At 74.9% G+C, this 164200-nt stretch carries 155 protein-coding genes and 1 pseudogene (1 of these 156 cut by a window edge); 71 read left to right on the forward strand and 85 right to left on the reverse strand.

What is annotated here, in order from left to right:
- Positions 1-328, forward strand: partial view of a hypothetical protein gene (locus ACIRBY_RS05430; protein ID WP_403896456.1) — the 3' portion only. It extends 41 nt beyond the left edge of the window; the window shows 328 of its 369 coding nt (coding positions 42-369); its start codon lies off the left edge, out of view; its stop codon occupies positions 326-328.
- Positions 329-401: 73 nt separating this feature from the next.
- On the opposite strand, the gene ACIRBY_RS05435 is transcribed toward ACIRBY_RS05430, so the two are convergent.
- The 3 genes from ACIRBY_RS05435 to ACIRBY_RS05445 form a co-directional block, all read right to left on the reverse strand.
- A complete protein-coding gene (locus tag ACIRBY_RS05435) occupies positions 402-1181 on the reverse strand; it encodes a GAF and ANTAR domain-containing protein (protein ID WP_403896459.1) in 780 nt (259 codons plus the stop codon).
- Positions 1174-1929, reverse strand: a complete 756-nt coding sequence (locus ACIRBY_RS05440) for an ANTAR domain-containing protein (RefSeq protein ID WP_403896462.1) — start codon at positions 1927-1929, stop codon at positions 1174-1176. The genes ACIRBY_RS05435 and ACIRBY_RS05440 overlap by 8 nt, the downstream gene beginning before the upstream one ends.
- A 198-nt stretch (positions 1930-2127) precedes the next feature.
- Positions 2128-3114 (reverse strand): helix-turn-helix transcriptional regulator, encoded by a 987-nt coding sequence (locus tag ACIRBY_RS05445; RefSeq protein WP_403896464.1) that lies wholly within the window; start codon positions 3112-3114, stop codon positions 2128-2130.
- A gap of 274 nt (positions 3115-3388) precedes the next feature.
- On the opposite strand from ACIRBY_RS05445, the gene ACIRBY_RS05450 reads away from it, so the two are divergent.
- On the forward strand, positions 3389-3601 hold the full coding sequence (locus ACIRBY_RS05450) for a hypothetical protein (RefSeq protein ID WP_403896467.1): 213 nt from the start codon (positions 3389-3391) through the stop codon (positions 3599-3601).
- 10 nt (positions 3602-3611) lie between these two features.
- Here the strand turns inward: ACIRBY_RS05450 and ACIRBY_RS05455 are convergent, their stop codons facing one another.
- The gene (locus ACIRBY_RS05455) at positions 3612-3989 is read right to left on the reverse strand and encodes an STAS domain-containing protein (protein ID WP_403896469.1); all 378 of its coding nucleotides are present in this window, start codon (positions 3987-3989) and stop codon (positions 3612-3614) included.
- A gap of 299 nt (positions 3990-4288) precedes the next feature.
- On the opposite strand from ACIRBY_RS05455, the gene ACIRBY_RS05460 reads away from it, so the two are divergent.
- Positions 4289-4858 carry a hemerythrin domain-containing protein gene (locus tag ACIRBY_RS05460; RefSeq protein ID WP_403896472.1) on the forward strand — a complete coding sequence of 190 codons (570 nt, stop codon included), beginning with the start codon at positions 4289-4291 and terminating at the stop codon, positions 4856-4858.
- Between the two features lie 74 nt (positions 4859-4932).
- On the opposite strand, the gene ACIRBY_RS05465 is transcribed toward ACIRBY_RS05460, so the two are convergent.
- Both ACIRBY_RS05465 and ACIRBY_RS05470 read right to left on the reverse strand, forming a co-directional pair.
- Entirely contained in the window at positions 4933-5451 is a 519-nt protein-coding gene (locus ACIRBY_RS05465) for a DUF6328 family protein (RefSeq protein ID WP_403896475.1), read from the reverse strand.
- 94 nt (positions 5452-5545) lie between these two features.
- A complete protein-coding gene (locus tag ACIRBY_RS05470; protein ID WP_403896478.1) occupies positions 5546-6661 on the reverse strand; it encodes an ABC transporter substrate-binding protein in 1116 nt (371 codons plus the stop codon).
- Between the two features lie 308 nt (positions 6662-6969).
- Between ACIRBY_RS05470 and ACIRBY_RS05475 the strand changes: the two genes are divergently transcribed.
- The gene (locus tag ACIRBY_RS05475; protein WP_403896480.1) at positions 6970-7623 is read left to right on the forward strand and encodes a maleylpyruvate isomerase N-terminal domain-containing protein; all 654 of its coding nucleotides are present in this window, start codon (positions 6970-6972) and stop codon (positions 7621-7623) included.
- Between the two features lie 157 nt (positions 7624-7780).
- Positions 7781-7927, forward strand: coding sequence for a hypothetical protein (locus tag ACIRBY_RS05480; RefSeq protein ID WP_403896483.1), 147 nt, complete (start codon positions 7781-7783; stop codon positions 7925-7927).
- Between the two features lie 33 nt (positions 7928-7960).
- Here the strand turns inward: ACIRBY_RS05480 and ACIRBY_RS05485 are convergent, their stop codons facing one another.
- Positions 7961-8170 (reverse strand): hypothetical protein, encoded by a 210-nt coding sequence (locus ACIRBY_RS05485; RefSeq protein WP_403896486.1) that lies wholly within the window; start codon positions 8168-8170, stop codon positions 7961-7963.
- Positions 8171-8427: 257 nt separating this feature from the next.
- On the opposite strand from ACIRBY_RS05485, the gene ACIRBY_RS05490 reads away from it, so the two are divergent.
- Positions 8428-9294: a DMT family transporter gene (locus ACIRBY_RS05490; protein WP_403896489.1), complete on the forward strand. Its 867-nt coding sequence runs from the start codon at positions 8428-8430 to the stop codon at positions 9292-9294.
- Between the two features lie 10 nt (positions 9295-9304).
- Here the strand turns inward: ACIRBY_RS05490 and ACIRBY_RS05495 are convergent, their stop codons facing one another.
- The gene (locus tag ACIRBY_RS05495; RefSeq protein ID WP_403896492.1) at positions 9305-9541 is read right to left on the reverse strand and encodes a hypothetical protein; all 237 of its coding nucleotides are present in this window, start codon (positions 9539-9541) and stop codon (positions 9305-9307) included.
- Between the two features lie 250 nt (positions 9542-9791).
- Between ACIRBY_RS05495 and dacB the strand changes: the two genes are divergently transcribed.
- Positions 9792-11420, forward strand: coding sequence for a D-alanyl-D-alanine carboxypeptidase/D-alanyl-D-alanine-endopeptidase (gene dacB, locus ACIRBY_RS05500; protein ID WP_403896494.1), 1629 nt, complete (start codon positions 9792-9794; stop codon positions 11418-11420).
- Between the two features lie 9 nt (positions 11421-11429).
- Here the strand turns inward: dacB and ACIRBY_RS05505 are convergent, their stop codons facing one another.
- Entirely contained in the window at positions 11430-11921 is a 492-nt protein-coding gene (locus ACIRBY_RS05505; RefSeq protein ID WP_403896496.1) for an FBP domain-containing protein, read from the reverse strand.
- 142 nt (positions 11922-12063) lie between these two features.
- Between ACIRBY_RS05505 and ACIRBY_RS05510 the strand changes: the two genes are divergently transcribed.
- Positions 12064-13311: a GDSL-type esterase/lipase family protein gene (locus ACIRBY_RS05510; protein ID WP_403896500.1), complete on the forward strand. Its 1248-nt coding sequence runs from the start codon at positions 12064-12066 to the stop codon at positions 13309-13311.
- A gap of 49 nt (positions 13312-13360) precedes the next feature.
- On the opposite strand, the gene ACIRBY_RS05515 is transcribed toward ACIRBY_RS05510, so the two are convergent.
- Together ACIRBY_RS05515 and ACIRBY_RS05520 are read right to left on the reverse strand one after the other, a co-directional pair.
- Complete coding sequence (locus ACIRBY_RS05515) at positions 13361-13939, reverse strand: hypothetical protein (RefSeq protein WP_403896503.1); 579 nt, start codon at positions 13937-13939, stop codon at positions 13361-13363.
- A gap of 206 nt (positions 13940-14145) precedes the next feature.
- Positions 14146-14499, reverse strand: coding sequence for an NTP pyrophosphohydrolase (locus ACIRBY_RS05520; protein ID WP_403896506.1), 354 nt, complete (start codon positions 14497-14499; stop codon positions 14146-14148).
- Between the two features lie 227 nt (positions 14500-14726).
- Here ACIRBY_RS05520 and thpR point away from each other — a divergent pair, with 227 nt between their 5' ends.
- From thpR to ACIRBY_RS05540, 4 genes are all read left to right on the forward strand, one after another.
- The gene (gene thpR, locus ACIRBY_RS05525; RefSeq protein WP_403896509.1) at positions 14727-15311 is read left to right on the forward strand and encodes an RNA 2',3'-cyclic phosphodiesterase; all 585 of its coding nucleotides are present in this window, start codon (positions 14727-14729) and stop codon (positions 15309-15311) included.
- Positions 15312-15424: 113 nt separating this feature from the next.
- On the forward strand, positions 15425-16402 hold the full coding sequence (locus ACIRBY_RS05530) for a hypothetical protein (RefSeq protein ID WP_403896512.1): 978 nt from the start codon (positions 15425-15427) through the stop codon (positions 16400-16402).
- Between the two features lie 87 nt (positions 16403-16489).
- Entirely contained in the window at positions 16490-18364 is a 1875-nt protein-coding gene (locus ACIRBY_RS05535; protein ID WP_403896514.1) for an HSP90 family protein, read from the forward strand.
- Complete coding sequence (locus tag ACIRBY_RS05540; protein ID WP_403896517.1) at positions 18364-21378, forward strand: hypothetical protein; 3015 nt, start codon at positions 18364-18366, stop codon at positions 21376-21378. The genes ACIRBY_RS05535 and ACIRBY_RS05540 overlap by 1 nt, the downstream gene beginning before the upstream one ends.
- Positions 21379-21437: 59 nt before the next feature.
- Here the strand turns inward: ACIRBY_RS05540 and ACIRBY_RS05545 are convergent, their stop codons facing one another.
- Entirely contained in the window at positions 21438-21911 is a 474-nt protein-coding gene (locus ACIRBY_RS05545) for an Lrp/AsnC family transcriptional regulator (RefSeq protein WP_403896519.1), read from the reverse strand.
- 94 nt (positions 21912-22005) lie between these two features.
- Between ACIRBY_RS05545 and ACIRBY_RS05550 the strand changes: the two genes are divergently transcribed.
- Positions 22006-22872 carry an LLM class flavin-dependent oxidoreductase gene (locus tag ACIRBY_RS05550; RefSeq protein WP_403896522.1) on the forward strand — a complete coding sequence of 289 codons (867 nt, stop codon included), beginning with the start codon at positions 22006-22008 and terminating at the stop codon, positions 22870-22872.
- Positions 22869-23300, forward strand: coding sequence for a nucleoside deaminase (locus tag ACIRBY_RS05555; RefSeq protein WP_403896525.1), 432 nt, complete (start codon positions 22869-22871; stop codon positions 23298-23300). Before ACIRBY_RS05550 ends, ACIRBY_RS05555 begins: the two co-directional genes overlap by 4 nt.
- A 9-nt stretch (positions 23301-23309) precedes the next feature.
- Here ACIRBY_RS05555 and ACIRBY_RS05560 read toward each other — a convergent pair whose 3' ends face one another.
- The 3 genes from ACIRBY_RS05560 to ACIRBY_RS05570 form a co-directional block, all read right to left on the reverse strand.
- Entirely contained in the window at positions 23310-24707 is a 1398-nt protein-coding gene (locus ACIRBY_RS05560) for a carotenoid oxygenase family protein (protein WP_403896528.1), read from the reverse strand.
- The gene (locus ACIRBY_RS05565) at positions 24704-25345 is read right to left on the reverse strand and encodes a TetR/AcrR family transcriptional regulator (protein WP_403896531.1); all 642 of its coding nucleotides are present in this window, start codon (positions 25343-25345) and stop codon (positions 24704-24706) included. The genes ACIRBY_RS05560 and ACIRBY_RS05565 overlap by 4 nt, the downstream gene beginning before the upstream one ends.
- Before the next feature lie 120 nt (positions 25346-25465).
- Positions 25466-26083 (reverse strand): hypothetical protein, encoded by a 618-nt coding sequence (locus ACIRBY_RS05570; protein ID WP_403896533.1) that lies wholly within the window; start codon positions 26081-26083, stop codon positions 25466-25468.
- Positions 26084-26213: 130 nt separating this feature from the next.
- Here ACIRBY_RS05570 and ACIRBY_RS05575 point away from each other — a divergent pair, with 130 nt between their 5' ends.
- The 3 genes from ACIRBY_RS05575 (at position 26214) to ACIRBY_RS05585 (ending at position 29426) form a co-directional block, all read left to right on the forward strand.
- A complete protein-coding gene (locus ACIRBY_RS05575; RefSeq protein WP_403896536.1) occupies positions 26214-26876 on the forward strand; it encodes an intradiol ring-cleavage dioxygenase in 663 nt (220 codons plus the stop codon).
- A gap of 189 nt (positions 26877-27065) precedes the next feature.
- Entirely contained in the window at positions 27066-28466 is a 1401-nt protein-coding gene (locus tag ACIRBY_RS05580; protein WP_403896538.1) for a hypothetical protein, read from the forward strand.
- 120 nt (positions 28467-28586) lie between these two features.
- Positions 28587-29426 carry a dienelactone hydrolase family protein gene (locus ACIRBY_RS05585; protein ID WP_403896541.1) on the forward strand — a complete coding sequence of 280 codons (840 nt, stop codon included), beginning with the start codon at positions 28587-28589 and terminating at the stop codon, positions 29424-29426.
- Between the two features lie 67 nt (positions 29427-29493).
- Here the strand turns inward: ACIRBY_RS05585 and ACIRBY_RS05590 are convergent, their stop codons facing one another.
- Positions 29494-30093: a hypothetical protein gene (locus ACIRBY_RS05590; protein WP_403896544.1), complete on the reverse strand. Its 600-nt coding sequence runs from the start codon at positions 30091-30093 to the stop codon at positions 29494-29496.
- 200 nt (positions 30094-30293) lie between these two features.
- Between ACIRBY_RS05590 and ACIRBY_RS05595 the strand changes: the two genes are divergently transcribed.
- The 4 genes from ACIRBY_RS05595 to ACIRBY_RS05610 all read left to right on the forward strand — a co-directional run bounded on the left by ACIRBY_RS05595 (position 30294) and on the right by ACIRBY_RS05610 (position 34362).
- Positions 30294-30680, forward strand: a complete 387-nt coding sequence (locus tag ACIRBY_RS05595) for a hypothetical protein (protein WP_403896547.1) — start codon at positions 30294-30296, stop codon at positions 30678-30680.
- Between the two features lie 145 nt (positions 30681-30825).
- Positions 30826-32190, forward strand: coding sequence for an MFS transporter (locus tag ACIRBY_RS05600; protein WP_403896549.1), 1365 nt, complete (start codon positions 30826-30828; stop codon positions 32188-32190).
- Between the two features lie 43 nt (positions 32191-32233).
- The gene (locus tag ACIRBY_RS05605) at positions 32234-32953 is read left to right on the forward strand and encodes a response regulator transcription factor (protein ID WP_403896552.1); all 720 of its coding nucleotides are present in this window, start codon (positions 32234-32236) and stop codon (positions 32951-32953) included.
- Positions 32950-34362, forward strand: coding sequence for an ATP-binding protein (locus ACIRBY_RS05610; RefSeq protein ID WP_403896555.1), 1413 nt, complete (start codon positions 32950-32952; stop codon positions 34360-34362). The genes ACIRBY_RS05605 and ACIRBY_RS05610 overlap by 4 nt, the downstream gene beginning before the upstream one ends.
- Here ACIRBY_RS05610 and ACIRBY_RS05615 read toward each other — a convergent pair.
- The 3 genes from ACIRBY_RS05615 to ACIRBY_RS05625 all read right to left on the reverse strand — a co-directional run bounded on the left by ACIRBY_RS05615 (position 34341) and on the right by ACIRBY_RS05625 (position 37155).
- A complete protein-coding gene (locus ACIRBY_RS05615; RefSeq protein ID WP_403896558.1) occupies positions 34341-35387 on the reverse strand; it encodes a TAXI family TRAP transporter solute-binding subunit in 1047 nt (348 codons plus the stop codon). The two genes, ACIRBY_RS05610 and ACIRBY_RS05615, sit on opposite strands and share 22 nt — an antisense overlap.
- A gap of 29 nt (positions 35388-35416) precedes the next feature.
- Entirely contained in the window at positions 35417-36058 is a 642-nt protein-coding gene (locus tag ACIRBY_RS05620) for a cysteine hydrolase family protein (protein ID WP_403896561.1), read from the reverse strand.
- Between the two features lie 104 nt (positions 36059-36162).
- The gene (locus ACIRBY_RS05625) at positions 36163-37155 is read right to left on the reverse strand and encodes a GlxA family transcriptional regulator (RefSeq protein WP_403896564.1); all 993 of its coding nucleotides are present in this window, start codon (positions 37153-37155) and stop codon (positions 36163-36165) included.
- A gap of 206 nt (positions 37156-37361) precedes the next feature.
- On the opposite strand from ACIRBY_RS05625, the gene ACIRBY_RS05630 reads away from it, so the two are divergent.
- Entirely contained in the window at positions 37362-37775 is a 414-nt protein-coding gene (locus ACIRBY_RS05630; protein ID WP_403896567.1) for a rodlin, read from the forward strand.
- A 70-nt stretch (positions 37776-37845) separates the two neighbouring features.
- On the opposite strand, the gene ACIRBY_RS05635 is transcribed toward ACIRBY_RS05630, so the two are convergent.
- Complete coding sequence (locus ACIRBY_RS05635) at positions 37846-39027, reverse strand: cytochrome P450 (protein ID WP_403896570.1); 1182 nt, start codon at positions 39025-39027, stop codon at positions 37846-37848.
- Complete coding sequence (locus ACIRBY_RS05640; protein WP_403896573.1) at positions 39024-39734, reverse strand: tRNA-dependent cyclodipeptide synthase; 711 nt, start codon at positions 39732-39734, stop codon at positions 39024-39026. Before ACIRBY_RS05640 ends, ACIRBY_RS05635 begins: the two co-directional genes overlap by 4 nt.
- A gap of 363 nt (positions 39735-40097) precedes the next feature.
- Between ACIRBY_RS05640 and ACIRBY_RS05645 the strand changes: the two genes are divergently transcribed.
- Positions 40098-40784: a response regulator gene (locus ACIRBY_RS05645; RefSeq protein ID WP_403896575.1), complete on the forward strand. Its 687-nt coding sequence runs from the start codon at positions 40098-40100 to the stop codon at positions 40782-40784.
- 163 nt (positions 40785-40947) lie between these two features.
- A complete protein-coding gene (locus tag ACIRBY_RS05650; protein ID WP_403896578.1) occupies positions 40948-41661 on the forward strand; it encodes a DUF4232 domain-containing protein in 714 nt (237 codons plus the stop codon).
- Positions 41662-41680: 19 nt separating this feature from the next.
- Here ACIRBY_RS05650 and ACIRBY_RS05655 read toward each other — a convergent pair whose 3' ends face one another.
- Positions 41681-42385, reverse strand: coding sequence for a hypothetical protein (locus ACIRBY_RS05655; protein ID WP_403896581.1), 705 nt, complete (start codon positions 42383-42385; stop codon positions 41681-41683).
- Positions 42386-42584: 199 nt separating this feature from the next.
- Between ACIRBY_RS05655 and ACIRBY_RS05660 the strand changes: the two genes are divergently transcribed.
- Together ACIRBY_RS05660 and ACIRBY_RS05665 are read left to right on the forward strand one after the other, a co-directional pair.
- Complete coding sequence (locus tag ACIRBY_RS05660) at positions 42585-43550, forward strand: SMP-30/gluconolactonase/LRE family protein (protein ID WP_403896583.1); 966 nt, start codon at positions 42585-42587, stop codon at positions 43548-43550.
- Positions 43551-43731: 181 nt separating this feature from the next.
- On the forward strand, positions 43732-45069 hold the full coding sequence (locus tag ACIRBY_RS05665) for a cytochrome P450 (RefSeq protein ID WP_403896586.1): 1338 nt from the start codon (positions 43732-43734) through the stop codon (positions 45067-45069).
- Positions 45070-45082: 13 nt separating this feature from the next.
- On the opposite strand, the gene ACIRBY_RS05670 is transcribed toward ACIRBY_RS05665, so the two are convergent.
- Complete coding sequence (locus tag ACIRBY_RS05670) at positions 45083-46510, reverse strand: amidase (protein WP_403896588.1); 1428 nt, start codon at positions 46508-46510, stop codon at positions 45083-45085.
- Between the two features lie 121 nt (positions 46511-46631).
- On the opposite strand from ACIRBY_RS05670, the gene ACIRBY_RS05675 reads away from it, so the two are divergent.
- The 3 genes from ACIRBY_RS05675 to ACIRBY_RS05685 all read left to right on the forward strand — a co-directional run bounded on the left by ACIRBY_RS05675 (position 46632) and on the right by ACIRBY_RS05685 (position 48755).
- Positions 46632-47267, forward strand: a complete 636-nt coding sequence (locus ACIRBY_RS05675; RefSeq protein WP_403896590.1) for a TetR/AcrR family transcriptional regulator — start codon at positions 46632-46634, stop codon at positions 47265-47267.
- Between the two features lie 47 nt (positions 47268-47314).
- Complete coding sequence (locus tag ACIRBY_RS05680; RefSeq protein WP_403896592.1) at positions 47315-48088, forward strand: maleylpyruvate isomerase family mycothiol-dependent enzyme; 774 nt, start codon at positions 47315-47317, stop codon at positions 48086-48088.
- A 241-nt stretch (positions 48089-48329) separates the two neighbouring features.
- On the forward strand, positions 48330-48755 hold the full coding sequence (locus ACIRBY_RS05685; RefSeq protein ID WP_403896595.1) for a DUF5133 domain-containing protein: 426 nt from the start codon (positions 48330-48332) through the stop codon (positions 48753-48755).
- Between the two features lie 43 nt (positions 48756-48798).
- On the opposite strand, the gene ACIRBY_RS05690 is transcribed toward ACIRBY_RS05685, so the two are convergent.
- The 5 genes from ACIRBY_RS05690 to ACIRBY_RS05710 form a co-directional block, all read right to left on the reverse strand.
- A complete protein-coding gene (locus tag ACIRBY_RS05690) occupies positions 48799-50007 on the reverse strand; it encodes a cytochrome P450 (RefSeq protein WP_403896597.1) in 1209 nt (402 codons plus the stop codon).
- Positions 50008-50167: 160 nt separating this feature from the next.
- The gene (locus ACIRBY_RS05695; protein WP_403896599.1) at positions 50168-50569 is read right to left on the reverse strand and encodes a ribonuclease domain-containing protein; all 402 of its coding nucleotides are present in this window, start codon (positions 50567-50569) and stop codon (positions 50168-50170) included.
- Between the two features lie 187 nt (positions 50570-50756).
- Positions 50757-51215, reverse strand: a complete 459-nt coding sequence (locus ACIRBY_RS05700; RefSeq protein WP_403896602.1) for a MarR family winged helix-turn-helix transcriptional regulator — start codon at positions 51213-51215, stop codon at positions 50757-50759.
- 79 nt (positions 51216-51294) lie between these two features.
- A complete protein-coding gene (locus ACIRBY_RS05705; protein WP_403896605.1) occupies positions 51295-52266 on the reverse strand; it encodes an MASE1 domain-containing protein in 972 nt (323 codons plus the stop codon).
- Positions 52267-52400: 134 nt separating this feature from the next.
- Positions 52401-53354, reverse strand: a complete 954-nt coding sequence (locus ACIRBY_RS05710; RefSeq protein ID WP_403896607.1) for a PP2C family protein-serine/threonine phosphatase — start codon at positions 53352-53354, stop codon at positions 52401-52403.
- A 378-nt stretch (positions 53355-53732) separates the two neighbouring features.
- On the opposite strand from ACIRBY_RS05710, the gene ACIRBY_RS05715 reads away from it, so the two are divergent.
- On the forward strand, positions 53733-55001 hold the full coding sequence (locus ACIRBY_RS05715) for a serine hydrolase domain-containing protein (RefSeq protein WP_403896610.1): 1269 nt from the start codon (positions 53733-53735) through the stop codon (positions 54999-55001).
- A 22-nt stretch (positions 55002-55023) separates the two neighbouring features.
- Here the strand turns inward: ACIRBY_RS05715 and ACIRBY_RS05720 are convergent, their stop codons facing one another.
- Both ACIRBY_RS05720 and ACIRBY_RS05725 read right to left on the reverse strand, forming a co-directional pair.
- A complete protein-coding gene (locus ACIRBY_RS05720; protein ID WP_403896613.1) occupies positions 55024-55713 on the reverse strand; it encodes a phosphatase PAP2 family protein in 690 nt (229 codons plus the stop codon).
- A gap of 143 nt (positions 55714-55856) precedes the next feature.
- Entirely contained in the window at positions 55857-56381 is a 525-nt protein-coding gene (locus ACIRBY_RS05725) for a GNAT family N-acetyltransferase (protein ID WP_403896616.1), read from the reverse strand.
- Positions 56382-56543: 162 nt separating this feature from the next.
- Here ACIRBY_RS05725 and ACIRBY_RS05730 point away from each other — a divergent pair, with 162 nt between their 5' ends.
- From ACIRBY_RS05730 to ACIRBY_RS05745, 4 genes are all read left to right on the forward strand, one after another.
- The gene (locus ACIRBY_RS05730) at positions 56544-58118 is read left to right on the forward strand and encodes an alpha/beta hydrolase (protein WP_403896618.1); all 1575 of its coding nucleotides are present in this window, start codon (positions 56544-56546) and stop codon (positions 58116-58118) included.
- 131 nt (positions 58119-58249) lie between these two features.
- Positions 58250-58417 (forward strand): hypothetical protein, encoded by a 168-nt coding sequence (locus ACIRBY_RS05735; protein ID WP_362067758.1) that lies wholly within the window; start codon positions 58250-58252, stop codon positions 58415-58417.
- A gap of 129 nt (positions 58418-58546) precedes the next feature.
- Positions 58547-59365: a 3-hydroxybutyrate dehydrogenase gene (locus ACIRBY_RS05740; protein WP_403896621.1), complete on the forward strand. Its 819-nt coding sequence runs from the start codon at positions 58547-58549 to the stop codon at positions 59363-59365.
- A gap of 101 nt (positions 59366-59466) precedes the next feature.
- Positions 59467-59769 carry a DUF1876 domain-containing protein gene (locus ACIRBY_RS05745; protein ID WP_042819759.1) on the forward strand — a complete coding sequence of 101 codons (303 nt, stop codon included), beginning with the start codon at positions 59467-59469 and terminating at the stop codon, positions 59767-59769.
- A 40-nt stretch (positions 59770-59809) separates the two neighbouring features.
- Here the strand turns inward: ACIRBY_RS05745 and hypE are convergent, their stop codons facing one another.
- The 6 genes and pseudogenes from hypE to ACIRBY_RS05775 form a co-directional block, all read right to left on the reverse strand.
- Entirely contained in the window at positions 59810-60871 is a 1062-nt protein-coding gene (hypE, locus tag ACIRBY_RS05750) for a hydrogenase expression/formation protein HypE (protein ID WP_403896625.1), read from the reverse strand.
- Positions 60864-62036, reverse strand: coding sequence for a hydrogenase formation protein HypD (gene hypD, locus ACIRBY_RS05755; RefSeq protein WP_403896628.1), 1173 nt, complete (start codon positions 62034-62036; stop codon positions 60864-60866). Before hypD ends, hypE begins: the two co-directional genes overlap by 8 nt.
- A 131-nt stretch (positions 62037-62167) precedes the next feature.
- Positions 62168-62449 (reverse strand): annotated as a pseudogene (locus ACIRBY_RS05760) (HypC/HybG/HupF family hydrogenase formation chaperone); the annotation flags it as partial.
- Positions 62418-64796, reverse strand: a complete 2379-nt coding sequence (gene hypF, locus ACIRBY_RS05765; RefSeq protein ID WP_403896630.1) for a carbamoyltransferase HypF — start codon at positions 64794-64796, stop codon at positions 62418-62420. The pseudogene ACIRBY_RS05760 and the gene hypF, both read right to left, overlap by 32 nt.
- The gene (hypB, locus tag ACIRBY_RS05770) at positions 64796-65575 is read right to left on the reverse strand and encodes a hydrogenase nickel incorporation protein HypB (RefSeq protein WP_403896632.1); all 780 of its coding nucleotides are present in this window, start codon (positions 65573-65575) and stop codon (positions 64796-64798) included. The genes hypF and hypB overlap by 1 nt, the downstream gene beginning before the upstream one ends.
- Before the next feature lie 2 nt (positions 65576-65577).
- On the reverse strand, positions 65578-65955 hold the full coding sequence (locus ACIRBY_RS05775) for a hydrogenase maturation nickel metallochaperone HypA (protein WP_403896634.1): 378 nt from the start codon (positions 65953-65955) through the stop codon (positions 65578-65580).
- A gap of 302 nt (positions 65956-66257) precedes the next feature.
- On the opposite strand from ACIRBY_RS05775, the gene ACIRBY_RS05780 reads away from it, so the two are divergent.
- Positions 66258-67658 carry a cellulase family glycosylhydrolase gene (locus ACIRBY_RS05780; RefSeq protein ID WP_403896637.1) on the forward strand — a complete coding sequence of 467 codons (1401 nt, stop codon included), beginning with the start codon at positions 66258-66260 and terminating at the stop codon, positions 67656-67658.
- Between the two features lie 79 nt (positions 67659-67737).
- Here ACIRBY_RS05780 and ACIRBY_RS05785 read toward each other — a convergent pair whose 3' ends face one another.
- From ACIRBY_RS05785 to ACIRBY_RS05860, 16 genes are all read right to left on the reverse strand, one after another.
- A complete protein-coding gene (locus ACIRBY_RS05785; protein ID WP_403896640.1) occupies positions 67738-67842 on the reverse strand; it encodes a DUF6893 family small protein in 105 nt (34 codons plus the stop codon).
- Positions 67839-68375 (reverse strand): hydrogenase maturation protease, encoded by a 537-nt coding sequence (locus ACIRBY_RS05790; RefSeq protein ID WP_403896643.1) that lies wholly within the window; start codon positions 68373-68375, stop codon positions 67839-67841. The genes ACIRBY_RS05785 and ACIRBY_RS05790 overlap by 4 nt, the downstream gene beginning before the upstream one ends.
- The gene (locus tag ACIRBY_RS05795) at positions 68372-69787 is read right to left on the reverse strand and encodes a hypothetical protein (protein WP_403896645.1); all 1416 of its coding nucleotides are present in this window, start codon (positions 69785-69787) and stop codon (positions 68372-68374) included. The genes ACIRBY_RS05790 and ACIRBY_RS05795 overlap by 4 nt, the downstream gene beginning before the upstream one ends.
- Positions 69784-70479, reverse strand: coding sequence for a DUF6084 family protein (locus ACIRBY_RS05800; RefSeq protein WP_403896648.1), 696 nt, complete (start codon positions 70477-70479; stop codon positions 69784-69786). Before ACIRBY_RS05800 ends, ACIRBY_RS05795 begins: the two co-directional genes overlap by 4 nt.
- Positions 70479-71111 (reverse strand): DUF5947 family protein, encoded by a 633-nt coding sequence (locus ACIRBY_RS05805; protein WP_403896650.1) that lies wholly within the window; start codon positions 71109-71111, stop codon positions 70479-70481. The genes ACIRBY_RS05800 and ACIRBY_RS05805 overlap by 1 nt, the downstream gene beginning before the upstream one ends.
- On the reverse strand, positions 71108-71635 hold the full coding sequence (locus ACIRBY_RS05810) for a hypothetical protein (protein WP_403896652.1): 528 nt from the start codon (positions 71633-71635) through the stop codon (positions 71108-71110). The genes ACIRBY_RS05805 and ACIRBY_RS05810 overlap by 4 nt, the downstream gene beginning before the upstream one ends.
- A complete protein-coding gene (locus ACIRBY_RS05815; RefSeq protein WP_403896653.1) occupies positions 71632-73416 on the reverse strand; it encodes a nickel-dependent hydrogenase large subunit in 1785 nt (594 codons plus the stop codon). The genes ACIRBY_RS05810 and ACIRBY_RS05815 overlap by 4 nt, the downstream gene beginning before the upstream one ends.
- Before the next feature lie 60 nt (positions 73417-73476).
- The gene (locus ACIRBY_RS05820; RefSeq protein WP_390690253.1) at positions 73477-74532 is read right to left on the reverse strand and encodes a hydrogenase expression protein HypE; all 1056 of its coding nucleotides are present in this window, start codon (positions 74530-74532) and stop codon (positions 73477-73479) included.
- A 68-nt stretch (positions 74533-74600) separates the two neighbouring features.
- Positions 74601-76367, reverse strand: a complete 1767-nt coding sequence (locus tag ACIRBY_RS05825) for an enoyl-CoA hydratase-related protein (RefSeq protein ID WP_403896656.1) — start codon at positions 76365-76367, stop codon at positions 74601-74603.
- Positions 76368-76588: 221 nt separating this feature from the next.
- Entirely contained in the window at positions 76589-76960 is a 372-nt protein-coding gene (locus ACIRBY_RS05830) for a hypothetical protein (protein WP_403896659.1), read from the reverse strand.
- Positions 76961-77019: 59 nt separating this feature from the next.
- On the reverse strand, positions 77020-78456 hold the full coding sequence (locus tag ACIRBY_RS05835; RefSeq protein WP_403896661.1) for a hypothetical protein: 1437 nt from the start codon (positions 78454-78456) through the stop codon (positions 77020-77022).
- A gap of 36 nt (positions 78457-78492) precedes the next feature.
- Positions 78493-80724, reverse strand: coding sequence for a CHAT domain-containing protein (locus ACIRBY_RS05840; protein WP_403896664.1), 2232 nt, complete (start codon positions 80722-80724; stop codon positions 78493-78495).
- 119 nt (positions 80725-80843) lie between these two features.
- Positions 80844-81473, reverse strand: a complete 630-nt coding sequence (locus ACIRBY_RS05845) for a hypothetical protein (RefSeq protein WP_403896667.1) — start codon at positions 81471-81473, stop codon at positions 80844-80846.
- Between the two features lie 182 nt (positions 81474-81655).
- Complete coding sequence (locus ACIRBY_RS05850) at positions 81656-84346, reverse strand: SpoIIE family protein phosphatase (RefSeq protein WP_403896669.1); 2691 nt, start codon at positions 84344-84346, stop codon at positions 81656-81658.
- 131 nt (positions 84347-84477) lie between these two features.
- Positions 84478-85191 carry a ribonuclease H gene (locus tag ACIRBY_RS05855; RefSeq protein ID WP_403896671.1) on the reverse strand — a complete coding sequence of 238 codons (714 nt, stop codon included), beginning with the start codon at positions 85189-85191 and terminating at the stop codon, positions 84478-84480.
- 178 nt (positions 85192-85369) lie between these two features.
- On the reverse strand, positions 85370-87364 hold the full coding sequence (locus tag ACIRBY_RS05860; RefSeq protein ID WP_403896673.1) for a hypothetical protein: 1995 nt from the start codon (positions 87362-87364) through the stop codon (positions 85370-85372).
- Between the two features lie 196 nt (positions 87365-87560).
- Here ACIRBY_RS05860 and ACIRBY_RS05865 point away from each other — a divergent pair, with 196 nt between their 5' ends.
- The 11 genes from ACIRBY_RS05865 to ACIRBY_RS05915 all read left to right on the forward strand — a co-directional run bounded on the left by ACIRBY_RS05865 (position 87561) and on the right by ACIRBY_RS05915 (position 101629).
- Complete coding sequence (locus ACIRBY_RS05865) at positions 87561-88910, forward strand: ABC transporter substrate-binding protein (RefSeq protein WP_403896676.1); 1350 nt, start codon at positions 87561-87563, stop codon at positions 88908-88910.
- Entirely contained in the window at positions 88907-89830 is a 924-nt protein-coding gene (locus ACIRBY_RS05870) for a carbohydrate ABC transporter permease (RefSeq protein WP_403896678.1), read from the forward strand. The genes ACIRBY_RS05865 and ACIRBY_RS05870 overlap by 4 nt, the downstream gene beginning before the upstream one ends.
- Complete coding sequence (locus ACIRBY_RS05875) at positions 89827-90675, forward strand: carbohydrate ABC transporter permease (RefSeq protein ID WP_403896680.1); 849 nt, start codon at positions 89827-89829, stop codon at positions 90673-90675. The genes ACIRBY_RS05870 and ACIRBY_RS05875 overlap by 4 nt, the downstream gene beginning before the upstream one ends.
- A gap of 2 nt (positions 90676-90677) precedes the next feature.
- A complete protein-coding gene (locus ACIRBY_RS05880; protein WP_403896683.1) occupies positions 90678-92474 on the forward strand; it encodes a glycoside hydrolase family 36 protein in 1797 nt (598 codons plus the stop codon).
- The gene (locus tag ACIRBY_RS05885) at positions 92471-93469 is read left to right on the forward strand and encodes a LacI family DNA-binding transcriptional regulator (RefSeq protein WP_403896686.1); all 999 of its coding nucleotides are present in this window, start codon (positions 92471-92473) and stop codon (positions 93467-93469) included. Before ACIRBY_RS05880 ends, ACIRBY_RS05885 begins: the two co-directional genes overlap by 4 nt.
- A gap of 43 nt (positions 93470-93512) precedes the next feature.
- Positions 93513-94541: a galactose-1-phosphate uridylyltransferase gene (galT, locus tag ACIRBY_RS05890; RefSeq protein ID WP_403896689.1), complete on the forward strand. Its 1029-nt coding sequence runs from the start codon at positions 93513-93515 to the stop codon at positions 94539-94541.
- Positions 94538-95683 (forward strand): galactokinase, encoded by a 1146-nt coding sequence (gene galK / locus ACIRBY_RS05895; RefSeq protein ID WP_403896692.1) that lies wholly within the window; start codon positions 94538-94540, stop codon positions 95681-95683. The genes galT and galK overlap by 4 nt, the downstream gene beginning before the upstream one ends.
- Before the next feature lie 242 nt (positions 95684-95925).
- Positions 95926-96714: a crotonase/enoyl-CoA hydratase family protein gene (locus ACIRBY_RS05900; protein ID WP_403896694.1), complete on the forward strand. Its 789-nt coding sequence runs from the start codon at positions 95926-95928 to the stop codon at positions 96712-96714.
- A gap of 249 nt (positions 96715-96963) precedes the next feature.
- On the forward strand, positions 96964-98967 hold the full coding sequence (locus ACIRBY_RS05905) for a molybdopterin oxidoreductase family protein (protein WP_403896907.1): 2004 nt from the start codon (positions 96964-96966) through the stop codon (positions 98965-98967).
- Entirely contained in the window at positions 98964-100418 is a 1455-nt protein-coding gene (locus tag ACIRBY_RS05910; protein WP_403896697.1) for an FAD-dependent oxidoreductase, read from the forward strand. Before ACIRBY_RS05905 ends, ACIRBY_RS05910 begins: the two co-directional genes overlap by 4 nt.
- A complete protein-coding gene (locus tag ACIRBY_RS05915) occupies positions 100415-101629 on the forward strand; it encodes an NAD(P)/FAD-dependent oxidoreductase (protein ID WP_403896700.1) in 1215 nt (404 codons plus the stop codon). Before ACIRBY_RS05910 ends, ACIRBY_RS05915 begins: the two co-directional genes overlap by 4 nt.
- Before the next feature lie 84 nt (positions 101630-101713).
- On the opposite strand, the gene ACIRBY_RS05920 is transcribed toward ACIRBY_RS05915, so the two are convergent.
- From ACIRBY_RS05920 to ACIRBY_RS05960, 9 genes are all read right to left on the reverse strand, one after another.
- Entirely contained in the window at positions 101714-102769 is a 1056-nt protein-coding gene (locus tag ACIRBY_RS05920; protein WP_403896703.1) for a hypothetical protein, read from the reverse strand.
- A gap of 47 nt (positions 102770-102816) precedes the next feature.
- Entirely contained in the window at positions 102817-103089 is a 273-nt protein-coding gene (locus ACIRBY_RS05925; protein WP_403896706.1) for a DNA-binding protein, read from the reverse strand.
- Complete coding sequence (locus ACIRBY_RS05930) at positions 103086-103814, reverse strand: hypothetical protein (protein WP_403896709.1); 729 nt, start codon at positions 103812-103814, stop codon at positions 103086-103088. The genes ACIRBY_RS05925 and ACIRBY_RS05930 overlap by 4 nt, the downstream gene beginning before the upstream one ends.
- Before the next feature lie 13 nt (positions 103815-103827).
- Positions 103828-105801, reverse strand: a complete 1974-nt coding sequence (locus tag ACIRBY_RS05935; protein WP_403896711.1) for a hypothetical protein — start codon at positions 105799-105801, stop codon at positions 103828-103830.
- Between the two features lie 58 nt (positions 105802-105859).
- Complete coding sequence (locus ACIRBY_RS05940; RefSeq protein WP_403896714.1) at positions 105860-106105, reverse strand: S-type pyocin domain-containing protein; 246 nt, start codon at positions 106103-106105, stop codon at positions 105860-105862.
- 226 nt (positions 106106-106331) lie between these two features.
- On the reverse strand, positions 106332-107213 hold the full coding sequence (locus ACIRBY_RS05945; RefSeq protein WP_403896717.1) for a hypothetical protein: 882 nt from the start codon (positions 107211-107213) through the stop codon (positions 106332-106334).
- Positions 107210-109378, reverse strand: a complete 2169-nt coding sequence (locus ACIRBY_RS05950; protein WP_403896720.1) for a hypothetical protein — start codon at positions 109376-109378, stop codon at positions 107210-107212. Before ACIRBY_RS05950 ends, ACIRBY_RS05945 begins: the two co-directional genes overlap by 4 nt.
- Entirely contained in the window at positions 109375-110316 is a 942-nt protein-coding gene (locus tag ACIRBY_RS05955) for a hypothetical protein (protein ID WP_403896723.1), read from the reverse strand. Before ACIRBY_RS05955 ends, ACIRBY_RS05950 begins: the two co-directional genes overlap by 4 nt.
- 220 nt (positions 110317-110536) lie before the next feature.
- Positions 110537-111190, reverse strand: a complete 654-nt coding sequence (locus ACIRBY_RS05960) for a Crp/Fnr family transcriptional regulator (RefSeq protein WP_403896726.1) — start codon at positions 111188-111190, stop codon at positions 110537-110539.
- Between the two features lie 203 nt (positions 111191-111393).
- Here ACIRBY_RS05960 and ACIRBY_RS05965 point away from each other — a divergent pair, with 203 nt between their 5' ends.
- The 5 genes from ACIRBY_RS05965 to ACIRBY_RS05985 all read left to right on the forward strand — a co-directional run bounded on the left by ACIRBY_RS05965 (position 111394) and on the right by ACIRBY_RS05985 (position 117114).
- The gene (locus tag ACIRBY_RS05965; protein WP_403896728.1) at positions 111394-113070 is read left to right on the forward strand and encodes an FAD-dependent oxidoreductase; all 1677 of its coding nucleotides are present in this window, start codon (positions 111394-111396) and stop codon (positions 113068-113070) included.
- On the forward strand, positions 113067-114608 hold the full coding sequence (locus ACIRBY_RS05970) for an ATP-binding protein (protein ID WP_403896730.1): 1542 nt from the start codon (positions 113067-113069) through the stop codon (positions 114606-114608). Before ACIRBY_RS05965 ends, ACIRBY_RS05970 begins: the two co-directional genes overlap by 4 nt.
- A complete protein-coding gene (locus ACIRBY_RS05975; RefSeq protein ID WP_403896733.1) occupies positions 114605-114958 on the forward strand; it encodes a UBP-type zinc finger domain-containing protein in 354 nt (117 codons plus the stop codon). The genes ACIRBY_RS05970 and ACIRBY_RS05975 overlap by 4 nt, the downstream gene beginning before the upstream one ends.
- A 115-nt stretch (positions 114959-115073) precedes the next feature.
- Positions 115074-116360, forward strand: a complete 1287-nt coding sequence (locus tag ACIRBY_RS05980) for a hypothetical protein (RefSeq protein ID WP_403896736.1) — start codon at positions 115074-115076, stop codon at positions 116358-116360.
- On the forward strand, positions 116344-117114 hold the full coding sequence (locus ACIRBY_RS05985) for a hypothetical protein (RefSeq protein WP_403896739.1): 771 nt from the start codon (positions 116344-116346) through the stop codon (positions 117112-117114). Before ACIRBY_RS05980 ends, ACIRBY_RS05985 begins: the two co-directional genes overlap by 17 nt.
- A 19-nt stretch (positions 117115-117133) precedes the next feature.
- Here the strand turns inward: ACIRBY_RS05985 and ACIRBY_RS05990 are convergent, their stop codons facing one another.
- Positions 117134-117871 carry an SDR family oxidoreductase gene (locus ACIRBY_RS05990; RefSeq protein ID WP_403896742.1) on the reverse strand — a complete coding sequence of 246 codons (738 nt, stop codon included), beginning with the start codon at positions 117869-117871 and terminating at the stop codon, positions 117134-117136.
- Positions 117872-118037: 166 nt separating this feature from the next.
- Here ACIRBY_RS05990 and ACIRBY_RS05995 point away from each other — a divergent pair, with 166 nt between their 5' ends.
- Positions 118038-118613 carry a TetR/AcrR family transcriptional regulator gene (locus ACIRBY_RS05995; protein ID WP_403896744.1) on the forward strand — a complete coding sequence of 192 codons (576 nt, stop codon included), beginning with the start codon at positions 118038-118040 and terminating at the stop codon, positions 118611-118613.
- A 36-nt stretch (positions 118614-118649) separates the two neighbouring features.
- On the opposite strand, the gene ACIRBY_RS06000 is transcribed toward ACIRBY_RS05995, so the two are convergent.
- Positions 118650-119108, reverse strand: a complete 459-nt coding sequence (locus ACIRBY_RS06000; protein WP_403896747.1) for a carotenoid oxygenase family protein — start codon at positions 119106-119108, stop codon at positions 118650-118652.
- A gap of 487 nt (positions 119109-119595) precedes the next feature.
- Between ACIRBY_RS06000 and ACIRBY_RS06005 the strand changes: the two genes are divergently transcribed.
- The 4 genes from ACIRBY_RS06005 (at position 119596) to ACIRBY_RS06020 (ending at position 126520) form a co-directional block, all read left to right on the forward strand.
- Positions 119596-119793 (forward strand): thiazolylpeptide-type bacteriocin, encoded by a 198-nt coding sequence (locus ACIRBY_RS06005; protein ID WP_366449332.1) that lies wholly within the window; start codon positions 119596-119598, stop codon positions 119791-119793.
- A gap of 102 nt (positions 119794-119895) precedes the next feature.
- On the forward strand, positions 119896-122547 hold the full coding sequence (locus tag ACIRBY_RS06010; RefSeq protein ID WP_403896750.1) for a lantibiotic dehydratase: 2652 nt from the start codon (positions 119896-119898) through the stop codon (positions 122545-122547).
- Positions 122544-124598: a hypothetical protein gene (locus tag ACIRBY_RS06015; protein ID WP_403896753.1), complete on the forward strand. Its 2055-nt coding sequence runs from the start codon at positions 122544-122546 to the stop codon at positions 124596-124598. Before ACIRBY_RS06010 ends, ACIRBY_RS06015 begins: the two co-directional genes overlap by 4 nt.
- On the forward strand, positions 124595-126520 hold the full coding sequence (locus tag ACIRBY_RS06020) for a TOMM precursor leader peptide-binding protein (protein WP_403896756.1): 1926 nt from the start codon (positions 124595-124597) through the stop codon (positions 126518-126520). Before ACIRBY_RS06015 ends, ACIRBY_RS06020 begins: the two co-directional genes overlap by 4 nt.
- Before the next feature lie 7 nt (positions 126521-126527).
- On the opposite strand, the gene ACIRBY_RS06025 is transcribed toward ACIRBY_RS06020, so the two are convergent.
- Positions 126528-127685: a S8 family peptidase gene (locus tag ACIRBY_RS06025; protein WP_403896758.1), complete on the reverse strand. Its 1158-nt coding sequence runs from the start codon at positions 127683-127685 to the stop codon at positions 126528-126530.
- 180 nt (positions 127686-127865) lie between these two features.
- Between ACIRBY_RS06025 and ACIRBY_RS06030 the strand changes: the two genes are divergently transcribed.
- A complete protein-coding gene (locus ACIRBY_RS06030) occupies positions 127866-128456 on the forward strand; it encodes a hypothetical protein (RefSeq protein ID WP_403896761.1) in 591 nt (196 codons plus the stop codon).
- Positions 128457-128562: 106 nt separating this feature from the next.
- Here the strand turns inward: ACIRBY_RS06030 and ACIRBY_RS06035 are convergent, their stop codons facing one another.
- The 7 genes from ACIRBY_RS06035 to ACIRBY_RS06065 all read right to left on the reverse strand — a co-directional run bounded on the left by ACIRBY_RS06035 (position 128563) and on the right by ACIRBY_RS06065 (position 133775).
- Entirely contained in the window at positions 128563-130197 is a 1635-nt protein-coding gene (locus tag ACIRBY_RS06035) for an isovaleryl-CoA dehydrogenase (protein ID WP_403896764.1), read from the reverse strand.
- Complete coding sequence (locus ACIRBY_RS06040) at positions 130181-130795, reverse strand: TetR/AcrR family transcriptional regulator (RefSeq protein ID WP_403896767.1); 615 nt, start codon at positions 130793-130795, stop codon at positions 130181-130183. The genes ACIRBY_RS06035 and ACIRBY_RS06040 overlap by 17 nt, the downstream gene beginning before the upstream one ends.
- A 96-nt stretch (positions 130796-130891) precedes the next feature.
- Positions 130892-131689 (reverse strand): hypothetical protein, encoded by a 798-nt coding sequence (locus ACIRBY_RS06045; protein ID WP_403896770.1) that lies wholly within the window; start codon positions 131687-131689, stop codon positions 130892-130894.
- A gap of 8 nt (positions 131690-131697) precedes the next feature.
- A complete protein-coding gene (locus tag ACIRBY_RS06050) occupies positions 131698-131913 on the reverse strand; it encodes a hypothetical protein (RefSeq protein WP_403896772.1) in 216 nt (71 codons plus the stop codon).
- Between the two features lie 137 nt (positions 131914-132050).
- Positions 132051-132452, reverse strand: coding sequence for a hypothetical protein (locus ACIRBY_RS06055; RefSeq protein WP_403896775.1), 402 nt, complete (start codon positions 132450-132452; stop codon positions 132051-132053).
- 136 nt (positions 132453-132588) lie between these two features.
- On the reverse strand, positions 132589-132915 hold the full coding sequence (locus ACIRBY_RS06060) for a putative quinol monooxygenase (RefSeq protein WP_403896778.1): 327 nt from the start codon (positions 132913-132915) through the stop codon (positions 132589-132591).
- A gap of 107 nt (positions 132916-133022) precedes the next feature.
- The gene (locus ACIRBY_RS06065) at positions 133023-133775 is read right to left on the reverse strand and encodes an IclR family transcriptional regulator (RefSeq protein ID WP_403896781.1); all 753 of its coding nucleotides are present in this window, start codon (positions 133773-133775) and stop codon (positions 133023-133025) included.
- Between the two features lie 116 nt (positions 133776-133891).
- Between ACIRBY_RS06065 and ACIRBY_RS06070 the strand changes: the two genes are divergently transcribed.
- Complete coding sequence (locus ACIRBY_RS06070) at positions 133892-134746, forward strand: class I SAM-dependent methyltransferase (RefSeq protein ID WP_403896784.1); 855 nt, start codon at positions 133892-133894, stop codon at positions 134744-134746.
- Here ACIRBY_RS06070 and ACIRBY_RS06075 read toward each other — a convergent pair.
- The 4 genes from ACIRBY_RS06075 to ACIRBY_RS06090 form a co-directional block, all read right to left on the reverse strand.
- Entirely contained in the window at positions 134721-135125 is a 405-nt protein-coding gene (locus ACIRBY_RS06075) for a hypothetical protein (protein ID WP_403896787.1), read from the reverse strand. The two genes, ACIRBY_RS06070 and ACIRBY_RS06075, sit on opposite strands and share 26 nt — an antisense overlap.
- Before the next feature lie 159 nt (positions 135126-135284).
- The gene (locus ACIRBY_RS06080) at positions 135285-135800 is read right to left on the reverse strand and encodes a GNAT family N-acetyltransferase (protein WP_403896790.1); all 516 of its coding nucleotides are present in this window, start codon (positions 135798-135800) and stop codon (positions 135285-135287) included.
- A 35-nt stretch (positions 135801-135835) separates the two neighbouring features.
- A complete protein-coding gene (locus tag ACIRBY_RS06085; protein WP_403896792.1) occupies positions 135836-136750 on the reverse strand; it encodes a hypothetical protein in 915 nt (304 codons plus the stop codon).
- Positions 136747-138159, reverse strand: a complete 1413-nt coding sequence (locus ACIRBY_RS06090) for a phenylacetate--CoA ligase family protein (RefSeq protein ID WP_403896794.1) — start codon at positions 138157-138159, stop codon at positions 136747-136749. The genes ACIRBY_RS06085 and ACIRBY_RS06090 overlap by 4 nt, the downstream gene beginning before the upstream one ends.
- A gap of 401 nt (positions 138160-138560) precedes the next feature.
- Between ACIRBY_RS06090 and ACIRBY_RS06095 the strand changes: the two genes are divergently transcribed.
- From ACIRBY_RS06095 to ACIRBY_RS06110, 4 genes are all read left to right on the forward strand, one after another.
- Positions 138561-139355 (forward strand): IclR family transcriptional regulator, encoded by a 795-nt coding sequence (locus ACIRBY_RS06095; protein ID WP_403896796.1) that lies wholly within the window; start codon positions 138561-138563, stop codon positions 139353-139355.
- A 305-nt stretch (positions 139356-139660) separates the two neighbouring features.
- Entirely contained in the window at positions 139661-141013 is a 1353-nt protein-coding gene (locus ACIRBY_RS06100) for a uracil-xanthine permease family protein (RefSeq protein WP_403896799.1), read from the forward strand.
- A gap of 31 nt (positions 141014-141044) precedes the next feature.
- Positions 141045-142472, forward strand: coding sequence for an amidohydrolase family protein (locus ACIRBY_RS06105; RefSeq protein WP_403896802.1), 1428 nt, complete (start codon positions 141045-141047; stop codon positions 142470-142472).
- Positions 142469-143179 (forward strand): sulfite exporter TauE/SafE family protein, encoded by a 711-nt coding sequence (locus tag ACIRBY_RS06110; RefSeq protein ID WP_403896805.1) that lies wholly within the window; start codon positions 142469-142471, stop codon positions 143177-143179. Before ACIRBY_RS06105 ends, ACIRBY_RS06110 begins: the two co-directional genes overlap by 4 nt.
- On the opposite strand, the gene ACIRBY_RS06115 is transcribed toward ACIRBY_RS06110, so the two are convergent.
- From ACIRBY_RS06115 to ACIRBY_RS06130, 4 genes are all read right to left on the reverse strand, one after another.
- Positions 143163-144284: a LacI family DNA-binding transcriptional regulator gene (locus ACIRBY_RS06115; protein WP_403896808.1), complete on the reverse strand. Its 1122-nt coding sequence runs from the start codon at positions 144282-144284 to the stop codon at positions 143163-143165. The two genes, ACIRBY_RS06110 and ACIRBY_RS06115, sit on opposite strands and share 17 nt — an antisense overlap.
- A gap of 92 nt (positions 144285-144376) precedes the next feature.
- Entirely contained in the window at positions 144377-144601 is a 225-nt protein-coding gene (infA, locus tag ACIRBY_RS06120; RefSeq protein ID WP_042816044.1) for a translation initiation factor IF-1, read from the reverse strand.
- Between the two features lie 92 nt (positions 144602-144693).
- Positions 144694-146685, reverse strand: coding sequence for an acetate--CoA ligase (gene acs / locus ACIRBY_RS06125; protein WP_403896811.1), 1992 nt, complete (start codon positions 146683-146685; stop codon positions 144694-144696).
- Between the two features lie 9 nt (positions 146686-146694).
- Positions 146695-147405 carry an acetate uptake transporter gene (locus ACIRBY_RS06130; protein WP_403896813.1) on the reverse strand — a complete coding sequence of 237 codons (711 nt, stop codon included), beginning with the start codon at positions 147403-147405 and terminating at the stop codon, positions 146695-146697.
- Between the two features lie 363 nt (positions 147406-147768).
- Here ACIRBY_RS06130 and ACIRBY_RS06135 point away from each other — a divergent pair, with 363 nt between their 5' ends.
- On the forward strand, positions 147769-149196 hold the full coding sequence (locus tag ACIRBY_RS06135) for an amidohydrolase family protein (protein WP_403896816.1): 1428 nt from the start codon (positions 147769-147771) through the stop codon (positions 149194-149196).
- 162 nt (positions 149197-149358) lie between these two features.
- Here the strand turns inward: ACIRBY_RS06135 and ACIRBY_RS06140 are convergent, their stop codons facing one another.
- On the reverse strand, positions 149359-150108 hold the full coding sequence (locus ACIRBY_RS06140) for a DNA alkylation repair protein (protein ID WP_403896819.1): 750 nt from the start codon (positions 150106-150108) through the stop codon (positions 149359-149361).
- Positions 150109-150309: 201 nt separating this feature from the next.
- Between ACIRBY_RS06140 and ACIRBY_RS06145 the strand changes: the two genes are divergently transcribed.
- Positions 150310-151683, forward strand: a complete 1374-nt coding sequence (locus ACIRBY_RS06145) for a rhodanese-like domain-containing protein (RefSeq protein WP_403896821.1) — start codon at positions 150310-150312, stop codon at positions 151681-151683.
- 133 nt (positions 151684-151816) lie between these two features.
- Positions 151817-152563: a sulfite exporter TauE/SafE family protein gene (locus ACIRBY_RS06150; protein ID WP_403896824.1), complete on the forward strand. Its 747-nt coding sequence runs from the start codon at positions 151817-151819 to the stop codon at positions 152561-152563.
- Positions 152564-152581: 18 nt separating this feature from the next.
- On the opposite strand, the gene ACIRBY_RS06155 is transcribed toward ACIRBY_RS06150, so the two are convergent.
- Positions 152582-152869, reverse strand: coding sequence for a metal-sensitive transcriptional regulator (locus ACIRBY_RS06155; RefSeq protein ID WP_042818119.1), 288 nt, complete (start codon positions 152867-152869; stop codon positions 152582-152584).
- 80 nt (positions 152870-152949) lie between these two features.
- Here ACIRBY_RS06155 and ACIRBY_RS06160 point away from each other — a divergent pair, with 80 nt between their 5' ends.
- From ACIRBY_RS06160 to glpK, 3 genes are all read left to right on the forward strand, one after another.
- Complete coding sequence (locus ACIRBY_RS06160; protein WP_403896826.1) at positions 152950-153561, forward strand: rhodanese-like domain-containing protein; 612 nt, start codon at positions 152950-152952, stop codon at positions 153559-153561.
- Positions 153562-153691: 130 nt separating this feature from the next.
- Positions 153692-154540 carry an MIP/aquaporin family protein gene (locus tag ACIRBY_RS06165; protein WP_403896829.1) on the forward strand — a complete coding sequence of 283 codons (849 nt, stop codon included), beginning with the start codon at positions 153692-153694 and terminating at the stop codon, positions 154538-154540.
- Between the two features lie 39 nt (positions 154541-154579).
- The gene (gene glpK / locus ACIRBY_RS06170) at positions 154580-156097 is read left to right on the forward strand and encodes a glycerol kinase GlpK (RefSeq protein WP_403896832.1); all 1518 of its coding nucleotides are present in this window, start codon (positions 154580-154582) and stop codon (positions 156095-156097) included.
- A gap of 13 nt (positions 156098-156110) precedes the next feature.
- On the opposite strand, the gene ACIRBY_RS06175 is transcribed toward glpK, so the two are convergent.
- The 4 genes from ACIRBY_RS06175 to ACIRBY_RS06190 all read right to left on the reverse strand — a co-directional run bounded on the left by ACIRBY_RS06175 (position 156111) and on the right by ACIRBY_RS06190 (position 160883).
- Entirely contained in the window at positions 156111-157310 is a 1200-nt protein-coding gene (locus tag ACIRBY_RS06175) for an MFS transporter (RefSeq protein WP_403896834.1), read from the reverse strand.
- Positions 157311-157389: 79 nt separating this feature from the next.
- Complete coding sequence (locus ACIRBY_RS06180; protein WP_403896837.1) at positions 157390-158697, reverse strand: DegT/DnrJ/EryC1/StrS family aminotransferase; 1308 nt, start codon at positions 158695-158697, stop codon at positions 157390-157392.
- Positions 158691-159728: an NAD-dependent epimerase/dehydratase family protein gene (locus ACIRBY_RS06185; RefSeq protein ID WP_403896839.1), complete on the reverse strand. Its 1038-nt coding sequence runs from the start codon at positions 159726-159728 to the stop codon at positions 158691-158693. Before ACIRBY_RS06185 ends, ACIRBY_RS06180 begins: the two co-directional genes overlap by 7 nt.
- A gap of 420 nt (positions 159729-160148) precedes the next feature.
- Positions 160149-160883: a phosphatase PAP2 family protein gene (locus ACIRBY_RS06190; RefSeq protein WP_403896910.1), complete on the reverse strand. Its 735-nt coding sequence runs from the start codon at positions 160881-160883 to the stop codon at positions 160149-160151.
- A gap of 778 nt (positions 160884-161661) precedes the next feature.
- Between ACIRBY_RS06190 and ACIRBY_RS06195 the strand changes: the two genes are divergently transcribed.
- The 3 genes from ACIRBY_RS06195 to ACIRBY_RS06205 form a co-directional block, all read left to right on the forward strand.
- Complete coding sequence (locus ACIRBY_RS06195; protein ID WP_403896842.1) at positions 161662-162864, forward strand: acyl-CoA dehydrogenase; 1203 nt, start codon at positions 161662-161664, stop codon at positions 162862-162864.
- A 71-nt stretch (positions 162865-162935) separates the two neighbouring features.
- A complete protein-coding gene (locus tag ACIRBY_RS06200) occupies positions 162936-163394 on the forward strand; it encodes an RrF2 family transcriptional regulator (protein ID WP_403896845.1) in 459 nt (152 codons plus the stop codon).
- A 464-nt stretch (positions 163395-163858) separates the two neighbouring features.
- A partial coding sequence (locus ACIRBY_RS06205) for an ABC transporter substrate-binding protein (protein WP_403896848.1) occupies positions 163859-164200 on the forward strand: 342 nt, incomplete at its 3' end.

The raw sequence follows: 164200 nt of genomic DNA on the forward strand, positions 1-164200 counted from the left end.
CACCGAGGCCCAGGACGTCCGCCGGGCCGTGGAGAACGGCCGGGACGAGGAACCCGGCCGGGCGGAGGAGCCCGGAGTGGCCACGCTGCTGCTCAACGAGATGCTGCCGTCGATCCGGGTCCCCGCCGACGCCTCGCCGCAGCAGGTGGCGGCCCTGGTGGCCGAGGCCCTCGGCCCGGCCCTGCACACGATGGTCTCCGGGTTCAGCCTGGCGTTCACCAGCCTCGCGATCGCGCACGACGCCGGGCGTACGGACGTCTCCTCGATCGAGGTGCTCCAGGAACTCGCCCTGGAGGTCGAGGCGGGCACCTACGACGACGGCGCGTAGGGCGGCGGGCCCGCCTCCAGGCCCGGCCCGGTGCCTCCCGGGCGGACGGGAACGGGGCGGTGTCTCCTGGCACTCACGGCCGGGGCAGAGCGGTGATCCCGTCGAGGTCGAGGGAGCCCGCGACGAGGGCGTGGACGGTGTCCGCGAGGGAGACCCGGCGGTCGACGGCGTAGCCGCGCAGGATCCGCGAGGCTTCCTCCACGCTGACCCCGGCGTGCTGGGCGACCATGCCCTTCGCGATTTCGAGGGCGTTCTTGTAGGCGATGGCCGCCTGCGTCTTGGTGAGCACCTCGGCGCCGGGCTCCGGGTCGGCGCTCCAGTGGAGCAGGGACAGGGCGGCGGAGTCGGCGAGGGCCTGCGCGACCTCCGTCTGCTCCGGGTCCAGGCGGCCGGCGGCCCGGCGGAAGAGCGTCAGCGCCCCGATGACGTGTTCGTGCAGGCGGAGCGGGACGGTCTGGGAGGAGTGGTACCCGACCTCCAGCGCGGCGGAGGCCAGTTCCGGCCAGCGGTGGCGTTCGGCGGCCAGATCGGCGACGGAGAGGGCCTGGCCGCTGTGGTAGCAGTCCACGCACGGTCCGCTGCCCGTCTGCAGCTGGAGGAGTTCCAGCAGGACCGCGTCCTCCCCGGAGGCGGCCATGATGCGCAGGCCGCCCCGGGCGTCGCCCATCATCACTCCGCCGGCGTCCGCGTCGAGCAGGCCGACGCAGTGGCCCACCAGCCCGTCGAAGAGGCTCAGCGGGTCGAAGTCGGGAGCGAGGGTGTCCGCAAGGCTCACGAAGGCCCTGGCCAACTGCTGTTCGCGGGTCATCTCGGTCGCCTGCTTCCCGTCCCGGTTGGGCTTGAGACTAGTCATTCTCGTCGAAGTCGATTCTGCGGTGGACGACGTCCCGGGCGACCTCGGTCGCGGTGCGCCCCTCGCGGAAGGCCCGGGCGCGCAGCAGGAGCAGGGCCTCGTCCGCCTTGACTCCGAGCCGGGCCATGAGCATGCCCGCCGCCTGGTAGACCTCATTGTGGCCCTCTTCGGCGCCGTGCAGCCAGGAGGCGACGCCCTCGTCGGAGGCACGGCCGTGGTCGAGGCCCGCGAGGATCGCGGTCGTGGCGTCGGCGGCGAGGACGGCCGCCGCCAGATCGGCGGGCGCCAGCCGTCCGGCCGTGTCGCGGTAGAGGTCGAGCGTGCCGATCACCACCGTGGAATTGCCGAGCGGTACGGAGTACATGGCGCGCGCCCCCGTCTGGAGGGCCTGCGGCACGAACAGCGGCCAGCGCCTGCCGTCGCCCGCCAGGTCCGGGGCGAGCACCGGGGCGAAGACCTCGGCGGCGCGCACCCCCGGGCCCTCCCCGAGCGTGAACTGGATGTCGGCCAGGCGGGTGGCCGTGGCGTCGGTGGCGCAGAGGGTGGTGGTGTAGATCCCCTCGGCGGTGAGGTTGAGGGCCAGCCCGGTCACCGGCAGCAGGTTGAGGAGGGCGTGGCACAGCCGCGCGGGCACGCCTTCGGCGGGAACGCCGGTGAGGCCGGTGGCGATCTCGCGCACGACGGCGATCCGCAGCTCGCTCAGGGAGCGGCGCGTTCCCTCGTCGTCCCGCTGGGCTTCCTCGGCCATTCCCGCACCTCCCTGCCGTTCCTCACTCGGACCCCGGGGCGCCTGCCAGGCGTGATGCCGCAGGGTGTACGGACGTATTGTGCCGTGTGACCGGCCCGGCCCGCGGGCGCCGGAGTCACGGGTGTGCCCGCGCGGACCACCGGGGGTCCGGTGGGTCGCGGGCCCGGGGACGCCTCCCGCCGGCGGGCGCCCCGGGGCTCAGCCGCCGACGGGGAAGCGCAGGGTCTGTGAGGGCGCGGCACCGTACACCTCCCGGTAGGCCGCCGCGAACCGTCCGGCGTGTCCGAAGCGCCAGCGGGCCGCGACCTCCGTCACCGTGACCGGGCCGGCCGGGTCCGCGGCCCGCAGCTCCGCGTGCACCTGCGCGAGGCGCACCCGGCGCAAGTAGGCGAGCGGCGTGGTGCCGGCGTGCCGGGCGAAGGCGTACTGGAGGGCCCTGGGGGTGACCGGCACGGATCCGGCGATGTCGGCCAGGCCGATGTCGCTGTCGGCGTTGTTCTCGATGAAGGCGACGGCGCGCCGCAGGGTGTCCGAGGTGGTGTCGAGGCCTTCGGGCCGGGGGCCGGGGGCCGAAGCCGTGCCGTGGGGGAACACGGCGAGCGCGGTGGCGGCCAGCAGGCGTCCGGACTCGTCGAGGACGGGAGTGGCCGTTGCCGGCTCCGGCGCGAACAGCGAGCGGCGGACGAACTCGGCGGTGCGCCGCCACAGCCCGGCCCGGGCGTCGTCGAGGGGGGTGAGGCCGGTGAAGCGCACGGCCCCGCTCGGCCCGGGTACGGCCCGGCGGGCGGCGGCCTGTACCTCGGCCCAGGGGACGGCGAGGGTCTGGACGGCCGCGTCCTCCGTGCGGGCGGTGCGGGGGCGGCCCGGGCGGCCGCTGAGGAAGGTGTGCCCCGGTCCGAAGCGGTGCTCCTCGTGTCCCTCCGCCACAGTGACGTGGCCCGCCAGAAGGGTGGAGACGACGAGCAGGGCCGACGGGCCGGCGGCGAAGCCGAGGGTGCCCGGCAGGTCCAGCTCGCCGGCGACGGCGGTGGCGGTGGCGACGCAGGAGATCCGGTACGGACGCGCGGGGGCGGCCGGGGCGTGGACGGCGAGGCGCGTGCCGTAGACCGACTCGAGGACGGCGGCGAACTCGGCTACGTCCCGGGTGGAGCAGTCGCGGCGCCCGGGAGCGGGCGGACATCGCATCGCTTCCCCTTCCTCCGCGGTCAAGGCGTGCGGCCGGTCGTCCTCGCCGGCCCGGGCCCGGGCGGAGCACGGGGAGGGCTGCGGCGCGAGGCGGCCGCACCCGGCGCCTGCCCACGGAGGGCGACGGGTAACGGCGGGCGGCTCCTTTGCGCGGAACCGCCCCTCCCCGCGCGACCGCCCGCCCGCTTCCCCGAAGGCCTGGGCGGGCTCGTTTCCGGCGCGGGGATCCGGGCAGCCGCCCGGAGAGGCACCCCGAGACCGGAGGAGGCTCCCGATGGCACGCGGAAGCGGATCAGGCGGAGCGGAGCGGCGGGAGGGCCGGCCGGGCCCCGACGGAAAGCGGCCGGACCCGCCGTCGCGGGCCCCCGCGGAGGCGGACGGCCCCGAGGAGCGCGAGCGCACCGACCGGGCCGGGCCCGGCGCCACGGGTGACCGGCACGAGGGCGCCGTCCCCGTCACTCCCCCGCCGGCGGAGCCCCCGGACTGAGCGCTGCGGATCAGGGCGTCCGATCCGCGCGCAGGCGGTCCAGGGCCCGGCCGAGCGTGGGGTGGGCAGGGAGCAGGGACGCGGCGCCGGTCAGTTCCAGGAGGCGGAGCAACTGCGGGGAGGGAGCGGCCAGGACCAGGCTCAGACCGGACGCGGCGGTGTCCCTGCGCAACCCGATCAGGGCGTTGAGGAGGGTGGAGTCGCAGAAGGCCAGGCGTTCGCAGTCGACCACGACGGCGGAGGTGGCCCGGTCGACGGCCCGGGCGAACGCCGAGATCACCGCGGGCCGGTCGTCGATGTCGATCTCACCGGCGAGCCGGCACACCACCACCCCGCCGGGCCCCGCCGGGCGGTCGAGGGAGACGGGTGCGGGAGCCGGGTCGAGCATGCGGAGGCCTTCCGTGAGGGCGGACCGGCGCCGCCGGTCCGGGCGGCGGGGCCGCGGGGAGCGGGCCGGACGGATGTCTGCGCTGGAATCAGGATCCGGCAGGCGCCGACGGCACTGCCGCCCCGTGAGCGAAATGTCCCGTCCGCGGAACGAAGTCGAAGGGGAGCGGCCGGCCCGTCCCCGAGAAGGGGGTGCCGGGCCGCGGTCGCCCGGGGGCGGCAGGCATGGAAGGGGGGACCAGGGGCAGGCGCGGGAGGACCGGAACGCGAAGACCCCACGAAACGGAAGGACGCTGAGCCATGGGACACGGCGGCGATGTGGTGGCGGAACTGACCGCGGACCACGACGAGGTCAAGGACTACTTCCAGAGGCTGGGCCGGACCGTCGACCCGGAGGAACGGCGCAACCTCGCCGACCTCCTGACGATCGAACTGGTACGGCACTCGGTCGCCGAGGAGCAGTACCTCTATCCGGCGGTACGCGAACACCTCCAGGACGGTGACCTCATCGCCGACAAGGAGATCGCCGACCACGGCCGGGCCGAGCGCCTGATGAAGCAGCTCCAGGAGGAGGACGCGGCCGGGACCCGGTTCACCTCCGTGCTGCGCGAGCTGGAGGCGGACGTCCTGGCCCACATCTTCGACGAGGAGCAGAACCTCTTCCCCGCCCTGCGGCACGCCTGCGCCCGGGACGTGCTCGACGCCCTGGGCGACAAGACCCGCCGGGCCAAGAAGACGGCGCCGACGCGCCCGCACCCGGGGGCCCCGTCCACACCTCCGGCCAACAAGCTGCTGGGCCCGGGCATCGGGCTGGTCGACCGGGCACGCGACCTGCTGTCGGGGCGCGGCAAGGACAACAGGGCGGCCTGAGCGGGCCCTCCGCGTCCTGCCGGAAGGTCACCGTCCCCGAGAAGGCCCGCGTGGTGCGGCCTCGGGGGCGGTGGCTACTTCTCGTCCGTGTGCCGCTCCCGTGCCCACAGGGGGAGGGCGAACCAGCACAGCACGTACCACGCCACCACCCCGCTGACCAGGCACGGGACGAGTACCCCGTGGGTGGCCACCCGCAGGACGAGCAGGAGCGCGGAGGTGAAGGTGACGAGCAGCAGCAGGATGCCGGTGAAGGTCAGCCGCGCGGCCCAGACCACCGCCTGGGGTTTGATCCGGCGCCCCGAGACGATCCGGTGGAAGGACACCGGGCCGATGAGCGCGCCCGCGGCCAGGGAGCCGGCCACCACCGTGCCGATGTAGATCGACGTGTCGGTCTCCGACAGCCTCTGGAAGCGCGGGGTGAAGGCGACCGTCAGCAGGAAGCCGAAGAGGATCTGCACGCCCGTCTGGGCGACCCTGATCTCCTGCATCAGCTCCTGCCACTGCCGGTCGGCCCGCTCCTCCGCGGTCTCCTGCCGGCCCCGGTCGGCTCGTCCTCCGTCCTCCTGCGGAGCGGCGGCGTGCCTCTCGTTCATCCCTGCCGGTTCCTCCCGTACGGCGTGGCACTGGTCGGTCCCGCGCCTACCCCCGCGTTCCGCCCGCACACGTCCCGCACGGGCGGCGGCCGGATCAGGCGGTGTGGAGGACGCGGAAGCGGTCGCGGTCGGCCGGGTCCCGGTCGGCGACCTGGACCGGCGGCCAGGCCCACTGCCGGACGCCGACGCCCGGCACCCGGGAGAACCGGATCTCCCCGCGGGTGCCTTCGACCGCGACGTGCGGCCAGGCCCCGGCGGTGCGCGCCCGGTCGTCGCAGCCGTGCGAGCGGAGCACGTCGGCCAGGACGGTGACCGTGTCGTAGCCCTCGAAGGCGACGAAGGAGGGGGCTTCGCCGAGCCGCTCGCGCAGGGCGTCCCCGACCCGGGCCCCGAGGGGGCCGAGCCGCTCGGGCAGGTAGCGCAGGAAGGGGACCCCGGCCCCGTCCGCGCCCAGCAGCGCGTCCCATTCGGGGAACTCCGGCTGCCCGGCGGGCGCGCCGATCGTGAGGCCGGCGAGGCGCCCGTCGCGGCGGACCGCGCGGACGATCGGCACCGCCGGCTCCGGGTGGCCCACCAGCAGCAGGAGGGCGGTCGCGCCGTGGGCCAGGAGCGCGTCGCACACGGCGGCGGGCGTGAGCGTGCGCATGTCGAGCTCGACCAGGGCGGCGCCGCGGGGGGCCAGGTGGTCCCTCAGGATGCGGGTTCCGGAGGCCCAGTAGACGCTGGGGTCCGCTGCCACGGCGATGCGGCGGTGTCCGGCCGCGAGGAGGAAGTCGGCGTAGGTGCGCCAGCCGTGGGACTGTGCCGGGGCCACGCGCGCGACCCGTTCCGTCGGTCCCTCCGTGAGCTCGTCGAGCACCGCCGACGAGCAGAGGAACGGCAGGCCGAGGGCGTCGGCCCGGGCGGCGGCGGCGCGGGCGACGACGCTGTGGTACTCCCCCGCCAGGGCGGCCACCCCCAGCCCCGCCAGTTCGTCCACCGCGGCCGTGGCCCGCTGCGGGTCGGCGGCGGTGTCGCGGACCACCAGTTCGAGCCGGCGCCCGGCGATGCCGCCGGCGAGGTTCACCTCGTCGGCGGCGAGCCGGAGGCCTGCGAGCAGGTGGCGGCCCGCCTCGACCCAGCCGGGCCGGGTCAGCGGGGCGAGCGCGCCGATCAGGACGGACGGCCCGTCAGCCGGCTGCGTTCCGGGGGTGGAGGGCGGCGTACTCATGCGTCGGTGTCTCTCATGCCGGCCATTGCATCCACCCGGATCCGCGACCGGCAAGTGTTTATCCGCCGGTTCGGCAGGTCGTCGTCGGGCGGAGGCCGGGGGGGGGGAGGCGGCCGACCGGCGCCGGCCTCGTCGCCGCGCGGCCGGGAACCGCCCGGGGCGCGTCCGCCCTGCCGATGCGACCGGCGTCCCGCGCGCCCGGGGGGGTGCGGCGGCCACCGGAACGGCCGCGGCCTGCCGTGCCCGTGCCGTCCGGCGGATCGGCCGGGTGCGGCCCGCACGTCCCGGCGGGGCGCTAGCGTGCCGTCGTGGACTTCTTCTCACGCTCGTGGACGGCCTTGCGCGCGGCGGTCGCCGGACTCCCGGACGAGGACTTCGCGCGGCCGTCCGGCTGCACCGGCTGGCTGGTGCGCGACCTGGTGTGCCACCTGGTCATCGACGCCCAGGACGTTCTGATCACCCTGGTCACACCCGCCGACGGCGAGCCTACGGCGGACGCGCGGAGCTACTGGAGGCTGGTGGAGCCCCCCACCGGCGAGGACCCGCTCGACGCACTGGTCCCGCGGCTGGCGGCGGCGTACGGCGAGCCGCGGTGGCTCAGGTTCCACCTCGACGACGTCGGCGCGGCCGCCGGCCGTGCGGCCGCACTCGCCGAACCCGCCGCCCGGGTCGGCACGCGGGACGAGGTGCTGACCGTCGCCGACTACCTGTCGGCGTACGTCCTGGAATGGACCCTGCACCACCTCGACCTGGTCGCGCACCTGCCGAAGGCCCCGGCCCCGCCCGCCGAAACCCTCGCGGCGGCCCGCAGGGCCCTGGAGGAGATCGCCGGCGCCCCCTTCCCCGCCCCGCTCTCCGACGAGGACGCCCTGCGCATCGGCACCGGCCGCCGCGCCCCGACGGATGCGCAGGCGTCCTCGCTGGGCGCCCTCGCGGCGAGGCTCCCGCTCGTGCTCGGCTGAACCGACGCCGGTGCCTTGGGAATCGAGGGATCAAAGGGGGCGACGGCCCTCGCCCTTCGATCGATATGATCATGGTCCGGCCGGCGGACCCAGCCCGCCGCGACACCTCACGAAGGAGACCACAATCAAAACGGGAGAAACGCTCACGCGGGCATCGGTGGGAGTCCTGCTGCTCCTCGCACTGGTCGCGCCGTTCTTCGGGGACAGCCCGACCGCCGTCGTCATACCCCTGCTGCTCGCCGCGACCCTCGCGGGTGCCGACGCCGCGCAGAAGAAGAAGGCGGCGGCGCAGAACGCCGGCTGACGCACCGACGCCGGCGGACCGCCCGTCCGCCCCCTACGCCGCCGGCGACCGGGGACCGTCGGGAGGGCACTCCTCGGCCTCCTGACGCGTGTCGATGTCGGCGCGCCGCAGGAACCTCTCCCAGCCCTCGGTGGCACGGGCGCGCAGGGCCCGGCCCGGGGCCGCGGCATCGGGCTCCTGGAGGTCGAAGGTCCGTCCGCTGGCACCGGGCTTCCTGCGGGGCAGCGAGGGGGTGGTGGACATGCGCGTTGCTCCTCTCCGACGGGGACGCAACGGGCCGGGGACCGGGCCGGGACCGGGGTCCACGACGCCGTCGCGAGGGGGAGCACGTCCGGAGCGGACGGGCGGCTCCGGGGTGCGGTGACCACCTTCGCCGCAGGACGGCCCCCCGATCAATGGCCGCGTCCCCGCGAATTCGGGTCGACCGGGCGGGGGACCGGACGGGGGACACGGCGGCGGCGCTGGGACGCGTGCCGTGCCGGTGCGGTGAGGATCGGGGGATGGGCTTCGTGCTGCCGGTCCTCTTCGCGCTGTTCGCGGCGTTCAGCAACGCGCTCGCGACGGTCCTCCAGCGGCGGGCCTCGCTGACCGTGCCCCAGAGCGACGGCTTCCGGTTCGGGCTGGTCCTCGACCTGCTGCGCCGGCCCCTGTGGCTCGGGGGGATCCTGGCCGTCGTCGCGGCGGGAGCCGGGCAGGCCGCGGCGCTGGCCACGGGCGCGCTGTCGCTCGTCCAGCCCCTGTTCGTGCTGGAGCTGCCGCTGGCCCTGCTGATCGCCTCGCTGGTGGCGCGCCGCCGGCTGCCGGGGGCCGTGTGGCCGGCGGTGGCGGCGGTGGTGGCCGGGCTGGGGGTGGTCCTGGTGGCCGCCTCACCCGCCGGGAACCGTACGCACGTCCCGCTCGACCGGTGGGCGCTGGCGCTGCCGGCGTGCGCGGCCGCGGTGGCCGCGTTGGCCGTGGCGGGGCTGCGGCGGCCGCCCGGACGGATGCGGGCGGGCTGTCTGGGCGCGGCCACCGCCGTCTGCTACGCGCTGACCGCGGCGCTGATGAAGTCGGCCGTGCACACCCTGCGCGAGGGCGGGATCGGGGCGTTCCTGACCGCCTGGGAGACGTACGCCTTCGGCGCGAGCGGCATCTGCGCCGTCCTGCTCCTCGAACACGCCATGCAGGGCGGCCCGCTGATCGCCTCCCAGCCCGCCCTGACCCTGGGCGACGCCGGAGTCAGCGTCGCCCTGGGGGTCCTGCTGTACGAGGAGCACCTGCGCGCCCACTGGTGGCTGCTCCCCCAGCTGCTCGGCCTGGCCCTGATCTGCGCCGGTGTCCTGGCCCTGGCCAGGTCGGACGCGGAGGGCGCGGCGGAGGCGACGTGATCCGGGCGCCTCACAGCGCGACGACGATGACCGCCGCCGCGCGGCCGCTGCGGACCAGGGCGTTCCACCTCCCCTCCGCCACCGGGGCCGGCGCCGGAGGGGGGACGGCGGGCGGGCGGGGGCTCGGGGGCACCGCCGTGTTCCCGGAGCCGGGCATGCGGGAGGCCGCGAACACTCCGGGGGCCACGCGCACGGCCCCCGCTTCCATGGCGGCGGCGAGGAGGGAGACGCGGTGGATCCGGGTCATGGGGTTCTCCTTGGAATACGAGGCGCGGCCTGGCCGTCCGCCGTGCGTCCGATGGTGTCGAGGAGCCGGCGCCTCGGGCGGCGTGGCCTTCCTCTCTCCCATTGGGCCCCGGCGGGCGGCTCCCGTCACGTCCCTGGACTTCGGGGCTTGACGGCCGTACGGGTGACGTGCGGGGTGCGGCGGGGTGTGCCAGGCTGGGCTGAGGTGTCGGTCTTCCGCCCGAAGGCAGCCGCGGCGAACGGAGCGTGCTGTGGGACATCCGATCCGCCGGGCCGCGGTGCGGCGGCGTGTGGGGGCCGGGTTCGCCGCGCTGCTGCTGGCGCTGTCCGGTTCGGGCGCGGCGGCCCGCGCGGACGCGGATCCGTCACCGTCGCCCTCCGGCTCCGGGGAGGCGGGGCGGCTCGACCCGCGGATCGCGGAGATCATGCGCAAGCCCGAGTACCGGCACGCCCAGTGGGGGCTGTTGCAGACCGGGCCCGACGGCAGTCCGGTGCGGCACGCCCTGTTCCCGGGGCAGTTCTTCATCCCGGGTTCCACCGCGAAGCTGTTCTCCGTCTCCGGTACCTGGCGGACCCTGGGCACGGACCACCGCTTCGTGACCCCGGTCTACGCCGTCGGCGAGCGCAGCGGGGGCACGCTGCACGGGGACCTCGACCTCGTCGCGCAGGGCGACCTCACGCTGGGCGGACGGACGCGCCCCGACGGTACCGTCGCCTACACCGACCTCGACCACACCTACGCCGACGACTTCCCCGGCGCGACCCTCACCCCGGAGAACCCCCTGGCGGGGATCGACCAACTCGCCCGGCAGGTCCGGGCGTCGGGCATCACCCGCGTGGACGGGGACGTGGTCGTGGACAGCCGGCTGTTCGCCGCCGACCCGGTCCTCGACCCCACGCCCACCCCGCTGATCGTCAACGACAACCTCATCGACCTCCTCACCACCCCCGGGGACCGTCCGGGTGCCGACGCCCGCCTGGACTGGCGGCCGAAGGTCGCCCCGTACGAGGTGACGTCGACGGTGAAGACCGTGGCGGCCGGGAAGCCCGCGGCGATCACGGTGACGGCCGGTGCGGGCGGCACCCGCATCCGGTTGTCCGGCACCATCGCCGCCGGCTCCTCTCCCCTGCTGCGGACCTCCCCGATCACGGACCCGGCGGCCTTCGGCCGGACCGCGCTCATCGAGGCGCTGGGCCGGGCCGGGGTGACGGTCCGCGCCGCCGCGACGGGGGCCGATCCCGTCGGCCGGCTGCCGGCCGACTACCGGGGGCGTCCGCGGGTGGCCGCGTACACCTCGCCCCCGTACGAGCAGTACGCCAGGCTGATCCTCAAGGTCAGCCACAACCTGGGCGCCAACCTGGGCATCTGCCTGATGGCCGTGGCGGCCCGCAGCGGGCGGTGCGCGGACGGCTTCCCGGTCCTGGCCGGCTTCCTCGACCGCGCCGGCGTGGACCGCGGCCAGGTGGAGCTGATGGACGGCCGCGGCGGCAACCCCGCCGACCGGGCCACCCCGCGGGCGCTGGTGCAGATGCTGTCCTACTGGCAGCGCGGTCCGGACGCCCGGCTCTTCCGCGAGGCCCTGCCGATCCTGGGCGTCGACGGGCTGCTCGCCGAGAACTGCCGCGACTGCGCGGCGCGCGGGAAGGTGTTCGCCAAGACGGGTGCGGCCGTCGGCGGGGACGCGCTGAACGACCGGCTCGCGGTCGGGGCCATCACGATCGCCGGGTACCTCGACAAGGGCGGCGGCCGCTTCGACACGTTCTACGCGGGGGTCAACGGAGCCTCGACGCCGACCACCGACCCCGCCGGCGTCCTGTCGATCGCCAACGACCTCGCCCTCGTCGCCGCCTCCCTCCAGGAGGCGCCCGACGGGCGGTGAGACCGCCGCTCAGGCGGTCACCTGGGCGACGAAGGCGGCGAGGTTCGCCGCGGTCCGCGCCACCTTCTCCTCCACCGTCAGCGTCTCGTGGAGCCGCGCGCCCGCGGCGGTCTCCTTGCGGCCCCGCACGTACAGCGAGCAGGCGAGGTCGTCGCACAGGTAGGCGCCGACCGAGTTGCCCTCCTGCCCGGCCCGGCCGGCCTTCGGCGCGACCATCAGGGCCACTCCCCCGTCGTGGGCGGTCAGGCATATCGAGCACATGCTGCGCCGCGCCTGCCCGGCGATCCGGGCGGGGCGGCGCAGGACGAGGCCCCTGGCCCGGCCGTCGACCTCGGTCACCAGGTAGGCGCGGCCGGGGGACTGGGGGTCGCGCCAGCCGAGGTAGTCCAGGTCGTCCCACGGGCGTTCACCCAGGTCGCGCGGGACGGACAGGCGCTTGGCCTCGCCCTTGGTGCAGTTGACGAAGGCGGCGCGGATCTCTTGCTCGGTCAGTGGCTTCATGGACAGCACGCTAACTTGCCTAAAGGGTTTAGGGAAACCAATAATCGATGCAGGCAGGCGGTGAGCGGTCCACGCCACGGACCCCCGCGCCGCCCCGGAGCGGGCCGGAGGCCCGGCCCCCGCACCCCCAGGAAGGCCGACCATGGACCCCCGACACCCTGCCGCACGGCCGGACCGCGAGGCAGCACCCGCCCCCGCCGCCACCCACACCACACCCGTCACCGCGGACCTGCTGCGCGGAGCCCTCGACACCGAGCGCACCGGGCGCGGCCTGCTGCCGCACCGGCTGCCCGCCCGGGCCCGCGCCCAGAACACCGACGGGCAGCTGGCCATGGCCGAGTCCCAGCCCTCCGGCGTACGGCTGGCCTTCCGCACCGCGGCGACCGTCGTCGAGCTGGACACCCTGCCCGTCAAACGGGTCTACCCGGGCGCGCCGCCGCGCCCCGACGGCGTCTACGACCTGCTCGTCGACGGCCGGCCCGCCGGCCGGGCGAGCGCGGCGGGCGGCGACACCGTGACCGTCGACCCGGCCACCGGCCGCACCGAGCACCGGCGCGGGCAGCCGGCCACCCTGCGCTTCACCGGCCTGCCCGGCCGGACGAAGGACGTGGAGATCTGGCTGCCGCACGACGAGACGACCGAGCTCCTCGCCCTGCGCACCGACGCCCCGGTCGCCCCCGCCCCGGACCGGGGCCGCCGGGTCTGGACGCACCACGGCAGCTCGATCAGCCAGGGCTCCGGCGCCGCGAGCCCCACCGGCACCTGGCCGGCGCTCGCCGCCGCCCTCGGCGGGGTGGAGCTGGTCAACCTGGGCCTGGGCGGCAGCGCCCTGCTCGACCCGTTCACGGCCCGCGCCCTGCGCGACACCCCGGCCGACCTGATCAGCCTCAAACTCGGCATCAACCTCGTCAACGCCGACCTGATGCGGCTGCGCGCCTTCGGTCCCGCCGTCCACGGCTTCCTCGACACGGTCCGCGAGGGGCACCCGGCCACCCCGCTGCTGGTCGTCTCGCCGCTCCTGTGCCCCCTCCACGAGGACACCCCCGGCCCGACCGCCTTCGACACCGCCGCACTGGCCTCGGGAAGGCTGCTGTTCCGGGCCGCGGGCGACCCCGCCGAGCGCGCGGCCGGGAAGCTGACGCTCACCGTCGTGCGCGAGGAGCTGGAGCGGATCGTGCGGGAGCGGGCGGCCGAGGACCCGCACCTGCACTACCTCGACGGCCGCGCGCTCTACGGCGAGGCCGACGCCGCCGAGCTGCCGCTGCCGGACGCCCTCCACCCGGACGCCGCCGCGCACCGCCGGATCGGCGAGCGCTTCGCCCGCCTCGCCTTCGGCCCGGGCGGCCCCTTCGCGGACACCGCGGACGGGGCGGCCCGGCCTCCGGTGTGAGCGGCCCGCCGGGTCCGCCGCACCCGGCGGACCTGAGCGGTCCTCCCGGTCAGCGCCGGCAGGTGTAGTGGGTCAGGCGGGAGCGGGCCTCCTTCTCGGAGATCCCGAGGCCGGTGCCGATGGACTCCCACGACAGGTCGTCGGCCTCGGCGATGTAGGCGGCGTCCCGGGCCACGCTCCGGGTCACCCGCTCCAGTGCGGCCACGGCCTTGAGCGCGGCCACCGGGGCCTGGCCAGCCAGGTTGTTCAGCTGGTCCTCCACGCGCTCGAGGAGATGGGCCAGTTCGGCGGGCAGCGGTACGGTCCGGGCCTCGACCTCGTCGAGGTGGCGTTCCCAGTCCCCGCGGGGTCCCTCGATGACCTGCTCGTACAGGCTGTCGGCCTCCTCGGCCGCGCGGTCTATCGGGTACTGCGCGGCACCGCGCCAGCCGCACGCGCAGGCCGCGCGCGCGGCGGCGGCCCGGGGCCGGTTCAGGACGCCGCTGTAGGCCCACCACTCCCGCGTCTGGCGGAAGTCGGAGCCGGTGCCCGGGTCCAGGTGGACCGGGCCGGGCTCGGTACCGTCCGCCAGGAGCGCGCCGGCCCAGCCTTCGTGCGAGGCCCCGAACTCCTCCGCCGTCCACCCCATGCCCACTCCCCGTCAGCCGTCCCGCGCGGCCGCCCCGCCGGGGCGGCGGCCGCATGCTCTCGACCCACCCTGCCCACATCCGGGCCGGGCCAAGCGGCGCGCACCGCCCCGCCGGCGGCGCGCAGGGGGCGCAGGGCGAACCGCGCGCCCCGGCCGGGACGGACGACGGCCCGGCAGCGCCGGCGGCGGACACCGTCCGGCGGACCTCAGGCCGGCCGGACCGTACGGGGCCCCGCGCACTCGGCGCCGTACGCACGGACCCGCTCGCGCAGCGCGCGGTCGGCGGTGACGACCGTGCAGGGCCGGTCGGCATGGGCGGCGGCGAGCTCCACGATGAGGTCGTCCCCGCTGCCGGACGCGGACTCGACCCGCACGCCGGGCACCGACCCGATCCCGCGGGCGGCCCCCTCGACGACGAGGATCACCTCCTCACCGCCCTCCCGCTCCGCGAGCCGGTCCCGCAGCCGCTCGGCGGCCCCCTTGCGGTCCCGCCACCACCCGTCGGGCACAGACCCGACGACATTGGCGGCGTCGACGATCAGCACGGGCCGCGCCCTCATGAAACCTCCCGGCCGCGCCGTACCCGACCCGGCGTGACACCCCTCGCTCGTCCGCCCACGTCCCGGGATTCTCCCACGCCGGGTCGCGCCGGGCTGTCCCTGCGGGGTCGTGCACCGTGGTCGCGGCCTGTCCCCCTCCGAGGTCTGGCTCGTGCCGGCGGAGGCCTGACCGGATCCCACTGACCGTCAGCTGGTTCCGGCGGCCGCGGCACGGTACGAAGTCCCTTGTGAACCATCAGACCCACAGCGCGACCGTCCGCGTGTTCATCGCCCTCGCCCCGCCCGACGACGCGAAGGAGGAGCTGGAGCGGGTGCTGCTGCCCGCCTACGAGGCGTACCCGCGCATGCGGTGGAACCGGATCGAGGACTGGCACATCACCCTCGCCTTCCTCGGTGAACTCCCGGTCGCGGCCGTCCCCCGCCTGCGCGGGCCCCTCGCCGGCCTCGCCGCGATACGCCGGCCCCTGCGGCTGGCACTGCGCGGCGGGGGCCACTTCGACGAGCGGGTGCTGTGGACCGGGATCGACGGGGACCTCGACGGGCTGCACCTGCTGGCCTCGGAGGTCCGCTCACTGGTCAAGGAGTGCGGCATCCCCTACGAGGGCCGGCCCCTGCGCCCCCACCTGACGCTGGCCCGCTCCCGCCGCAGCGACACCGCCAGCGTGCCGGAGGCCGCGGCCGGCCTCACCGCGTTCTCCGGCCGGCCCTGGCACGCGGGACGGCTGCACCTGGTGGGCAGCAACATCGGGCGCGGTCCGGGGCCGATCCACTACCGCGACATCGAGTCCTGGGGGTTCGGGGACGGGAACTGAGCGCCCGGCCGGGAAACAGTTGTGCGATCCACGGGACCCCGTGATACTCACTACCTCCACGGGGGCGGAGATCGACGTCCCCTGCCAGGAACGTGCACAGCAAGGGGTGGGTCATGGCGTTGCTCCGGGGGGCGGGGCTGTCGCTGAAGCGATGGACGGGCAGAGCGCCCGCGCCGCAACTGCAGCAGGACTTCGGCGATCCCGCGGTGACGCGGATCCGCGAGGCCGCGGAGGCGGCGGACTGGGCCGGGGTCCGGGACGGGCTCCGGGCGCACCCGGAGGACGGGGACCGCTCCTGGCTGCTGTGGACGGTCGGCGACACCGCCGGCGTCGAGCGGTGGATCCGGGACGCGGTCGCGGCGGAACCCGGCTCGGCGCTGCCCCTGCTCGTCGCCGGGGCCCGCTCCATCAGCTGGGGCTGGGAGGCCCGGACGCGGGCGCGGGCGGCGGACGTGACGCGCGAGCAGTTCGAGGTGTTCCACGAGCGGCTGCGCCGGGCCGAGGAGTGGCTGTACCGGGCCGCCGAGCTGGAGCCCTCCTGGGTCTCCCCCTGGCACTTCCTCCAGGTCAGCGGCCGCGGTCTGGAGGTCGGCCCGGTCCTGGCACGGCGCCGGTTCGAGGCCGTCGTGCGCCGGGACCCGTACCATCTGCGGGCCCACCAGCAGCAGTTGCAGCAGGTCTGCAAGAAGTGGGGCGGCTCGCACGAGGAGATGCACGACTTCGCCCGCCGGTCGATGCTCGCCGCACCCGAGGGCAGTCCGCTCGGCCAGCTCGTCGCGGTCGCGCACATCGAGCACTGGACCTCCCTCGGCGACGGCCCGGACTGGCAGTACATGCGCCGCCCGGAGACGGCCGCGTCGCTGTGGGAGGCCGCCGAGCGGTCCGTCCTGCACCCGGACGCCGAACGGGGCAGGGGGTGGGCGCAGGTGTGCAACAGCTTCGCCCTGGCCTTCTCCCTCGCGGGCGAGCAGGAGCCCGCGCGCCGCTGTTTCGAGCTGACGCAGAACACCGTCACCGAGTTCCCCTGGAACTACGTCAACGCGGACCCGGTGACGGCCTACCGCCGCCACCGCTCGTCCGTCGGCGCCTGACCGACCGGGCCCCGGCCCTCCCCTCTCCCCCGCACACCGCGCGGCGCGCAGCCCCGGCGCGGTGTGCCTACCGAAAGATGCCCCAAGGTGCCGCACTCCGAGTCCGCCCACACCTTCCAGGTCGACCTCCGCGGTCTGGTGGACCTGCTCTCCCACCACCTCTACTCCAGCCCGCGCGTCTACCTGCGCGAGCTCCTGCAGAACTCCGTGGACGCCGTCACGGCCCGCCGCGCCGCCGACCCGGCCGCCCCCGCCTCCATCACCGTCCGCACCGGGGACGCGCTCACCGTCACCGACACCGGGATCGGCCTGACCGAGGCCGACGTCCACCGCTTCCTCGCCACCATCGGCCGCAGCTCCAAGCGCACCACGGACGGCGGCCTCGACGGGGCCGGGCTCGACGCGGCGCGCGGTGACTTCATCGGGCAGTTCGGCATCGGCCTGCTCGCCTGCTTCGTCGTCGCGGACGAGATCACCGTGGTGAGCCGGCACGCCGGCGACCCCGCCGCGCCCGCCGTCGAGTGGCGCGGCCACTCCGACGGCCGCTACACCCTCCGCACCCTGCCGGCCGACGCCGCCGTGGAGCCCGGCACCACGGTCCGGCTCGTCCCGCGCGCCGACAACGCCGAGTGGACGTCCCCCGCCCGGGTCGTCGAACTCGCCCGGCACTACGGGAGCCTGCTCCCGTACGAGGTCACGGTCACCGGACCCGACGGGGACACCGTCCGGATCGACGCCCCGCCGCCGTGGGAGCAGGAGCACCGCTCCCCGCTGGCCCGCCGCGAGGCCCTGGCCGCCTACTGCCGCACCCTCTTCGACTTCGCGCCGCTCGACACGATCGAGCTCGACCTGCCGGCGGCCGGGCTGCGCGGCGTCGCGTACGTCCTGCCGACCGCGCTCAGCCCGGCGCAGCGCGCGGGCCACCGCGTGCACCTGAAGGGCATGCTGCTCAGCGACCGGGCGACGGAACTGCTGCCCGACTGGGCGTTCTTCGTGCGCTGCGTCATCGACACGACCAGCCTGCGCCCGACCGCGTCCCGCGAGGCGCTGTACGAGGACGGCACCCTGTCGGCGGTCCGGGACGCGCTGGGCGTCCGGATCCGGGACTGGCTGACCGGGCTCGCCGCGAGCGATCCCGCGCTGCTGCACCGGTTCATCGACACCCACCACCTCGCGGTGAAGGCCCTCGCCCGGTACGACGACGAGCTGCTGCGCATCGTGCTGCCGTGGCTGCCGTTCGAGACCACCGACGGCAACGTCACCCTGGAGGAGTTCGCCCGGGCCCACGCCACGGTACTCGTCACGCGCAGCGTGGAGGAGTTCCGCCAGGTCGCGCCGATCGCGGCCGCGGCCGGCCTCGGGGTCGTCAACGGCGGCTACACCTACGACCGGGACCTGGTGCACCGGCTGCCCGAGATCCGGCCGGGCACGGCCGTGACGGACCTGGACCCGGCCACGGTCACCGCGCACCTGGACGCGGTGGAGCCGTCCGCCGAGATCCGCGCGGCGGCGTTCCTGGGCATCGCGCGGGAGGTGATCGCCGCCCAGGACTGCGACGTGGTCCTGCGCGACTTCCAGCCGGTGACGGCCCCGGCGCTGCTGCTGGACAACCGGGAGGCCCGCCACGAGCGGACCCGGTCCACGCTGGCCGCCGACAGCGACGGCCTGTGGGCGGACATCCTGGGCTCGCTGCGCAACGAGACCCCGCGCGCCCAGCTGGTCCTCAACCACCTCAACCCGCTGGTGCGCCAGGCCGTCACGATCGAGGAGCGCGGCCTCGCGGTCGCCGCCGCCGAATCCCTGTACGGGCAGGCGCTGCTGCTGAGCCGCCGCCCGCTCAAGGCGAGCGAGAGCGCCCTGCTCAACCGGGCCTTCATCGGCCTGCTCACCCACGCCATGCACCCCGGGGGCCGGGGCGGCGACGGCGCCGCGTCCGGCTCCGACTCCCGGAAGGACTCGTGATGACGGACACCCCGGAGGCCGTGTTCGAGGCGCTGCGCGAGAACCACGACCGCCCGCACGGCCTGCAGCGCACCATCACCGCAGAGGAACTGGTCGAGGCGGCCGAGCCGTTCGAGAAGCCCGAGGTGCTGGTCACGGCGCTGATGGAGCTGATGACGGCGTACGAGTTCACCGGAGAGCACCGCAAGGCGCCGGTGGTCTTCGCCCGGCTGCTGAAGCTGTGGGAGGACTCCCCGGGCGCGTTCAGCGAATGGGAGGCGGGCCAGGTCCTGTGGCGGTTCAAGTGGGTCACCACCTCGCTGCTCCATGTGCCCGAGGTCCCGCTGGCCGTGATCGAGGCCTGGACCGACCGGATGCGGGAGCGGTACGAGGCGGACGGGCACGGCGTGCAGCCGGTGGCGGCGATGCGCTACCACGTGGCCGCGCACACGGGCAGCGGTGTCGCCGACGCGTACGACCTGTGGGCGACGCGCCCGCGGACGCCGCTCAGCGACTGCGAGGCCTGCGAGACGCGGACCCACGCGCTGTTCCGGCTGTCGTCGGGTGAGGACGCGGCGGCGCTGGAGGTGTGGGAGCCGGTGCTCTCCGGCTCCTCCTCGTGCTCGGAGGAACCGCAGTCGAGCCGGGCCAGGGCGCTGCTGGCGCTGGTGCGCCAGGGCCGCACCGACGAGGCGCGGGCGTACCACCTGACCGGCTACCGCGCGGTGCGCGGCAAGGCGGGGACGCAGCAGGAGGTGGGGCTGCACCTGGAGTTCTGCGCGCTCACCCGCAACGAGGGGCGGGGGCTGGAGGTCCTGGCCGAGAACCGGCCGCTGTTCGAGGCGGCCGGCGCCCCGCTGAGCCGCCTCGGGTTCCTGACGGGCGTCGAGGTGCTGCTCGCCCGGCTGGTGGCGGACGGGCACGCGGACACCCCGGTCGCCGGGCCCCCGGGCCGCAGCTGGACGGCCGGCGCACTCCTGGTCACCGTACGGGCCGAGGCGGAGGCGCTGGCCGCCGCCTTCGACGCGCGCAACGGCACGACGGCGGTCGGCGACCGGCGGCGGGCCCGGCTGGAGCGGGCGCCGCTGCTGGACGAGCCGCTGCCGCTGGGGCTGCGCACCGCCGTCGCCGCCGTACGCCCGGCCGCCGCGGCGACGGCCGTCCCCGCGCGGACGGTGCGGGAGGTCCCGGGCGACTTCGTCGCGCTGGTGCGGGAGGCGCGGCGGCTGGCCGCCCTGGGGCACCCGGGCGACGCGGCGCTGTGGGCGCGGATCGCCGAGGCTGCGGACACCGAGGGCTACGTGCACGACGAGCGGATCGGCCCGGAGGGCCGGCTGCGGGCGGAGCTCGCCGAACAGCACGCCTTCGCCCTGCGGATGCGCGACGGCGAGGCCGAGGCCCTCGGGGCCATGGCGGAGGCCGCGGACCTGTTCGAGCGGGCCGGCATGGTCTGGGACGCCCTCTCGGCCCGGGCGATGGTCCTCGCCTGGACGCCGCGGCCCGACGCGGAGGACGGGCCGGCGGCCGACGAGGGGGCTCGGGACCCCGCGGCGGTGCGGGCCGGTCTCGACGCGCTCGTGCGGGAGGCGGGGGAGCTCGCGGCCGCGGGCACGGACGCGGGCGCCGCCTACGAGGTGCCCGGCGCCGACGGCACGGTCGCCGGCACCGGGCCGGGCAGCATCGCCGCCCGCCGGCACCTGGCGGTGCTGTACGCGCGGGTGTACGGCGCCTTCCACGAGGCCATGGCCGAGGCGCCGGAGGTGTCCGGGCCCGTCCGGGAGCGGTTCGAGGCGGCGGCCGACGCCCTGCGCGCGGAGGCGCTGCGGCTGTCGGCGCCCTACCAGGCGGCCAACGCGCTGGACTTCCGTGCCACGCTGGACCTGCGCCTCGGTGAGACCGAGCGGGCCGAGCAGGGGCTGCGGGCCGTGCTGGAGGAGCTGGCGACGGGTGCTCCGGAGCGTCCCTGGAAGGGCAACCGCCCCCGGGCGGTGCTCGCCCAGGTCCTGCTCGCCCAGGGGCGGCACGAGGAGGCCGCCGAGCTGCTGCACCAGGCGATCGCCCTCACGGTCCGCCACGACGACGCGGCCTTCCCGCTGGCGCCCGCCTACGCGATGCTCGGCCACGCGGCCACGCACACCGGCGACACCGCCGGCGCCGTGCGGCACCTCTCCGAGGCCGCGGACCGCTTCGACCGGGACGGCGACCACGACCAGGCGGCCGACGTCCGGCTCCAGCTCGCGGACCTGCTCCGGGGCGTCGGCCGGGCCGCTGAGGCCGTCGCCGTCCTGGAGTCGGTGACCGCCGACGGGACCGCCGGCCCCCTCGATCCGCGCCTGCTCGCGCAGGGCCGGCTGAGCCTGGCCCGGGGGCTGCGGGAACTGGACGAACACCTGGCGGCCGCCGAGGAGTTCCTGCGGCTGGCCGACTCCGCCGCGGCCTGGGGCGGGGAGGGCCGGGCGGTGCTCACCTCGGTGGCCTCGGAGGCGGCGGTCGCGCTCGCGACGGCCGACCGACCGGACGCCGCCCGGGCGGCGTACGCCCGCGCCCTCGAAACGCACGCGCAGGCCCCGAACCCCTCGGTGATCACGCAGATGATGCGCGAGTTCGCCCGGCTGGGCCAGGCGGCCCACGGTGCGGAGGGCGTGGAGGCCTCGCTCGCCCACCTCGCGGAGGCCGACGCCGTCTGCGCGGCGACGCCGCAGGACGCCGAGGAGTTCACCCCCTGGTTCGAGGCCGGCAGCATCCGCTACCGGCGCGCCCTCGTCCTCGCGGACGCCGGACGCTTCCCGGAGGCGCTGGCCGAGGCCGAGGCGTCGGTGGCCGCCCACGAAGGGGGCGGGGAGCAGGGCGAGGAGGCCCGGGCCGAAGCCGTGCGCGTCGCGGCGCTGATCGAGCACAACGGCCTGGGCCGTACCGGGGCGGCCGCCGCCCGCCTCGCGGCGGGAGCGGCCCGCTGCGACCGGAGCGGGCTCCCGGAGGCGGCCCGCGTCCTGGAGGGCCTGCGCCGGGAGATCACCTCCTCCCGCGAGGGCTGAACACCCGCGCCGTGCCCGGCGTCCGCAGACCGGGACGCCGGGCACGGGCGTGCCGCCCGTCAGGGGCGACGGCCGTCCGCCGCCGGCCGGGGCGCGCGCGGGCCGCGCAGCGGCAGGGTCCGGCTGAAGACGAGGTTGGTGGTCGTGCTCCCGAACTGCGCGAGCGCGTCGACGATCTCCTCCAGGTGGCCCATCGACGTGGCCGTCACGCGCAGGACGTAGCAGTCGTCCCCGGTGGTGCGCAGGCACTCCAGGATCTCCGGGCGTTCCGCGAGCAGCCGGTGCAGGGGTTCGTGCCGGGTGCCGGGGTACTTCAGCCGGACCACCGCGAGCACGGCGTGCCCGGTGCGCTCCAGGTCGACCTCCGCCCGGTACCCGGTGATCACCCGGAGCGCCTCCAGCCGGCGGACCCGCTCGGTGGTCGCCGACGCGCTCAGGTTGACGCGGCGCGCGAGTTCGGTGAAGGGGATCCGGCCGTCGCGCTGGACCTCCTCCAGGATCGCCCAGTCGGTCGGATCAAGACTCTCGGTCATCGGCCCAGATTACCGGCCGATCCACGGGCGAACGCCCCCTGGACCGGCGGGAATCCCTTCTGGGCGCCCGTACCGGCTGACTAGGCTCGGCGGCGTGAAGATCGGAGTCAACATCCTCAATTTCGGCCCGGGCACCGACCCGGGCGTCCTGCGCGGCTGGGCCCACACGGTGGAGGGCCTGGGTTTCGACCTGCTGATGGTCTCGGACCACGTCGCCGTCACGCCCGATGTCGCCGAACGCTATCCGGCGCCCTTCTACGAGCCGTTCACCACCCTGTCCTGGCTGGCCGGGATCACCAGCCGGGTGCGGCTCGGGACGACGGTCCTGGTGGCCCCGTACCGGCACCCGCTGCTGACCGCGCGGATGGCGGCCAACCTGGACGACCTCAGCGGCGGCCGGCTGGTCCTCGGCGTGGGGGTGGGATGGGCGCGGGAGGAGTTCGCCGCCCTGGGCATCCCGTTCGAGCGGCGCGGCCGGCTCACCGACGCCCACCTGCGGGGCGTCCGGGCGGCCTGGGAGGACACCGCCTCCTACGGCCGGCGGAGGATCCCGGTGTGGGTCGGCGGCAACAGCGAGGCGGGCATGCGGCGGTCCGTCCGGCTCGGGGACGCCTGGCATCCGCTGCGCGTCACCCTGCCGTGGCTGCGCGGGGCAGCGGAGCGGCTGCGGGCGTACGCGGACGAACACGGCGGTCCCGTTCCCGCGCTGGCCCCGCGCATCGCCCTGAAGCTCACCGGCACGCCCGTGGAGGGACCCCGGCGCCCCGCCGGCGAGGGCACGATCGACCAGGTCCTGGACGACCTCGAACAACTCCGCCTGCTGGGCGCCGAGTCCGTCGTCCTCGACCCCTACGGCGGCGACCCGCGCGAGACGCACCGTCCGCAGGCGGCCTGGCGGGACCTCGCCGCCGTCGCCGCACACCTCGACCTTTCCCGCCCCCTCACGACGGAGCAGCCGTGACCACCACCCCCGACGACCACTCCCTCCTCCTCCGCGCCGTCGCCCTCGCGGCCGAGGCCCGCACGGCCGGCGACCCGCCGTTCGGGTCGCTGCTGGCGGCACCGGACGGGACGGTGCTGGCGGAGGAACGCAACACGACGCTGACCGACCGCGACATCACCGCCCACCCCGAGCTCAAGCTGGCCCGGTGGGCGGCGCGGGAGCTGGACCCGGCGGCGGCGGCCCGCACCACGATGTACACCAGCTGCGAGCCCTGCACGATGTGCGGGGCGGTCATCCGGCAGGCCGGCCTGCGCCGGGTGGTCTTCGCCCTGTCGGGCGAACAGCTCCTGGACATCAGACCGGCCACCGGCCGGCCGCCCGTCCCGCAGGACGGCCCCGCCCTGTTCGAGGAGGTGCGGGCGGTGGTGGAGGGCTACTACCGCTGAGTGCCGGTGTCAGAGGTCCGGGATCCAGTTGCCGTGGAGGCCGAGGGGAACCCGGACGGGCAGGTGGACGCGGGCCAGGGGGCGGCCGGTGAAGTCCTGGGCGGAGAGGATCACCAGGTCCGCCGCGCCGCGGTCGGGGTCGTGCACGTAGGCCATGAGGTAGCCGTCGTCCTCGTCGGCCGGGGGCGCGGCGGCCGACGGCCTGCCGGGGGGTCCGGTGGGGACGAACACGGCTTCGCCGACCGCCGCGAACCGCCCGAACTCGTGGGCCTGCGTGGTCCCGCGCACCAGGTCGTGCTTGAGGAGCGCGTTGCTGAAGCCCTCGGCCGGGCGCGGGTCACCGGGGCCGGCGGGCGGGGCGTACAGTTCGACCGCCGCGGCGTAGCCGTAGCGGTACGGGCGGCCGGTGAAGGCGGCGTTGACGCGCGGGAACTCCTGGACGCGGTCGTCGAGGCACTCCTCGCGGACCGTGCCGGCGGCCAGGTCGACGGTCCAGCGGTACAGCGCGGGGCGGCTGCTGCCGACGTCGCGGATGTCGAAGCCCTCGGGGTGGCGGACGACGTCGACGACGAGGTCCGTGCCGGTCTCGTAGGCGTTGAGGGTGTGGCCGACCAGGCTGGGCGCCACGTCGAACCAGCGCACCTCGCCGCCGGCCCGGGGCATGACGCCCACGCGCGCCGGACGGGCGTGGTCCCAGACGAAGGGCACCCCGGTGGAGAGGTGGGCCGCGCTGAAGACGACGGGGCCGTCGTAGAGGACGACGTGGTGGTCGGTGAGCGCGAAGTCGTGCATGTAGGGGCTGCCGGGGGCCGCGATGGTCGTGGCGCGCCGCACGGTTCCGGTGTCGTCCGTCACGATGTGCTGGACGTGCTCGGAGCCGTACCGGAAGGCGAGGGAGTGCAGTTCGCGGGTGCGCGGGTCGAACACGGAGTGGGCGTTGGCGTTGAAGCCCTCCGGGGTCGCGCCGAGGTCGCAGGGGCCGATCGTGTCCAGGTCGTAGCCGAGCTCGTACGGCCGTAATCCCCCTTCGATCAGGACGAAGGTGCGCCCCGCCAGGCCGGCGACCTGGACGTTCGGCGCGAAGTCGGTCCGCTCGTCGACGGGCGCGCCGCGCCGCGGCTCCCCGAGCCGGTCCGCGACGGAGGCGGAGCGGACCCAGCGGTTGCGGTACCACTCGGCGCGTCCGTCGCGGATGCGGACGCCGTGCACCATGCCCTCGCCCAGGGTCCACAGGTGCGCGGCGGGGTCCTCCACGCCCAGCGGGTTGGGGCCCGTGCGCAGGTAGCGGCCGCTGAGCCCTGCCGGGATCCGGCCGGTGACGGGGAGGTCGTGGGCGGTGACCTCCTCGGTGACGGGGGCGAAGTTCCCCGACAGGTAGCGGTTGGCGGAGGTCCTGGGCTTCGTCATGCGGGGCGTCCTTCGTCCGTGGTGGTGGCGGGCCGGGCCAGGTACGCCCCCGCGACGGCGGTCATCAGCGCCTCGTAGCGGCGGGCCGCCGTGTCCGGCGGGAAGTGGCCGCCGAGCTCCAGGCTCACGGCCCCGTGGGCGGCGGCCCACAGGAGCTTCGAGATCTCGCGGGCGTCGCCGGGGCGGAAGACCCCGGCCTCGATGCAGGCCGCGACGGCGGCGGCGGAGACGCCGAAGGCCTCCTCGGCGGCGGAGAGGGACGTGGCGCCCGGGCGGTAGCCGGGGACGGTCTGCTCGAACATGATCCGGTAGTAGGCCGGTTCGGCCAGCGCGTGCGCCCGGTAGGCGGTCCCGAGGTCACCGAGGTGTGTCAGCGGATCGGGCGAGCCGGGCACGCGTTCCTGTGCGCGGCGCAGCCGGGCGAACCCCTCCTGGTACAGCGCGTCGATCAGGCCCTCCTTGCCGCCGAACATCGTGTACAGCACCTTCGTCGAGGTGCCGATCTCGGTGGCGATCCGGCGGATCGTCAGGGCGGGGATGCCTTCGGTGACCAGGAGGCCGATGGCGCGGTCGAGGACCGCGGTGCGCGCGGCCTCCTGGCCGGACCGCAGGGCGTCCTGGTAGAGCGTCATGGTCATGGGTAACAGCGTAACCCATGGGCAACAGTGTTACCTCACGGCCGCGTTGACGGCCCGTCGGAGGATGCAGCGACGCGTGCGCGTGCCCGCGGCGCCCCGGCGCGGGGCGCCGGGCGCGGATCAGTACGGAAGGCCGATCAGGCCCCAGCCGCGGCGGGCGGCCTCCGCCGTGACGGCGGACCATTCACGCAGGAGGGCGAGGGAGGCGTCGAAGGACTCGGGGCGGCCGGGCTCGGCCGCGCAGCGGGTCTCGAAGGGGGCGCGGAGGGACTCCAGGCCGGGCTCGGCCCGCCGCCAGGCGTCGGCGAGCGCCGCGACCGTCCGGGGCGGGGCCAGGAGGAGGGGCTCGCGGGTCCATGGGGTGGGGTCGTCCGGGAAGTCGGGGGCGATCGTCCTCTCACCGTCGGGGCCCGGCCAGAACAGGCCGCCCGCGAAGGTGTCCAGGGCCTCGCGCAGGCCGGGGGCGGCGGTGTCGCGGAGGTCGTCCCACAGGTTGCCCAGGCGGACGTGCCAGCCGTAGGAGCCCGTGGTGCCGAGGAAGCGGTACTCGGCGCACCACGGTTCGGCCCGGCCGGGCGGCCAGGTCCAGCCGCGGGGGGCGTCCAGGGCGGCGTTCCAGCAGGCGTCGCAGCAGGGGTCCGGCCAGACGGCGTCGTCCAGCACCTGCCGGCGCTCGGCCGCCGGTATGCGGCCGAGGCGGCCCCAGTCGGCCATGACCACCGTGATGTCCAGTCCCATGGACGGGAGGCTAGCAACGCCCGGTCGGCCGTGTGTCGGTCGCGGGGCGGGGCGGCGGGGTGCGGCACGGTGGGCTCCGGTGGGCGACCGTCCGGGTCGGCCCTCCCGGGCGCACGCGTGAGAGGTTCGGATGACCGACGACGGCACCTTCCCGAGCAGCCGCCGCGCCCTCCTGCTGGCGGCCGGTTCCGCCTCCCTCGCCGCGCTGGCCGCAGGCTGCGCACGACCGGCCTCGGCGCCGGCGGGCGGGACCACGCCCGACTGCGTACTGGCCGTGAAGGCGGGTGCGGGACCGAACTACGCCGGGCCGGGCCGGACCCGCTCGGACGTCACCGACGGGCGCGCGGGCGTGCCGCTGCGACTGGAGCTGACGGTGGTGCGCGCCTCGGCCGGGTGCCGGCCGCTCGCCGGGGCGGCCGTGGACATCTGGCAGGCCGACGCGGCCGGGGTCTACTCGGAGGGTCGGGAGACCTATCTGCGCGGGGTCCAGGTGACCGACGGGGCCGGCCGGTGCGCGTTCCGGACCATCGTGCCCGGCTGGTACGCGGGGCTGGCCCCGCACATCCACTTCAAGGTGCGGCCCGACGCGGGCACCGAGACGACCTCGCAGTTCTTCCTGCCCGAGGCGTTCCTGCGGGAGGTCTACGCCCGGCAGCCGTACGCGCTGCGCAAGGCCCCGCGCGACCCCAACGCGCACGACGACCGGTACCGGGCCGCCGCCGGCACGATGACGCTGACCCCCGTGGCGGAGGGCGCCGGGTACCGCGCCGCCTACACCGTGGGCATCGCCTGAGCGACCGCGGTCCTCCGCGGTGGGGGAACCGGCCGCCCGTCGCTTTTGAAGTTTCAACCTTCAGGTGGCGCAGGCGAGTTGGCCGGAACCCGAGATGACTGACGCGGTCCGCCCGTGTCATGATCAACCCTCACGTTACTTCTCGGTAACGCATTCAATTCCCCCCATTTACCGAATGGTTCTCCCTACGTGCGCACGTTCGCCCAACGCCTCCTGCTTCCCGGCCTGACCACGTTGGCGCTCGCCGCCGCCGGCTGCTCCTCGCCGGCGCACACCGACTCCGCCGGCCCGGGGGCCGCCCCCGGCGCCCCCGCCGCAGGCGGCAACCAGCACCTCGAAGTGGCCGCCGCCCCCCAGGGCCCGGCCGACCCCTCGCCGCTGGCCCGCACCTCCACCGGTGAGGGCCGGCCGGAGAAGTCCTCGCTGCGGGTCGCCTCCTACGACAAGAACAGCCAGCGGGCCGTCATAGCCCCGGCCCCCAAGCCCCCGAAGGGCGGCCAGAACACCCCCTCGAACGACTCCCCCGCCCCCGCCAAGCCGGTCGCCGTGGGCGACGTCATCGCCAGCGCCCCGGCTCCCGGCGCCCCCGACGGCCTCCTCGCGAAAGTCACCGAGGTCGTCGGGAAGACCGACCGCGGCACCGAGGTGAAGACCGCCCCCACGACCCTCTCCGCCGCCCTGGGCGAGGCCAAGGCCGACGGCAAGGTCAAGGTCGACCCCTCCGCCATGGTCGTCGAACCCCTGATGAAGGGGGTCACCTTCTCCTGGGCCAAGGGCGAGGGCGCCCGCTTCGGCCCCGAGGGCGCCAAGCTGCCCCTGGGCAACCTGCGGCTCGACGTGAACGCGGCGATCGACACCGCCAAGGACGCCCCCGCCTCGGCGGGCGCCTCGGTGTCCGGCTTCGTCCAGCTCGCCCCCCAGGTCGAGTTCTCGTACACGGGCACGAAGATCGGCTCCGCCCCCAGCGCGGCCTTCCTCGGCATGAGCGGCGACTGGTCCTCGCAGTGGGCCCTCAAGGGCCGCGCGGCGGCGAGCACCGGCTCGCCCAAGCGCATCCCGTTCGCCAAGCTGCACAGCGCCCCCGTCATCCAGGTGGGCCCGGTCCCGGTCGTGGTCAACCTCGACCTGACCACGTACATCCAGGTCGAGGCCGACGGCCAGGTCACCCTCGACGTCCAGCAGGACGTCAAGGGCGACTTCCGCGTCGGCGGCAGCTACGCGGCGGGCAAGGGCTGGCAGCCGGTCAGCACCTCGGCCGTCAACAGCTCCCCCGTGAAGGCCACCGTCGCCGCCGCCGGGCGGGTCAAGGGCGCCCTGGGCGCCGAGGCCTCCGTCGGCCTGTACGGGGCCGTCGGCGTCGGTGCCGACTTCGCCCCCTACCTGCGCGGCGAGGCCGACGCCAAGGCGTCCGCGTCCACCGACGGGAAGACCTCCGTCAGCGGTGCCTGGGCCCTGTACGGCGGCTTCGACCTGAACGGACAGCTGCACCTCCAGCTGTCCCTGTTCGGCACGCCCGTCCTGGAGCGCCGCATCCCGCTGGGCTCCCTGCACCGCGAGTGGCCGCTGGTCAGCGGCAGCGCCGGACGCTAGCCCCCACTCCGCGGCGGGCGGGGGCCCTCGGGCCCCGCCCGCCGCGGAGCCATTTGACCAACGGGCTCTACGTGCCGGTAACTTGTGGCCGTCCTGGACTCCCGACGGAAGGGAAGGCGCGTGGCGGACCACGACCTGACCGGCTACACCAAGAGCACGTTCACCCACGACGGCGCCACCCGCCGGGTGCTGCGCCGGGGCACGGGCCCGGCCGTGATCATCCTGGCCGAGGTCCCGGGCATCACCCCCAAGGTCCTGGAGTTCGCCGGGCGCGTGGCCGACACCGGCTGCACGGCCGTGCTCCCGGTGCTCTTCGGCACCCCCGGCCGCGACGCCAACCCCGCCACCGCCGGCTGGGCCAACACCGCCCGCGCCATGGCCTCGACCATGTGGCAGGTCTGCGTGAGCCGGGAGTTCACCCTGCTGGCGACCGGACGCAGCTCGCGCGTGGTGCGGTGGCTGCGGGCGCTGGCCGCCGCCGAGCACGAGCGCTGCGGCGGGCCCGGGGTGGGCGCCGTCGGCATGTGCCTGACCGGCGGATTCGCCCTGGCCATGGCCACGGACGAGCGGATGCTGGCGCCGGTGCTGTCCCAGCCCTCGCTCCCGCTGCCGTGCACGGCGGGCCGTGCCGGCTCGATCGACATCAGCCCGCAGGAGCTGGCGGTCGTCCGCGGGCGCTGCGAACGCGAGGGGCTCCAGGTCCTGGGGCTGCGCTTCAAGGGGGACCGCCTGGTCCCCGGGGACCGGTTCGCGTTCCTGCGCCGCGAGCTCGGCGACGCGTTCGTCGCCGTCGAGCTGGAGGACGGCGACGCCGCCCCGCACAGCCCCCTGCCGGCGCACTCCGTCCTGACCGAGCACCTCGTCGACGAGCCCGGCCAGCCCACGCGGCAGGCGCTGGACACCGTGCTCGACCTGTTCCGCGAGAAGCTGCTCGGCACCGAGGCGGACGCCTCCGCATGAGCCGGCGGCCCGGGGCGCGGGGCCCCGGGCCGCCGGTACGGTTCGGTTCGGTGCGCTTCGGTTCGGCTCAGTAGACGAGCTTGTACGTGACGTCCTTGTGCACGGGCGCCGGCGCGGTGTCCGTGTACAGCAGCCGGATCTTGGTGAAGCGCTGGACACCGGGGTGCGCGGGCCAGGCAAGCGGCTCGCTCAGGGTGACCGTCACGGGATAGGGGCGGAAGCGCCCCGCCGCGCAGTAGGGGCGGCAGTCGTTCACCATGTCGGTGCCGGTGGCGGTCGCCGTGCTCGCGCCCCAGGTGTCCCAGTCGAGTCCGACCAGGCGGTTGTTTCCGTCACCGCAGGCCAGGATGAACTCCTCGGGCCGTACCTGGGCCGCCGAGGCGCAGTCCACGACCACCACCGGGTAGGGGTCCTGCGGCCTGGGGGCCTGCGCCGCCGCGGGCGCCGCCACCGCCGCCAGGGCGGCCGCCGCGCACAGCAGGCCGGCCCTCCGCCTCCACTGCCGGGCCGGACGGGCACGCCGCCGTTCTCCTGAAGCGTCCACGAGCCACTCCTCACCAGTCGGCTCCGCGGTCGGCACCACTGCCACCATCTCCAGCTTTGCCCATCCGGGCGAGCCGCGCACCCGCAGCGGGCCGTCGAGGACGACCGTGCGAGGGCCCGGCACCGCTCCGCCACCCCGTTCCGACGGCCGGCCGGCCACCCCCTCGGGCCGACGCGCGGCCCCGGAGTGGCTCTCGGGGCGGCTTTCGGGGCACAGGGGTGAAGACGTATCCATCATGACAGGTCAGAGGGGGTTTTCGTAGGACCGAAAGCACAGCGCTTTGCCCTTGTTCGGGGTCCTGTGCGGCTTTCAGAATCTCCCTCATGAATTCCACGGCGCCCATCAATCACGAAGCCCTCCTGCGAGCCCGCGTGGCCCTCCTCGGATCGGGATCCCTGCCGGTCCGTCAGGAGGTCGCCGCCTACCGGCTGCTGGTGCAGGTGAGCCCGCTGGCCTATCTGCCGCGGCTGGCGGAGGCCCTGTACGAGTACAGCCGCCAGGAGTTCGCCCACCAGCCCGGCACAGCCCTCGCCCTCCGGGCCGAGGCCGTCGCCGCCGCGCGCCGGATGTGCGCGCTGGAAGCCGGTCGGACGCCGCTGCTGCACACCGCGCTGGTGCGCTACCGGGAGCAGCTGGAACTCCTGGCCCGCCGGGAGGAACTCGCCGCCGTGGAGGAGGAGATCGTCCTTCTCGGGCGCGGGGGGCACTGACCCCCGGGCGTGTGCGGCTTTCTTAGCGGAACGTTAGATCTGGGTGCCGGGCCTTGTCCGGGTGCGGTGGCGCATCCAGTCTGGGCACTCCCCCGGATCCGGGGGTGCCACCCCTCCCCATCAGGGACTTCCGTCTGGAGCCGCCATGCCCCCGTCCGCCGTCACGCTCGGCCCGCCGCCCTCGGACGAGCGCCGCAGGCGCCGTCTCGCGCTCGTCGGGGGGTCCCTCGGGAACCTCGTGGAGTGGTACGACTGGTTCGTCTACGCCAGCTTCGCGATCTACTTCGCCGACTCCTTCTTCCCCGGCGACAACCCGACCACCCAGCTGATGAACACCGCGGGCATCTTCGCCGTCGGCTTCCTGATGCGTCCCGTCGGCGGGTGGATCCTGGGGCGGGCCGCCGACCGGCACGGGCGCAAGAGCGCGCTCACGCTCACCGTCACCATGATGTCGGCGGCCGCCCTGCTGATCGCCGTCGCCCCGACCTACGGCCAGGCCGGCTACTTCGGGGCCGTCGTGCTGCTGCTGGCACGGCTGCTCCAGGGGATGAGCATCGGCGGGGAGTACGCGGCCAGCGCGACCTACCTGACCGAGGCCTCGGCCCGCGACCGGCGCGGGCTGGGGTCCTCGTTCCAGTACGTGTCCATGACCTGCGGGCAACTCCTCGGCCTGGCGATCCTCATCACCATGCAGCACACGCTGACCAAGGAGCAGCTGGGCAGCTGGGGCTGGCGGGTCCCGTTCGCGCTCGGGGCGGTGTTCGCGGTCGTCGTGTTCTGGCTGCGGCGCCGACTCCAGGAGACCGACGCCTTCAAGGAAGACGGTGCGCACGACGACAGTGCGCGCGGCTCCCTCAAGGCGCTGTGGGAGCACCGCCGGCAGGCCGGGCTGGTCATGGCCCTGACCCTCGGCGGCACGGTCGCGTACTACACGTACACCACCTACCTCACCAAGTACCTGGTCGGCAGCGCGGGCATGGCCAAGACCACGGCCACGCTGGTGAGTTTCACCGCGCTGGCGCTCTTCGCCGCGCTCCAGCCGCTCGCCGGGATGCTGTCCGACCGGATCGGCCGGCGGCCCCTGCTGATCACCTTCGCGGTGGGCTGCACCGTCGGCACCTACCCGATCATGACGGCGCTCGGGTCGGCGTCCTCGTACTGGTCCGCGCTCGGCCTGTCCCTGCTGGCCCTGGTGATCGTCACCGGCTACACCTCCATCAATGCGGCGGTGAAGGCCGAGCTGTTCCCCACCCGGGTCCGCGCGCTGGGCGTGGCGCTGCCGTACGCGGTCGCCAACGCGCTCTTCGGCGGCACGGCGGAGTACGTGGCGCTGTGGTTCAAGAACGGCGGCCACGAGAAGATGTTCTTCTGGTACGTGTCCGGCTGCGCCCTCGTCTCGCTGGTGACGTACGTCCTGATGCCGGACACCCGCGACGCGGCGCTCAGCCGCGCCGAGGAGGAGGCCGGGGCGCGGTCCGGCGCCGCGGCGGCCGCGGGGGCGGCGCGATAGGCTGCCGGCCGGTTCGGGGGTCCGGGGTGCGGGGAGGTTGCCGGTGCACGCGCTGCTGGTGGAGGACGACGACCGCATGGCCCGGGCCCTGGGCACCGCCCTCGCCCGGCGCGGGCACACCGTCCGCCGGGTGGGTCGGGCCCTGGACGCCCTGCGGCACGTCCGCGAGGCCGAGTTCGTCCTGCTCGACCTCGGCCTGCCCGACCTCGACGGGCTCGAACTGCTGCGGCGGCTGCGGACGGTCTGCGACGCTCCGCTGATCGTGGTGACGGCGCGCTGCGAGGAGCGCGACGTCGTACAGGGACTGCGGGCGGGCGCCGACGACTACGTGGTCAAGCCGTTCCGGATGGCGGAGCTGATCGCCCGGATCGACACCGTGCGGAGGCGGACGGGGGCGTACGGGGCCCGTACGGGCGGCGGGACGGCCGACGGGGGCTCCCGGGCGGTGCGCGCCGGTGACGTCGAGGTGGACCCGGCGGGGCGGACCGTCACGGTGGCCGGCAGCGAAGTCCGGCTGACGCGCCGGGAGTTCGACGTACTGGCCTTCCTGGCCGCCCGTCCGCAGGAGGTCCACTCGCGCGAGGAGATCCTGGACCGGATCTGGGGCGACGCCTTCCTCGCCGCCTCCCGCTCCCTCGACGTGCACGTGGCGGGCGTGCGCGCCAAGACGGGCCGCCCGGGCCTGGTGCGCACGGTGCGCGGGTTCGGCTACCAGCTCGGCTCGGCGGCCGCCGTGCTCGGGGAGCGGGACGCGGGCCGGTGAGGCGCAGGCTGCTCGCGGTCCTGATGGTGCTCATGGGGGTCGCCGCGCTGCTGCTCTGCATGCCCCTGGCCGACGCGTACGCGCGGGGGCGGACCGAGCACCTGCTGCTCCAGCGGCGTTCGGAGGCCGTGCGGTTCGCCGACCTCGCCGACCGGACGGGCAGCGAGGCCGACGGGGCGGAGCTGTCCGCCGAGATCGGCCGGTACGCGCAGCTGTACGGGGCCTCGGTGCTCGTGGTCGACGCGGCCGGGGCGCCGGTGGCGCGGGCCGCGGGCGCGGGGCCCGCCGCGCGGACCCCGCTGTCCGGGGCGGTGGACGCCCGCCGGCGGGCCCTGACCGGGCGCTCCACCGACCGGCTGCCGACGATCCGTCCCTGGGGCCCGGACAGCGCGGTCCTCGCCGAGCCGGTGGGGCGGGACGAGCGGGTCAGCGGGGCGGTGCTGATGGCCGTGCCCACGGACGCCGCCCGCCGGGACGTCGCGGTCCGCTGGTCGCTGATCGCCGCCGGGGCGGTCGCCGCCTTCGCGGCGGCGGCCCTGGTCGCGGCGGGGATCACGCGGTGGCTGATGCGGCCGGTCCTCGATCTGGACCGGGCGGTGGAGCGCCTGGCGGCCGGCAGCCTGCGGGCCCGGGCCGCCTCCGAGACGGGTCCGCCGGAACTGCGGCGGCTGCGGCGGCACTTCAACGGGATGGCGGAGGCCGTCGCCGACTCCCTCGGCCGCCAGCGGGACTTCGTCGCCGACGCCTCCCACCAGCTGCGCAACCCCCTGGCCACGCTGGTCCTCCAGCTGGAGAACGTCGAACCGTACGTCGCCCCGGGCCCGGGCCTGGCCGAGCACGCCCGGGCCCTGGACGAGGCGGAGCGGCTGGAGGAGCTGCTGGACGGGCTGCTGTCGCTGGCCCGGGTGGAGTCGGGGGCGGCGGAGCTCGCGGACCAGGACCTGGCGCGGGCGGTACGGGGCCGGGTGGAGGCCTGGGCACCGGTCTTCGGCGCCGCGGGCCTGGAGCTGGCGGCCGACGGCCTCCCGCGGGAGCTGCCCGTACGCGCCCTGCCCGACGCGGCGGGGCGGATCCTGGACGCGCTCCTCGACAACGCGGTGAAGTTCGTACCGCGCGGCGGCCGCGTGGAGGTGCGCGCGTGGGCCGCGCCGGGCGGGGAGGCCGTCGTCCGGGTCGCCGACGACGGTCCCGGGGTGCCGGCGGACCAACTGGGCCTGCTGACACGTCGTTTCGCCCGCTCCCCCGAGCACCAGAACGTGCGCGGCAGCGGGCTGGGGCTGGCCATCGCGGAGGAGATCGCCCGGATCAGCGGGGGCCGGCTCGGCGCCGCCCCGAACCTCCCGCGGGGTCTGGCCTTCGAGTTCCGGCTGCCGCCCCCGGCGGACGGTCAGCCGTACACCGAGCGGTAGTACGAGACCGCGCCCGGGTGGAGCGGCACTGCGCCGGTGGATATCGCGAAGCGGGGTTCCAGCCGCACGCCCGCCGTGACCTCCCCCAGCAGGTCGCCGCGACGGTCGAAGACCACCCGCAGCAGTTCGGCCGTCGCGCCCGCGGCCACGTCCTCGCGGGCCAGGAGGTAGTTGCCGACGCCGATGGTGCCCACCGGCGCGGTCAGTCCGTAGGCCCCGGCGGGCAGGGTGACCGGGGTGTAGACGGGGCCGAAGCGCCGGCGCAGCACGTCCGCGAGGCCGTCCAGCGCGAGGAAGCGCAGGGGCAGTGCGCGGGCCAGGTCCGTCAGGGCCGGGGTGGGCACGCCGCCGGACCAGAACACGGCGTCGACCGAGCCCCCGCGCAGCGCGGCCGCCGACTCGGCCAGGCCCAGCTGCCGTTCGTCCGCCGCCGCCGGGCCCTCGGACAGCCCGGCGGCGCGCAGCACGCGGGCCGCCACCACCTGCGCCCCCGACCCGGCGGCGCCGACGGCGACCGGGCGTCCGGCGAGGTCCGCCACGGAGCGGACCGGTCCGGCGGCCGGGACCAGCAGGTGGGTGTAGTTGACGTAGACGCGGGCCAGTGCCGTCACCGGGACCCGGCGGGCGAACGGTTCGCGCCCCAGGGCGGCGTCCTCGGCCACGTCGGCCATGGACAGCGCGAGGTCGACGGAGCCCTCGTCGAGCCGGCGCAGGTTGTCCACGCTCGCGGCGGTGGCCACCGGCGCGATCTCCAGCCGGCCGCCGCCGGCGTCGGCGGCGGCCCGGGCGAGGGCCCGCCCGAAGGCGTTGTACGGGCCTCCCGGCGGCCCGGTCGCCAGCCGCAGCCGCGCCGCGGGGCCGGAGCTCGCGGAGCATCCGGCCAGGGCCGCCGCCGCGACCGCGCCGAACACCGCGCCCATCAGGCGTCGGCGTCCGGCCGCCGCGTCGGCCGCCGCGTCGGCCGCTGCGTGGGTCACGGCGTGGGTCACGGCGTGGGTCACGGCGTGGGTCACGGCGTGGGTCACGGCGGCAGCTTAGGCCGTCCGGCCGCCGCTCAGGCGGGCAGGTCCTCCGCGGTGGGGACGACGACGCCGAACAGGTCGGTGATCGTCGTCAGCGCCGCGGCCTGGAGGGCCGCGGCGGGTTGGACGGTGCCGTCCGGGGCGGCCAGGGCGCGGGTGGCGGTGGCCCCGGCGACGACCGTGGGACGGTAGCCGAGGTTGAAGGCCTCCTGGGCGGTGAACGTGATGCACATGTGCGTCATGAACCCGGCCAGGACGAGGTCCTTGCCGCTGCCGGCCTCGAAGCCGAGTCCGGCCAGGGTCTCCTCCAGCCCGGTGGCGCGGAAGGCGTTGGGGAACCCCTTGACGACGACGGGCTCGCCGTCGGCCGGGGCGACCTCGTCGGCGATGGCGCCGATGTGCGCGCGAACGTCGTACGGGCTGCCCTCGCCGCCGTCGTGGACGACGTGGACGACGGGGGTGCCGGCCGCGCGGGCGCGCTCCAGCAGGCGGGCGCCGGCCGCGAGGGCCTCCTCGGCGCCCTCCAGGGCCATGACGCCGGTGCGGTAGGTGTTCTGGAAGTCGATCATGACCAGGGCGGACTCACCCAGCCGCGGCGGCCGGGACTCCAGTCCGCTCAGCTCCCGCAGGGTCGCGGACGCGGTGGCGGTGGCGGTGGTGCTCGTGGTGCTCACAGGATGCCTTTCATCGGGATGCGGTCCGGCGGAATCGGGCAGGGCGAAGCGCTCCGCCCGGCCGTCCGCCGGGGGAAAGGGGTGGTGGGGGGGGTCCGGGGCCCTCAGGCCGTCCGGGTGCGGAAGCGGCGCCGGTAGGCCGCCGGGGTGGTGGCGAGCTGCCGCCTGAAGGCCCGGTGCAGGGTCTCCGCCGAGCCGAGTCCGGAGCCGGCCGCCACCTGGTCGAGCGGACTGTCGGTGGTCTCCAGCAGGCGGCGGGCCAGTTCGACGCGGACCGCTTCGACGTACGCGGCGGGGCTGGTGCCCGTCTCCTGGGTGAAGACGCGGGCGAAGTGCCGTTCGCTCAGGCACATCCGGGCGGCCAGGACCGGAGCGGACAGATCGGCGTCGGGGTGGTCGGCGATCCACAGCCGCAGTTCGTCGATGTCCCGGCGCCCGGCGGCCGGGCGGCTGAGCGGTACGGAGAACTGGCTCTGGCCGCCCTGCCGCTTGAGGTACATCACCAGCTGCCGGGCCACGGCGAGCGCGGTCTGCTCGCCGAGGTCCTCGGCGACCAGCGCGAGCGCCAGGTCCAGGCAGGCGCTGATCCCGGCCCCCGTCCACAGCCGGCCCCGGTCGCTCCGGACGAAGATCGGGTCCGGGTCGACCGTGACCGCGGGGTGGTCCGCGGCGAGCTGGGCGGCGGTCGACCAGTGGGTGGTGGCCGTCCTCCCGTCCAACAGCCCGGCGGCGGCCAGCAGATGGGCCCCGACGCAGACCGACGCCACGCGCCGGGCGTGCGGCGCGGTCTCCCGCACCCAGGCCACGACCTCCTCGTCGATCCGGGCGACCGGGCCGTCCTCGGCCATGTCGACCGCGCCCGGCACGAGCAGGGTGTCCACCTGCGCGCCGACCTCGGCGAACGCCACGTCGGTCAGCAGCCGCACGCCCGCCGACGTGCGCACCGCCCCGGCGGCGGAGCCGGCGAGGCGGACCTCGTACCCGGCCCGGCCCGCGGTCTCGCGGTTGGCCAGCGCGAAGACCTCGGCGGGGCCGGTGACGTCGAGGAGGTCGACATCGGGGAAGACCGCGATGACGACACGGTGCGGGGTGGGCATGGCCCCATCCTCGCCGCGCCCGCGGCACGGCCGCAATGACGCTTCCCCGTCACATTCGGACACGCCGGTCAACAGGGCCGGGCCGGTCGCGGTCCTCCCGCCAGGCGATCGGGTGATCTAGCGCCACCTCGCGGGGAGGTGTCCCGTTACCAGGAAGACCTCCCCAGCCGGGGCCGGTCCTCCGCCAGACAAGGAACCTTTCCAGCATGCTGAAGAAGATGATGGTCACCGCCGCAGCCACCGCCGCCGCGATCGGTGCGGGCGCTGCCGCTGCCGCCCCGGCCATGGCCATCGGCAACGACAACGGGATCAACACCGTCAACGGCAACGGTGCCGCCCAGATCTACGGCAACCAGAAGACCGAGGGCGCGATGAGCCCGCAGCTCAGCCTGGTCCAGGGCACCCTCAACAAGCCCTGCATCGCCCTGCCGGCGAAGGTCAACGCCCAGTCGCTGGTCGCCCTCATCGCCAACGTCGGTGTCCAGGACATCAACGTCCTGTCCAACCCGCAGAACCAGCAGTGCACCGAGAACTCCACCCAGGCCAAGGGCGACGAGCCGCTCTCGCACATCCTGGACAACATCCCGGTCCTCTCCGGCAACCTCTCCGCCGGCAGCTGATCGACCGGGCCCCCCATCCCGCGTCCGGGGTGGGGGGCCTCGTCGTGCCGTCAGCGGGACCGGGCGGCGGTCACCACATCACCGGCAGCCGCTCGGGCAGCCGCTTCATGAAGCCGGTGCGCCAGACGAGCTGTTCGACGGGGACGGCCAGCCGCAGCCGGGGCATCGCCGCGAGGACGGCGCGCAGGCCGATCTCGGCGTGCTTCTTGCCGAGGGCGGTGGCGGGGCAGTAGTGGGAGCCGCCGCCGAAGGAGAAGTGGGCGGAGGAGTTGGCCCGCGTGAAGTCGAGGCGGTGCGGGTCCGGGAACACGGAGGGGTCGAAGTTGGCGCCCTCGGGCAGGACGAGCACCAGCTCGCCCTTCTTCACCTCGACGTCGCCGAGGGCCATGTCCTCCATGGCGAGCCGGGGCAGGCCGTCCCCGATGGAGAGGTTGATCCGCAGGAGCTCGTCCACGGCCTGGGGCATCAGCTCCGGGTGGTCGGCCAGGTGGTCGGCCTCCTCCGGGTGGGTGAGCAGGGTGACCAGTGCCATGGCGAGGAACCCGGCGGTGGAGATGACGCCCGCGCCGAACAGGGTGACGCCGACGGTCGCGAACATCTCGTCGCTGACGTGCTCGTAGCCCTCGGTGCCGCGCAGCTTCGCGAGGTCGCCGATGAGGCCCTGCTCCGTGTCGTCGAGGCGGGCGGTCATGTACGCGATGTCGCGGTCCCAGTTCAGGCGGGCCGCCGGGATCTCGCGGGGGCTGTTCATGAAGGCGATCGGCAGCGACTCCGACAGCAGCGGGGCCGCCTCCTGCGGTATGCCGAGGATCTGGCAGTGCATCGCCTCCGAGAAGGGGTCGGTGAACAGGGACCGGATGTCGACGGGGGCGCCGTGCCGGAGCATCCGCTCGACGAGCTCGGCGGCGTGGCCCTCCATCCACTCCTGGAGGCCGGGGGCCTTGGGGTTGATCGCCTTCATGACGGCCTTGCGCAGGCCGGCACCGGTGATGTTGCCCATGTTGTTGACGACCTCGGGAGGGATCGTCAGCGCGTACTGGCGCGGCACCCCCGGGTCGGAGGTGTTCTTGAGGCTGAACCGGTCGTCCTCGAGGACCTGCTTGACGAGCGCGTACGAGGAGACCAGCCAGGCCTCGGCCCCGGCGATGGTGCGCACCTTCACCACGGGGGCGAGTTCGCCGATCTGGGCGGGCAGGTGGGTGCCGTCCCACGTGAAGGGGAAGTCGAGGATCGGCTCCGCGTGGGTGGTCACAGCTGGTCTCCTTCGGTGGCGGGGGTGACGACGGCGTGGCCCTGGTTGCGGGAGGCCCGCAGTCCGGCGCCGCGCGAGTAGAGCAGGTCCGCCATCGGCAGCGCCTGGTGGTAGCAGTTCAGGGACGAGGGGACGCCCAGGATCGCCGGGGTGTCGAGGAACAGGGGCGCCTCGGCGCACACGTAGTCGAGGCAGACCCTGCGCTGGTGCGCGGTGGGCTGCCGGCCGCCGAGCACCTTCGAGGACAGGAAGATGTCGACGAGTTCGTTCGCGGTCTGGGCGAACGCCGGATCGGTGCCGAGCCGTTCCAGCAGGTCCGCGTGCATGCGGTCGTACGCGGGGATGCCCTGGAGCGAGGACATCGGCCTGCCGCGCAGGCGGGTTCCCGATGGGTCGATATCGGCCACGGCGTTGGTCACCTTGGCGCGCACGCCGCGGAGGTTCTTGACTGTTTTTCGACGGGCCTCGTCCTCCGGATAGCCCATGGCCACATACATTTCGGCCACATGCAGGTCGGTGTAGATGAGGTCGGCCTGCCGGAAGTTGTCCAGGGCCCATTCGGCGAGCGCGTGCACGCGCTGGGCGGAGAAGTAGGAGTTGCCGGGCGAGATTCCGATGACGGCGTGGTCGCCCTCACCGGCGATGACCTGGCAGTGCGGGGTGTAGGGGTCAACGCGGAAGGCGCTGGTCCGGGTTGCTGTTGTCATGGGAGTGGTCACGTCCCTGTCGCCGCGATTCCCCGCTCGGACCCCGTGTCCCGGGTGCGGCGGCGACGTTCAGAACCTAGCCGCAAAGCACGGCTCCGGTTGGATTACCGCACAGTTCGTCTCGGCTTCTGGACTCAGCTGTTGCCCCAGTCAACAGCTGTGACGTGCGGGGCTGTTGTTCTGCCCTGCATGGTGATGATCAGACGGGTTCCCTGGCTCAATGACACCTTTCCCCTACAAGATCGCCGGATGGGCCACATGTGCCGGGTGGCCGGAACCCGAAGTCCGGAAACGCTCCCCGTGCCGGACCGCCCTGGCGGGCCTTCCCCGGGATCCGGGCCGTGATCGCCCATAGTGGGGTGCATGCAGTCCGAGAAGACGCAGGTCCGCGTGGTGATCGTCGAGGACCACCCGCTGTTTCGCGAGGGGCTGAGGGCGGCGCTGGAGAGCGCCGACGACATCCGCGTGGTGGGTGAGGCGCAGACCCTCTCCGAGCTGCCCGCCGCGGTGGCCGCGGGCCGGCCGCAGGTCGTGGTGATGGACCTGTCCCTGCCGGACGGCTCGGGCATCGAGGCCACCCGGCGGCTCGCCGGGGAGCACCCGGAGCTGCAGGTGCTGGTGCTGACCATGGCGGACGACGACGGCAGCCTCCTGGCGGCCCTGCACGCGGGCGCGCGCGGCTACCTGGTCAAGGGGGCCGGCCGGGAGGAGGTCCTGCACGCGGTGCGCACGGTGGCGGCCGGTGGCGCGGTCTTCGGCCCCGACGTGGCCGCGCGGATCGCCGCGCTGGTCACCGGCGGGCCCCGGCGCGAGGCGGAGCGGGTCCTCCCCGCGCTGACGGCCCGCGAGGTGGAGGTGCTGGACCTGGTCGCCCGGGGCTACGACAACCGCCGGATCTCGCGCGAGCTGTTCCTCGCGGAGAAGACGGTCCGCAACCACATCACCCACATCTTCGAGAAGCTCGACGTCGTCACCCGGGCCGAGGCCGTCGCGCGCGCCCGGGACGCGGGGCTGGGCGTGGTCGGGGGCGGCGGGGGCCGGGACGGCTGAGCCGCGGGCCCGGCCCCTTCCCCGGGACGCGCCGACCGCACGCCGGCGGGGCCGTGTCACGAAACCGCCACAGCGTCCCACCTGCGCAACCCCGGCGGACCGCGGCGCGTGTCCGTCGACGCGAGAGCCGGCGCGGGCCGGTCGTGAGCCACGGGAGCACCCCATGCAGTACACAGCAGGTCCTCGGCGCACCGCCACGGCGCTGGCGGCGGCCGCGGCGGCCGCCGCCCTGATGACGGGCTGCGGCCCGACCGGGGACTCGGGCGCGGCCGCCCCGCCGTCCGCGCCGCCCGCACCCCCGGCGTCGGCGACGGCGACGCCCGTCGGCGGATCCGGGGGCTCCTCCTCCGGGGGCTCTTCCTCCACCGGGGGCTCCTCCACCGGCGGCGGGGGCTCCGCGAAGCCGACCCCCTCGGCGCCCGGCGGGGGCGGCAAGGCCAAGCCCTGCACGATCGAGGACGTGGAGGTCTCCCCCGCCCACCAGGCCGACGTCCGCCCGCCCGGCACCGGGACCGGGGCGGTGGTCGTATCGGTCACCAGCCGCTCCACCTGCACCCTGCTCGGCTTCCCGCAGGTCGCCGGCGCCGGCAACGGCTCCCCCGAAAAGAACCTGCCGCTGGCCACCACCAACAGCGGTACGGCCGCCCCGGTGTCGCTCACCCCGGGCGCCCGCGCGTGGACGAAGCTGACGTTCGTCAACGTCCAGGGCGAGGCGGACGGCTACTGCGCGTCCGGCTCCACGCCCGTCGTCTTCCCCAGCCTCGTCCTCCGCGTCCCGGGCGCGGGCTCGCACCAGATCGGCATGGACGACGGGCAGTTCGCCGAGTGCGACAACAAGGTGACGGTCACGCCCTTCTCCCTGACGAAGCCCTCCTGAGACCGGCCCTGGTACGGCGTCAGGAGATGCCGTACCACTGGCTGCCCCAGCCGGTGTTGATGGTGCTGGTGGACTGCTCCGAGAGGTTGAGGGCGGGCGGCAGCGAGGTCTGCCCGGTCAGGACCGTGCTGTAGCGCAGGGCCGGGGGCGTCAGGCCCGCGTTCACCGAGATGCCGGCGCCGGTGGCCTTCAGGGTGAGGGCGTTGGTGGCCCAGTTGCCGTTCAGCAGGAGGGCGATGAAGTAGGTGCCGCCGGCGGCGGTGAACGGCTTGGTGAAGGGCATCGGCTTGGCCACCGCGTCGGTCATCAGCTGGGGCGAGATGTCGGCGGTGGAGGCGACCAGCTTGCCGGCGGCGTCGTACACGCCGAGGTAGCAGTTGGAGAGCTGCGCGTTCGGGTCGACGCCGGCCAGGCCCAGCCAGACGTTGGACCAGGTGATCTGCTCGCGCAGGCCGATCCGCACCAGGGTGATCCGGCCGCCGACCCCCGCGGCCGACTGGGCGGTGACGTGGCCCGCGTCGTTGGGGTCGCCCGTCCAGGCCAGCAGGTTCTGGTCCTGCGGGCGCGGGCCCTCGTACCCGGAGCCGCCGCCCTGCACGGGCGCGGGTGCGGCCGCGGGCGGGCTCGATGCGTGCGGGGAGCCGTCGGACGAGGTGCACCCGGAGAGGGCGAGCAGCGCTGCGAGGGTGGCGGCGAGGCCGGCGGTGGTGGTACGGGTGCGCATGGTCCCCCCATGTGGTGCGGATGTGCCGGGGCCATCGTCACATGCGCCCCTGTGGTTGCCGCAGGCGCCCGGTGCGCGGTGTCCGGGCGAGCGGTTCCGGCCGCCCGGCGCCGGGAGTTGGCCCGCGAGGCGGTCGTCCGCAGCGGCGTGCGGGCCGATACTGCACGGGGCGGACCGCAGCGCCCGGGGAGGGGAACCGATGGGGTCGGACAAGGTCTCGCGCACGGCCGTGCGCCGTCGCGGTGTCGCACTGCTGGCCGTACTGGGGGCGCTGGGAGCGGGGGTCCTCGTACCCGCCGCGCCGGCGCAGGCCGCGCCCCGGTGCGCGGCCGCCTCCTCGGGCGGGCCGGTGCAGGTGGCCTACGTCCCGGACTGGGTCGAGTCGATCGCGGTGGACCGGCGGGGCCGGATGTTCGCCACCGCCTACTTCAGCGGGCGCGTGTACCGCATCGACGCGCCGGGGGCGGCGCCCGTCGCGCTCACCGGGGACATCGGGGCCAACGGCGGGATCGTGGTGCGCGAGGACGGCCGGCTCCTCGTCGGCACCGGCAACGACCTGGCGCACTCGCTGACCGGGGGCCTGCTCCCGGTGTCGAAGCTGCTGGAGGTGGACCCGGAGACCGGGTCCGTCCGGGTGTACGCCTCGGGGCTCGGCGGTGTCGACGGGGTCGCGACTGCCCCCGACGGGACCGTGTACACGACGACCCTGGGCGGCTCGGGCATCGGCCGCGTCACCCCCGACGGCCGGGTGGATCCGGCGTGGGCGCGGATCCCGCAGCCGAACGGGATCGCCGTGTCCCCGGACGGTGCCGAGGTGTACGTGGTCCAGACGACCCTCTCGCCCGGGGTGTACCGGATCCCCGCCGGCGACCCGGGCCGGCCGCGGCGGTGGGTCGCGGCCGGAGGGGCCGACGCCCTGGCGCTGCCGGACGGGCTCACCCTCGACGGGCGGGGGCGGCCGCTGATCGCCACGCACGCGGCGGGAGAGGTCTGGCGGGTCGAGGGCGGGGCGCTGTGCGCCGCCGCGTCGGGACCGGAGCTGCGGCTGTCCACGCAGATCGTGTACGGGCGGGGCGACCGGGGCTTCGCGGCGGGGCGGCTGTACCGGGCGGGCGTCGACGGAAGGATCTACGAGCTGCCGGAGGCGGCCGGGGGCCCGGGGTGACCCTGACCCGCCGGACGGACCCCAGGGGGCGTCCCGGGCCGCCGAGTTCGTCCGCCGGCCGTGCGGGGTGCGGACGGTCCGGAAGATCCGTACGGCGGGTGGGGCGGCATCCGCCCGCGTACAGTCCGTGATGACCCGCACCTCTCGACGGCCGGGCCGCCGGCCGGACAGGAGAAGCCCCGTGGCCACAGACGCAGCCCCCGCGCAGCTCCCCCGGCAGCCGGACGGACCGGGCGGCCGCCCCGTGCCCGAACTGGACGGCGCGGCGGTGGAGGCGTGGCGCGCCGGGGGTGGGGAGCTGATCGACCTGCTGGCACGGGCGCGGGAGCGGCTCGGCGGGGTGGCCGCCGTCCGGCTGGGGCCGCGGCCCACCGTCCTGGTCACCGCGCCGGAGGCCGTGCAGCACGTGCTCGCCCTGCACCCGGACCGGTACGTCAAGCGCTCGCACCGCGCCCGCCTGCTGATCGGCGACGGGGTGCTGGCCGCGACCGGCGAGGCCTGGAAGCGGCAGCGGCGGCTGCTGCAGGCGCAGTTCACGGGGACGGGGATGCGCCGCTACGAGCGGCGGATCGCCGGGGCGGCCCGGACCGCGGCCGGGCGCTGGGCCGGCTACGCGCGCACCGGGCAGGTCTTCGACGTCGGGGAGGAGATGCGCCGCTTCGCCCTCGACACCATCTGGCGCTCCCTCACCGGCCACCCCCTGGACCCGGCCACCGCCCGCGAACTGGCCTCCGTGGCGGCCGTGGTGGCGGCGCTGCCGAGCCTGCCGGCCGATGCCGTGGAGGCGCGGGACTCGGTGGCCGCGGACCTCGCCCGGATCGACGCGGTGGCCCGGGAGGCCGTGGCCGCCGCCCGACGCGGGGAGGCCGGGCCCGACGGGCCGGGGCTGCTCCAGGTCCTGGCCGAGGCCGCGCGGGAGCGCCCCGAGTACACCGACCGGCTGGTGCGCGACGAGCTGGTGACCCTGCTCGTGGCCGGGCACGAGACCACCGCCACCACCCTCACCTGGCTGTACCTGCTGCTCGACCGGCATCCGCAGGCGCGCGGGGAGGCCCTCGCGGCGGGCCCCGAGGGGTCGCCGGAGCGCAGGGAGGCGGTCCGGGCGCTGGTCTCCGAGACCCTCCGGCTCTACCCGTCCGCCTGGATCCTGCCCCGGTACACGGCGGAGGCGGACACCGTGGCCGGGTACGCGGTGGAGGCGGACAGCGACGTGCTGGTCTGCCCGTACCTGACGCACCGCGATCCGCTGCTGTGGCCGGATCCGGAGCGCTTCGACCCGCGGCGCTTCACGGCCGGGGGCGGCCGCCCCGCCCGGCAGGGCGCCTACCTGCCCTTCGGGCTCGGCCCCCGGGCCTGCCTGGGCACGCAGTTCGCGCTGCGGGAGTCGACGGTGCTGCTGGAGCACCTGCTGCCCCGGTACAGGCCGTCCTTCGCCTCCGTGCCGGGCGGGGCCGCCTACAGCATCACGGTCCGTCCCGACGGCCCGACCCCGGCGACGCTCGCCCCGGCCGGACCGTAGGCCGTGTGGCGGATCAGGCCGGGCCGGCGGTACGGGGGTCGACCGGCGCGAGGACGCCGAGGCGGTCCTCGACGGCCTGGGCGGCGGCGAGGCAGAGGTCCTCGCGGAAGGCCCGTCCGATGATCTGCACGCCGGACGGGAGCCCCTCGCGCAGTCCGGTGGGGACGGCCGCGGCGGGTACGCCGACGAAGCTGGTCGCGGTGCACAGGCGCATGCCGGAGGCGACCCGGTCCCGGCCGGCCCGGTCGCGTGACTCCAGCCCCGGCTCGACCGGCGGCTCGGTGAAGGAGGGGCCGAGGACCAGCGGGTACGCGTCGAGGAACTCGGCCCAGGAGCGCCGGATGCCCAGCCAGGTGCCCATCAGGCGCACGAGTTCGTCGGCGGTCGCGGGCGCGGTGCGTTCCATGACGCTCTGGATGTAGCGGTCGCCGCCCTCGCCGAGAAGGGTGCGGACCACCGGCCAGGTCGGGGCGAACTCGGTGATCGTGATGCGGTCGTAGGCGTCGAGGGTCTCGTCGAGGCGGGGTACGTCGGGGACTTCGCACACCTCGTACCCGGCGTCGGCGAGCGCGGCGGCCGCGTCGGCGAGGGCGGCGCGCACCGACGGGTGGACCCCGCGCCCGCCGGGGTCGGCCACCACCGCGACCTTCGCGGGGCCGGGCAGCGCGGGGCCGTACGCGGGTACGGGTACGGCCCTGGGGTCGCGGGGGTCGGCGCCTGCGAGGGCCTCGTAGGCGAGGCGGAGGTCGGCCACGGTACGGGCGAACGGACCGTCGGTGACGAGCAGCTGGGAGGCCGGGCCGGGGTCGTCGGGGCCGAGCACGCGGTGGTCGGCGGGGAAGCGGCCGGTGGTCGGCTTGAGTCCGGCGACCCCGCAGAACTGGGCCGGGACGCGGATGGAGCCGCCGGAGTCGTTGCCGAGGCCCAGGGCGGCCATGCCGGTGGCGACGGCCACCGCGTCGCCGCCGCTGGAGCCGCCCGGGGTGCGGGCCGGGTCCCAGGGGTTGGCGGTGTCGCCGAAGAGCTCGCTGCGGGTGTGCATCCCGGCCAGGACGAGGGTGGGCATGTTGGCGTGGCCGATCGGGATGGCCCCGGCGGCGCGGAGCCGGGCCACGGGGGGCGCGTCGGCCGCCGCGACCAGGTCGCGGAAGCGGGGCACGCCGAAGGTGGTCGGCACGCCCCCGACCGGGGTGGTCTCCTTCACCGTGAAGGGGACGCCGGCGAGGGGCCCGAGCTCCCCGCCCTCGGCGCGCCGGCGGTCCGTCAGGGCCGCGTCCACGCGGGCCCGTTCCGCCATCAGCTGGGTGACGGCGTTCACCCGGGGGTTGACCTGCGCGATGCGTTCCAGGTGGCTCTCGACCAGTTCGGCGGCGGACACCTCGCCGTCGCGCACGGCTCCCGCCTGGGCGGCGGCCGTCATCTTCCAGAGGTCTTCCCGCATGGCCCGTACTCTCCCGCCCTCGTTTCGATGCGCTTGCATCGGAACCATATACGGGAACCGATGCGGTCGCATCGAATAAACTGCGGGCAGCGCGGCGGAGGCGGACAGGGAGGCGGGGGACATGCCGAGACAGGTGGACCACGAGGAGCGGCGCAGGCTGATCGCCGAGGCGGTGTGCCGCCTCGCGGAGGAGAGCGGGCTGGAGGGCGTGACCCTGCGCGACGTCGCCGGGCGGGCCGGGGTGTCGATGGGCGCCGTACAGCGCTGCTTCCGCACCAAGGAGGAGATGCTGCTGTTCACCCTCGGGCAGATCGGCGAGGGGGTCGGCGAACGGGTGCGGGCCCGGCTCGTGCGCAGCCCGGCCCAGTCGGCCGCCTCCGCCCTGGGCCACGCGGCCACGGAGGTCGCCCTGCTGCGCGAGGAGCACCGGGCGGAGGCCCGGGTCTGGCTGGCGTTCGTCGCCCAGGCGGCGGTCAGCGCCCCGCTGGCCGAGACCCTCAGGACGAACTACGCGGCACTGGAGGCGATGTTCGCCCGGCTGCTCGGGGAAGCGGCCGGGGGCCGCGCCCTGCCCGTGCCCCTCGACCCGCGGCGGGAGGCGCGGGCCCTGCTCGCCCTCGCGGACGGCCTCACCGCGCACGTGCTCATCGGGCACCTCACCGCGGACGGGGCCCAGGAGGTCCTGCACGCGCACCTGGCCCGGCTCTGGGAGCTCGAAGGCGGCGGAGCCGGTGGAGGGCCGGCGTCCGGGCTGTGAAAGAGTGCCTGGGGCAATGATCCGACAGGCCGGAAGGGCTCCCCATCATGAACACAGCCGACCAGCTCGACCACCGGGCGGCCGTGGCGGCGGAGGCCGCCCGGTTCGCGGACCTGGTCCGGGACGCCGACATGACGGCCCCCGTGCCCACGTGCCCCGGCTGGAACCTGACCGACCTGGCCCGGCACGCCGGAAGCGTCCACCGCTGGTTCTCGGTGCTGCTGCGGCAGCGCATCCAGGCGCCGCCGACCAGCCGTGACGTGGACCTGCGGCTGCCCGAGCGGGCGGACGGCTACGCCGACTGGCTGGAGGAGGGCGCCGCCGAGGCGGCCGAGGTGTTCGCGAGCACCGACCTGGACGCACCCATGTGGGTCTGGGGCGCCGACGGCCACGCCCGCTTCTGGGTGCGCCGGATGCTGTTCGAGACCCTCGTCCACCGGGTCGACGCGGAGCGGGCGCTGGGGCTTCCCTCCGCCATCGGGACGGCGTGGGCCCGGGACGGCGTGGACGAGTTCCTCGCCAACCTGCCCTTCGCCGCGCTCTTCGCCCCGAAGGTGGCCAACCTGCGCGGAGCGGACCGCAGCATCCGCTTCGAGTGCACCGACACGGAGGGCTCGTGGCTGGTCCGGCTGCGCCCCGACGGCTTCGGAACGGCCTTGGACGGCGCCGCGGACGAGGAGCCCGCCGAGGCCGCGGTCCGCGCCCCGGCCGCCGACCTCCTCCTCCTGCTCTACGGCCGCCTGGACCGCTCGGCGGCGACGGTCGAGGCCCTCGGGGACCGGGAGCTGCTGGACCTCTGGTTCGCCAACTCCGAGTTCTGAGACCGCCGCCCCCGGCCGGGCACGCGATGCGGATCGCCACCGGGTGTGTCAGCGTGTGAGGGGACACGTCCCGCGAGGGGCGGCAAGCCTGACGTGCTCCTCGTCGCCGCAGTGCGCGGCCTCGGGCTGAAGGGATCCTCTCGTGGCGCCTCCTGGTGATCCGCCGTCCCCGGCCCTGCCGGCCGAGGTCGCTCCCGCTCGGGGAGGGCCGCCCGGCGAGGGCCCGACCCACACGTGGGCGGTGGGGCTGCTGATGGCGGCGGCCCCCTGCTCGGTGCGCGAGGCGAAGCAGATCCTGCTGGCGGCGGCCGAACTGGCCCGCGTCACGGCGGTGGAGGTGGCGGCGGCGATGGTCGCCGGCACCCTCGGCATGCCGATGCCCGTACGGATCGAGCGGGCCCTGCGCCGGTCCCTGGAAGCGGCCCGCGGCCCGGTCCGCCCGGGCGCGGTCCAGACGGTGGGGATCCTGCCGAGCCGGCTGCGCACCGAGGAGGTGCTGTCCCGGCTGCGCGGCTGCCAGGCCCGCCTGGCGGCCGCGCCGACGGACCCCGGCACCCTGCGGGCCATGGACGACGTCGCCTACACCCTGTGCGTGCTGATGGGCCGGCCCAGCACGCACCAGGCGGTCCTGGCGGCCGAGCGGCACCTGTCGGCCGCCGGCGAGTAGGACCGGTCCCGGGGCCCCGCGGAACGGGGCCCCGGGACCCGGTTCACCAGCGGACGGGCAGCTGCTTCACCCCGCGGATCAGCATGCCGGGGACCCAGGGCAGCTTGGCCTCGTCGGCGTCACCGGTGAGTTCCGGGAAGCGCTCCAGCAGCGAGCGCAGGGCGATCCGGCCCTCCAGACGGGCGAGCGGGGCGCCGAGGCAGTAGTGCAGGCCGTGCCCGAACGCGATGTGGCCGCGGGCGTCGCGGCGGATGTCGAAGCGGTCGGGGTCCTCGAAGCGGGCCGGGTCGCGGTCCGCGTCGGCCATGGCGATCAGGACGGTGGAGCGCTTGGGTATCACCACTCCGGCCATCTCCACGTCCTCCAGGGCGAGGCGCTCGGTGCACGTCTCGACCGGCCCGTCGTAGCGGAGCATCTCCTCGATCGCGCCGTCGAGCAGGCCGAAGTCCGCGCGCAGGTCGGCGAGCTGCTCGGGGTGCGCGAACAGCGCGCGCATCCCGTTGCCGATCATGTTGACGGTGGTCTCGTGACCGGCGATCAGCAGCAGGACGGACATGCCGATCAGCTCGGACGGCGAGAGCCGGTCGCCGCCCTCGTCGACGGCGTGGATCATGGCGCTGAGCAGGTCGTCGCCGGGCTCGGCGCGCTTGGCGTCGATGAGACCGGTCAGGTACGCGATCATCCCCTCGTACGCGGCGGCCTCGGCCTCCGGGCTGGTGCGGGCGACCGCCTCGTTGGACCAGGCGCGGAAGGCGTCGCGGTCCAGGCCCGGGACACCGAGCAGCTCGCAGATGACGGTCATCGGCAGCGGGAAGGCCAGGGCCTCCAGGAGGTCGGTCCGGCGCTCCTCGTCCGCCTCCATGGCGTCGAGCAGTTCGTCGGTGATCTGCTGGATGCGCGGGGCCAGTTCCTCGATGCGGCGCGGGGTGAACGCCCGGGCCACCAGGCGGCGCAGCCGGGTGTGGTGCGGCGGGTCGGCCATCAGCATGTGGGCCAGCGCCGGATTGTCCTGCTCGACGTTGATGATCTGGCTGATGTCGCCGGAGCGGAGCCAGTCGCGGCTCAGCCGCGGGTCGTTGAAGGCCGCGCGGCAGGCCTCGTACCCGACGATCAGCCACAGCTCCTCGCCGTCGGGCGTGCGCACGTGGTGGACGGGTCCGCGCTCGCGCAGCTGCGCGTAGACCGGGTACGGGTCGCGGACGAAGTCCGGACTCAGCTCCAGCAGTTCCACCATTTCGGTACCAAGCGCCATTGCAATCCCCCTGAATGCATGTGTTGCCCTGCACGGTCACACGCAGATGCGTGTGCACCCCACACAGTAACCATGAAGGGGCGGCGACGGGGGACCCGGTCCTCCCCCGCGGCCGCGGGGGAGGACCGGGGGAGGCCTCGGGGGTGTTCCGCTTCCCGCGTCAGCAGCCGAAGTCGACGCGCCGGAACGTGGCGTAGTGGTCGGCGGTGTAGTAGTCCTCCCGGTACTGCCTGCCCGTGACGATCCGTCGGGCGCCGCGCGTCGGCGAGCCGGGGGTGATCACCGTGTACTCGTGGTAGTAGCCGGCGGTCTGGGCCGGCAGCACCCGCTCGCGGTTCTGGAAGACGATCCCGTCCTGGGAGTACGGGAACGGGCCGCCCTGGTCGATGAGTTCGAGGGTGTCGTACGCCTCGTCGGGCAGCGCGGAGTAACAGACGCTGCCGACCGAGGCCACGGCGGCGGGCGCGGGGGCCGGGGCGGCCGTGGCGGCCTGACCGGTGAACAGGGTGGCGGCGACGGCGGCCGCGGCGGCTATGGACGCGATGCGTGGGGGAATCCTCATGCGCCCCACACAACGCGCGTAGAGCGGGCACGGTCAACGCCAACGCGCAGCTGTTCCACGCCCGTTCACCGAGGTGGCACCGGGTGCGACCTCAACTCCCCCGGCCCGTAAACCACCGTTCTCCTGAGGACTCGGCTCCGCTTGCGCCGGGGCCGCTCCGGGGCGGGGCGGCCCCGGCGGCGGGGGGTCAGGCCTCGGGGGCTCGGTCCTCGGGGAGGCCGGTGCCGCCCAGGCGGGTGAGGAGGCCGCTCAGCGCCCCGAGGTCGCCGTCGGCCCACTCCGGGGCCGCGAAGACGTCGGCGGCCACCTGCTCGGCGGCCTTGAGGGCGTGGCCCAGCCGCTCGCGCCCGGCGTCCGTGAGGGCCGCGTACGCCACGCGGGCGTCGCGGGCGTCGGTCTCGCGCTCCACCAGGCCGATCCGCTCCAGGGGCGCCAGCCCTCGGGTCACGCCCGAGGCCGTGAGCCCGAGCGCCCCGGCGAGGTCCACCCGCCGCATCCGGCCGCCCTCGGCCCGCCCCAGGTGCAGCAGCACCAGGAAGTCGGCCAGGCTCACCCCGTACAGGGAACCCAGGCGGGAGTCGAACCGGCGGACCAGGGCGGTCTGGGCCTTCACCAAGCGCAGGGACACATCCAGCGCATCACTCATTGCTACCTCCTTGACTCCTCAAGGATATGAAAAAAGCTTGAGGAGTCAAGGAGATGTGCAGGAATGCCCCCGGTTCCGGCTAGGGCCGGCCGGGAGGGCCGTCGTCCCTGTCGCCGGGAGAGAGGTGGGCGACCACCTCGGCGAGCTCCTCGCAGGCCTCCTCGATCTTCAGCCGGACGTTGTTCTGCTCGGTGACCAGCGCCGCCAGGAGCAGCCCGGTCAGCGCCGCGGCGCCGTTGAGGGCCTGGAGGTTGACCATGACCTCCAGGAGGCTGTGCTCGGCGAAGGGGCCGGCGTGGTCGGTCGCCGCCCAGATCGACAGGACGGACACCAGCAGGGCGCAGGGCGCCGCCCCGGCCAGCTGGAAGCGCACCGCGGCCCAGATGAGCAGGGGGAAGACCAGGAACAGCAGGGACAGGGCGCTGTGGGTGGCGATGACGGTGGTGACGACGGTGGCGACCGTCAGCGCCACCGCCTCGGCCACCCGGTAGGGGTCGCGGGGCGGCCCCGTCCAGCGCAGGGCCAGCAGCAGCGGGGTCACCAGCAGCACTCCCATGGTGTCCCCCGCCCACCAGGCCGACCAGGTCGGCCAGAAGCTGTCCGCCGGCAGGTTCCCGGTGAGCACGAGCGTGCACGTCCCGGCGGTGGCGCTGATCAGCATCGGGAGCAGTCCGCCCAGGAAGACCAGCGCCAGCCCGTCGCGGAGCCGGTCCAGTTCGGGGCGGAATCCGGCCCGGCGCAGGAGCAGCAGGGCGCATACCGGTGCCAGTACGTTGCCGGCCACGATGCCGAGGTCGGCGAGGTGGAACGCGGCGATCTGCTCGATGGAGAGGTAGGTTCCGAGGGCGATTCCCGGCCAGACCCGCAGGCCGAACCGGAGCAGGGCGGTCAGCGCGATCCCGGTGGGCAGCCACAGAGGGGTGACGACCGCGCCGTCGACCACCACCTGCCGCAGCAGTCCGAGCCGGCCGGTCGCGTAGTAGGCGGCGGCGACGGCGAGGACCAGCAGGAGCGTTCCCCACGGACGCCGCCATTCCAGGGTGCGCACCACAGCATCAGACAACAGGCGGGCCGTCCCGGCCGGGCGTGACACGCGCGACCGGCGGGCCGGCCCGCGACGGCGGGGCGCCCGGGCACCGCCGCGGGGCGGGGTGGCGGCCGGCGGGGCGGGTGACGGCCGGCGGGTCAGGCGCCCGCGGCGTCGTCCCCGCCCCACCCGTCGATGCCGTCCGGGCCTTCGGGGCCGTCCGAGTCGGTCCGCCCGGCGGAGCCGCCGCGCCCGCCGTCGGGGCCGTCCGGGCCGTCGGCGTCGGTCAGGCCGTCCGGGCCGTCGTGGCTGAGGACGAGGACCGCCGCGTCGTCGGCGTGGCCGGTGGAGTCGGCGACCTTCATCACCTCGGCGGCCAGCTCGTCGGGGTCGCCCCCCGCCGCCTCCCGCACGATCCGGGACACCCGCTCCAGCCCCACCTCGATGGGGAACGACGGCCCCTCCACCACCCCGTCGGTCAGCAGCACGATGGAACCCGGGGCGGTCAGCCTGCGCCGGGTGACCCCGTACCCCGCCCCGGGGACCAGGCCCAGCGGCGGCCCGCCGGCGTCCTCGGCGATGCCGTGGCGGCCGTCGACGGTGGCCCAGACGGCGGGGACGTGGCCGGCCCGGGCGCCCTGGAGCTCACCGGTGCCCGGGTCGAAGAGCAGCAGGCTGCACGTGGCGAACAGCTCGGAGTCCAGCGAGAGCAGGACCTCGTTGGCCCGGCCCAGCACCTCCCCGGGGTCGGAGACGACGGCCGAGACGGCGCGCAGGCAGACCCGCACCTGGCCCATGAAGGCGGCGGCCGCCACGTCGTGCCCCTGGACGTCGCCGATGGAGAACGCGAGGGCGCCCTCGGGCAGCCGGAACCCGTCGTACCAGTCGCCGCCGATGTCCAGCCCGTGCTGGGCGGGCGCGTACCGGGCGGCGGCCCGCAGCCCCGGCAGGACGGGAAGGGTGGCGGGCAGCATCTCGCGCTGGAGGGCCTCGGCCAGTTCGACCCGGGTGTGGTGCAGCTGGGCACCCTCCCGCGCCTGGGCGGTGAGCCGCCCCAGCGTGGTCAGCAGATCGGCGCTGGCCGGCCGAGGGTGCCGCCGGCGCGGGGTCACGGACCACTCCGGGGTATGTCCATCTGCCTCTCTGCTCCCGCTGTGCGAAAGACCCAGGCACATCATATTTCGGCTCGCCTCCGCCCGCCCGGCGCCGCCGGGTGCCGGGCGGGCGGCCGGATCATCCGGGCCGGACGTCGGCCCTCCCGCGCGCGCCGCCGCCGCGCCACGGCGGCCGGAGTGCGCCCCCGCGCCGGCCGTGTCCCCCATCGGGCGCACGGGCCGCCGCACCGGGGCACTCGTAGGAACGGACAACGACTTTCGGCCGCATGCGCAGTGACGGAGCATCAGGCGGCCGCGGCGGCCTCGGTAGGCTCATGATCACCCCGGCTGCCTCCCGGGGCCGCGGGAACCGCACCGACCGATCCGAGGAGCAACGTGCCCCTGTCCGCCCACCGCCGTCCCCTGAACCGTCGCCTGGCCGCCGGCGCCGCCCTGCTGGCCGTGGTCGCCGGCGTGGCGCCCGCCACCGCCGCCCAGGCCGCCACCGCCCCCTCCGCCGAGGCCCTGCGCACCGCCGGCCCCGCACTGCCGGCCCCGGACATGGAGGCCGTCGACCAGGCGCTGCGCAACACCCTCGCCGCCGGAGCCCCGGGCGCGCTGGCCCGGATCGCCGAGGGCGGCCGGGCCCTGAGCGCGACGGAGGGCGTGAGCGACAAGGTCACGGGCGCGGCCATGGACACCCGGGCCCGCTTCCGGATCGGCAGCGTCACCAAGACCTTCTCGACCGTCGTGCTGCTCCAGCTGGTGGACGAGAAGAAGATCGAGCTGGACACCCCGGTCAACCACTACCTGCCGGGTCTGCTGCCCGACGACCGGATCACGGTGCGCCACCTGCTGACCCACCGCAGCGGGCTGTCGGACTACACGAACGCCATGTTCGACAAGACCGTCCCCGGTTTCGAGGCCGTCCGCAACAAGGTGTTCAGCTACCAGGAGCTGGTGAACCTCTCGCTGGCCGAGCCCAGGACGACCGAGCCCGGGGCCTCCTACCAGTACTCGAACACCAACTTCGTGGTCGTCGGCATGCTCATCGAGAAGGCCACCGGGAAGCCGGTGGCCAAGGAGTACGAGCGCCGCATCATCAAGCCGCTGAAGCTGCGCGACACCGCGTACGTGCACCCCGGCACGGAGATCGCGGGCCTGCACACCCACGGCTACCTCACCCCGGACGAGGCCGGCGCCCCGCTGGTCGACTCCACCGAGCAGACGGTGTCCTGGGCGCAGTCGGCCGGTGCGATGATCTCCAGCCCGGCGGACCTCAGCACCTTCATGTCCGCGCTGGTGGGCGGCAAGCTGGTCGCGCCGAAGCTGCTGGACGAGATGCTGGTCATGACCCCGACGGACGCGGCCAAGACCCGCTTCTACGGGCTGGGCCTGCGCCGGTACGACCTGTCCTGCGGCACCTCGGTGTACGGGCACACGGGCACGGTGCAGGGCTTCTACACGTACGCGTTCACCACCCGCGACGGCAAGCGCAGCCTCACCGCGATGGCGAACACCTCGAACCGGGGCGCCGCGAACACCGCGCTCGGCGCGACCCTGGAGGGGGCGTTCTGCGGCAAGAAGCCGGCCGCCGCGGCGAAGGCCCGGGGCTTCGCCTCGGCTCCGGCCGAGGTGGACCTGCCGGAGCGCGACGTCCGCTGACGCCCTCCCGCCCGGGGCCCGCCTACGTTCCGGTGGCGGGCCCCGGGCCGTACCGGCGGGCGGTGAGGGCGGCGAGCGACAGCCAGGCGGTGGCCAGGAGCCAGCCGCCGAGCACGTCCGAGGGCCAGTGCACGCCGAGGTAGACCCGGCTGAGCCCCACCGCCGCACCCCAGGCGACGATCAGCGCGGCGGCGGCCGTCCGGGCCGGGCCCGGGGAGCCCCGCAGGGCGAGCGCCGCGAGCAGGAGTCCGGCGACCAGGGCCCCCGTCGTGGCGTGGCCGGAGGGGAAGGACCAGTTCCCGGCGTGGGTGGCCCAGTCGGCGGCCGGGGGCCTCGGCCGGGCGATCAGGGTCATCACCGTGTACCGCACGGCCTGCCCGGTGGCGAGGCACAGGGCGAACGCGGCCGCCGTCACGAGGCGCCGGCGGGTGTCGCGGCCGGCGTACAGGCCCGCCAGGACGACCAGGGCGTACGGCCAGACCCCCGTGCCGGTGGCGGTGACCGCCCGGGCCACGGCCAGGCCGAGGGCCGGCCGGTGCACGAGGGACCAGGCGTGCGGGCCGGGGTCGCCGGGCAGCGGACCGACGGGCGCCAGGGTCACCCCCAGCGCGAGCAGCGCGAACGCGGTCGAGGACACCAGGGCCGTCCGGGCCGCCGGGCCGGGGTTCCGCAGGCGGGCCCGGCGCCGTCCGTCCGGGGCGGGGTCGGGCATGCGGGCTGCCTCTCACGGTCCTGGAAGGGGGCCGCAGCGGGTACGGTCCCGTCCGCCGCCCCCGCCTGCGGGGTGTACCGCACTGTAGCGAGCGGGACCCGGGTGGCGGCCGTGACCGGCGGGGCGAGAGGGGCGAGTCGCCGTCAGAGGGTGACCCAGTAGCGGCGCTTGGGGCCTATCAGGGTCTCCCGTACGTCCTCCAGGACGCCGCCGGCCCGCTCGATCGTGCGCCGCGAGGGCTCGTTGCCGGGGTCGCAGGTCAGCAGGACCCGGTCCATGCCCATCAGGCGGGCCTCGTACAGGACCCGCTCCAGCGCCCAGCCGGCCAGGCCGCGCCGGCGCGCCGAGGGGCGGACGCTGTAGCCGATGTGGCCGCCGGCGTCGAGGAGGAAGGAGGTGAGGTAGTGGCGCAGGTCGATGGCGCCCAGGTACGTGTCGCCCTCGGCGATCCACCAGTACGTGGCGTGGACGCGGCCCTCTTCGACCGCCGCCGTGCGGTCCGCCTGGCGGCGCAGGCGCCCGGTCCAGGCCTCGAAGCCCTCGGGGGTGTCCACGTCGTCGGCGGAGCCCAGTCCGGCGCCGTCCATGTGGGCGTCGGCGCCCCATTCCGCCTGCGCGTCGAGCCAGGAGGAGTGCAGGTGCGGGGAGGGGGCGATCAGTTCGGGCATGCCCCGACCGTAACAGTCCGATCATCCGACTGTTCAGCTTCGATGTGCCGCTGCGGCGCCCGCACCGCCGACCCCGGGGGCGCCGCCCGGAATCCGATCGGATAGTTTGCCATCCGTTTACCCGACGGCACCGTAGCCGCCCGCGCCACCAGGAGCTCCCGCATGCCCCACCCGATACGCCGCCCCGCACGGACGGCGGTCCTCACCGCCGCCGCCCTGCTGGCGGTCCCCGTCCTGGCGGCCTGTGACGGCGGCGGGGCCCCCGCGGCGCTGGGACCCTCGGCCCCGGCGAGCGCCCCCGCCGCCGCCCCGCCGGCCGCGCTCCCCGCCGCCCTGACCGGGCAGAAGCCGGACTGGGCCCCCTGTCCGGCGCCCTCCGCGGCCCAGGGCGGCGGCAAGGCCCCCGGCGCGGGCTGGGAGTGCGCCACGATGAAGGCGCCCCTGGACTACGCGAAGCCCGACGGCGAGACCCTGGACGTGGCGCTGATCCGCAAGAAGGCCACCGACGCCGGCAAGCGCATCGGCTCGCTGGTGTACAACTTCGGCGGACCGGGCGCCTCCGGCGTGCGGACGCTCCCGCACGCGGCGAAGGACTACGAGAAGCTGGGCGCCGTCTACGACCTGGTCAGCTTCGACCCGCGCGGCGTGGGCAACACCGCCCCGGTCATCTGCCTGGACGACAAGGCCCTGGACGAGGGGCCCGGACCCGCCGGCGACAACCCGCTCGACGCCGTCCGGACCTACACGCAGGCCTGCGAGCGGAACTCGGCCAAGGTCCTCCCCCACGTCGGCACGGCCGACACCGCGCGCGACATGGACCTGATGCGCCAGGTCCTCGGCGACGCCAGGCTGAACTACTTCGGCATCTCCTACGGCACCCAGCTGGGCGGCGTCTACGCGCACCTGTTCCCGAAGAACGTCGGCCGCACCGTGTTCGACGCCGTGGTCGACCCCACCTCGGACGAGCTCCAGGCGGGCCTCGGCCAGGCCAAGGGGTTCCAGCTGGCGCTGGAGCACGCCATGGAGTTCTGCCGCGACAAGTACGCCGCCAAGTGCCCCACCGGCGCCGACACCGCCGAGGGCAACCGGCGGATCGCCGAACTGCTGGAGAAGCTGGAGAAGCAGCCCGCGCCCACGAAGAGCGGCCGCAAGCTGACCTCCGACACGGCGCTCACCGGCATCGCCGCCACCCTGTACGACAAGCAGACCTGGGACTACCTGGTCCAGGGGCTGTTCGAGCTGCGGCAGCTGGGCACCGGGAACAACCTGCTCGCCATCGCGGACGCCTACGGCGGGCGCGGCCAGGACGGCCGCTACGACAACACCGACGCCGCCCATACGGCGATCGGCTGCGCCGACACCGGCCGCCGCTACACCGTGGACGACATGCGGGCCCAGGAGTCCGCCTTCCGCTCCGCCTCCCCGGTCTTCGGCCCGTCCCTGGCGAAGGGCCTGCTGGTCTGCACCGACTGGCCGGTGCGCGGCACCTCCGACCGGCCGCAGGTGGCCGCCGAGGGCGCGGCCCCGATCCTCGTCGTCGGCAACACCGGCGACCCGGCCACCCCGGTCGAGGGCGCGAAGCGGATGGCCGACGCGCTCGGGCGGGGCGTCGGCGTCAACCTCACGGTGAAGGGCGAGGGCCACGGGGTCTACGGGAACGACACCTGCGCGACCAAGGCCATCGACTCCTTCCTCGTCGACGGGAGCGCACCGGCGGACGGAACCACCTGCCCCTGAGTTCCGCTTTGCCCCCTGTGCAGGCCTTTGCCCCGGCGCCCGTACCGACCTGTGTTCGGGTGCCGGGATTCCGCCACCTACACTTGTGCCGCCCGGCCGCCGGTGCCGGCTTCAGGGGAGCGACGTCCTAAGTGAGCAGCACCAGCAGTGAAGCGCCGATCTACGACCGGCTCGTACGCGAGCGCGGCGATGTCCCGGGTCAGGTCCGCCGGGAGGCGGAGGAGATCCTCCACCACCTGGCCCAGGTGATGGCGGGCCGTCCCCCGTCGGGCGGGCTGCCCGGCTGGCGGACCTCCTAGCCGCGGCCCGGCACGGTCCGAAGACCCCGGCGCCGGCTCCGCCGGTGGCGGTCTGCGCCATGGGCGGCGCGCGGAGTGTGGGGCCGGCGCACATCGGCACCGACCGCGCCGGTCCCTAACGTTCGGACCATGACGAGCGGATCTTCCAGCAGCGCGTCCGGCGGCACGGAGCCCGGCCGGACGCGGACCGGCGGCCCGGCGGAGCCCGGGCCCGGGGGGCGGGTGGCCCTGGTGACCGGCGGCGGCAGCGGCATCGGCCGCGCCTGCGCCGTGGCCTTGGCCGACGCCGGGGCCTACGTACACGTCGTGGACGTCGACGCGGAGGCGGCGCAGGCCGTGGCCGCGCGGATCGGCGGCGCGGCGCATCCGGCCGACCTGGCCGACCCCGCGGCCTTCGACGCCCTGCCGACCGCCGTGGACATCCTGGTCAACAGTGCGGGGCTGCAACACGTCGCGGCCATCGAGGAGTTCCCGCCGGAGCGGTTCGAGCTGATCCAGCGGGTGATGGTCCATGCCCCGTTCCTCCTGCTGCGCCGGATCCTGCCGCACATGTACGGGCGCGGGTGGGGGCGGGTGGTCAACATCTCCAGCGTGCACGGGCTGCGGGCCAGCGCCTTCAAGTCCGCTTACGTGGCCGCCAAGCACGGGCTGGAGGGGCTGAGCAAGGTCACCGCCCTGGAGGGGGCCCCGCACGGGGTGACCAGCAACTGCGTGAACCCCGGCTACGTCCGCACCCCGCTGGTGGAACGGCAGATCGCCGCCCAGGCGCGGGCGCACGGCCTGCCGCCCGAGCGGGTCGTCGAGGAGGTGCTGCTGCGCGGCTCGGCGATCAAGCGGCTGATCGAGCCCGAGGAGGTGGCCGCGGTCGCCGTGTGGCTGTGCGGCCCGCACACCGGGCACGTCACCGGGGCCTCGCTGCCGATGGACGGCGGCTGGACCGCCGCCTGACCGCGCGGCGCGGCCCGCGGCGGCGTGCGGGCGTGCGGACTTTGCCCGCGGTCCGTGCGGGGGGATCCTGGGAAAGGGGCCCGTCACGGAGGAGGCAGGCCATGACACACGCCGAGGAGTGGAGGGTGGACCTCTACCTCGTGGAGGAGGACGGCACCACCAGGGCGCGGGCCGTGCTCGACAACGGGAGGACCACCCTGACCGGCAGCGGCCGGGCCCGGTGCAATCCGCAGGACGTGGACGTCCCCGCCATCGGCGACGAGCTGGCCGCGAGCCGGGCGATGCGCGACCTGTCCGCCCAGCTGATGCGCGCCGCCGACCGCGACCTGGCCGCGGTCGGCGCCGTGCCCGTCCCGCCGCGCACCGGATACGGCTGGCCGGACGACGCCCGCCCGGAGCGGTAGCCGGGCGGGGCTGCGGGTCCCGCGGGGCGGCGGGTCCCGGTCAGCAGATGCGGGGCAGCTGCTCCCCCAGCGGCAGGTCCACCACGCGGGTGCCGCCGAGGCCGGTGCGCGCCACGACCAGGCCGGGGTGCGCGTCGACGGCCTCGCCGATCACCGCCGCGCGGCGGCCCAGCGGGTGGGCGCGCATCGCGTCGAGGACGGCCTCCGCGTGCTCGCGCGGGACGAACGCGACGAGCTTGCCCTCGTTGGCGACGTAGAGCGGGTCGAGGCCGAGGATGGCGCAGGCGTTCGCCACGGCCGCCGGGACCGGGACGCGCCCCTCGTGCAGGACGACGCCGGTGCCGGATGCGGCCGCGATCTCGTTCAGGGCGGCCGCGAGCCCGCCCCGGGTCGGGTCGCGCAGGACGTGCAGGTCGGGGGTGACCGCGAGCATCGACCGCACGAGCCCGCCCAGGGCCGCGCAGTCGCTCTCGACGTCCACGCCGAACTCCAGCCCCTCCCGGACACTCATGATCGCCACCCCGTGCAGGCCGATCTCCCCGCTGACGATGACGACGTCGCCGGGGACGACGCGCTGCGCGCGCAGGTCGACCCCGTCCGGGATCAGGCCGATCCCGGCGGTGTTGACGTAGACGCCGTCTCCGTGGCCCGCCTCGACGACCTTGGTGTCGCCGGTGGCCACCTCCACGCCGGCCGCCCGTGCGGCGGCCCCCATGGCCTCGGCGACCCGGGCGACCGACGCCATCTCGACGCCCTCTTCGAGGATGAACCCGCAGGACAGGTAGGCGGCCTGGGCCCCGCTCATGGCGAGGTCGTTCACCGTGCCGTTGACCGCCAGGTCGCCGATGCTGCCGCCGGGGAAGAACAGGGGCCGCACCACGTAGGAGTCGGTGGAGAAGGCGAGGCGGACCCCGCCCAGGCGCAGGGCCGCGGAGTCGCCGAGCTGCGCGAGCGCCTCGCCGCCGAAGGCGGGGGCGAACAGGTGCTGGACCAGTTCCGCCGACAGCGCCCCGCCGCCGCCGTGGCCCATCACCACGCGGGGCCGGTCGCGCAGGGGGGCCGGGCAGGTCCAGCCCGTGAGGTCGAGTGCGGTCTCAGACAACGGGGCTCGCCTCCAGCGGCGCGGTCGGTGCGGCGGGCTGGGCCGGGGTGGTGGCGGGCCGGGGGGCCGCGGGCCGCAGTTCCAGGCGCCGGTAGAGGTAGTAGGCGGCGCAGGCCCCCTCGCTGGAGACCATGGTGGCGCCCAGCGGGTTGCGCGGGGTGCACAGGGTGCCGAAGGCCTCGCACTCGTGCGGCTTGAGCAGCCCCTGGAGCACCTCCCCGCTGCGGCAGGCGGCCGGCTCGCGGGTGGTGATGCCGGTGACGGAGAAGCGGTGCTCGGCGTCGTACTCCCGGAACCGCTCGGACAGCCGCCAGCCGCTGTCGGGGATGACCCCGATGCCGCGCCAGGCCCGGTCGGTGACCTCGAAGACGTCCGCCAGCATGGCGAGCGCGGCGGGGTTGCCCTCGGGGCGGACGGCGCGCGGGTAGGCGTTCTCGACCGCGTGCTCGCCGCGCTCCAGCTGCCGTACGGCCCGTCGCACGCCTTCGAGGATGTCGAGCGGTTCGAAGCCGGTCACCACGATCGGGACGCGGTGGCGTGCCGCCAGGTCCGGGTACTCGGTGGTGCCCATGACGCTGCACACGTGCCCGGCGGCGAGGAAGCCCTGGACGCGGCAGTTGGGCGAGCGCATGATCGCCTCGATCGCCGGGGGCACCCGGACGTGGGAGACGAGCAGGCTGAAGTTGGTGATGCCGAGCTTGCGGGCCTGGTACACCGTCATGGCGTTGGGCGGGGCGGTGGTCTCGAAGCCGATGCCGAAGAAGACCACCTCGCGGTCCGGGTTCTGCCGGGCGATCTTCAGCGCGTCGAGGGGCGAGTACACCACCCGTACGTCGCCGCCCTCGCTGCGCACCTGGAAGAGGTCGCGGCCGGTTCCGGGGACGCGGAGCATGTCCCCGAAGGAGCAGAAGACGACCTCGGGCCGGGAGGCGATCTCCAGGGCCTTGTCGATGACCTCCAGCGGGGTGACGCACACCGGGCAGCCGGGGCCGTGGATCAACTCGACCTGTTCGGGCAGGAGCTGGTCGATGCCGTGCCGGATGATGGTGTGGGTCTGCCCTCCGCAGACCTCCATCAGGGCCCAGGGACGGGTCACCGTGGAGTGGATGTCGTCCAGGAGCCTGCGGGCCAGGCCGGGGTCCTGGAATTCCTCGATGTACTTCACCGCCGGGCTTCCTTCCGCGTCGCAGCCGCCGCGCCGGCCGGGGCTTCCCCGGCGCGGCGCCCGTCCTCGTCCCCGTCCTCGTTCCCGTACTCGTCCCCGCGACCGTCCTCTTCCCGGTCCTCGGCGAAGGGCGGCTCCTCGTCGCCGAGACGGGCCGCCTGCTCCCAGGGATCGCCGAACTCCTCCTGGAGCATGCCGAGTTCGGCGAAGAGGTCGAGGGTCTTGCGGGCCGACTCCTCGTCGAGCCGCTGGAGGGCGAAGCCCACGTGCACGATGGCGTACTCGCCCACCCGGAGGTCCGGGAGGTACTCCAGGCACACCTCCTTCTGCACGCCGCCGAAGTCGACGGTGGCCATCCGGGTGCCGTCCCTCTCCCCGATCTCAAGCACTCTGCCGGGTACCGCCAGGCACATGGGCCTCTCCTTGTGGTGGGTGTTCCGTGGCGGTGGCGGCCGCGGCCGCCACCATGAGCTGGCCGAGCGCCAGTCCGCCGTCGTTGGGCGGCACCCGGTGCTGGCGCAGGACGGTGAACCCCCGCGCGCGCAGCGTCCGGGCGCACGCGGAGGAGAGGAGGGTGTTGCAGAAGACCCCGCCGGTCAGGGCGACGGTGTCCAGGCCGTGCGCGGCGCGGGCGAGCACGCAGAGGTCGGCGACCAGGACCGCGACCGCCGCGTGGAAGCGGGACGCGACCAGCGGGCGGCCCGCGCCCGCCCGGACGTCGGCCACCGCGGCGGCCAGGACGGGCGCCGGGTCGGCGACGACCGGGCGCGCCGCGCCGGGGGCGGGCAGCCGCAGGCCGAAGGCGTACGCGCGGCCGCCGGGCGGGGCCTGGAGTGCGGCGGCCTCCAGTTCGACGGCGGCCTGGGCCTCGTACCCCGAGTACTGGCAGACCCCGGCGAGGGAGGAGACGGCGTCGAAGAGCCGGCCCATGCTGGAGGTGGGCACGCAGTTCAGGCCCCGCTCCAACTGGGTCTCCAGCACCCGCAGTTCGTCCGGCGGGCAGGCGGCGACGCAGGGCAGGTCCGGTGCCCGCCCGAGGCCCGCGGCGCGCAGGTGGGACAGGGCCATGCGGTACGGGCGGCGCACGGAGGCGTCGCCGCCGGGCAGCGGGACGTAGGCGAGGTGGGCGAAGCGGGTGTATCCGGCGTAGTCCGCGAGGAGGATCTCCCCGCCCCAGACCGCGCCGTCGTCCCCGTAGCCGGTGCCGTCGAAGGCGACGCCGATCACCCGCCGGCCGCCGCCGTGGCCGTGTTCGGCCAGGGCGGAGGCGATGTGGGCGTGGTGGTGCTGTACGGGGACCAGCGGCCGGCCCTCCGCGTGGTCGCGGGCCCAGCGGGTGGAGCGGTAGCCGGGGTGGCGGTCGGCGGCGATCCGCGCGGGGGCGACCCCGGTGAGGGCCGACAGCTGCCGCTGCGCGTGGGCGAAGGCGTCCTGGGTGGCGAGGTCGTCCATGTCGCCGATGTGGGCGGACAGCCAGGCGCGGCGGCCCTCGCCGAGGCAGAAGGCGTTCTTGAGGTCGCCGCCGGCGGCGAGGGTGGGCGGGACGGGCAGCGGGAGCGGGAGCGGCAGGGGGGCGTAGCCGCGCGAGCGCCGCAGGACCAGGGGTTCGCCGTCGCAGACGCGGACGACGGAGTCGTCGCAGGGGACGTGGATGGGGCGGTCGTGGGTGAGCCACGCGTCGGCGAGGCCGGCGAGGCGTTCCAGGGCCTCGGCGTCGTCCGTGACGATGGGCTCGCCGGAGAGGTTGCCGCTGGTCATCACGAGCAGGCGGGGGCCCGGGGGGTCGCCGGGCAGGCCGAGCAGCAGGTGGTGGACGGGCGTGTACGGGAGCATCACGCCCAGGTCGGGGCTGCCCGGTGCGACGGCGTCCGCCGGGCCGGGCGCGCAGGCGCGGCGGCGGAGCAGGACGATGGGACGGACGGCTCCGGTGAGCAGCTGCCGTTCCTCGGGGCCGAGTTCGGCCAGCCGCTCCACGTCGGGGAGGTCCCGGGCCATCAGGGCGAAGGGCTTGTCCCCGCGGTCCTTGCGGCGCCGCAGCGCGGCCACGGCCCCGGGGTTCCCCGCGTCGCAGGCGAGGTGGTAGCCGCCGAGGCCCTTCACCGCGAGGACGGCGCCGTCCGCCAGCAGCCTGCGGGCCTCCGCGACGGGGTCGGCGGCGGCCGCCCTGCGCGGCGGCCGGCCGGTGAGCAGGCTCAGCCGGGGGCCGCAGGCCGGGCAGGCGACGGGCTGGGCGTGGAAGCGGCGGTCGGCGGGGTCGGCGTACTCGCGGGCGCAGTCGGGGCACATCGGGAAGCGGGCCATGGTGGTGTGGGCGCGGTCGTAGGGCAGCCCGGTGACGATGGTGAAGCGCGGTCCGCAGTGGGTGCAGGTGATGAACGGGTGGCGGTGGCGGCGGTCGGCCGGATCGGCGAGTTCGGCGAGGCAGTCGGCGCAGGTGGCGGTGTCCGGGGAGACCAGGGTGCGGGGCGGGCCTCCGGTGCGGGAGGCGATGATGGTGAACCCGGCGCCGCCGGCGAGGGGTACCGGGCGGTGGTCGACGGTGTCGACGACGGCCAGGGGCGGGGCGTCGGCGGCGAGGCGCTCGCAGAACGCCGCCACCGCCGACGGGGACCCCTCGACCTCGGCGACGACGCCGTCGGGGGTGTTGGTGACGTGGCCCGCCAGGCCCAGGGTGGTGGCGCGGGTGTACACGTACGGGCGGAAGCCGACGCCCTGGACGACGCCGCGGACGGTGACCCGGCGGCGTTCCGCGGCCTCCATCAGCGCGGCCCGGCCGGGGTGGCGGGGGCCGGGTGGGGGTGCGTGTGGCTGTGGGAGTGGGTGTGGATGTGGGTCTGGGTGTGGCCGTCGGCGGGGTGGGACATCACCGGGGTGTGGGGGCGGGCGCCGGCCGCGATGTCCAGGGCGCGGTCCAGGAGGAGGCCCGTCCCCTCGCCCGAGCGGGACGAGGTGCGCAGGATCTCCACGCCGGGGTTGACCCGTCGGACGTTCGCGCGGAAGGCCTCCTCGTCGAACCCGACGGCCTCCGCGATGTCGGTCTTGGTGATGACCACCAGGTGGGCGAGCCCGAAGGCGGTCGGGTACTTGAGGGGCTTGTCCTCGCCCTCCGTCACCGAGGCCAGGGCCACGCGGAGCGACTCGCCCAGGTCGTAGGAGGCCGGGCAGACCAGGTTGCCGACGTTCTCGACGAAGAGCAGCCGGGTGCCCTCGGGGAGCCAGCCGTCCAGGTGCCGGCCCAGCATGTCGGCTTCGAGGTGGCACAGGCCGTCGGTGAGGACCTGCCGGACCGGTACGCCCGAACGGGCCAGCCGGGTCGCGTCGTTCTCCGTCGCCAGGTCGGCCGTGAGCGCGGCCGCGGACACCCCGCGCTCCCGGGCGAGGGTGAGCTCGCGCTCCAGCAGGGCCGTCTTCCCGCTGCCGGGGCTGGAGAGCAGGTTGACCACCGCCGTTCCGCGGGCGGTCAGTTCGGCGCGCAGGGCCTGCGCGGCCCCGTCGTTCTTGGCGAGCACCGCTTGTCGCAGGTCGACCACTCGGCACACGGTCAGGCCTCCTCGGGGATCGGTTCGGGGGCGTCTTCCCAGACCACGCGCAGGATCCGCAGTTCGCGCCCCGTCAGGAGCTCCACGTCGGTTCCGCTCCCGCAGCCGGGGCAGGACAGGTCGGGGGGCATGCCGACGGCCCACTCCCCCGTGCAGGGCGCGCAGCGGGCGCGGGCCGCCACGGAGCGGGTGACCAGCTCGGCGCCTTCCAGGGGCGTACCGGTGCAGGCCAGTTCGAAGGAGAAGGCCAGCGCGTCGGGGACGACGCCGGCCAGTTCCCCGATCTCCAGCTCCACGCGGCTCACTGAGCGTGCCGCTCCGGCCTGGGCCGCCTCCGCCACCTGGTCCACGACGGCCATGGCGATCGACATCTCGTGCATCGGACTCCGTCCTGCCGGGCCTCATTACAGCGGCAGCTCCGGGACGGGGGCGGCGGGCACGCCGACACGCCGCCGGGGCCGTACTCCGTTCGGACGCCGGGAGCGGCCCCCGGGCCGCGGCGGTGCGCTACGCCATCCGTTGCGCACCCGCCGGTGTCCGGCGGGTGTCGTGACGGAATCCGACCGGCCGTGGATAGCCTCCTGCGCGTCAGCGCCGTGATCTCGACGTTTCCTCACGCGGATCGACTCCACCGCACCAGGCCGGAGTGCCGACGGCGCGTACTCGTCGAAAGGATCGCGCCATGGCCCTCGTCTCCTCGACGGTCCGGTGTCTCGGGTCGGTGCTGCTGCTCCTCGGGCTGAGCACGCCGGCCGCGGCGGCCCCGGCGGACTCCCCGCTGGGACACGCGGGCCGCTGGCTGACCGACGACCAGGGCCGTGTGGTCACCCTGCACGGCGTGAACATGGTCTACAAGAAACCGCCGTACTTCCCGGCAGCGGGAGGGTTCGGCGAGCAGGACGCCCGGTTCCTGGCGGAGAACGGCTTCAACGCGGTGCGGCTGGGCTTCGCATGGAACGCGGTCGAACCGCGGCCCGGTGTCTACGACGACGCCTACATCGAGCAGATCCGGCAGACCCAGCAGTTGCTGGCCCGCCACGGGATCCACAGCCTCGTCGATTCCCATCAGGACGCCTTCAACGAGAAGGTGGGCGCGAGTTGGAGCGGGTTCCCCGACTGGGCGACCATCAGCGACGGTTTCCCGCTCGCGCCGAACCCGGGCTTTCCCCTCGTCTACTTCACGAGCCCCGCGCAGAACCAGACGTGGGCGAACTTCTGGCGCGACCGCACCGCGTCCGACGGCGTCGGGCTCCAGGAGCACTACGCGGCCATGTGGGCGCACGTCGCGCAGCGCTTCGCGGACCAGCCCTACGTCCTGGGCTACGACCTGATCAACGAGCCGTGGCCGGGCTGGGACTATCCGACGTGCTTCCCGAACGGCTGTCCCCGGTTCGAGGGCGATGTGCTCGCGCCGTTCGAGGCGAAGGCCATGAAGGCGATCCGCCGGGTCGACCAGGAGCACCTGCTGTTCTTCGAGCCCTCCCTGACCAACGACTTCGGCACGCCGGACTGGATGCCCAATCCGACCGGTGATCCGAAGGCGGGCATGAGCTTCCACGACTACTGCGTCGGGGTCGACACCTGTGTGGCCAACGGCCTGGACCGCTCCGCCAAGGACGGGGTCGCCGGGGTGGTGACCGAGTTCGGCGCGACCAAGGACGCCGCGAGGCTGACCCGCCTCACCGACCGGTTCGACGAGAACCTGGCGTCCTGGATGTTCTGGTCCGAGCCGCAGAACCAGACGCCCGGCCACCCCCAGGAGCCGCCGACCGGCCCCAACCTGATGGACCCGGCGGTGGTCCGCCCGTATCCCCGTGCCGTCGCGGGCACCCCGCAGCAGTGGGGCTACGACACCGCCACCGGGACGTTCACCCTGCGGTACGGCACCCGCCGGGCCGGTTCCGGTGCGCCGTTCGCCCCGGGTGCCCGTACCGAGGTGTTCCTGCCGCCGAGCGCCTATCCCGACGGCTACCGGGTCGAGGCCCGGGGCGCCGAGGTCGTGTCCGCGCCCGGTGCGCGGCTGCTCCAGCTCACCGCCGTCCCCGGGCAGGACACCGTGCAGGTGGCCGTGACCCGTCCCTGACGTGGAGCACGGCCCGGAACATGCCGTTCCGGGCCGTGCTCCCCCCGTCGGCGGGTCCGGGGTGCGGACCCGCGGCGCCTCACATGCGGCTGATCCGCAGGTAGCGCTTGATGTCGGGGAGCGTCTGGGCCAGTACGACGGCCAGGGCCAGGGCCACGGCTCCGCACAGGACGGCCTTCTTCATGGGGTTCTCCTCAGTTCGCACCGGTTGCTTTCGTCCGGCTCGGGCTCCGCTTCCGCGGCCGGCAGGAGGTCCAGGAGCATCCGTACGGCGTCCGGCACCGCGGCGGCCACGGGGGCGCTCAGGCCGATGCCCTCGTCCACGCAGGCGGGTTCGCAGCCGACGACGTAGGTGCGCCGGGGCGGCTTGGAGCCGGTTCCGGCGCAGAGGGTCCCCAGCAGGCCGAGGACCGCGTCCGGGGACATGTGGTGGCCGTCCAGGACGGGGCGGCCGCGGCCCTGGGGGGCGGAGCCTGGCGCCTCGATCAGGTACAGGGTGCCGGGTTGGCCGCCCCGCTCGGTGGCGTCGACCAGGACGAGGGTGTCGTAGCCGTCCAGGAGCTGGTAGGCCAGGTGCACCCCGCGCACGCCGAAGTCGACCACCTCCACGTGGTCGGGCAGCGCGTGCGCGGACAGGGCCCGCACCGTCTCGACGCCGAAGCCGTCGTCGCCGAGGAAGACGTTGCCGATGCCGGCGACCAGGACCCGGCCGCTCACGGCTCCTCCCGCACGGTGACCTCGTCGGGCTGGAAGTACAGGAACCGGCCCTGCTCGCGGCGGATGTCGGCGCCCGGATCGCCCTCCACGGTGACGGCGAGGTGCACTCCCCCGTCGACGTCGTGCAGGACCGCCTCGACGCGCGCGGCGCGGCCCTGGAGGAAGAGGTCCTGGGCGTCGGTGCGCCGCAGCCCCGGGCGGAGCAGCACCCGGCTTCCGGGGCCGACGGGCGTACCGTCGACCAGCACCCGGTCGGGCCCCGCCGGGTCCGCGCCGGCCGGGTCCCACCAGGGCGTCTGCGGGGTGAACAGCGTGTCGGGGGCCGCCTCCTCGGGCTCCGCCGCGCCGGTGGCGGCGCGCAGGGAGCGGATCGCCCCGTGCAGCCGCTCCAGCACCTCGGGCGGCAGGGAGTCGGCCAGGTCGACGACGGCCGCGGCGCGCGGGTCCGTACCGCGCGCCTCGCGCTTCTCCTGGTCGGTGAGGGCGGCGGTGCGCAGGGCCAGGATCTCGTCGATCTCGGTGGCGTCGTACATCGCGCCGGCGCTCTCGGGGGCGATGGCGGGGTGGTCCTCCAGGATGATCGGGGAGGAGAGGACCACGTCGGCGCGGCCGTCCTCGCCGGCCAGGACGGGCCAGGTGTGCAGGTTGGCGCAGGCGGCGACGGCGGGCCGGGCCCATTCGGGCGGGTCGGTCATGGACAGGAAGGAGCCGGGGGTGAGGCCCAGCATCAGGTGGGCGGCGACGAGGGAGCGGGGCAGGGCCTCCTCGCGGGCGGTGCCCGGGGCGTCCGGGGTCCAGGCACTGGTGTTCTCGACCACGGCCGTGAGCTTGAGGACCCGGTAGGGGCCGTCGAGTTCCTCGGCGTGGAGGCGGACGACGCCCTCGACCTCCTGGGTGCGCCGCACCAGGCGGCCGACCGTCCGGCCGTGCTCGTCGAGGACCGGTTCGGTGTCCTCGCGGGCGGGGCGGGCGAAGGGGAGGACGATCTCCTTCTCCGTCAGCTCGGGTACGGCGACGCGCAGTTCCACCCGCTCCTCGGTGCCCTCGTCCCAGGGGACGAGGACCCGGTCGGGCAGGTGGAGCTCGGCGGTGTCCTCGAACGCGCCGTCGGCGCCGACCCGTTGGACGGTGCGGCGCTGGGCGTGCAGGAAGCGCAGTTCGAGGGAGAGGGTCGCGGCGCCGCGCGGCTCCATGAGGACCTCGGTCCGCTGGAGGCTGTGCTCGCCCTGCTCGGGGGCCCAGGCGGGCGGGACGAGGACGCCGAACTGCCAGCGCATCCGGTTCTTGGCGGCGGAGGCCCGGTACGGGTAGAGGACGTAGCCTTCGAAGAGGACCGCGTCCGCGACCTGGCGGGCCGTGTCGAAGCGCCGGCCCGGGCGGGAGGCGGTGGTCGTGGGGGCCGTCGTGGTCATGGCACCGCCCTCTCGGTGACGCGGGGCGCCGGCGCCCCGGGCAGCGGGAGCGGGGGCGGCGCGGGGGGCTCGGCGGCGTCCAGCAGGGCGCGCAGGGTGCTCTCCCAGGAGGCGAGGGAGCGGCGGGAGCGGAAGGCGAGCAGTTCGGCCATGGTGTCGCGGGGCAGCCGCAGCCATCCGCAGCCGGGGAAGTGCTGTTCGACCATCTCCTGCCAGACGGCGACCGGCATCCGGAACGCGGCCTCGCGGTCCCAGGGCACGGGTTCGACGCGGAACCCGCCGGCTCCGGTGAAGGCGGTTCCGGAGAAGAGCAGCAGGAGCGGGACCTCGCCGTCCTGGAGGGCGTTGAAGTACCGGGTGGAGGCGATGTCCATGTCGTAGGTGCAGGGGACGACGAGGTCGGCCTCGGTCTCCCCGGTGAACCCGGGCACCATCAGGCCGACCTGGGCGAACTGCACGGGCCGCAGGGTGGTCCCCCAGCGGGAGCGGTCGCCGAACAGGTCGGCGAGGCCCTCGGCCTCCTCGGGGCCGTAGCCGCGCCGGGCCGGTTCGATGCGGATCTGGCAGCGCAGGGCGAGGGCGTGGACCCGGGTGCCCGGGTCCGCGGTGATGCGCAGCCGCAGGACGAGGGTGGGGCCGGCGGCGTACGGGTCGGCGCGGACCCCGGTGCAGGCGAAGGTGAGTGCGGTCATCAGGGGCCGGCCTCCGCGAGCACCTTGGCGCGGGCCTCGACCTGCGCGAACAGGCTGTCGAGGGCGGCCCGGGCCTCGGCCCCGCCGTCGAAGCCGCGCCAGTGCAGCCGCATCCGCCCGACGAGCGCGTAGCAGACGTCGATGGGCACGAGGTGGCAGGTGGTGCGGCCGGGCGTGTGGTGCAGCAGGAGTGCCTCCACGTCGGGTTCGAGGAGTCCGGCGAGCCGTCCGCCGCCGAGTACGGACTGCCAGGTGTCCGGGTCGAGTTCGCTCTCGGTGGCGCCGGCGGGGCTCGGGTAGAGGGCGACCAGCCGGCCGAGGGCGGCGTTGCGGAAGAGGAAGGCCACGCCGACGGGGATCCGCAGCCGTTCCCAGGCCGCGTCGTCCAGCGGGTGGGAGGGGTCGCTGAGGTAGCGGTCCGGGACGGCGCGGTAGCGGCCGGTGGCCGCCCCCGGCCGGTCGAAGAGCAGGGCGCAGGCGGTGCAGGCGCACACCAGGGCCCGCCGCTCGGTCTCCACCAGGTGGCGGTGGCCGTCCGGGGGCACGGGTGCCGCGCACAGTCCGCAGCTCTCGGGCCGGGGCGGGCGGGGGCCGGTGAACCGGCGCAGCCCCCGGGGGCGGGGGCCCGTCACGGCACCCGGGCCGGGGTGTGCGGGCGGGTGCCGATCTGGAGCAGGGGGGCCGGGGGCGCGGCCGTTTCGAGGTCGACGCCGGTGACCTCGGGGGCGAAGCAGGCCAGGGCGTCCTCGAGGGCGGCGCGGGTGGCGTCCGCACCGCCGGAGCCGCAGCCGCAGCCGGTGGCCGCGGCGGGGTTGGTGCGCAGCCGCAGGACTCCGGTGGCCGCGTCGAAGCCGAGGCGCTCGACGGGGGCGTCGGCGGCGCGCAGGGCCCGTCCGATGCGGGTGTCGACGTCCTCGGGGTGCAGGCCGTGCAGGGTGAGCAGGCTCGCCACGAGGTCGTCGTCCAGCACCGGGGCGAGTGCCCCGGTGCCGAGCCGCTCGGCGATCCGGGCGAGGCCGGCCCCGTAGAACTCCATGAGGACGCGGACGAGTTCCTCGGCGGCCTCGCAGGCGGCGCGGTCGCCGGACGCGGCCAGCCCGTCGAGGACCTCCTCGACCCGCTCCCCGGCCCGACGGGCGTCGGCGGCGGCGCTCATCCGCCCAGTCCGCTCAGGCCGGTGGGCACGTGCATGGTCTTCACGGTCTTCCCGCCGCCGACGTACATGTGGACCCCGCACGGCAGGCAGGGGTCGAAGCTGCGCACGGCGCGCATGATGTCGATGCCCTTGAAGTTCTCCGGGGTGTTCTCCTCGAAGATCGGGGTGTTCTGCACGGCGTCCTCGTACGGTCCCGGTGTGCCGAAGGTGTCGCGGGTGCTGGCGTTCCAGGGGGTCGGCGGGTAGGGGTGGTAGTTGGCGATCTTCCCGTCGCGGATCACCATGTGGTGGGAGAGGACGCCGCGGACCGCCTCGGTGAAGCCGCAGCCGATGGACTGGTCGGGGACCTCGAACTTCTCCCAGGTCTGGGTGCGTCCGGCGCGGACCTCGGCCAGGCCCTGCTCGGCGCAGTGCAGGGCGATGCCCGCCGCGTACGCCTGGAAGTAGGTGCGGGCGCGGTTGCGCTCCAGGGCGTTGGACCACTTCGGGATCTTCCACTCGAAGGTGGTCTCCGGCTTGGTCATGGTGCGCGGCAGGGTGATGACCACGCTGTGGCCGGTGGCCTTGACGTAGCCGACGTCGACGAGCCCGGACAGGGCCGTGGACCACAGGCGGGCGATGGGGCCGCCGCCGGTGTCCAGCGCCAGGTGGTCCTTGCCGTCGAACCAGCGGGGGGACATCACCCAGCTGTACTTGTCGTCGAAGTTGCGCTTCTGCGGGGCGGGGATGGTGTGCTGGTTCCAGGGGTGGCGGGGGTCGACGGGGTTGCCGAGCGGGTCGTGGGTGACGAACTGCTCGTGGCCCTCCCAGTCGTCGTAGTAGGAGCTGCCCAGCAGGATGCGGATGCCGAGGTTGATCTGGGTCAGGTCGTTGGTGACCAGTTTGCCGTCGACGACGACGCCCGGGGTGACGAACATCTTCCGTCCCCAGTCGGTCATGTTGGCGTACGTGAAGTCGCAGTGCTCGGGGTCGTTGAGGGCGCCCCAGCAGCCCAGCAGCACGCGCCGGCGGCCGACCTCCTCGTAGCCGGGGAGGGCCTCGTAGAAGAAGTCGAACAGGTCGTCGTGGAGCGGGACGACCCGCTTCATGAACTCGCAGTACCGCATGAGGCGGCTCATGTAGTCGGTGAACAGCTGCACGGAGGCGATGGTGCCGACGCCGCCCGGGTAGAGGGTGGAGGGGTGCACGTGGCGCCCCTCCATGAGGCAGAACATCTCGCGCGTGTACCGGCTGACCTGGAGGGCCTCGCGGTAGAACTCGCCCTCGATCGGGTTGAGGGAGCGCATGATGTCGGCGATGGTGCGGTAGCCGTGGTCGGCGGCGTGCGGGGCCTCGGTGCGCTCGGCGAGTTCGAGGACGCCGGGGTTGGTCTCGCGGACCATCTTCTCGCAGTAGTCGACCCCGACCAGGTTCTCCTGGAAGATGTTGTGGTCGAACATGTACTCCGCCGACTCGCCGAGGTTGATGATCCACTCGGCGAGGTGGGGCGGCTTCACCCCGTAGGCCATGTTCTGGGCGTAGACGGAGCAGGTGGCGTGGTTGTCCCCGCAGATGCCGCAGATGCGGCTGGTGATGAAGTGCGCGTCGCGGGGGTCCTTGCCTCGCATGAAGACGCTGTAGCCGCGGAAGACCGATGAGGTGCTGTAGCACTCGGCGACGCGCTTCTGCTTGAAGTCGATCTTCGTGTGGATGCCGAGGCTGCCCACGATCCGGGTGATCGGATCCCAGGCCATCTCGACCAGGCCGCTGCCGTCACCGGCCGCGTTCGTCTTCGCTGCCATCGTCTGTGCCGTGACCCTTCGTTCGTACGGGGTGGGTGGGATCGGTGGGAGGGCGGCCCGTCACCAGGGCGGGCGGTAGCCGGTGGTGAGCGTGCGGCCGGCGTTGCGCCACTTCGGTTCGCGGTCGACGGAGTGCAGGGTGACCGCCCGGAGCCTTCGGACCACGGCCCCGTACGCTCCGCTGGCCTTCGCGGACACGGCGGATCCGGGGGGCGCGTCCATGAAGGGCATGAACTTGTCGGGGAAGCCGGGCATGGTGCAGGCGATGCAGATGCCGCCGACGTTGGGGCAGCCCCCGATGCCGTTCATCCAACCGCGCTTGGGGACGTTGCACTTGACGACGGGGCCCCAGCAGCCGAGCCGGACCAGGCACTGCGGGGAGTCGTAGGCCTGGGCGAACTGGCCCTGCTCGTAGTACCCGGCGCGGTCGCAGCCCTCGTGGACGGTCTGCCCGAACAGCCAGGTCGGGCGCAGCTTGTCGTCCAGGGGGATCATCGGGGCGGAGCCCGCCGCCTGGTACAGCAGGTAGGTCAGGGTCTCGGAGAAGTTGTCGGGCTGGATGGGGCAGCCGGGCACGCAGACGATCGGGATGCCCGCCTTGGAGGTCCAGTCCCAGCCGAGGTAGTCGGGCACGCCCATGGCGCCGGTCGGGTTGCCCTCCATGGCGTGGATGCCGCCGTAGGTGGCGCAGGTGCCGATGGCCACGACGGCGAGCGCCTTGGGGGCGAGCCGGTCGATCCACTCGCTGGTGGTGATCGGCTGCCCGGTGCGGGGGTCGTCGCCGAAGCCGCACCAGTAGCCCTCGGGCTTGACGGACTCGTTGGGGATCGACCCCTCGACGACGAGCACGAACGGGTCGATCTCGCCCCGCTCCCCCTTGAAGAACCATTCGATGAAGGTGTCGGCGCCGCCGACGGGGCCGCACTCGAAGTCGATCAGGGGCCAGTGCACGGCGATCTTGGGCAGGCCCGGGAGGGTGCCCGTGACGATCTCCTCGATGCTCGGCTGCATGGCCGCCGTGAGGGAGACCGAGTCGCCGTCACAGCTCAGTCCGGCGTTGATCCAGAGGATGTGGATCGTCGGGTCCTCTGCCGGGTCCGACGTTGCTGCATCCATGCGGGGCCTCCTTGGAGGGGATGCTGAGGGGGCGGGGAGGGGCGGACGGGGCCCGCGCCTCTTCCTTGCTAGCAGGGGCCGGCGGGGGACGCGCTGTCCTGTACGGCCGGTCCAGTGACGCCGGGGCCGGCCGGGCCTCCGCCGCCGGGTGCGGGGGCGGTGCGGCGCGTGAGGTGCGGCGGGGTCTCCCGCGGGGGCTCCTTGCGCACGAAGGCCCGGCGCAGGGCGTGGTAGGGGGCGTGCGGGTCGTCGAAGGTGCGCTTCATCCGGGCCAGCTCGGCCTCCCGGTAGGCGGCCAGCGGGCGCCGGGCCTCGTCCTGCTCGCGGCGGGCCTTCTTGGCGGCGATGCGCGAGGAGGTGGCGGGCAGGGCCGCCAGCCGGGCCGCGAGCCGCGCCGTCTCGCCGGCGAAGGCCTCCGGCGGGCAGGCGATCGTGCGGTCGGACAGGCCCAGGCCGAGGGCGGCGGCCGCGCTCAGCGGCAGGGCGTCCCCGGTGAGCCGGGCGGCGGCGGCCTCGCCGACGCGGGCCGGCAGGGTGTACGTCCAGTACTCGGAGCCGTACAGGCCCATGAGCCGGTAGTGGGGGTTGAGGACCGCGCCGGAGCGGCACCAGACCTCGTCGGCGGCGAGGGCCAGCATGGCCCCGCCGGCGGCGGCGTTCCCGCCGAGGGCGGCGACGACGAGCCGGTCGGTGGTGGTCAGGACGGCCTCGACCAGGTCGTCCATGGCGTTGATGTTGGCCCAGGACTCGGCGGCCGGGTCGGCGGCGGCCTCGATCACGCCCAGGTGGATGCCGTTGGAGAAGAAGTCGCGGCCGCCGCCGAGGACGAGGACCGACGTCGGGCGGGACAGGGCGGTCCGGTAGGCCGCCAGCAGCCGGCGGCAGCGGTCGGTGCTCATCGCTCCGGACGGGAAGGAGAACGAGAGGAAGCCGACCGGCCCCTCCTCCCGGTAGCCGATGTCGGACCAGGTGCGGCGGCGGGGGTCGGTGTGCAGGGGCGCGGGGTGTTCGTGCAGCGGGGGCAGCCGGTCGCCGAGGGCGAGGACGGCGGGGAGCCGGGGGGCCTGCGGCTGCCCGGGCTCGTGGCGGGCCCGCAGTTCGGGGATCCAGACCGCGCCGTCGGCCGTGGCGCGGCAGACCGCGCCGGCCCGGGTGGCGAGGAGCTCGCCGGGGCGGCCGCGCAGCCGGTCCTCGGGGTGGCCGCCGTGCAGGTACCAGTCCCCGCCGAGCAGGTCGTCGCGTACGCCGGGCCGGGAGTCGGCGGCGCGCAGCACCCGCAGGACCCGCTCGGTGGTGTCCGTCTCCCAGTCGATGCGGCGGCCGTCCTGGCGCAGGGCGGGGCGGGCGAGGCCGGTGCTCTGGGGCCGCGGGGCGTACGTTCCGGAGGCGAAGCGCTCCACGGCGAGCAGGACGGCCTCCAGGGCCGCGTCGGCGATCTCCCCGCGGTAGAGGTCGCTCTTGCCCACCGCGGGGACGGTGCAGCCGGCGTCGGCCCAGACGGGGCCGGCGTCCATCTCGGCCTCGGCCTGGAGGACGGTCACCCCCCAGCGGGGGCACCGCTCCTGCACGGCCCGGTCGAGGGAGGAGGGGCCGCGGTCGCCGACCGGGCCCGGGTGGACGACCAGACAGGGGTGGGCGGACCAGACCTCTTCGGGGATCGCGGTGCGCAGCATCGGGGCGAGGACGAGGTCGGGCGCGTGCCGGCGGACGGTCTCGGCGAGGGGGAGGTGCTGGAGGGCGAGTTCGACGGCCACGCTGTGGCCGTGGTCGCGGAGCTCGGCGTGGACCCGCTGGGTGAGGCTGTTGAACGCGCTCGCGAGGAGCAGGACGTGCACGTAGGGTCTCCCGCGGCGCTCCGGGGCCGGGGCGCGGGGGCGCCCGGCCCGATCGGCAGGTCGTGACCGGGTCATGACCGGCCGCCTGAGATCGTGGCGCGGGGAGCCGGGGGCGGGGGCGCAGGCGGGCGGCGGTGTCACCCGAAAGCGGCCCGGCCGGGGGGCCAGTCGGCCCCGGACGGCACGCCGCGGGCTGTCCGGCCCTGTTCCGAGGGCACGGCCTAGAGGCGGTCCTCCATGCCGATGGCCTCCTCCAGGTCCCGGCGCGCCCGGCTCCGGTCGCCCGCCTGCTGTTCCAGGAGGGCGCCGGCGATGGCGTCCAGCTTGCGCTGGATGGCGTGTTCGGCGCGCCGCTCGGAGTTCTTCAGCAGGGCCAGCAGCAGGAGGGACAGGGCGCCCATGGCGTCGCCCGCGAGGTGCTGCCACTCCATGGGCAGCCGGGCCAGGTGGACGGCGGCGAACGCGGCCACCAGGGTGAGGCACAGGAGGAGGAAGGCCGCGGAGCTCGTGAAGTTCGAGGCCAGCTCGGCGAGGGTCTCGAAGCGGCCGCGCCGCCCGTCGCGGGTCTTCTTCGCGGGGTGCTCGAAGGTCATGACCGGCGCCTGCCCACGGGCGGCCCCGTCAATCGGGCGCGTCGGCGCCCGCCCGCCGGTCAGGGGTGGAGGGGGGCGGGGAGGGCGGTGCCGTCCGGGTCCGCGACGAGGAAGACGTCGGACAGGGGCGCGGTGTCGGCGCTGGCGCTGATCCGCAGGTCGTACGTGCCCGGGGGCAGCACGCCCAGGTCGAAGCGCTCCCGCTCCCGGGGGACGGTGACCGGGCGGTCGACCAGCGCCGGCCCGGCGCCCCGGCCGGTCACCGTGAGGCGGGCCTCGACCTCGGGCAGTTCGCTCTCGCTGAGGGCGCTGCGGGCGCCGATCTCGCAGACGACGGGTTCGCCGGCCTGGTAGAGGTCGTCGCCGAGGTAGCTGAACCAGGAGGTGACGGCGGCGCGCAGGTCGTCGACGCGGATGTCGTGCAGGGACTGCAGGACGCCCGCGAGGTGGTCGAGCATCGCGCCCTGGTTCTGCAGGCTCGCGTGCCTCTGCGGGACGAAGGTGCGGGCGTCCTCGGTGCCGGAGAGGGCTGCGGAGAGCTTGGGCACGGTGCCGTCGCCGCCCTCGTCGTGGTCCCCCCGGGTCATCAGGGTCTCGACGCCCCCGCCGGTGACCCGGGCCGACTGCCGGGTGGGCTGGTCCATGCCGACGATCGGCTGGTAGACGACCTGGTTGGCCTCCCAGGCCGGGTCCTTGCGGTTCGCGTCGGCCGCATCGTCCATCTCCGCGGAGAAGTCGGTGACGTGGCTGCTCCACTGCGGCTGCCAGCCGGGCAGTCCCGCCTTGGCCGGGACGGCCGCCGTGCCGTCGTCCCCGTACACGCACCGGTAGACGGGGACGAGCTGGTGCAGGCCGGTGAGGGAGCGCAGGAGCCGGGTGAGGTCCTCGTCGAAGGGGCCGATCCGCTTGTGGAAGCCGTTGCAGAGGAACTCGACGGCGTTGAGCGAGCCGTAGAAGGGGGTTCCGAAGGTCACGATGGCCCGGGTGTCCTTCCAGCCGCCCAGCACCTCGACGAAGTAGCGCGAGACGAGCCCTCCCATGGAGTGCCCGATCAGGACGAGCTGGGCCGCGGTGTTGCCGCTGGACTCGCGCCACTCCCGCAGCCACCCCGCGCTCTTCTCGGCGAGCTGCCGGGCGGCGGCCCGGTTGTCGCGCCGCCAGTCGTAGGGGAAGGGGAAGTAGTTGCGGCCGGTCTCCAGGTCGAAGCGCTCCAGCAGGAAGTTCTCGATCGCCGTGTAGCCGTCGATCTTCCACAGGCCGGGCAGGGTGTGCAGGTCGGGGACGAGGCGGTCGGCGACGACGCCGTCGCCGAGGTCGTCCACGTGCCAGTCGTCCTCCCCGAGTTCGAGCTCCTTGAGCGAGCGGCCGAGGCTCGTCAGCGCGCCCAGCACCGCGGTGGCCGAGGGCGCCCACACGTCCTTGCCGTCCCGGGTGAGCACGCTCCCGGTGATGCCGGGGAGCAGTACGACGATGTCGGCCATCGGGATCCTGGCCATGGGCTGTCACCTCCTGACTGGCTGCCGGCCCGCCGGCTACGGGCCGGGCTCCTCACCGGTCCCCTGACCGGTTGCCGCCCCGTTGCCCGGGCGGACGAAGGGGGCGGACGCGTCCCCGTAGTGCTGGTAGGCGGCCCAGGAGCTCCACCGCTGCCGGCCGCCCGCGTCGTCCGGCGTCCGCCCGGCCTCCCCGCGGCGCTCGTAGAGCGCGCGGCGCGCCGCGCGGACGGCGCCGCCCACCGTCGGCGGGTCCTCGCCGGAGCCGCCCCGGAAGAGCTCGCGGTAGAACTGCTCGGCGAAGGCGATCCCCTGGTCGTCGGGGATCCGCCAGGCCGCGCCGATGTAGTGCCCCACGCCCACCCGGAGGAACTCGTCCGCCAGGCTCGGCACCAGGGCGGCCTGGGGGTTCCCCCAGGGGCTCTGCTCGGTCACGGCGGACGGTGCGCCCGGGGCGCCGGGGCCGGCGGAGGCGCCGAGCCGGGCCGTGTAGCAGGCGTTGGCGAGGACGACCAGCGGTGGCCGTTCCAGCAGGGCCAGTTCCTGGGCGGTGAGCAGGCCGTCCGCGAAGACCCACCCGGAGCGCCGCCCGGTGCCGGAGAGGTCGAAGTCGCTGTGGCCGCAGTAGTGGACGATGTCGTTGCCCCCGCAGAGCAGGACCCGCAGGACGTCCAGCCGCCGGGCGGGGTCGACGCCCGGCTGCCGGGTGGAGTTCGCCGCGCCCACGAAGAGGGTGACCCGGGCCCCGAGGTCCTTGAGCCGGGTGGCGACGGCGAGGGCCTCGTTGCGGGCCCCCGGCAGCTGGAAGCCCTGCTCCGGGTCCCCCGGGTCGCCGATCACCAGGGCGCGCAGCGGCCCGTCCGGCCGGCCGTCGCTCATCACGCGCGAGTAGGTGGTGCGCAGCTGCCGGGAGAGCTGGGTGCGGATCGCCAGGGGGTCGCGCCGCTCCCCGCCGGCCTGCTGGACCTCCGCGAGGAACTCCCAGGGGACGGAGGCCGTGTCGCCGTCCAGTTCCAGCAGCACGGTGGAGTCGTCGGCGAGCAGCCGCTGGAAGTCCGGCGGGACCACGAACCGGGAGAGCAGCTCGGGCAGCTCCCGGGCATCCTCGACCGTCGGCTCCGTCAGCCGGTCCACGAGTTCCCGCAGCAGGTCCGTGTCCACGGGGACGAGCCGTTCCGGGACGGTGGCCCGCCCGGTCAGGGCCGCCCAGCGCAGGCCGCCGGTGCCGGACTGGACGGACATGCGCACGGGGACGGAGGCGTCCTGGGCGGCCGCGGCCGCACGGACCGTCAGGGAGAGGTCGGTGCGGGCCACGTCGGCGAGCCGGGCGAGCTGTTCGCGGACCTTCGCCCGGATGTTCGGGTCGAAGCCGGCCAGCACGGTGCTCAGGGCCGCTTCCCCGGGCGGGGGGTCCGGGCCGGCGCCGCCCCCGTCGGGCGCGGAGGACCCGGCGGACCCGGCGGGGGCGGCGGGGGCGGCGGACCCGGCGGGGGCGGCGGCGGGCGCGGCGAGCCCGGACAGCGCGGCGAGCGCGTACACGGCGGCGGAGGGGGCGAACAGCTGGCCGCCGCCCTCCTCGCGCAGCCCGTCGGTGACGCGCAGCTGCGGCGGTTTCCCGTCGGCGTTGACGAGGGCGAGGTGCAGCTGCTCGGCGCGCAGCCGGTCGATCTCCACGACCAGCACCTCGGTGAGCCGGGGCGGCGTCGCGGCCGGGCCGAGCGAGGCCAGGGCCCCGGCGAAGCCCCGGACGAGGGCGCGGGCGGCCTGGGGGACGGACAGGTTCCCCGTGCCCGAGCCGATGAGCACGGTGGCAAGGGTCCCGACGTGGCCGAGCCCGTACGCCTCCCCCAGCAGGGAGGCGTACATCCGGGCGGCGCGGCGTTCCGTCAGGGTGCCCATCGGCCCCATGCCGACGACGGCCGCGGAGCGTACCGGTCCCGCCCTGCACGGGAAGTAGGTGACCTCCCCCAACTGGGCGTCGATCCAGCCGAGCTTGGTGTGCTCGGTGATGAGCGGGCGGGGGCCGCCGGAGATCGCGCGGTCCAGCGCCAGCTCGGCCGCGGCGGGCACGACCGACTGGTAGTGCCCGGTGACGTGCAGGTCGGCGGCGACCTCCGCGAGGTCGCCCCAGACGACGGTGACGCCGAGGGCGGGCCCGGCGGGGAGCGGCGGCTCCTCGGGGGCGGGGGCGGGAGGCCGCGCGGGAGGGTTGGAGGCCGTCGGTACGGACTCCAGCAGGTCGGCGATGCGAGCGACCGGGGTGCCCACCACGCCCACGCCTCCTCCTTCGAGTGGCCCGAGCCCCGCACGTGCGGGTGTGTCACACCTGCCCCCGACAGGATTATCCCACCGCTCACGGGTGCGGGCAGAGCGGGCCCGCGCCCGGGGCCTCAGCGGTAGTGGGCGGCCGCCTCCGCGAAGGACACGGCCTGCGCGGGCACCGAGGCCAGCAGGGCGACCCAGGAGCCGTCCGTGAACTCCAGGTCCATGCGCCCCCGCTGGAGCACGCCGGTGGGCTTGGCGCGCACGGCGGCGACGGCCGGGCGGGGTACTTCCCAGTACTCCTTCATCACGGGCGTCGACTGCCACAGGTGCGAGACGTCGCTGAGGCCGAACCAGCGCCGGTCGGTGACGGCGAGGACGCCGGTGACCGAACCGCGCGCTCCGGCGCGGCTGATGAGGAAGTGCCCGGCCGCGCTCTGCCAGCCGCCCTCCATGCTCTTGCCGTGCATCAGCCGGGTGCCGAGCTGGTCCACGGCGTCCGGCAGCCGGTCCACCGCGGCCGCCGCGGCGGCGGGCCGCGAGCGCCGGGGGTCGATGACGCGGTTGCGGACCAGCTGGGCCAGCGGCCGGGGCAGCTTGGCCTCGATCCGGCGGTGGAGTGCGGAGGGGTCGGCCGGGGGGAGGAGCTCCTCGGGCGGGGTGGGCACGCCCGGACCGAGCTCGTACGCGCACACGGCGACGAGGCGCTCCCCCGCACGCAGGAAGGGTCGGACCTGTTCGCGCCTGTCCTCGGTCAAGGGACGTGCTCCTGTCGTGCGTAGGGCCGGGGGTAACCGGTGCTGTGCCGCTGGAATGGGTCGTGTCCGGCGTTCCGGATTCTGCCCCATGGGCCGTCGCGGATGATCATCGGGGGGTGCCCGGGAGGGATACCCGGAAGGGGTACCGGCGGTAAGGCCCGCCGGGCCGTCCCCGGGCCGTCTCAGAGGGGGTCCGCGTCCAGGAGGAAGGCCGTGGGGTCCGGTTCCGCTTCGGCGGCGCCCGGGGGTCCCAGCTCCGCCCAGATCACCTTGCCCTCGGGGGTGTAGCGGGTGCCCCAGTGCTCGCTGAGCTGCGCCACCAGGAACAGGCCCCGCCCGCCCTCGTCCGTGGTGGCGGCGTACCGCAGGTGCGGAGCGGTGCTGCTGCCGTCCCAGACCTCGCAGGTCAGGCCGTGGTCGTGCAGGAGCCGCACCCGTACCGGGGCGCTGCCGTGCCGCAGGGCGTTGGTGACCAGCTCGCTGAGGATCAGCTCGGTGGCGAAGCCGAGCTCCGGCAGGCCCCACCCGTCGACGGTGCGGGCGGCCGCGTTGCGGATCTCCCCGACGGCGCTCGCCTCGAACGGCACGTCCCACTCGGCGACCCGGTCCGGGCCGAGGGTGCGGGTCCGGGCGACGAGGAGGGCCACGTCGTCGGCCGGGCGGGTCGGCAGCAGCAGGTCGAGGACCTCCCGGCAGGTCTCGCGCGGGTCCCCGTCGGCGCCGCTCAGCGCGGTGCGCAGCAGTTCCAGCCCCTCGCCGATGTCCCGGCCGCGCTCCTCGATCAGCCCGTCCGTGTACAGGACGAGGCGGCTGCCCTCCGCCAGGTCCAGCTCGGCCGTCTCGAAGGGCATGCCGCCGAGGCCCAGCGGGGGCCCGGCCGGCAGGTCCACGATCTCGGTGGTGCCGTCGGGGGCGGCCACGAGGGGCGGCAGGTGTCCCGCGCGGGCCATCGTGCAGCGCCGGGAGACCGGGTCGTACACGGCGTACAGGCAGGTCGCGCCGAGGACGGAGCCGCTCGTTTCGCCGCCCTCGTCGTCGTGGTCGATGCGCTGGACGAGGTCGTCGAGGCGGGCGAGGATCTCGTCGGGGGCGAGGTCGAGGGAGGAGAAGTTGTGCACGGCCGTGCGCAGCCTTCCCATGGTCGCGGCGGCGTGCAGGCCGTGCCCGACCACGTCCCCGACGACCAGCGCGACCCGGCATCCGGGCAGCGGGATCACGTCGAACCAGTCCCCGCCCACCCCGGACTGCGCGGGGAGGTAGAAGTGCGCCACGTCCACGGCGCTCTGCTCGGGCAGGGCGCGCGGCAGCAGGCTGCGCTGGAGCGTCACGGCGAGGGCGTGCTCGCGGGTGTAGCGGCGCGCGTTGTCCATGCTGACGGCGGCCCGGGCGACCAGCTCGACGGCCAGCGACAGGTCGTCCTCGTCGAAGGGCTCGGGCTTGCGCGCGCGCCAGAAGTTGACCACGCCGAGGACCACGCCGCGGGCGGTGAGCGGGGCCGCGATCAGCGAGTGGATCCCGTAGTCGATGATCGCGCGGGTGCGCTCGGGGTCCTGGGCCAGCCAGCCGGGCTCGGCGGACAGGTCGGGCACGAGCTCGGCCCTGCCGGTGCCGTAGCCGCGCGCCTGGGGGGTGGACGGCAGGAAGTCGATCAGCAGGCCGCGGGGGTAGAGGGGGTGGTCGGAGCGGATGCCGCTGACCGCGGTGCGGCGCATGTCCGCTCCGGGTCCGGGCTCGTCGCCGTCGAGGACCGCCTCGGCCAGGTCGACCGTGACGTAGTCGGCGAAGCGGGGGACGGCGACGTCGGCGAGCTCTTCGGCGGTACGGACGACGTCGAGGGTGGTGCCGATGTCGCCGCCCGCGTCGTAGAGCAGCTTCAGGCGCCGGCGGGCCGTCTCCGCGCGGCTGGTCAGGACCTGCATCTCGGTGGAGTCGCGGATGGTGACCACCGTGCCGCCGTCGGCCCGGCCCTGGGGGTGGGTGCGCCGCTGGTTGACCACCAGCAGCCGGTCCCCGGTCTCCAGCACCTCGTCGGTGGCCACCCGGCCGGACAGCAGCAGGTCGGCCATCGGGCGGTCCAGGCCCGGCACGTCCCCGATGCGGCTGCCGTCGGTGTCCTCCGGCAGCCCGAGCAGGCGTCGGGCCTCGTCGTTGGCGAGCAGCAGCCGGCCGTCCCCGTCGATGATCAGCACCCCTTCGCGGACGGCGTGGAGCACCGCGTCGTGGTGTTCGTACATGCGGGTCATCTCGAGCGGGCCCAGGCCGTGGGTCTGCCGGTTCAGCCGTCTGCTGATCAGGGCCGTGCCGGCGGTGGCCAGGGCCAGGCCGACGGCGATGGACAGCAGGATGACGGGGAGCTGGCGGTTGACCACGCCGCTCACGTTCTTCACCGTGAGCCCGGCCGACACCAGCCCGACGACCTTGCCGTCGGGTGCCGTGACCGGCACCACCGCCTGGATCTCCTTGCCGAGGGGCCCGTTCACGCTCTCGGTGTAGGTGTGGCCGGCGAGGGAGGGCCCGATGGTGCCCACGAACCGCTGGCCGATGCGTGCCGGCTGGGGGTGGGTGTACCGGATGCCGTGGGTGTCCATCACCACGATGAAGTCGACCCCGGCGTCCTTGCGGGTCCGCTCGGCGACCGGTTGCAGGATCGCCGACGGGTTCGCCGACTTCAGCGCCGGCTGGAGGCCCACGGAGTGCGCGAACGTCTGTGCGACGGCCACGGACCGGTTGCGCGCCTCGCGGTCGATGTCGTGGTGCGACTGGAGGAGCAGCGCCAGGAGGGCGCAGCCCGCGAGCAACACCACGATCGCCACCTGGAGGACGAATACCTGTCTGGCGACGCTTCGGGATCGGCTGCCTAGAGGTGACCGCACCGACGTGCCCGGCACGGGTGGCGAGAAGGGGTCACGCCCCCAGTTGTAGCACTTCCGGGCGCGCACGGCCCCCGGCGCGGCGGCGCGGCGCCCGTGGCGGCGTGTCGGGCGGCCCCGCTCCCCCGTCCGGGTCAGGCGGGAGCGGCGGCTCCGCGGCAGTCCGGGTGCCCCCAGCGGGCCCCCAGTTTGGCGATCTTCTCGCCGGCCGCGTACGGCTGCCCGCAGGGGCAGGTGCCGCGGAACTTCGCCGTGATGGTGCGCGACCCGGAGCGGGCGGCGGCGCCCCCGGAGGCGGTCCCCCGTGCCGGGGCCGTACGGGCCGGGGTGCTGCGGGACGGGGCGGTGCGGGACGGAGCCGGTACGGGGACGGCCGTGGCGCCGTGGGCGGTGCCGGCGGGCTCCTGGCTGACGGCGGCGTCGCTGGCGGCCTGGTCGGCGATGGCGTTCAGGTGGTCGCCGTCCTCGCGGTGGGCCGGGACGTAGCGGAACTCGACGTCCCGGTCGGCCAGCAGGGAGTCGATCCGCTCGACGATCTCCCGGTTGGCGACGGGCTTGCCCGCCGCGGTCTTCCAGCCGTTGCGCTTCCAGTTCGGCAGCCACTGGGTCACGGCCTTCATGGCGTACTGGGAGTCCATCCGCACCTGGAGCGCGGTGCCCGGCTCCACGGCCTCCAGCAGCCGCTGGAGGGCCGTGAGCTCGCCGACGTTGTTGGTGGCGCGCCCCAGCGGGCCGGCCTCCCAGCGCTCGGGCCGGCCCGCGGCGTCCGCGATGACCCACGCCCATCCGGCCGGGCCGGGGTTTCCCTTGGCCGCCCCGTCACAGGCGGCGATGATGCGATCAGACATCCCCCGATCTTGCCCTATCCGGCGGGCCCGGACGGCCACCCCTGCGGATCGGGGCACCGGCCGCCCGGTGGTGGGCCGGGCACGGCCCGGCCTGCGGGCACGGCCGTCCGGGCCCGCCGACGCGGAAACGAAGGCGATCGCCTGCACGATTGCGGCGGCGGGCGGGACGGCCCCGGTCTCAGCCCACCCGGACCGTGACCGTGCGGCCGGGGGCCACGGACGGGGTGGCGTAGCTGTACGTCACCCCGTCCACCACCTTGGTGCGCACCGGCACCGGCACCCCGTCCACCGTCATGGAGGACCAGGTGCCGGGGAAGCGGGCCTCCCAGGTCCAGCGCTCCGTCCCGGAGGTGTTGGTCAGGGCCGAGGCGCGGTCCCCGTCGTGCCGCAGCGAGAAGCCGGACCTCCCCACCCGCAGGTCGTCGATCTTCAGCCAGTCCATGCCGGCGGGCAGCCGGGACCGAGTGGTCAGCCGGTGGGCGGGTGCGTCGGGGGTGACGCCGAGGAGGCCCTCGACGGTCTGGCCGAGGAGGGTGAAGGAGACCTCGGGGTAGTCGCCGTTGGCGCCCTGGGCGGCGTTGACGTGCTGGAGGTCCTTCTGGTCGTAGACCTGCCGCATCCACTTCCAGGCGGTGTCCGGGCGGTTGTTCGTGAAGAAGGTGTCCGGGAGGTAGGTGAGGGCCTCGATGTTGTCGGGGCGGCCCTCCCCCGACGCCTCCCGGTCGATGTAGTCGAGGTAGGCCTCGCGGCGCGGACCCGGGTCGATGATCTGCTTCATCGCCATGAACCAGCTGTTCTCCTTGCCCCACCCGGTCAGCGGGCGCCCGTCGGTGGTCCAGCCGCGCACCATGTCGGCGCCCGATCCGGAACCGCTCCAGACCGTGTTGAAGTACGTCTTCAGGTCGCGGGCGCGGGTGTCGTAGGCGGCGGCGAGCGCGCGGTCCCCCTTGGCCCTGGCCAGGGCGGCCACGGCCGTGTACGCGCGGTACTGGGCGGCGATGCCGTCACCCGCCTCGGCCAGCGGCTCGTCGCCCTGCTCGTTGTAGCTGGCGGCGCCCTGGAAGATGCCCCGGCCGGTGCCCTCCGCGACCTTGACCGGGCCGTTGTCCTTGAGCCCGTCGTGCAGGTCGACGAACTCCCCGGTGGCGTGCCGGTAGAAGTCCCAGAGCACGGGGTCGGTGAGGTAGGAGCGGTCCCCGCTCCAGCGGTAGGCCTCCTCGGCCTTCTGCACCAGCTCGAAGGTGGCGGGGACCTCGCGGACGAAGAGGGACGGGCCGCGGTAGTCGATGGCCAGGGGGGTGCGGTCGTCGAAGTTGAGGGCCCAGACCGGGTAGTACTTGTGCTCGGCGGTGGCTGAGGCGGCGAAGCCGCGGAGCACGGCCCGGTTCTCGGCGTACAGGCCCAGGACGCCGGCGCCGGCCAGCTGGTGGGCCGCGTCGCGGGAGTAGTAGCCGCTGCGGTTGGCGTACCCCGCCCAGTACGAGGGCCCGTACGTGCCGGTGCCGCTGCCGGCGCGGTTGTTCTCGTCCACGTTCAGCGGGCCCTCGCTGCCCGGGAGCTGGACCCAGCTGTTGGCCTTGCGCTTGGCCCAGTCGAACATCTCGACGATCTTCGGGTCGGAGGAGCTGATCCGGGGGTCGGCGGGAGCGGCCGGCGAGAGCATCAGGTCGTCGGCGTTGACCCAGCCCTCCCCCGACTCGAAGGCGATCTCCAGCCGGTCGCCGGCGGCGAGCGCGATCCGGCTGAGGGTCCGGCGCCGGTAGGCGGATCCGGCGGGCAGTACCTGGGCGGCCCGCTCGGCGCCGTTGACGCGGGCGGTGAAGCGGCCGCCCGCGCCGCCGGTGGCGATCCAGGCGGAGACGTCGTAGGCGCCGGGCCCGGTGGCGGTGAGGGTCTGCGCGACCTTCTTCCCGGCCCCCGCGTCGAGGTAGACCAGGCGGCCCCCGCCGTGCGGGTAGTTGGCGGCCACGCCGGTTCCGGCGGTGAACTCCCAGCCGGTGGGGCCCTGTTCGAAGCCGGGGTTGACGACGGCGAGCGGGGCGGGGCCCCCGCCCCCCGGCCCCGGGAGGGGGCCGGCGGCCCGCGCCGGGGCGGCGGGTCCGGCCAGGGTCAGGGCGGTGAGCGGGGCGAGCAGGGCCAGTGCGGCGAGCAGGGCGGTGCGGGAACGCGTCATCGGCTTCTCCCGGGCGTCTGGATCCTCGTCTGCCACGAGGCGGGCGCGCGGCACGCTAGCAAGCCGGATGAAGACCATGCAATGGATTCGACAGCCTTGCTTGCACGTCAAACTGAAAGTTTTCACCGATGTCTTGCAAGTCGATCAACCGCGTGATTGAGTTCCGGCCAGCCAGCGACCAACGGAGGGGATCGGCATGGAAGTTGACCGTCGAAGAGTGCTGCGGGCGGGCGGCGCGATCGGGGCGGGACTCGCGCTCGGCGCCGCCGCCGGCTGTTCCGGCGGCTCGGACACCGCAGCGGCCGGCGGGGCCGACGGCGAGCGGGACAGGGGCCGGATCACCGTCTGGTCCTGGCAGGGCCCGGCGGCCGAACTCACGGCGCTGGTACCGGAGTTCCACGCCAAGTACCCGGGGATCGAGGTCACCGTCGAGGACATCGGCAACCCGGCCATCTGGGACAAGATCACCACCGGTCTGGCGGCCGGCGGCCAGGGCCTCGCCGACGTCCTGCACATCGGGGTGGACTACCTCCCCGGCTACGTCGAGAAGTTCCCCGGCGGGCTCGCGGACCTGGCGCCGCTGGGCGCGACCGCCCACAAGGACGCCTTCGCCCCGGGCCTGTGGCAGACCGTCTCGCCCGACGGGAAGCGGGTCAACGCCCTGCCCTGGGAGGCCAACTCCGCCGGCTTCTGGTACCGCGCGGACCTCTTCGAGGAGGCCGGCGTGGACGCCGAGGCCCTCCAGACCTGGGACGACGCCGTCGAGGCGGGCAAGCAGCTGAAGGCGAAGACCGGCACGTTCCTGATCGGCCTGGACAAGCCCGCCTCCCAGTCCGACGCCGCCAACTTCTTCCAGATGCTGCTCCAGCTCCAGGGCGCCTTCTACTTCGACCTCCAGGGGCGGATCACCCTCGGCTCCCCCGAGGCCGTCAAGGCCATGACCCTGATCAAGACCCTCAACGACGCGGGGCTGGTCGCCGACCTCGCCGGCGGCTGGAACGCCCTGATGAGCGCCCTGAAGCAGGGCACCACGGCCGTCCAGCCCATGCCCACCTGGTTCGGCGGGATCATCGAGGAGCAGGTCCCGGGCGAGGCCGGGAAGTGGAAGGTCCGCCTGCCCCCGGCCGTGCGCCGCGGCGGCTCCGGCGCCGCCACGGTGAACTCCACCCACCTCGCGGTGGCGGGCGGCAGCAGGCACCGGGCCGCCGCCTGGTCCTTCGTCGAGTTCGCCCTCACCCGCCCGGCCTCACAGGTGCGGATCTACCGCGACAAGGGCATCGCGCCGGCCCTGATGGCCGCCTACGAGGACAGCCTCTTCCACGAGCCCTCCGCCTTCTTCAGCGGTCAGCGCAAGGGCGAGACCTTCCTCGCCGCCCTCAAGGCCCCCCAGCCCGCCTTCGACTACACCGCCGACTACGCCCGCGCCCTGAAGCTGGCCACCGACGCCCAGTCCAAGGTGCTCCTCAAGGGCGCCGACCCGGCCGGCGCCCTCCGGGACGCCGCCGACCAGCTCGCCCGGCAGACGGGCCGCAAGGCCGTCCGGTGACCGCGGTGGACACGGCCGCCCCGCCGGCCGCCCCCGCCCGGGCCGTGCCGCCACCCCGCCGCCGTCCGCGCCGGCGCCCCGCCCCGTACCTCTTCGTGCTGCCCGCCCTGCTGCTGTTCGCGGTGTTCCGGCTCTACCCGATCGGCTCGTCCTTCCTGCTCAGCCTGGAGCGGACGGCCGGCGGCGCCCGGACGTCCGTCGGCGCGGACAACTACGAACGGCTGCTGCACGACCCGCTGTTCTGGACGGCCCTGAAGAACACCGCGGTTCTCCTCGCCGTCCAGGTACCGGTCATGCTGGCCCTGGCCACCGGCCTCGCCGTCGCCCTCGACTCCCGCCTGCTGCACGGCCGTTCCCTCTTCCGGTTGGGATTCTTCCTGCCGATGGTCACCGGCCTGGTCGCGTACGGGATCGTCTTCTCCGTCCTGCTCAACAAGGACTACGGGCTCGTCAACTGGCTGCTGGGCCTGCTCGGAGCCGGCCCGGTGCCCTGGCTGACCCATCCGCTGTGGGCGCAGGTCTCCCTCGGCATCGCCCTGACCTGGCACTACACCGGCTACAACGCGGTGATCCTGCTGGCACGGCTGCAGAGCGTGCCCGCCGAGCTGTACGACGCCGCCGCCGTGGACGGGGCCGCCGGGTGGCGGACGTTCCTGCACGTCACCCTGCCCGGCCTGCGCCCCGTACTGCTGCTGACGGCGGTCCTCTCCACCGTCGGCACGCTCCAGCTGTTCGACGAGCCGTACGTCCTCACCGGCGGCGGCCCGGACAACGCCACCCTGACCATCGGCGTGTACCTGTACCAGAACGCCTTCAAGTACTTCGACTTCGGCTACGCCTCGGCCGTCGCGTACGCCCTCGCCGTCCTCATCGCCGCCCTCGGGCTGGTCCAGTTCCGCGTGCTGGGAGACAGGGAATGACCACCGCCGTCCCGCCGCCCGGCGTCCGCCGACGGGCCCGGAGCCTGCTGCTGACCTCGGGGCTCGCCATCACGCTGGCCGTCGTGGCGATCCCGTTCTACTGGCTGGCGGTGGGCGCCACCCACAGCTCCGCCGAGCTCTTCGCCTCCCCGCCGCCGCTGCTGCCCGGCGGCCACCTGGCGCAGAACCTGCGCTCCCTCCAGGACTCCGCGCGGTTCGGCCGGGTGCTGCTCAACTCCCTGCTGATCGCCACCGTCTACACCGTGTGCGCCGGCGCGGTCTGCACGCTGGCCGGCTACGGGTTCGCCGTCTACCGCTTCCGCGGCCGCGAGGCCCTGTTCGGCCTGCTGATGCTCGGCCTGGTCGTGCCCGCGCAGGTCACCCTGGTGCCGCTGTTCCGGATGATGGCCGACCTGGGCTGGCTGGGCACCTACCAGGCGGTGGTCCTGCCCCATCTGGCGCTGCCGTTCGGCGTCTTCCTGATGCGCCAGTCGATGGCCGCGCTGCCCGCCTCCCTGCTCGACTCGGGCCGGCTGGACGGCTGCGGGGAGCTGCGGCTCTTCCTGCGGGTGGCGCTGCCGCCGATGCGGCCCGCGCTGGCAGCACTGGCGATCTTCCTCTTCCTCTACCAGTGGAACGACTTCGTCTGGCCCCTGGTCGTGCTCCGCGACGGGGCCTCGTTCACCCTGCCGGTGGCCCTCGCCTCCCTCCAGGGCCTGGACGAGACCGACTACGGGGCCATCCTCGCCGGAACCTCCGTCGCGGCCCTGCCCATGGCCGTCCTGTTCCTCGCGCTCCAGCGCCATTTCGTCTCCGGCCTGCTCGCCGGCGCCGTGAAGGAGTGACCATGCCGACCCAGACCCCCGCGGCGGCCGCGGACCCGGTGACCACCGCCGGCCTGGCCCCCGCCCCGTACGCCCCGCTGCTCGACACGGTGGAAGTGGCCGTCCTCGCCCGTCCCCCGGGCGCGGCCGCGCCCGTCGGGGCCGCCTGGAGCCTCGCCGAACTCCCGGACGGCCTGCGGATGCTGGAGGCCGACACCGGCGGCGCCCCCGCCGAGATCCGCTTCCGGGTCCCGCTCGGCGACGCCGCGGGGTACTGGCACCCTCAGGGCGGCTGGCGGCGCACCCTGCTCGCCGACTGGGAGGGCCGGGCCTCGGTCTCCCTGGTCGACGGGCTCGCCGCCGGCTGCCTCTACGACTACTCCGGGGCCACGCTGCTCACCTTCGCCGCCGCCGACCCCGCCCCCGAGACCACGGTGCGCTTCGGGGTCTCCGAGGAGGAGGACACGCACGTCGTGCACCTGCGGCTGCCCGCCGGCGCGGGGCCGCACCGGATCCTGCTCGTCCCGGCCGCCCCGTCGGCGGCCGCCGCCCTGCGGCCGCTGCGCGCCTGGTACGCCCGGCAACGGCCGCCGATGCCGGTGCCGGAAGGCGCCCGTACGCCCGTGTACTCCACCTGGTACGCCTTCAACCAGGACGTCGGGGCCGTGGAGGTCGAGGCCCAGGCCGCCCTCGCCGCCGGCCTGGGCTGCGGGACCCTCATCCTGGACGACGGCTGGCAGGAGTACGGCCACGGCCGCGGGTACGCCGGCCTCGGCGACTGGCGGCCCGACCCCGCCGCCTTCCCCGACTTCACCGCGCACGTCGCCCGGGTCCGCGCCCTGGGGCTGCGCTACCTGGCCTGGACCGCCCCGCTGCTGCTCGGCCCGGACGCCGACTGCCACGCCCGCTGGGCCCCGTACGCCCCCGTCCCCGCCACCGTGCCCGGCGCGCACGTCCTCGATCCGCGCCGGCCCGAGGTCCGCCGCCACGTCGTGGACCTGTGCGTCCGGCTGGTCGGCGACCACGGTCTGGACGGGCTGAAGCTCGACTTCCTGGACCAGGCGATGGTCTACGCGGGCGACGGCGGCCCGGACGTGGGCCGCGCCATGGCCGGCCTGCTCGCCGAGGTGCGGGCCGCGCTGGAGGAGGTCCGCCCCGAGGGGCTGCTGCTGGAGCTGCGCCAGCCCTACACCGGGCCCGGCACCGCCCCCTTCGGCAACATGCTGCGCTCCTACGACTGCCCGGCCGACGCCACCGCCAACCGGGTGCGCACCCTGGACACGGGCCTGCTCGCGGTGGGCGGCGCCGTCCACTCCGACATGCTGCTGTGGTCCCCGCAGGCCCCCGTGGAGGCGGTGGCCCGGCAGCTGATCGGGGCCCTGCACGCCGTCCCGCAGCTGTCCGTCCGCCTGGACCGGCTCCCGGCGGCGCACCGGGACGCCGTCGCGTTCTGGCTGCGGTGGTGGCGGGCCCACCGCGCGGCGCTGCTGGACGGGGAGGTGGAGCCCGGACGGCCCGACGAGCTCTACCCGCTGGTGCGGGCGAGCGCCGGCGACCGCTGCGTGATCACCGTCCACGGCCGGGTGGTGGTCCCCCTCGACCTGGTCGCCCACCGCCGGGTGGAGCTGGTCAACGGGTCCGCGCACGAGGCCCTGACGCTGTCCGTGCGGGGCGGTCCGGCCGAGGTCGCACGCGTGATCCACGCCCCGGACGGCCGTATCATCGAGTCCGCGTCGGCCCTGTTCGGGGAGGGGCCGCACACGCTGGCCGTCCCCCGCGGCGGCCTGGCGTCGCTCACGGTCACGGAAGGACGGCGATGAAGGTAGGGATCACCGACGTCGCGGCCCGCGCGCAGGTCAGCGAGGCGACGGTCAGCCGGGTCGTCAACCGCCGCCAGGGCGTGTCGCGCAAGACCCGGGACGCGGTCGAGCGGGCGATGGCCGAGCTGGGCTACGAACGCACCACCCAGGGCCGGCTGGTGGCCGTGGTCACCGACCACGTGTCGAACCCCTTCTTCGCCGACGTGGCCGAGCGCATCGAGTCCGCGCTCGCCCCGCACGGACTGAAGACGGTCCTCTGCCCGGCCTTCGCGGGCGGGGTCCAGGAACTCGACTTCATCTCCTCCCTGGTGGACAAGGGCATCGCGGCCGTGGTCTTCCTCTCCGCCTCCAACACCGTCGAGGGCGCCGACACCGAGGCCTACGAGGTGCTGCGCCAGCGCCGGGTCCCGTACGTGGGCGTGAACGGCGAGTTCGCCGACGGGGTGGCGGTCCCGGTGTTCTCCACCGACGACCTGCTCGCCGCCGAACTGGCCGTGGACCACCTGTACCGGCTGGGCCACCGCAGGATCGGCATGGCCTCCGGCCCGGCCGGCAACCGTCCCGCCGACCGCCGGGTCCAGGGCTTCCTGGCCGCCATGGCCCGGCGCGGGATCGAGGACGCCGGACGCCGGGTGATCCGCCAGTCGTACACCGTGGAGGGCGGGCAGGCCGCCGCCGCCGCGCTGCTGGAGCTCGGCGCCACCGCGATCGTCGCCGCCAGCGACTGGATGGCGCTCGGCGCGATCCGCGGGATCCGCCGGCAGGGCCGGTCCGTCCCCGAGGACGTGTCGGTCGTCGGCTACGACGGCACGGGCGTCACCGAGTTCACCGATCCGCCGCTGACCACCGTCCGGCAGCCCGCCGACCGGCTGGCGCTGGAGGTGGGGCGCAGCGTGCTCGCGCTGGTCGGCAACCGGGAGGTGCCCACCGGGGAGCTGCTCTTCGACCCCGAGCTGGTCATCCGGGCCTCCACCGCCCCGGCGCCCCCTTCCTGACCGCTCCCTTCCCCGCGCACTCCCCCGACAGACAGGCGAGGACGTGTACACGACCGTCACCGAGCTCGCGGACGGCCGCGAGCTCATCTACTACGACAGCGTCCCCGGCCGGGACCGCTCGGCCGGGGACGGGCGCCCCCTGGACCGCGTCGAGAGCAGCCCGGAACTGCGCCGGGACCCGGCCACGGGCGACTGGGTCACCATCGCCGCCCACCGGCAGGCCCGCACCTACCACCCGCCCGCCGACGCCTGCCCGCTGTGCCCCTCGCGCGGCGGCCGGCAGAGCGAGATCCCGGCCGCCGACTACGAGGTGGCCGTCTTCGAGAACCGCTTCCCCTCCCTCTCCGGCGCCGCCGGGCGCTGCGAGGTGGTGTGCTTCACGCCCGAGCACGATGCGGGCTTCGCCGACCTCACCCCCGAGCGGGCCCGGCTGGTGCTGGACGCCTGGACCGACCGCACCGCCGCGCTGCGCGCCCGCCCCGGTGTGGCGCAGGTGTACTGCTTCGAGAACCGCGGCGCGGAGATCGGCGTCACCCTGCCGCATCCGCACGGCCAGATCTACGCCTTCTCCGTCCCCACCCCGCGCACCGCCAAGCACCTCGCGGCGGCGGCCGCCCACCGGGCCGCCACCGGGCGGAACCTGTTCGAGGACCTCCTGGCCGAGGCCCGCTCCGCCACGGAGCGGGTGGTGCTGGCCGGGGAGCACTGGACGGCCTTCGTCCCGTACGCCGCCCGGTGGCCCTACGAGGTCCACCTCTACCCGCACCGCAGGGTGGCCGACCTGACCCGCCTCACCGAGGCGGAGCGGGCCGAGTTCCCCGGCCTCTACCTGGACCTGCTGGGGCGCTTCGACGGGCTGTTCGGGCTGGCGGAGCCCACTCCGTACGTCTCCGCCTGGCACCAGGCCCCGACGGCGGGCGGGGCGGAACTCGCCCTGCACCTGGAGCTGTTCACCGTCCGGCGGACCGCCGACAAGCTCAAGTACCTGGCCGGGACCGAGTCGGGGATGGACGCGTTCATGAACGACGTGTCGCCGGAGGCGGCGGCGCGGCGGCTGCGGGAGGCACGGTGAGCGCGCGGGTGGTGCGGGACTTCGGACGGGTCCACGGCGGCGCCCCCGAGGGGGTGTGGGCCGCACCGGGGCGGGTCAACCTGATCGGCGAGCACACCGACTACAACGACGGCTTCGCCCTGCCGATGGCCCTGCCGCAGACCGCCGTGCTCGCCGCCCGCCGCCGCCCCGACGGGCTGCTGCGGCTGCACAGCGCCCAGGGCGACGGCGGGGTCACCGAGCTGCGGGTGGCGGACCTCGCCCCGGGCACGGTGCCCGGCTGGGCCCGCTACCCCGCCGGGGTGGTCTGGGCGCTGCGCGCACGGGGGCTGCCCGTCGGGGGCGCGGACCTGCACCTGGACAGCACGGTTCCGACGGGGGCCGGGCTGTCGTCGTCGGCGGCGCTGGAGTGCGCGGTGGCTGTGGCGTACGCGGAGCTGTACGGGCTGGGGCTGGGCCGGCCGGAGCTGGCGCGGGTGGCCCAGTACGCCGAGAACGCCTTCGCGGGGGTGCCGTGCGGGGTCATGGACCAGATGGCCTCGGTCTGCTGCGCCGAGGGCAGCGCCCTGCACCTGGACAGCCGGAGCCTGGAGGTCCGGCAGGTGCCGTTCGACCTCGGGGGGCACGGGCTGCGGCTGCTGGTCCTCGACACCGGGGTCAAGCACGACCTGGCCGACGGGGCGTACGCCGCGCTGCGGGCGGGCTGCGAACGCGCGGCGCGGCTGCTGGGCCTGCCCGCCCTGCGGGACCTCGGGGAGCCGGAGCTCCCCGCGGCGCTGGGGCGGCTGCCGGCGGAGCTGGTCCCGCTGGTCCGGCACGTGGTGACGGAGAACGCGCGGGTGGCCCGGGCGGTGGAGCTGCTGACCGCGGGCGGACCCGGGGCCCTGGGCCCGCTGCTGACGGCCGGCCACGCCTCGCTGAGGGACGACTACGGGGTCTCCTGCCCCGAGGCCGACCTCGCGGTGGAGGCGGCCGTCGCGGCGGGGGCGCTGGGGGCCCGGATGACGGGGGGCGGCTTCGGCGGCTCGGTGATCGCGCTGGTGCGGGCCGACGGGGCCGCCGCCGTGGCCGGCGCCGTGGCGGACGCCTTCGCCGCGGCCGGGTTCGGAGCTCCGGCCGTGCTGGAGGCCGTACCGTCGGCGGGCGCCCGACGGATCGGCTGAGCCGCGGAGCGGAAGCGGCGCGGCGGCGGAGCGGAAGCGGCGCGGCGGCGGAGCGGAAGCGGCGCGGCGGCGGAGCGGAAGCGGCGCGGCGGCGGAGCGGAAGCGGCACAACGGCGGAGGGAAGCGGCGCGGCGGCGGAGCGGAAGCGGCGCGGCGGCGGAGCGGAAGCGGCACAACGGCGGAGGGAAGCGGCGCGGCGGCGGGACCTGGTCAACGGGCGGCGGCCGGGCGAGAATGCGGCCATGACCGAACCCGCTGCCGCCCCCGCCGTCCGCGTCGAGCGGGACGGGGCCGTGACCACGGTGGTGCTGTCGCGGCCCGCGGCCCGCAACGCCGTGGACGGGGCGACGGCACGCCGGCTGACGGACGCCTTCAGGGAGTTCGAGGCGGACGGGTCGGCGTCGGTCGCGGTGCTGTGGGGCGAGGGCGGGACGTTCTGCGCGGGCGCCGACCTCAAGGCCGTCGGGACCGCGGACGGCAACCGCGTCGAGCCGGAGGGCGACGGTCCGATGGGCCCGACCCGGCTGCGGCTGACCAAGCCGGTGATCGCGGCCGTCGCGGGCCACGCCGTGGCCGGCGGGCTGGAGCTGGCGCTCTGGTGCGATCTGCGCGTGGTGGAGGAGGACGCGGTCTTCGGGGTGTTCTGCCGCCGCTGGGGCGTGCCCCTGATCGACGGGGGCACGGTCCGGCTGCCCCGCCTGATCGGCGAGAGCCGGGCGATGGACCTGGTCCTGACCGGCCGTCCGGTCCCGGCCGCCGAGGCCCACGCGATCGGGCTGGCCAACCGCCTCGTGCCGCCCGGGCAGGCCCGGCGGGCCGCCGAGGAGCTCGCCCGGGAGATCGCCGCCTTCCCGCAGCTGTGCCTGCGCCACGACCGGCTCTCGGTGCGGGAGCAGCACGGGCTGGCGGAGGGCGAGGCGCTGGCGAACGAACTGCGGCACGGGATGGTGCCCCTGTCGGCCGGCGAGACGCTTGCGGGTGCGGCCCGCTTCACCTCCGGGGCCGGGCGGCACGGCTCCTTCTCCGGCTGAGGCGCCGGAATCCGGTCGCCGTCCGGGTTGGTGACGATTTGGGATTTCCTATGGCGTATCAAAACACTGCCTCGGGAAGTGCAGAATCGTTAATTTTGTCCGTTATGCCTCCCCCGGACGGACGTGTGCCTCGTGACCGAGACCGAACTCCCCCGCCCCTGCGACCCCTCGCTCCCCGCCTCCCCCACACCCGAGCGGCCGACCGCGACCGCCACCCACTGCCCCTACTGCGCCCTCCAGTGCGGGACCCTGCTCTCCGGAACGCGCGGCGCCGTCGTCGCCCACCCCGACCCCGCGTTCCCCGCCAACCGGGGCAGCCTGTGCCACAAGGGCTGGACCGCGGCCGCCGTACTGGGCGCCCCCGACCGGCTGACCACCCCGCTCGTCCGCGACGCGGCGGGGCGGCTCGCCCCGGCCGGCTGGGACCGCGCCCTCGACCTCGTCGCCGGCCGGCTGCGCGCCCTGCGCGCCGCCCACGGCCCCGACTCCGTCGCCGTCCTGGGCGGCGGCGCGCTCACCAACGAGAAGGCCTACCTGCTCGGCAAGTTCGCCCGGCTGGCCCTCGGCACCAGCCGCATCGACTACAACGGCCGCTTCTGCATGGCCTCCGCCGCCGTCGCCCAGACGGCCGCGTTCGGGCTGGACCGGGGCCTGCCCTTCCCCGTCACCGACCTCGACGACGCCGGGACCGTCCTGCTCGCGGGCGCCAACCCCGCCGAGACCATGCCGCCCCTCATGCGCCACCTCGACCGGGCCGACCTGATCGTCGTAGACCCCCGGCGCACCCGCACCGCGGCCGCCGCCGCCCTGCACCTGCGCCCCGCCCCCGGAACCGACCTCGCCCTCGCCCTGGGCCTGCTCCACCTCGCCGTCACCGAGGGGCTGCTCGACAAGGCGTACGTGGCCGAGCGCACCACCGGGTTCGACGAGACCTGGGCGCGGGCCTCGTCCTGGTGGCCCGAACGCGTCGAGACGGTGACCGGGGTCTCCGCCGCCGACCTGCGCACGGCCGTACGGATGCTGGCCGCCGCCCCCCGCGCCTACGTGCTGACCGGCCGGGGCGCCGAACAGCACAGCAAGGGCAGCGACACCGTCGCCGCCTTCGCCAACCTCGCCCTCGCCCTGGGCCTGCCGGGCCGCCCCGGCCGCGGCTTCGGCACCCTCACCGGTCAGGGCAACGGCCAGGGCGGCCGCGAACTCGGCCAGAAGGCCGACCAGCTGCCCGGCTACCGCTCGATCACCGACCCGGCCGCCCGGGCCCACGTCGCCGCCGTGTGGGGGGTCGAACCGGAGCGGATCCCGGGTCCCGGCGTCAGCGCGTACGAGCTCCTCGACGCGATCGGCGGCCCCGGCGGCCCCCGGGCCCTGCTCGTGTTCGGCTGCAACCCGGTGGTGTCGGCTCCGGACGCCGGCCGGATCACCGGGCGGCTGGCGGCGCTCGACCTGCTCGTCGTCGCCGACTTCGTCCCCTCCGAGACCGCCCTCGCCGCCGACGTCGTCCTTCCCGTCACCCAGTGGGCCGAGGAGGAGGGCACCGTGACCAATCTGGAGGGCCGGGTGCTGCGCCGCCACCGGCTCCTCGACCCGCCCCCGGGCGTCCGGTCCGACCCGTCCGTGCTGCGCGGGCTGGCCGTCCGGCTCGGCGAGCCCGCGCACCGCTACCCGGACACCCCGCGGGAGGTCTTCGAGGAGCTCCGGGCCGCCACCCGGGGCGCCCCCGCGGACTACTCCGGCATCGACTACGCCCGGCTCGACGCCGGCGAGGCCCTGCACTGGCCCTGCCCCGAGGGGCAGGACGGGACTCCGCGGATGTTCCTCGACCAGTTCGCGCACCCCGACGGCAGGGCCCGCTTCACCCCGGTCGAGCACCGCGACTCCGCCGAACGGCCCGGCACCGCCTTCCCCCTGTACGCCACGACCGGGCGCATCCTGGCCCACTACCAGAGCGGGGCCCAGACCCGCCGCGTCCCCGAGCTGCTGGAGGCCGCCCCGGCGCCGTTCGTCCAGGTCCACCCGGACACGGCGGCCCGCGCCGGCCTGTGCGACGGGCAGTCCGCCCGGGTCGTCTCGGCCCGCGGCGCGGTACTGGCCGAGGTGCGCTGCGACGCCTCGATGCGGACCGACACCGTGTTCGTCCCCTTCCACTTCCCGGGCGCCGGCCGGGCCAACCTGTTCACCAGCGCCGCCCTCGACCCGCGCAGCCGGATGCCCGAGTTCAAGGTGTGCGCCGTACGGATCGAGGCGGCCCGGTGAGCGGCCCCGCTCCCGGCGGACGGACCGTCGTCGTCGGCTACGGGCCCGCCGCGCACCGGCTCGTCGAGCGGCTCGGGCGGCACGGTCCGCCGGGCCCGGTCACCGTCCTGGGCGCCGAGCCCGAACCCGCCTACAGCCGGCCCCTGCTGACGGCCGTCCTGGACGGCACCCTGCCCGCAGGGGCGCTGCGGCTGCCGGAGCCGCCGCCGGGAACGGCGCTGCGGCTCGGCGTCCGGGCCGTCCGCCTCGACCCGCGCCGCCGCCTCGTGCACGCCTCCGACGGGGAGGCCCACCCGTACGACCGCCTCGTACTGGCCACCGGGGCCGCGCCGGTCCTGCCCGGACCGGGCTGGGCGCGCTCGGCGGACGGGCGGCTCGCGCCCGGGGTGCGGCCGCTGCGGACCCTCGCCGACGCGGCCGGGCTGGTCTCGGGGAGCGGGCCGGTGGCCGTCGTGGGCGCCGGGGTCCTCGGGGTGGAGGCCGCCCTGGCGCTGCGCCGGCGCGGACGCCCGGTCGTGCTCGTGCACCGCGGGCCGTACCCGCTCGACCGCCACCTGGACCCCCGGGCGGGCGAGGCGGTGGCGGGGCGGCTGCGGGCCCTCGCCGTCGACCTGCGGCTCGGCCGGACCGTCACCGCCCGCGACGGCGCCGGGGCCCTGACCCTGGACGACGGGAGCCGGGTGGAGGCCGGCGAGGCCCTGCTGTGCGTGGGGGCCCGCCCGCGGGTGGAGCTGGCCCGCGCAGCCGGGCTGGCGGTCCGCTCCGGCGTGCTCGTCGACCACCGGCTGCGCACCAGCGCCGCCCGGGTGTACGCGATCGGCGACTGCGCCGAGCCCCTCGACGGCGGCGGGTACGGCCCCGACGCCGCCCCGGGGCCCACCGGACGGGTGCCGTCCGGCGGCTTCGCCTCCGCATGGGAGCAGGCGGAGACCCTGGCCGTGCTGCTCACCGGCGGCAGCGCCCGGCATCCCGGAGCCCGGGGCGTGCTGCGGCTGAAGGCTCCCGAGCTGGACCTCCTGCGGGTGGGCACGACGGCGGGCGCGGACGAGACCGTCGTCCTCGGCGACGCCGCCGCCGGGCGGTACGCCCGCCTCTCGCTGCGCTCCGGGCGGCTGACCGGGGCGGTGCTCGTCGGGCTGCACCGGGCGGCCGCGGGAGTGGTCCGGCTGCACCAGCGGGGCGAGGCCGTGCCCGTGGACCGGCTGGCGCTGCTGCTCGGCGAGGCCCCCGCCTACGCGGCCGGCCCGCCACCGGGCACGGCCCTGGTCTGCCACTGCAACCACGTCACCGGCGACGCCCTGGCCGCCGCCTGGCGGGCCGGATCCCGTACGGCCGCCGCGCTGGCGGCCGCCACCCGCGCCGGTACGGGCTGCGGGGGCTGCGCCGAGGAGGTACGGGCCCGGTGCGCGGCCTGGGCCGCGCAGGAGACACGACAGGAGGCGGTGTCATGAGGCGGGTGCTCGTCGTCGTCGGCCACGGCATGGTGGGCCACCGGCTGGTCCGCGAGGTGCGCGACCGCGACCTCGGCGGCGACTGGCGGGTCGTGGTCCTCGCCGAGGAGCCCCGGCCCGCGTACGACCGGATCCGGCTGTCCTCGTACGCGCGGGGCGCCGACCCGGAGGAACTCGCCCTGGACGGAGCCTCCTTCGCCGACGACGACCAGGTCGAGCTGAGGCTGTCGCGGCAGGCCGTGCGGATCGACCGGGAGGCCCGCGCCGTGGTCTGCGCGGACGGCTCGGCCACCTCCTACGACGCCCTCGTCCTGGCCACCGGCGCCCGCCCCTTCGTCCCGCCGGTGCCCGGCCACGACCTGCCGGGCTGCCACGTCTACCGCACCCTCGGCGACGTGGCGGCGATCCGCGCGGCCGCCCGGCCGGGACGCCCCGCCGTGGTCGTCGGCGGCGGGCTCCTCGGGCTGGAGGCGGCGGGCGCGCTCGCGGCCCTCGGCATGCGCACCCAGGTGGTGGAGGCGGCGCCCTGGCTGATGGCGGTCCAGCTGGACGAGGGCGGCGGCGAGGTGCTCGGCCGGCTCGTCGACGGGCTGGGCGTCCGGCCGCGCTGCGGGGTGGGGCTGCGGTCCGTGGACGCGGGAGCGGACGGGGCCGTGCGGTCGGTCACCCTGGCCGACGACGAGGTCCTCGACGCCGACCTGGTGGTCTTCTCCACCGGGGTCCGGCCGCGCGACGAGCTCGCCGCCGGGGCCGGCCTGGCCACCGGCGAGCGCGGCGGCTTCCTCGTCGACGCCCGCTGCCGCACCGCGGACCCGCTGATCCGGGCCGTCGGCGACTGCGCCGCCGTCGACGGCCGCTGCCACGGCCTGGTCGGCCCCGGCTACCGCATGGCCGAACTGGTGGCCCGGGACCTGGCCGGCGAGGACCCCGGCCCCGCCTTCGCCGACCCCGACCTGTCCACCAGGCTCAAGCTGCTCGGCGTGGAGGTCGGCAGCTTCGGCGACGCCCACGCCCGCACCGCCGGGGCCCTGGAGTTCATCCGCACGGACCGCGGCGGCTCCCGCTACGCCAAACTGGTCCTCGACGCCGCCACCGGCGCCCTCCTCGGCGGCGTCCTGGCCGGCGACACGACGGCGTACGCCACCCTCCGCACCCTCCTCGGCCACCCCCTCCCGGGCCCCCCGGACCTCCTCCTGTCCCCTCACCAATAGAGCGCTTGGGAGGGGTTCCGCCCTCCCAAGCGCTCTCACGGCTCCGCCCGTGCACCTGTCGGCCTACGGGCGAGGTCTCATCGTTCAGCTCCCCCTGAGCTCTTCCGCCAGGTCCCGCCACGACTCGAACACTGCGACACTCCGGAACAGGGTCTGGAACGATGTCCCGATCCGCCGGACCGGACGGCGCAGGTGGCGGCTGGAGGTCGCGAACAGTTCCATCACCGCCATCACCTCCTGGTAGCCGTCCGCCGCCGTCTTGATGTCTCCGGACATGCCCACCACCTGGTCCAGAAGTCCGATCACTCCGTCCGGCCATTCCCCACGCGGCGTGTTCCCGGTCCAGTCCAGGAACGCCCCGAAGGCGATGACGGCGGCCTGCATGCGTCCGGCAAAGCGTTCGGCCGCCGCTTCGAGCTCGTCCGCAGGGCCGTCGATGGCCTTGGCCAGTCGCTTGACCACCGCAAGCCTGGTGCCCATCGACGCACCGGGCTGGCTCACACGAACCATGTCCTCGGCGACGAGCTCCATCATCGCTCCGAGATCCGTCAGGGCGGACTCCACATCGTCCATGTCGTCCGTGATGGCTTCCAGCTGTGCCTCCGCCTCCGCGACCAGATCGAAGAGGCCGGGGGCGTCCTCGTCGAGCTCCTCTCGCGGAGCCGCGCGGCTCTGCTCCGCAGGTTCGGTCTGCGGAGAGACCTGTGACACCTCGGGGAAGACTTCGGTCAGTACGGTGCCCAGCTGTCGGCGCGACGCCTGCGCGCCGGCACGCAGGGACGGCATTTCGACGATCGGGATCCCTCCGGCCGCGAATGGACTGCCGGGCCTCTCGGCGACGTGAACGGTGCACCGACCGAGCCCGTGCCGCATACCGAGTCCGAAGGACAGCGCACCGGCCGAACGGTCAAGGTCCGCGATGACGACGTCCGCTTCGGTGATGAGGCGCACCAGCTGATCCGTGGGCAGGCCGGCGGCCATCAGCTCGTCCGCCCTGAGGAGAGTGAGGCCGAATCGCTCACACGTGGGACGTACCACGTCTTCGTGGAAGATCGTCGATCTTTGTGCCCGATCCGGGGCGACTCCGCTGGACGGCAGGGACGCAGCAGGTGTCACCCCGATGGTGAAGCACGTGGGCATGGCAGGCTCCTTCGTGAATGTTTGCGGGTGTGCCCTGACGGGCGAGGTCAGTCAAAGAGGGTGAGGGCCACGCCATCCGCGACCTCGTCAGCGAATACGGGCCGTTCTTCGATGCCCAGCGCGCGCAGGAGGTCCACGGTGAGAACCCGGTGGCGTCCACCGACCCGGACCGTCTCGCAGGGGAAGGCATCACCAGCGACGAGCTTGTAGGCGGTTGCCCGGCACATGCCGAACGCCCTGGCCGCCGTCCTCAGATCCACGCTGACCGGAAGGTTGAAGATCTCACGGAAGGTGAGGGGTGTGTCCATGCGATCGGTCATCGGTCCCTACTGGACCGCCGCAGGGAGATGGCTCCGACCTGACGGCCCCGCCGGGAGATCCGATCGCATGCGGCCGCGCCCGCCAGACCCCACTCCTGGGCCAGTGCGCCGATCCGCACACCTTCGACTCGGTGGGCGGGGACGCTGATCCGCAGGCCAGCCGAGAGGTCGAACGCATGGGGAAACGGGTCGTATTCCACCTCCCAAAAACCGTTGGCGCCGATGCCGACAGGGACACCGTCGGTTCCGCCCACACCCTCCACCGCGATCTCGGTGAGGTTCCTGCGCCATGCGGACCACGCGCGGGAACAGGCCGAGCGTAGGATCCGGCTGCCAGGCTCAGGAGTGTCCGCCTCGATCTCTGCCAGTGCCTCGAGGTAGCCGGTGATGAGTTCGGCTTCGACGTCCGCGCGCTCCGCACGGAATTGGCAGGTGAGTCGGAATGCGGTGCGGCGTAGCCCCGGAAGTCCCAGCCATACGACGGCCAGGGGCCATTCGGACTCCTCGGCATCAAAACGGCTGCGCTCTGCGATCTGGCGCCACAGCCCAGAGCACACCAAGGGGTCCGCGCAGCGGTCGTACAAGATACTGCGTGCCTGCTCCAGACTGATCGGAACGTCCTCGCCCTCCGCGACATGACGGATCATCAGTTCCGGCGCCGGGTTCCGGCCCGCACACTGACGTTCGACAGCGGCGAAGATTCCCGAGTGAGGGGAAAATGACATCGATTCCTCCTGTTCAATCCACGTGAGGCGTAGGGGCTTTGCTGCGCCACACATGGAGCAGGCTCCCGGCCAGGTCCCTGCCGGGCGTCCCGTCCGGGTTCCGTGCGGCGGCAAGCAGCCATCGGAGAAATCCGGGCTGCCGGGAATCCACGAGGTGTGCGAGGAGGTCCTCCAGACCCGTATGGGGCCGTGCCACAGCGTGCGCCTCGTGGCACCACATGAGAAGGACGTCACGCATCGAGGCGTACGCCACCGATTCGTTCAGAGCGTGCGCGGTCAGTGCGACAATCGCCGAAGTAGTCGAGGAACCCGAGCGGATCTGACTGTCACACCAGGCTAGGTCTGCGCCTGCCATGAGGGGGAAGAGGAGAGCCGCCCATTGACAGGGCGCACCGTCGAAGGCGATCCAGTCGCACATGCCGCCCAGGATCGTTGCCCGCGCCGCGGTGTCGCCTGCTTCGAAGCGCCGCAGCAGCGCCTCCGCGAGGGCGACGCCAACGACCACGTCCTCCTCTTCTTCGCTGAGCGTTCCCATCACCCTTTGGATCAGGCAGAAGGCCGACTGTGCCGAGAGCCCACCGCAGTCCACGCGGCATGCGTACGCCACTGCCCTACGCAGTACGGTCTCGGAGGCGGCGCTCCAGTCCTCCAGGAGGTCCGCCGCTCTGGCAGTCACCGTCCGGTGCCCGGTAGCAGCGGCCAGGCACCAGGCCGCCACCTCGACGGCCGCAGGCCGAGGCGCCAGTGCCAGTTCGCGCAGGAAGTCCAGGGACCTGCCCCCGGTCGCCACGGCCATGGCTTGGAGCGCCTGACCTGCCCGCTGGATCTGGTCCTCTTCTTCTTCCGTCCGGGCGAGCCAGGCATGCATCAGCGGCAACAGATCTGTATGTTCACGGCACAAGACCCGCCACGCGGCCTCGCCCACGGCCGGCCAGAAGAAAGACGCGGTGTCGCCCGCGCCCGGCTCCGCCTGAGGCGTGCAGCGGGCTCCGAGGAGGCGCAGGATGTCCGACAGCGGCCGCTGAGGCGTAGCGGTTGACTGCTGCCAACCGGGTCGCCGAGCGGGAATCCTCTCGTCAGGCCGAGGCTCGGATCCGCCACCCGCCAGCTCGAGCAGTTCCGCTGCCTGCCGCACCACCACTGCACGCTCGAGGCCGCCGAAGACACTCAGCGACGAGAGGTGGGCGAAGAGGACGGGATCCTCCAGCACCCGTGCCACGAGCTCCGATGCCTCTGCGCGTGTCAGGACATCGAGCACGTCGTCCGGGGAGACTCCGTGGGTGACACCCAGCCGCGCCACGGCCTCGGCCGCCTGTGCCGCATAGCGGGGTGGCAGGTCGGCAGGCAGCAGCTCTTCCGCGAGACGCGGCCCCAAAGACGCCAGGAGTCCAGCCCGTACCTCTTCATGGGGACAGGCCTCCGCGAGATGGGCGGCGAAGACCCGTCGAGGATCAGGCGGCAGGTGGTGCAACACGGGCATGCCCAGCTGGTCCGCCAACGTCGTAACGAGGCTGGGGACATCTGCCAGCACGATCAGGAACCGTGCCTGCGTCTGCGCAAGCAGCGCTTCCAGCCGTGCCATGTGCCAGGCGCGGAGGGAGAACGGATCAGAAGGCTCCATCATGAGGTAGCCGTGCACTCCCCGAGAGGGCGGCCCCCATCGGGTGAGGTCCGTGGCCCCGTCGATCTGGACAAGCACCGGATCCTTCGTGCCGTGTGCCAGGAGGTTGAGCGCAACTGTCTCGCGACCGGTACCCGGTGCTCCGACAAGTAGGCACACACCGGAATCGAGTGCCGCGAGCGCAGCGTCGAAGCCGGGTGGTGGCACGAAACGGCGCCTCATGGCCTTCAGGCCCTCCGGCCGTACCGGACCCTGGCGCATGGCTGCTGTGCCCGGGTCGCCACTGGGCGAGGTGGAGACCGTGTGGCGCTGGCCCCCGGTCACCAGACCTGTATTGAGCGTGCTGTTCGGCGCGACGATCGTCACCCCCTGGGCCGAGCACAAGGCGGAAGCGAGAGCGTCGAGGTCTCCGGCCCCAAGCCCCTCAAACGTCACCGTCAGCTCCCGAGGCCGGGTGCCGGAAGAGCTCCGTGACGGTGACGTGCTGGCCGCCATGAACCGTCCCGGTGTTGATGATCCCCCGATCGGCCTTCAGCACCATGCCGGACGGAGCAGTCGACTCCTCGGCGCCGTCCGGCACCCCCCGGGAGCCCGACACCTCCTGCCCTGCCGGCCTGGCGCGACGAAACGCGATCACGTTGTCCGCTGGGTGAACCTGGTCTTCCCGCATGTCGCCCTTCCCGATCGATCGGGACGCACGGAGCTTGCCCGCACGTCCTTTCCTGGACGACTCGAGAGTCCCGTAACGGCGCACAGCCGTCTGCTCCGGAGGAGCACACACAGAGTGATCGCACTCACAGATACGAGCCGTGCGGAGCACACGGAACAAACAGAACGGGTGTGCCGCCCTGGAGCGGCACACCCGTTGGTTCGGCCAGGCTGGTGGGTACTGCGGGTCAAATCCCACCTGGGACCCGGCGCCCCAGCGCGGAGATACGGTCACGCAGCAAGTAGGAGATCTCCTTTCGCTCCTGCTCGGTCAGCGAGCCCAGCAGCGAAGCCAATTCCTCCTGCCAGTCCGTACGTGGAGGACTGAGAAGGTCCTGATGGTCAACCGACCAGTCCAGCACCTGGCGTACCTGATCGGGATGCCTCAGCAGCCAGAGCGCGGCCAGTGAGACCGGCCCCGCGTGAAGCGCCTGGAGGCAGAACTCGTACTCGCCGCGACGACTCGTCGTCCAGGAGTACCGCACCCCCGCGTTCTCAGGCTGACCGAGGAGAATCTCCTCTCCCAGTTCCCGGAGCCGTACATCGAACACCCGGTAGCTCAGGCCGGATTCGTCGACTCGCTGGGTGACACCGAGATGTTGCATGACCTCCGGAGCTCCCAGTCCGCTTCCAGCAGTGTCCTGTGCCTCGGCCAAATGGCGCAGGGCGCGGGTGAGATGCATCCGCACCACGTGCCAGCCGTGCAAGGTCTTCGTTCGTACGACGCGCACGGGGTCGTGCACCCACCAGGCAACCCACAGATCGACCGACTCCGTGCCGTACACCGTGGGCAGACCAACGGCCTGGGTGTCCGCGTGCTCCGTCGCGTCGACGTGGAAGGCTTCGGTGTAACTGCCGCTCATGCCGGGGACGGCGGCTTCGTCGAGCACCGGGACGTATCCACCGGCGTCTTCCAGGTCTCCACGGCGGCCATGCACGAAATATCTGCCGCCCTCGTCCTTGAGCACCAGAGAGTGTTCTCGCGTGGTCGACCAGCGATGGCTGAGGATCTCTCTCCAGGGCGCCCTGACCGTCCGGGAGTACAGACGCTCGCTCGGCTCCTCGCTCATGCTGTCTCCCACCGTTCCCCTCGCCGCCACCGCTCAATGGCATTCCGCGCAATGTGACGCCCCGCCCAGCCTTCGGAACCCCGCTCGTCGATCTCCACGAACAGCCGGAATTCACCGTGCTGCATCGAGAGTGCGAGATCGGCGAACAGGTGCTCCACGGCCTGGACGGACGTCTCGTCCCAGCGTCCCCAATCGGCCCACTGCAGTAGTGCCGTGCAGGTCGCCTCGAAGGATCCGGGCGCGTTCAAGGACCGTCGGGTGATCTCCGTGATCAGCTGCCCCTGAACGGTCTGCTCCGCGAGCTGCCGCTGGAACCACCGGGGAGACTGGAGCAACTGACCGAACAGCACGAGCACCTGGTCGTGCTCGGCCCCGTCCGTGTCCAGCCACTCCACCAAGCGGCCGAACACATTCTCCTCATTGCCTGCTTGAAAGAGGTTCTGGATCGCCGCACGGACCGCGAGGCGAACCCGGGCCTGCTCCTCGTCCTCCCGGTCTCGCGGCGGCAGGCCCCGGATGAGGGTGCGGAGAAGTCGCAGGGCAACGTCCGGGCGCGACAACCCGAACTCCGCCGCGCACGCATAGGCCACCGTGGTCCTCAGGTGCGGGCTTCTCGCCTGGCTCCACTGCTGGAGGCGATAGCGCACTTCCGCGACCATCACGGGGTCTTCGGCCGCGATGCCCAGCGCGTGCGCCGCTATCAGGCGGCTGGTGGTCCGCTCCGACTGCGCGAGGGCATGGACGTGCCGCAATGCCCGGCGACCACCTCCCCAGCTCGTCGCCATTCCCATGACACGGCCAACGGGTCCGGTCAGCTCGCTGTCGCGGTTCACCTCGCTCAGCCACCTGACGAGCAGCTCCGACAACTGCCCGTACTCGCGCCACACATGACGCAACACGAGCTCGGCTTGCCGGTGCCTCACGAAGGCGACGGGTTCCACCCGGTACGAGTAGGCTCCGTCCGCACGGATCGCACGCGGCTGCCGCCCGGCCCGGACGGCGTGCAGCAGCTCCGTCAGGGGGCGCCTGAAGACGAAGTCGGGATTGGGCCGTCCCTCTTGCCGCGCACCCTGCGAATCTGTCACCGGGAGTACGGCCACGAGCCGCCCTTCGGACAGCTCCAGCAGCCGCGCGGCCTCCTCGGCAACGATCCGGTGGTCCAGCCCCTCGTACACGCAGGCTGCCAGCAGGAAGGCCAAGGCGTCGGGGTCGCTGCGCAGGCTTGCGATGAGCTGCGGCACCTCCTTTTCAGCGCGGTAGCTGAGCCGTGCCCGGAGGTCCCCGAGGGCATCCACGTCACCGTCGGCTTCGACGATGGCGGTCACCAACTCCACCACTTCGGCCGGCACCAGCTCGGGTACCAAGAGTTCTGCCAGCAGATCCCCGTCCAGTGCAGCCAACAGGCGCTCACGCTCGTTCTCCAGCGGCGCGACGGCAGCAAGCCTGCTCGCGAACACCGACGCCGGTGGTGGTGGCTGACACATGACGGGAGTGACATGGAGTTCTTGTTCCAGGCGCTGCAGCAGGGCCTCGTCGTCGGGCAGGATGATCACCATGCACGATCCCGCCTTCTCCAGCAGGGAGCGCACGTGTCCCAGCACTCCGGGACCGAGCGGCCGGGACGGGAAGAGCCCGTCCACGATGTAGCCGCGAGGGGAGCCGACGCTGGGCTGCCACCGGTCGAGTTCGGTGACGCTGTCCAGGGCCCGCAGGGGGACATCGTCACCGCAGCATTCGCGCAACAGATTGAGAGCGGCAGTACGCCGACCGGATCCAGGTCGCCCGGCCAGGAACAGCAGGCCTTGGCCCAATTCCGCGACGGCGGCCGCGAACCATGCGGGCTCCGCGAAGCCGAACGCGGCCGTGTGGAGCTCGGCCTCCGGAACCGGTCCTTCGTGCACCCGGGTGGCACGCCGTTCCCGCTGTCCGCCCGTGGTCGAGTTGTGGACGCGTTGACCGCCGCGAACGGAGCCCGTGTTGACGCTCCCGTAGGGGGCGTAAACGAAGGGCCTCGAAGCCGCCCCGGCCGCACCGATGGCATGGATAAGCTCGGAGATGTCGTGCTCGGCTTCCTCGTACGGCGGCTCGCCCTCGGGTGCGTCCTGAGGAACCGGACCCTCGGGTCCGGGCAGCGCCGGGCGCACCTCCCCACCATCCGGGCTCATGAGCGCTTCCTGGTCTTGTTGCCGCGTACCTGGTCCCCTTGGAACCCCCGGACCCGGTTGGCTTTGTTCCCTTCTACGTAGTCGCCGGCAACGTGGTCCCCGGTGACCCGGTGGTTCTCGACGCTCTGACCGCCGTGCACGGTGCCCGTGTTGATGATGCCGTTGGGAGCGCTGTTGTCGACGCGACCGCTCCGCGGCCTGCCCTTCTTCGCCGGATGGGTGTCCTCGCGTACCGCGGCCTCACGGCCGTCGGTCGCCGTCGGCGTCTCCTCGTAGAGTGGACCCGATGGCTGCGGGACGTAGAGCCAGGCCCTCTGGGCGAACGGCTTGCCGTCCACCGTGGCGGCCACTTCCACGAAGTGATCGGGGTGTCGCCCGGTGTACCCGCCGGCGACGGCGTCCTCGTAGCAGCGATCCGAGAGAATGGCCGCCACGTGCGTGACGTTCTCCTTGTGGGAGGCGAGCACAGCCTTGACGGGACGTGAGTCGAGCAGGCGGTGGGTGTCGTTGCGAGCCGTTCCGTTCCCGCTGAACTCGTCATCGGTCTCCGGCAGCGGGCCAACGTTCAGGCTGACGCGGAGCCTGATGGGCACCACACCGTGGGACATCACGTTGAAGTCGGTCAGCACGTCCTGCAGGGTGAGCAGCAGGGGGTGGATCACGAACGGCATCAGGGACGGATCGAATCCGAGGACGTAGCCGTCACCGGTCGAGGCGGGAAACTTGCGTTCGGCCCAGAGCTCCGGCAGTCCCGCCCGGACCAGGGCGGTCTTGAGCAGTTCCGGTACGGCGCGGCTGATCACTTCGTGCTCGATGGCGGGATGTCCCGTAAAGCCCTTCGCGTCCACCGCGAGAATGCCCCGATAGGGGGGAAGCGGACGACTGCGGGTGTACGGGGCAGCGCTCCCCTGAGGCAATCCGCCGAGATGCTCACGCACGTTTGTCTCCTCTGTGATGCCCGCCGCGCCCGGCCACAAGGGGCCGGGCGCGGCGGGAGTGGTCGGTGGTGTGCCATCCGATGTGATGCCCGCCGCGCCCGGCCACAAGGGGCCGGGCGCGGCGGGAGTGGTCGGTGGTGTGCCATCCGAGCCTCACAGTCCGCATGCTTCCGGTCTGTTCCCGAGGACCAGACCGGACGTGACGCGGGACACAGGGGTGTCACGCCTCCACAGGGGATCCCAAGGCGGCCCTCAAGGCCGCGACGTCAGTCACGGTGATGTGCCCCTTGCCTCCCTGTACGCATCCCGGCCCGAGCTGCTCCAGGGCCTTGGCCACGGCCTTGCGGCCGACTCCGATGTGCTGTGCCAGTTCCTGCCGGGTGAGGGAGAACGAGACCTCTCCTCGGGAAACCTCGATCAGACGCAGCAGCGCCGTGACCAGACGCTCCCGTACGTCTCCGTCGTGGGCGGTGGTCTGCTCCACCAGGCGGTTGGTGGCCAGCTGGGCGAGGGGGGCGGCCAGCTTGTGGTCACGTACGAAGCGGCTGAAATCGTCAGCGGAGACGACGGATGCTTTGCATACGCTCATCGTCCACACATCAGCGAGTCGACCTCCCCCGTGCTGAAGCGCCATCTCACCCAGGATTTCACCCGGCCCCCGAAAGGCCAGCAGCCGTTCCGTGCCAATCCGGTCCCTGCGGATCACCTTCACTAAACCACTGATCAGAGCAAGCACACACACGCCCTCAGTGCCCTGTTCCAACAGCCTTCGACCTGGCTGATACGTCCGGGGATAGCGCGTCAGCCCTGCCCACGCCTCGCTCGACACCAGATCCCGAAGGATCCGAACCGGGATGACACGATCTTCGCTCATGCGATCACGCTAGGTGAGCCGATTCCCACGCGAAGCCGGAATTCGGCATTTGCCCCCCGCCATGCCGCAAAGGGCTGGAATCATTCCAATCGGCCAAAAATCGCTTCATGGCAAGCACGAGCGCCCCCGGGCGATCGCACCTACGATGGGCGGGAGCCCGCTCGGGCACCGGCGGGCGTCCCGGGCGCGCAGGGCGGAGGAGCATGGCACAGGCCGGCGACGCGGCGCGGATCGTCATCCTCACGGTGGACGACGACCCCGGGGTGTCCCGCGCCATCGCCCGCGACCTGCGGCGGCGCTACGGCGGCGGGTACCGGATCGTGCGCGCCGAGTCCGGGGAGTCCGCGCTGGAGGCGCTGCGCGAGCTGAAGCTGCGGGGCGACCCGGTCGCCGTGCTGCTCGCCGACTACCGGATGCCGCAGATGAACGGCGTCGAGTTCCTGGAGCAGGCCCTCGGCGTGTACCCGGGGGCCCGGCGGGTGCTGCTGACCGCGTACGCCGACACCCACGCGGCCATCGACGCGATCAACGTCGTCGACCTCGACCACTACCTGCTCAAGCCGTGGGACCCGCCGGAGGAGAAGCTCTACCCGGTCCTGGACGACCTGCTCACGGCCTGGCGCTCCAGCGACCACCGGCCGGTGCCGGCCACCAAGGTGGTCGGGCACCGCTGGTCGGCGCGCTCCTCCGAGGTGCGGGAGTTCCTGGCCCGCAACCAGGTGCCCTACCGCTGGTACTCCTCCGACGAGCCCGAGGGGCGTCGGCTGCTGGAGGCGGCCGGGGCCGACGGGCTGCGGCTGCCCCTGGTGGTCACCGCCGCCGGGGACGCCCTGGTCGAACCCGAGGTGCCGGAGCTGGCCGCCCGGGTGGGACTGGCGACCACACCGGCCTCCGCCTTCTACGACCTCGTCGTCATCGGCGGCGGCCCGGCCGGGCTGGGCTCGGCGGTGTACGGGGCGTCCGAGGGGCTGCGCACCGTACTGGTCGAGCGGTCGGCGACCGGCGGCCAGGCCGGCCAGAGCTCCCGCATCGAGAACTACCTGGGCTTCCCGGACGGGGTCTCCGGAGCACAGCTCACCGAGCGCGCCCGCCGCCAGGCCACCCGGTTCGGGGCCGAGATCCTCACGGCGCGCGAGGTCACGGGGCTGGAGGTCAACGGGCCGGCGCGCGTGGTGCGGTTCTCCGACGGCTCCTCGGTCGCCGCGCACAGCGTCATCCTGGCCACCGGGGTGACGTACCGGCAGCTGGGCGCTCCGGGCTGCGGGGACCTGACCGGGCGCGGGGTGTACTACGGCTCCTCGCTCACCGAGGCGGCCTCCTGCGAGGGGCAGGACGTGTACGTCGTCGGAGGCGCCAACTCCGCCGGGCAGGCGGCGGTGTACCTGGCGCGGGGCGCGAAGTCGGTGACGCTGCTGGTGCGCGGGGAGTCGCTGACGGCCTCGATGTCGTACTACCTGGTCCAGCAGATCGAGGAGGCGCCGAACATCGCGGTGCGGCCCCGGACCGTCGTGGACGCGGCGCACGGCGAGGGGCACCTGGAGGGCCTGACCCTGCGGGACGCCGCGACCGGCGCCACCGAACGCGTCGACGCGCAGTGGATGTTCGTCTTCATCGGCGCGGCCCCCCTGACGGACTGGCTGGACGGGACGGTGCTGCGCGACGAGCACGGCTTCATCCTGGCCGGTCCGGACCTCACGCCGGACGGGCGGCCGCCGGCCGAGTGGGAGCTGGACCGGCCGCCGTACCACCTGGAGACCAACATCCCCGGGGTGTTCGTGGCGGGCGACGCCCGCGCCCAGTCCGCGAAGCGGGTCGCGTCGGCGGTGGGCGAGGGAGCCATGGCCGTCATGCTCGTCCACCGTTATCTGGAGCAGTCATGAGCGCGCGTGAAGTGTCCTGCGACCCGCGGGAGGTCGGCTCGCTGTTCCTGTTCGAGAAGCTGTCGCCGGAGCAGCTCGGGAGGCTGTGCGCCGAGGGGCGGGTGGAGCGCTTCGAGGCCGGCCCGGTGTACACCGAGGGCGAACCGGCCACCTGCTTCTACGTGATGCTGGAGGGGACGGTCGTCCTGTACCGGCGGGTCGGCGCCGACGACGTCGAGGTGAGCCGGACCTCGCAGCGCGGGGTGTACGCGGGGGCCATGCAGGCGTACCTGGGCGACCGGGTCCCGCAGACGTACGTCAACTCGATGCGGGTGACCGGGCCGACGCGGTTCTTCGTCCTGTCGGCGCAGTCGTTCGCGGACATCATGCAGGAGTGGTTCCCGATGGCCGCGCACCTGCTGGAGGGCCTGTTCTTCGGTGCGAAGGACACCCAGCGGGCCATCGGGCAGCGCGAACGGCTGCTGGCGCTGGGCTCGTTGTCGGCGGGGCTCACGCACGAGCTCAACAACCCGGCCGCGGCGGCCGTGCGGGCCACGGCGGCGCTGCGCGAGCGGGTGGGCAAGATGCGGCACAAGCTGGCCGTCATCGCCCGGGGCCCGTACTCGCGCGAGGCCCTCGCCGAGCTGATCGAGATCCAGGAGCGGACCGCCGAACGCGTCGCCAAGGCACCGGTGCTGAGCCCGCTGGAGGCCTCCGACCGGGAGGACGAGCTCTCCGACTGGCTGGAGGACCACGGCATCCCGGAGGGCTGGCGCGTCGCGCCCGCGTTCGTCCAGGCCGGGCTGGACACGGACTGGCTGGAGCAGGTCGCGGCCACCGTGGCCGAGGACATCCTGCCGGGGGCGATCGGCTGGCTCAACTACACGGTCGAGACCGAGCTGCTGATGGACGAGATCGACGACTCCACCACCCGCATCTCCCACCTGGTGGACGCGGCCAAGCAGTACGCGCAGCTCGACCGCGCCCCGCACCGCGACGCCGACGTCCACGAACTCCTCGACAGCACGCTCCTGATGCTCTCGGGCAAGATCGGCCCCCGGGTACGGGTGGTCAAGGAGTACGACCGCACCCTGCCCGAGGTGCCGGCCTACCCGGCGGAGCTCAACCAGGTGTGGACCAACCTGATCGACAACGCGGTGTCCGCCCTCGGCAGCGCCGGCGGCGAGGGCACCCTGACGGTCCGCACCGCGCGGGAGGGCGACCGGCTGCTGGTGGAGTTCCGCGACACCGGACCGGGCGTGCCCGCGGAGATCCGCGACCGCATCTTCGACCCCTTTTTCACCACCAAGCCGGTCGGCGAGGGCACGGGGCTCGGCCTCGACATCTCCTGGCGGATCGTGGTCAACAAGCACCACGGCAGCCTCCAGGTGGAGTCCGTACCGGGCGACACCCGGTTCCGGGTCCTGCTGCCGCTGACCGCGCCCGAGGGGGACACCGGGTCCAACCCGGACGGCGCCCCCGCCCGCGCCCCCGATACCGATGCCGACACCGACACCGACACCGACACCGCAGACGAGACCGCGGAGGAGCCCGCATGACCGAGATCGACGGGATCGACCCGGGCGTCCCGCCCAGCGGCACCGGCTGCGCGGACTGCGACGCGGTGGGCGGCTGGTGGTTCCACCTGCGGCGCTGCGCCCTGTGCGGCCACGTCGGCTGCTGCGACTCCTCGCCCGCCCAGCACGCCACCGGACACTGGCAGGCCACCGGCCATCCCCTGGTCCAGAGCTTCGAACCGGGCGAGGCCTGGTTCTGGGACTACGCCGCCGGCACCCTGTACGAGTCCGGGCCCGGCCTCGCCCCGCCGGACGGCCACCCCGCCGACCAGCCGGCCCCCGGCCCCGCGGGCCGCGTCCCGGAGGACTGGCCGAGCCGGCTCCACCGCTAGGGCCCGCCGGTCGGCGGGTGCGCGCGCCCGCCGACGAGCACCCCCCGGTCCGGGGCCCCTTCGGGCTGCCCGCACAATGGCTTCGACCAGCCGGCGGACCAGGAAGGGCCTCACCATGGACGACGTCTCCCCGCGCCCGCGGGCGACGCCCCGTACCGCCCCGGGCGGGGGCGGCGGGCGGGGCCGGCCGGCGGGGGCCCGTCTCGAGGACGCGGACCACGTCCTGGTCGCGCCTTCGGCGTTGCGGGACACCGAGGTGGTCAGGGACTTCTTCGGATCCGTGATCACGCCGGAGGAGCTCGCCTCCGCTTCGCCCGACCTCGCGCGCAAGACCGTCTACCTGTGCGGCGACACGTCCGGGATCGACGGCCGCCGACTGCGCGCGGCGGCCCGGGTGTTCGTCGTCCGGGAGCTGTCGCACGGTGGCCACGGGGACGGCGACCGCCCCTGGAACCCCGTCGGCCTCGGCCGGGTCCCCCTCCGCGTGCACGGCGCCGGCGTGTACTACCGCCGCTTCTTCGATCCCGGCGACGACCACTTCGGGCGGATCCGCGCCGAGCACGCCTTCCAGTCCCTGACCGAGTCCACCAAGCCCGGAACCGCCCACCGCAGCGGGCTCTACCTGACGCCCGTCAGGCGCGACGGCGACGCACTGCACTTCCGCCTGCTCCGGTGCTCCACGAACCTCTCGGGGCCGACCGAGGGGTTCCGTCCGACCGACACGCACATCGTCGAGGCCCTGAACCGCGAGGCCGCCGCCGTCTTCCGCGACCAGGCACCGCTCAACCACGTCCTCGCCCAGATCTACCACAACACCGGTGCCACGGCGGAGCGCAGGCAGTCCAAGGCCAGGATCTCGGCGCACGCCGACAAGACCAAGGACATGCCCGCCAACGGCATCATGGCCTTCTGCACCTTCTACGACCGGCTCGACGGACTCCGGCCCCTGGACGGCGACGCCTTCGACCGCGGGGTGAAGGGCATCAGCGGGCTGACCAGACTCCGCTTCCGCCTCAAGGAGCCGGCGGCGGAGCGCGACGCGGTCGCGCTGCCGCCGACGTTCACCGTGACCCTCCACCCCGGCTCGGTGTTCTTCGTGCCGTTGTCCACCAACCGCCTGTACACGCACGAGATCCGGCCGTCGGCGCTGGACGCCGGCCTGCTCCCGACCCGTCTGGGATACGTGGTGCGCTGTTCGGACACCGAGGCCGTGCACGAGGACGGCCACACGTTCCTCAAGACGGCCGGGGGTCCGGTGCGGCTGGAGCCGCCGACCCCGGCCGGCATGGACGATCTGCGCCGGCTGTACGCCGAGGAGAACCGGACCTCGTCCTTCGTCGACTACGGCGGGAAGTTCCTCTTCAGCATGAACACGGGAGACTACGTTGCCCCCCGCGTCTGAGATCCCGGACGGGATCGTCTCCTGCGCCCTGCCGGCCGGTGAGGACCTCTTCGCGGAGCTGTCCCGGTCCGTCCGCTGGGAGGACGTGGGCAAGGGCCGCCGAGGCGCCGTGCTCACCAGGGTCGACGAGGCCGGCGGGGTGCCCCTCGTCCGCACCACCACCCGGTACGGCAGCCCGGCGCAGCGCTTCCGCCCGGTCCACGAACGGCTGGCCCGGCGGGTCCGGGAGCGTGCGGGGCTTCCGTTCGGCTTCAACAACGCCCTCGTCGAGCGCTACACGAACGCCTACACCACCATGGGCAGCCATTGCGACCAGGCCCTCGACCTGGCCGACGACTCGTTCATCGCCGTCTTCTCCTGCTACGAGCACCCCGACGCGGGCCCGCCGAGGAAGCTGGTCTTCGAGTCGAAGGAGTCCAGGGGCGAGCGGTTCGAGATCCCCCTGGTCCACCACGGCGTCGTCGCGTTCTCCACCGGCTCGAACCGGCACCTCAGGCACCGGATCGTCCTGGAGCGGCCCGTTCCGACGGCGGACAACACGTGGCTGGGGGTGACCTTCCGCACCTCGAAGACCTTCGTCCGGTTCCACGGCGGCCACGGACACCTTTCCCGGGGAACGCGCCTCGCGTTGGCCGACGAGGAGCAGAGGAGCGAGTTCTACGCGCTGCGGCGCCGCGAGAACAGGGAGACCGACTTCGCCTACCCCCCGCTCGCGTACACCGTCAGCGAGAGCGATCTGATGCCGCCGGTCTGACCGCCGGCCGGCGGGGGCCTCAGGACTGGGCGGTGGGGCGGACGACGATCTCGCCCACGTCGACGCCCGGCGGCTGCTCGATCGCGTAGGCGATCGCCGAGGCCACGGCGGAGGGCGGCATCGCGATCTCGTCGCGCAGGCGGGTCATCTCGGCCGCGACCAGCGGGCCCGCCCCCTTGCCCACGCCCTCCGTGTGGGTGAAGCCGGGCGAGACGAGGGTGACGCGCAGGTCGGGGCCCGCTTCCTGGCGCAGGCCCTCGGTGAGCACCTTCACCGCCGTCTTCGTGGCGGCGTAGACCGCCTGGGGGGACTTGACCGTGTGGGCGGCGGTGGAGCCGACGTTGACGAACTGGCCCGAGCACTGGCGGCGGAAGACGGGCAGGGCCGCCGCGATGCCGTTGAGGAGGCCGGTGACGTGCGTGGCGACCATGGCGTCCCAGTCGTCCTGGCGGAGGTCGTCGAACGGCGAGACGGCCATCGTGCCGGCGTTGGAGACCAGCACGTCGAGCCGGCCGTGGCGGTCGAGGGCCGTGTCCGTCAGGCGCCGGAGGTCCTCGCGGCGCGTGACGTCGACGAGGACGCCGGCGGCCGTGCCGCCCCGGGCCCTGATGCGGTCCACGACCGCGTCCAGCCGTTCCGGCCTGCGGGCGCCGAGGACGAGCCGGGCACCCCTCTCGGCGAGGTGGACCGCTGTGGCCTCCCCGATGCCGCTGCTGGCGCCGGTGATGGCGATGACCTTGTCCTGGATGCCCGACATGAGCGACCGGCTTCCTCTCGGGGTGCGGGGTGCGGTGTGCGCGGGCCGGGGCACCGGCCTACAGTACGGAGACAAGCGGGGGATTCCCCACTTACTGCAGAGACTAAGTGGGGACCCCTCCGTTTGGCAACGGGGAGCGGCTCCCGGGAGAGGAAGGCGGGCAGTGATGGCCGACGGAGCGCCCCGACCGCTGAGGGCCGACGCACGGCGCAACCGGGAGAAGATCCTCGCCGCCGCCGTGCGCGTGTTCACGACGCGGGGGCTGGACACCGGGATGGAGCGCATCGCCGCGGAGGCCGGCGTGGGCAGCGCGACCCTGTACCGCAACTTCCCCTCCCGGGAGGCGCTCGTCGAGGCGGTCTACCGCGACGAGGTGGCCCGCCTGTGCGACGCGGCCCCCGCGCTGCTCGCGCAGCGGCCGCCCGAGGAGGCCCTGCGCGCGTGGACCCGCCTCTTCCTGGACTACGTCACCGCCAAGTACGGCATGATCGACGCCCTGCGCGCCATCGCCGCGACGGGAGGCGACCCCTACGGCCACAGCCGGGAGATGATCCGGGCGGCCATCGCCTCGCTCATGGAGGCCTGCGCGGCCGCCGGGACGATCCGTACCGACATCCGGCCCACCGACCTCGCCGCCGCCCTGGAGGGCATCGCCCTCACCTCGGCGGGCGCCGAACACCGCCGGCAGGCCGAGCGCCTGCTCGACCTCACCCTGGACGGCCTCACGGTCCGGCACGGCTGACCCCCGGCGGCCCGTGGCCGTGTCCGGCCCGTGCGGTCAGGCGGCGTCGGGGACCCAGGAGCCGTGGAACCCCGCGGGCACCCGGCGGGGCAGGTGGACGGTGGCGACGCGGTCGAGGCCGCAGGCGTCGAGGACCAGCAGCTGCCAGGCGTTCTGCTTGAGGTCGCTGACGACCGTCAGGAGGTGGCCGTCGTCCTCTCCCGTGGCGTGCGCGGCGGGGACGAAGACGGCCTCGCTCGGCAGGCGGGCGTCGCCGACCCGAGGGACGCGGCGGGCGCCGGTCGTCCGGTCGTACTTGACGACGCCGTAGCCGCCGAAGCCGTGCTCGTCGGGGAAGGAGACGGCGTAGGCGTAGCGGTTCTCGATGCCGAGGAACTGCTCGTCGAGGGTCGGGAACTCCACCGGCAGGTCGTCGGCGATCTCCTCGGCGACCGCCCCGTCGGCCGGGTCGACCGTCCAGTCGTCGATGGCGCGGGTGATGTCGGTCGGGGTCATCGGTGCGTCCGCCCGGGGGGGGTGAGGGGGGTGGGAGGGCCGCGGCTCCCGGAGGAGGCGCGGAGAGCGGGGTGGCCGGGGCGCGGGAAGGACTTCCCGGGGTGCGCGGTGCGCGGAGAGGGCCTGGCCGCGCGGTGGTCCCGCTCACCCGGATGACGTGCGCCGGGGCGGCCGGCTCGCTTCGCGGGAAGGTCCGCTTCGGAGGAGCGAACCACCTTGCAGTCGGGCGGAGTCGGATGTTCCAGGCATCTGGTTCGGGCCGTGGTGGCCGGATGCGGGCGGTCCGGGCGGCGGGGGGCGGCGACCGGTCCGGACGCGGGGCGCGTCGCGGCCGGTTTCGGTCAGGTTCCCCGGTTCCACGTGGAGTGACGCCGTTATGTCGAAAACCGTGCGCTGCGCCCGGATCGCCCCCGGAGCTACGGTTGCCTGGCTTGTCCGTCTCACTGATCCGGCCACACCAAGTCGTCCCACATCAGGGGGAGTTCCCATGGCAGATTTCGACGCGGCCACGTTGTTCGAGGCCCACGACCTGGACCTCGGTGACATCACCGTCACCTCGATGCGCGACACCGCCGACGTCTCGGCCTTCGCGAAGAGCTGTTCCACCGCCACCTGCGGCATCCCCACGGCCTGTGCCTGCCACGGCAGCATGCAGCAGGTGCAGACCGTTCCCGGCGTCGTCTGAGCCGACCCCGCCGGCCGCCCGCCCCGGCGTCCCCACGAGGGCGCGGGGCGGGCGCTCCCGCGCCGACCCCGACCAGGCCGAACCGGAAGGACCCGGGACGCCATGACAGCCCCCGCACCCGACGACCGCGCCGTGCGCACCGCGCCCTACGTGCTGGTCCGTGCGACGACGCTCAGCCATCCCGCGCAGTCGCCGCAGGCCGCCGGCTTCCGGGAGGGCGTCGAGGAGCTGGCCCGGCTGGAGGCCGCGCTCGCCGGCCTCGTGCCGGAGCTGACCGACGCCCTGTACGCGAGCCGCGGCGGCCACCCCGACTCCTTCCACCGGGGGGTGGTACTCCCGCTGCGCCGGGCCCTGCACAACGGGCGGGAGCCCCGGCCCGCCCTCCTCGACGGGCTCGGCGACCTGCCCGGGCGGGTGCCGCCGCTGCGGGAGTGGCTGGTGCTGCGCGACCGGCTGGCCTGCGCGCGGGCCCGTGCGGCCGGGGCCGCGCCCGCCGCGCTGGCGGCCGAGCGCGGGGCCCTCGCCGCCCAGTGCCGTGAGCCGGCCCTCGCCCTGGCCGCCTCGGCCACCAGCGCCGAACTGCTGGCCGCCGTCGAACGGGCGGGGAGCGGGGCCGGCGGGCGGCGGGCCCGCAAGGAGGAGCCGGGGGTCCTGCGGCACGCGGTGCGCGCCGCTACCCGGACCAGTCCCGTGTCCTGGTTCACCGCGGTCGGCTGGGGCCCGCTGCCGGACGGCCCGGAGGGTACGGGCTCCGAGTGGGGGGAGGGCGACCCGCTGGGGGCGACCGGCAACCCCGTCCGGACCGCCCGGAGCCTGGTGGCCGCGCTGTGCGAGGCGCTGCTGGCCGACCCGGCCAGGAGGGCCCGGCTGCCGCACCGGATGACGAGCGCGCCCCGCACGGGCGCCGACGGGCGGGCCGCCTTCGCCCGCAGGCGCGGCCTGTCCGGGGTCTGGCGCTTCGTCGCCGTCGCCGAGGACGAGGTCGAGGTCGCGGCGAGCGGGGCACTGGAGCGGGTCGCCGAGCTGTGCCGGACCCCCGTGACACCCGGGGAGCTCGCGGCCGCGCTGGCCGCCCCGCCGGACCGCGCGGCGGCCCTCGCGTACGTGGAGCGGCTCGTGGACACCGGGTTGCTGGTCCCCGTGCTCCCGGTCGGGGCGCAGGACACGGACCCGCTGGGCCGGCTCGCCGCCTGGCTGCGCGCGGGCGGGGAGGCCGGCCTCGCCGCCGCCCTCGACGAGATCGCGGACGCGACGCGGACGTTCGGGTCGGCCGGACCGGGCGAGCGCGCCGCGCTGCTCGCCCTGCTGCGCGAGCGCTGGGCGGCCCTGCTCGCCTCGGCCGGCCGCCCGCTGCCCCCGCACGAGCCGGCGCCCGCCCCGCTGACGGAGGACGTCGTGGCCCGGCACCCGGTGGCCGCCGCGCGGGGCCTGCTCACCGGCGAGGACCACGAGGCGCTCCACGAGCTCGCCGGCCTCGCCGAGCTGTACGACCTGGGGCACCTGGTCCGGCGCTACCTGCGCGACCGGTTCGTCGCGCGCTACGGACCCGGCGGTGTCTGCCACCCCGTCTGGGACTTCGGCAAGGACACCGTCGCCGCCTGGGAGGACACCGTCCGCGACGCCTCCCGCCCGCCCGGCGCCGACGGGCCGGACCCGCTGCCGAGCCGCGCGGGCGAACTCGTCGCCCTGCGGGCCGCGTTCGAGGCGGAGGTCGCGCTGGTCGCGTCCCCTGCGGACCCGGACGACGAGGTGGTCCTGCCGCCCGGGCTCGTGCGGTCCTTCGCCGCCCGGCTGCCCGGGTGGGCGTCGGCGCGCCCGCTGTCGTACGCGCACTTCCTGCAACGGGACGTCCGGCGCGGCCTGCTGGCCCTCAACCACGTCTACGGCGGCTGGGGGCGGACCGGGAGCCGCTTCCTCTCCCTGCTCGACCCGGGCGCGGCCGCGGCGGTCGCCCGCGGGGTCGGGCGCGGTGTGGCCCCCGGCTCCCGGCCGGTGCAGTTCCGGCCGGTGCAGGGCTTCAACGCCAATCTCCAGCCGCGGTTCCTGCCCGGGGAGATCCTCTCGGAGGAGTCCGGGCCGACGGACGGTGCGGACGCGGCGGACCCGCTGGACGACTCCGCCGTGGAGCTCGTGCACGACGAGGCGACCGACCAGGTGCGCCTGCGGCTGCGGGACACCGGCGAGCTGCTGGACGTCTTCTACCCGGGCCTGCTGGTGTCCGGGCTGCTCCCCACCCGCAGCGCGCCCCTGGCCCACGACCATCCGGAGGGCGTCGTCGACTTCGCCCCCCTGGTGCCCCGCACGGTCACCGAGGTCCCGGGCGGTCCGCTGGTGCGCACGCCCCGGCTGCGCTACCGGCACGTCGTGCTGCGGCGCCGGCGCTGGAAGCTGGCCCCGGGCACGGTGGCGGCCCTGCGCGCCGAACTGGCCGCCGGCTCGGCCGGCGGCGCCGTCCCCTTCGCGGCCGCCGCGCGCTGGCGGGCCGTCCTGGGCGTCCCGGAGCAGGTGTTCCTGCACCCGCCGCTCGCGACGGCCCCGGCCGACGGGGAGGCGCCGGCCCGACGGATGCCGCCCAAACCGCAGTTCGTCGACCTCGGCAACGCCCTGCACCTGCGCTGCCTCGCCCCGTGGCTGGGCCGCCACCCCGAGGGCCTGGTCCTGGAGGAGGCCCTGCCCGCGCCCGGCGGCCGGGAGCTGCCGGTGCGCGCCGTCGAGGTCGTCGTGGAGACCTACCGGGCGGGGAGCGCCTCATGAGCGCCGCGCCGGCCCACGGGTCCACCGGCCCCCTCGGCGCCCCCGGACCCGACCTCCTGCACTCCCTGGCGCGGTGGCGGCTCCGGCCCGGGGTCACCGCCAGCGTCCTCACCGGCGGCCTGCACCTGCGCGGCTGGGACAGCAGCGTCACCCTGGAGGGCAGTCCCGCGCTGCCCGCGCTCTGGCGGCTGCTGGAGGAGGCCCTCCGGACGGGTGGCGCCGCCGGACTCTCCGCCCGCGCCGCCGCCGGTTCACCGGTGCGCGCCGGGCTGTGCGCCCTCATCGGCCGGCTCCATGCGCACGGGATGCTGGTCGAGGAACCCGCGCCGCCGCGGGGCGGCCCGGCCGGGGACTGGCTGCTCGACGTCTGCGACCGCCCGGCCGAGGCGGCGGCGGCGCTCGCCGGATCCCGGGTGGAGGTACGGGCCGCCGATCCGGGCGGTGCCCTGGCCGCCGCCGCGGTACGGGCCCTGGGCCGCGCCGGGATCACCGCCGAGCCGGTCGCGGACCCGGCGGCGGGCGGGGACGGCCGGGTGCTGGTCCGCGCCCGCCGCGCCGACGGGGCCGAGTGGGCGGTCGGCGCGGCGGTCCACGCCGGCGGCGCCTTCGCCACCCCGGCCGGCGACCCCGCCCGGGCCGCGGCGGACACGGCGGCCCTGGCCGAACGGCTCGGACCCGACCGGCAGCCCCCGCCTCCGGCCCCTCCGTCCGCGGCACTGACCGCCCTGGTGGCGGGCGCGGCCGTCCAACGGCTGCTGTGCGCACTGGCCGGGCTACCGGATCCGGCGGCGGAGGGCGACGGGGATTCCGGCGGGACCGACCGCGCCCGCGGGACGGGCGGGGCCGACGGGGCCGGCGGGACCAGCAGGGCCGACGACGCCGGTCGGGGCGGCGGGACCGACCCGGCCCGCGGGACCGACCCGGCCGGCGGGACCGACCGGGGCGACACGCCCCCCGGGGCCGGCACGCTCCGCCGGGCCGACAGGGGTGGAGGGGCGGGGCTCGGGAGGGGGGTGGCGGAGCCGCGGCCCGGGTTTCCCTTCGTGCTGGTCGCCGGGGAGCGCCCGGCGCGGGCCGCCTACCACCCCTGGCCCGCCGGATCCCGGTACCCGGCGCCGCCGCCGCGCACGCTCGCCGAGGCGCTGGACGGCGTGGCCGCGCTCGGTGACGAGCGGCTGGGGGTGCTGGCCGCGCCGTCGGCGGGCGGTCTGCCCCAGCTGCCGGTCGCGCTGGCCCGCTGCGGGGCGCCGGGCGGCGGGGCGCTGACGGCCGGGGCCGCCCGGACCGACCTCGCCCGGCTCGACGCCCTGTGCCGTGCGGCGGAGCTGGGGTGCGGGGCGGGCCGGTCCGGGGTGGTGGTGGGGGCGGGCCCCGGTCACGCACTGGGGCGTGCGCTGCGGCGCGCCGCGCTGCGGCTGCCCGCGCCCGCGCCGGGGGCCGCGCCCGGGGACCCGTACGGGAACGGGCATCCGCAGGCCCGTCACTGGTGGGGCGTCCTGACGCGACGCCTCGGGGTGCGGGCGGAGCTGTACCTCACCCCGCTGGACGCCGTCGGCACGGCCTACCGGGCCGACGTCCGCGCGGCCGAGGGCCGGCCCGGGCGGCTGCTCGGGCAGGCGGTGGAGGCCACGGCCGGGGACGCCGCCGCCTTCGCCGCGCTGGCCGCGGTGGTGCGCGTCCGGGCGCAGGCCCTGGTGCCGGCCGGCCGCCACCTCACCTCGCCCGGGGGTGAGGTGTGCGTCCTCGCGGCGGCCGGGGTGGAGCCCGCCCCCTGGGAGGACGAGAGCTGGGCCGCGGGCTGGTGGGCCGCCGTCGCCCGGCGCGAGGCGGCCCTGCACACCGTCCTGCGCGCGCTCACGGGGCTGCGGACGGCCGCGTGGGAGCCCGCCGGTCCCGAGGAGCGCACGCTCTGCGCCGCCCTGCGCGGCTGCGGGTTCACCGTGCTCGGGGTCCAAGACGCCCGCGTGCGCCCGGCCGCCGTCTCCGTCTCCGCCAACGCCAACGTCAACGTCAACGTCAACGTCAACGACAGGGAAGGGGCTCACCGATGACCCCGCCGGCCCCACCCGTCACCGCGACCCCGCTCGGAGCGGCCCTCGCCGCACTCGGGCTGACCGTCCTCGATGCCGCGGCCGCGCTCCGGACCACCGCCGGTCGGGCCGTCGTGGTCCTGGACGACTGGGACCTGGAGAGCGCCGCCGCCCTGTCGCGGCACGCGCTGCGCCACCCGGTGGCCCTGGTCCCGGTGCGCGGCGACGGGGCGCTCACGGTGGTCGGCCCGGTGCTGCGGCCGGGCGCGGTGGGCTGCCTGTCCTGTACGGAGTACCGCCGGCTCGCCACCATCGGCGGCCGTGTCCCGTGGCACAGTCCGGGGCTGCGGCTCGCCGGCCGCCCCTCCCCCGCCCTGGTGGACGCCGTCGCCGCGCTGGCCGCCGAACTGGCGGCCGAGCCCGCCCCGCCCCCGGGGGCCGGTGCGGCCCTGCGCGTCGTGCACAGCGGCCGCGCCGGCTGGTCCGCCCACCGCTTCCGGCCGGTCGGCGGCTGCGCGGTGTGCCTGCCGCTGCCCGAGGATTCGGCGGAGGCGGCCCGGCCGCCCCGGCCGACTCCGCCGCTGCCGGATCCGGGGGTGCTGCGCGGTGCGAACGACCGCACGTCCCTCGCCGGTCTGCGGGCCGAGCTGTGCGACGAGCGGTTCGGCCCGGTCCGCCGGGTGGTCCGCACCGAGGACTCCGTGCCCTGCCTCACCAGCGCCTACGTCACCCAGGGGCGGGAGCTCCCCGACGGCGGCTACGGCCGCGCGGCCGACTTCGACGCCGGCGAGCGGGTGGCGCTCTTCGAGGGCGTCGAGCGGCTCACCGGGATGAGCCCGCTCGGGCACCGCACCGTACTGCGCGCCGCCTACGCCGAGTTGGGGCCGGAGCGGGCCCTGGACCCGGCGCGGCTGGGGCTGCCCGATCCCGCCCATCACGGCCATCCGGCCTCGGCGACCGTCCCCTACGGCCCGGACCTGGAACTCGACTGGGTGCACGGCTGGTCGCTGACCCGCGCGCGTCCGGTCGCCGTGCCCGAGCACGTCGCCTACTGGGACCCCGCCCCGGGCCGGCCGCGCGTGGTCTACGAGTGCTCCAGCGGCTGCGGTCTCGGCAACAGCCCCGAGGAGGCGGCCCTGTACGGGCTGTTCGAGGTGGCGGAGCGCGACGCGTTCCTGATGGCCTGGTACGCGCGGACCCCGCTGCGGCGGATCGCGCTGCCGCGGGACGACCCGGAGGTGCTGCACCTCGCCGACCGGGCGGAGCTGGCGGGATACGAACTCGCCCTGCTCGACGCGACCAACGACTTCGGCGTCCCGGCCGTCGTGGCGGTCGCCCGGCACCGCGATCCCCGGTCGGCGGCGCCGCAGGTGTTCGTGGCGGCCGGGGCCCACCATGACCCGCGGGCCGCGATCCGCTCCGCCGCGGTGGAGGCGGTGACCAACGTGTTCAACGCCGCACAGCGGCTGCGGGCGGAACCCGCGACCTGCGATCCGCGCCGCCTGCGGCCGATGCTGGAACGGCCGGACCTGGTCGTCACCCTGTCCGACCACACCGCCCTGTACGCGCTGCCGGAGGCCCGGCCGAGGCTGGACCCCCTGTTCGCGGGCGACGACCGGCCGACGCCCTGGCAGGAGGCCTGGCCGGGGGCGCCGGAGCCGGTGAGGGACCTGGCCGGGCTGCTGGACGCGACGGTGCGGCGGCTGTCCGGCGAAGGGCTGGAGGTGGTCGTGGTCGGGCAGGACGAGGCCGGGGTCCGCGAGCGGCTCGGCCTGTACGCGGCGAAGGCCGTGGTGCCCGGCGCGCTGCCGATGACGTTCGGGCACGTCAACCGGCGCACCCTGGGGCTGCCCCGGCTGCTGGAGGTCCCCCACCGGCTGGGCCGGGCCCCGGCCCCGCTGCGGCACGGGGAACTCCCGCTCCACCCGCATCCGTTCCCCTAGGGAACGTCTAGAGGCCCGAGGTGTTGAGCAGGCGGTTCGGCGTGCCCGCGGGGACGGACGTCAGGACGTCCCGGTCGGCCTGGCCGGTGAGCCAGGTGCGGACCTGCGCCGGGGTGGCGGCCGGGTGGGCCGAGAGGTACAGGGCCACGGCGCCGGTGACGTGCGGCGTGGCCCAGGAGGTGGCGGCGGAGTCGCTGGTGACGGTGCCGCCGCCCGCGGCCGCGGAGGTGATCCTGTCTCCGGGTGCGTACAGGTCCACGCAGGACCCGTGTCCGGAGCCGAAGCCGTCGGTGTCCCGCCAGTGGCGGTCGTCGGCCGTGGAGGCGGCCACCACGACGGCGCCGTGGGCACCGGCCGGCGAGTGCGCGCAGGCGTCGTCGTTGAAGTTGCCCGCCGCGACGACGGCCGGGATCCCGGACTCGACCAGGTGCTGTACGGCGGCGTCGAGGGCGGGCGAACGGGTCGTGAGGTTGAGGGACATGTTGACGACGGCCGGGCGCCGGGCGTGGGCCGTCACCCACTCGACGGCCTTGATGATCGAGTCCTCCGGGGCCGGGGCGCCCGTGCCCGGGCCGCTGCTGCCGCCCTCCTCGCAGCCGATGGCCTGGACGCGCACGAGCTGGGCGCCGGGGGCGACGCCGTAGGTGCGGCCGCCGATGATCCCGGCCACGAACGTGCCGTGGCCCAGTCCGTCCCCGCCGGAGCAGTCCCCGGTGTCGGGGGGCCCGACGAAGTCGGCGCCGGCGGTGGCGCGGCCCGCGAACTCGGCGTGCTTGACGTCCATGCCGGTGTCCAGCACGTAGACGTGGACCCCGCGGCCGTCGGCACCCGCCGCGAAGCGGCCGTCGAGGGGCCGGTCGCGCTGGTCGAGCCGGTCCAGGTTCCACGGCACGCCCGTGCGCACGGCGGGGGCGGCCCCGGTGTGCCCGGACGGTGCGGGGGTGCCCGGGGCGCCCCCCGAGGGGCCGCCGGACGGGTGCGGCGCGGCGGACGGCGGGTGGGCGGACGGCGGGTGGGCGGAGGGAGAGGCCTGCGCGGTCCCGGTTCCGCCGCCGGGCCGTCCGGGCCCCCCGGGCCCCGGGTCCCCGGACGGGTGGCAGGCCGAGAGTCCCAGGGTCATCGCCACCGCGGTGACCAGCGTCGCGTTGCGGTACGCGCGTCTCATGTCCCGTCCTCCGTCCCCTGCGGCCGCCGCCCGGGCTGCCTGTCGTCAAGGGCCCAGACGCCCGGCCGGGGCGGGCCGGTTGCGGGCGGAGTCGATTGGATCTTGACGCGAGTCTCGTGTAGAACACATCACCGATCGGACGTGATCACAACATTTTTCAGCCACATCGGGGGAATTGACATGTCGTCGACTCGACGCATCATCGGAACGTTCGCGCTGGTCGCGGCACTCGGCTCGGTCGCGGCCTGCGGCCCCGAGGACACTTCGGGCTCGGCCGGCACGGGCGGGTCCTCCGGCACCGGCGGCTCGTCGAGCGCCGGTTCGGCCGGCTCCGGCACCGCCGCGAAGCCCTCCGCCAAGGCGCCGGCCGGCGGGGCGTCCGCAGGTTCCGCCGCGCCCGGCGGCGACTGCGGGCAGCCGCCGAAGCTGCCCGCCGGCCACAAGATGGTCGAGCCGGTCGCGCCGCCGTCCAAGGGCTCGATGTCCGCGAAGGACGCCCAGCCGACCTGTACGCCCAACGACTGGATCTACCACGGCAAGGGCGAGGCGAAGTACTACCTCTTCGCGACCGGCGAGGTGAAGGCCGAGCTGGCCACCGGCTCCGGCTCCACCAAGTCGGTCCCCGTCGGCGAGCTGTGGATGCACGCGGGCGACTGCATGACGAACCCGTCCGCCGTGAAGGCCCCGTACAGCTGCTCGGGGAACATCTACGACATCACGGTCGACGGCGAGGGCAAGATCGACTCGATCAAGGAGGTCTGGCACCCGTAACCGGGCGCGTGGAGCGCCGGGTCCGGCGGCGGGTGCGCCGCCGGACCCGGCGAACGGCCCTGACGGCGAACGGCCCGGACGGCGAACCGCTCGGACGGCGAACCGCTCAGACGGCGGGCGTCCGGGCGCGGTCGAGGACGGCCCCGGTGTCCACTCCCGTCGGCAGGGTCCCGTAGGCGCCGCCGTGCTCGCCGCCCAGCCGGGACGCGCAGAACGCGTCGGCGACCGCCGCCGGCGCGTGCCGCACCAGGAGCGAGGCCTGGAGGGCCAGGGCCATGGTCTCGGTCAGCTGCCGGGCCCGGTACTCGGCCTCGGCGGGGTCGGCGAGCTGCTTGTGCAGCCCGGCCACCGCCGCGTCCAGGTGCCGGTCGGCCCCCGCCGCCCGGCCCACCTCCGCGAGGAAGGCCTCGACGGTCTCCGGCTGGCGGGCCATGGCCCGCAGCGCGTCGAGGGCTGCCACGTTGCCCGAGCCCTCCCAGATGGACGACAGAGGCGCCTCCCGGTAGAGCCGGGGCATGCCCGAGTCCTCGACGTAGCCGTTGCCGCCGAGGCATTCGAGGGCTTCGGCGGCGTGCGCGGGGGCCCGCTTGCACACCCAGTACTTGGTCACCGCCAGGCCCAGGCGGCGCAGCAGCGCCTCGTCCGAGTCGCCGCGCGCGACCCGGTCGGTGGCCCCCGCCAGGCGCATGGCGACGGCCGTCGCGGCCTCGGACTCCAGGGCCAGGTCGGTCAGGACGTTGCGCATCAGGGGCTGGTCGATCAGGTTCCGGCCGAACGCCCGCCGGTGGGTGGCGTGGTGGACGGCCCGGACCAGGCCGAGCCGCATGCCCGAGGCCCCGCCCAGGACGCAGTCGAGGCGGGTCATGTTGACCATCTCGATGATGGTCGCCACTCCGCGCCCCTCCTCGCCCACCAGCCAGCCGAACGCCTCGTCGTACTCGATCTCGGAGGAGGCGTTGGAGCGGTTGCCCAGCTTGTCCTTGAGGCGCTGGAGCAGCAGCCGGTTGCGGGTGCCGTCCGGCAGGACCCGCGGCAGCAGGAAGCAGGACAGCCCGCCCGGTGCCTGTGCCAGGGTCAGGAAGACGTCCGACATCGGCGCCGAGGTGAACCACTTGTGGCCGGTCAGCCGGTACGTCCCGTCCCCGGCCGGCACGGCGGTCGTGGTGTTGGCGCGGACGTCGGATCCGCCCTGCTTCTCCGTCATCGACATCCCGGCGATCAGCCCGCGCTTGGTGTCGGGCCGGCGCAGTCCGAAGTCGTAGGTGCGGGAGGCGAGCAGCGGCTCCAGCCACGCGGCGAGGGCGGGCGCCGCGCGCAGCGCCGGTACGGAGGCGTACGTCATGGAGACCGGGCAGGTGTGGCCCGCCTCGACCTGGCTCCAGACGATGAACTTCGCGGCGCGGGCGACGTGCGCCCCCGGCTCGTCCTGCGCCCAGGGGGCCGCGTGCAGCCCGTGGGAGACGGCGGTGTCCATCAGCTCGTGCCAGTACGGGTGGAACTCGACCTCGTCGATGCGGTGGCCGTAGCGGTCGTGGGTGTGCAGGACGGGCTCGTTCTCGTTGGCCAGCCGGCCCCACTCGGCGGCCTGCTCGGAGCCGGCGAGGACGCCGAGGCGGTGGAGCTCGGGCGCGGCCCAGCCGGCTCCCTCGCGGGCGAGGGCCTCCAGCAGGGCGGGGTCGGCGGCCGCGTCGTAACCGTGGTGCGGCGGAACCTGGTTGGTGACCTCATGCGTCTGCGGCATCGTGTCCTCCAAGGGCACGCAGGGTGAAGGTGATCAGGCCCGGAACGACCTCGCCGGGGGCCGCGTCGCCGTCGGCGAGCGGTCCGACGAGCGCCTCGGCGATCGCGCCGACCAGGGCGGCGGCGGTCAGTTCGGGTGCCTGCGGCGGCAGTTCGCCGTGGGCCACACCGGCGGCCACCTGCCGGGCGAACACGTCGCGGAACGCCCGCCGGAAGACGAGGCGTTCGGTGTCCACGGCCGGGTCGGCCGGCTCCGCGAGCAGGGCGAAGGCCCGCCGGGGCGCCTGGAGCGCGCGCGAGGCGAAGGTCTCGACGGCGGCGGCCACCCGCTGCGCGCAGGTCCCGGGGCGGTCCGCCGCGGCGGTCACCGCCTCCACCTCCCGTGCCACCAGGGTCCGGAACAGGGCGGCGGCCAGCTCGGACTTGCCGGAGAACGACTGGTAGACGCTCCCGGTGGAGATGCCGGCCTCGGCTGCGATCGCGGCGACGGAACAGCCCGCGTACCCCTCCCGGGAGAGCAGGCGGACGGCGGCTTCCAGGACCCGGTCGCGACGGGCGTCGAGACGGGCCTGCACGGCGGGCGGGCGGCGGTAGGGCATGGAAGGATTGAAGCAGTGATTCACTGCTTCACACCAGACCCGGGGCGGACTTCGGTCCGCTGCGCGGGAGGGCCGTCCGGGGAGGGAGGGAAGGCGTCAGCGGCGGCGGTAGAGGGTGACGGCGTCGTGGTGGCCGAGCCAGCGGACGGTGAGCGGGCAGACCTCCCGGGCCACCCAGTGGCGCTCCAGTTCGGCGAAGAAGCCCGCGTCGGCGCACATCCCGCCCGGCCCCTCCCCGGCGTACAGGAAGGTGTCCCCGCGGTAGGCGCGCAGGGCCTCGGCGGCCATGGGGTCCCCGGGCGGCGGCCACACGAGCAGCAGGGCGCGACCGGGGTGCCGTCGTACGGCGTCCACCGCCCCGAGCCGCTGGACGTCGGCGTACCGGAAGCCGTGCGTGAAGCCGTTGGCCTCGACCCCGTGCAGGTCGGTGGCCAGCACGTCGAGGCCGCCCAGGGAGAGCTGCCGCGCCCAGTAGCCGGATCCGGCCCCGACCTCCAACAGGGCCGCACCGCCGAGGGCCCCGCGGATCCAGCCGACCACGGAGGCGGTGACCAGCGCCCAGCTGTACAGTCCCGCGAGGTCCCGCCGGCGCAGCATCAGCGCGGCCGCGCCGCGCTCCCCCGGCAGGTGGTCGAAGACCTCGACCACCGGGCCCCGGGGCCCGCGCGAGCGCAGGGCGGGGTACCAGAGCAGCGGCACCATCTGCGGATGCCGGTCCGCGTGCAGGACGTCGCCCTCGGGGAGCAGCTCCCCGAGGGCGCGGAACGGGTGCCCCCAGCCGGGGAACCCGACCGTCGGGTCGGCGTCCCACATCGCCTGCAACCGGGTGGAGAGCTCGACCAGCCTCTCCACCAGGGGCAGTCCGGGCGGGGCGGCGGCCCGACGGTCGTCCACAGCGGGGTTCAGCCGATGGCGATGTGCTCGACCACGGCCAGCTCGCCGTCGGCGGGAGCGGGCGCGGGGCCGACGGGCGCGGAGAGCATCCCCATGTGGGCGACGACGCTGATCGCGCCCTTGTCGTCCGCTCCGCCCGGGTTGGCGGCGCCGGCGGTGGCGGCTCCGGCGAGGGCGGCGACGGCGGCCGCGACGACGGCGGCGTTGCGGGTGGTCGGGTTCATGCGTGGTCCCCCTGGACGTGATGTGCGACGGGCGGTCGCGAACTGGTGTACGACAACCACCCTACTCGCAGCGCCAGTTGAATCGATCATGACGGTCGTCACGCCGCCCGGAGCGGGCGCGGGCGCCGTACGTGCCGTCAGGCGCGGGTGACGGTCACCCGGCCGGTGCCGCCGTTGCCGGAGACGGCGATCGTGAAGCGGCCGTTCGGGGGCTGCTGTTCGGTCCGGCCGCCGAGGGTGATCGCCTGCGCGGTGTCGGCGGCGAGGGAGCCGCCGCAGGGGCTGGCGGTGACCCCGGCGGGCAGCTGCCCGAGCGACCAGGTCAGCTTCCCGCCGCCGCTGTCGCGGACCAGCAGGGCGGCCGGCCATTCGCCGTTCGCGCAGAACTCCCGGACGCCGGACGGGCCCGGCGACAGCACCATGACACCGCCGGTGATCAGCGCCATGGTCTTCGGCTTCTTCTTGGCCCGCTTCTGACGCGCCGTCGCGTCCGGGTGGCCCGTACGCCCTCCCTGGACGTTGATCCCGTTGCCGACCACCCGGGGGTCGTCCTCCTTCGGACCGATCGCCCGGGGGTCGTTCGAACAGGGGGTCCGTCCCCGCGACGTGACGACAACGTCCCGATCCCGTACCGGAACGGGCCGGGCGGGGCGGGGCCGGGTCGGGTCCCGGGGGTCAGTCGCGGGGCGACAGTTCGGCCATGGCGCTCCAGCCCTGGCCGGGCACCTCGACGTGGATGATCTCCGGGGTGGTGGCGATGGCTCCGGCCAGCGTCTCCATGCCGGCCTTGAAGTGGTCCGACGCGACGTGCGCGGCGCCGGCCTCGGCGTCGGTGAACGCCTCCAGCAGGGTGTACTTGTTGGGGTCGTCCACGCTGCGGGACCAGTCGTAGAAGAGGTTGCCCGGCTCGGACCGGGTGGCGCGGGTGAAGTCGTCGACGAGCGTGAGCCAGTTGTCGCTGTGCTCGGGGCGGACGTCGAACCTGACGGCGATGAAGATCATGGGACCAGCCTGGCACGCGGGGCGGGCCGGTGCACGCCCGACGCCCGGCATTCCGGCAGGGCCGGAATCCGGGCGCGGTCCCGGCGGGGCAGCCGCTCGGGCACCCTTCAGATCCGCCCCGCGGCCGCCTCCGCGAGCGCGGTGCGGATCGCCTCCGGGCGCCGGCGGAACTCCTGCGAGGGCACCGACACCGACAGCGCGTGCACCGCGTCCGGCTCGTCCCCCGCCGCCTCGCCGGCCCGGGGCAGGGCGACCCCCACGCAGGTCCACGCAGGGTCCGCCTCCCCCACCGACACCGCGAAGCCCGTCGCGCGCACCCGCAGCAGCTCCGCCTCCAGGGCCTCCGCACTGGTGATCGTCGCCGGGGTCAGCCGGGCCATCCCGTGCTCGGCGAGGTAGCGCCGCCGCGCCCGCGGTGTCAGCCGGGCGAGGAGCGCCTTGCCGTGGGCGGTGGCGTGCGCGCGGGTCTCGCGGCCGGGGGCGAACGGGTTCGCGGTGTCCGTCACGGGGGCCGTGGTGTCCACGACCGTGATCAGCCCGCCCCGGTACGCCGTGTAGTACGCCTCGCCGCCGGTCGCCCGCCGCAGCCGGGCGAGGAGGTCGGCCATTCCCGGGGCCGGGGCCAGCTGGTGCAGGAAACTGCGGTGCAGCCGGGGCAGTGCGGGCCCCAGCGCGTAACCCTGGGCCGTCCGCGCCAGGTAGCCGCGCTCGGTCAGCGGCCCCAGGAGGTGGTAGGCGGTGGACAGGGAACAGCCCGCGCGCCGGGCCAGCGCCTTGGCGCTGACCGGGCCGGGCGCGGCGGCCACCGCGTCGACGAGGGCCAGCGCGCGGTCGAGGGACTGCGGACCGGTGTGCGGCATGGTGCTGGTGGTTCCCCGTGGTGGGCGGCAGGACGGGCTCCAGCCTACGCCCGGCGCGCCGGGGCACCGTCGACAGACCGTCACCGTACGGCCACACTGGGCACGGAGGTGCACACATGACCCAAGCCGACCGGCCCGGCGAGATGCGGGCCGCCGTACGCGAGACGTACGGTCCCGCCGACCTCAGCGCGGTCCCCGTCTTCGCGGGTGGCTTCATCAACTTCGGCTACTGGCGGCCGGAGGACCTCGACGGCCCGCCCGGCGTCGACGACCGGATCCGCAGCCAGCAGGACCTGTACCGGCGGGTGCTGGACACCGCCGGCCCCCTCGACGGCGGGCAGTTGCTGGAGGTGGGCTGCGGGCTGGGCGTGGGCTGCGCCCTGGCCGCCGGGGAGTACGGCCCCGCCCGGGTCACCGGCATGGACATCCATCCCCAGCAGCTGGAGCGGGCCCGCCGGGCCAACGCGGACCTGCTCGACGGGCCCGGGCCCGAGCGGCTCCGGCTCGTCCGCGGGGCCGCCGAGGAGATGCCGTTCGGGGACGGCGAGTTCGACTGCGTCTACAGCGTGGAGGCGGCCCAGCACTTCGACGACCTGGAACGGTTCGCCGCGGAGACCGCCCGGGTCCTGCGGCCGGGCGGCCGGGCCGCCGTGACCAGCTTCTTCGCGGCGGACCCCGGGGCCGCGCCCCGGCTGGCGGAGCTGCTGGACACCTTCGCCGACGGGCTGGACATCGCCCGCCCGCCCTCCGAACTGACCGGCGCCCTGACCCGGTCGGGGCTGACCGGGGTGCGCTGCGAGTCCATCGGCCCCTCGGTGTGGCCGGGCTGGGACCACTGGCTGTCCGCCCAGTGGAAACCGGGCACCTGGCCGAGGAACTTCCTGCGGGCCTGGGAGCAGGGCCTCCTCGACTACTACGTGATCACCGCCACCCGGCCGCGGGCCGTCAGGCCCGCCGGCGCCGGCGGCTGATCACGACGACGAGGGCGATGACGGCGGCCACGATCAGCAGGACGAACAGGACGCCCACCACCAGCGCGGCGGTGCCCAGCTTCCCGAGGAAGCCCTTCTTCTTCTTGGACTTCTTCTTCCCGTCCTTCGAGACGTCCTTCGACCCGCCCTTGGAAACGTCCTTCGACGCGGCCGCCGCGAAGGTGTGCCCGGCCGGGGCGTCCGCCCCGCGGACGGATCCGGCCGCGGCTCCTGCCGGGGCCGCGGCCGCCGCCGCGCTGCGGGCCGGCCCGGCCGGCCGGCCCGCGGGGGCCTCCGCCGCACCGGCCGGCACCGGGGCCAGGAACAGCCCCGCCAGCAGCAAGACCGGAACCACCCTGGCGATCACGTTCGTCCTCACACCGCTCTCCCTGTTCTCGACACCCGGTACGGGCCCCCTCCATGCCGGGTTCTCGTACCCCCGGGCGCGGCGCGTACGCACGATCCGGCCATCCTCGGGTGCGGGGCCCCAGGAAGCAACCTCCTCCGCGGGCAGCGCGGAGCTCTCGTGCCCGTGGGCTCAGAGCCGGCGCCGGTAGCGGAGTTCGGTGAGGGCGGTCCCGTCGTAGTCGTCGTCCCGGGTCGCGCCGTCGGGCCGGTAGCCGGCCCGCTCGTAGAAGCGCCGGGCCCGTTCGTTGCCGTCGAGGGCCCAGAGGACCGCGTCCGTGAAGCCCTCGTCCCGCATCAGGGCGTGGGCCTCGTCCAGGAGGCGCCGGCCGATGCCCGTGCCGATCAGGTCCGGGGCGACGTAGAGGGCGTAGACCTCGCCCGCCCCGGCCCGGTCGGGCAGTTCGTCCCGGCAGGGCCCGACGCAGATCCACCCCACCGGGCCGCCGTCGCCGAGGGCCACGAGGTCCCGTGAGGTCCGGCCGGGCCGGGAGAACCACTGCCGGCGCCGCTCGGCGTCGTCCTCGACCGTCATCGCGTCGAGGTGGGTCCGGGGGATCAGGCCCGCGTACGCCGCCTGCCACCCCCGGACCCGGATCGTCGAGACGGCCTCGATGTCGGCCTGTTCCATGGCACGTATCCGTGTCATCGCGCCACCGTAGTCCCGGAGCGGACGGGTCCGGCTCAGCCGGCGGCCGGGGCCTGGGCGGCGCGGGCCGGCCGCTGCGCCGGGGTTCCCCTGCGGTCGCGGCGGAACACGATCTCGGCCATCCGCCGCTCCGGGCCGCGGCGGCGCAGGAACAGGTGGCCGAGGAAGGCGGCCGGGCCGAAGAACACCTGGGCGGGCATCACCGTCGGGGTGTGCCCGGTGACCGCGCCGACGACGTGGAGGGCGGCCACGGGGGCCACGACGCCGAAGAGCAGCACCAGCACGGTCCCGGTCCGCAGCCCCGCCTTCCCGTACGCCTTGTAGGCGGTGGTGGTGAAGAGGGCGTAGGCCAGCAGGTCGCCCATGCCGACCACGGCGCCGAGGTCCTCCCCGACGCGCAGCCCGGCCGCGGGGGCGTACGGATAGCCCTGGACAGCCTCGGACAGTTCCTCGGTCAGCGGCACGACCCAGGCGAAGAACGCGTCGTAGACCGTGAGCGCGAGGAGGAACCAGGCGACGTTCCTCAGCCGCATCCCGCCCTGCACGTTGATGTTGGTGGCGGAGACCACGACGAGGCCGACGACGCAGCTGTTGGTGATCCAGTACGGCGCGGAGGTGTCGCCGAAGGCGAGGTGGGTGCCGAGGACGGAGGCGATCAGCGCGGCGATCAGCGCCCAGCGCAGCCGGCCGTTGCCGACGACGGGCTGGTAGCCGACGGAGAGCCCGCCCGCGAAGGCCAGCGCGAGCACCACCGGCAGGACGGCCCCGGGCAGGGCGAGGTAGAGGTAGGGCAGCGCCAGGACGAAGCCCATCATCACGAAGATGTCCCTGCCGTTGAAGACGCCGAGGGGCGGCCGGGCGGTGCGGACGCCGCGGAAGTAGGAGACCGCTCCGGCACACACCGCGAGCGCGAGGACGCAGCTGACCGCGAGCTGGAAGAAGACCGTCATGCGTGGCTCCGGGTGAAGGTGTGCTCCAGCAGGTCGCAGCGGAGCGGGAAGCGCAGTGCCGCCTCCGCGTCGTCCAGCGGCAGGACGGTGACGTCGGCGTCGATGCCCTCGGCCCGCAGCCGCTCGGTCACCTCGGCCGCGCCGGCCTCCTTGGAGGCGACCTCCACGTGCAGCCGGCCCCCGGCCGTGACCTCGGCCCGGTGGCGCAGCGGGAACGGCAGGCCGGGGGTGCCGTCCAGGGCCTCCACGATGTCGCGCGGGGTGACGACGCCGTCGGCGGTGCGGTGCAGCGCCCCGGCCTTGCCGAGGATGTGGGAGACCGCGGGGACCGAGGCGAGTTCGCAGTCCGGTTCGCCCTCCAGGGTGCGGACCACGTCGCCGGTGTTGTACCGCAGGACGGGCATGCACTCGCGGTAGGGGTAGTACGGGGTGACCGTCAGCTCGCCGAGGCGGCCGGGGCCGGCGGGCTCGCCGGTCTCCAGGTCGAGCACCTCGATGTAGCCCATGTTGAGGTCGAGGTGCAGGTGGTCGTGGGTGCAGTGGCGTCCGCTGACGGGAAGCAGCTCGGTCATCCCGAAGGCGTCGCCGACGGTGTGTGCGCCGAAGGTCTCGCGGAGGGCGGCCGCCAGGTTCCGCGACAGCGTCTCCCCGCCGCCGTAGATCGCGCGCAGTGCGAAGTCGTCGGGTCCGTAACCGCGTTCGCGGGCGGCGGTGACCATCCGGCCCAGGTAGCTGGGGTTGCCGGTGAGTACCGTCGGCCGAGGGCCGCTGCGTCCGCGCAGGTGCTCGACGGACTCCTCGGGCGGTATCTGGCCCACCACGTGGCAGGCGGCGTTGACGAGGCGGCACACCTCGACGTCCTCCTGCACGGCCGCCGTCGCCCGGGAGCTGAGGTTGATCTGCATCCGGTCGCCGGGGCCGAGGTCGCCGCGGAGCACCAGGGACAGCGCGATCAGGGCGGGCCACAGTTCCATCTCGTAGCGGGAGAGCCAGATCTGTACGGGGGCGCCGGTGGTGCCGGTCGTCTGCGTGACCAGGTACGGGGTGCTGCAGAGGAAGTCGTCGGGGCGCGCGATCAGATCGGCCTTGCGGGTCACGGGGATCTGCGCGAGCGTCTCGGTGGTGATCCGGGCCGGGTCCACTCCGGCGAGGCGTTCCCGGTAGAAGGGCGAGCGCGTGGCGAGCCTGCGCACGGTGCGCTGGAGCGCCCGGTTCTGCAGCTCCCGGCGCTCGGCCGGATCGGTGAACGGTCCGTCGGCCAGTTCGTCGACGTCGTCGCCGAGGGAGCCGAACTCCTCCAGCGTGACGAGCGCGTCCGCGACCAGCCGTTCCACGGCGCGTACGTTCAGCTGCCGGCCGAACACCATGGCCGTGGCCACCCGCACCTGCCGGACAGCGGTCTCCAGCACTGATGCCTCCCTCGAACTTCGGACAGGACGAGGGGGTGGGGGCGGCACGCCGCCCCCACCCCCCTGGTTGGTGCGTCAGCTGGCGGAACACATGGAGAAGAAGACCGCCGTCATCGCACCCATGACGTACTTGAACTGCTTGGCGCTCGTCTTGATGGCGCTCATATGTGCCTCCCCTGTTTGCTGTGACCGGACGAAGCCTTGACTTCCGCAGGAGTCCTGGCGTTCCGTCCCTTGACGAGGAACACAGTGGCGCGATCGCTGCGAGCGGGCAATGATCGGGTCCATTCAACGGACCGGTGAGTGACGGGAACCATTCCGACACCCCAACTGACCTGGTCCGAACGGGGAATTGTGGGGTCCGTCCGCTCGATGGACCCCTGCATGAGAGGGGGACCCTCATGGCGCGATCCGGCGCGGAGGGACGCGGCGTGCTGGAAGGCGCGTTCGCCTTGATGGAGGTGCTCGCGCACGACGACGAGGTCGGGTTGACGCGGCTGGCGACCGATGCCGCGCTGCCCAAGGCCACCGCCCACCGGCTGCTCGGGCAGCTGGTCGCCCTGGGCGCGGTGCAGAGCCACGAAGGCCGCTACCGGCTGGGCCCGCGGACGTTCCGGCTGGGGCAGGCCTGGCATCCTGCGCGGGCGCTGCGGGCCGCCTCGGCCCAGCCGCTGCGGGAGCTCGCGGCGGTCGGCGGCGGGGTGAGCCTGAGCCTGTCGGTGCCCGAAGCGGGGCAGATCGCCGTCGTCGGGGGCATGCGGGGCGAGGTGGACGAGGTCTTCCCGCTGCGCTCCGGGGTCGTACTGCCGCCCGGCAGTGCGGCCGAGCTGGTCCTGGCGGCGTCGGCCCCGGCGGCGGAGCGGCCGGCGGGGTGGACGGCGGCGGCCTGGGCCCGCGAGGCGGCCGGGATCCGCGAGCGGGGGCTCGCGTTCGACTACCAGCAGTGCGTGGACTCGCTGTCGTGCGTGGCGGCTCCGGTCTTCTCGGCGTCCGGGCAGGTGGTGGCCGCCGTGGCGGTGACCTCCCTGGACGCGAAGCTGATCCCCCCGCTGTGCGACGCCGTCGGCCGCGCGGCGTCGATGATCGGCACCAGGCTGGCCCGGCTGCCGGACCCCGCGTCCCGGCCCCGCCGGACGGGACCGCCCGCGGGCCGGGTCGTGCAGGGCCTCGCGGTTCCGGCCGAGCACAGCGGCTGAGGCGGCCGGGCGGGCCGGACCCGCGCACGTCCTGAGGAGAGCCGCCTCCCCCGCCGGGGAGGCGGCCCTTCCGCGGCGCGGAGGCGGCCCTTCCGCGGCGGGCGGGAGCGGCCCGGCGGTCCCGTGCGAGCGGTGGAAGCCGTGCGTCCGCACCTCTTGACGGGCCCTCAGGGCGCTCACATACTGGCGGCCAAATCGATTTGGCCGCACCGATGCGACTCCTTCGCGGAGTGCGGGCGCGGCCGAAACCGGAGCGAGCCGAACGGAGCTCGAACGTGTCCAGTCCCCGCACACTCCCCCATCCCGTGGACCAGTCCCGCCCCGTGAGCCGGATCCTGCTGTTCGGCCTCCAGCACGTCCTCGTCATGGCGGCGACCCCCGTCTCGGCGGTCTTCCTGATGAGCTCGACCCTGCACCTCGGCCCCCGGCTCACCGTGAACCTGCTGTCGGCGGCCTTCGTGCTCTCCGGCGTCGGCTCCCTGATCCAGTCGCTGGGGCCGTGGAAGTTCGGACCCCGGCTGCCCTTCGTGATGCTGCCCGGCGGGGCCCCGCTGATCCTCTTCCTGGCCATAGCCAAGGAGCACGGGGTGCGCACCGCCACCGGCGCGGTGATCATCAGCGCGGCCTTCTCGTTCCTCGTCCTGCCGCTCTTCTCCCGCCTGCTGGCGTTCTTCCCGGCCCTGGTCATCGGCACGATGATCGTCATCGTCGGCGTCAACCTGGTGAAGGTCGGCGCGCTGCTCGTCACCGGGCGTCCCGGCGGCCCCGGCTTCGCCGACCCCGTGAACCTGGCGCTCGGCCTGGCCACGATCGGCTTCACCGTCGCCCTCTACTGGCTGTTCAGCGGGGTCCTGCGGCAACTCGCCGTGATGCTCGGCCTGATCGCCGGCACCGTGCTCGCCTTCGCGCTGGGACGGGTCGACTTCGGGGGCGTCACCGGGGGCGGGATCCTGAGCGCCCCGCAGCCGATGCCCTTCGGCACGCCCGAGTTCCACCTGGCCGCCGCCCTGCCGCTGATGCTGTACGCCCTGGCCTCGATGGCGGAGGCCACCGGGCAGACCGTCATCAACGCGGAGACCGTCGGCAAGGAGATCGACGCGCGCACCGACGTGCCGCGGACCGTCCGGGGCGACGCCCTCGTGTCCGTCCTGGCCGGCTTCCTCGGGCTGCCGCTGATGGTGACCAGCGGCGAGAACATCGGGATCGTCCGGGTCACCGGCGTGCGCAGCCGGTTCGTCACCGCGGCCGCCGGTGTCGTGCTGATCGCCGTCGGCTTCCTCGCGCCCGTGGTCCGCGCCATCAGCGTCATCCCGTCCGCGGTCGTCGGCGGCACGGCCATGGTGGTCTTCGCGGTGATCACCGTGCTCGGCGTGCAGATGCTGGGCAGGGCCGAACTCGACCGGCACTCCCACGCGTTCGTCTGCGCCGTCGCCCTCGCACTGGGCCTGCTGCCCATCCTCGTCCCCGGCGTCTACGCGGGCTTCCCGTCCGGTGCCCGGATCCTGCTCGAAAGCGGCGTGGCGGTGGGCGCGTTCACCGCCGTCGTCCTCAACGTCCTCTTCCACCACCTACGGCCCCGGATGGCCCGCGCCCTCGCCGCCCGGGCGGGGGCCGCCGCCGTCGACGCGGGCGGCCCCCGCCCCCTGCCCCATGCGTGACCCGTACGCGGAGGACGAGATGACCCACCCGATGAGACACGAGACCCCCACGGGCGGACCGCTGGGCCCCCACCACCTGGCCGGCGGGACCCGGCTCCTGGTCCCCGCGGTCGTGATGACCCCCCGGGGGCCGATGGAGGAGTACGCGGCCGTCGTCGCCGACGGCACCTTCCGGGACGTCGGGCCGGCCGCCCGGCTGGAGCGCGAGCACCCCCACCTGGTGCCGGTCCGCCTGCCGGGGCACGTGCTGGTGCCCGGATTCGTCGACGCGCACCACCACCTGACGCAGAGCTTCGGCGCCGCGCTGGCCTTCGGCGAGCCCTCGGAGATCTTCCGCCGCGTCTGGGTCCCCCTGGAGGGAGCCCTGGACGAGGAATCCGCCTACGTCGCCGCGAAGTTGTCGGCGCTCGAGTCGCTGCGGGGCGGGTTCACCACCGTCGCGGACGCCGGCACCCGCGCTCCGGTGGACGCCGCCGTCGTGGCCGCGGCCGCCCAGGACGCCGGGATCCGCTGCGTCCTGGGACTCGTCTGCAACGACACCGCCGACGGCGCGGGGGCCTGCGGGACGGACGGCGCCGCCGTCCTGGCCGCCGCCGAGCGGCACCTCGCCCGGTTCGGGGGCGCGGAGCTGGTCCACCCGTCGCTGGCGGTCTCCGTCCCGGAGGCCGCCACGGCCGGGACCCTGCGCGGCACGGCCCGGCTGGCCGCCGAAGCGGGGGCCGTCGTGCAGATCCACGTCAACGAGCACCTCGCGGCCGTGGAGCGCTCCCTCGTCCGGCACGGTCTGCGGCCGCTGGAGTACCTGCGGGAAGTCGGCGCCCTGGGACCGCAGTTGCTGGCCGCGCACGCCACCCTGGTCACTCCCGCCGAACTGACCCTGCTCGCGGACACGGGCGCCGCGGTGAGCTACAACCCGGTCGCGAGCGCCTGGAAGGGCAACGCCGTGGCGCCGGCCACCACCATGGCCGAGCGCGGCATCCGCTTCGGGCTGGGCACCGACGGCACCCGCGGCGACGCGTTCCGCCTGGTGGAGGCCGCAGAGTTCGCCCAGCGCCTCGCCTACGGCCTGGCCACCGGGGACTCCTCCTGCGGCGCGGGCTGGTCCTGGCTGGAGCGCGGGGGCCCCGGCGGCGCGGACGCCGTCGGCCTGGGGGCGCTCACCGGGCGGATCGCGCCCGGGGCGGCGGCCGACTTCCTGCTGGTGGACGTCAGCGGCCCGGAGATGCGGCCGTCCTGGGACCTGCCCTGGGAGCTCGTCCGGCGCGGGAACCGCGACCAGATCACCGCCGTGTTCGTGGCCGGCGTGCTGCGGATGTGGCGGGGCCGGGCCGTCGGCTGGGACGACCGGGCACTCGTCCGGCGGGCGGCCGAGCTGGCCGAGGAGGTGGTCGCCCGGGCCGGGGTGACCCGGGCGCACCCCACCTCCACGCAGGCGCGGGCCCGGAGCGCCCTGCGGTGAGCGCCGCGACGGTGGTGCTCCTCGCCCTGGCCGTGGCCGTGGCCGCGTTCGTCCAGGGGACCAGCGGCCTCGGGTTCGCGCTGGTCGTGGCCCCGGTGGCCGGGTTGCTCGCGCCCGAGCTGCTCCCGGTGTTCGTCCTCGCGTCGATGATCCCGCTCAACGTCTACGTGGTCTGGCGCGAGCGGCGCTCACTGGACCTGCGGGGCGCGGGATGGATCTCGGCGGCGCGGCTCGCGGCGACACCCGGCGGGCTCCTGCTGCTGTGGGCCGTCCCCGGGCAGCGGCTCGGCCTCGTCGTCGGCGCGGCCACCGTACTGGCGGCGGCGGTCAGCCTGGCGGCGCCGGCCTTCGTCCCCGGACGGGCCGCCTACCTGGGCGCGGGGGTCGTCACGGGGCTCACCGAGACCGCCACCGGGGTGGGCGGTCCGCCGCTGGCCCTGGTGTACCAGCACCGCCCGGCCGCGGAGCTGCGGTCCACGGTCGCCCTGTGCTTCCTGGTGGGCGAGGTCGTCTCGCTGGCGCTGCTCCTCGCGACGGGTCAGGGGACCGCGTCCCAACTGGGCTGGGCGGTGCTGCTGCTGCCCGCCGTGGCCGTCGGGGCGTGGCTGAGCCGGCTGGTCCACCACCGGATCGACGCCGGGCGGATGCGCCCCCTGGTCCTGGCCTTCGCGCTCGTCTCCGGTGCGGTGCTCATCCTCGCTCCGTGAGGCGCAGCGACGAGGCGCGCGCGATGACGCGGGGTTCGGGCGCCGGCGCCGGCTCGGCCTGCGCCGGCGCGGCGGCGTCCCGGGGGCGGAGCCGCGCCAGGAGGAGTTCCACGGCGTCGGCGGCCGCCCGGTCCAGGTGCAGGTCGACGGCCGTGAGCGGGGGTTCGCAGGTGCGGGCGCGGGGCCCGTCGTAGCGGGTCGCCACCATCACGTCCTCGGGGACCCGCCGGCCGCCGTCCCGGATCGCGCGGACGGCGCCCACCGCGAAGACGTCCACGAGCGCGCAGACCGCGTCGGTCTCCGGGTGGTCGGCCAGCAGCGCCGCGCAGGCGTCGTAGCCGGCCTGCTCGCCGCCCTCCTCGGGGGCGGTGGCGACGAGGGGGGCCCAGCCCTGCTCGCCGGCGGCGCGCTCGTAGGCGGCGCGGGCGTCCACGGAGGAGTGGCGCGTGCCGGCGCCGACGAGGAGCGCCGGCCGGCGGGCGCCCTGTGCGCGCAGGTGCTCCAGCAGCAGGGTGGTGACGGGGCCGCCGCGCAGGTCCACGTACGGGGCGTCGTTGCGCGGCGCCACCTCGCGGCCGAGCGCCACGTACGGCAGGCCCCGCTCGCGCAGCTGCGCGACCGCAGGGTCGTCCTCACCGGGCTCGACGACGATGGCGCCGTCGATGTCGAGGGAGTGCAGCGGTGATCCGCTCTGCACGGGCGGGACCAGGACCAGGGCGTAGCCGTGCGTCATCGCGCGCTCGGCGGCGGCCGCGGCGACCTCCATGTAGAAGCCGAGCCGGGAGGGGCCGGCGGCCACCGCGAAGGGCATCGAGGAGGCCAGCGCGATGACCTTGGCCTGCCCGTTGCGCAGCCGCTGCGCGCGCAGGTTGGGCCGGTAGCCGAGTTCGGCGGCGGTCTGCCTGATGCGTTCACGGGTCCGCGGGTCGACCTTGCCGAGCCCGTTGAGGGCGTGGGACACGGTGGTCGGCGAGACCGAGGCGGCGCGGGCGACGTCGGCGATCGTCGGCGGCCGCCCGCGGGCGGCGCCGGCGGGTCCTGCGGCCGGGCCCGGACCGGAAGCGGAAGGAGAACCGGGACCGGAAGCGGAAGCGGAACTGGGCATCTGGCGGAACGCTCCTCGCTCACTCGGCCGGCACGGCCCCCCCATCTTCGCCGACCGGGCCGCCACCCTCCAGTCCCGCCCCCGTCCGTCGCTCAGGTGCGGTAGCGGTAGACGATCCGGCCGCGCGTCAGGTCGTAGGGGCTCAGTTCCACGAGCACCCGGTCCTCGGGGAGGATCTTGATGTAGTTCTTCCGGATCTTCCCGCTGATGTGCGCGAGCGCTTGGTGCCCGTTCTGGAGCTGCACGGTGAAGGTCGCGTTGCGCAGGCACTCGACCACGGTGCCTTCGACTTCGATGCCCTTGGCTGTTCTCGGCAATGTCTCTCGATTCTCGATTCGGTGGAGGCTCGGCACACTACGCGGGGACCGGCTCCCGCCCAACCCGTTTTCCGCGGGACGGCGGTCGCCGCTCACTCCTCCTCCCCGCCTCCCCGCGCCTCGGGGAGGCGGTCCCTGATGACGTCCATGACCGAGCTGTCGGTGAGCGTGGTGACGTCGCCGAGGCTGCGGTGGTCGGCGACGTCGCGCAGCAGACGGCGCATGATCTTCCCGGAGCGGGTCTTGGGCAGCTCGGGCACGACCAGGACCTCGCGGGGGCGGGCGATGGGGCCGATCTCCCGGCCGACGTGCGCGCGCAGTTCCTCCACGATGCCCCGGCCCCCGGCATCGGCATCGGCATCGGCATCGGCATCGGCATCGGCGCGCAGGATGACGAAGGCGACGATCCCCTGGCCCGTCGTCGCGTCAGCCGCGCCGACGACCGCCGCCTCGGCCACCTTCGGGTGGGAGACGAGCGCCGATTCCACCTCGGTGGTGGAGATCCGGTGCCCGGACACGTTCATCACGTCGTCGACGCGGCCCAGCAGCCAGATGTCGCCGTCCTCGTCCTTCTTCGCGCCGTCCCCGGCGAAGTACCGTCCCGGGAACCTCGACCAGTAGGTGTCGAGGTAGCGCTGCCGGTCGCCCCAGACGGTGCGCAGCATCGCCGGCCACGGCTCGGTGAGCACCAGGTAGCCGCCGGCGCCGTTCGGCACCGGGTCGCCGTGGTCGTCGACCACGTCCGCGGCGACGCCCGGCAGCGGGCCCATCGCCGAGCCGGGCTTGCAGACGCTGATCCCCGGCAGCGGGCTGAGCATCTGGGCGCCGGTCTCCGTCTGCCACCAGGTGTCCACCACGGGACAGCGGTCGCCCCCGATGGCGCGCCGGTACCAGATCCAGGCCTCCGGATTGATCGGCTCGCCGACCGAGCCGATGACGCGCAGGCTGGCGAGGTCGAACGCCGCCGGCACCTCCTCGCCCCACTTCATGAAGGTCCGGATCGCGGTCGGCGCGCAGTAGAGGACGCTGACCCGGTACTTCTCGACGATCTCCCACCAACGGCCCTGGTGCGGGGTGTCCGGGGTGCCCTCGTACATGACCGAGGTGGCGCCGTTCGCGAGCGGACCGTAGACGATGTACGAGTGGCCGGTCACCCAGCCGATGTCGGCGGCGGTCCAGAAGACGTCCCGTTCGGGTCTGAGGTCGAAGACGGCCCAGTGGGTCCAGGCGACCTGGGTCAGGTACCCGCCCGACGTGTGCAGGATCCCCTTGGGCTTCGCGGTGGTCCCCGAGGTGTACATGATGTACAGCGGGTGCTCGGCGTCGAAGGGACGCGCCTCGTGCCGCGGGGACTGGCGTTCCATCAGCTCGTGCCACCACAGGTCCCGGCCGGCCGTGAACGGCACCTCCTGGCCGGTGCGGCGGACCACGACCACGCTGCGCACGTCGGGGCAGCCGGCCACGGCGGCGTCGACGGCGGGCTTCAGGGCGGCGGCCGCGCCCTTGCGGTAGCCGCCGTCGGCGGTGATCACCACTCGGGCGTCGCAGTCGAGGATGCGCCCCTTGAGCGCGTCGGAGGAGAAACCGCCGAAGACGACGGTGTGCGGCGCCCCGATCCGGGCGCAGGCGAGCATCGCGACGGCCGTCTCGGGGATCATCGGCATGTAGATCGCGACCCGGTCGCCCTCGCGGACCCCCAGCGCGGTCAGTGCGTTGGCGGCCCGGCAGACCTGGTCCTCGAGGTCCGCGTAGGTGATCGTCCGGGTGTCGCCGGGCTCCCCTTCCCAGTGGAAGGCGACCCTGTCGCCGTGTCCGGCCGCGACGTGGCGGTCCACGCAGTTGTGGGCGACGTTGAGGCGGCCGCCCACGAACCAGCGCGCGAACGGCGCGTCCGACCAGTCGAGGACCTCGGTCCAGGGCTCGGCCCAGTCGAGCCGTGCCGCCTGGGCCGCCCAGAAGGCGAGCCGGTCCCGCTCCGCTGCGCGCAGGTCCGGATCCGTGACGTTGGCGCTCGCGGCGAGGTCCTGCGGGGGCGGGAAGCGGCGCGCCTCGTGCGAGAGGCTGGAGAGGGTCCGGTCGCTCATGGCCACTCCTCACTCCACGGGGCGGCCGGGGGCGGTCGGGCGCTGCCCGGGTTCGGCGGCTCCGGCGCCGCCGAGCGGCCACACCGGCAGGACGACGCGTCGGAAGGTGCTGTTGGCGACGGTGGCGAAGGAGGCGTACCAGGCGACCACGGCGGTCACCAGCCCCGCCCAGCCCCCGGCCCGGGTCCAGCCGTCGGACTGCGCGAAGGCGCCGACGGTCAGCAGCAGGAACGTCAGGCTCAGGGTGGCGAACACCCCGAGGACCGCCCCCGTCGTACGGGCGGCGGCGACGGTCATGTAGAGCGTGAAGACGGTCCAGACCAGGAGGAAGAGCCCGGTCGCCTGGTGGAGCTGGGGGAACCGCACGAGGTACGGCACGACGGTCCTGGCGAAGGCCCAGTAGGCCAGCCAGAAGGCCCCGAACGAGGCGAAGGCAGTGGCGGCGAACGTATTTCCGCGCCTGAACTCCCACATTCCGGCGAGGAGTTGGGTGATACCCCCGTAGAAGAGTGCGAGCGGCAGCACGACGGCCTCGACCCCGTGGTCGATCAGGCCGGCGTTGAACCAGCTCAGGACGAAGGTGGTCGTCGCGAAGGCCGCGAGCCCGAGCGCGCCCGGATCCGCGACGGCCGACGCCGGCGGGGCGGGCGGGGCGGGCGGGGCGGGCGCCTGCGGGGGAAGAACGGACTCTGGTGGGCCGGTCCGGCCGGGATCTGCCACGATGGCTCCTCTCCGACGGGCGCCGCCCGCGTCGGCGGTCCGGACGCGTTCCCGGGCCCGGCACCGGTCCTCGGCGCGGCAGGTCGTACGGCACCCGCTCGTCCGCGGTCCGCGCCGCCGGCCTCCGGATCACGCCGGCCCGGCGGCACGCCGCCGCACCCTGCGCCTTTCCCGTCCGCGTCCGCCCAAACCGGCCGCCCGGCGGCACCGTACGAGCCCGATTCGGAAAAAGTTTTCCACTCGCGTCTATCGAACGGCCATCCGCTGGGCATGCTGCGTGTGATCTCCCGCCCCGGCCCGACGCTCCGTCAGCGCGTCCCGCCCGGGCGGCCTTCCGTTCTGAGCCCCGGGAGGTAACACGCCATGCAGTCGGTCCCCACTCCGCCGCCGGCCCCCACGCGCCGCGGTCTCCTCGCCGGCCTCGGCCTGGCCGCCGCCGCACCGCTCGCCCTGGCCGCCGCCCCCCGCGCCGCGCTGCGCGACCGGCCCGCCGCCCCGCCCGCCCGGGACGGCCGCGCGGTCCTGCTCCGCGGGGCCGCCCTCGTGCTCACCATGGACCCCGCCGTCGGCAGCGGCCCCCTCGGCACCCTGGAGAACGCCGACGTCCTGATGCGCGGCGGCGCCGTGGCCGCCGTGGGCCCGGCGCTGCCGGCGCCGCCCGGCACCCGGGTGGTGGAGGCCGCGGGCAAGCTGGTCATGCCGGGGTTCGTCGACACCCACAACCACCTCTGGCAGGCGATGATCCGCGGCGGCTGTACCGACCGGGACCTGTTCGGCTGGTTCCGGGCGTGTACCGACCCCCAGCGCGGCCGCCTGACCCCCGAGGCCCTCCACAGCTTCGTACGGCTCGCCGCCCTCGACGCCCTGCAGTCGGGCGTGACCACGCTGGTGGACTGGGTGGACATCTTCTCGTACGACCTGGTCGAGAGCTACGTACGGGCCCTGGCCGGCACGGGGCTGCGGTTCGCGTACGCCATGTACCCGCCGGCTCCCGACGGGGTGCTGGCCGCCAAGGTCAAGCGGGAGCTCGTCGACCCGGTTCCGCTGGGCTCCTTCCAGATCGCCACCCACGCGGCCCGGGCGGCCCGGTCGGACAACCGCGCCCACTGGGAGACCGCCCAGGAGCTGGGGGTCATGCTCAACTCGCACGTCCTGGAACGCCCCGAGCAGCGCGCCGACGATCCCGTGGGCGTCCTCGCCGACATCGGCGCCCTGGGGCCCCGGCTCCTGATGAACCATGCGATCCACCTGACGGACGCGGAGATCGCCGCCGTCGCCGCGCACGACGTGCGGCTGGCCCACTGCCCGCTCAGCAACATGCGGCTGGCCTCCGGCATCATGCGGCTGTCCGAACTCGGGCGCGGCGGCGTCAAGGTGGGGCTCGGCCTGGACGGCGGGACCAACGACACCTCGGACTTCCACGCCCTGATGAAGGCGGCCATCGGACTGCAGCGCGCCCGCGCGACCGAGTCCGAGGTCTTCCCGCAGGTGCACGACGTCCTGCGGATGGCCACCCTGGGCGGGGCGGAGGTCATCGGGATGGCGGACCGGGTGGGCTCCCTGACCCCGGGCAAGCGGGCCGACCTGCTGGTCATCGACCCCGCCGCCCTGAACTTCGCCCCGCGCTTCGACTGGACCGGCCAGATCGTCTTCAACGGACGCCCCGAGAACGTCGACGCCGTGTTCGTGGAGGGGCGGGCCCTGAAGTTCGGCGGCCGGCTCGTCGACGTCGACACGGCCCGGGTGGTGCGGGAGGCCGAGGCCGCGGCCACCCGGCTGCGCTCGGCCTAGGGTCGTCTCTTTCGGATCTCGCCGGTTGAGCCCGCGTCGTCCGGTGCCGTGCATCGGCGCGTTGGCGGGGCGCCCGCGTACTGGACGTACTTGGTGCTCCGCCAAGGCGGCGAGGAGCGGTGCCGGGCGGCGCGGGTCAGGCAAGATCCGGAAGAGACGGCCTCAGGTCGTCGGGGCCGGCCGGTCCTGCGGGGCGGCCGGGAGGCGGCGCAGGGCTTCCTTGCGGGTGAGCGGGGCGACACGGTTTCCGTGCCGCCCCAGCCAGTCGAGGACGAACCCGGGGTCGCGGGTGGACAGTTCGCGCAGGACCCAGCCCAGGGCCTTGCGGATGAAGAACTCCCGCTCGTCGACGAGGGCGTCCGCGTAGCGCGTGAGGCGGGCGGTGTCGGGGCGGCCGGCGCGGATCGCGGGCAGCAGGGCCAGGAGCGCCGTGCGGCGGAGCCAGAAGTCGGGGTCCGCGGCCCAGCGGTCCAGGGCCTCCCCCGCGGCCGGGTCGCGCAGGGCGACGGCGCCGGCGCAGTGCACGGCCAGCGGGTCGACGAGGGCCCAGGTGCGGCACTCGCGCAGCAGGGCCTCGACGGCCGGGAGGTGCGTGGCGTCCAGGGCCCGCGCGCACTGCACCAGCAGTTCGACGGCCGCCCAGCGGTACTCGTACACGGTGCGGCCCGCGCCGTCGGGGACGGACCACAGCTCCGCGGCCAGCGCGAGGACGTACGGGGCCGGCCGTGCTCCGAGCCCCCGGCGGGTGCGGGTGACCGCGCGCCGCATGTCGGGCACGGCGATGCCCAGGTGGTGGAGGTCGCTGTGCAGGTAGGCGCGCTGCTGCGCGGCGCGGACCGGGTCCGCCGCGGCCGACAGGGCGGCCCGGATCTCGTGCGCCGGACCCCGCGGGTCGCCGCCGTCCGCCCTCATGCCCACTCCTCCCGCGCCCGACCGGTGCCGCCGATCGTATGCCCGCCGCGGCGGATGCGGGATCCGGTGCGGTCCCGCGAGGGCCGCCGCCCGCCAAAAATACCCCTGGGGGTATCTGTGCTACCGTCGAAGACATACCCCCGGGGGTAATTTTCGGCAGGGCGCGCAGGATGCGCGGCAGTCACAGGAAGGGAGCACGGCGTGTTCTTCGTCGACACGATCGAGGTGTCCGGGCTCGGCAACCGGGTCTATCTGGCCGGCGGGGAGGCGACGGCCGTCGTCGTGGACCCGCCGCGCGACGTGGACCGGCTGATCGCGGCGGCGGCCCGGCGCGGGGTGCGCATCGCGCACGTCGTGGAGACCCACGTGCACAACGACTACGTGAGCGGCGGCGCGGAGCTCGCCCGGATCACCGGCGCCGCCTACCTGGTGCCGGCCGCGGCCCGCATCGCCCACCCGCACGTCCCGGTGCACGACGGGGACCGCGTCGAGGTCGACGCGGCCGCGGGACTGACCCTGCGCGCACTGGCCACCCCCGGCCACACCCCGCACCACACCTCGTACGTGCTGGAGGAGGCCGGCGCGTCCGTCGCGGTGTTCACCGGCGGCTCCCTGCTGATCGGTTCCGTGGGGCGCCCCGACCTCGTCGAGCCGCGCCTGACCCGGGGGCTGGCCCGGGCGCAGTACGCCTCCGCGCACCGGCTGGCCGCCGAGCTCCCCGAGGAGACCCCGGTGCTGCCCACGCACGGCTTCGGCAGTTTCTGCTCGTCCTCGCGGGCGGAGGGCGGCGACACCACGACCATCGGCAGGGAGAAGGCCTCCAACGGGGTGTTCACCCGCGACGTGGAGGGCTTCGTCGCCGACCTCCTGGCGGGGCTGGACGACATCCCCGCGTACTACGCGCACATGGGGCCGGTCAACGCCGCCGGTCCCGCGCCGGTCGACCTGACCCCGCCCGCGGTGGCGGACGCCGACGGGATCGCGGCCCGGCTGGCGGCGGGCGAGTGGGTGGTGGACCTGCGCCACCGCGTCGCCTTCGCGCAAGGGCACGTCGCCGGCTCGCTGAACTTCGAGGCCGAGGGGCAGCTCGCCACGTACCTGGCCTGGCTGATCCCGTGGGGCAAGCCGGTCACCCTGCTCGCCGGCTCGGCCGCGCAGCTGGCCGCCGCGCAGCGCGAGCTCGTCCGGGTCGGCATCGACCGCCCCGCCGCCGCGGCCACCGGCTCGCCCGCGGACTGGCTGCGCCCGGGCGAGGCACCGGCCTCCTTCCCGCGGGCGACCTTCGCCGAGCTCGCCGACCGGCGGCGCGGAGCGCCGGGCTTCGTCGTCCTCGACGTCCGCCGGGACGCGGAGCGCCGGGAGGGCCACATCGAGGGCTCGTTCCACATCCCGCTCCACACCCTGCCCCGGCGCCTCGACGGGCTGCCGGAGGGCGAGGTGTGGGTGCACTGCGCGGGCGGGATGCGCGCCGCGATCGCCGCCTCCCTGCTGGACGCGGCCGGCCGCGAGGTCGTCGCGGTGGACGACTCCTTCGAGGCGGCCGAGCGGGCCGGACTGGTCGTACGGCGGTCCTGACCGCCCCGCGGCCCGGGTGCGGACGCCCGTCCGCACCCCACGTGCACCACGAACGGGAAACGGACATGAACTTCCTCGGACGACCGCCGGACGGCCCCGGCGGGAACGGTGGCCGCGGGGGCGGTGGCGCCCCGTGACCGGCCTCACATTCTCCCTGGCCGCCGGCGCGGTGACCGGCCTGGCCCTGGGGGCGCTCGGGGGCGGCGGCAGCGTACTGGCCGTCCCCGCCCTGATCTACCTGCTCGGCCTCACCCCGGTCGCGGCGACCACCGCCGGCCTGGCCGTCGTCGCCGCCACCTCGGCCGTCGCCCTGGCCGCGCACGCCCGCGACGGGCAGGTGCGGTGGCGTACGGGGCTGCTGTTCGCGGCCGCCGGGCTCGGTCCCGCGATGCTGGGCGGCGCGCTGGCCGCCCGGATCCCCGGCGCCCTGCTGACGGGGGCGTTCGCCCTGGTGGCGGCGGGTGCGGCGGTCCGGATGCTGCGGACCGCGCCGGCGGCCGGCGGCGCCGCCCCGGTACGGCCGGGCCGGGCCGCGGCCGCCGGGGCCGGACTCGGCGCGGTCACCGGCGTCCTCGGTGTCGGCGGCGGCTTCCTCGCGGTGCCCGCGCTCGTGGGCGTACTGGGCCTGCGGATGCGCCAGGCGGTGGCCACCAGCCTCCTGGTCATCACCGTCAACTCCCTGGCCGCGCTGGCGACCCGGGCGGGGACGGCACAGGGGCTGGACTGGGCCGTCGTCGCGCCCTTCGCGGGGGCCGCGGTCCTCGGGGCCCGGGACGGGAAGCGGCTCGCGTCCAGGATCTCCGGCCCCGCCCTCCAACGGGCCTTCGCCCTCGTGCTGTTGGGCGTGGCCGCGTTCATGCTCCTGGACGCGGCCCGGTGAACGGGCCGCTGCCGGGGATCAGGCCAGCGAGAGGAACAGCTTCTCCAGCCGGGCCCGCATCGCCTGCGGGTCCTCCCCGTCCACCCGCCCGTCGCGGGCGTCGGCCACGCACTGCTGCAGGCCCGTCGCGATGATCGCGAAACCGGCCCGGTCGAGCGCCCGGGAGGCCGCGGCGAGCTGCGTCACGACGTCCTCGCAGTCGCGCCCCTCCTCGATCATCCGGATCACGCCGGCGATCTGACCCTGCGCCCGCCGCAGGCGGTTCAGCACGGCCTTCAGCTCGGTGCCCTCAAGCTCCAGTTCCACCATCACTCCTCAGAGATACCCCCAGGGGTACTGTACGTCCCGGTTCGGGGCGACGTCGACCACGAAGGACCACCTCTGCCATGAACACCCCCGCTCCCGCCCCCGCCGCCCTGGACGTCGACCAGGCCCGGGCGCGCCTGCCCGAACTCACCGTCGTCGACGTGCGCACGCCCGCCGAATACGCCTCCGGCCACCTGCCCGGCGCGCTCAACGTCCCCCTGGACCGGATCGGGCGGGCCGCGGCGGACGTACGGCGCGCCGCCGAACGCGGCGGCGTCCTCGTCGTGTGCGCCTCCGGCGTCCGGTCCGCGAAGGCCTGCGCACTGCTGGCCGGGCACGGCGTGTCCGCCGCGACCCTCGTCGGCGGCACGGCGGCATGGGCCTCCGCCGGACACGGGCTGCACCGCCCCGAGGCCCCCGCCGGCCGTCCCGGCCTGAGCATGGAACGCCAGGTCCGCCTCACCGCCGGCGCCCTCGTCCTGCTCGGCCTCGCACTCGGCCTGGTCCTCCACCCCCTCCTGCTGCTCCTCGCCGCCGGGGTGGCCGGCGGCCTCGTCCTCTCCGCGCTCACCGGCACCTGCGGCATGGCCGCCCTCCTCGCCCGCCTTCCGCACAACCGGCCCCGCACGGCCGACCTCGACGCGGCCCTCGCCGCCCTGCGCGGCCGCGCCCCCGGGCAGCGCCACCGGTAGGGCCGCGGCCCTACCGGTCCCCGGGGCGCCGCCCCGTGCCCGCGCCCGATGCCTCCACCGGACTTACGATGTCGCTAGAGGACTCGGGGCAGTCGACGGCCGGTCTCTGGCCGGCGGGAAGCGGGCACCCATGGCGGCGCGGCTCAAAAGATCAGGGCTGATCGGTGAAGTATCGGCGGAGTTCGCCGGCACGATGATCCTCATCCTCTTCGGCTGTGGCGTGGTGGCCCAGGTGGTCGCCGGCGGCGCCCTGACCAATCCGCCGGGCGGGCTGGGCAACCACGACAGCATCGCCTGGGCCTGGGGCCTGGGCGTCACCCTCGGCGTCTACGTCGCCGCCCGGCTGAGCGGCGCCCACCTCAATCCCGCGGTGACGGTCGCCCTGGCGGCGTTCAAGGGATTCCCGTGGAAGCACGTGGGCCCGTACGTGGTGGCCCAGATCGCCGGCGCGTTCGTGGCCGCCCTCATCGTGCGCTGGAACTACAGCGAGGCGCTGGCGAAGGCGGACCCGACCCACACCATCAAGACGCAGGGCGTCTTCTCCACGCTGCCGGCCAACGGCAACACGAACCTGCCGGTCACCGAATGGGGAGCGCTGCGCGACCAGATCATCGGCACGGCGATCCTGCTCCTGTTGATCTTCGCGGTCACGGACCTGCTGGGCACGCCCCCCGGCGCCAACCTCGCCCCGTTCATCGTCGGCCTCATCGTGGTCGCGATCGGCATGGCCTGGGGCACCAACGCGGGCTACGCCATCAACCCGGCGCGCGACCTCGGCCCCAGGCTGGCCAGCTTCCTCACCGGCTACGGAGGGGCGTGGCGCGACCAGTACGGCAACTTCTACTTCTGGGTGCCGATCGTCGGCCCGCTGATCGGCGGTCTGCTGGGAGCGGGTCTGTACAAGCTCCTCATCGGCCGGTACCTGCCGACCGCCGAACCGGAGCCCGCGGGACGGGTGCCGGTACCGGACGAGAGCTGAGCCGGCCCGCAGTTCGGGACCAAGAGAGGCGGCAACCCCATGGCTGACTTCGTCGGCGCAGTGGACCAGGGCACCACCAGCACCCGTTTCATGATCTTCGACCATGCGGGCAACGAGGTGGCCAGGCACCAGCTGGAGCACTCCCAGATCCTGCCCCGCTCGGGGTGGGTCGAGCACGACCCGGTCGAGATCTGGGAGCGCACCAACTCCGTGATCCAGAACGCCCTGCGGCACGGAAACCTTTCCGCGACCGACCTGGCGGCCATCGGCATCACCAACCAGCGGGAGACGACCGTCGTCTGGGACCCGCGCACCGGCCGCCCCTACTACAACGCCATCGTCTGGCAGGACACCCGCACCGACTCCATCGCGGCGGCACTGGACCGCTCGGGCCGGGGCGACGTGATCCGGCGCAAGGCGGGGCTGCCGCCGGCGACCTACTTCTCCGGCGGCAAGATCCAGTGGATCCTGGAGAACGTCGACGGGGTCCGCGAGGCCGCCGAGCAGGGGCACGCCCTCTTCGGCAACACCGACTGCTGGGTGCTGTGGAACCTCACCGGCGGCCCCGACGGCGGCATCCACGCCACCGACGTCACCAACGCCAGCCGCACCATGCTCATGGACCTGGAGACCCTCGACTGGGACGACGAACTCCTGGGCTTCTTCGGCGTGCCGCGGTCGATGCTGCCGACCATCAACCCCTCCTCCGACCCCGAGGCGTACGGACAGGCCCGGACCTCCCGGCCGCTGCGGGCCGCCATCCCCATCACCGGGGTGCTCGGCGACCAGCAGGCGGCCACCGTCGGCCAGGTCTGCTACGCCCCCGGGGAGGCCAAGAACACCTACGGCACCGGCAACTTCCTCGTGCTCAACACCGGCACCGAACCGGTCCGGTCCCAGCACGGCCTGCTGACCACCGTGGCCTACCAGTTCGCCGGACAGCCGGCGGTCTACGCCCTGGAGGGCTCCATCGCCGTGACCGGCTCCGCGGTCCAGTGGCTGCGCGACCAGCTGAAGATCATCACCGATGCCGCGGAGACCGAACGCCTGGCCTCGACCGTCGAGGACAGCGGCGGCATCTACTTCGTGCCCGCCTTCTCCGGCCTGTTCGCCCCGTACTGGCGCTCCGACGCCCGCGGCGCGATCGTCGGCCTCGCCCGGTACCACGACAACGGCCACCTGGCCCGGGCCACCCTGGAAGCCATCTGCTACCAGAGCCGCGACGTGGTGGAGGCCATGGAACAGGACTCGGGCGTCCACCTGGACGTGCTCAAGGTGGACGGCGGCGTGACGGCCAACGACCTCTGCATGCAGATCCAGGCCGATGTCCTCGGCGTCCCGGTCAGCCGTCCGGTCGTCGCCGAGACCACCGCGCTCGGCGCCGCCTACGCCGCGGGCCTGGCGACGGGCTTCTGGCAGGACACGGACGAACTGCGCACCCACTGGCAGGAGTCCAAGCGCTGGGAGCCCCGGTGGTCCGAGGAACAGCGGGCCGAGGGGTACGCGGGCTGGAAGAAGGCCGTGGAGCGCACCCTCGACTGGGCCAAGGTCGAGTAGTCGGCGGAGCGGATCAGGGGCGGCGCAGACGGGGGGCCAGCGCCGCCATCGCCGCCATCAGCCCCGGCAGCACCAGCATCGCCCACCGCAGGTCCGTCGCCTCCGCGAGGGCGCCGATGACCGGCGGTCCGGCGAGGAAGCCGACGTACCCCACCGCCGAGACGGCGGCGATGGAGGACCCGGTGCGCTCCGGCCGCAGCGCGGCCGCATGGGCGAAGACGAGGGGGATGACCGCGGCCATCCCCAGGCCCAGCAGGGCGTAGCCGACGAAGCCCGCCGCCGTCGTCGCGGCGAGGATCGGGACGAGGGCCCCGGCGCCCGCCACCACGGCGCACAGGAGCGTGAAGGCGACCGTCCCGAGGCGGGCCCGCAGCCGGTCGGCGGTGAGGCGTCCGACGACCATGCCCGCGGAGAAGACGGCGTACCCCAGGCCCGCCGCGCCCGCCGAGGCGCCGGTCTCCTCCTTCAGGTACACCGCGCCCCAGTCGTTGACGACCCCCTCCCCCATCAGCGCGCAGAACGCCACGAGGCCCGGCACCCACAGGCCCGGCCCGGGCAGGGCCAGCAGCGGGTCCCGGCGGGACCGGCCCCCGGCGCGCGGCGGATCGGGGGCCAGGGCCGTGGCCGCAGCCCCCGCCACCACCAGCAGGACCAGGGCCGCCACCGTGAAGTGCGCCCGGATGCCGATCCCGGCGGCGGCCGCGAGGCCCCCCGCCGTGGCGCCGGCGATGCCGCCGAGGCTGAACATGGCGTGGAAGCCGCCGAGGACGGGGCGGCCGTAGGCCCGTTCGACGAGGACGCCCTGGGTGTTCATCGCGACGTCCACGGCGGTGTTGCCGCACGCGAACACGGCCAGGGCCGCCGTCAGCACCGCGAGGCCGGGGACGTGGGGCAGGCTCGCGAGGGCGCCCAGGTAGGCGGCCATGCCGACGCACAGGACCGTGCGGCTGCCGAACCGGGCGACCAGGCCGCCGACCAGCGGAAGCCCGAGGAAGGCGCCGCCGCTCAGGCCGACGAGGGCCACGGCCAGCTCCCCGGCGGACAGGTCCAGCCGGTCCTGGACGGCGGGGACCCGGGCCGCCCAGGTGGCGAAGGCGGCTCCGGTGACGAAGAAGACCGCGCAGACGGCCGCCCGCATCGCCCGCGGACCCGGGCTCCGGCCGCGGGCGGAGGCCGTGGTGCGTCCGGCCGCGGTCCCGGGCTCGTTGCGCATGTACGTCGTCCCCTTCGTCGTTCGTACCGGTCCGTGCCCGGCCGGTCCCCCGCGTCCCGGCGGGGGGCCGTCCGTCCGCCTACCGCGCCGCGTCGGCCGTCCGCCGGGTCAGGGCGATCAGCGCCTCCCGTTCCTCGACGAGGACCTTGTACAGGACCTCGGCGTAGCGGTGCATCGTCCGCACGTCGTTGGGAGGGCCGAACGAGCTGAAGCTCTGGCCCAGCACCAGGCGGCGCAGGCAGACCTCCTCGCTCACGGGGTACTGCGCGGGATCGTAGCGGTGTCCGGGGGTCGCGTGCCCGCAGCTCCAGGGGCATCCCCGGCCGTATCCGCGCAGTTCCCGGAAGAGGGTCTGCCCGGGGACGGGCTGCGGCTGCCAGCGCATGATGTGCAGGCCCTCGGCGTTGACCGCCCGGGCGAGCGCGTCGCGGAAGGCGGCGACGGGGAGGCCGTCGAGTCCGATCTCCTCGGGCATGACGAGCAGCGGGTAGAAGAAGTAGACGTGCGTGCGGTCCTCGGGCACGACGGGCGGGCGGATGCCGGGCACCCCGGCGAGGGCCTGCGTGAGGGCGGCGCCGTTGGCCTGCCGGACCAGGGACATCTGCGGCAGCCGGGTGAGCTGGGAGCGGGCGAACGCGGCGGCGAGGACGTCGATGCGGTAGTTCCAGCCCATGATGCGGGCGTTGTAGTCGCGGCTCTGGCCGGGGAGTTCCTCACCGAACATCAGCACCCGCCGGGCCAGCCGGTGCTGCTGCTCGTCGCGGGTCGCGAACAGGCCGCCCTCGCCGAGGGCGGAGAGGGTCTTGGACCCGTTGAGGCTGGCGCCGCTCATCGTGCCGAGGGAGCCGACCGGCCGGCCCCGGTACTCGGCGCCGTGGGCCTGCGAGGCGTCCTCGATGAGGACGAGCCCGTGCCGGTCCGTGACCGCCCGCAGGGCCTCGTAGTCGGCGGGCAGGCCGTTGAGGTCCACGGCGACGACGGCCCGGGTGCGGCCGGTGATCCGCTCCTCGATCAGGGCCGGGTCGATGGTGAACGTCGCGAGGTCGGTGTCGACGAACACCGGGATGGCATTGGCCTGGAGCACGCAGGAGGCCGAGGCCAGGAAGGTGTCGGCCGGGACGAGCACCTCGTCGCCCGGCTCCACGCCGGCGGCGGCGATCGCCATGTGCAGGGCCGCCGTGCCGGAGTTGGCGGCCAGGACGTGGGGCATGCCGGTGAACCCGGCCCAGGCGGCCTCCAGGTCGTTCACCGTGCGCATCGGCCAGTGCCAGGGGGTCGCCTGATCCAGCGCGTCGAGCACGGCCTTGCGGTCGGCGTCGACGATGTGCGGCCAGGGAGCCGACTCGTGCGCGGAGAGGAGGGGGGAGCCCCCGTCGACGGCTAGCACGCCCCGGCCTCCTCACCGGCCGTGCCCGCGGCGGTCAGCGCAGGCCGCCGTCGGGCGGGGGCCTCGCGGCGGAACACCGCCCGGGCGGAGGGGGTCTCGGGGAAGGGGCCGAGCAGGGCGGCCAGCCCGGAGAGGCCCTCGGCGAGGGTGACCCGTGGCGCGAAGCCCAGCGCGGCCAGGCGGGTGACGTCGGCCAGGAGCGTGAAGCTGTCCGCGAGGCTGGAGGTGTCGGCGTCCAGCGGCGCCGGGCGGCCGGTCGCCGTCCCCACCGCGTCGGCCAGCTCGCGCATCGAGACGGCCGTGCCGGTGCCGAGGTTGTAGGTCTCGCCGTCGGCGCCGCGGGCGGCCAGGACGATCAGGGCCCGGCACAGGTCCTCGACGTGGATGAAGTCACGGCGCTTGCGGTCGATGTCCCCGACCACCGGGATGGGCTGCTCGTTGAGGTGCCAGCGCAGGAACTGCGAGACCTCCCCGCCCGCCCGGCGCGGGTCCTCCCCGGGACCGTAGACGACGAAGGACCGGCCGATGACGACGGGCAGCCCGGCCGTCGCGTGAAGGCTGCGCAGGGTCAGCTCGCCGGAGAGCTTCGAGGCGCCGTAGGGCAGGAAGGGCTGCGTGGGATGGTCCTCGCGGATCGGGCTGTGGAGCGGGGTGCCGTAGACGATGGCGGAGGAGAGGTAGACGAGCCGGCGCACGCCCAGTTCCAGGCAGGCGTTGCCGACGTTGCAGGTCGCCAGGGCGTTGAGGTGGAAGTCGCGGCGGGGGTCGGCGACCGACTCGGTGCCGCTGGCGTTGCCGGCCAGGTGGAACACGGCGTCGGCGCCCTGCAGGGCCAATAAGGTCTCGCCGTAGTCGCGCAGGTCGGCGCGGACGTGGGAGACACCGGGCAGGGACGCGAGTTCGGCGGGGAGGGGGGCGTGGTCGACGACGGTGACCTTCCGGGACAGCAGGCTGAGGGCCGTGACGAGGTGTCGGCCGACGAAACCGGCTCCGCCGGTGACGGCCACCTCCTCGTAGGGGGTTTCGGGCATGTCGGGACCGTGCTGCACGATCGCTCCATTCGGGATGCGAGGCGAGGGAAATGCGGGGGGGGGCGGGGGGCGGGGGGGAGGCCGGTGCGGGCGGACACCGGCCGGTGTCTCCCGGGGCGCACCCGCCTGCCGCGCACCCGGCGGTGCGCTCTCGAAGCGGCGGTGCTGTTCGACCCTGGCCCGGACCGGCAGTGGCGCTCACGCACCTGATCGGTTACGGCTCTGCCAGTTCACCACGGCTCCTCCCCGTCGGCGCAAGGGGCGCCGGGGAGAGTGGCCGAGACTGCCCGCCGCCCGGCCGCGCGGCGCCGAGAAGAGCGGAGTTGGTCTGTTTTCGCGACGATCGAGCACGGACGGAGGGATTCCGCCCGAACCGGAAGCGCGGCGGCGGCGCTCGGCGGCCGGGCCCGGATGGCCGATTCAGACGGACTCGCCCTTTCGGCCAGGGCGGCGCCTTTCCGCCCGAAGGGCACGGAGGCGGGCGAGCCGGACACCGTACGGTTCCCCGCGCGTCTCACGCGCGTGGTCGAGGGACGCCCGCCGGGCTCCGAAGGCCACGGCGGTCGCGCTCACCAGGGCCAGGCCGAGCAGCCAGCCCCCGAGCACGTCGCTCACCCAGTGCACGCCGAGCGCCACCCGCGTGTACCCGACGCCCACCACGGAGACCACCGCGAGCACCCACAGGAGCGGACGGCGCCGCCGGGGCGCCAGCGGGAGCAGGACCAGCAGCAGCACCGCGCAGGAGGTGGTGGCCGTCATGGCGTGCCCGGAGGGGAAGGCGAACCCGGGCGCGTGGGAGACCGGATCGGGCAGGTCGGGCCGGGCCCGCGCGACCACGCCCTTCGCCAGCGCGCCGAGGAGGCCGCCGGCCATGGCGGTGACGGCCGCCCACAGGGCCAGGCGCACCGCACCCCGCAGGAGCAGCCACACCACCAGCGCCGCCACGAGCAGCCGCATGGTCACCGGGTCCCACACCACGTGGGTCAGGAAGTCGAGGAAGCGCACCCACCCGGGATCCGCCAGCGCCACCGCGTGCAGCCGCCCGGCCGCCCCCCGGTCGAGCCGGCCCAGCGGCGCCCACCGCGCCTCGACCAGGACCAGGACGAGCGCGAAGGGGACGCAGGCGGGGACGGTCACGGCCACCGCCCTGAGCAGCCGCGCCCGGAACCGGGCCCCGGGCCCCGGGCGGGCATTGGGCCCCGGGCGGACACCACGTTCCGGGCCGGCACCACGTTCCGGGCCGGCCCCCTGTTCCCGGCCGGCACCATGTTGCGGGCCGGTGCCCGCTTCCCGGCCGGTGCCGGCTTCCCGGCCGGTGCCGGCTTCCCGGCCGGTGCCGGCTTCCCGGCCGGTGCCGGCTTCCGGGCCGGTGCCGGCTTCCGGCCGGGCATCGGGGTCCGTGGGGGCCGGGGCGGAGGTGCGGGGCGAAGTGGAAGGGCGTGCCATGACCGCCATGTTTCCCTCCCGGACCCCCCGCCGGAAGACCGGTACCCGCGCGGCCGGGTCTCCCTGACGGCGCATGAGCCGCCGAAGACCCCTCGCACCCGGCCGTCCGCCGCCGAACTCCCCGCGCTCCCGCACTCCCTGACGGAGGGTCCCGCCGTCCCGCGCCACCCCGGGACCGGATCGACACCCCGCCTACCTGCACCTTCTCTCATACCGAGACCGTCACGTCCGCCATGCGGTCACACCCTTGCCCGGGAAACGCATCCGGGGAAGTATTCCTATCAATCCGATGGGAAAGGTGGGGATCGGATACGGCGCGACCCGGCCCACCAGCCCTCCTCCCTCACGCGCCTCCGGCACCCGGTCGGCGCGGCCCGACAACGACCGGAGCAGTCGACATGACCACCGACGTCCCCCCGCCCTCCGCCGTCCGCCCCGCCCCCGCGCCCGCGCCCCGCCACCGCGCACGGGCCTCCCGGTGACGCCCGTGCCCACGGCCCCGCACCCCGCCGGACACCCGCCCACCGCCGCTCAGCGCCGCGCGCTCCTGCGCACCGCCCGCGACGTGGCCGAGGACCTGGCCGCGGACGCCATCACCCGCGACCGGGCGGGCAGGCCGCCCGCCGACGAGACGGCCCGGCTGCGCGAGGCGGGACTGCCCGCGTCGCTCACCCCGCCCCGCTCCGGCCGCGGAGCGGACTGGCGTACCGGATGCGCCGTCATCAGGGAGGTCGCCGCGGCGGACAGCTCGCTCGGCGAGGTCCTCGCCCGCCACTACGTGCACGCGTGGAGCGGGCGCTTCTACGCGGACGACGAGCGCGCCGCCGCCCTTGAGGAGGAATCGGTGCGGCGGCAGTGGCTGTGGACCGGCGCGGTGCACGCCCCCGCCCCCGACGAGGACGCCGAGCGGCCCGGTCTCACGCTGAGGCCCCGGACCACGGGGTACGTCCTGGAAGGGCGCCGGCCCGTGGACACGGCGGCGGCCGCCGCCGACCAGATCGTGCTGGACGCCGTGTGCGCCGTGACGGGCGACGTCCTGGTGGTCCGGGTCCCGGCCGGCACGCGGGGCGTGAGCGTCGAACCCGCGCCCGACCGGCTCGGCCAGCGCGTCGCCGGAGCCGGAGAGGTCGTGTGCGACCGCGTGACCGTCCCGGCCGGGCAGGTGCTGGGCCGTCGGCCGTACGACGCGGAGTCGGCCGCGCCCTTCACCTCGCTCGCCGAGCCGGCGCTCCGCCTCGCCCTCTGCCACGTGGGCCTCGGGACGGCCGAGGGGGCGCTCACCGAGGCACGGGACCTCAGCAGGGGCGGCCGGGCCCGCCGGGCACCCGGCGAGGACCCGGACCTCTTCCTCACCTACGGGGAACTCGCCTCCGCCGTCCAGACGGCGAGCGCCGTGGCGGACCGGGCCACGGAGGTGATGGCACAGGCCCTCGACACGGGCGGGCAGCTCGGCGCGGAGGAGGCCGCGGGCGTCGCCGCCCTGGTCGCCACGGCCGAGACCGTGACGTCGAAGGCCGCCCTGCACGTCACCGCCCGCGTGCTGGAGTTCGCCGACGCCCCGGGCCTGGACCGGTTCTGGCGCAACGCCCGCGTCCTGACGGCCCACCGCCCGGTGGCGCACCGCCTGCGCTCCATCGGCGAGCACTACCTCAACGGCTCCCACCGCGCGGTGGCGGCCGCCTTCCGCTGACGCGGGCCCCCGGATGCGCGGCCGCCCACCCGCGCGGGACGGGGGCCCCGGCCGTACGGGATAATGTCCGCATGCGGATCTCAGCCAGGGCGGACTACGCGGTACGCGCCGCACTGCAGCTCGCCGCGTCACAGGACGACGAGCCGCTGAAGGCCGAGGCCATCGCCGACGCCCAGGACATCCCCCACAAGTTCCTCGAGGGCATCCTGGGCGACATGCGCCGCGGCGGCCTCGTCCTCAGCCGGCGCGGCGGCAACGGCGGCTACCGGCTGGCCCGCCCGGCGGCGGCCATCAGCATCGCGGACGTCATCCGCGTCGTGGACGGACCGCTCGTCTCGGTGCGCGGGGTCCGCCCGCCGGACCTCTCCTACACCGGCCCCGCCGAATCGCTGCTCCCCCTGTGGGTGGCGCTGCGGGCCAATGTCCGCGAGATCCTCGACGGCGTGTCCCTCGCCGACGTCGCCTCCTCCGCCCTGCCCGCCGACGTCTCGGCGCTGGCCCACGCCCCGGGCGCCTGGACCAATCCCTGAGCCCAGTCCCCACCTGCGCTTTCTCACGTCGCGAGACGGCGGCGTCCACCATGTGATCGGCCTCTTGGGGCGGCCCTCCCGCTCTGCCAAGATGCCTACCAACCAGGTGGGAAAACTAGGAATCGGGGAGGCGACCGTGCGAGCACCGCACCGTGCGGGCCTGCCGCTGCCCCTGATCTCCCGCCGGCACATCGATCTGGGCCGCACCTCCAGCGCCATCTGTCAGCCTGCCTGAAACGCCCCCGGGGGCCCGGCCGCACGGGCGGGGCCCACGGCCGGCATGCCGTGCCGCGTCGCGCGCCGCGCCGCCGCACTCCCTCCCCGGGCCGCCCGACGACCCACGGCCTCCCCACGCGCCACCACGCTCCCGCCCGCCCGCGGCCGGGAGCGGGTGCCGTGCGCGCCGACGGCTTCGCCGCGCCCTCCCGCACTCCCGCAACCCCATCCCGTGAAAGGACACCCCCGTGTCTGCCGCAAGATCGCTCACCGCCCTGCGCGCCCTCGCCGTCACCGCGGCGCTCCCCCTGCTGCTCACCGCGTGCGGCTACGGCTCCGAGGCGGAGAAGACGGAGCCGAAGGCGGCCGGCGCCGCGTCCGGGGGCGGCAAGGCGCTCTCGGCGTCCGAGGTCCGCATCGGGTACTTCCCGAACCTGACCCACGCCACCGCGCTGGTCGGTCTCCAGGAAGGCCTCATCGCCAAGGAGCTGGGCACCACCGCGATCAAGCCGCAGACCTTCAACGCCGGCCCCTCCGAGATCGAGGCCCTCAACGGCGGCTCCCTCGACATCGGCTTCATCGGCCCCTCG

It is taken from the genome of Streptomyces sp. NPDC096136 (assembly GCF_044763325.1).
Taxonomy (GTDB): Bacteria; Actinomycetota; Actinomycetes; order Streptomycetales; family Streptomycetaceae; genus Streptomyces.

Coding starts and splice junctions, on each gene's coding strand:
- ACIRBY_RS05435 (WP_403896459.1), bottom strand. CDS start 1,181: ATGACTAGTCTCAAGCCCAACCGGGACGGGAAGCAGGCGACCGAGATG.
- ACIRBY_RS05440 (WP_403896462.1), bottom strand. CDS start 1,929: ATGGCCGAGGAAGCCCAGCGGGACGACGAGGGAACGCGCCGCTCCCTG.
- ACIRBY_RS05445 (WP_403896464.1), bottom strand. CDS start 3,114: ATGCGATGTCCGCCCGCTCCCGGGCGCCGCGACTGCTCCACCCGGGAC.
- ACIRBY_RS05450 (WP_403896467.1), top strand. CDS start 3,389: ATGGCACGCGGAAGCGGATCAGGCGGAGCGGAGCGGCGGGAGGGCCGG.
- ACIRBY_RS05455 (WP_403896469.1), bottom strand. CDS start 3,989: ATGCTCGACCCGGCTCCCGCACCCGTCTCCCTCGACCGCCCGGCGGGG.
- ACIRBY_RS05460 (WP_403896472.1), top strand. CDS start 4,289: ATGGGACACGGCGGCGATGTGGTGGCGGAACTGACCGCGGACCACGAC.
- ACIRBY_RS05465 (WP_403896475.1), bottom strand. CDS start 5,451: ATGAACGAGAGGCACGCCGCCGCTCCGCAGGAGGACGGAGGACGAGCC.
- ACIRBY_RS05470 (WP_403896478.1), bottom strand. CDS start 6,661: ATGAGTACGCCGCCCTCCACCCCCGGAACGCAGCCGGCTGACGGGCCG.
- ACIRBY_RS05485 (WP_403896486.1), bottom strand. CDS start 8,170: ATGTCCACCACCCCCTCGCTGCCCCGCAGGAAGCCCGGTGCCAGCGGA.
- ACIRBY_RS05490 (WP_403896489.1), top strand. CDS start 8,428: ATGGGCTTCGTGCTGCCGGTCCTCTTCGCGCTGTTCGCGGCGTTCAGC.
- ACIRBY_RS05495 (WP_403896492.1), bottom strand. CDS start 9,541: ATGACCCGGATCCACCGCGTCTCCCTCCTCGCCGCCGCCATGGAAGCG.
- ACIRBY_RS05505 (WP_403896496.1), bottom strand. CDS start 11,921: ATGAAGCCACTGACCGAGCAAGAGATCCGCGCCGCCTTCGTCAACTGC.
- ACIRBY_RS05510 (WP_403896500.1), top strand. CDS start 12,064: ATGGACCCCCGACACCCTGCCGCACGGCCGGACCGCGAGGCAGCACCC.
- ACIRBY_RS05515 (WP_403896503.1), bottom strand. CDS start 13,939: ATGGGGTGGACGGCGGAGGAGTTCGGGGCCTCGCACGAAGGCTGGGCC.
- ACIRBY_RS05520 (WP_403896506.1), bottom strand. CDS start 14,499: ATGAGGGCGCGGCCCGTGCTGATCGTCGACGCCGCCAATGTCGTCGGG.
- ACIRBY_RS05530 (WP_403896512.1), top strand. CDS start 15,425: ATGGCGTTGCTCCGGGGGGCGGGGCTGTCGCTGAAGCGATGGACGGGC.
- ACIRBY_RS05540 (WP_403896517.1), top strand. CDS start 18,364: ATGACGGACACCCCGGAGGCCGTGTTCGAGGCGCTGCGCGAGAACCAC.
- ACIRBY_RS05545 (WP_403896519.1), bottom strand. CDS start 21,911: ATGACCGAGAGTCTTGATCCGACCGACTGGGCGATCCTGGAGGAGGTC.
- ACIRBY_RS05560 (WP_403896528.1), bottom strand. CDS start 24,707: ATGACGAAGCCCAGGACCTCCGCCAACCGCTACCTGTCGGGGAACTTC.
- ACIRBY_RS05565 (WP_403896531.1), bottom strand. CDS start 25,345: ATGACCATGACGCTCTACCAGGACGCCCTGCGGTCCGGCCAGGAGGCC.
- ACIRBY_RS05570 (WP_403896533.1), bottom strand. CDS start 26,083: ATGGGACTGGACATCACGGTGGTCATGGCCGACTGGGGCCGCCTCGGC.
- ACIRBY_RS05575 (WP_403896536.1), top strand. CDS start 26,214: ATGACCGACGACGGCACCTTCCCGAGCAGCCGCCGCGCCCTCCTGCTG.
- ACIRBY_RS05595 (WP_403896547.1), top strand. CDS start 30,294: ATGAATTCCACGGCGCCCATCAATCACGAAGCCCTCCTGCGAGCCCGC.
- ACIRBY_RS05600 (WP_403896549.1), top strand. CDS start 30,826: ATGCCCCCGTCCGCCGTCACGCTCGGCCCGCCGCCCTCGGACGAGCGC.
- ACIRBY_RS05625 (WP_403896564.1), bottom strand. CDS start 37,155: ATGCCCACCCCGCACCGTGTCGTCATCGCGGTCTTCCCCGATGTCGAC.
- ACIRBY_RS05630 (WP_403896567.1), top strand. CDS start 37,362: ATGCTGAAGAAGATGATGGTCACCGCCGCAGCCACCGCCGCCGCGATC.
- ACIRBY_RS05640 (WP_403896573.1), bottom strand. CDS start 39,734: ATGACAACAGCAACCCGGACCAGCGCCTTCCGCGTTGACCCCTACACC.
- ACIRBY_RS05645 (WP_403896575.1), top strand. CDS start 40,098: ATGCAGTCCGAGAAGACGCAGGTCCGCGTGGTGATCGTCGAGGACCAC.
- ACIRBY_RS05650 (WP_403896578.1), top strand. CDS start 40,948: ATGCAGTACACAGCAGGTCCTCGGCGCACCGCCACGGCGCTGGCGGCG.
- ACIRBY_RS05655 (WP_403896581.1), bottom strand. CDS start 42,385: ATGCGCACCCGTACCACCACCGCCGGCCTCGCCGCCACCCTCGCAGCG.
- ACIRBY_RS05660 (WP_403896583.1), top strand. CDS start 42,585: ATGGGGTCGGACAAGGTCTCGCGCACGGCCGTGCGCCGTCGCGGTGTC.
- ACIRBY_RS05670 (WP_403896588.1), bottom strand. CDS start 46,510: ATGCGGGAAGACCTCTGGAAGATGACGGCCGCCGCCCAGGCGGGAGCC.
- ACIRBY_RS05675 (WP_403896590.1), top strand. CDS start 46,632: ATGCCGAGACAGGTGGACCACGAGGAGCGGCGCAGGCTGATCGCCGAG.
- ACIRBY_RS05680 (WP_403896592.1), top strand. CDS start 47,315: ATGAACACAGCCGACCAGCTCGACCACCGGGCGGCCGTGGCGGCGGAG.
- ACIRBY_RS05690 (WP_403896597.1), bottom strand. CDS start 50,007: ATGGCGCTTGGTACCGAAATGGTGGAACTGCTGGAGCTGAGTCCGGAC.
- ACIRBY_RS05695 (WP_403896599.1), bottom strand. CDS start 50,569: ATGAGGATTCCCCCACGCATCGCGTCCATAGCCGCCGCGGCCGCCGTC.
- ACIRBY_RS05700 (WP_403896602.1), bottom strand. CDS start 51,215: ATGAGTGATGCGCTGGATGTGTCCCTGCGCTTGGTGAAGGCCCAGACC.
- ACIRBY_RS05720 (WP_403896613.1), bottom strand. CDS start 55,713: ATGCCCGACCCCGCCCCGGACGGACGGCGCCGGGCCCGCCTGCGGAAC.
- ACIRBY_RS05725 (WP_403896616.1), bottom strand. CDS start 56,381: ATGCCCGAACTGATCGCCCCCTCCCCGCACCTGCACTCCTCCTGGCTC.
- ACIRBY_RS05730 (WP_403896618.1), top strand. CDS start 56,544: ATGCCCCACCCGATACGCCGCCCCGCACGGACGGCGGTCCTCACCGCC.
- ACIRBY_RS05740 (WP_403896621.1), top strand. CDS start 58,547: ATGACGAGCGGATCTTCCAGCAGCGCGTCCGGCGGCACGGAGCCCGGC.
- ACIRBY_RS05745 (WP_042819759.1), top strand. CDS start 59,467: ATGACACACGCCGAGGAGTGGAGGGTGGACCTCTACCTCGTGGAGGAG.
- hypF (WP_403896630.1), bottom strand. CDS start 64,796: ATGGAGGCCGCGGAACGCCGCCGGGTCACCGTCCGCGGCGTCGTCCAG.
- ACIRBY_RS05775 (WP_403896634.1), bottom strand. CDS start 65,955: ATGCACGAGATGTCGATCGCCATGGCCGTCGTGGACCAGGTGGCGGAG.
- ACIRBY_RS05780 (WP_403896637.1), top strand. CDS start 66,258: ATGGCCCTCGTCTCCTCGACGGTCCGGTGTCTCGGGTCGGTGCTGCTG.
- ACIRBY_RS05785 (WP_403896640.1), bottom strand. CDS start 67,842: ATGAAGAAGGCCGTCCTGTGCGGAGCCGTGGCCCTGGCCCTGGCCGTC.
- ACIRBY_RS05795 (WP_403896645.1), bottom strand. CDS start 69,787: ATGACCACGACGGCCCCCACGACCACCGCCTCCCGCCCGGGCCGGCGC.
- ACIRBY_RS05800 (WP_403896648.1), bottom strand. CDS start 70,479: ATGACCGCACTCACCTTCGCCTGCACCGGGGTCCGCGCCGACCCGTAC.
- ACIRBY_RS05810 (WP_403896652.1), bottom strand. CDS start 71,635: ATGAGCGCCGCCGCCGACGCCCGTCGGGCCGGGGAGCGGGTCGAGGAG.
- ACIRBY_RS05815 (WP_403896653.1), bottom strand. CDS start 73,416: ATGGCAGCGAAGACGAACGCGGCCGGTGACGGCAGCGGCCTGGTCGAG.
- ACIRBY_RS05820 (WP_390690253.1), bottom strand. CDS start 74,532: ATGGATGCAGCAACGTCGGACCCGGCAGAGGACCCGACGATCCACATC.
- ACIRBY_RS05830 (WP_403896659.1), bottom strand. CDS start 76,960: ATGACCTTCGAGCACCCCGCGAAGAAGACCCGCGACGGGCGGCGCGGC.
- ACIRBY_RS05835 (WP_403896661.1), bottom strand. CDS start 78,456: ATGGCCAGGATCCCGATGGCCGACATCGTCGTACTGCTCCCCGGCATC.
- ACIRBY_RS05855 (WP_403896671.1), bottom strand. CDS start 85,191: ATGTCTGATCGCATCATCGCCGCCTGTGACGGGGCGGCCAAGGGAAAC.
- ACIRBY_RS05860 (WP_403896673.1), bottom strand. CDS start 87,364: ATGACGCGTTCCCGCACCGCCCTGCTCGCCGCACTGGCCCTGCTCGCC.
- ACIRBY_RS05865 (WP_403896676.1), top strand. CDS start 87,561: ATGGAAGTTGACCGTCGAAGAGTGCTGCGGGCGGGCGGCGCGATCGGG.
- ACIRBY_RS05875 (WP_403896680.1), top strand. CDS start 89,827: ATGACCACCGCCGTCCCGCCGCCCGGCGTCCGCCGACGGGCCCGGAGC.
- ACIRBY_RS05880 (WP_403896683.1), top strand. CDS start 90,678: ATGCCGACCCAGACCCCCGCGGCGGCCGCGGACCCGGTGACCACCGCC.
- ACIRBY_RS05885 (WP_403896686.1), top strand. CDS start 92,471: ATGAAGGTAGGGATCACCGACGTCGCGGCCCGCGCGCAGGTCAGCGAG.
- ACIRBY_RS05900 (WP_403896694.1), top strand. CDS start 95,926: ATGACCGAACCCGCTGCCGCCCCCGCCGTCCGCGTCGAGCGGGACGGG.
- ACIRBY_RS05915 (WP_403896700.1), top strand. CDS start 100,415: ATGAGGCGGGTGCTCGTCGTCGTCGGCCACGGCATGGTGGGCCACCGG.
- ACIRBY_RS05920 (WP_403896703.1), bottom strand. CDS start 102,769: ATGCCCACGTGCTTCACCATCGGGGTGACACCTGCTGCGTCCCTGCCG.
- ACIRBY_RS05925 (WP_403896706.1), bottom strand. CDS start 103,089: ATGACCGATCGCATGGACACACCCCTCACCTTCCGTGAGATCTTCAAC.
- ACIRBY_RS05930 (WP_403896709.1), bottom strand. CDS start 103,814: ATGTCATTTTCCCCTCACTCGGGAATCTTCGCCGCTGTCGAACGTCAG.
- ACIRBY_RS05940 (WP_403896714.1), bottom strand. CDS start 106,105: ATGCGGGAAGACCAGGTTCACCCAGCGGACAACGTGATCGCGTTTCGT.
- ACIRBY_RS05945 (WP_403896717.1), bottom strand. CDS start 107,213: ATGAGCGAGGAGCCGAGCGAGCGTCTGTACTCCCGGACGGTCAGGGCG.
- ACIRBY_RS05950 (WP_403896720.1), bottom strand. CDS start 109,378: ATGAGCCCGGATGGTGGGGAGGTGCGCCCGGCGCTGCCCGGACCCGAG.
- ACIRBY_RS05960 (WP_403896726.1), bottom strand. CDS start 111,190: ATGAGCGAAGATCGTGTCATCCCGGTTCGGATCCTTCGGGATCTGGTG.
- ACIRBY_RS05965 (WP_403896728.1), top strand. CDS start 111,394: ATGGCACAGGCCGGCGACGCGGCGCGGATCGTCATCCTCACGGTGGAC.
- ACIRBY_RS05970 (WP_403896730.1), top strand. CDS start 113,067: ATGAGCGCGCGTGAAGTGTCCTGCGACCCGCGGGAGGTCGGCTCGCTG.
- ACIRBY_RS05975 (WP_403896733.1), top strand. CDS start 114,605: ATGACCGAGATCGACGGGATCGACCCGGGCGTCCCGCCCAGCGGCACC.
- ACIRBY_RS05980 (WP_403896736.1), top strand. CDS start 115,074: ATGGACGACGTCTCCCCGCGCCCGCGGGCGACGCCCCGTACCGCCCCG.
- ACIRBY_RS05990 (WP_403896742.1), bottom strand. CDS start 117,871: ATGTCGGGCATCCAGGACAAGGTCATCGCCATCACCGGCGCCAGCAGC.
- ACIRBY_RS05995 (WP_403896744.1), top strand. CDS start 118,038: ATGGCCGACGGAGCGCCCCGACCGCTGAGGGCCGACGCACGGCGCAAC.
- ACIRBY_RS06000 (WP_403896747.1), bottom strand. CDS start 119,108: ATGACCCCGACCGACATCACCCGCGCCATCGACGACTGGACGGTCGAC.
- ACIRBY_RS06005 (WP_366449332.1), top strand. CDS start 119,596: ATGGCAGATTTCGACGCGGCCACGTTGTTCGAGGCCCACGACCTGGAC.
- ACIRBY_RS06010 (WP_403896750.1), top strand. CDS start 119,896: ATGACAGCCCCCGCACCCGACGACCGCGCCGTGCGCACCGCGCCCTAC.
- ACIRBY_RS06015 (WP_403896753.1), top strand. CDS start 122,544: ATGAGCGCCGCGCCGGCCCACGGGTCCACCGGCCCCCTCGGCGCCCCC.
- ACIRBY_RS06020 (WP_403896756.1), top strand. CDS start 124,595: ATGACCCCGCCGGCCCCACCCGTCACCGCGACCCCGCTCGGAGCGGCC.
- ACIRBY_RS06025 (WP_403896758.1), bottom strand. CDS start 127,685: ATGAGACGCGCGTACCGCAACGCGACGCTGGTCACCGCGGTGGCGATG.
- ACIRBY_RS06030 (WP_403896761.1), top strand. CDS start 127,866: ATGTCGTCGACTCGACGCATCATCGGAACGTTCGCGCTGGTCGCGGCA.
- ACIRBY_RS06035 (WP_403896764.1), bottom strand. CDS start 130,197: ATGCCGCAGACGCATGAGGTCACCAACCAGGTTCCGCCGCACCACGGT.
- ACIRBY_RS06040 (WP_403896767.1), bottom strand. CDS start 130,795: ATGCCCTACCGCCGCCCGCCCGCCGTGCAGGCCCGTCTCGACGCCCGT.
- ACIRBY_RS06050 (WP_403896772.1), bottom strand. CDS start 131,913: ATGAACCCGACCACCCGCAACGCCGCCGTCGTCGCGGCCGCCGTCGCC.
- ACIRBY_RS06060 (WP_403896778.1), bottom strand. CDS start 132,915: ATGATCTTCATCGCCGTCAGGTTCGACGTCCGCCCCGAGCACAGCGAC.
- ACIRBY_RS06065 (WP_403896781.1), bottom strand. CDS start 133,775: ATGCCGCACACCGGTCCGCAGTCCCTCGACCGCGCGCTGGCCCTCGTC.
- ACIRBY_RS06070 (WP_403896784.1), top strand. CDS start 133,892: ATGACCCAAGCCGACCGGCCCGGCGAGATGCGGGCCGCCGTACGCGAG.
- ACIRBY_RS06080 (WP_403896790.1), bottom strand. CDS start 135,800: ATGACACGGATACGTGCCATGGAACAGGCCGACATCGAGGCCGTCTCG.
- ACIRBY_RS06085 (WP_403896792.1), bottom strand. CDS start 136,750: ATGACGGTCTTCTTCCAGCTCGCGGTCAGCTGCGTCCTCGCGCTCGCG.
- ACIRBY_RS06095 (WP_403896796.1), top strand. CDS start 138,561: ATGGCGCGATCCGGCGCGGAGGGACGCGGCGTGCTGGAAGGCGCGTTC.
- ACIRBY_RS06105 (WP_403896802.1), top strand. CDS start 141,045: ATGAGACACGAGACCCCCACGGGCGGACCGCTGGGCCCCCACCACCTG.
- ACIRBY_RS06115 (WP_403896808.1), bottom strand. CDS start 144,284: ATGCCCAGTTCCGCTTCCGCTTCCGGTCCCGGTTCTCCTTCCGCTTCC.
- acs (WP_403896811.1), bottom strand. CDS start 146,685: ATGAGCGACCGGACCCTCTCCAGCCTCTCGCACGAGGCGCGCCGCTTC.
- ACIRBY_RS06135 (WP_403896816.1), top strand. CDS start 147,769: ATGCAGTCGGTCCCCACTCCGCCGCCGGCCCCCACGCGCCGCGGTCTC.
- ACIRBY_RS06140 (WP_403896819.1), bottom strand. CDS start 150,108: ATGAGGGCGGACGGCGGCGACCCGCGGGGTCCGGCGCACGAGATCCGG.
- ACIRBY_RS06160 (WP_403896826.1), top strand. CDS start 152,950: ATGAACACCCCCGCTCCCGCCCCCGCCGCCCTGGACGTCGACCAGGCC.
- ACIRBY_RS06165 (WP_403896829.1), top strand. CDS start 153,692: ATGGCGGCGCGGCTCAAAAGATCAGGGCTGATCGGTGAAGTATCGGCG.
- glpK (WP_403896832.1), top strand. CDS start 154,580: ATGGCTGACTTCGTCGGCGCAGTGGACCAGGGCACCACCAGCACCCGT.
- ACIRBY_RS06175 (WP_403896834.1), bottom strand. CDS start 157,310: ATGCGCAACGAGCCCGGGACCGCGGCCGGACGCACCACGGCCTCCGCC.
- ACIRBY_RS06185 (WP_403896839.1), bottom strand. CDS start 159,728: ATGCCCGAAACCCCCTACGAGGAGGTGGCCGTCACCGGCGGAGCCGGT.
- ACIRBY_RS06200 (WP_403896845.1), top strand. CDS start 162,936: ATGCGGATCTCAGCCAGGGCGGACTACGCGGTACGCGCCGCACTGCAG.